This is a genomic window from Halobellus sp. MBLA0158, assembly GCF_041477585.1.
Classification (GTDB): Archaea; Halobacteriota; Halobacteria; order Halobacteriales; family Haloferacaceae; genus Haloquadratum; species Haloquadratum rubicundus.
Window position 1 is genome coordinate 1,496,157 of the sequence record NZ_JBGNYA010000001.1, and the last position, 225,814, is coordinate 1,721,970.

The window sequence follows — 225,814 nt, forward strand, 5'->3', positions numbered from 1 at the left end:
CTCGGCCTCTGGAACCGCGAGGTCGTCGTCTTCACGCGGCGTGCGGCGGTTCGGGACCGTCGTCTTCGCGGCGCAGGAACGACCGAACCTATTTTGCCCCGACCGAGCGGAGGGTGAGTATGGACCGTGAGATCCGGGTGTTGTTCGTCGGGGGCGACGGCCGCGGGTCGACTGCGGCATCGCTCGCGACGGCCGACGACCGATTCGCGGTCGTCACCGAGTCCCGCTCCGGGGACGCGCTCGACCGACTCGCCGGCGACGGCCCGATCGACTGCGTCGTCTCGGCCCAGGTCCTCCCCGAGACCGACGGGCTGGCGTTCCTGGAGCGCGTCCGCGACGCCCACCCGGACCTGCCCGTCGTCCTCCTCGCGGCCGACGGCAGCGAGTCGCTCGCCAGCGACGCGATCGCCGCCGGCGTCACCGACTACGTGCCGCGCGGGGACGGGGCGATCGACCGGCTCGCCGACCGCATCCCGGAGGCCGTCGCGCGGTACCGCGAGACGCGCCGGGCGTCGACCCGCGAACGGCTGATCGACGCGGCCGACGCCGGCACGTTCCGAGCCGCCCCCGACGGGCGGATCCTCGACGCCGACGACGAGCTCGCCGGGCTCTCGGGCGCGGACTCCGCGGCCGATCTCGTCGGCCGCTCGATCGGCGACCTCTGCCCGGAGACGGTCATCTGCGACCGCCTGGACGACGACGAGACCGCGTTCTCCGAGGAGGCGGTCCCGTTCCGGACGCTCGACGGCGACGAGCGGTGGGCGGCGCTCACCGTCTGCCGGACCGAGACCCCCGAGGGCGTCCGCATCGAGGGGCTCGTCCGCGACGTGACCGCCCGCAGGGAACGCGACCGCGACCTCCGGCTCTTCCGGGAGGCGATCGAGGCCTCCGGTCACTCGGTGTACTTCACCGACCGCGACGGCACGATCACCTACGTGAACCCGGCGTTCGAGGCGACTACCGGCTACGCGGCGTCGGAGGCGATCGGCCAGACGCCGCGGATCCTCAAATCGGAGGTCCACGACCGGGACTTCTACGAGCGGCTGTGGGATACGATCCTCTCGGGCGACGTCTGGCGGAACGAGATCGTGAACAAGACCAAGTCCGGCCGGCAGTACGTCGTCGATCAGACGATCGCGCCCGTCGAGGGGGACTCGGGGAAGATCGAACGCTTCGTCGCCGTCAACGCCGACATCACCCAACAGAAGGCCCGCGAGGAACAGCTCGACCGGAGCCGGGAGCGCCTCCGGGCGCTCTTCGAGCACTCGCCGGACGCGGTCCTCGTCCACACCCTCGACGGGTCCATCGTCGACGTCAACCGACAGGCCGTCGAGAGCCTCGGCTACGGCCGCCAGGAACTGCTCTCGATGAACGTCACCGAGATCGAGGCCCACCACGACCCCGAGACGCTCCGGAAGACCTGGGAGCGCGTCGCGGCCGGCGAGCGCGTGGAGGCGACCGCGCGGCACCGCCGGGCCGACGGGTCGACGTTCCCCACGGAGGTGTGGCTCACCAAGATCGAACTCGACGAGGAGCCCCGCATCGTCGCGTTCAGCCGCGACGTCACGGAGCGCCACGAGTACGAGGAGGAGCTCCAGCGGCAGATCGACCGCCTCGAACAGTTCGCCACGGTCGTCAGCCACGACCTCCGAAACCCGCTCAACGTCGCCACCGGGCGCTTGGACCTCCTCCGCGAGGAGGTCGAAAGCGACCACCTCGACGTCGCGGTCGACGCGCTGGATCGGATGGAAGAGCTGATCGAGGACCTGCTGGTCCTGGCCCGCGAGGGCGGACAGGCGACAGATGCCGACGCGATCGACCTCGCCGGCCTGGCGGGCGACTGCTGGCGGACCGTCTCGACGGCCGAGGCGACGCTCGATATCCGGACCGACGAGCGGATACGGGCGGACCGCCCCCGGCTCCAGCAGCTGCTGGAGAACCTGATCCGAAACGCCATCGAACACGGCGGCAGCGACATCACGCTGACGGTCGGCGACCTCCCCGGGGGCTTCTACGTCGAAGACGACGGTCCCGGGATCCCGCCCGACGAGCGCGAGCACGTCTTCGAGACGGGCTACTCGACCGCCGAGGAGGGCACCGGACTCGGCCTGAACATCGTCCGACAGGTCGCCGAGGCCCACGGCTGGGACGTCACGATCACAGAGAGCGGCGCGGGCGGCGCCCGCTTCGAGATCACGGGCGTCGAGACGTTCGAGAAGACGGCCGAATCGGACCCGGTGTAGCCGTCAGCGGAAGCCCATCGCTTCGATCTGTTCTTGGTACCGATTCCGGATGGTGACCTCGGTGACCTGGGCGACGTCCGCCACTTCGCGCTGGGTCTTCTTCTCGTTGCACAACAGTGAGGCCGCGTAGATGGCCGCGGCGGCGAAGCCCGTCGGCGACTTCCCCGACAGCAGACCCTGGTCGGCGGAGACGTCGATGATCTCCGTCGCCTTCGACTGGACCTCCTCGCTCAGGCCGAGCGCCGACGCGAAGCGCGGGACGAACTGCTTGGGGTCGACCGGCTTCAGTTCGAGGCCGAGCTCCTGGGAGATGTAGCGGTACGTCCGGCCGATCTCCTTTTGGGGGACCCGGGAGACCTCCGCGACCTCGTCGAGCGAGCGGGGGATGCCCTCCTGGCGGCAGGCCGCATACAGCGCGGAGGTGGCGACGCCCTCGATCGAGCGGCCGCGGATCAGGTCCTCGTTGAGCGCGCGTCGGTAGATCACCGAGGCAACCTCCCGTACCGATCGCGGGACGCCGAGCGCCGAGGCCATCCGGTCGATCTCGGAGAGCGCGAACTGGAGGTTTCGCTCGCCCGCGTCCTTCGTCCGAATGCGTTCCTGCCACTTCCGCAGGCGGTGCATCTGCGAGCGCTTTTCGGAGGAGAGCGAGCGGCCGTAGGCGTCCTTGTCCTTCCAGTCGATCGTCGTCGTCAGGCCGCGGTCGTGCATCGTCTCGGTGATCGGCGCGCCGACGCGGGACTTCGACTGCCGCTCGGAGTGGTTGAACGCCCGCCACTCGGGCCCGCGGTCGATCTGCTGCTCGTCCAAGACCAGCCCGCAGTCGTCACACACCAACTCCCCCTGGTCGGCGTCGGTGACGATGTTCGACGACTCGCACTCCGGACAGACGAGCTGTTCGTCGCTCGTCTGCTCGGATTCCTGCTCACGCTGGCGCTGGCGACGCGAACGTTCCATTATAAGGTTTGTGGTGAAGGGTCAATTTAAACCTTTGTGACGTAATTTTTATACTATGCCGTTTCGGGCCCAAAGTAGTATACGGTTCCGTCGCCCAGTGGGAACCGATGCGTTCCGCGACGGCGCTCGTTTTCGTAGTTGTCCTCGCCGCCGGCTGCCTCGGAACCGCGCCCGCGCCCGACTCCACGGCCACCGACGCCGGCGCCTCGTCGGTGTCGGGCGACGCCGTCCACGTCACCGTCGTGGAGGTCGTCGACGGCGACACCGTCGACGTGGCGTACCCGAACGGGACCCGCGACACCGTCCGGCTGTTGGGCGTCGACACGCCAGAGACCCACGGCGAGAACACGCCCGGCGAGTTCGAGGGCGTCCCGGAGACGGCCGACGGCCGCGAGTGCCTCGCCCGAGCGGGCGAACGCGCCTCCGCGTACGCGAGAGACCGGCTGGCGGGCGAGACCGTCGCGCTGCGCTTCGACGAGCGCGCCGACCGCCGGGGGTACTACGGGCGGCTCCTGGCGTACGTCGTCGTCGACGGCGAGTCGTTCAACCACGCGCTCCTCCGCGAGGGTCACGCCCGCGTGTACGACAGCACCTTTACCGAACGTGAACGCTACGAGGCGACCGAGGCCGACGCGCGAGCGGCCCATCGCGGCCTGTGGGCCTGCGCGGATCCCGACGCGCTCGCGACGACGACCGCCCCGGCGACCGCCACCGCGACCCCGCTGGCCGACGGCGGGAGCGGCCCGCTGGAGGTCGTCGAGGTCCACGCCGACGCCGCGGGCAACGACCACGAGAACCTCGACGACGAGTATGTCACGTTCCGCAACGCGGGCGAGGCCGCGCTGGACCTCTCTGGCTGGACCGTCGCCGACGCCGCGGGACACACCTACACCGTTCCCGACGGCACGGTTCTCGATCCCGGCGCGGAACTGACGCTGCGGACCGGAAGCGGCACCGACACGGAGACGACGCTCTACTGGGGCGCCGACGGCGCGGTCTGGAACAACGGCGGCGACGAGGTCGTCGTCCGCGACGACGACGGATCGGTGGTGCTCCGATACGCGTACTGACGAGCGCCGGCGGAGCGGATTACCGCCCGTTTTCGAGAAGGCTTTTTGTATTATCGGAAGGAATCTCACGGTGATGCGATCGACCGCCGAGCCGTCGGACCGCTGCCGCGAGACCGCGCCGCGAGGGGGGTGGCCCTGATGGCGACGAAGTCCGCCCTGGAGACCCAACTGGCCGTCGTCGCCGGCTTCGAGGACCCCCGCGCGGACTTAGAGCAGTACCCGACGCCGCCGGAGCTCGCCGCCCACGTGGTCCACATCGCGGACCTGAACGGCGACGTCGAGGACCGGCCGGTGATCGACCTCGGCACCGGGACGGGGATGCTGGCGCTCGGGGCCGCCCTCCGCGGGCCGTCCCGCGTCGTCGGCGTCGACATCGACCGCGCGGCCCTGGAGACGGCCGTCGAGAACCGTCTCCGGGTCGGGACGACCACCCCCATCGACTGGGTCCACGCCGACGCGACCCGCGCGCCGCTCCGTCCCGGGGGGCCGACCACGGTGCTGATGAACCCCCCGTTCGGCGCGCAGAACGGCAACGAGCACGCGGACCGGGCGTTCCTGGAGACCGCGGCGGACCTGGCCGAGGTGTCGTACTCGGTCCACAACGCCGGCTCGGAGTCGTTCGTCGAAGCCTTCGCCGCCGACCGGGGCGGGACGGTGACCCACGCGTTCCGGGCGACCCTCGACGTCGACCGGCAGTTCGACTTCCACGACTCGGAATCGAAGGCGATCGAGACCGAGGTCTACCGGATCGAGTGGGCGGACGAGGGCCGATAATGATTACTCGTAGGTCTCCTTCGCGAGCAGTCGGAGACGCGTCTGCCCGTAGGAGACGTAGACGTCCGAGCGGTTCCGGCGGAACGTCAGTCCGTTGACCGTCACCGACTCGTTCTCGGCCGGCATCCCGGCGCTCAGCGTGTTGTTCCCGCCGCTGACCAGGATGTAGTACTGGTCCGTCTCGGGGACCACGGTGACGTTCCGCCCCGCGAGCGTGGGGCCCGCGCGGACGGGATCGGACGTGTAGACGATGCGGCCCGACTCCCGGTCGCCGAGCGCGACCCGGTAGGCGGTGCCGTTGCCGAGGACGTTCCAGCCGTCGCGCTGGGCGTACACCGTCTCGCGCCAGCCGACGCCGCCGACCCGGACCGCCGTCTGTCCGGTGAAGGCCAACCGCCCCTTCGGCACCGCCGTCGTCCAGATGCCGCGGCGCTCGCTGCGGACGATCACCCCCGAGGTGTTGACCGCGGTGGTCTCGCCGAACGCCTCGACGTCGACGGCCGAGACGAGGCCGTTCCGGACGTCTTCGGCGTAGGTCACCTCGTAGTCCTGGACCGAGATCTCCTCGCCCGGCAGCTCGCCCTCGCCGGCGGTGAAGAGGTTCGCCGGCACCGAGGGGCCCGCCAGCGCGGCCGTCACGAGCAGGAGCACGCCGAGGGCGACGTGCCAGCGCTCGACCGTCCCGCTGTCGACGCCGAGGTCCCACGCGAAGAGCGGGTCGTCGCGGGCGACGACGGCCGAGGCGACGACGAGCGCGAGCAGGGCGACGAGCGCGACGCCGACCGCGCGGTAGAGGACGTACGTCTCGCCGCCGCGGTACCAGTAGACGGCCCACATCGACTGCTCGATCGCGAAGAGCACGGTCCCGAGCCAGAGCCGCCGGGCGCTCGGCCGCTCGCTTGCCGGGCGCGTCCGGACCACCGCGAGACCGACCAACACGCCGAGGAGCAGGCCGAGCGCGTGGCCCTGGATGGCGATGTCGGCCCACCACGGCGAGACGTACGCCGGCCGGCCGCTCGCCGTCAGCACGGGCGTCCGGAGCGCGTTGTACAGCAGTCGGAGCGCCCCGCCGGCCGCCAGCGCCACCACGGTCCCGATCGGATAGGCGACGAGCGCGGCGCCCGCGAACGCGAAGACGACGCCCGAGAAGCCGATGATCGGGCCGATCGCGAACACCGACGTCAGGAGGCCGACGACGAGCACCGCGAGCGGAAAGACGAGGAAGGCGCGGACGAAGGGGTTCGTCCGGAGAGACGAAAACGACTGCGAGCCGCGTTCCCGCGGGAAGTGCCCCCACGCGTACTCAGCCAGCGGTGCGAGCGTCAGCGTCCCGACGAGGTTGCCGATCAGGTGCGCCGGGCCGTTGTGGGAGAAGGCCGCGGTCAGGAGCCCCAGCGGGTAGAAATACGACCACGCGCGGAACGGGATCGTGACCGGCGAGTACCAGTACTGAAAGCCGCTCTGTGCGAAGAGATACACCCCGAGGACCGCCGTCGCCGAGACGAGCGTGCCCCACGGGAGGCCGAGGACGAACCGCTTACGGAGCGGCGCGCCCAGGTCGCTGCCGCGTTCCAGTCGGAGGAGGCCGAAGAGGGAGAGCGCGATCGCGACCACCACCGCGACGCGAAAGAGGAGATCGACGGGTGGGACGTCCATCGTACGTACGACGTTGGCGCGGAGTCATAAGAACTGTTGTAACCGCCGCCCGACGGTCGTGTCACCGACCCGACCCTCGACACGACAGCGACAGCCGTTCCCGCCCAGTCGGCCCGGCGGTTCGGATGTCTCCGCCACCGACCCGCTTCGCTCATTCGGGGAGCCGTCCGATCGCGAGACCGAGTCAGATCTTGCTCTCGGCGTCCTTGGCGAGTTCCTTCATCCGCTTGCCGACGCGGCCCGCGTTCGAGAACTCGTCGTCGCTCATCGCCGTCGCCAGGGCGTTACCCAACACGAAGACGGCGTGTTTGTGCTCGCTCTTGGACTTGTGGACGTGCGAGGGGTCGACCTCGAGTTCCTCGTACTCGGCGAAGATCTCCTCGTCGACGTCCTCGCGACCGGCGAAGTTGTCCTTGATGATGACCATCTGTTCGTGTAGTTCCAAGAGCTCGTCTTTGTGCATAGACGTGGATACGCGAGAGGCCGTGTTAAGGATTATTGGTGGCTTCTGACACGGGTATATATATGGATGCCGATCGACTCCGCGGCGGAGCCGGACTGGGAGGGCAAGAAAACAGCGTGCGTCGAGCGGTCAGAAGACGTACTCGTCTTCGTGGCCCATCATCCCGTCGTCTTCGAACCGGTCTTCCTCGTCCATCGGGCCGCTCGTCTTGAACGCCCGAATCCCCGTCGAGAGGAGCTCCTCGATGGCTTCCTCCCGATTGACGAACTCGCCTTGGTCGACGAGTTGTGCGATCTGCATCTCGAGGTGTTCGGGGACGTTGATGTTCACCTTGGGCATCTGAACGTGAGGGGGTTTGGATCCGGGTTATTTAAACCCTGCGGCGAACTTTCAGCGTTCGAGAAACTAAATTTCTGCAATCGCGTAGATCTCTTGTTCCTTCCCGGATGATAGTTCACGCTGCCGGTAGCGACGGCGAATTCGGCCGACATTGTCGGTGATCGGGACCGACTGGGCGGACCGAAAGGGACCTGGGCTGTCGGTGGTGCGCAGTCGAACAGCGTATACCGCGCCGTCGCCTACCGCGGGTATGGTCGAAGACGTCACCGATCTCTACCGGGAGTTCGGGGATGAGCGGCTCCCGCCCGGCCAGCGCGAGTCCTCGGAGTTCCCGGTGCTCTCGAAGGGCGGCACGCCGTCGTGGGACCGCGAGACGTGGTCCTTCGACGTCTGGGGCGCCGTCGAGGAGGAACTGTCCCTCTCGTACGAGGAGTTCCGGGACCTCCCGGCGACGACGCAGCGGCAGGACTTCCACTGCGTCACCGGCTGGAGCGGCCTGGGCTTCGAGTTCACCGGCGTCCCGTTCACCGAGATCGCCGACCTCGCGGGCGTCCGCTCGGACGCGGTCCACGTGATGTTCCACGCGCTGGACGGCTACACGACGGACCTCCCGCTCTCGGACTGTCTGCGCGAGGAGGTCCTCTTCGCGTACGGGTACGACGGCGAGGACCTGCCCGAACCCCACGGCGGCCCGCTCCGCGTCGTGACGCCGCACAAGTACGCCTACAAGGGCGCCAAATGGGTCGACGGCGTCGAGTTCCTGACCGAACCGGAGGCCGGCTACTGGGAACAGCGCGGCTACTCCCAGACGGCGAACCCCTGGAACGAAGAGCGCTACGGGTGACCGCGCGGGTGCGGGGGCGTCCCCGCCGTCGGAGCGCCGACGCCGTCGTGCGATCGGGGGGACGAAATCGGGAACGCGCGCCCATAGTCAAATAAAAGAGCGTGGCGTCCCGAACGCCGACAATGGAATCGTTGCGGACCGACGCGGCGGACTACCACCTCGTCAGCCGGTCGGTCCCCATCCCGACGCCCTCGTTTCGCGCCGTGCTCCGCGCCGCCGACGCGCCCCGGACCGTCTGGAGCGCGCCCGGCGAGGCGGCCGTCGTCGGGAGCGGCGCGGCGGCGACGCTGACCGCCGACGGCGCCGATCGCTTCGACGCGATCCGGGAGGCCGCGGAGGCGCTCTTCGCCTCCGGCGACGTCCACGCGGGGACCGAGGCCGCCCGCCCGCGGCTGTTCGGCGGTTTCGCCTTCCACGCCGACAGCGCCGACGGCCCGCCCTGGGAGGACTTCCCCGGGGCGCGCTTCGTCTTCCCGCGCGTGCAGGTGACCTGGACCGGCGGGACGCCCGACGCGGCCGACGCAGCGGCCGACTCTGACCGCGGCGCGTGGCTGACGGTCAACGCTGTCGGCCCCGACGTCGACGCCGCGGACGTCGAAGCGCGGCTCGACGCCGAACGCGAGCGGGTGGAGTCGCTCTCGGACGATTCGGAGAGGGGACCGCCCGGCGTCACCGACCGCCGACGCACGACCGCTCGCGAAGACTGGCGGGCGGGCGTCGAGACCGCGGTCGAGCGGATCCGCTCGGGCGACCTCCGGAAGGTGGTGCTCGCCCAGGCGCTCGAAGTCGACCTCGATGATGACCTCTCTCTGCCGGACGTGCTCTCGCGGCTCGGCGAGGCGTACCCGGACTGTTACCGCTTCCTCGTCGAGCCCGAACCCAGCGCCGACCGCCCGCAGACGTCGTTCTTCGGTGCGACGCCCGAGCGGCTCGTCTCCGTCCGGGGCCGGACGGTCGAGACCGACGCCCTCGCCGGGACGACCGGCCGGGGCGAGACCCCCGCCGAGGACGAGTGGCTGGCCCAAGAGCTCGCGCGCGACGAGAAGAACGTCCACGAGCACGAGCTCGTCGCCGAGACCGTCGAAGACCAGCTCGCGCCCTTCGCGGCGTCGGTCTCGGCGGGCCCGCGCCGAATCAAGCGGCTCGCGACTGTCCAGCACCTCTGGACGCCGATCACGGCCACGCTCGCCAGCGACGAGCACGTCCTCTCGCTGGCGGAGGCGCTGCACCCGACGCCCGCGGTCGGCGGCCTCCCCCCCGAGGCGGCCCTGGAGACGATCCGCGAGACCGAGCCGTTCGACCGCGGGTGGTACGCGGCGCCGGTCGGCTGGATCGACGCCGCGGGCTACGGGACGTTCGCGGTCGCGCTCCGCTCGGCGGTCGCCCGCGAGGACACCGCGACGCTGTTCGCGGGCGTCGGCATCGTCGCCGACTCCGACCCCGACCGCGAGTGGGACGAGGTACAGCTGAAGTACCGGCCGATCCTCGACGAACTGGAGGCAGACGGGGCGTGACGCGGCGCGGAACGGATCCGAACCGCAACACCCTCTGGGCACGGGCGTTCGTCGACGAACTCGCGGAAGCGGGCGTCGACGCCGTCTGCATCTCGCCCGGCAGCCGGTCGACGCCGCTGACGGTCGCCTTCGACCGCCACGACGACGTCCACGTCTTCTCGCACCTGGACGAGCGCGCGTCGGCGTACTTCGCGCTCGGCCGCGCCCGACGAACCGGGAACGTCACGCCGCTTGTCTGCACCTCTGGGACGGCGGCGGCGAACTTCCACCCGGCCGTGATCGAGGCGTCGCAGTCGCGGGTGCCCTTGCTGCTCCTCACCGCAGACCGGCCGCCGGAGCTCCGCGACTCGGGCGCGAACCAGACGATCGACCAGGAGAAGCTCTACGGCGACGCCGTCCGGTGGTATCGCGACGTCGCCGAGCCCGAGCCCGACGATCGAAAGCTCCGCTCGCTGCGGACGACCGCCGCGCGCGCCCTCGCGAAGGCGCGGGGGACGCCCGCCGGCCCGGTCCACCTGAACTTCCCGTTCCGGAAGCCGCTGGAGCCGACGCGTGTCGATGGCGACGTCCCCGCCGACCTCCCCAGACTGGCGACGGAGGGACGCGACGGCCCGTTCGTGGACGTCGAGGCCGGTCGGCCCGAACTCGACGACGACGCGCTTAGGAAATTGGCCTCCAAACTCTCGGAGCCCCGCGGGCTGCTCGTCGTCGGGCCGACCGACGCCCCGGGCGTCGACCCCGAGGCCGTCGCGGCGTTCGCCCACGCCAGCGGCTTCCCCGTGCTCGTGGACCCGCTCTCGGGCGTCCGATACGGCGGGCTGACCCGCACGACGCCCGTGATCGGCGGCTACGACGCCTACCTCGGCGAGCGCGTCCGCGACGCGTGGCCCGACCCCGACGTCGTCGTGCGGGTGGGAGCCTCGCCGACGTCGAAGCCCCTGCGGAAGTATCTCTCCAACAGCCGCGCGACCCAGTACGTCGTCGACCCCGCCGCCGGCTGGCGCGAGGCTGAGTTCGCCGCCACGGACCTCGTCGTCGCGGACCCCTCGCGTCTCCTCGGCCGGCTCTCGCGGCTCCTTTCGGGAACGGGCAGCCGCGACTGGCGCGAGCGCTGGACCGCCGCCGACGCGGCCCACGAGGCGGTCCTCGACGAGGAGGGGGAGTTCTGCGAGGGTCGACTCCTCCGCGACGTCGTCGATCTGGCGCCCGATCCGTCGACGCTCTTCGTCTCGAACTCGATGCCCGTCCGCGACCTGGACCGCTTCGGGGCGCCGACGACGACGTCCCTGACCGCGCTGGGCAACCGCGGCGCCTCCGGCATCGACGGCATCGTCTCGACGGCGCTCGGCGCGGGGTCGGCGACGACCGACGACCTGACGCTCGTGACCGGCGATCTGGCGTACTACCACGATATGAACGGGCTCTTGGCCCTCGGCCGCTGTGACGTCGACGCCACGATCGTCCTCATCAACAACGACGGCGGCGGGATCTTCCATATGCTCCCGATCGAGCGGTTCGACCCGCCCTTCACCTCGCAGTTCGTGACGCCCCACGGCCTGGACTTCGCGCCGACGGAGGACCTCTACGACCTCTCGTTCGCGCGCGTCGAGGGGGGCGACCGCCAGGCCTTCCGCGAGCGGTACACCGACGCGACCGAACGCGAGGGCTCGCACGTCATCGAGGTCCGAACCGACGCCGAGTCGAGCCACCGCGTCCGCGAGGAGCTCCGCGAGCGGACCGTCGAGCGAGTGCTCGACGAGACGGCGTAGCTCCCGGCCGGCGCGCAAACGAATCTTTTTGCGGACTCCGGCCGGCCTCCCGGTATGGTCTCAGAGATCTTCGACGCCGAGCGCTGGGAGCCGGTCGATGGGTCCGACGCCTTCGATGACATCACCTACCACCGCGCGGTCGACGTGCCCGCGGTCCGGATCGCGTTCGACCGCCCGGAGAAGCGCAACGCCTTCCGGCCGGGCACCGTCGACGAACTCTACGCCGCGCTCGACGACGCTCGGAAGAAAGCCGACGTCGGCTGCGTGCTCCTCACGGGCAACGGCCCCTCGCCGAAGGACGGCGGCTGGGCGTTCTGCGCCGGCGGCGATCAGTCGGTGCGCGGCGAGTCCGGCTATGAGTACCGCGACGACGACGCGGCCGACGAGTCCGACGACGAGCTGGTGAGGGAGGCGAAGGCGGGGCGGCTCCACATCCTCGAAGTCCAGCGGCTCATCCGGTTTATGCCGAAGCCCGTCGTCGCGGTCGTGCCCGGCTGGGCGGTGGGCGGCGGCCACTCGCTCCACGTCGTCTGCGACCTCACCCTCGCGAGCGAGGAGCACGCGAAGTTCCTCCAGACGGACCCCGACGTCGCCTCCTTCGACGGCGGCTTCGGGTCGGCCTACCTCGCGAAGCAGATCGGCCAGAAGAAGGCCCGGGAGGTGTTCTTCCGCGGGAAGACCTACTCCGCCGCGGAGGCCGTCGAGATGGGGATGGCGAACGAAGCGATCCCCCACGAGGACCTCGAAGCCGTCGCCCTGGAGTGGGCCGCCGAGATGACGGATAAATCCCCGACTGCGATACGAATGCTCAAGTACGCCTTCAACCTCGCCGACGACGGCCTGGTCGGCCAGCAGGTCTTCGCCGGCGAGGCGACCCGACTCGCGTATATGACCGACGAGGCCCGCGAGGGCAGAGACGCCTTCCTGGAAGGTCGGGATCCGGACTTCTCCCAGTTCCCCTGGCACTACTAGCTCAGTTCTCAGATCAGCGCGTCCGCATTTCCTCTCTGCCCGACTACCGCCGTTCAGTGTCTCGATCGATCGATCCACACGTGTCGAGTGCGACACCAAATATTATCCAAACGTATGTCTATTTGGGAATATAGTATCTATACCAAACGAAATACGCCGCAAGATTAAATATACAATAGCAATATGATGTAATCACGAAGCAAATATGAGAAAACTCGAACAGTTGGTGTGTCGACACGAGTACGAGCCCCGGTCGATGCACGTCGACGCCGGCGAACTGGTCAAGCAGTGCCGAAAGTGCGGGAAACGCGCCCGGGAACGACAGCCCGCGACGAGACGGTCGGTCTGAGCGCTGCGCCGTCTGCACCTTTCGTTCCGGGTCGCGCGGCGCGGCCCTCAAACCGAACTTTGACGCCGCCGCCGTTCCCACTCCGACGTGATGAGTACGCAGGACATCAGCCGGCGTCGGGCGTGGGTGATCGCCGCGCGCCCGCAGACGCTCCCCGCGGCGGCGGCGCCGGTGATCGTCGGCACGGGACTCGCGGTCCACGACGGGGTCTTCGCCGCCCTCCCGGCGCTGGCGGCGCTCGTCGGCGCCGGGCTGATCCAGATCGGGACCAACTTCGCGAACGACTACTACGACGCGGTGCAGGGCGCAGACACCGACGACAGGGAGGGGTTCACCCGCGTCACCGCGGGCGGGCTCATCGCCCCCGAGACGGTCAAGCGCGCGATGTACCTCACCTTCGCGCTCGCCATCCTCCTCGGTTCCTACCTCGTCTACGTCGGCGGCGTGCCGATCCTCGTGATCGGCCTGCTGTCTGTCGCGTCGGGCATCGCCTACACCGGAGGCCCGTACCCGCTCGGCTACCACGGCCTCGGCGACCTCTTCGTGTTCGTGTTCTTCGGCCTCGTCGCGGTCGCTGGGACGTACTACGTTCAGGCGGCTGCGGTCCTCGCGGCGCCGTTCACGGTCGGGATCCCGTCGGGGACGCTCCCGGTCGTCGCGCTCGTCGCGGCCCTGCCGATCGCGGCGCTGTCGACGGACATCCTCGTCGTCAACAACGTCCGTGACAGGGCGGAGGACGCGACCACCGGCAAGCGAACGCTCGTGGTCCGGTTCGGCTACGGCTTCGCCCGCGCGGAGTTCGTCGCGATGCTCGCCCTGGCGTACGCCGCGCCGCTGTGGTTCTTTTTCCGGGGGGATTTCACGGCCGCGGTCCTGCTGCCGTTCCTGACGGTGCCGACCGCGCTCGACATCACCCGGACGATGCTGACCGAGACGGCCGGCGAGGTGCTGAATCCGACGCTCGAACGGACCGGGCGCCTGCTTGCGGCCTACGCGGTCCTGTTCGCCGTGGGCCTCTCGGTCACGGAGCTGCCGTTCTGATGCGCGTCGATCCGTTCGCCCTCTGCCTCCGCTCGTCGCTTTCGACCGCCGCCGGGGAGATCGACCGCCGCGAGGGCTTCCTCGTGCGCGTCGAGCGCGGGGACGAAGTCGGACTCGGCGAGGCGACGCCGCTGCCCGGGTGGACGGAAGGCTACGAGGAATGCGAGGGGGCGCTGGAATCGGTCGACGACCGCGACGGCGATATCGACCTCGACGCCCCCGCGGCGCGACACGGCGTCGAACTCGCTCGCGCCGACGCGGCCGCCCGCGCCGCCGGTGAGTCGCTGGCGCGGTACCTCGGCGACGACGCGGCCCAGGCCGTCGCCGTCAACGCCACGATCGGCGACGGCTCCGTCGAGGAGACCCGATCGGCCGCCCGCGAGGCCGTCCGAGACGGCTACGCCGCGCTCAAAGTGAAGGTCGGCGCTCGGTCGGTCTCCGCGGACGTCGCGCGACTGCGGGCGATCAGAGCGGCCGTCGGCGACGGCGTCGAACTCCGCGCGGACGCCAACGGCGCGTGGGGGCCCGCCGAAGCCGAATCGTTCTTCGCGGCCGCAGCCGACGCCGCGCTCGATCTCGCGTACGTCGAACAGCCGCTCTCACCCCCGTCTGTGGCCGAACACGGGGCGTTGGACTCCCGGGGAGTCGATATCGCGCTCGACGAGTCGCTCGCGGCCGTCGGCCCCGACGCGGTGCTCGACAGCGGCGTGGCCGACGTGGTCGTCTGCAAGCCGATGGCGCTCGGTGGTCCGGTCCGGACGCTCGCGTTCGCCGAGCGCGCCGCGGCTCGCGGCATCGACGTCGTCGTCACGACGACCATCGACGCCGTCGTCGCCCGCACCGCCGCGCTCCACGTCGCGGCCGCGGCCCCGACGCAACGGGCCTGCGGCCTCGCCACCGGTTCGCTCCTCTCGGCCGACCTCGCGGCGGACCCCGCGCCCGTGGAGGACGGCGAGATGCGCGTTCCCGACGGGCCCGGCCTCGCCGGCGACGCGTTCGAGTCGCTGCGGCGGAACGGGCCGTAGTGCCCATCCTGCCGCGGAGCAGTCTCGAATCTGGCGGCGGGTATAAGCCGCTCCGCGCCCACACGCGAGTATGGCCGAACCGACGCCGGGCCAGCGTCGACTTCTCGCCGGGCTGTTCGTCTTCGCCGCGGTCGTCTTCGTCGTCGGGATCGTCGCCGTCGCGTTCCTCGCGGGCGTGATCTGACGCCGATCTCCCGTCTCGCTACTCCTCGCCGGGGCGGTGAGTCACGCCCGATCGGCTGTCGGCGCCCTTCCGACGGATGGCGGCCGCGGCGGTCGAGGCGTCGTAGCCGAAGTAGACGTGCTCGGCGTACTCCTCGGCGACTTCGGCGGCGCGCACGAGGTCGTCGAGGTCCAGGTCGACGGCGTAGAGTTCGACCGAGAAGGGCGTATCGAGCCCGCTGAGCCGGCTCTCGAAGCCTTTCGCGATCGTCTCCAGCCAGTAGGTCGTCCCGTAGTGGGTGTCGTAGAGGGGGACGACGAACTCGTCGACGTGGGGGGCGAGCGCGTCGAGGTCGAGGCCGGCGCGGCGGTAGAGGTGCCCGTCGTACGGATCGGGATAGAGCGTCAGGTAGGTGCGGCCCGGGATCCGGTCGGCGGCCGCCGTGACGAAGTCGGTGATCACGTCGGCGCGCCACGCCAGCCAGTCGTCGCGGTCGCTCTCGGCGAATCGGCGCTCGCACCGCTCGCAGTGACAGAAGCCCTCGCGGGGGAAGCCGACGTCGTCGAGGCGGACGGCGTCGTTTTCGGCGGCGCAGTCCTCGACGATCTCCAAGAGCCCGGCGCGGTACTCCTCGTGCGTCGGGCAGATGTAGGACCAGTCGAAGTACCGGCGGTCGCGCGTCGCCTCCTCGCCCGCTTCGTCGACGGGGACGAGGTCGGGATCCGAGGATGCCGCGGCGTTGTCGCCGAAACACGAGATCATGTTCACCGCCTCCGCGAGCGGTTCGGCGGCCTGGCCGGTGACCTCTTTGACCTCGTAGAAGCCGACGTCGAACTCGCTCCACCCGACCTCCTCGGCGTTCCGCGTGACCACACCGTACATATCCGCTCTTCCGGGGCAAGCGGTATCAGTCGTTCGTTCCCGCCCCCGACCGATCCCGGGGAAACGCCGTCGCGGGCGGCTACCGCTCGCCGGCGTGTGAGATCGGCGGGAACACTCGGCGTCGTCGGGCTGTCGCGACGGCGACGCCGCTTTCCGATTCGGTATCGCAGCGAAGAACGGGGGTCGGAGGGCTATTCGTCGTCGACTTCGACTTCGACGGTCTCGTCGCCGCCGGAGACGACGAAGTAGACGAGTGCGATGAGGGCCAGTACCAGGATGAACTTGGATTTTCCGGACATACGAGAGGGTAGGACATCTCGGTACAAAGTGGTTTCCCTCCGAAAGCCGGGCGCGTGGCTCCGAAAACTGACGGCGACCCGATCGTTCGTCAGGACACGTCGAGGTGGGTCGCGATCTCGTCCTCGCGGACGATCTCGCCGCAGTAGTCACACCGCAGGCCGTCCGAGAGGACGACAAAGCGCGTCTCGACGGGCTCGTCGGCGTTCGTGATGCAGTTCCGGTTCGGACACGAGAGCACGCCCGTGACGGCCTCGGGGCGCTCGATGCGCTTCTTCTCTATGACGTCGTACTCGCGGATGATGTTGATCGTCGCCTCCGGCGAGATGACAGAGAGAACGTCGACCTCCGACTGGCTCAGCTCGCGGTCTTCGACCTTCACGATGTCCTTCTTCGCGAGCTTGTCCGAGGGGACGTTCATCCCGACCGAGACGCTCTCGCCGCCGGAGCCGTCGATTCCGAGGAGCGCGAGGACGTTCAGCGCCTGCCCGGCCGCGAGGTGGTCGATCACCGTCCCGTTGCGGATCTTCGAGACGCGGAGCTCGCGGTCGCTGTCGTCGGTGTCGTTCATTGGCTCCCTCCCTCGGCGTTTTCGAGCAGCATATCCAGCAGCGCCATCCGGACGGGGACGCCGTTGTGGGCCTGCTCGAAGTACTTCGCGTGATCGGTCTCGTCGACCTCGGGCGCGATCTCGTCGACGCGCGGCAGCGGGTGCATCACCGTCAGCGAGTCCTTCGCGGCGTCGAGGTCGTCGGTGTCGATCTGGTACTCGCCGGCGACTTTTCGGTACTCGTTCTCGTCGGGGAAGCGCTCGCGCTGGATCCGCGTGACGTAGAGGACGTCCAGGTCCGAGAGCACCTCGTCGAGGTCGGTGTGTTCCCGCACCTGCGCGCCCGACTCGTGGAGGTCGTACCGGACGCTCCGGGGGAGCTGGAGGCTTTCGGGGCTGACGAAGTGCTGGCGCACGTCGAAGTTCGTCAGCGCGGCGGCCAGCGAGTGGACCGTCCGGCCGTACTTCAGGTCGCCCATGATTCCCACGGTGACGTCGTCGAGGCCGGCGTTCTCCCGCATCGTGTAGAGGTCGAGGAGGGTCTGGGTCGGGTGCTGGCCCGCGCCGTCGCCGGCGTTGACGAGCGGCACGTCGACGAACTCCGTGGCCATCTTGGCCGCGCCCTCGGAGGGGTGTCGGAGCACGAGCGCGTCGGCGTACCCCTCGATGACGCGGACGGTGTCCGCGAGCGTCTCGCCCTTCTTCACCGACGAGGACTCGACCGAGCCCATATCGATCGTCCGCCCCCCGAGTCGCTTCATCGCCGTGTCGAAACTCATCCGCGTGCGGGTGCTGGGCTCGAAGAAGCAGAGCCCGAGGACCGTGCCGTCGCGCCGTCCCTGCCAGGCGCCGACGTCGGCGTCGATCTCCGCCGCGCGGTCGAGCACCGCCTCGATGTCGGCCCGCGACAGCTGGGTCGCGGAGATGAGGTGGTCCTGACGCATCGTATACGTGCCCGCGGGGCACGGACTTGAATCGCTCGGGTCGCTCCGGGTGTGGAACGCGGGGGCACGCCTGACGGGCTCAGGGCCAGTTGCCGCCCTCGCGGTACGACTCGACGATCCGCCGGATGGCGACCACGTAGGCCGCGGTCCGGAGGTTCGGGACGTCGTGGGACTCGAAGGCGTCGACGAGTTCGTCGAAGGCGCTCGTGATGACGGATTCGAGTTCGTCGTTCACCCGCGCTTCGGTCCAGGGGAAGCGCTGGCGGTTCTGCACCCACTCGAAGTACGAGACCGTCACGCCGCCGGCGTTCGCGAGGATATCCGGCACGACGTGGACGTCGCGCTCGGTGAGGACGTCGTCGGCGTCGGGCGTCAGCGGCCCGTTCGCGGCCTCGACGATCACGTCCGCCCGGACGTCGCGGGCGAGGTCGCCGTCGATGGCGTTCTCCAGGGCGGCCGGCACCAGGAGGTCGACGTCGAGCGTGAGCAGTTCCTCGTTCGTCTTCGCCTCGGCGTCCCCGTAGTCGGAGACCGAGCCGGTCTCGGCCTTGTGGGACTTCACCGCGCGGGGGTCGAGCCCGTCCGGGTCGTAGATCGCGCCCGAGGAGTCCGAGACCGCGACGACGGACGCGCCGAGGTCGTCGATGAGTGTCGCGGCGACCGACCCGGCGTTCCCGAAGCCCTGGACGGCGACGGTGGCGCCCTCGATGTCGGTGCCGAGGTAGTCGAACACCTCGCGCGCGGCGAGCATCACGGAGCGCCCGGTCGCCTCGATGCGGCCCGCGCTCCCGCCGGAGGACTTGGCCTTGCCGGTGATCACGCCCGGCGCCGTGGTCCGTTCGAGCGTCTCGTAGGTGTCCTTGAACCAGTTCATCTCGCGCTGGCCGGTGTTGACGTCCGGCGCGGGGATGTCGCGCTCGGGACCGACGAACGGGCGGAGTTCGGTCGCATACGAGCGCGTGAGCCGTTCGAGCTCGTTGGTCGAGTACTCCCTGGGGTCGACGACGATACCGCCCTTCCCGCCGCCGTAGGGGATGTCGACCACGGCGCACTTGTAGGCCATCCACCCCGAGAGCGCCTTGACCTCGTCGCGGGTGACGTTCGGGTGGTAGCGAATGCCGCCCTTGTACGGGCCGCGGTCCCCGTTGAACTGCGAGCGGAAGGCCCTGAACTGCTCTAAGGTGCCGTCGTCCAACTCGACGGAGAGAGTCAACTCCAGGACGCGCTCGGGGTGCTTCAGCCGGCCGATGACGTCCTCGTCGACGTCGAGATACGCCGCCGCGTCGTCGACCTGCTCCTGGAGGCTCTCGAACGGGTTGGCTTCGCTCATACTAAACCGCAGAACCGCGGCGTGGTTATAGTTGCTGGAGGGCTCACCGATTCGGCGTGTTTCGCGCGCGATCAGCGGTGGCCGATAATTAAGTCAGAAAAAATTCAAATAGCTATATAGTTTTAAAATAAACAATATATCCGCTACAAAATCGGTTTAAATTCGTATAGAGCCAATTTTTGAGAAATACAGAAAATAAAACACAAATATGTTTTAATAACACGCGATATTCGGCCAATAGTTTTCATACCGAAAATGTATGTACCTCCCCGTTCTTCGGGTACGTATGACGAAGAAGGCGAACCATCCCGTCAGGACGACCGAGAAGACCCTCGAACTGATCGAGGTCCTCGACACCGACGACGGGTTCCGCCTGAGCGAACTCGAAGAGCGGCTCGATATGAGCAAAAGCGGGATCCACAACCACCTCAGCACGCTTCGGGAGCACGGCTACGTCGAAAAGCACGGCGACGAGTACGCGCTCAGCCTCAAATTCCTCTCGCTCGGCGGCCACGTCCGCAGCCGCTCGCCGCTGTACCGACACGGCCGGGCGAAGATCGACCAGCTCGCCGACGACACCGGAATGCTGGCGAACCTCGCGACCGAGGAGAACGGCCGGGCGGTCTACCTCTATCAGTCCCGCGGTCGCTACGCCGTCAACCTCGACACCCACGTCGGCTTCCGCCTCCGCCTCCACAACGTCGGGATCGGGAAGGCCATCCTCGCGTCGCTCCCGCGCGAGCGCGTCGAGGAGATCATCGACCAGTGGGGCCTCCCGGAGGCCACGGAGAACACGATCACCGACCGCGAGGAGCTGTTCGCCGAGCTCGACGAGATCCGGGAGCGCGGCTACGCGACCGACGACGAGGAGCGCACCGAGGGCCTCACCTGCATCGGCGCGCCGGTGAAGCTCGGCGGGGAGGTGCTGGGCGCGATCAGCATCTCCGCGCCGACGAAGCGTCTGGGGAACGCCGGCTTCGACGACGACATCACCGCCGAGGTCGAGAGCACCGCCCACGAGCTCGCGCTCGACATCAAGTACGCCCGACAGTAGCGGCCGATCGTCGGGACTGGTTCGCCCGCCGTCAGTGAGAACAATTATCACCTCGGTCCGGCGTAGTACCCACGTATGCCGGAAATCGTCGACGGGTACACCCACATCCTGACGGAGCACTTCTTCGAGGAGCTGACCGACCGATTCGGCTTCCAGGGGCTCTCGGGCCGCCCCGAGTTCCTCTGGGACGTCGAGCAGCGGAAGCAAGATATGGACGACTACGGCGTCGACAAGCAGGTCATCACGCTCGCTCTTCCCACATTGTTCCAGGGGATGGACCACGACCTCGCCTTGGAGATCACGAAGCTCGCCAACGACGAGGTCCGCCGGCTCGCCGACGAGCACCCCGACGACTTCATCCCGGTCGCGACGCTGCCGAAGGTGAGCGAGGAATTCATGGCCGAGTTCGAGCGCTGCGTCGACGACCTCGATATGCAGGGGGTCCAGATCTTCTCGAACATCGACGGCAAGCCGCTCGACCACGAGACGTTCTGGCCGCTCTTCGAGGAGGCTGAGGCCACCGACACGCCGCTGTGGATCCACCCCCAGCTGTGGGAGTGGTACGACTGGGCCTCCGAGTATATGGAGCACCGCCTCTTCGGGTGGCCGTTCGACACGACCCTGGCGCTCTCCAGACTGGTGTTCGGCGGCGTGATGGAAGAGTATCCCGACCTGGAGATCGTCTCCCACCACGGCGGCGGGATGGTCCCCTTCTACGGCAGCCGCATCGAGATGTTCTACCAGCAGCGGCAGGCCTACCCCGAGAACTACCCCGAGTTCCACGAGAACAGCGCGCCGCTCTCCCGGCCCGCCGAGGAGTACTTCAAGAAGTTCAACGCCGACGCGGCCGTCTCGGGTTCGACGCCCGCCCTGGAGTGCGCGGCGTCGTTCTTCAACGACGGCAACGTCGTCTTCGGGACCGACTACCCCTTCAGCCCCGAGCGCGGCCGGCGGACGATCGACGTCACCATCGACGCGGTCGACGAGATGGACGTCGACGACGGCATGCGAGAGGACATCTTCGCCGGGAATCTCTACGACCTGATCGACTGACTCCAGTTAGTTTTCAAATATAGAACGGATCCGAGAAATTTTCCTCAATTAGAACAGGCGTACGGCTGTTACGAACCCGATCCCAGCCCGCTTTTCGCCCGAAGGGTCGGGAGGATATCGGCCCCTGCGAGCGCGGATTTTCTATGTGGAAACGCTCTCCTCCGAAAGCGCGCCGCGATTACTCCGCGCGGACTTCCATCGTGCCGAGGTTGGTGAACTCGATGCTGTAGAGGTCGCCGGGCTCCATATCGATCGCGGCCGTGATCCCGCCGCTCATCACGAGCTCGCCCTCGCGGAGGTGGTCGTCGACGTCGTCGAGGCGGTCGGCCAGCCACGCGACCGGACGGGCGGGGTTGCCCATAATGTCCGCGCCGAGGCCCGTCGCTTCGACCTCGCCGTTGACCGAGACCGCGACGCCCTCCATTTTCAGGTCGAGATCGGTGACGTCGCGGTGCTGTTCGCCGACGATGACCTTGCCCGCGGAGGTGAGGTCTGCGATCACGTCCTGCGCGGAGGGGATCGACCAGCCCTGGAAGCGGCTCTCCAGGATCTCCACGACGGGGACGACAGCGCGCGTCGCGGCCAGGATGTCCATCGTCGAGACCGGCGGTTCGAGGTCCTCGTCGAGGACGAAGCCGATCTCGGCCTCGATCCGCGGCGAGATCATCTCGTCGACGACGACGGGCTCGTTCTCCAGTACGGTCTCGTGGGCGACGTAGCCGAAGATCGGCTCCGGGATGCCGAGCTGTTCCTGCTTGGCCTCGCTGACGAGGCCGAGCTTGTGACCGACGACCTCCTCGCGGCCGCCCGCGCTGAGTCGGTCGAACACCTCGAACTGGATCTGATACGCCTCCTCGGTGGTGATCTCGGTGTCGTCGCTCAGCGGCGGGATGGGCTCCTTCTCGTCGTAGGCGTCGTAGAGCCGCGTCGCGAGGCTGTCGATTTCGTCCTGACTGAGTGGCATACACTCGCTACGTTCGGTGGTGTACTCATTATACTTTCGACAACGGGTGCGCGCGAGCTTCCGCCGGGTCGAAATCCCCTCACGAGGCGATGGGGTAATGAAACCACTCCCGATTACGTTCGTCCTGATTATTATAATACGTCCCGGATTCCGACAGCGACACCATTTTACTCCCGGGAGCCGTTGATCCGGACGTATGTCAGAAGCCGAGCTGTCCCAGGACATCTCCATCGACGCGTTCTGGAACGCCCTCTACATCGACGGCGAGTGGGAGTCGCCCGGAGACAGAGACCGACTGGACGTGACGAACCCCGCGACCGGCAAGAAAGTCACCGAAGTGCCCGCGGCGACCGCCGAGGACGTCGACCGCGCCTACGAGGCCGCGGTCTCGGCCCAGGAGGAGTGGGAGCAGGTAACCCCCGACGAGCGCGCGGCGGTCGTCCGGCGCGTCGCCGACCTCATCGACGAGTACGAGGCGGAGATCCGAGAGATCCTGGCGGTCGAAAGCGGCGCCGCCAAGCCCCGACAGGACATCGAACACGGCGGGACGGTCACCTTCGTCCACGACGCGGCGTCCTTCGCGTTCCGCGCCTCCGGCGGCCACAACCAATCGAAGATCCCCGGCAAGGAGAACATCATCCAGAAGGAGCCTGTCGGCGTCGTCGGCGTGATCTCGCCGTGGAACGTCCCGCTGAAGCTCTCGATCCGCGCGGTCGCGCCCGCGATCGCGCTCGGCAACAGCGTCGTGCTCAAGCCCGCCCGCGAGACGTCGATCTCCGGCGGCCTGCTCCTGGCGCGGCTCTTCGAAGAGGCCGGCCTCCCCGACGGCGTCCTCAACGTCGTCACCGGCAAGGGCTCGGAGGCCGGCGACCGGGTCGCCGCCCACCCCGACAGCGACGTCATCGCCTTCACGGGCTCGACGCCTGTCGGCCAGCTCGTCGGCCGGAACGCCGTCGACCACTTCGCGTTTCCCGCGCTCGAACTCGGCGGCAACAACCCCCACGTCGTGCTGGAGGACGCCGACCTCGACCAGGCGGTCGCCGCCGGGACCTTCGGCTCCTTCTGGAACCAGGGGCAGGTCTGCATCTCGATCAATCGCCACCTCGTCCACGAGTCGATCTACGACGAGTACGTCGAGCGCCTCGCCGAGCGCGCCGCGGAGTTGGAGATCGGCGACCCGACCGACGACGACGTCGTCATCGGGCCGATCATCAACGAGGCCCAGCGCGACGAGATGATCGAGTACGTCGAGGAGACCCTCGACCAGGGCGCGACCCTCGAAGCCGGCGGCGACTACGAGGACCTCTTCGTCGAGCCGACGGTCCTCTCGGACGCGACGAACGATATGGCCGCCGCCTGCAACGAGCACTTCGGCCCGATCGCGCCCGTCATCCCCTTCTCCGATGATGAGGAGGCGGTCGAGCTCGCCAACGCCACTGAGTACGGCCTCGCGGCCTCCGTCCACTCCGAGGACCGCGGCCGCGCCCGCGACGTCGCCGACCAGATCGACGCCGGGATGGTCCACGTCAACGACCAGACGGTCAACGTCGAGCCGCACGTCCCCTTCGGCGGGATGAAGGACTCGGGGATGGGCCGCTACAACGGCGAGTGGATCATCGACGAGTTCACCGAAGTCAAGTGGACCTCGGTCCAGCGCGAGCCCCGCGAGTACCTGTTCTGAGCGGCGCCATCGGCCGCCGTCCCCGTTCTCCGTTCCTGTTCCCGTCCCCGTCTCCCTTTCCCCGTTCGGGCCCGCCGCCCCACGACTCGCCCGGAGTAAATCGTCGTCTCCCGTACTCGTCTATTCGGCGTCACAGCCGCTGAGATCCTCAGGAATCCCACTCCCGTCCGACCGGGACGCCGTCCCGTAGGCGAAGTTATTTGTACGTCACTTTCGTACCGACCTGTATGTCGTTAGATGCAGCGATCGTCGGTCCGGGTAACATCGGCACCGACCTGATGTACAAGATCCTCGATCGGGGGGAGAACATCGACCTCCAGCGGATGGTCGGGATCTTCCCGGTCGAGGAGAGCGAGGGGTTGCAGGCCGCCGTCGACGAGGGCGTCGACGTCGGGACCGAGGGCATCGACAGCATCAAAGAGCACGCCGACGAGATCGACCTCGTCTTCGAGGCCACGAGCGCGAGCATCCACGAGCAGCACGCGCCGGTCTACGACGAACTCGATCTCTTCGCGGTCGACCTCACGCCGGCGGCCGTCGGTCCCTACACCGTCCCGGTCGTCAACGTCGACGAGGTCGTCGCCGGCGGCCACGAGAACGTGAATATGGTCACCTGCGGCGGCCAGGCAACGATCCCGATCGTCCACGCGGTCGACCGCGTCGCGAGCGTCGAGTACGCGGAGATGACCTCCCACATCGCCTCGAAGAGCGCCGGCCCGGGGACCCGAAAGAACATCGACAAATTCACCCAGACGACCTCGGCCGGGCTGGAGGAGGTTGGCGGCGCCGACGAGGGCAAGGCGATCATCACGCTCAATCCGGCTGAGCCGCCGATTATGATGCGGAACACCGTCTACACGATGGTGGACGGCAGCACCGACGTCGACGAGGTACACGACTCGGTCGACGACGTCGCCGAGGAGGTCCGCTCGGACGTCCCCGGCTACGAGATCACACTCGAACCGACAGTCAAAGACCAAGACGACGTCGCCTTCGACCTCGGCGACTCGGTCATCCTCACCACGATGATCGAAGTCGAGGGCGAGGGCCAGCACCTCCCGCCCTACGCGGGCAACCTCGACATTATGACCAGCGCAGCACTCGGCACGGCGGAGCGCGTCGCAGCAAAATCGGTCGAAGCGGACGTCGCCGGAGGTGTCGGCGATGACTGACGCCGACGTCCGGCTGGTCGACATGACCCTCCGCGACGGGATGCACGCCGTCGACCACCAGTTCACGCCCGAGGAGATGGCCGACGTCGCCGCGGCCCTGGAGGCCGCCGAGATGGACGTCGTGGAGGTCTCCCACGGCGACGGAATGGGCGGCTCCTCGATCAACTACGGCTTCTCTGCGGCCACTACCGAGGAGTACCTCGACGCCGTCGCGCCCGAACTCGACGACACGCGACTGTCGGTGCTGATGCTGCCCGGAATCGGCACGGTCGAAGAGATCGACATGGCGATCGACCGCGGCGCCGATATGTGCCGGATCGCGACCCACGTCACCGAGGCCGACATCTCCGAGGACCACTTCACCAAGGTCAAAGACCGCGGGCTGGAGGCGAACGGCCTGCTGATGCTCTCGCATATGGCCGAGCCAGAGCGCGTCCTCGAAGAGGCCCAGCTGATGGAGGAGTACGGCGCCGACGCCGTCTACGTGATGGACTCCGCGGGCGCGCTCCTGCCGCAGGACGTCCGCGACCGCGTCGGCCTCCTCACCGAGGAACTCGACATCGAGGTCGGCTTCCACGCCCACAACAACCTCGGCCTCGGGATCGGCAACACCCTGGCGGCGCTCGACGAGGGCGCGACGACGGTCGACGGCTGTCTCCGCGGCCTCGGCGCTGGCTCCGGCAACGCCCAGATCGAGGTGCTCGTCGGCGTGTTGGAGAAGGCCGGCTACGACATCAACCCCGACTTCTTCGGCGTGATGGACGCCGCCGAGGACGTCCTCGTGCCGATGATCAACGACGACGAGATGCCCGAACTCGACAACGACTCGCTCATCCTCGGGTACGCGGGCGTGTACTCCTCGTTCCTGCGGCACACGCGCCGCGCGGCCGAGAAGTACGACCTCGACCCCCGCGAGATCCTGATCGAACTCGGCGATATGGAGGTCGTCGGCGGGCAGGAAGACCTCATCACCGACGTCGCCTCGCGGCTGGCAGACGAAAGCGGCGCCGCCGCGGAAGCGGCCGGCGACGACTGATTCGGAGGAAACGGTTCGGTTTTTCTGCTCTCGATCGGCTACAGGTCGTCCCGCGGCTCGACCAGTTCGATCACGTGACCGTCGGGGTCGGTGATGAAGGCGACGCGAGCGCTCGCGCCCGTGGAGTCGAGCGGGCCGCGGAGCAGTTCCGTGTCGGTCTCCTCCTGGAGGCGCTCGACCTCGGCGTCGGTGTCGGAGACCTCGATCGCGAGGTGGTCGAACCGCGCGGTCTGCGGCTCGCCGAGGTCGTGGCCCTCCTTGTGCTTGAACTGGATCTCCGTGTCGCTCTCGCCGCGGACGTAGACGTTCGTGGCGTCGTCGCCGCCGACGAACTCGTTCGTCTTCTCCAGTCCCAGAGCCCCGACGTAGAAGTCGAGCGTCTCCTCGATGTCCGATACCCAGATCGCGCTGTGGATGACGTCCATACCGGAAGGGACGCGGGCGGCGACATAAATTCAGGGGAATCGTCGGCGATGGGACGTACGCTCTCGCCCGCCCGCACCGAGGCCGGACACCAACCTATTTGACGCCCGACGGGGAAGCGAAGGTATGGTCTCGGAAGACACACGCGAGGAGTTGGCAGAAGCGCTCTACCAGGCGCTGCGCGAGCAGTCGCCGATCGACCGGCTCACCGCCGACCACGACCTCTCGATGGCGGACGCCTACGACGTCCAGACGCGCCTGATCGACCGCCGTCTCGACGACGGCGCGGAGATCGTCGGCCACAAGATCGGCCTGACGAGCGACGGCATCCAAGAGCAGCTCGGCGTCGACGAGCCCGACTTCGGCCGCCTGCTCGATACGATGTTCGTCGAGGGGCGGGAGATCCCCGGTGAGGACCTGATCCAGCCGCGGGTCGAGCCCGAGATCGGATTCGTGTTGGAGAAGCCGCTCGAACCGCCGGTGACGTATCTGGACGTGCTCGACGCTACCGGCTCGGTCCTGCCCGTCGTCGAGGTCATCGACAGCCGCGTCCGCGACTGGGACATCCGGATCGAAGACACCATCGCCGACAACGCCTCCTCGGCGCTGTACGTCGCGGGCGAGCGGACTTCGATCCCCGAGAACGACCTCTCCTTGGAGGGCGTGAAGCTCTACAAGAACGGCACGCTCGAATCCTCGGGCGTCGGCGCGGCGGTCCTCGATCACCCCGCGCGCTCCGTCGCGTGGCTCGCGAACACGCTCGACGACCTCGACGAGACGATCGAGGCCGGCCACCTCGTCCTCAGCGGGTCGCTGACGCCCGCGGTCGACCTCGCCCCCGGCGACGTCATCTCCGTCGAGTTCACCTCGATCGGGACGGTCAACGCCCGCCTGAGCGAGTAGCGCGAAAAGCGACTCCTTCTTTTCTTATTCCGTGTACGGGATGCCGTCCATCTCGTACTGCGTGCCGAACCACTGGTGGTCCGACTCGGAGCCGATGCTCTCCTCCCAGACGACGGTCTCCCAGTCGGGCTCGAAGTTCAGGTAGCCGGGGCCGGCGAACAGCTCCAGGCGGATGCCGCTGGCGGGGTCCTTGACGTAGAGGTAGTTCGCGTTCGTGATCGCGTGCTTGCCCGGGCCGCCGTCGATCTCGACGTTGTTCTCCGAGAGGATGTCGGCGGCGTCCCACAGGTCCTGGAGGTGATCGAGGTGGTAGGCGATGTGGTGGAACTCGCGTGTGTCCTCTTCGAGGCGGTGGACCGCGAGGTCGTGCGGCAGCGGCGTCGTGGCGTGCCACCAGCCCCACGTCGTCCCGTCGGCGGACTTGAAGACCTCGTTGAGGCCCATCCCGAACTCCTCTTCGAAGAGTTCGGAGGTCGACTCCGGCGAGCCGTCCTGGACGTGGGCGTGGTCGATCCGCTGGGGGTACACCCGGTTGGCGTACTCGGGGCTGTACCGCCGCATCGGGATGTTCGAGCGCTGCTTCCCGTCGATGTCGGGCTTGTCCATCTCGTAGTAGATCTCGAAGCGGTGGCCCGCGGGGAACTCGAACTGGATCGACTCGCCGATGCCGGCCTCGTGGCTGCCGTCGGTCCAGGTGACGTCCATTCCCAGTTCCTCGAAGCGCTCGGCGAACTCCTCGACGGACTCGGGGTTCTTCGCCCGGAGCCCGATGTGGTCGACGGCGCCCCGCTCGCCTTCAGTCAGGCTCATCGTGTGGTGCTCGTAGTCCCGGAGCCCGCAGAGATACGCCGTGTCGTCGTCGCGCTCGACGACTTTCATCCCCATCAGGTCACGGAAGAACCAAAGCGACTCCTCGAGGTCCGGCGTCTCGAACGCGATATGTCCGAGCTTGGCAAGTTCTGCCATACTGTTACCCGCTTAGCGGTACGGTTATATACTTCTTTCTAAGCGGTACGGGACGATCGCCCGGGGGGGATCGGTCGACGGCGCGTGCTCCGTTCCGAATCAGGCGCGAAAAAGATCTCGTGGCGCCGCTCAGTCGTCGGCGGCCTGTGCGAAGTCCGCGACGAGGGTCTCGGGGACGACGCCGTCGTCGCTCCAGCCGCGGGCCTCGTAGTACTCCTGGATCGAGGATTCGAGGTCCGGGAGGTCGTACGGGAGGCGGTCGTCCTCGATGTCGCGGCCGCGCTGATTGGCGAAGTGTCGTTCGAGGTTCACGATGCGGTCGCCGACCGAAAGCAGGTCCTCGTAGTCCTCGTCGAACAGCGCCTCGAAGATCTCCTCTTCGATAATCCGGCCGATGCCGAACTGACAGACCACGGCGCTGTCGCGGATCGCGTTGCGGTTCTCGTTGTCGATGATGTGCTCGGACTTGCCGGCGGTGCCCTCCGCGGGGATGACGTCGTTGTACTCGTCGATCATCGTCGTCGAGTACATATGGTCGGCGCCGCGGTTGGAGACGGCGTAGGAGAGCCCCTGGCCGTGGACGACGCGGCCCTCGTGGGCGGCGAAGTCCATCCCCTTGACGGTCCAGTTCTCGACCCCGAGGTCCTCGTGGACTCGCTCGATCCCCTCGGCGAGCGTATCGCCGACGCCCTCGCGGTGGGCGATCTTCTCGACGAGTTCGTGGATCAACTCTACGTTTCCGAACTCGTCCTCGCTGGCGAGGTACGCGGCGATGGTGTTACCGCAGGAGATGGTGTCCATCCCGAGGTCGTCGCACATATCGTTCGACTTCATGATGTCGACGATGTCGTCGACGCCGGAGTTGCTCCCGAAGGCCATAATGGTCTCGAACTCCGGCCCCTCGGTTTCGAGGCCGCTCGCGTCGTCGCGGGTGGGGAGCTTGCAGGCGAACGCACAGACCGAACAGGCCGCCTTCTTGTACTTCTTCTCCTCGACGCGGTCGCCGTTGATCTTCTCGGCGTTCTCGAAAGAGAGTTCGGAGTAGTACCGCGTCGGGAGCCCGAAGTTGTCGTTGAGGACCTGCACGAGGTGGGTCGTCCCCTGCCGCCGGAAGATGTCGTCGCTGGTGGCGGCCTGCCGGTGGACGTCCATCTGGATGTCCTCGTTCGGCATCTCGATCTCCGGGGCGGAGTCGCCCTCGAAGGAGATGCACTTGACGTTCTTCGCGCCCATCACGGCGCCGAGGCCGCCGCGCCCGAACGCGCGCTCGTCGTAGGTCATCGCCGACGCGAACCGGACGAGGTTCTCGCCGGCCGGGCCGATCGTCACGAGGTTCTCGCTTTCGAGCCCGTGGCGGTCGTTCATCTCCTCTGTGACCTCGGGGACGGTCGCGCCGGCCAGTTCGGGCACTTCCTCGAACTCGACGCCCTCGTCGGTGACGTGGATCGCCAGCAGCTCGTCGCTCTCGCCCGCGACCTCCACCACCGAGTGGCCCGTGCCGATGAAGTTCCGCGAGAGGTAGCCGCCGGCGTTCGAAGAGAGGAGGCCGTCGGTCAGCGGCGAGAGCCCGGTGAGGTTCATCCGGCCGGTGAAGCTCATATCCGACTGCTGGAGCGGCCCCGACGCGAGGTAGAGCCGGTTCTCCGGGCCGAACGGGTCGGCGTCGAACGGGATCCGGTCGTGCGCCAGCTTCGTCGACACCCCTCGGCCCCCGATGAACGATTCGAGTTCGTCGTCGATGTCCGCGGTCTCGGTCTCCCGAGCGCCCACATCGATCGTCAGCAGCGAACCGCGCGCGTGTAGCATACTACAACGATGCGCGACCCGATACAAAAACTATTCGCAGGGCGGCGAACCGCCGGCGCATCACCCGAAGGCCGCCAGGACGCCGAGCTGGATCGGGACCAGTACGACGATCGTCGCGACCGTGACCGCAGCGACGACGCGGATCAGCTCTCGCGTCTCGACGATGTCGTACGCGAGGATGACGACGAGCACGGCCGACTGATACGGGAAGAACGGCATCTGGAGCGCGACGGCCTCGGTCAGCGTCACCGGTACGACGGGAAGCCCCGCGTTGCCGGCGAAGGCGACGACGACCGGCGTGACGACGCTCGCCGCCGCCAGGCCGCTGATCACGAACAAGAGGAGCACCGTGAACGCGAAGACGATGCCGAGGACGACGACCAACGGCGCGCCGGTCGGCACGACCGCCAGGAGGCGCTCGGCCATCGCCGCGGCGACGCTCGTGCGGGTCATCCCCTCGCCGATCGCGAGCACGGCGGCAATGAAAAAGAGGATCGAGAAGTCGACCTCGCCGACGGCCGCCTCGAAGTCGACGATCCCGACGCCCGGCAGGCACGCCAACAGCGCGACAAGCATCGCGCCGTAGACGGGGTGCAGGCCGTGGAACACGTCTGTCACCCACACGGCCACCCCCGCGAGCAGGAAGACGAGCATCCGGCGTTCCCGACGGCCCATCGCCCGCGCGTCCCGCTCCGGCGGCTCGAACGCCGTCTCGCTCGTCGGCCGATAGAGCGCGTACGCGACGCCGACGATGACGAGCAGGCGCCCGACGCCCATCACCGGAAACAGGAGCGCGAACCACTCGGTCCACGCGATCGACACGCCGGTGATCGACTCGAAGATGCCGAGGACGACGATGTTCGGCGCGCCGCCGGTGAGCACCGCGACGGTCCCGAGGTAGGTGACGAGCACCGGGCCGAAGAAGAGCCCCAGGGAGGCCGCCCGGGAGTCGAACCGCTCGCCGACTTCGAGCGCCACGGGCGCCAGCACCAGCACGCGGACGATCCCGGCAGGGATCACGAGCACCAAGAACAGCCCGGCCGTCGAGAGGCCGAAGAGCAGCCGCCGGTACGTCCGCACCGGCGCCTCGGCGGCCGCGGGGGGCGTGAGTCGGTGGACGATCCGGCCGCTCGCCCACTCCGCCAGCCCGCTCCGCCGCGTCGCCTCGCCCATCACGAGCCCGAAGGCGATCAGCCAGATAGCCGGCGAGCGGAAGCCGACGAGCGCCAGCTCCAGGGAGAACGCCAGTCCGAGCAGCCCCAGGCAGACGACGCCGGTGTAGGCGGGCGAGACGACGTTGCCGATCCACAGCGCGATACAGAGCGTCGTGATCGCGAGCATCGTCGCGCCTGCCGGATCGAACGGCGCCATCGCCCGCACTCCGACCGCGGCCGCGATCCCGATCGGGACCGAGAGGGCGGACGGCGAAAGGGACGGTCGGCCGACTGCTGCCATCAGCCGCCGCCTCCCGTGTCGCCGCCGTCCCGTGCTTGCACGGGCCACCCAACGGCGATCAGGGGTATAGGTGTTGGGTCCGGCGGGACCGATTCGCCTCCGCATCCGCCCGGCACTGTTCAGATAAGATCGAAAAGTGAGGCGGTCGTAGTTCGTTGGTGCCTATGCAAGAACCGGACCGCCTCACCGGAGGTAGCGACTTTCCAGAGTTAGGTTTTGTGGAGCGAGAGGCGACACCCGAGTCGGCAATGAAGCTGGGTATCCAACTGCATTTGGCGGGATTATCGCTGTCGGATACCGTCTCTGTTCTTGCAAGCCTGGGTGTCGATCGGTGTCGTTCGACCGTTCACAACTGGGTTCAGAAGGCAGACCTACAGCCTGCCGAGGGACAGAATCCGAATTACGTCGCGGTTGATGAGACTGTAATTCGAGTGAATGACCAGCGCTACTGGCTGTTTGCGGCGGTCGATCCCGACACGACTCGCCTGCTGCACGTGCGACTATTCCCGACCAGGACCCAAGCGCTGACCGAGATGTTCCTTGCGGAACTCCGCGAGAAACATCTCGTTTCCGACGCGATCTTCCTGGTCGATGGCGCACCCTGGCTCCAGGCGGCCTGTCACCGCCACTCGCTCCGATTCCAACACGTCACCCACGGGAATCGGAATGCCATCGAACGCGTGTTTAAAGAGCTGAAACGCCGAACTGAGGCGTTTGCAAACCACTTCAGACACGCCGATCCGAACACTGCAGAAGCGTGGCTCCAAGCATTCGCCGTCTGCTTCAATCAGCTAATCTGAACAATGCCCATCCGCCCGACACGAACGTTTATGATGGTAGTCGCTGTCGACCGTTATATCCGGACACACACGTCCCACGCAGGAACGTCTCACGCCTATGCTTCCCCCACATTCGCCCGACCGATCCGCGGACCGCACCGTCGCCGAATCGATGCTCCTGTCGCTCGCCGAGTGCGGCGTGGAGTACGTCTTCGCCAACTTCGGCACCGACCACACGCCCTTCATCGAGGCCCACGCCCGACTGCGCGAGGAGGGCGAGCAACTCCCCGAGATCGTCGTCTGCCCCCACGAGTTCGTCGCGCTCTCGGCGGCGCACGGGTACGCCGTCGCGACCGGCGAGCCGCAGGCGGTCCTGGTCCACGTCGACGTCGGCACGCAGAACCTCGGAGCGGCGATGCACAACGCCCACCGCGCGAACGCGCCGGTGCTCGTCGTCGCCGGGCTCTCGCCGGTCTCGGACGCGGGCTATCCCGGCTCGCGGGACAACCCTATCCACTACGCCCAGGACGTGTTCGATCAGGCCTCGATCGTCGAGGAGTACTGCCGCTGGACGGGCGAGTACCGCGTCCCCGCGGACCCCCGTGAGATGATCCGTCGCGCGCTCTCCCGGACCGTCGGCACGCCGTCGGGGCCGGCGTACCTCACCGCCGCCCGCGAGGCGCTCGAAGCCCCCGATCCCACCGGCCCCGGTGGTTCGGACGACAGCGACGCCGACGTCCGACCGGTCCGAAAGACGCGGCCGGCCGCGCCCGATGACGCGGCGCTGGCACCGATCGAAGAGCGACTCCGGGCGGCAGAGCGGCCGCTCGTCGTCACGAGCAACGGCGTGGGACCGACCGGCGACCCCGACCTCGACGCGCTCGTGGACTTCGCGGAGGCGGTCGGCGCGGGGGTCGTCGAGCACGTCCCCCACGTCCTCTGCTTCCCGCGGGATCACGAACTCCACGTCGGCTACGACCCGAGCGGGCCCGTCCGGGAGTGCGACCTGCTCGTCGTCGCCGAGTCCGACGTCCCCTGGGTGCCCTCCCAGGTCGAGATCCCCGCGGATCTCGACGTCGTCCAGATCGACACCGATCCCGGGAAAGGGACCTACCCGCACTGGCCCTTCGAGGTCGACGAGGCGGTGCTGGCCGACCCGGCCGCCGCGCTCCGCCGGCTCGCAGAGCGCCTCGCCGACACCGACGCGGGGGGCGACGGCGAAGCGTGGCGGGAGCGGCACCGCGAACGCCGCGAAGAGGCCACCGCGCGCGTCGAGCGGGCCCGAGCGGACGACCGACTAGACGCGAGAGTGCTCTCGGCGGCCATCGCCGACTACGTCGACGGCGACACCGTCGTCCTCCAGGGCACCACGACGAACCGCGTCCCCGCGCTCGAACACATCCCGCAGTCCGAGCCGGGGACGTTCTTCTGGCGCGGCGGGGCCGGCCTCGGCTGGGCGGTCCCGGGCGGGATCGGCGCGAAGCTCGCCGATCCCGAAACGCGGGTCATCTCCCTCGTCGGCGACGGCGGCTACCTGTTCAGCAATCCCGCCGCGAGCGTCCTCGCGGCGAACAACGCCGACGCGCCGACCCTGAGCGTGATCTACCACAACGACGGCTGGGAGGCCGTCCGGCGGGCCACCCGGAAGCAACACGAAACGGGCGCGGCCGCGGCCCAGGGCGTCCCCGAGGGCGACTACGGCGAGACGATCGACCTCTCGCGCATCGCGACGATCAGCGACGCACACGCCCGCCGGGTCGACGATCTCGACTCCCTCGACGACGCGCTGGACACGGCGGTCGCGGCCGTCGACGGAGGGCAGGACGCGGTTCTGGACGTTCGACTCGATCCGAAAGATTGATTTTCTATGTGAAAACGATATCAAGTGAACAAATATCTAATAACATAATTTTAACCCAGTAGTATTAATCGTATATTGTCTTTAGACGGAGAAAAGATGACAATTCTCCTCATAAATTTGGTCATATGGTTTATTGTATTATTCGATATGTCACAATATTCGAAACCGGGGCGAATTCATAATGGACGATTGCGACGATAACAGATGTACCGGTGTTCGGAATCTGCAAACGAATCCCTGAATCTCCGGAAGATCTTGTGTGGGCGATTTTCCACGGAAAAACGGAAGTTTCACCCGAGCCTACTCGATCACTCGGTCACTCGGACTCCTTCGGCGTCGGGACGCCACTCCATCACGCGTTCGTGGAGGGGCGCGAGGACGCCGTACTCGACGACGATCAGGAAGACGACGAAGATGATGAGCCAACTCATCATCGTGGGGAGGTCGTACTGGTCGAAGTACCGGCGGAACATGAAGCCGACGCCCCGGGTCAGCAGGAACGCCTCGACGAGCAGGGTGATCTTCCAGCCGATCGACAGCGCCGAGCGGAAGCTCGCGAACAGGAACGGCGCGAGCTGCGGGACGATGATGTCGGTGAACATCTGCACGCGATCGGCGCCGAAGAACTCGGCCATCTCCGCGAGGTCCGAATCGAGGTTCCGAGCGCCCTCCCACATATTCAGCGCCACGAACGGGGTGATGACGACCGGCACCGCGAAGAATCCGCTGCTCGCGTCGAAGCCGATCCAGATCGCCGACAGAAAGACGATCACGAGCGAGGGAACCGCGAGCCACGCGTAGATCCACGTCGAGATCGTGCTCTCCAGGGTCTCGCTTCGACCGAGTGCGATCCCCAGGAGCGTCCCGACGATCATCGAGACGATGAGCGAGGCGAAGAGCATCTCGATGGTCTTCCAGACGTGGTAGTAGAACATATGGTCGTACGGGCCGGGCGTCGTCAGTACGGTGACCAGCGAGTCTATGGTCTCGGGGAGTCCCGGCAGTACCTCCGGATACGCGACGCCGCCGGCGTACCAGATGACGAGCAGGACGACGATCGACGCGATGCTGTAGCCGAGCCGTTTTACCCGGTCCATCTCACTCCACCACGTGCTCGTGGAACTCTCTGTACAGCTCCGCCTCGCGCTGGGCGATCTCGGGGTCGTCGTACTGTCGCGGACGGTCGATGCTGACGTCCCGTCGCGCGAACATCTTGCCGTTCGAGTTCATCATATAGATGTAGTCCGAGAGGAACACCGCCTCGTTGATGTCGTGGGTGACGAAGAGGACGGTCTTCTGTTCCTGCTTCCAGATGTCGAGCAACTCCTCGCGGAGATCGCGGGCGGTGATCTCGTCGAGGCTGCTGAAGGGCTCGTCCATCAGGATGATCTCGGGTTCGATCGCGAGCGCGCGGGCGATGGCGACGCGCTGTTTCATCCCGCCGGAGAGCCGCGTCGGGTAGTTGTCCCCCTCCTCGTCGAGATTAACCATCTCCAGGTAGCGGGCGACTCGGTCGTCCCACTCCGACTCGGGGACGCCCCGGGCTTCGAGCGCGAACTCGATGTTGCCTGCGACGGTTTTCCAGTCCAGCAGACGGGGTTCCTGGAAGATGTACCCGAGCGAGAGATCGTCCGGTGAGACGTCGCGGCCGCCGCGTCGCATCGTCCCCTCGTTCGGTTCGACGAGCCCCGAGACCACGTTCATCAACGTGGTCTTTCCACAACCGGAGGGGCCGAGCAGTGAGACGAACGCGCCGGCCTCGACGTCGAGGTCGACCTCGTCGAGGACCTGAATACGACCCTGTCCGGGCTTGGGATAGTATTTGACGATGTCGCGTAGTTCCAGCGTGTCGCCCCCCGTATCGGATGGCGCTGCCGATACAGATTCCTCTTCGGCGGCCGTCATCGTCGTTCCCCCTCGTCCCACAGGAGAAGAACTGCGCGGGGATGATGTCGGAACATAGATCGTGTGAACGATTAGCGAAAGACGTGAGTAATATAATAATCTTTCCATAGCGGCGGGACGGATCGCCTCCGTCCCGCCCGCGAGAAATCTCCGGACCCGACGAAATCTATCCATCATAAACGTTCCCGGTATTTTTATATGTGTAGACTGACGTGGTCGTTGTATGCAACGTGTTACCAGAAGGCGGTTTATCGCCGGTACAGGTGCAGCAGGCGTCGCTGGACTCGCCGGCTGTAGCGGGGGCAACGGAAACGGCGGCAGCACGGACACCGAGTCCGGCGGCGACAGCGACGGCGGCTCGTCTGGCACGACTGCGGGGTCGTCCGACGGGGGGCTCACGTCGGTCCGGATCCTCCTCCCCGAGGGGACGATTCACTATCCGATGTACGAGGCCGCCACCGACGCGGGGGTCTTCGAGGACGAGGGCATCGACCTGACGGTCGATTACGCACCGTTCGGCGCACAGGTCCAGTCGCTCACAGGCGGCGAGGTCGACGTCAATATGGTGTCGATGATGCCGTACGTGAGCAACTACCTCAAAGGCGAAGACCTGGTCACGTTCGGCTGGAACGGCTGCCTCCAGTGCATTAACGGCTTGTACACGCGCGCGAGCAGCGATTACCAGTCGACCGCCGACCTCGAAGGCCAGCGGATCGGTGTCTGGTCGTGGGGCTCTTCGACCGTCCAGTCGTATCAGGCGGTCGTAGCCGAGGAGTCGGGTCTCCGCCTCCGTCAGGACTTCGAGACGACGACGGCGGCGCCGCCGGCCCTGCTCGGTCTGCTCACGGACGAGCAGGTCGACGGAGTGATCAACGTCAGCGGCCTCACGATCACGATGGAGGCCCAGCCCGACACCTACCGCCGCCTCTCACAGCTGAACGCGATGTGGCGCGAACGGGCCGGATACACGCTCCCCCTCACCGCGTGGTTCACGTACTCCGACTGGTACGAGAACAACACCGAGACCGCCGCGGGGCTGCTCCGCGGGGCGGAGGCGGCGACGACTCACTGGCGTGAGAACACCGCCTCGATCCTCGAAGAGTACGGCGAGACCGCCTCGGTCGACACCCAAGCGAAGATCGACGTTGTCGACGAGTGGGCCAACGACGGGCAGGTGTTCCGCGGCGGCTGGGAGTCGGGCTACACCGACGCCAACTGGGACTTCATCAATCTGATGAACGAGTACGAGTTCGTCAGCGAAGTGCCCTCGCAGGACGAACTGCTCCGGAATCCGCTGTAACAGCCGCCTCGACGTCTCTCTATGAACTCTTACATCACCGATCGAAACCTCGGCAAGAAGGCCCTCGTCGCGGTCGCCCTGCTGGCGGCCTGGCAGCTTGCCGCGCAGTTCTTCGCGTACTACGTCTTCCCGAGCGTCCCGGAGCTTCTCACCGCCACGCGGACGGTCATCACGGACCCGCAGTTCGGGACGTACCGAAGCAACATCTTCGACACGTTCCGCCGGCTGCTGGCCGGCTTTGCCATCTCGGTGGTCGTCGGCGCGATCGTCGGGACTGCGATGGGACTCCGCGACGACGTCGAGGCGTTCCTCCGGTCGTGGATCGTCCTCGGCCTGTCGGTGCCGGCTATCGCGGTCGCGTTCGCGCTCATCATCGCCATCGGAATCTCCGAGTGGGTGCCGGTGTTGACGGTCGTGATCGTGGGCGTGCCCTTCGTCATCCTCAATATGTGGGAGGGGACTCAGGAGCTCGATCCGGAGATCACCGAGATGGCGGAGTTCTTCGGCGCGAGCACGCTCCAGAAGTACCGCGACATCCTCCTGCCGCAGGTGCTCGAATACCTCTTTCCCTCGATGTACTGGGGCCTCGTGGTCTCCTGGAAGGTCCTCTTCATCGCGGAGGTCTTCGGCGCGGGCTCGGGCGTCGGCTACATGGTCAACTACTGGTTCCAACAGCAGCGCGTCGACCTGCTCTTGGGCTGGGTGCTCATCCCCGTCTTACTCATCATCCTCGCTCAGGAGGGCCTCCGGGCCGCCGAGCACCGACTGATGAAGTGGCGGTGAGGCTCGCATTCGATGTCAACTCCGAGATTCTTTTCGACGCTCGCGATGCGTGATCCGATAGCCGACGGTTCCGGTGTCCGAACGATCGAGTCGGCTCGTTCGTCCGAGCCGAAACGCGGGGAGGATCGACGATGACGCCAGCGCTCGGCGGCGACGTGCTCAGTACGGGCATCCTACTCGCGGTGCTCGGCGCGGTCGCGCTCGCGGTCCAGTCGCTGTCGATCCGCTACGGCACGATCACGAGCGACTCCTCGGACGCGCTGGTGATCGTGCTCGCGGTCAACGTCCTCGCGCTGGTCCCGGCGGCGTTCCTCCTCGGCTCGCCGCTCGAAGAGCTCACGCTTCGGTCGCTCGCCGCCTTCACCGCGGCGGGGTTGCTCGGGACGATGGTGGGCCGAGCGATGCACTTCGAGGGAATCAAGCGGATCGGCTCCAGCCGGGCCGAGCCGATCAAGGCCTCCCAGCCGCTCCACGCCTCGCTCGTCGCCGTCCTCGTCCTCGGCGAGATCGTCTCTGCCGGCCACCTGCTCTCGATGGTCGCCATCGTCGCCGGCATCGCGATCATCACCTACGAACACGGCAGCGGCGGCCAGGCGTCCGACGACGCGGGGTACGTCGGCCTGGCGTTCCCCTTCGCCGCGGCGTTCTGTTACGGGATCGAACCGACGTTCGCGAAGCTCGGCTTCGCCGAGGGCGCGGCCGTGCTGACGGGGCTGACGGTGAAGACCGTCAGCGCGGGGCTCGGCTTCCTGATCTACCTGTGGTGGACGCAGGGGATCCCGGACCCGCGGGGGATCGAGCGCCGAGAGTTCCCCTGGCTCGTGGGCGCGGGCGTCGCGAACACGGTGTTCCTGCTCGGCTACTACGGCGCCCTAGAGCTGGAGCCGGTCTCGCTCGTCGTGCCGCTGGTGCAGTCGAGCCCGCTCGTCGTTATTCTGCTCTCGATCCTCTTCGTGAGCGACGACCTCGAACGGATCACCCCCCGACTGGTGATGGGCGCCCTCGTCGCAGTCGGCGGTGCGATCGGCGTGACGCTCCTGAGCTGAGTCAGTAGTAGGACAGTCCGGGGTCGGCGTTGATCGCCTGCCCCGTCATCGCGCCGCTGTCGGGACCAGCGAGAAAGGCGACGACACCGGCGATGTCCTCGGGCTCGACTACGCGATCCAGCGCCTGCTTTTCGACGTAGTCTTCGAGATACGCCTCGCCGGCCTGCTGGGACGCCTCCGACCAGGTGTAGCCCGGCATCACGGCGTTGACCCGCACGTCGACGTCGCCGACCTCGGCCGCCATCGCGCGCGTCATCGACAGCACGGCGCCCTTCGAGGCCACGTAGTGGAGGAAGCCGGGCACGCCCATCGTGACGACCGATGAAGAGATGTTGACGATGCGCCCGCCGCCCGCGAGGTCGGGGAGCGCGTGCTTCGCGGCCAGGAACGGTCCCTTCGCGTTCACCGCCATCACGGTGTCCCACTCTTCCTCGTCGATCTCGTCGAACCGCTTCTTGTCGGTCACCAGCGGCGCGTAGTAGGCCGCGTTGTTGACGAGGATGTCCGTATCGATATCTTGGAAGACGTCGCGCATCGCCGCCTCGTCGGTGACGTCGCCCTCTCGGTACTCGGCGCTGCCGCCCGCCGCCTCGATCCGTTCGACGGTCTCGCTCCCGTCGGCGACGTCGACCACGACGACGTGGGCGCCCTCGTTCGCGAGTCGCTCGGCGATGGCTTGTCCGATCCCCGTCGCCGCTCCCGTCACGACCGCGGTTTCGTCTGTGAGCATCACGCGAAGTAACGCAGGCCCGCAGTATAACGATTTGCGTCGGTCGCGGACGGTCTCACTCCTCGGACATCACGGCCACGACCGGACGCGACGCGTCCAGCAGGACCGACTGCGTGACGCTCCCGAAGAGGGCCTTCCCGACGGGCGAGCGTTTCCGCCCACCGACGACGATGTAGCGCGGGTCGACGTCGTCGGCCTCGTAGAGGATCTGCTGGGTGACGTCGCCGACGCGGCCGCGGTAGGCGGCGTCTTCGACCGCGCCGACGGTCTCCTCGGTGACGTCTTCGGCGACGCCGGCGGCGTCGCGCTTGGCGTGTTCGAGCGAGTACCCCCCGTCGCCGCTGTCGGGTCGTTTGGTCTGGTCGCCGAGTTCCCGGTAGGTGATCTCCGGGGCGAACGTCAGTGCCAGGTCCGAGGTGCTCTCGACCGACGACGACTGCTGTTCGTCGAAGACGTCACCGGGGATCACGTGGAGCACGACGAGCTGTTCGCCGTGTGCCGCCGCGAGTTCGGCCGCGACTTCGACGACTCGATCCGGGACCTGGGTCCCGTCGGTGGCTGCCAGAACGGACATATCACCGGCTTCGCGTGCCTGTGTAATAATACTCACTCAGGCCCGAGCCCGGCGGGCGCGCCTCTGCGATGGAACGGAAAACGCCGTTTCGGGGTCAGAGGACGCTGAAGTCCGCTTCCTTGCGGTACGCGAACACCTTGCGTTCGAGGGGCCGGAGGACGAGCATCTCCAGTGCGAAGACGATCACGACGAACACGACCGCCCAGGCCATCGCGGTGTCGTACTGGTAGCGCGAGAACGCCTCGATCGCGCGGTAACCGACGCCGGAGTTCGACGCGAAGATCTCCGCCTGGGTTTCGATTTTCCAGGAGATCGCCAGGCCGAACCGGACGGCGGTGAAGAGCGCGGGCGCGATGCTCGGGAGGATCATCCGGCGGAGCAACCGCCCCCGGGAGATGTCGAACGACCGGCTCATCCGGATGAGAGTGGGATCGATGTCCTCGACGCCCTTCCAGATCCGCAGCGAGATGTAGGGGAAGACGGTGACGGCGGTCGCGACGACGGGCGCCGCGATGCCGAACCCGAAGATGATCGTCGTGATCGCCGCCCACGCGATGCCCGGAATCGAGAGGGCGATGATGATGATCGGCGTCGAGAACTGCTCGCCGAAGTTGTTGATGCCCATCGCGATTCCGATGGCGGCGCCGACGAAGAACGCGCCGATGAAACCGAGGAACGTCCGGAAGAAGGTCGCCTCCATATGCGTCCAGACGACGCCGGAGGCGAGCAGTTCGACCGACGCGGTGACCGTCTCCATCGGCCCTGGGAAGAGCCCGCGGGGGAAGACGATCGTCACCAGGTACCACGCCGCGAGCCCGCCCACGAGGCCGATTATGCGGGCGGCCCAGGCGTCGCCGATGGTCGACCGGAACGGGATCCGAGACGAACGGCTGCTCGTCGCCATCGGGAGTTACACCGCGGTCCCGCGGTGGTTCGGTTCGACGACGGCGATGCCTGCCGCTCCGGTCCGTGTGGTATGTAATCGTCGTTCACGCATAGTCGGAGGCTTGCGGTATATCGACTTAATACTTTGCCTGCGGCATCGATCGGGCGATCGGGGATCACGCGATCGCGTGGAACCGGTCGATCGCCTCCTGACGGACCTTCAGGAACTCCTCGGAATCCACGTCGCGCGGGCGTTCGAGATCGATCGACATATCGTCGAAGATCCGGCCGTCGCCGAGCATCAGGATGCGATCGGAGAGTTCGATCGCTTCCGTGATGTCGTGGGTAACGAAGAAGACGGTCTTGCCGAGCTGCTGCCAGATTCGGATGAGTTCCTCGCGAAGCTCCTCGGCGGTGATCTCGTCGAGATTGCTGAACGGCTCGTCCATAATGAGGATCTCCGGGTCGATGCTGAGCGCTCGGGTGATGCCGACGCGCTGGCGCTGGCCGCCCGAGAGCTGTGAGGGGTACTTGTCGTAGTGCTCGGAGAGGCCGACCAGGTCCATGTACTCCTCGGCCAGCTCCCGGGTGTAGTCCGGGTTGTCCTCGTGAACGTATTCGATGTTCTCGACGCAGGTGTTCCACGGCAGGAGGCGCGGCGATTGGAAGACGTGCCCCAGCGTCACCTCCTCGCCCTCGCTGTTGGCCTCGAACTCGACGCGGCCCGCCGTGGGTTCGAGGACGCCGCTTATGATGTTCAGCATCGTCGACTTCCCGCTTCCTGACCGCCCGATCAGCGTGACGAACGACCCCGGTTCGATGTCGAAAGAGACGTCCGAGAAGACCGTTTCTCGACCCTCTTCGGTGTCGAACTCCTTTGTGAGGTCTCGGACGTGGATCGCGCCCGCCGCCGAGGACCCGTGGGCGATCCCTTCCACGTCGTCGCCGTCCTCGGCACCCTTGGCCCGCTTCGCCTCAGAGGCCATTCCGACCACCTCTGGAGGACGCCGGCCGGACAGACGGTGGAAGCGATGTGCAGACGGTGTGAGAACTGATTTGGCTCATAACTCTGCGCTACCATTCCTCGTGGGTGTACTTTAGGTTTGCTACGCTACCACTACCCACGCCGATCGGCCACCTTCGTGTTTCCTTCCACACGCGCGGCGGATCGGCCGAGGACCGGCCTGAGATCTGCGGGTTCGTCACCCTCACCGGAGGATTTATAATGATTGATACTGAGATGATAGCGTATGCCACGGAAGAAAGAGGCATTTCGATCAGCTAGTGGTGTAAACAGACGACGCTTCATCAAGGCGGCCGGCGCCGGGGCCGTCGCGACCACGCTCGCCGGCTGTACGAGCGGAGGGAACGGCGGCGGTTCCGGCGGCGACAGTGGAAGCGGCGGCGACTCCGACTCGGACTCCGGCGACGGAAGTACAGACAGCGGGGGCGGCGGGAGCGGAGACCTGACCTCCGTCTCCTTCGCGACGCCGCCGGTCGGGATGCCGGTCAACATCGTGATCGAGTACTACCTCGCGGCGAACGATCTCATCCAGCCGCGCTTCGAGGAGGACGGCTACCGGCTCGACTACGAACTCACCTTCGAGGACGCGACGCTCTTCGCGTCGGGACAGATCGATATGGGGACCGTGAGCTGGGTCGAAGACGCCCGACTCGGCGTCGAACAGGACCAACAGCTCGTCGCCTTCGGGAACATCGAGGGCGTGGTCTCCACGCCGTGGGTCGAGGCCGGCGGCCCCTACGATCCGGCCGAGACCGGGAGCGTCCAGGCGTCGCTCGACAAGATCGTCGAGGAGGACGCCCGGTTCGGGATTCCGGGCTGGGCCGCCGGCGCGGTCCCGCACCTCCAGAACATCCTTCAGGAGAAGTACGGCTACACGCTCGCCCAGGACGGCGGCGACTTCAACGTCCAGACGACCGAACGGGGAACGATGCCGCAACTCACCCTTCGCGGTGACCTCGCGACCGCCGTCCACTCGGCTTCCTCGGCGGGGCTCACCGAAATCGTCAACGGCGAACTCAAGCCGCTGTTGTGGATCTGGAACGAGTACCTCGATCAGGGCTGGGGTCGGCCGCCGCTCGTCAGTCTCTCCACCCGACTCGATTTCGCCGAGGAGAACCCCGAGGTCCTGCTCAATATGATCAATATGTGGAGCGAGGGCCTCAATTACGTCCAGGACAACATCCCGGACATCGCCGAGGACCCGCAGGGCCAGGAGACCCTCGAAGCGGAGAGCCAGGAGGAAGCGCGCTTCCTGATGGACCTCTTCGCGGGCAACGAGGTCAGCCAGATCGAGAGCCTCCAGCGTTCGGCGCTGTACTCCGAGGTCGGCCTCGACGAGCAGTCCGTCGAGGACGCTCGCAACGTCCTGAACGTGATGGAGGAACTGGGTCAGATCCCCTCCGGATGGCAGGACCACATCACGTTCATGACGGTCTCGGACCTGGAGGATATGGTCTGACGCGATATGAGCACGTCACAGCTAGGCGGAAGCGTCGGGCGGGCGCTGGTCGGCGACCGGCGGGTCGTCTTCGTGGAGTCGATCCTCGCGCTGCTGCTCGTCTGGGAGCTGAGCGCCCGCCTCTTCGGGATCACGGACCTCATCGCCTCGCCGATCCTCGTCGGCGTGGCGATGTACGAACTGCTCCTCAGCGGGGAGTGGGTGACGCACTTCGTCGCGTCGATGCAGCGGATCCTGTACGGTTTCGTCGCCGCGCTCGTCGTGGGTGTGATCGGCGGCATCGTCCTCGGAGTGAGTAGCTTCTGGGGGAAGGTGCTCCGGTACTACGTCCTCGTCGGGATGGCGGTTCCGGGGCTGTTCGTAGTCATCTTCACCGCGATGGCCTTCGGGATCAGCGACACGACGCCGACGCTCGCGACGGCGATCATCACCGCGCCGTTCGTCGTCGATATGATCCAGAGCGGCGTCGAGAACGTCGACTCCGACCTCCTGGATATGTCGAGCGCGTTCGGCGTCTCGCGAACCCGTGTCTACCGACGGGTGCTGTTCTCGTCGATCCTCCCCGAGGTGTTCTCCAGCATCCGGTTCACCTTCTCCGTCGCCTGGAAGGTCACCATCCTCGCGGAGGTCGTGATCTCGAACGTCGGCATCGGCTTCCTGATCCGCGACAGCCTCGGCCGGTTCTCGATGATCGGCGTGCTCCAGTACGTCGTGCTGTTCGTCGTCGTGATGATGGTCATCGAGTACGGCGTCTTCCGCAAGACCGAGGAGTACCTCTTCGCCTGGCGGGAGGACGTCAAGTCCTCGATGGGCACCGGTCCGCGGTAGCGCCTTTTCCATCTGCTGTCGCGGCGGCGCTCTTCTTCCGTGCGATCTCCCGCGCGCGTCGGTATCATTATGGTCGACTCCGCTGTGGGGTTCTCACGTTGGAGGGACATTCCGTGTCAGACCCCGATCAGACCGTAGCCGACCGCACCGCCGCCGCGAGGTTCCTGCGCGCGTTTCGCCGCCAGGGCGTCACGCGCGTCTTCGCGAACCTGGGCACCGACCACACGCCGCTGCTCGAAGCCGCCGCCGCGATCAGGCGTGAGGGACGGGACGACGAGATCCCCGAGATCGTCTCCTGTCCGCACGAGTTCGCCGCGATGAGCGCGGCCCACGGCCACGCGGTCGTCTCCGGCGAACCGCAGGTCGTCCTGGTCCACGTCGACGTCGGAACCCAGAACCTCGGCGCGGCGATGCACAACGCCCACCGCGCGAACGCGCCGGTCTTCGTGCTCGCCGGCCTCGCGCCCGTGACGGACGCCGGGCACTCCGGATCGCGCGATCACCCGGTCCACTACTTTCAGGACGTGTTCGACCAGCCCGGCATCGTCCGGGAGTACACCCGCTGGAGCGACCAGTACCGCCCGCCGGCCGATCCGGCCGAGACCGTCCGACGCGGACTGGAGCGGGCCGGCTCGGAGCCGGCCGGACCGGTCTACGTGACCGCGACCCGCGAGGCGCTCAGCGAGCCGGTGGAGGCGACGGCAACGGGCGAACCGCGGCGGGTCAGAAGCGGCGGAGCGGACGCCGCGGGAGTAGCGCGTCTCCGCGAGTTAGTCCGCGGGGCCGAACGCCCGGCCGTGATCACGAGCGACATCGGTCGCCACCCGGCCGACGAGCGCGTGTCGGCGCTCGTCGACTTCGCCGAATCTGCCGGTGCTGGCGTCGTCGAGCAGACGCCGACGACGCTCTGTTTCCCTCGCGACCACGAGCAGCACCTCGGCTTCGACCCGGAAACGGCGCTCGATCGTGCGGATCTCGTCGTCGTCGCGGACGCCGACGTCCCGTGGATCCCGAGCGGGGACGTCCCCGACACGGACGCACGGGTCGTCCAGATCGACGGCCAGCCGACGAAGCCCGCCTACCCCCGCTGGCCGTTTCCGATCGACGAGACGATCCGAGCGGACCCGGCGGCGACGCTCGAAGCGGTCTCCGGAGAGCTAGATCCCGCCGACGGCTCCACTGGGCGAGAGTTCTGGCAGGATGTCGCCGCCGAGCGTTACGCCGACGCCCGGGAGCGCCTGGAGGCCGACCGGAGTACCGAGCGGCTCACGCCGACGGTCCTCTCGGCCGCAATTGCCGACGTCGTTGACGAGGACACCGTGATCGTCGAGGACGCCGTGACGAGCCGGCCGGCGATTATGTCACAGATCCCGCTCACGGAGCCCGGATCGTACTTCTGGAAAGGCGGCGCCGGACTCGGCTGGGCCGGCGGCGCGGGGATCGGAGCAAAGCTCGCAGACCCCGACAAGCGGGTGATCTCGCTCGTCGGCGACGGCTCGTATCTCTTCGCCAACCCCTCCGCGTGCGCGCTGTTCGCCGCCGAGACCGCCGCTCCGACGCTAACCGTCGTCTACGACAATCAGGGATGGAACGCGGTTGAGGGCGCGACCACCGCACAGTACCCGGAGGGCGCGGCCGCCGAGGCCGCCGTACCGGAAAGCCACGTCGAGACCGAGATGGACCTCTCCGCGCCCGCACAGGTCGTAGACGCACACACGCGGGTCGTGCGCGACCCCGGCGACCTCGGTGAGGCGCTCGACGCAGCGGTCGCCGCGGTCGACGACGGGACGCCCGCGGTGCTGGACGTGAAGGTCGAACGGCCCTAGGGCGGAAAAAGCGACTCGGCGCTATTCCTCGACGGATCCGATCTCGACGTTGACCGTCTTCAACTGCGTGTAGTGTTCGACCGCCTGCATCCCCTTCTCGCGGCCGAGACCGCTCTTCTTGTAGCCGCCGAACGGCGTCTGCGGACGGGAGCCGGCGTACTGATTCACCATCACGCTCCCCGCCTCGATGCCGTTGGCGACGCGGTGGGCCCGGTCCAGCGTGTTCGTCCAGACGGTGGCGTAGAGCCCGTACTCGGTGTCGTTGGCCCGGCGGATCACCTCGTCCTCGTCGGAGAATTCGTAGATGTTGATGACGGGTCCGAAGACCTCCTCGCAGGAGATCTCGGCGTCGTCGTCGGCCCCCTCGATGATCGTCGGCTCGTAGAAGTTACCCGCACGGTCGGCGGGCTGGCCTCCGGTGAGCGCCGTCGCGCCGTCGTCGACGGCCGCCCGGACGTACCCGTCGATCTCTTCGAGAGCGTCCTGGGAGATCACCGGACCGAGATCGGGATTGTCCTTCCCGGCGCCGAGTTCGATCGACTCGACGGCGTCGACGTACCGCCGCTTGAACTCGTCGTAGACGTCCTTATGGACGAAGATGCGGGTCGTCGCGAAGCAGACCTGACCGTTGACGAGCGTCATCGCCTTCATCGCGCCGTCGACAGCGGCATCCAGATCCGCGTCCTCGAAGACCACGGCGGGGCTCTTGCCGCCGAGTTCCAGCACCGTGGGGACGACCTGGTCGATCGCGGTCTTGCCGACGATCTGGCCCGTCGAGACCGATCCGGTGAACGTGATCTGATCGACGCGGTCGTCGGTCGTCAGTGCCTGGCTGGTCTCGACGAGGCCGGGAACGACGTTGAACAGGCCGTCGGGCAGCCCGGCCTCGCTGGCGATCTCGGCCAGTTTGAGGATGATCCCCGGCGCGAACGGCGAAGGCTTGACCACGACGGCGTTGCCGGCGGCCAGGGCGGGCGCGACGCCGCGGAACGTGAGGAGTACGGGCGCGTTCCACGGGACGATCTGGGCGCTGATTCCGATCGGCTCCTTCCGGGTGAACGCCTGCTTCGTCTCTCCCACGGGGATGCTCTCGCCCTCGATCTTGTCTGTCATCCCCGCGTAGTAGTCGACATAATCGACGGCGCTCCCGACGAGCCCCTTCGACTGGCCGAGCGGTCGGCCGATCTCCTGCGTCGCGAGTTCGGCCAGCTCGTCGACGTTGGCTTCGAGTTCGCGGGCGACATCGCGGAGGATCCGGCCGCGCTCGATGGGGTCCATCGCCGCCCACTCCGCCTGCGCATCCCCGGCAGAGTCGAGCGCGGCGTCGACACCGTCCGGACCGGCGTCGGCGACCGACGCGATCTGTTCGCCGGTCGAAGGGTCCTCGACGTCGAAGGTGTCGTCGGACTGGTGGTAGCTCCCGTTGACGAACATCCCGCGGTGCGCTACTCGCTCTTGAGACATAGCAGAACGTTACCGAACAGTCGGTATTAGGCTTTGCCCCGCGAGGCACCTCACACCTATCGGCACTCACCAAACCTACAGAATGTTTTAAGTAGTGGTACGCCAAACGGCGAACGATGCCCGAGATCATAGACGCGACTTCGCACATTATGTCCCACGAGGCGCTCGACGAACTGGAATCGGTCCATCCCAGTTCCGAGATCGAGAGCCTCCGTAACGCTCCGCGGATGTTCGACATTGAGGGACGGGTCGACTACCTCGACGCGAACGGCATCGACCGGCAGGTGATCAACCTCGCGGCGCCGATGATCTGGCAGGGCGTCGACCCCGACGACGGCATCGAGGCCACGCGCGTCGCCAACGACGAGATCGCCCGGATCGGCGAGGAACACGACCGGTTCATCCCGACCGGCACGGTGCCGTTCCTCACCGACGAGTACGTCGACGAGGCACGCCGTTGCGTCGAGGAGTTGGGGATGAACGGCATCCAGATCTTCTCGAACATCAACGGGCGGATGCTCGACGACGATGAGTTCGAGGAGTTCTACGCCACGATCGACGACCTCGACGTCCCCCTGTGGATCCATCCCCAGCTGGCGGAGTGGCACGACTACGACAACTCCCACACGTGGATCTACAAGATGCTGGCGTGGCCGTTCGACACCAACATCGCGCTGGCGCGGCTTATCTTCTCGGGCGTCCTCGACCGCTACGAGAACATCGAAATCATCTCTCATCACCTCGGCGGCTCGTTCCCATACCAGATCGGCCGCATCCGCTCGTGGTACCAGACGCGCAAGGAAGAGCCCGAGCTGTATCAGAATCCCGCGATGGCCGACCTCTCGGAGCCGCTCGACGCGTACTTCGACCGCATCTACGGCGACACCGCGGTCAGCAGCCAGGGCGAGTCGTATCCCCTCGAATGCGGGCTGGAGTTCTTCGGCACCGACAACGTCGTCTACAGCGCCGACTACCCGTTCGGTCCCGACAAGGGTCAGTACTGGGCGACCGAGATCATCCCGCTCATCGAGGACCTCGACATCCCCGAAGCGGACAAGGAGAAGATCCTCTCGGGCAACATCAAGCGGCTCCTCGATCTGGAGTAACGCCAACCGACAGCCATCCGCCGCGGGCGAGCCATACCACCGCGGTTCCTTTTCGTGTCGGACGCGTTGCCGAGTAGGATATATTTAAGTATGTGGGTCGAACCCTTCGCTGTATGGACCCTGCAGAGATTCAAGCGTCCGGTAATCCAGTCGAAGTGCTCCGCCGCAAGGGCGGCGATTACACGGACAACTTCCCCGTCGTTCCGAACGAGATCACGAACTGGCGTGACGAGCAGCGCGCCGTGACCGAGACCGTCTCGCTGGCGAACCTCTCGCATCATATGACCTCGCTCCGCGTCACCGGCCCCGACGCGGAAGACCTACTGCGTGATCTGAGCGTCAACAGCTTCGAGAACTACGAGGTCGGCAAGGCGAAGCAGCTGGTGATGTGCAATCCGAACGGTCACATCATCGGCGACGGGCCGATGCTCAAACTCGCCGAGGACGAGTACTACAGCGCCGGGATGCTGGCGGCGAACTGGGTGCGGTACAACGTCGAGACCGGGGACTACGACGTCGAGGTCGAGACCGAGCCGCGGACCTCCGCGCAGGAGGGCGATCCCGAGAAGTTCGTCTTCCAGGTCCAGGGTCCCAACGCCAGGCCCGTGCTCGAACAGGTGACAGACGACGATCTCGATTCGATCCCGTTCTACAACTTCGATACGATCGACCTCGCGGGCGTCGAGACCATCGCGCTCGGCCACGGGATGTCCACGGAGTTCGGCTTCGAGTTCATCGGCCCCTTCGAGAAGGCAGACCAAGTGCGGGAGGCCATCGTCGAGGCTGGCGAAGACTACGGGCTCAGACAGTTGGGATCGCGGGCCTACCACACGCTCTCGGTGAAGCTCGGATGGGTCCCTCCGGGCGTGCCGCCGCTGTATAACGTCGATGAGATGGCTGACTACCGCGAGTGGCTCGACGCCGATAGCCGAGAGGCGACCTACTCCATCGACGGAAGCTTCGTCTCCGAGGACATCTCGGATTACTATATGGACCCGCTCGAACTCGGGTACGAGAAACTCATCAGTTTCGACCACGACTTCGTCGGCCGCGAGGCGCTCGAAGCGAAGGTCGAAGATCCCGACCGGACCCTCGTCTCGCTGGCTTGGGAGGAAGACGACGTAATCGACGTCTACGCGTCGCTGTTCCGCGAGGGACCGAGTAACAAGTATATGGAACTGCCGCGAATCGGCTGGGGCCGCGCGAACTACGACGAAGTACTGAAAGACGGCGAACTGATCGGTCTCTCGCACTCGCGCTCGTACGAGTACGACGTTGGTACCATCATCTCGCTGTGTAGTATCGACGTCGATCACGCCGAGCCGGGCACGGAGGTCACGCTCGTGTGGGGCGAAGAGGACTCGCCGAACCCGAAGGTCGAGCGCCACGAACAGACCGAGATCACGGCCACGGTCGGCGAAGTGCCGTACTCGCCCGATCGACGGAAGGGCGAGTAGACCAGTCGGATCGCCGTTTTTCCGGTCGTTCTCGCATTTCTCTCTCGTCGCTTCGGTTCCTGGTCGGATTCCTCCTGCGGATCTTCTGGCGATCTCGGTACCGGCGAAGCATCCATCCCGCGGCTCCGTGGGACGGAACGCGTGATCCGCCTGGAAGGTATCCCGTCCCAGGCTCAAATTCCGACAGTCTCGGAAAATAAAACACGAAAGATTGTGAACTATTACCTCGCACCCGGTAAAAATAACGTATGTACATATGTTACTTTTACCCATCACCGCTCGATTCAGGTCGAGATCACGCGACGATGCCCGTCTGCGGTGATTCGACAGTTTCGGAACGAAGAAGACGTCTGTGTGTATAGGTAACATATAACTATATTTGGATCAGACCACCGAGAACGCCGCCGTCACACGCTTCGTAAGCTGAAACCGAATTCCGAGTCTGTCGGAGGAAAATTGGGCGTTACGGGATCGCAAAGCTAACGTTTCGTGGTCCTAAATGGGATGTAAGACAATGACAAACGACGCTGTGAAATTGCGTTCGGTCCAGCGCGTCTCCGAGATTGTCGAACTGCTCCAGGAGCGCGGACCGATGGGGACCACCGAAATCACGGAGGCGTTAGACGTGCCGACGAGCACGGCCCACGACTACCTCTCGACGCTCTATAACCTCGAATATCTGGTCAAAATCGACGGGAAGTACGACCTCGGTCTCCGACTGTTAGATCACGGCATCGCGGCGCGGGATCGTCATCCGATCGCCCGCGAAGGGAAATCGACGATCGAGCAGTTGGCGAATGCGACAGGCGAGGCCGCGTGGCTCGTCACCGAGGAGCACGGAATGGGCGTCTACCTCGATTACGCGCTCGGCGAACACGCGGTTCAGACCCACGCTCGGATCGGAACCCGATCGCACCTCCACTATCTGGCTTCCGGCAAGGCGATCCTCGCGCACCTCTCCGAGGAGCGCGTCGACGAAATCGTCGACCGCCACGGATTCGCACAGCAGACAGAGCGCACGATCGACTCCCGTGAGGCACTCTCCGCCGAACTCGAGGCGACGCGGGAACGCGGCTACGCGCTCAACGACCAGGAGAACGTCGAGGGGGCGCGTGCGGTCGGCAAAGCCATCATCGTCGACGGCGAGGTCGTCGGCGCGATCAGCATCGTCGGACCGGCGAACCGCCTGACCGATCACCAGCTGAAAGACGGCATCGTCGATCAAATCCTCGGTGCCGCGAACGAACTGGAATTGAAACTCAGTCAGGCGTGAGGCCCGCCGACGGTCTCACGCGCTCTGGCACTGACAGCCGCGGCCTTCGAGGAACTCCGCGATGGAGTACTGCTCGCCGCACTGCTGACACAGCACCTGCAGATCGAGGAGCACCTCGAAGTCGGCGGCCTCGATGCGACCGGTCTCGCGGAGCTTCTCGATCCGCTCTTCGGTCACAGAAAGCGTCCGCGTCATCAGCCGCTGGATGCTCTGGAGGTCCTTCTCGACTTTCTCCTCGTCGGTGAGGTGGTGATACTCCGCGCCGCGGTACTCCGTCAGGTACGAGCGGATCGCCTGATAGCTGACGAAATCCGATTCCAGTTTGTTGACGTCGATGCCGTTCTGTTCGAGGCGGTTGCGGGTGTCGGTCCGGACCCCGGTGCTGATGTCGTCGTCGGTGAGGTTCCGGTACGTCGAGTCGACGTCGCTTTCGAGGGCGCTCAGTCCGGCGTCGATGAGCGCCTGTTCCAGGATCCGCTTGTTGAAGTAGTCCGCGAGATCGCGGAGGCTCGTCCGCTCGACGCCGTCGCCGGTCCAGCGCACTTCCAGTTCGTCCCCGAGTCCTTCGAGGTCGTACTCGTCGATCAGCCGTGCGACCTTGCTCGATGGTCGGTCGTCGGTCGTGTCTGCCATTGGATGCTGTGTTCGGCCGGGAAAGATAGTCGGTTCGGTTCGTCTCGATCAGATCGAGGTGACGCGGGTGAAGTCGTCGTCGAGCGCCTGGGCGTCTTCGGGCAGGAGCGCGACCACGAGGTAGTCCGCGTAGTCCGCGAAGTACTCCACCAGAGCGGCGATCCGATCGGAGTCGATCGCCTCCAGGGAGTCCAAGAGCATGAACGGCACCGTCTCGTGGAGGTCGTGGACGAGATAGCCCGCGAGCGCGAAGATCAGGCCCGTGACCTCGCGTTCGCTTTCCGAGAGGTGGTCGATCGTGTCCTCGTAGGCCGCGCCGTTTTCGGTCGTCCGGACGATGTGGAGCTCGAAGCGGGTCTGGGCGCCGCTCGCGTCGCCCTCCTCGATGCGTTCGATCCAGATCCGCTCGATGTTCTCGTACCCCAGCAGATCGAGGATCGACTCCATGTGTTCGTTGAAGGACTCGACCGCTTCGGCCTCGATCTGGTCGATCTTCGTCCGCTGGTCTGTGAGTTCGTCGACCAGTTCCGAGCGCTGCTCGCGGAGGTCGTCCGCGCGCTCGACGTCGGCCTCGATCGACTCGATCTCGTCTGTGACCTCGTCGAGGTCCGATTCGAGGCTGTCGATCTCGAACTCCAGCTGATTGGCCTCCTTGTGGAGCGAGAGGATCTCGTCGAAGTCGGCGGATTCGAGGTTCTCGACCTCGGATTCGAGAGCCTCGACTTCGTCGGTCAGCGACTCGCGCTGGTCTTTCAGCGCGTCGATCTGGTCGCTCCGGCGATCCAGTTCGTCGTCGATGTCGTCGATCTTGCGCTCGATCTCGGTGCGGCGACGCTGCTTTTTGGTCGCCTCCCGCTGTTCTTCTTTCCGGGCTTCGAGGTCGCTTTTGACCTCGTTGAGCTGTTCGACCTTTTCGCTCCGAAGGTCCTTCAGCCGGTCGATCGTGGACTCGATCTGGCCGCGCTCGACCGACGAGCCGCAGGTCCAACAGACGACGGTCTCCGCGTCCTCGCCGACGAGCTGGTCGGTGACGGAGCCGCTCTCGGCGGCGGCGCCGCCGTCCTGGAGGAGTTCGTAGTCCTCGGCTTCGAGCCGCTCCTCGTTGTACTGGATCAGACTGCGGAGCTCGTTGATCTCGGCGTTGAGGTCCTGGCGCTTCGAGCGGAGCCGGTCGATCTCGGCTTCGAGGTCGCGGTGGTCGCCCATCGGCGTCTCCGGGAGCTCGTCGAGGTCGTCTTCGAGCTCGCTCCGTTCGCGCTTCAGCGAGGAGATGCTCTCCTCTTGGCGCTCGATCTTCCGGCGGACGGATTCGAGCTCCGAGCGGGTCTCGCGGAGCTCCTGGAGCTTGTCTTCGAGTTCGGCCTGTTCCTTGCGGCCCTGTTCGACGTCGCGGCTGCTGTCGTCGATGTCCTCTTCGAGGTCGGCCAGTTCCTCGCGCTTGTCTTCGATCTTCTCCCGGAGGGTGTTGCGTCGGCGTTCCAGCTCTGGAAGCTCGCGCTTTTCCGATTCGATGCGGGCGAGTTCGTCGTTGATATCGCCCTTTTCGTCTTCGAGGCGGCGGATCTCCGAGCGGATGGCCTCGACGTCGACGGGGCGCATGATGACGTCCCGGAGTTGCTCGTCGCGAGCGGCGGCCTGGCGGGCGTCGTTCGTTTCGAGGAGGAACGCGAAGAGATCGGCGACCTCGGGGTCGTCGAGGTAGGCTTCCCCCTCGAACTGGACGCCGTCGCCGACGCGCTTGAGGGTTCGCTCGTAGGTCGTATCGCCGAGCGTGAGTTCGATGCGGCCCCGGTCGGCGTCGCCTTTCAGGGCGACGCGCTCGCTGCCCATCGCACCCATAATCGAGCGGAGGAAGGAGGTCCGATTCGTCGCGTTCTTGCCGGTCAGAACCGTCACGCCGGGCGGAATGTCGACTTCAGTTCGATCGATCCCCCCGACGTTCTCGACGGAGAAGTGAGCGGAGTCAGCCAATTGTTCCGAAGTAGCCATATTTCGTGTAACTACGCTCGTGTATAAATGCTTTGTGCAACAACTCGACACTGAGTACCCGTTCACGGCGACGCCCGTTCGAGATCATCGAACCGTCGGGCGGTTTCGACCCATCTCTCGTCGGCGACGCGGCGGGAATCCCTGTCGCGCGCGCCGACCGGGTCCGCGCCGCGGAACGGGGGCCACTACCTCGGGTCGAAGGCCGATTCGTCGGGAGCGAGAGGAACCGGGGACAGAATCGGGAGTTCCCGGCCCAGAGACAGAAGATAACAGTCGTACTTCCGTTACGCGTGTAGGACGCGCACGTGGCTCAAGAGTACCGCGCGCAGTTCCCGTCTCGCAGCGAACTGATCCCGTCGAGGGGGGTCCCACCGAATCCGACGACCTCTCCGAGGAAACCAACGTATCATTCGAATAAACCGAACGACATTCAGTAGATACAGAATCGGAGAGAGGGTCCGGAATGCGCCGATTTTGGCCGTTCGAAACGGTTACTACACATATGATAAACGTTCGAAATGACGGATCTACGGCGTTTGCGACCGCCTCCCGTCCGTTCGCTACGAGATCGAAATCTGTTCGAGATAACCGCAGTACTTAGGTCGATGGAGTGCAAGCGTCCGCACAGGAATGACCGACGACGCTCCCCCGCTGAAGACCATCCGTCGGGCCTTCGAGATAATGGACGTGCTCAAACAGCAGAAGCAGGTCGGCGTCGCGGAGCTGGCGCGCCAACTGGACCTCCCGAAGAGCACGGTCCACGACTACCTCCGGACGCTGCGGACGATGGGCTACGTCGTCAACGACGACGGGACCTATCGGCTCGGGTTTCAGGTGCTCGAACTCGGCGGCCAGGTGAAGTACCGCAATCGGCTGTTTCACGTCGCGAAGCCGGAACTCGAACGCCTGGTCGAAGAGACCGGCGAGCAGGCCAGCGTCAACGTCGAAGAGCGCGGCGAGTTCGTGATCCTCCACACGGAGTTCGGCGCCGACTCGCTCCGGCTCGGGATCTATCCGGGGCTTCGGACGCCGATTCACACCCACGCGGGCGGCAAGGTGATCCTCGCGCACCTCGACGACGAGCGGATCCAGGAGATCATCGACACGCAGGGGCTCGAAGCGCGCACCGAGTACACGATCACCGACCCCGACGAACTCGCCGCGGAACTCGAAGCGATCCGACAGGAGGGCTACTGCGCCGACCGGAACGAACAGGTGGTCGGGATGGGCGCCGTCGCCGCGCCGGTCACGATCGACGGCCGCGCCATCGGGTCGCTCGGCATCGTCTGTCCGAGCGACCGCCTGCTCGAAGACGACTACCGGGAGAGGCTCGCCGCCGAGGTACAGAAGTCGGCGAACATCGTCTCGGTCAACTACCAGTACGCTCCCTGAACGCCGTTCGAGAGTCTCGGACGCTGTCGTGCGGCGTCGTGGCGCCACGTTCCCCCAGACAGAATATTTAAGATAGTTAATTACAATCCGCCAATAACGATGGCTGATCCACGCGAACTAGAGAAATACTACTACCACGAACGGGATTTCGAGACGATCGAGGAGATCGAAGAGTGGTTCGAGTGGCAGGTCCCAGAGCAGTTCAACATCGCCGAGTACGTCTGCGACCGGTGGGCCGACGCCCGGAAGAACCGCGTCGCGCTGTATCACCGCTCGTCGGACGGCGAGGAGACGGCCTACACGTTCCGACAGGTCCAGCGGTGTGCGAACCGCTTTGCGAACTACCTCGTCGAGCAGGGGATCGGACCGGGCGACTGCGTCGCGATCAACGGGACCCAGCGCCTGGAGTCGCTCGCGGGTCACCTCGCGGTGTTCAAGATCGGCGCCGTCTCGGTGCCGCTCACGGTCCTCCTCGGGACCGACGGCGTCCGCTACCGACTCGACGACTGTGGCGCCGACGCCTTCCTCGTCGACGAGGGCGCCGTCGACGCCGTCCGCGAGATCCGCGACGACGTCGACTCCCTGGACCTGATCGTCACCAACGACGACTTCGACCGGGAGGACGAAGTGAACTTCTGGGACGCGATCGAGGGGCAGTCCGCGGACTTCGAGACGGCGGCGACCGACGCCGAGGACCGGGCGTTCATCATCTACACCAGCGGGACGACCGGCAAGCCGAAGGGCGTGATCCACGCCCACCGGCACCTGCTCGGCGAGCTCCCGCAGTTCCTCAGCCTCCAGGGCGGCAGGACCGACGACGACCAGGTGCTGCGGACCGTCTCCGAGTGGTCCTGGATTATGTCGCTCCCCGGCGTCGTGCTGCCGGCGCTGTTCTACGGCGTCCCGGTCGTCGGGTACTCGGGCCAGAGCTTCGAGCCCGATGTCGAGTTCGAGCTCATCGAGGAGTTCGGCGTCACCCACCTGAACCTCCCGCCGACGGCCGTCCGGATGATGATGCAGGTCGAAGACCCGGCCGGCCGCTACGACCTCGGGAGCGTCCAGTCGTTCACGACCGGCGGCGAGTCCGCCGACGAGAACATCATCGAGTGGGTGACAGAGACCTTCGAGAACGCCTCGTTCCTCGAGGGATACGGCACCACCGAGATCGGCGGGCTCATCTCCGACGACCCGGCGGTCGGCCTCGATCACCGGATCGGTTACTTCGGGGTCCCCTCCGTGGGTCACGACGTCGCCGTCTTCGACCCCGAGACCCGCGAGCGCATCGAGGAGCCCGGCGAGATCGGCGAACTGGCCGTCCGGTACGAGGGCGATCCGATGCTGTTCGTCGAGTACCTCGATCTCCCCCGGAAGACGGAGCAGACGGTCCAGGACGGGTGGCTCTTCTCCGATGACCTCGTCTCCTTCGACGAGGACGGTTACTTCAGGTTCCACTCGCGCGCGGACGACCTCATCATCAGCTCGGGGTACCGCATCGCGCCCAAGGAGATCGAGGAGGCGATGCTCACCCACGCGGCGGTCCGGAACGTCGGCGTCGCCGGCGTCTCCCACGAGACCCGCGGTGAGATCCCGAAGGCGTTCGTCGTGCTCGACGACGGCTACGAGGCGAGCCAGGACCTCGTCGAGGAGCTCCAGGAGTACGTGAAGGACCGCTTGGCGAAGTACGAGTACCCCCGCGAGGTCGAGTTCGTCGAGGACCTCCCGATGACGACCACCGGGAAGATCAAGCGGCAGTCCCTCCCGGACGAGTAGCGCGTCGGCTCCTCTCCTCCGTCTTCGGAAAGCAGTAGAAAGATATATGTAATGCCGAACTATCACTAACTTCTATGTCATCTGGTAACACCAGTGGGATTGACTCGACAGACCGACGTAATTTCTTGAAACTGACCGGCGCCAGCGTCGTTGCCGGCTCGCTCGCCGGGTGTATGGGCGGCGGTAACGGCGGCGGCAACGGAGACGGCGGCGGTGACGGTGGCGGCGGCGACGGAACCACCGGTGGCGACGGCGCCACCACCGGCAGCAGCGGCGGCGAGGGCGACATCGTCGTCGGCGGCCTCCAGCCGTACACGGGGCCGTACGCCCAGACCACCCAGGAGTTCGTCGACGGCTTCAACTTCCGACGCGAGGAGATCAACGCCGACGGCGGCGTGCTCGGCCGCAATCTGGCCTTCGAGGACCGGGACACGCAGCTGGATCCCGCGGAGGCGAGCACCCTCGCGACCGAGCTCATCGAGGCCGAAGACGCCGTCGCGCTGACCGGGTCGATCTCCAGCGACATCGGGCTGACCGTCGCGCCGATCGCAGAGCAGAATCAGGTGCCGCACGTCCCGCAGTTCGTCGGGAGCTCGGAGTTCCTCTCGCGGGACTCCCGCTACAACTTCCGGATGGGCCTGGCACCTGCCCCGACGAACGCCCGCGCGGTGAGCCAGTTCATCGAGGACCAGGGCTTCCAGAACGTCGGCGCCATCATCGCCGACTACTCCTACGGCCGCGCCTGGGAGCAGAGCATCAACGCGATCTTCCCCGACGACATCAACGTGCATATGGAGGTCGCGCCGTTCGGCGAGAGCTCCTTCACGACCTACCTCCGCGCGATGCCGGACGACCTGGACCTGCTCATCACGGCGAGCCACCCGCCGGGCGTGTTCACGATCTACAATCAGCTCCAGGGGCTCTCGAACGTCAATCCCGACTACGTCATCGGTCGCAGCGACGCGAAGCTCTCGGCCAACGCGCTCGGCGACTCGGTCACCCAGGGCTTCCTCGCGCAGACCCAGCCCGACCCGTTCTCCGACCAGTACGCCGAGGTCGCCCAGCGCTTCTACGACCAGACGGGCGGTTGGTTCGGCGTCCTGAACGCCGTCGGCTACGTCGTCGCCGACCTCATCGCGGCCGCGATCGAGGACGCCGGCGAGGCCAACCCCGTCGCCGTCGCCGACTCCATCCGGAACATCGAACTCGACACGCTGTTTGCCTCGCCGCTGCAGTACACCGAGTGGGGCGAACTCCAGAACCTCGTCCAGCTGATGGTCGGCTTCGAGTCCGGCGCGCCGGAGTACTACCCCGACGGCAGCGTCAATCTGACCGAGCAGTTCCGCTCCGAGCCGCTGCCGGCCTACGATCCGTCGAGCGACATCCTCTCGTAGAAACGTAACAGAACCGCTCCGCTATCCGCGGAGATACCCTTCTTTGATCGCGTCAGAGTGGAGCAGTTCCTCGCCGGTCCCCTCGGTCTGGATCCGGCCGTTCTCCAGGAGGTACCCGCGGTCGGCGAGGCCCAGCGCGCGGTCGACGTGCTGTTCGATCAGCACGACCGTCACGTCGTCGGAGATCTCCTCGATCGTCTCGAAGACCTGTTCGGCCAACTGCGGCGCGAGCGCGTTCGAGGGCTCGTCGAACGCCAGCACCTTCGGTTCGGCCATCAGCCCGCGGCCGATCGCGAGCATCTGCTGCTCGCCGCCGCTGAGCGTCCGCGCCTTCTGGTCGCGCCGCTCTTCGAGGACGGGGAACATCTCGAACACCATATCGCGGTTCTCCTCGAAGGCCTCACGCTTGGTGAACGAGCCCATCCGGAGGTTCTTCTCGACCGAGAGGTCGCCGAACAGATTGCGCTCCTCGGAGACCTGGACGAAGCCGCGCTCGACGATGTCGTCGGAGGGTGCCTCGGTGACGTCCTGACCGAGCACCTCGACGCGGCCGTTCGTCGGCGTCAGGATGCCCGAGAGCGTCTTGAGGAGGGTCGTCTTCCCCGCGCCGTTCGGCCCGACGATCGAGACGACCGAGTCGTCCTCGCGGACCTCAAGGGAGACGTCCCAGAGGACCTGGAGTTCGCCGTAGTGGACGTCCAGGCCATCGACGTCGATGAGGCTCACGAGTCCACCTCCCCCAGGTACGCCTGGGTGACTTCCTCGTTCGAGCGGATCTCTTCGGGAGTCCCGTCGGCGATCTTCTCGCCCTGATTGAGGACGATGATCCGGTCTGTGACGCTCATGATCGCCTCCATGATGTGTTCGATCCAGAACACGGAGACCCCGCGCTCGTCGCGGGCGCGTTCGAGCGTCTTGGTGATCTCGTCGATCTCCGCGGGCGTCAGCCCCGCGCCGATCTCGTCGACGAGGATCAGCCTCGGCTCGGCGGCCAGTCCCTTCGCGAGTTCGAGCTGCTTCCGGTCGGCGATGGTCAGCGAGCCGGCCTCTTCGTCCGCGCGGCCGTCGAGGCCAACGAAGGCGAGCGCCTCGCGGGCGCGTTCTTCGGCCTCGTCCATCGGCACCGACTCGTCGTTGCCGAAGACCGCGCCCATCAGGACGTTGTCGAGGACGCTCGATTCGTTGAACGTCCGGACGGCCTGGAAGGTCCGGGCGACGCCGAGCTGGGCCACCTGGTTCGGCGTCTTGCCGACCAGTTCCTCGCCGTCGAAGGTGATCGAGCCCTCGTTGGGCGGGTGGACCCCGGTGATCGTGTTGAACAGGGTCGTCTTGCCCGCCCCGTTCGGCCCGATCAGGCCCACGATCTCCTCGTCGCCGATGTCGAAATCGACGCCGTCGACGGCGACTAGCCCGCCGAATCGCTTGGTTACGTTGGTGGCGGTTAGCACAGGTCCGGCTTTCCCACGATTCTACATAAATAATTCGATGGAGTAGGTGCCGAAGCCGCCGTTGCGATATCCATAATATTTATACACACAGTACAACGATGGCCCAGTATGCTTGCCAGAGGCATAGAACTGCTTATCGACGGACTGGCGAGGGGAATGATCCTCTCACTCTTCGGGCTGGGGATCACGCTCGTCTTCGGGTTGGGGGGCATCCTCAACCTCCTGATCGGCGTCTTCGCCGTGGTCGCCGTGATCGCCTGTTCCCTCATCCTGGGAACGGTCCCCGAGCTGCTCGTCGCCGGGCTCGGCGGCGTCGCCGCCGTCGCGTTGTTCGCGTTCGTGTTGGATCGATCGGTCATCTCCCTGGTCTACAGGGAAGAGGGCGAAGACCGGGTGCTGCTCGGCATCTTCGTCACGCTCGGCCTGTCGCTGCTGTTCGAGGGACTGCTCTTCGTGTTCTTCGCGGAGAGCTACTTCCTCGAAAGCAGCGTGTCCTCGGTGTCGCTCGCCGGGGTGAGCATCACGGGGTCGTCGCTCGCGGTCATCGCTGCGGCCGGCGTCCTGTTCGGGCTCATCTACTACTTCTTCAACCACACGTACCTGGGGATCGCGACCCGGACCGTCATCCAGGACGAGACCGGGGCGATCCTCTGTGGGATCCGTCCCCGCCGCGTCCAGTCGATCGTGTTCGTCCTGAGCGCGGCCATCGCCGGGGCGGGCGGCGTCCTCTACGCGCTTGACGCCGAGGTGACGCCCGCGAGTTCCTTCGAGCTCACGACCTTCGCGATTATGGTCTCGATCGTCGGTGGCGTCGACAGCATCCGCGGCACGGTCGCGGCCGGGGTCGTCCTCGGTATCGTGATCACCGTCGCGGGCGCGCTGTTCGGCTCGTACCTCGCCACCGTGACGCTGTTCGCCGCTGCAATCGCCGTACTGATCTACAAACCGGAGCAGATATCATGAACGTGAACGTCACCCGCGACCGGCTCCCGACCGTCATCGTGTTCGCAGTGCTGCTCGCCATTCCGCTCGTGTTCTTCGACCCCTCGACGACCTACATCTCGCGGCGGTTCATCCGCGTGATGATCTTCGCCATCCTCGCGATGGCGCTGAACATCATCTTCGGCGAGACCGACCAGCTGATCCTCTTTATGGGCGGGATCGCCGCCGTCGGCGCGTACACGACCGCGCTGACCGCGGACGCGCTCGGGATCTCCCCGTGGCTCACGCTCTTCCTGGGGGCGCTCTTCGCTGGCGTCTTCGGCGCGCTGGTGTGCTACGTGGCCGCCCGCCGGCAGTTCACGGTGATCGTGCTGGCGATCGTGACCTTCGCCTCTCAGATGATCATCTCCGAGCTCCTGGTCGGCCTGCGGGACATCACCCGCGGCAGCACCGGCTTCCCGTTCAGCGGGCTCCAGCTCCCGGCCATCGAGCAGGCGACGGGGCTCGGCTCCTACGCGATCCAGTTCTACGTGCTGGTCGCGATCTTCGCCGGCGTGCTCGGGCTGTACACGTGGCTGCGGCGCTCGAAGTACGGGCTGGCGTTCGCCGCGATCCGGCAGGACGAGTTCGCCGCCCGCGCGACCGGCGTCGACGTGATCAAGCTGAAGGTGTTCGCCGGGTTCATCGCCACCTTCGTCATCGGGCTCGTCGGGCCGTTCTACGGCCAGACGACCGGGATCATCATCCCGTCGCTGTACAGCTTCAACTCCATCGACGTGCTCGTGCTGATCGTGCTCGTCCTCGGCGGGCTGCGCTCGCGATACGGGCCGCTCGTCGGCGCCGCGGTGATCATCTACATTGACAACATCCTGGGGAACTTCGGCCAGTGGCGGACCGTCGCGTTCGGCCTCCTACTGACGATCCTGTTCCTCTACTTCCGGGACGGCATCGTCCCCTCGGCGACGGAACTGCTCGCCGAGCGGACCCCCCTGGGATCGGTCCTCGACCGCGGGAAGGCCGAATAGCGCTCCGACCCGACTGATTTTCGCCGCCGATCGAATCGTGTAGCGTCGCATCGCGTAGCCTCGCCTCGCCCCGCATTGTCTCGCCTTCGGCGACGCTCGCTCCGCGCGATGCTGGCACCGACACATTAAATATGAACGATCCGAAGTTTCAACTGATGGACGCAGAAATCGAGAGCCTCGCAGTCCTCGGAGCCGGCAGTATGGGTCACGGTATCGCGGAAGTGGCCGCCATCGCCGGCTACGATGTCGTGATGCGCGACATCGAGGAGGACCTCGTCGAGGAGGGGTACGACAACATCGAGTGGAGCCTCGGCAAGCTCGCCGAGAAGGACCAGATCGACCAGGAGCCCGAAGAGGTGCTCGCGCGGATCTCGACCACCGTCGACCTCGAAGCGGCCGTCGAGGACGTCGACCTCGTGATCGAGGCCGCGCCCGAGGACCTGGAGATCAAGCGCGACGTCTTCGCCGACGTGGACGCCGCCGCGGGCCCGGAGACGATTATGGCGACGAACACCTCCAGCCTCCGAGTGAGCGACATCGCCGAGGCGACGGACCGACCGGAGTACGTCTGCGGGATGCACTTCTTCAATCCGCCGGTGAAGATGGACCTCGTCGAGGTCGTCTCCGGCGAGAAGACCAAAGCAGAGGTCGTCGACGCCGGCATCGAGTTCGTCGAGTCGCTTGACAAGACGCCGATCCGCGTGCGCAAGGACGTCCCGCAGTTCGTCGTCAACAACGTCCTGACGCCGTTCATGGGCGAGGCCGGCTACATGCTGGACGAGGGCGACGTCGAGATCCAGGACGTCGACGCCGCGATGGTGTTCCAGCGCGGCTACCCGATGGGCCCCTTCGAGCTCAACGACTTCGGCGGACTGGACATCTTCTACCACAGCCGCGAGCAGTGGGACGATCCGGTCCCCGAGTCGATCGAGTCCCGCGTCGAGAACGACGACCTCGGTCGGAAGACGGGCAAGGGCTTCTACGACTACGAGGACGGCGAGGGTGTCAACTACGAGCCGACCGACGGCGAGGGGATCGACACCCTCCGCATCGAGTCGGTGATGATAAACGAGGCCGCGAAGCTGATCGGCGACGACGTCGCCGACCCCGAAGACATCGACATCGGGATGCGCCTCGGCGGCGGCCTCCCCGAGGGGACCTGCCGGACGGGCGACAAGCTCGGCCTCGACCGCGTGCTGGAGAAACTGGAGGACCTCCACGAGCGCACCGGCGACGAGCGCTACGAGCCCGCAGACTACCTCGTCGAACTGGTCGAGAACGGCCACACCGGCGAGAAGGGAGGCAAGGGCTTCTACGACTACCGCGACGGCGGCCCGTACCACTACATCACCCACGAGCTGAAGGACTCCGGCGAGCTCCACGTCCTCTTCGACCGCGAGGAGCGCCTCAACGCCTTCTCGACGGATATGTTCGACGAGGTCAAGCGGGTCCTCGAAACCGTCGACGACGAGGAGGTCTCGTGTGTCGTCTTCGAGGGCGCGGGCGACCGCGCCTTCTCGGCCGGCGCCGACATCACCGGCTTCACGACCGCCGAACCGACCGACCTCGCGTCGGTCGACCAGACCGTCGAGACGATCTACGAGTACCCGCGGCCGACGATCGCGAAGATCGACGGCTTCTGTCTCGGCGCGGGGCTGGAGATCACGCTCGCGTGTGACCTCCGCTACGCGACCGAGGGCTCGCGGCTCGGCAGCCCCGAGATCGACCTCGGCCTGATCCCCGGCGGCGGCGGCACCCAGCGGCTGGTCCGCCTCGTCGGCGAGCCCAGAACGAAGGAGCTGATCTACCGCGGCAAGCAGCTCTCGGCCGAAGAGGCCGAAGACTGGGGCATCCTCAACGGCGCCGTCCCCGAAGACGAGTTCGAGGAGACGATCGACGACGTCGTCTCGGACCTCACGAACGGCCCGCAGAAGGCCCTGGAGGTCGCGAAGCAGGTGATCCAGGAGGGCCAGAACGCCAGCCTCGACACCGGCCTCTCGCTCGAAGCGCAGGGCTTCGGCCTGCTGGCGACGACCGACGACATGCTCGAAGGCGTCGCGGCGTTCAACCAAGACCGGGAACCCGACTTCGGGGGTGACTGAATGACGCGCAACGTCGGTATCGTCGGCGGCGGCCACACCAAGTGGGGCGTCCGCGAGGCCAGCTACAAGGACCTGATCCAGGAGGCCGGCAAGGCCGCCTTCGACGACACCCCCGGAGTAGAGCCCGGAGACGTCGAGGGGCTCTTCGTCGGCTCGGTCCAGCCCGAGCGGTTCGCGTTCCAGACCCACGTCGCGCCGATGGTCGCCGAGTTGGTCGGCGTCGACGTCGACAGTATGATCGCGCGGACCGAACTCGCCTGCGCGAGCGGGCAGGCCGCGCTCCGCTACGCGTGGCTCGCCATCGCGGCCGGCCAACTCGACACGGCGCTCGTCTTGGGCGTCGAGAAGATGAACCTCCCGCGGGAGTACTCCGCGGAGGCCCAGACGAGTATGGCGAACGTGATGGACCGGGAGTTCGACGGCGTCAACGGCTTCAACGCGCCGCCGTACTTCGCGATGATCGCCCAGCGGCACATGCACGAGTACGGCACCACGCGCGAGCAGCTCGCGCAGGTCGCCGCGAAGAATAAGACCCACGCCGCCTCCAACGCGTTCGCGCAGTTCCAAAAGGAGGTCTCCGTCGAGGACGTCTACGACTCCTTCGAGCTGTCGCCGCCGCTGTGCCTGTACGACTGCAGCGGCGTCACCGACGGCGCCGCGGCGCTGGTCCTGATGAGCGAGGAGAAAGCGCGCGAGGTCACAGACGAGGCCGCCTGGATCACCGGCAGCGGTCAGGCGTGCTTCGCGAGCAACTCCATCAACAATCTCCCCTCGTTTTCGGCGTGGCCGCAGGCGACCACCGCGGCCGAGCAGGCCTACGACCAGGCCGGCATCGACGACCCCGTCGACGAACTCGACGTCGCGGAGGTCCACGACTGCTTCTCGATCAGCGAGATCGTCGAGTACGAGGCCCTCGGCTGGGCCGAGGAGGGCGAGGGCGGCAAATTCATCGAGGAGGGCCGAAGCGAACTCGACGGCGACATCGCCGTCAACCCCCGCGGCGGGCTCCTCGGCTGTGGCCACCCGCTCGGCGCGACCGGCGTCTCCCAGGCGCTGGAGGTGTACAATCAGTTCCGCGGCACCGTCGAATCGGAGCGGCAGGTGCCCGACCCCGAAAACGGCCTGATCCACAACCTCAGCGGGAGCGCCTCGGTGCATAGCGTGATGACTCTCTCGCGGGAGCGACCGTAACAATGACCGAAAACGACATCGACACCGACGCGGACAACGATACCGGCGCGGACGCCGGCGCGGCCGTCACCGACGGCGGCCGCGACGTCGTCGAACTGCCCGACCAGATCGAACTGCCCCGGCTCTTGGACTTCTACGAGCTCCAGACCGAGGACACAACGAAGATCGCGGAGTTCTACGACAACCTCCGCGAGGGCCAGCTGACGACGACCGAGTGCCAGGACTGCGGCGAGATCCACTTCCCGCCGCGGATCGTCTGTCCCGAGTGCCAAAGCGAGGACCTGGAGTACGTCGACCTCCCTCACGAGGGCGAGCTGTTCGCGTTCTCGACGGTCCGGGCCGGCGCGCCGATGGGGATGGAAGACGAGGTCCCGTTCGTGATCGGCATCGTCGACCTCGGTCCGGTGCAGCTCTCGGCCCACGTCGCCGACGCGGAGTACGACGACCTCTCGATCGGCGATCCCGTGGAGATGAAGGTCGTCGAGATCGACGGCCCGGTCGACCACGAACGGGTTTTTTACCGGTTCACGCCCAAGGAATCGTGATATGAAGGACTACGAACTCACCATCACGAAGTTCCTCCAGCGGGCGGTCGACCTCTTCGACCACAAGGAGATCGTCTCCAAGCTCCCGGACGGCTCGCTCCACCACTACACCTACGGCGACGCCTACGAGCGGATCTGCCAGCTCGCGCACGCGCTCGACGACTACGGCCTGGAGATGGGCGATCGGGTGTCGGTGATGGCGGTGAACCACTACCGCCACTACGAGCTGTACTTCGGCCCCTCCTGCAGCGGCCGGAGCATCCACACGACGAACCACCGGCTGCCGGAACACCACCTCACGGAGATCATCAACGAGGCCGAAGACCGCCTGCTGTTCGTCGATCCCGCGTTCGTCGAGACCGTCGAGGCCGTCGCCGACGACCTCGAAACGGTCGAGCAGTACGTCGTCCTCGACGACGAGGTGCCCGAGACGTCCCTGGAGTCAGTGGTCGACTACGAGTCGTTCATCGCGGGCTACGACACCGAGTACGACTGGCCCGAACTCGACGAGGACCGCGAGTTCGCGCTGTGTTACACCTCCGGGACCACGGGACTGCCGAAGGGCGTCCAGTACCGCCACCGGCGGATGTTCCTCCATACCCTCGTCCACGGCCACGTCGACGTGTTCGGCGTGAGCGAAAACGACACCGTGATGCCGGTCGTCCCGATGTTCCACGTCAACGGCTGGGGCTTTCCCTACTCGGGCACGTTCTACGGCTCGAAGCTCGTCCTCCCGGGCCAGCACACGAGCCCCGAGGCCGTCGCCGACCTGATCGACGCCGAGGACGTGACCGTCGCGGCCGCGGTCCCGACCGTCTGGATCGATATGGACGGCTACCTCGAATCCAGCGAGGGCGAGCCGCTCGCCTCGCTCGACCGCGTCCTGACGGGCGGGAGCGCGCCGCCGGCCTCGCTGATGCAGAAGTTCGAGGAGGTCTACGAGGCGCCGATCTACCAGGGCTACGGGATGACGGAGGCGTCGCCCCACCTGGCGAACACCTTCGAGACGACCGAGATGCAGGACCTCCCCGAAGACGAGCGCTACGAACTCAAGCGGAAGGCCGGGATCCCCGCGCCGGGCGCGCGCATCCGCCTGCGGACGCAGGACGGCGAGCCGGTGCCCCACGACGGCGAGACGCCGGGCGAGATCCACGCCCGCTCGCCGTGGCTCACCGACGGCTACTTCGAGCGGCCGGAGGCCAACGAGCGGTCCTTCGAGGACGGGTGGTTCAAGACGGGCGACATCGGCACCATCGACGAGTACGGCTACCTCGACATCGTCGACCGCATCGACGACGCGATCAAGAGCGGCGGCGAGTGGATCTCCTCCGTCGAGTTGGAGAATTCGCTGATCGACGCCGAGGGCGTCGCCGAGGCGGCCGTGATCAGCGTCCCCCACGAGAAGTGGCAGGAGCGGCCGGTCGCGTACGTCGTCGCGGAGGACCCCTCGATCGACGAGGCGTACCTGCGCGAGCACCTCCTGGAGACGTTCCCCAAGTGGTGGCTGCCCGACGAGTTCCGGTTCATCGACGAGATCCCCAAGACGACGACACAGAAGTTCAACAAGAAGGACCTCCGCGAGCAGTTCCTCGACGAGGAGGGCGAGCTCCCGCTGGACGAGTAACGGACACTGACAGACCTTTCGGACGAGACATACCACGGCCAACAACTATGGAATCAGACATACTCACCGACACGGTGATCCCCGACGAGGCAGCGGAACTGAAAGCGCACGCGCGGTCGTTCGCCCAGGAGGAGATGGCGCCGGTCGCCGGCGACTACTTCGACTCGGCCGAGTACCCGGTCGACGTCGTCGAGGCGGCCCACGACGCCGACCTCGTCGCCCAGGAGATCGACGCCGAGTACGGCGGCCCCGGCCGGTCGCTCGCCGAGATCGTCGCGACCGTCGAGGAGTTCTTCCGCGCGGACGCGGGCCTCGGCCTCGGCATCGTCAGCCAGAGCTTCGGGACCGAGATCCTCCAGGAGTTCGGCAGCGAGAGACAGAAGGAGGAGTACCTCCGCGCGGTCGCCGAGGGCGAAAAGCGGACGGGGATGGCGATCACCGAACCCGACACCGGAAGCGACCTCGCGGGGATGGAGACGAGCGCCCGCCTCGACGGCGACGAGTGGGTCCTCAACGGCGAGAAGTACTGGATCGGCAACGGCGTCTCGGGCGACTACATCACCGTCTACGCCAGGACCGAAGACACCGACGACCGCCACGCCAACCACTCGCTCATCCTCGTCCCGACCGACGCGCCCGGCTACGAGGCCGAGCCCATCCCGGAGAAGATGGCCTACCGGGCCTCCGAGCAGGCGCACATCGTCCTCGACGACTGCCGCGTGCCGAGGGAGAACCTCGTGGGCGAGCGCGGCGAGGGCTTCCGGATGGTCGCAGAGTTCTTCAATTCCGGGCGGGTCCGCGTCGCCGCCCACGGCATCGGCCTCGCGGCGGCCGCCATCGAGGAGGCCTGGGAGTTCGTCCACGAGCGCGAGGAGTTCGGCCGGCACGTCTCGGACTTCCAGTCCGTCCAGCACGACCTCGCGGAGATGCGGATGGAGTTCGAGAGCGCTCGCGCCCTGCTGTGGCAGGCCGTCGACCACGTGACGGCCGGCGAGGACGCCGAGCGCTGGGCCGCGATGGCGAAGGCGAACGCGACCGAAGTCGCCGCCGAGTGCGCCGAGACGGCGATGAAACTCCACGGCGGCCGCGCGCTCCTGCACGACGAGCGGATCACCCGGGTCTACCGCGACGTTCGGATGCCGATGACCTACGAGGGGGTCGGCGCGGTCCAGCGGGACCTCATCTACCGGAACTTCTGACCCGGCGGCACCGCTTCGGCTTCTCTCCCCAAACTATCAGACCAGTAGGTATTATTCCGATGTGAACAATCGGGGCGCTGCTCGTTCGAGCCACCGTTGTGACTCAGCCCGGAGCGTCGATAAAATGCGATCGCGAGGGCGGGGCGATCTCAGTAGTTGGCGCGGCCGGTCGACGCGATCGGCGGCGGGGTGTGGGGGCCGTACGGCGCGTCGTCGAGGTACTCGCCGGCGGGCTCGAAGTAGTCGGCGAGCGACGCGGCGGCCTCCTTGCGGAGCACCGTGACAGGGCTGTCGCCCTGGAGGTAATCGAGCGCCTGGCCAGCGGCGTCGATGTTGTACTCGGCGGCGGTCTGTCGGCGCGCCGCGTAGAGTTCGACCTCGTCGCGGGCGACGGCCTCGTTTGAGTCGAGCGCGACGGCGATGGCCGAAGCGGCCTCGTCGGCGTCGGCGACACAGGAGTTCATCCCGCGGGCGCCGAACGGCGCCAGCAGGTGGGCGGCCTCGCCGGCGAGCAGGACGCGGCGGTGCTCGTCGACGAAGGAGTCCGCCTGGACCTGGAGGAACTTGTACGTCGAGGTCCACTTGATGTTGTCGACGTACTCCTCGCCCATAATGTCGCGGACGAACTCCCGCATCTGCTCGTCGCTGGCGATCTCGTCGGGGTCGTCGTCGCCGAGACACTGGATGTCGAGCCGCCAGCCGCCCGTGAAGGGCACGAGCATCACGTTGCGGCCGTCGGCGTTGGGCGAGTCGTAGTGGAACAGCCGCTCGAACGGGATCGGCTCCTCGTCGATGGAGTTGCCGTCGAGGGTCTCGACGTCGACGATGATGAAGGAGTTCTCCGATTGGGAGCCCTCGAACTCGGCGCCGATTTCCTTTCGCACCTGGGACCCGCCGCCGTCGGCGCCGATGAGGTACGGCGTCTCCCACTCCTGGCCGTCGGCGGTCTCGACGTGGACCCCGTCGGGCGTCGATTCGACGGACTCGACGCCGGCGTCCCAGTGGATGTCGATTCCGGCCTCGTCGAGCGCCTCGTGCATGTACTTCTCGGTGGTGACCTGCGGGAGGCTCGAGAAGTGGGGGATCTCGCCGTCGCCGCCGGGGTTGTCGTAGGTGCGGCGGAAGACCGTCTTGCCGCGCCACTTGGTGTGGCGGGTCGGCCAGACGAGCCCCTCCTCAACGAGGTCCGTGCCGAGGCCCGGGTGGACCCGTTCGAGCGTCCGGAGCGTCGACCCGTGGACGTAGATCGCCCGGCTCCCGGCGCGGTCCCGGTCTTCGGAGTCCGCTTCGACGATCGTCGCGGGCACGCCCCGCGCGTGGAGCGCGAGCGCCGCGGTCATCCCGGTCGGCCCGGCACCGGCAATCAACACTGGGTTCTCGGAGTCAGTTTCACTCATCGTCTCTATCCGACTCTTACGCGAGACTCCACATAATTATTGTGGTCGAACGGGGAGAAGACGGCCGTATACGGCCGTTCAGCGGGATTCAGCTACCGCTGTTCGATCGGGGCGATGCGACTCTCGGCCGGCGTCGGTGGCAGCGGTTACGCGTCCAGTCCGAGCTGCTTTGCGACCCAGTGGTCGCGGGCGGCGAACACCAGTTCCTCCTCGTCGTCGAAGCCGGTGGTCTCCGCGACGAACTCGTCCCACTCGCCGTCGGGCACCAGTTCGAGCTCGGCCGCGGACGACGCCGCCGACGGGCTGGCGGCGACCATCTCGTCGAAGGTCTCGAAGTCGGTGTGTTCCGCCATGAACTCCGCGTCGAACAGCTCCTCCAGCGGAATCTCCTCGTCCTCGGCGACGATGTCGCGCGGGTCTGGCAGGTCCTCAGCCTCCTCGGCTGCCGCTTTGAGGTCGTCCGGTTGCGCCATACTCGGATCTTTGGACTACCCTATGTAAACTTTTCCGGTCCGCCCGTGAGACGCTCACAGCCGGCACCCCACTCCGAGCCGCCGGACGTCGACGCCGTCGAAGGATTTTCTACGCGGGCCCGCGAGAACTCCGATATGCGATATTTCGAGGACGTCGAGGTCGGATCGACGTCGGTTCACGGCTCCTACGACGTGACTGCGGAGGAGATCAAGGAGTTCGCCGCCAAGTACGATCCCCAGCCGTTCCACTTGGACGAGGAGGCCGCCGCGGACTCGATGTTCGGCGAACTGGTCGCCTCCGGGTGGCACACGATGGCGATGTGTATGCGGATGCTCAATCAGGACCCCGACCCGCTGGCGGCCCTGGCCGGCGTCGGCGCCGACAAGATCCGCTGGCGGAATCCGGTGCAGCCGGGCGACCACCTCGAACTGCACACCGAAATCCTCGCCAAGCGGCCCTCCGGAAGCCACGAAGACCGGGGCTACGTCACGACTGGCATCGAAGCGCACAACCAACGCGACGAGGTCGTCGTCAGCTACGAGACGACCGCCCTCGTGAAGGGCCGCGACTACGACTGATAGCGATTACTCCCGTCGTATGCCGGGCCGTCCCACATCAGTATCACCTGTGAAAATCGGCCACAAACATTAATTAGCCGGTGAAGACCATCCCACCGCAATGGCACAACACAGCCCGGCCCCGCAGAACGAGCAGGTCCCGGCCACCCAGGAGGCGACGCTCGCCCCCGACTTCTCGCACATCGACGACGAAACCGAACGCTACCGGGCCGAGCGCGACCACTGGCGGCATATGTTCAATCAGCTCGCCGCGGAGTTCCCCGAGCCCGTGATCGCCGTCGACGACGAGGGGCGACTGACCCACTGGAACGACGCCCAGGAGTCGTTCGTCGGCATCCCCGCCGCGGAGACCCTCGGCAAGCCCGCCCACGACGTCATTGGGACCGAGGACGTCACCGAGACGCTCGCCGAGAAGGTCGTCCGCACGGGCGAGCGCATCAGGGAGACGAACGTCCGGACGATCACGAACACGAACGGCGAGAAGGGCCACGGCCGGGCGATGGGCGTCCCGCTCACCTCGCCAAGCGGCGAGGTGGTGGGCTCCTTCGAGGTCCTCTACCGGGTGACTGACCTCGTCGAGCAGCGCCAGTCGATGCAGCGCGTCCAAGAGCAGGTCCAGCGGGACCTCGAAGGGACGGTGAGCGGTCTGGAGACGGCGTCCTCGCAGGTGACGGAGAACGTGAACGTGATCGCAGAAGTTGCCGACGAGGAGGCCGAACACGTCAGAGACGTCGACGACGAGATCCAGACGTTCAGCGCGACGACCGAGGAGGTCGCCGCGAGCGTCGAGACGATTTCGACCCAGAGCTCCGAGACCGCAGAGCTCGCGACCGAGTCCGAAGAATCGACGACCGAATTGCTGGAGACGGTCGAGGACGTCGCGGACGCGAGCGACCGGATGGCCGGCGATGCCGAAGATTTGGCAGAGCGCGTCGAGGAGATCGACGACGTGGTCGCGGTGATCGACGACATCGCCGATCAGATCAACATCCTCGCGCTCAACGCCTCCATCGAGGCCGCTCGCGCTGGCGAGGCGGGCGAGGGCTTCGCGGTCGTCGCCGACGAGGTGAAGTCGCTCGCAGCGGAGTCCAAGGAGGAGGCCGAGCGGATCGAGGGGCTCGTCGAATCGATCGCGACCATCGCGAACGAGACGGTCGAAGGCGTCGAACAGACGAGCGACCGAGTCGACGAGATCGAGTCCCAGATCGAGGCGGTGAACGCGAATCAGCGGGAGATCCAGGAGGCGATCGCGGACGTCTCCGAGCAGTTGGAACAGATCGCGACCGCGACCGACGAGCAGGCGACGAGCGCCGAAGACATCTCGGCGATGCTGAGTTCGACCGTCGAGGGCGTCGAACGCATCGCCGACGAGGTCGCCGAACTCGCCACGGCGAACCAACAGCAGACCGATCAGGTCGCCGAGATCCGCCGCAGCGTCGAGGAGCTCGAACGCAACCTCAACTCCGTGATCGAAGACCAGTAAGCGGACGGTTCACGCCGGGCTCGTGTCCGTCTTCTCGCTTCCCGTTTTCAGTTCTGTGCATCCGATCTTTGCTCCCGCCGACCGGCCGTGAGAACTCGGCGGCGCGGGGCGCGTTACTCTTCGTCCTCTGCGGCGCTGCCGCACACCAGGACCGGGCGGTGCGTGCCGAGGATGATGTCCTGGGTCACGCTCCCGAAGAGCGCCTTGCCGGCGGGCGAGCGCTTCCGTCCGCCGACGCAAATCTGATCGACGTCGTACTCGTCGGCGAAGCGGAGAATCTCGTCGGAGGGGGATCCGCTTGCCTCCAGCAGGTGGACGTCGACCTTGTCGCTTTCGAGCCGCTCGCGCGCCTCGCGGACGGCCTCGACCTGCTGGACGGACGCCCCTTCGGGGTTGTCGCCGAAGACGTGGAGGATGTACACCTCCGCGCTCCCCGCCGGTTCGACGATGTCTTTGATCGCGTTGGTCTGTGCGCGTGCCTGCGGGATGTCGTCGTCGAGTGCGAGCAGTACTCGGACCATACGTTCACTCTGCCGGCCACCTACTTATAATTCCGCGGTCGTTTTCTCCGCGTTGGGGCGATCGAAATCCGGTCACGACTCCGACCCGAAGTGTGCGTGGGTATCGAGCGGGACCGCTTCGGCACAGATGTTCGACAGTATCGAACAGCTGCGGATCGACCGTCGCCGGCCGTTTTATCATCCGAGACGACGAACCGGGCGCTATGCAACGAGCGTTCGAGGGTGCGGAACCGCGCGTCGCCGAGAGCGCGTTCGTCTCGGAGATGGCGTACCTCGTCGGCGACGTCGCCGTCGAGTCCCGCGCGAGCGTCTGGCCGTTCGTCTGCCTCCGCGGGCACGGAACGGGCGTCGAGGTGGGCGAGGAGACGAACGTCCAGGAGTTCACGACGCTCCACGGCGCGCGGCTCGGAGACGGCGTCACCGTCGGGCACGGGGCCGTCGTCGACTACGCCGAGGTCGGCGACCACTGCCTCGTCGGGATGCAGAGCGCGGTGATGCGCGGGGCGACCGTCGAGGAAGGCTCGATCGTCGCGGCGAACGCCGTCGTCCGGCAGGACCAGACCGTCCCGTCCGGTCATTTGGCGTACGGGACGCCGGCGGAGACCAGGCCCCTCACCGAGGATCAGCGCGAGCAGATCCGCCGGACGCACGAGACTTACGTCGACCTCGCGGCGCGGTTCCGCGATGCGGGATTGGGCCACGACGAGGCGCCGTGACACCGCCGTTCGACGACACCGAACAATTTGCGTCAGCCGGTCGATAGGACGCCGACAGTCCGCGCTCTTCCGTGGAAGCGGCCGACGGGTCCGGGCTCCGACTTCTGTTTTGCTCCTGAAAACACGCGGTCGGGCTGGTAACACCCGTACGGTTGTTATCTCGCGGCTGAGTAAGCCGATTGTTCGATGATGGCGAACAGCTGTGTGCGAGGAGGAACCGACGGCGGAGGAACGTACACGATAGATTCTTATTTGTTCTCGCGTGAGGAAACGTATGGCACGGCGAGCGTCAGGCGGGCGCGGGATCCAATCCGACGAGACCCTGTTCGACATCGTCGAACTCCTTCGCGAACGCGACGGCGCGGGCGTGACCGAGGTCGCGGAGGGCCTCGACATCGCCAAGAGCACCGCACACGGCCATCTGACGACGCTCACCGACCGCGGGTACGTCGTCAAGCGCGGTCGGGAGTACCACCTCGGCCTGAAGTTCTTCGAGTACGGGCAGTACGTGCGGGGCCAACTGGAGATTTTCCAGTCAGGAATGGCCGCCGCCGATCGGCTGGAGGCGGCGACCGACGAGATGGCCTGGCTCATCGCCCACCAGAACGGGAAGCTCATCTACGTCTACGGCCGCGCCGGGGACAACGACATCAACGTCAACGCGCTCCTCGGAACCCGGGAGCATATGCACTGCAACTCCGGCGGCAAGGCCATCCTGGCTCACCTCTCCGAGGAGACCGTCCGGTGGATCCTCGACCGGCACGGCCTCCCCGCGCGGACGGAGAACACGATCACCGACCGCGAGCGGCTCTTCGAGGAGCTCGAACGGATCCGAGACCGGGGCTACGCCCTCAACCTCGCGGAGGACCTGGAGGGGATCCACGCCATCGGCGTCCCGCTCATCGTCGACGGCGAGGTCCAGGGCGCGCTGAGCGTCGCCGGCCCGGCCCACCGGATGTCGAAGGAGCGCTGCGAGACCGAGATCATCGACCACCTCCAGGCCGCGACCGACGAGATCGATCTCTCGCTCGCGTACCGGTAGTCGGCTTTTGTCACCGGCCGCACGCCGCACGCTTCAGACGATTCCGACCGCTCCGAGCGCCCGAGTTACGAGAGCCGCGCCCGCACAGCGGCCGACACACGCCCCGAAGAACAGGAATCCGGCGAAGACGTAGATCAGTCCCATCTGGAGCCGGACCGTGCGTTCGCCCCCCGTCAGCGCCGTCGCCGCCAGGCAGCCGAGCGGGCCGAGAGCGGCCGCGAGAACGAACGGCGCGTCGACTCCGAGCGCGCCGACGGTGCCGGCGGCCGCGACTCCCAGGGTCCCGAGCGTTACGAACCCGAAGATCACGCCGGCGACGCGGTCGGCGCGGCGCGGGCCGAGGGCGACGGGGACCGTCCGCTTGTCGATCGAGCGGTCGAAGTCGGCGTCGAGCGCGTCGATCCCGACCTTGATCCCTGCCAGGAGGCCGAAGAAGAGCGCTGCGACCGCGACGACGCCGGGCGAGGGGTCCGCGCTCTGGGCGGCGTAACCGCCGACGATCACGAGGGCGATCCCGGCCGGGTAGTCGACGGTCACCGTCACGGGGTGTCTGTCGAGGTAGGGCGCGTGGAGGAGCGCGAGCGCCAGGAGCCCGGCGATCGAGGCGCCGGCGAGCGGCCCCGCCGCGACGGAGAGGGCGGCCGCGAACGCAGTTCCGAGGGCGACTCCCGCGCGGATACCCCACCGGAACGCCGCGACCGAGAGCCGCGGGTCCTCTTCTTCCCGGAAGTGGCCGTCGACGAGGCCGTCCCGGAGGTGCGCGACGAACAGGGCGACGCCGACCGCGACGGCGTGGAGCGCGACGATACGGGGATCGAACGCGGCGGCCGGAGCGAGCAGCGCGCCGTAGGCGGACATCCCGACCGCCGGGAGCATAAACGTCGGTCGCACGTAGGCCAGCGCGTCGGCGATCGCCCGCGACATACGGGTCGATTCCGGTCGGGAACTGATAAAACCGCGAGATTCGACGCGCGGCGCAGCGGTCGTCTGCGGCCGTCTCCTTCGGGAATCAAAACAATTAATGTTGCAGTTGGCTTGTCCATTCCTAACACGTCTACTATGAAACTCAACGACGCGCTCGCACGCACGGTCCGCTGTCACCCCGACAAGCCCGCGCTCATCACCGACGAGGGCCGCTCGTTCACCTACGCCGAACTCGACGAGCGCAGCACGCGCCTCGCGAACGCCCTCACCGACCGGGTCGGCGAGGGCCGGTGTGCGGTACTGACGATCAACGACGTCTCCGCCATCGAGTCGATGTGGGCGGGCAACAAGCGCGGCGTCTCCACGGTCCAGCTCTCCTACCGCGCAACCGTCGCCGAGCTCAAGAGTATGTCCGACACGGCCGACGCGGAGATCCTCGTCTTCGACGACCACAACGTCGAGGCCGCCCTGGAACTGCTCGACCGCGACGCCTTCGAGACGGCGATCCACGCCGGCGAGGAGGCGGTCGACCACTCCGACGTCGAGTCCTACGAGGACGTCCTCGACGGCGCCGACGCCGACCTCGACGCGTCGCTGCCGGCGGGCAAGGAGTGTGCCGTCCTGCACACGAGCGGGACGACGAGCGTTCCGAAGACGGTCCAGTTCGACCAGGACCAGCTCTGGTACGGCGCGATCCAGCCCGTGATGGAACACGGCATCGACGAGACGGACGTCGCGCTCTGTACCTCGCCGTGGTACCATATGGTGACAACAGACGCGTGGCTCTACCCGCACTTCGTCGCGGGCGCGACCGTCGTCCTCCACTCGACGTTCGAGCCCGAGGAGGCCTTAGAGCTCATCGAGGAACACGGCGTGACGGGGCTGCTCGCGGTCCCGACACAGCTGAAGACGCTCAACGACATCCAGCGCGGCGAGGGGGCGACCTACGACACGAGCACGCTGGAGTACATCCGCACCGGCGGCGCGATCGTCACCGAGAACCTCATCGAGGAGACCCACGAGCACCTCTCCGAGCACGTCTACAACACCTACGGGATGACCGAGGCCGGCCCGGACCTCACCTTCGCGCACCCGAGCGTCCAGGAAGAACACCCCGGGACCATCGGCAAGGAGTCGTTCACCTGGGAGATCCGCGTGGTCGAGACCGCGCCGATCGACGAACACCCCGACCCCGAGGCCGAGGTCGACCCCGGCGAGCGCGGCGAGATCATCGCCCGCGGTCCGGGGATGTCCCACGAGTACATCGACAACGAGGAGGCCTCCGAGCGGTCCTACTTCGACGGCTGGCTCCGCACCCGCGACGTCGCCCGCGTCGACGAGGACGGCTACCTCTACATCGTCGACCGCGTCGACAATATGATCGTCAGCGGCGGCGAGAACGTCTACCCCGCGGAGGTCGAACGGGTGCTCGGGAACCACCCCGACGTCACCGAGGCCTGCGTCTTCGGCCGCGACGACGAGCAGTGGGGCCAGGTCGTCACGGCCGTCGTCGTCGTCCCCGAGGGCGTCGAACTCACCGAGGACGAACTCGACGAGTACTGCCTCCAGCACGACGGGCTGGCGGACTTCAAGCGGCCGCGCGCGTACGCGATCACGACCGAGGAGCTCCCGCGGTCGGACACGGGAACGATCCTCCGGGAACAGCTCATCGAGAAGCACTTCGACTGAGCCCGGTCGCAGCGGGCTGACCGACTGACGGCGCCCGATTTTCTATCTCAAAACCCTTCAGAACAGGAGGACGAAGATGCCGATCTGGATGGGGAGCAAGATCAGGTACGTCGCGATCGTACAGAGGCTCGCCATCCGGCTGAGTTCGACGGAGTCGACGACGCCCAGGCCGAGGATCCCGACGAGCACCGCGGACTGATACGGGAAGAAGTAGCCGTTGAGGGCGACGGCCTCGATCATCGCGATCGGCACCAGCGGCAGGCCCGTGCTCTGGGCGAACGAGACGAACACGGGCGTGATGACGCTCGCGACCGCCAGCCCCTCCATCAGGAACGCGAGGCCGATCGAGATGGCGGTGACGAACACCAACACGAGCGGGAGCGACGGGTCCGCGGGGAGGTACGAAAGCAGCGTCTCAGCGGCTAGGTCGGTGAACGCGGTGCGCTGGAGCCCCTCGGCGATGGCGAAGATCGTGCCGAGGAAAAAGAGGATGGAGAAGTCCGTCTCGCCGACGGCGGTGTGGTCGACGACGCCGATCTTCGGCGCGAACGAGAGCAGCGCGACCACGACCGCGCCGAAGAGGGGATGCAGTCCGTGGACGAAGTCCGTCGCCCAGAAGAGCACGCCGACGAGCAGGAACGCGAGCATCCGCCGTTCGGTCGGCGACGGGGCGGCCGTCTCGACCGCGGAGTCCGAGAGCGCGTCGGATCCGCTCGGCCGGTAGAGCAGATACGTCACGGCGATGATGACGGCCACGCGGCCGACGCCCATCACCGGCCCCATATACAGCGCCCACTGCGCCCACGAGATCACGGGGCCGCCCCCGGACTCGACGAGCCCGGTGACGATGATGTTCGCCAGCGACGCGGTCAGGAAGCCCGAGCCGCCGTAGTACGTCGCGAAGAGCGGGCCGAGAAAGATCCCGATCTTCGCGCTCCGATCGGTGAAGAGGTCGCCCAGCGACTTGAGGATCGGCGCGAGGATCAGGACGCGGACGAGCGACGAGGGCACGAGCACCGCGAGCGCGAGGCTCCCGGCCGAGAGGACGACGAGCAGGTAGCGGTACACCGCGACCGCGTCGGTCGTGATCCGCTCGGGCATCCAATCGAGGGTGACGCGCTCGACGAGGTCGGCCAGCCCGCTCTCGCTCGCGGCCTCGCCGATGAGCAGGCCGACGACGACGAGCCACGTCGCGGGCGAGCGGAAGCCGAACAGCGCCAGCTCCGTCGAGAAGCCGACGCCGATCAGGCCGATACCGAGCAGCGCCGTGAACCACGGCTTGACCGGCGTTCCGATCCAGAGAGCGACACAGAAGACCGTGATGGCGAGCATCAGGGCCGCGTCCGGAGCGAGCGGCGCGAATCCCAGCACGCCACCGGCGGCGAGGACACCCGCCGGGAGCGAGAGCCAGGCCGGCTCGAAGGGGAGGGTCGAGGCCGCACGCGCGGAGAGTCCATCGGGCATAGGTCGTTGTTGCCGAGTCGTCTCGGCGAACGGTAATGAGGATGGCGATGCGTTCGCTGTCCGGAGATTTTCCGCGGCGTCCCCCGCGTCCGCGACGCCGCCGACGTACGTTTATGATCCCCGGCGTCGTATGCACCGCCGATGACAGCCGACGCTCGGATCACCGAGATCGCACCGGACGTGTACGACATCACCGTCAAGGAGGCCGACGACGCCCGCTGGCGGGTGTTCCTCTTCGACGGCGAGACGCCCACCCTCGTCGACGCCGGCTTCGAGGACACCGTCGACGTCGTCGCCGACGCCGTCGCGGAGCTGGGAATCACGCCCGAACGAGTCGTCATCACCCACGGCGACCCCGACCACGTCGGCGGCCTCGCGGGCCTGGTCGAGCGCTTCGACCTCGAATCGTGGGTCCCCGAGGGCGTCGCGGTCGACGTCGACGTCGACCACCGCTTCGGCGACGGCGACAGCGTCGGGCCGTTCACCGCGGTCTCGGTCGCGGGCCACGCGCCGGGCCACCACTCCCTCGTCGACGAGGCGCGCGGGATCGCCGTCATCGGCGACGCGCTGTTCGGCTCCGACGCCCGCGGCCTGCCGGAGGGCTACTACGTCCTTCCGACCGCCTACTACTCCGCGGACGTGGCCAAAGCCGACGAGGAACTCGCGAATCTCCTCGAGTACGACTTCGAGGTCGGCCTCGTCTACCACGGATCGAGCGTCACCGAGGGCGCCAGCGAGAAGATCGCCCGGTTCGTCGACTTCGCGGGCAAGCGGTAGCCGGCGGAGGTCGACACGTCGGGAGCGGACTGGAATTTTGCGGCCCGCCGAGGAGAACGGCTTTGTGTGACGCCCCGCAGTCCCGGGTATGGACAGCGAGAAGGAGAAGATGCTCGCCGGGGAGCGATACGACGCGTCCGACCCCGAACTGGTCGCCGATCGGGAGCGGGCCCGACGGCTCCTCCGACGGTTCAACCGCGCCGCCGTCGACGACGCCGAGACGCGGCGCGAACTGCTGGGGTCGCTCCTCGGATCCGTCGGCGGCGAGGTCCACGTCGAACCGCCGTTCCGCTGTGACTACGGCTACAACATCCGCGTCGGCGACGGCTTCTACGCCAACTACGACTGCGTCGTCCTCGACGTCTGCGAGGTCGACGTCGGCGCGGGCTGTCTGCTCGGCCCGGGCGTCCACATCTACACGGCGACGCACCCGCTCGACCCGGAAGCGCGGGCCGAGGGGCTGGAGTCCGGCGAGCCGGTGACGATCGGCGAGAACGTCTGGATCGGCGGCCGCGCGGTGATCAATCCGGGCGTGACGATCGGCGACGACGCGGTGGTCGCGTCCGGCGCCGTCGTCACCGACGACGTCCCCGCGGGCGTCGTCGTCGGGGGAAATCCCGCGACGGTCGTACGAGAGATGGAGTAAGGAAGCGCAGTACGGAAGCGCGTCAGTCGCCGGCGACGGCGTCGTCGCCCGCGACCGCGTCCGAGAGGTCCTTGCCGGCGTGTTCGCCGAGGTAGGCCTCGATGACCTCGTCGTCGTTTTGGATCTCGTCGGGGGTGCCTTCGGCGATGAGTTTGCCGTTGTCGAGCACCAGCACGCGCTCGCTGACGGTCATCAGCGCGCGCATCACGTGGTCGATCAGGAAGACGGTCTTGCCCTCGTCGATGATGTCGCCGACGAGGTCGATGATGCCCTCGGTCTCCTCGGGGTCGAGGCCGCCGGCGACCTCGTCGAACAGCACCATCTCGGGGTCGGTCGCGAGTACGCGAGCGATCTCCAGGCGCTTGAGGCCGCCGACGCTGAGTTCGCCGGGATCGGCGTGCATCTGGTCTTCGAGGTCGACGAACTCCAGCATCTCCCGGGCGCGCGCTCGGGTGTCGTCGAACTCGCGGCCGCCGTACTCGGCGCCGACGACGACGTTCTCTATGAGCGAGAGGCTCTCGAAGGGGCGGACGATCTGGTGGGTCTTCGCGAGCCCGCGGTGGCAGATCTCGTGTTGGGACTTGCCGGTGATCTCCTCGCCGTCGAAGTAGACCTCGCCCTCGGTCGGCGGATGCACGCCCGTGATCGTCCGAAAGAGCGTGCTCTTGCCGGCGCCGTTCGGGCCGATCAGCCCGACGGCCTCGCCCCGTTCGACGGTGAAGGAGACGTCCTCGATCGCGACGACCCCGCCGAACTTCTTCGTCAGGCCGCGTCCTTCCAGTAGCGTCATTGGCGTCCGATATCCCATCCACAATGATAAACTTACGGAATATTCGATGAGGATTCGGTCCCCACCGCCGAACGGCGCCGCGGACCGCTGTCGTCGTCGGCTCCCGGCCCAGGGGGAAAACGCTTTGATGGAGTTCGGGCTATGTCCGAGCGTGACGCTGCAACAGCTGTTCGATCCCTCGGGCGTCGCCGTCGTCGGCGCGTCGGACACCGAGGGCAAGATCGGATACGAAGCGATGGCGAACGCGGTGGCGTTCGACGGCCCCGTCTACCCGGTGAACCCCTCCGGCGAGGGCGAACTGTTCGGCCGGGAGTTCGTCGCGTCCGTGACGGAGATCGACGGCGACGTCGACCTCGCGCTCTGCTGTGTGCCGGGGCCGGCCGTCCCGGACGTCCTCGAAGAGTGCGGCGAGGCCGGCATCGGCGCGGCCGTCATCTACGCCAGCGGCTTCGCCGAGGCGGGCGAGAAGGGCGAGGAGCTCCAGGAGGCGACCGTCGCGGTCGCCGACGAGCACGACATCTCGCTGCTGGGCCCGAACACGAGCGGCTTCATCGTGCCCGCGCTCGACCTCCGGTGTTCGTTCGCCAGCGGCGCCGAGGAGATCCCCGCTGGCAACATCGCGGTCGTCGCCCAGAGCGGCGGCGTCGGGCTCGTGTTGGCCTTCCAGGCCCGCCGTCAGGGCCGCGGCGTCTCCGCGGAGGTCGGCCTGGGCAACCGCGCGAACGTGGGATTCGCCGAGGCCATCGAGTACTTCGACGGCGACGAGAAGACGGACGCGATCGTCCTCCACATCGAGGGGACGGACGACGGGCGCCGCGTCCTGGAGGCCTGCCGCGCGAGCGACACGCCCGTGATCGCGTACAAGGTCGGCCAGTCCGACGTCGGCGACTTCGCGGAGTCACACACCGGCGCGCTCACCGGCGACCACGAGCTCTACACCGCGGGCTTCGCCCAGTACGGCGCGCCGACGGTCGACGCCACAGACGACCTGCTCGATGCGGCCGCCGCGCTCGGGAACTCCCCCGAGCCGGACGGCCCCAACGTCGGCGTCGTCACGGCGCAGGCGGGGCCGGGGATCATCATCACCGACCGGATCCAGCGCGCCGGCGGCCGGCTCCCCGAGCTGACGGCCGACACCCAGGAGACGATCGACGAGATCCTGCCGGGGATCACCTACGCCGACAACCCCGTCGACACCGGCCGGCCGATGCCGGCGTTCGGCGACATCGTGACCGCCGTCGCCGAGGACGAGCGGGTCGACATCGTCCTCGTCTACGAGCTGTTCGAGGCGTCGATCGGCTACCCGATCGAGACGCTCGACGGGCTCGCAGAGCGGGTCGGAAAGCCCGTCCTGTTCGCCAGCGAGGGCATCGAAGAGGACCTCGCCGAGGAGCGCGCGAAGCTCGAAGCTGCCGGGATCCCCTACTTCCCGACGCCGGAGCGAGCGGCCGACGCCGCGGGCGCGCTGGCCCGGTACGCGAAACTGCACGACGACGCCGTCGCGGACGGCGGGATCGCCGCGCTCGATGCCGACGCCGACGGCCGGGAGGTGAGCCGCGATGAGTGAGTCCGGCGAGCCCGCGCCGATCGCGTCGGCCCGCGCCGACGGGCGGACCACGCTGACGGAGGCCGAGGGCAAGGAGCTCCTGGCGTCGGCGGGGATCGACACGCCGGAGTTCGCGGTCTGTGCGGACGCCGACGCCGCGGTCGACGCCGCCGGAGACATCGGCTATCCGGTAGTCGTCAAGGTCGCCTCGCCCGCGGTCACTCACAAGAGCGACTGGGCCGACGGGGTCGGGGTCGCGGTCGGCCTCGACTCCGGCGACGCGGTCCGCGAGGCGGCGACCCGGATCTTCGAGGCGGCCGACGAGCGGGGGATCGAGACCGACGTCCTCGTCGAGGCGGCGCTCGACACCGACCGCGGGACCGAAGTGATCGTCGGCGGGCTCCGGGATCCCTCGTTCGGGCCGGTCGTCCTCACGGGGCTCGGCGGCGTCTTCACCGAGGTCTTCGAGGACACCAGCCACCGGATCGCGCCGATCGACCGCGCGGAGGCGCGCTCGGCGATCGAGGAACTGCGAGCCGTCGAGCTGCTCCGGGGATACCGCGGGAGCGAGCCGGCCGACGTCGACGCGCTCGCCGAGGCCGTCGCGGCTGTGGGCGACCTGGTGACCGACCACCCGATCGCCGAACTCGACGTCAATCCGGTGTTGGCGGGGACCGATGGAGTGATGGCCCTCGACGCGCTTGTCGTGCTTGAGGATCAGTAATGTTCGAACGCACCTGGACCGTCCGATTCTCGGACACCGACCCGCACGGCATCGCTCACTACCCGCGCATCGTGGACGCGCTCCACGAGACCTCGGACATGTTTATGCAGGAGATCGGGTTCCCCTTCTGGGACCTCACGCAGAACTACGACTTCGGCTTCCCGCTCGTGGATATGGGCTTCGAGTTCGAGGCGCCGCTCCACGCCGGCGACGAGGTCCGGATCACGCTCACGCCCGATCCGAGCACCCGTGCGGTCCGCTTCGAGTACGAGGCGACCATCGACGACACCGTGGCGTTCTCGGGCTACGAACAGCGCGTCTGCGCCGAGACGGGCGGCGGCGGCGCGGTAGAGATCCCCGAGGAGATCCACTCGCAGTTCCGCGAGTACGCCGAGGAGTAGTAGTGAGTATCGCAACCCCCGATCGATTTCGCGCCGGACGGCGCGGCGAGAATCGGTGAAACGTTGCGATACTCACTGTAAGCCGAGCGATACGCTTTTTAGAGTTACGCGGCAACCGAGGGGTATGGCGGAGTTCGAGAACCCCTACGCGACGGAGGATCCGTTCGTCGAGGCGCACTTCGACTGTCCAGACTGCGGCGGCAAGCTCTGGGAGTACGCGATCCAGCGCCAGATGGTCTGTGAGGACTGCCGGAAGCTCTTCACCTCGGCCGAGATCTTCGAGGCCCAGGCGAAGCCACAGGTCGAGGCCGAAGCGTAGCCGACAGCTCCGTTCCGCGCATCGCTCGTCCGTCCGAGTCGCGGGCGGCCACGGTGGTAACGTCACATCTCTCCTCGGCCGTTTCGGGCCGGTCAGCGGCTGGTCTGCGATCGATTGGCGTGCCGACGTCCAACACACTTATTATCGAGTTTTGCCAATATGCCGATATGGCACAGCAAGAGCCAGAGGAACTCCTAGAGATGAGTTCCGACACCTGGGACATTCTCGAGGAGCACAACCTCCAGCCGCTGTGGGAGATCGAGGACGATATGGGGAACGCCCTCGAGGATCCCGAGGCGGAGATCTGGCGGTGGGAGGATATGCAGGAGGCCATCGACGCCATCGAGCGCGACGTGCCGATCTCGGAGCTACCGCCGGGGTTCCAGCGTCGGGTCGCCGTCCCGATCAACACCGCCCACGCGATCTCGAACACGATCTACGTGGGCGTCCAGACCGTCTCGCCCGGCGAGACGGCCCCCTCGCACCGACACGGCGCCAACGCGCTGCGCTTCACGATCGACGGCCACGAGGACATGAAGACGGTCGTCGCGGGCGAGGAGTTCCCGATGAAGGACAACGACCTCATCACCACCCCGCAGTGGGAGTGGCACGACCACGTCAACGAGAGCGACGAGACCGCGGCGTGGCTCGACGTCCTGGACCTCCCGCTCGTGCTGGACTCGCTCAACGCCAAGAACACCTTCGAGTACCACGAGCTCGAACGCCAGCCCGTCACCAAGAGCCAGGGCTACTGGGCCTCCCAGTACGGCCGCGGTCGCGCTCAGGAGGATCTCCAGGGCGACGACATCCCCGGGCCGTTCGACGGCATCCGCGAGCCGACCCCGCCGTACCGCTTCCAGTGGGCGAATATGGTGGAGTCGCTCGAACAGCGCGCCGACAACAACGATCCGAACCCCCACGACGGCTACAGCCTCTCGTATGTCAACCCCGCGACGGGCGAGCCGCCGCTGTTCCCGACGATGTCCTTCCGCGCCCAGCTGATGCAGGAGGACACCGATCCCCACTTCCACAACATGACGGAGGTGTTCTTCGTCATCGAGGGCGAGGGCATCACCCACGTCGGCGACGAGGCGCTTGAGTGGAGCAAGTGGGACACCTTCATCGTCCCGCCGGACGAGATCCACCACCACGAGCCCCACGGCGAGGCGACGCTGCTCGCGATCACCGACCGGCCGGTCTTCGAGGCGTTCAACCTCTACGCCGAGGCCGAACCGTCCTCCTGATCCCGGCTCGCGTTCTCTTTTCGGTCCGCGCGTAACCGACGACTGCGGACGCTATGTAGCGTTTGCAGCTGATTACACATCCGATCGCACGACAGCGTGCGATCGAGTGGAAGACTCGCAAACGCTACTATCTGGGCTCGACGGGAAACGGCGATCCGGCGCCGTTGCCGTCGTGTTCGAAATCGAACATTCGGTGCGTGACCGACTGACACGACCGATCCGCGGCCTCGGCGAGACGCGCGACGCCTGCCGCCCGACCATATACTTTTATATTCCATAATAATTAACGTCGGATACGGTATGGCTCGTGATGACACAATTCCGCGACGGACGTATCTCAAAGGGGCCGGAGCGACCGGCACAGTCGCACTCGCCGGACTCGCCGGGTGTACGCTCGGCGGCGGCGGTGACGGCGGGGGCGACGGCGGCGGCGACTCCGGCGGCGACGGCGGCGGCGAAACCGACACCGGCGGGGCCACCACGAGCGGTGGCGACGCCGATCCGCTGACGATCGCCGCGACCGTCCCTGAGACGGGCGCGTTCTCCTCGCTCGGGCAGGATCTGATGCGCGGCTACGAACTCGGCGTCGAGCGGATGAACCAGAACCTCGACCGCGACGTCGAGCTCATCCTCCGCGACGACGAGAGCGACGCGCAGGTCGTCCGCGAACAGCTCCAGACGATCGTCTCGAACAACGACGTGAACATGATCTGGGGGAGCTTCTCCAGCCTGCTCGTCACCGCGGGCAGCGCGTTCGCCGAGAATCAGAACCTCCCGTTCTTCGGCGTCGCGTTCGCGTACGAAGCTCCGCACCGGAACAACAACTACGAGTGGACGTTCGCGCCGTTCCCGAAGTCCCGGGACGTCGCCCGCTCGACGCTGGGGACGCTGGAGCTGATCCCCGAGGAGAACCGCCCGTCGAACATCGGCATCTGGGAGCCCAACTCCGGGTGGGGCGAAGAGCAGGCCGACTACTGGGAGGAGACGCTCTCGGATGCCGGTTACAACGTCGTGCTTCGGGAGGTCTTCGAGATCGGCTCCTCGGACTTCTCGACGCTCATCTCGCAGTCCCAGAGCGCGGAGGTCGAGGTGCTGCTCTCGAACCCGACCCCGCCGGGCGGCATCACGGCCGTCAATCAGATGCAGTCGAACAACTGGTCCCCGCAGATGCTGAAGTTCGTCCGCGCGGCCGACCCGACCGCCTGGTGGTCGGCTCTGGGCCAGAAGGGCGCCTACGCGCTGATGTGTCCCGGCTGGGTGCCGGGCCTGACCGGCAACGGCAACGCGGCGCTCCGCGAGTCGTACAACGCGACGTACGAAAACGACAGCCAGTACCTGCCGGTCATCGTCGGCGGGGCGTACAATCTGACGCAGACGGCCGAACAGGCCGTCTCCGCCGCCGGCTCTGTCGCCCCCGACGCGGTCCGCAACGCGCTCTTGGACACGGAGTTCGAGACGGTCATCGGCAACTTCACCTTCGAGGACAACGGGCTCCCCACCGAAGGCGAGCTGACCTCTCCGGTCGGCCAGTGGTGGGACGGCGTCCAGCGGCTCGCGTACCCCGACACGGACTCCGAGCGCGCGCTGGACTTTAGGTTCCCCATCCCGCCGTGGAGCGAGCGATGAACGAGGTAGCACACGCCTAACGATGGTCGCAAGCGACCTGGTCGTTCAGTCGGTCGCGAACGGCCTCCTGCTCGGGGGCATCTACGCCCTCGCAGCGCTGGGGCTGTCGCTCGTGTTCGGCATTATGGACGTCGTGAACCTCGCGCACGGCCATATGCTGATGGTCGGCGCCTACATCGCGATCCTGATCTTCGCCGCGACCGGCATCACGCCGCTCGTGGGGATGTTCCTCGCGATCGCGCTGATGTTCGGCTTCGGCGTCCTCCTCCAGAAAGTGCTGTTGCAGCACGTCGTCGACGAGGGGCTCGAACAGCCGATCATCGTGCTGTTCGGCCTCGCCTTGGTGCTCCAGAACGTGGGCCGCATCCTGCTCGGCGGCGACGCCCGGACCGCGGACCTGGGCATCCCCGGCAACGGGTTCGACCTCGGGTTCGTGTTCCTGTCGCTGCCGCGGACCGTCACGTTCGTCGTCTCGGTGCTGTTGATCGTGGCCACCTGGGCGCTGCTCCAGTACACGAAGACCGGGCAGGCGATCCGGGCGACCGCGCAGAACCGCACCGCAGCGAAGTACATGGGTATCGACACCGACCGCATCTACGTGATCACGCTCGGGATCGGCACGGCGCTCGCGGGCGCCGCGGGCGCGCTCCTGTCGATGATCTTCCCCATCGACCCCTACGTCGGGTGGTCGTACCTGCTGACGACGTTCGCCGTGGTCGTCCTCGGCGGCGTCGGTAGCGTCCTGGGGACGCTCGTCGGCGGGCTCGTGATCGGCGTCTCGGAGAACCTCGGGGCGCTGTTCCTCGGCGGCGGCTACCGGAACGTCGTGAGCCTGCTGATCTTCCTGGGCGTCCTGCTCGTCAGACCGCAGGGCCTCTTCGGCTCGGGGGGTGGCTCGTGAACCTCCTCAAGCGCGAAGCGGGCGGCTCGCTCGCCGAGGACCGCCGCGTGCAGGCGCTCGGCGTCGTCGCGGTGCTCGCGCTGGCGGCCGTGCCGTTCACCACGACCGACGCGTTGACCGGCCTGATCCTGACGGGACTGGTCTACATTATGCTGGGCGTCTCCTGGGACCTCATCGCCGGGTACGCGGGCCAGATCTCGCTGGGCCACGCCGCGTTCTTCGGGATGGGCGCGTTCGTCTCGGCGTGGCTGACCACGCCGGGCGGCGCGGGGCTTCCCCCCTCCGCCCAGTTGCCGCTGCTGGCGGCGATCCTCGTCGGGGGGATCGCCGCGGCGCTCATCGCGCTGGTGATCGGGCCGATCATCTTCCGGCTGACCGGGCACTACTTCGCGATCGGGACGCTGGCGCTGGCGGCCGTGATCGAGCTGGTGATGCTCGACCGCCGGGACCTGACCGGCGGCGCGACCGGCTACTACATCAACGCGGACATCGGCCTGGGCGAGATGATCTCCCACGGCGATATGATGTTCCTTCTGACGCTGCTGGCGACGGTCATCACCGTGGCGGTCACCTACTACATCGTCAAGGGGCCGGCCGGCCTCGGGATGAAGGCGATCCACGACGACGAGGACGCCGCCAGCAGCCTCGGGGTGAATCCCCTGAAGTACAAGATGTACGCGTTCGTGGTCTCGTCGTTCTTCGCGGGGCTCGCGGGCGCGCTCTACGCGCACCACTCGCTGTACATCAACGCGCAGTCGACGCTGGCGGTGACCTGGACGGTCGACTCGCTCATCGTCGTCATCCTCGGCGGGATGGGCACCTTCGTCGGTTCGTTCTTCGGCGCCGCGCTGTTCCTGCTCTTGGACAACGGCCTCTCGGCCATCGTCGGCGGCCTCGCGACGACGGTCGAGGGGATCCTGATCATCCTCTTCATCATCTTCCTCCCGAGCGGGCTCTACGGCCTCATCGAGGACAATCTGGTCGAGGAGATCTCCGGCTCCGGGGCCGACACCGACGTCGACGCCGACGCCGAGATCGCCAACGACTGAGACCCTTCGGAAACTGTTTTCCGGCCCCTTGACGGTCAGTCGTCGAACCGTTCGCTCCAGCGGACGAACCGCTCGAAGCCGGCGAAGACGGCGAGAAACAGGACGGCGAAGACGATCCACCGATCGAGATGGAACTGACCGGTGAAGGCGAGGGCGGTGAAGATGTAGGAGACGGAGGCGGCGACGAAACCGCTGACGTACAGGACGCGTCGGTCGTTCATACGGGACCGACACCGCCGGGGTGCATAAGGGTTGCTCGGGAGACAGGTCCGTGCGGGCTCGGGCTGAGATCGGCTCAGGCGCCGAGGTAGGACTCCTCGACGCGTTCGTCGCGGGCGAGCTCCTGTGCGGTCCCGGAGAGGGCGATTTCGCCGGTCTTGATGACGTAGCCGCGGTCGGCGACGCGGAGGGCGTTGTAGATGTCCTGTTCGACCAGCAGGACGGTGGTGCCCTCGTCGTTGATGCGCTGGATGGCCTCGAAGACGTCGTCGACGAGGACGGGCGCGAGCCCGAGGCTGGCCTCGTCCAGGAGGAGGAGGTCGGGGTCGCTCATCAGGCCGCGGCCGATCGCGAGCATCTGCTGTTCGCCGCCGGAGAGGGTGCCCGCGCGCTGCTTCTTGCGCTCTTCGAGGCGGGGGAAGATGTCGTAGACCTCCTGGAGGCGCTCCTGCATCTTGCTGCGGTCGATGTAGGCGCCGAGTTCGAGGTTCTCGCGGACGGTGCTCTCGGTGAAGACCTCGCGGCCTTCGGGGACGTGGGCGACGCCCTTGGCGACGACCTCCTCGTGGGGGAGCCCCCCGATGTCCTCGCCCTTGTAGCGGATCGCCCCGTCCATCGGGGTGAGGTCGCCACAGATGGATTTCAGCGTGGTGGTCTTGCCGGCGCCGTTGGCGCCCAAGAGCGCGACGGTCTCGCCCTCGTCGACTTCGAGGCTCACGTCCCACAGCACCTGTACGTTCCCGTACGCGACGTCTATGGCGTCCACTTCCAGTAGTGACATTGACTACCACCCTATTCATCACGGTCTTTCTTAAGCCTACCCTTCGCGGCGCGCTGGTCGCGACGAACGAGAGAGTGCGGGAGGCTACGACGCTCAGCCTCGGATCGAGATAGAAATCGTGGGAAATCGTGCCGGGATCGAGAACCGATTCAGCGGCGGCCCGGTCGCGACTGCGTTACTCCTGGCCGCCCTTCTGGACGTTGGCGTCGGCGTAGCTGACGTCGCGGCCGGTGACGTCGACAGTCATCGAGCCGACGTCTTCGATCTCGGCGTCGATGGTGTCGCCGTCGTGGAGTTCGCTGACGCCCTCGGGCGTACCGGTGGTGATGACGTCGCCGACCTCCAGGGTCGCGCCGAGGGAGGCGTACTGGACGACGTCGGCGCAGGTGTAGACCATGTCGCCGGTGTTCTCGTACTGGCGGCGCTCGCCGTTGAGCTGGAGCTCCATCTGGAGGTCCTGGGGGTCGTCGATTTCGTCGGCGGTGACGACGCACGGCCCGATGACGGTGAAGGTGTCGTAGGACTTGCGGTTCGAGCGGTCCTGGTCGCCGCGCAGCGAGATGTCGAGCAGGATCGTGTAGCCGAAGATGTGGTCCCACGCCTCCTCGGCGGAGACGTCCTTGGCCTCCTCGCCCATCACGAAGGCGAGTTCGATCTCGTGGTCGGTGCGGCGGTCCTCGAACGGGAGCTCGATGCCGTGGTCCGGGCCGACGACGCTGGAGGGTGCCTTCAGGAAGTAGCCCTTGTCCTTGATCGAGAACCACTCGTCGGTGGTGATGTCCTTGTCGGAGATGGCCTCCTCGATGTGGTTCTCGTAGTTCAGCGGCGCGGCGATGACCTTGCCCGGCCGGCCGACGGGCGAGCCGATCTCGACGTCGTCGACGTCGTGGTCGGGCTCGGCGCCCTCGTACTCGGCGGCGTCGTAGTCGCCCTCGATGTACTCGACGAGCGGCTCGTCGCCGTCGAGTCCGAGCCGATCGGTGAGGTCGATGACGCCCTCGCCGTCGTCTGTGAGCAGTCCGAGCTGGTCGCCGTCGTAGCGGACGAAGCGCATATCCGGGGTTTCGGCGGAATCGGTGATAAAAGATTTCTTTCCCGGCCGCGGGCGCTCGCCCCCCGGCGCCGAGACCTACAGGTAGGTCTCGGTCCGCGAGAGGTCGACGTCGTCGGCGACGTCCTCGCGGAAGTGCTCGGCCAGCGAGTCGAGCGTCCAGCCGTCGGGGCTGACGCCGACCGCCTCCATCCGCGGATCGGCGAAGACGCCGACGCGGTCGCCGCCCGCATACAGCGTACAGCCCGTGATGTCCTCGGCGGCCTCGCTCGCCAGGTAGGCGACGAGCGGCGCCACCTTCTCGGGCGGCATCTCCTCGCGCGTGTAGGGGCGGTGTTCCTCGGGCACCGTCTCGGTCATCCGGGTGTAGCCGTTCGGGACGAGGGCGTTGACCCGGACGTCCGAGCGGACCAGCTCGTTCGAGACGGTGCGGACCATCCCGAGCACGCCGGCCTTCGCGGCCGCGTAGTTGGCCTGACCGAGGCTCCCGCGGGCCGCCCCGCCGCTGACCGCGAGGTAGGAGCGCTGGCGGTCGAACCCGTCCTCACCGGCGTCCGCTGCGGCCTCGCGCCAGTGGGCCGCCGCCGCCCGGAGCGGCGCGAACTGCCCGGTGAGGTTGGTCTCGATCACCGCCGACCAGTCCGCTTCGGAGAGTTTGTGTGCCATCCCGTCGCGGAGGATGCCCGCGAAGTTGCAGACGAAGTCGACGCGGCCGAACTCCGAGACCGCATCGTCGATCAGCGCCTCGGCGTCCGCGAAGTCGGCGACGTCGCCGTGGTGGGCGATCGCCGTCCCGCCGGCGTCGCGGATCTCCGCTGCGACGGCCTCGGGGACGGACGCGTCGCTGCCGGTGCCGTCGACGGCCGCGCCGAGGTCGTTGACCACGACGCGGGCGCCCTGTGCGGCAAGCTCGTGCGCGGCGGCCTCACCGAGCCCGTGTCCGCCGCCCGCGACGACGCAGACCGCGCCGTCGAGTGACTCCGTTCCGGTCACCGCTCAGAACGGGTAGTCGCGCGGCTCGTGCTGGAGCGAGATCCACTTCTTCTCTGTGACCTCATCGAGGAAGTCGTCGCTGTTGTAGCCGCCGAGGCCGGAGGCCTTCGTTCCGCTGAACGGGACGTGGGCCTCGTCGTTGATGCCCTGGTCGTTGACGTGGATGTTGCCGGAGTCGATCCGCTTTGCGATCTGGAGCCCGGTGCCGATGTCGCCGGCGTGGACCGATCCCGTCAGGCCGTACTCGGTGTCGTTGGCGATCTCGACCGCCTCGTCGACGTCCGAGAACGGGATCACGGGCGCGATCGGGCCGAAGTGCTCGTTGCACGCGGCGGCCATATCGTTCGTGACGTCCGAGAGGACCGTGGGCTTGACGACCAGCGAGTCGTCGACGCCGTCGAGTTCGACGGTCTCGCCGCCGGTCTCCAGGGTCGCGCCGGCCTCGACCGTGCGCTCGACGTAGTCGAGCATCTCGTCGCGCTGGGACTCGTTGATGATCGGTCCGACCACGACCTCGCCGTGGGCGCTTCCGGCCGGGAGCGACTCGGCGCGCGCCGTCAGCTTCTCGACGTACTCGTCGTAGATCGACTCGTGGACGACGTGGCGGTTGATCGAGATGCAGACCTGCCCCTGGTGGATGAAGGAGCCGAACACCGCGGAGTTGATCGCCTCGTCGAGGTCGGCGTCCTCGGTGACGATGTGGGCGTTGTTGCCGCCGAGCTCCATCGCCGGCACGGCGAGGTTCTCCGCGGCGAGGCCCGCGACGTGCTGGCCGACCTCGGTCGAGCCGGTGAAGGCGACGACGTCGCTGTCGGGGTGGCTCGCGAGGTGGTCGCCGATGTCCGAGCCGGAGCCGGTGACGACGTTGATCACGCCGCCGGGGATGCCGGCCTCCTCGGCCAGGCGGGCCCAGAGCAGGCCGCCGACGATCGGCGCGTCGGTCGCGGGCTTGAGGACGACCGAGTTACCCGCCGCGATGGCCGGCGCGAGCGCGCGCGCGGTGAGGTTCAGCGGGAAGTTCCACGGCGAGATGACCGTGACGACGCCCTCGGGCTCGCGATAGACGAGGTTCTCCTTGCCGGGGATGTTGGAGGCGGCGGTCTCGCCCTTCATCCGCCGGGGGAGCGTCGCGGCCTCCGCGAGGTGGTCCATCGTGATCTGGACCGCGGTCTCGCCGACGCCGTGGATGCCGCCGATCTCGGTCGTGTTCAGCTCGATGATCTCCTCTTTGTGCTCTTCGAGCGCCTGGATGAGCCCCTGGACGGCCTCCTCGCGCGCGGCGGGCGGCTGCTCGCCCCACTCCTCTTGGGCCTCGACGGCCGCCTCGTACGCGGCGTCGACGTCCTCGGTCGTTCCCGCGGGGACCTCGGTTACGACCTCGCGGGTCGAGGGGTCCTCGACGGGTGTGGACTCGCCGCTCTCGGAGTCGACCCACTCGCCGCCGATATAGAGCTTGTTCCAATCCGCCTCGATGCTGTATGGAGACTGGCCTTCGAGTGCCATACAATACCATTAGGCGTAGCACTAATGAAAGTTTGGTCAGATGGTCGATTTTACCGGCTGTCACCCGGTTACACCGGTGATATCTGGATTTTCGAACCGTCCGGTGGTCCGATCCGTTTGCTCGGAAAGCAAACAATAAAAGCGCACAGATTCACCGTTCGCCCACGCCCGACGCGTCGCCGCCGACTCCCCGGTCGGGCCGCGAGGGACACAGTATGACCGAGGCACCGTCCGACGCCGTCGACTCGCTGACCAGTTGGCTCATCGTCGCGCTGGGACTCGTGATTCTCGTCCTCGATTGGGGGTTCATCTTCACCTTCACCGTCTACTCCGAGGCGCTCGCGGACGCCTTCGGCCTCTCGGGGCTTCGCGTCTCCTCGGTCTTTTCGATCACGACGGCGACGTTCTACGTCGCGGGCGGCCTGATCGGCGTCGTGATCGCGCGCCTGCCGCTCCGCCCCGTCGTCGCGACCGCGGGCGGGGTGTTCGCCGTCGCCGTCGGCCTCCTCCAGGTCACCGACTCCTACCTCGGCCTCGTCGCCTCGTTCGCGCTCGTGGGGATCGCCGGCGGATCGATGTTCGTCATCGTCGTCTCGCTCGTCCCCCAGTGGTTCGACGAGTACGAGGGCCGCGCGATGGGCGTCACGATGATCGGCAACGGCCTCGGCATCCTGGTGCTGCCGCCCGTCTGGGTCCGCCTCCTCTCGCGGACGGACGTCCGCGGCGCGCTGGCCGTCGTCGGGGGCGCGATGGCGCTCGTGATCTTCGCCGCCAGCCTCGTGTACCGGCGCCCGCCGGGGCGGCGGGCCGGCACGTCTCCGGTCGATCGCTCGTGGCTGCGCGCGAACCTCACCGATCCCCGGTTCCTGTGCGCGCTGGCGGGGTTCTCGTTCCTGTGGAGCTGGTACTTCGTGCTCTCGGTCGACGCGGTCGGCGTGCTCACCGCGAACGGGATCGCCCGCTCTGTGGCCGTCACGGCGTTCGGGATCATCGGCGGCGTCAGCGTCGTCGCCCGCGTCGCCAGCGGCGAGTTCGGCGACCGGGTCGGGATGCGGGCGACGCTCGTCGCCGGCGTGGGGCTGGCGGCGCTCGCGATGGCCGCGCTCCCGTGGACCGGTACCCGCCCCGCGACCTACGCGCTCTTGATCCTCTTCGGGGTCGGCCTCGGGACGGTCGCGCCGCTCTTTTCGCCGATCATCATCGAGCGGTTCGGCCCGGCGAACGCGACGGCCATCGTCGGGCTGTTCATCCTCGGGCAGGCCGCAACCTCGTTCACGACGCCCGTCGCGTTGAACGTCCTCTACGACCTCTCGGGCGGGTACGCCGTCCCGCTTGTCGCGGTCGCGGGCCTGACGCTCCTCGGCGGGGCGATGTTCTACCGCGGCACGGCCCCGACCGACGGCGTCGACGCCGGGGTCTGAACGCGACTACCGCGCCAGTCCGGCCGCCAGCGCCTCGATCGGCGTCGGCGGTTCCTCCCGCTCGCGGCCGCCGCGGGGGAGCAGCGCCCGGTCGACGGTCGCGCCGAGGTCCGTGAGCTGCGTCCGGCAGGAGGCGCCGGGCGCGACGACCGACTCCGCGGGACTCGAATCGACCTGTTCCTTCAGCGTCTCGCCGATGGCCGTGCTCATCGCGTGGTGCTCGGCCTCGTAGCCGAAGCTCCCGGCCATCCCACAGCAGCCCGAGTCCAGGGGATCGACGTCGTAGCCCGCGCGCCGGAGGACGCCGACCGCGTGGTGGTCCTTCTTCGTCGCCTTCTGGTGGCAGTGGCCGTGGTAGGCGACCGACCGGTCGGGGGCGTCGAAGTCGATCTCCTCGTCGAGCCGGAAGGCGTCGAGGTACTCACAGACCCCGTAGCTGTTGGCCTGGAGCGTCTCGACGTCTGTGCCGGAAAGGAGGTCGCCGTAGTCCGACTGGAGCATCACCGCGTCGGAGGGCTCGGCGACGACGACGTCCCAGCCGTCCTCGACGCGGGGCACCAGGGTGTCGACGTTCTCCCGCGCGGTCTCGCGCGCGGCGTCGAGGAAGCCCTTCGAGAACGCCGGCCGACCGCTGTCGGTGACGTCCGCGAGATCGACGTGGACGCCCGCGGCTTCGAGGACCTCGACGGCGGCCTTGCCCACGTCGGGGTGGCTGTAGTTCGTGTAGGTGTCGGGCAGGAGAACGACGCGGCGCTCGGCCTCGTCGGGAGCGACCCGCGACCCGCCGCGCGCCTTGAACCAATCTCGCAAGGTCTCGCGCTCGAACGTCGGGAGCGTCCGCCCGGTCGCGATGCCGACGGTTTTCTCCAGGACGGCGCGAGCCCCGGGGACCTTCGTCGCCCAGTTCGAGACGGGCGCGAACGCGCTCCCCAGGCTGGCGAGCGTGTCGACGTTGGCGAAGAGCTTCGAGCGGAACGACGAGCCGTGTTCCTGGTGGTGAGCGTGGGTCACCTCGGCTTTGAGCTTCGCGAGGTCGACCTCGCTCGGGCAGTCGTTCGCACAGCCCTTGCAGCCGATACAGAGGTCCATCACCTCGGTGACGAACTCCTCGTCCGTGGGGTCATCGGGGAGGTCGCCGCTCATCGCCTGCCGGAGCATGTTCGCCCGGCCGCGGGTGGCGGTGATCTCCTCGTCGGCGGCGCGGTAGGTCGGACACATCACGCCGCCCTCGGACTGCTGGGTGCGACAGCCGCCGCAGCCGTGGCAGAGTTCGACCATCCCCTGCATCCCGTTCTCGTTGTCCCATTCGAGGGCAGAGTCGAAGCCCGCCTCGAACTCGTAGTCGGGGTCGAACCGGAGGTTCTCGGTGAGCTTCACGTCGCCGCAGACCTGCCCCGGGTTCAGGAGCCAGTCGGGGTCGAAGGCGGTCTTGAGGTCCCGGAACGCGCCCCACAGCTGGTCGCCGTAGAGCTTCCGGTTCCACTGGGTCCGCGCGCGGCCGTCGCCGTGCTCGCCCGAGACCGACCCGCCGAGTTCGACGACGAGGTCGGTGACGGCCTCGCCGATGGCCTCCATCGCGTCGAGGTCCGTCTGGGACTTCGTGTTCACGAGCGGGCGGACGTGCAGGACGCCCGGGCCGGCGTGCGCGTAGAACGACGCGAAGGTGTCGTGTTCTTCGAGGACCTCCTGAAACTCGGAGACGAATCGGGGAAGGTGCTCCGGCGGGACGGCACAGTCCTCCAGGAAACTGATGTGCTTCGCGTCGCTCGTCCGTCCGAGCAGGATCGGCAGGCCCGATTTGCGAAGCTTCCAGAGCTCCTTCCGGTCTGCTTTATCGTGGGCCTCAAGCGCGTCGAAGGCGAAGCGCTCGGTTTCGTCTTCGTCGTCCGCGTCGTCCCCCCGTCCGGGCACCCGATCCGCGAGCAGTTTCCGCACCTTCTCTCGGCCGTCTTCGTCGTCCTCGGCGTAGAACTCCACGAGCAGCGCCGCCTCCGCGCGGTCGGGGAGCTTCGCGGCGACGTCTTCGAACTCGGAGGTGTCCGAGGCGAGGTCGATCAGCACGTCGTCGATGAGTTCGACCGCGGCGGGGTCGTGGTCGAGGACGTGGACGACGTCGCTGACGGTGTCGAGGACGCTGTCGTAGGTCAGGAGCGCGACGGACTTCGTCTCCGGCATCGGCTCCAGAGAGACGGTCGCTTCGGTGACGACCGCGAGGGTCCCCTCCGAGCCCGCGAGCAGGCGCGCGAGGTTGACGACGCCCGCCTCGCCGTACTCGCCTTCGGCCTCGGCGTGCAGGCGATCGAGGTTGTAGCCCGAGACGTTCCGCTTCATCTCGGGGTAGCGCTTTTCGATCTCGTCGCCGTGGTCGTCGAGGAGTTCGACGACGCCCGCGGCGACCCGGGCCTCGGCGTCGCCGTCGGGGTCCGCGCGCTCGCGGAGTTCGTCGACTTCGACCTCGCCGAAGGTGGTGACGGTCCCGTCCGCGAGGACGACCTCGGCCTCCTCGACGTAGTGGTCGGTCTTCTCGTAGACGAGCGAGTGCGCGCCGGTGGAGTTGTTGCCGATGGCGCCGCCGATGGCGCTGCGGTTGCCCGCCGCGGGGTCCGGGCCGAACGTCAGGCCGTGCTCGGCCGCGCGGTCGTTGAGGTCCGCCAGCACGGTGCCGGCCTGGACCCGCGCCTCGCGGGCATCGGGGTCGAGGTCGCGGACGGCGTCCATATGCCGCGTGAAGTCGAGGACGACGGCCTCGTTGACCGTCTGGCCCGCGAGGCTCGTGCCGCCGCCGCGGGGCAGGACCGGAATCCCCTCGTCGGCGCAGTAGGCGACGACGCTCGCGACGTCGTCGGTCGAGGTCGGGAAGACGACACCGATCGGCGTCACCTCGTAGGCGCTGGCGTCGGTGGCGTACAGCTGTCGCGTGTAGGTGTCGAAGCGGACCTCTCCGTCGACGCGGGCCGAGAGCGCGTCGACGAGGTCCGGCCGTTCGACCGACTCCGAGACGTACTCGTAGTCCGAGCGGTCGTCTCTCGCCGGCGTCGCTCGCGCCACGCCGCCGTCGGGAACGGCATCGCTGTCGCGATCAGGCATATTGCCTACTACTGAGTGGAAGGGCCACTTATAGTCGCCGTTGTCGGCACCGCGTCCGGGGCCACGCGCCGCCCGTCGGCACGTGCGGATCTGTCGACCGACCGGAGCGTCGCAGGTACTGTTTTGCCCTTCGAGCGAGACCGGTCGGGATACGATGTCAGAGGCACCCGACGCGACGACCGAGCGACTGCAGGCGGCGGTCGAGCGACTGCTGACGCGCGACGCCGACGTCCACGCCGAAGCGATCGAGGAACTGGCCGCCGCGGCCGACGAGCGGGTCGTCCCCCACCTCGTCGAACTGGTCGTCATCGACGGCATCGCCAACGACTGGGGCTCGTTCGGCTTCCCCGCGGTGCTCCGCGAGCGCGACCCGCCGCGCTACCTCGAACTCCCGGAGGTGCGCTGGCCGGGCGTCCGCGAGGCGCTCCGCGAACTCGCCGAGCCCGACTTCGACTCCGACCACGCCTGGGTCGAGTGGGAGTCGTGGTACTCCCAGCAGGAGATCGAGCCGCTCGACGGCTTCGAGGAGTGGAAACTGCGGCTCTACCGCTCGTACCTTCCGCCCGTGGGCGGTCTGCTGGACTGCGAGCCGCGCGAGTTCGACCTCCAGGGGATCCGCTGGGGCAACTGCGACCGCTCCTTCCTCGCCGCGCTCAACGCGCCCGACTTCGTCCCCGGCGACGCGGTCGACGCGGGCGGCGGCGCCGACGCACCCGACGACGCCGACGCCCCCGAGCGCTACCTCGAAGACGACCACGTCGTCTTCGGCTTCGAGATCGAGGGGACCGCCTACGCCGTCCCGCGGTGGGTGCTCTTCCCCCACGAGCTCCTCAACGCCGAACTCGACGGCGTGCCGGTGAGCCTCACCTACTGCACGCTCTGCAACGCGCCGATCCTCTACGACCGCCGGCTGCCGGGCGACGCCGACGCGTCCCACGACGTGCTGACCTTCGGGAGCAGCGGGATGCTCGCCTCGGGCAACAAGGTGATGTACGACGAGGAGACTGAGACCCTCTGGGACCAGCACGCGGGGACGCCGATCGGCGGGTCGATCCTCGACACGGATCCCGATCTGTTCCTCGACCAGTTCGCCGTCACCCAGACCGAGTGGGGCGAGTGGAAGGCCGAGTATCCCGACACGCTCGCGCTGGACCTCGACACGGGCTACGGCTACGACTACCGCCACTACGACGGCAACATCGACTTCTTCGAGCACTACTGGAACCGCGAGGAGATCGTCCAGCCGGGAGTCAGGCGCGCCGACGGGCCGCTCCCCGAGAAGGCCTCCGTCTACGGCATCACCGGCGAGGGCCCCGACGAGGTGTGGGTCGTGCCGGTCGAGGAACTCCGCGAGCGCGACACCGGCGTCGTCGCGGGCGAAGTCGCCGGCCGCGACGTGGTCGCGACGCTCGACGCCACCGACGACGTCGCGGTCTACGAGGCTCCTGGATCGACGGTCGAGCGCGTCGCGGACGACTCGGGCGTCGCGCTCGTCGGCGACGACGGCACGCGCTGGGACCTGGCGCGGAACGAACTCCGCGGTCCCGACGGCGAGACGCGCGATCGGATTCCGGGCCGTCACGGCCTGTGGTTCGCGTTCCGAACGCACTACGAGACGGCGCACGTCCTGGAGTAGCTGACAGCCGAGAAGGACTCACTCCCGCTCGGATTCGAGCTCATCGACGCGGCGCTCCAGGTCCTCGATCCGCTCGGTTTCGCCGCCGTCGCGGTTGAGGAACGCTACGGCGCCGACGACGAGCGGGACCGTCACCAGCCCGAAGACCAGGAGGACGAAGACCGTTTCGGGGGCCATATCACGGGCTCGATCGGCCGGCTAATTGGATCTTCCGTTGGAGTGTCGACTCGGTCCGAAAGAACATCCGATTTGTTTATTTCAGGACTCCCCACGTACATCGGTACTTGAAGCTCTGGGTAAGAAGTATACGACGATAGTATAAACTATATATCCGTTTTAGATCACTCTTCCAGCGCCGCTTCGAGGTCGTCGACGAGGTCCTCGCTCCCGACGTAGACCGGAGTCCGCGCGTGGAGGTCGTCCTTCTCGACGTCGAGGAGCGACTGCGCGCCGTCGGAGGACGCGCCGCCGGCGGTCTCGACGATGTAGCCCACGGGATAGCCCTCGAACTGGACTCGGAGTTTCCCCTCGGGCGCGTTCGAGAGCGTCGGGTACGCGAAGATCCCGCCGTAGGTGAGCACCTGATTGACGTCGCCGATCATCGCGCCGCCGTACCGGAGTTTCATCGACGGATCGGACTCGACCTCGCGGGCGAAGGACTCGAAGTCGTCGACCCAGTGGGGGACGCGCCCGCCGAAGCCGTACACCGACGGCTCCTCGGGGATGGTGACGTCCGCCTGGGCGATCTCGTACTCGCCGTCGGGATGGACGACGTACTCGGTGACTTCCCCCTCGCGGGCGACCATCATCGTCGTCGTCGCGCCGTAGAGTACGTACGCCGCGGCGACCAGCTCGTCGCCGGTCGCCGGGAGCGCCCCGTCGTAGACGGCGACGATCGTCCCCATCGCGGCGTTGGGTTCGAGGTTCGAGGAGCCGTCGAGCGGATCGACACAGACCGACAGGCCCGAACCGACCTCGACGGGGTCGGGGCGCTCCTCGCTCGCGTAGACACCGACGCCGTCGATGTCGCCGAGTCGGTCGCAGAGCAGTTCGTCGGCGTAGACGTCGGCGGCCTTCTGGGACTCGCCGGAGGGGTTCTCCGCCTCGATCGCGGCGCGGCGGCCGGGGAGCCCCTGCCGGATGTCCGGCGCGGAGCGCGCGACGGTGTCGAGGACGGCCTCGACTGTCTCGCCGGTCGATTCGGCCTCGGTCGGGGTGGCGTCGTCTCTCATGGCTATCGGATCACGTGGATTAAGAGTCGCTTGGGCCTGCGACCACGACGACTATAAAATCTTTGTTCGGAAATTCCCGCGTACCAAAGCCTCACGGCCTGAGCCGCTACTTTTCGTCGCTCGATTCGTGGTCGCGGGCGCGGTCGCGCCAGGCCCGCACGCGTTCGGGATCGAGTTCGAGCGCGTCGGCGACGCTCTCGGGGTCGGCCGTCGCGAGCCGGCGGACCGAGCCGATCCCGGCCTTCCGGAGCGTCGTCGTAACCTCGCTGTCGAAGCCCGCGACCGCCGTCAGCGGCGTCGGCGCGCTCCGTCGGCGCCACGCGGATTCCGAATCGGTCGCCGTATCGGAGCCGACTGAGTCCCCCGCCGCGGATTCGTCGTCGTCGGACGCGACGCCGCTCTCGGCGCGCCAGGCGGCTTCTCCGGCGGTCGCGGGCGCCTCTCCGTTTGCGGTCTCGCTTTCGCTCCCGCTCCTGCTCTCGGCGCCTGATGACGACTCGCCGTTCCCTGCTTCCGGGACGCCGGCGTCGGTCTGGGCCCGCCAAGCGGCCTCGCCAGCGGTCGCGTCGCCCGAACCGTCGGTCTCGGCGGCCGCGTCGTCCTCGCCGCCGGTGGACCACCCGGACGACTCGGCGATCCAGGCGCGCTCGGCGTCGTCGAGGCCGCGGATCTGTGAGGAGCGCCGATCGAGGTCGGTCCCGCCGCCGTCGAGCGACCACGACAGCGAGTGCTCGCGGCGGATCTTGGCGGCGACGCCGGGGTTGACGCCGGCCTCGGTCAGGTCCCGGTAGGAGACCCGCTTCTCGCAGATGTCGGCGATCGAGACGCCCGAGTCCGCCAGGATCGGCGCGGTCTTCGGCCCCACGAACCGGAGGTCCTCGAACGAGTCGGGGACGGGTCTGGCCCCGGAGGTCGGGTCGTCGGCGTCGGCCTCTGCCTCGGCGTCGGCATCGGTATCAGTGTCGTCGGTCGCTTCTTCGGATTCTGTCGCGCTATCCGAGACGGTATTCCACGGAAGCGGAATGTCGGCGGTCCCGACCCCGTTTCCGTCCCCGTCTCCGTCGTGGTCGCTCTCGCTTTCGCTCCCGACGGCCGGCGCCTCGTCTCCCGGTCCCACGACGGTCTCGGGATCGAGACCGTCACCGGCCGCCTCGCCGTCCCCCTCGGTCTCCCTGTCTCCGGTCACGCTTGCCCCCGTTGGCTTGTACCTCCGCGGACGGCAACTTGAGTATTTCCGTCATCGCGCCGACCAGTCTCAGGTGTGATAGCCGCGGCGGCGACTTTATTCGGGCCGACGCCGTCGCCCCGGTAATGGCGACGATACGCGTCGAGGGGCTCAGGAAGACCTACGGCGATTTCCCGGCCGTGGTGGGCAGCGACTTCACCGTCGAGGGCGGCGAGATCTTCGGCATTGTCGGGCCGAACGGCGCCGGCAAGACCACGACGCTGAAGATGCTCGCGGGCCTCGTCGAGCCCTCCGGTGGAACCGCCGAGGTCGCCGGCTACGACGCCGGCGACCCGGAGATGCGGCGGAACCTCGGCTTCCTGCCCGAGGAGTCGCCCCTCTATGAGGATATGACGCCCCGGTCGTACCTCCAGTTCTTCGCGGACCTCTACGACGTCCCGCGCGAGGCCGCGCGCGAGCGGACCGAGTCGACGCTCGACCGGCTGGAGCTAGAGCACCGCGAGCGGCGGCTCGGCGATATGTCGAAGGGGATGAAGCGCAAGGTCGCGATCGCGCGCTCGCTCGTCAACGATCCCGACCTCTTGATCTACGACGAGCCGGCCTCGGGGCTGGACCCGCTGACGACGAACTACGTGCTCGAATTCACCCGCGAGCTCGCCGACCGCGGCAAGACCGTCGTGTTCAGCGCCCACAACCTCTATCACGTCGAGAGCGTCTGCGACAGAATCGTGATTATGAACCGCGGCGAAATCATCGCCCGCGGGACCGTCCCGGAGATCCGCGAGGCCTACGGGACCACCCGGTACCACGTCTTCACCACCGTCCCCGTCGCGGGCGCCGACCGCGACGAGCGCGCCGAAGGCGAGCGTTACCGCGCGGTCGTCGACGATATGGACGCCGTCGAGGAGGTCCGCGAGCGCGCGGCCGCCGCGGGCGGCGAGGTCGTCGACATCCGGACGCGCGAGCAGAGCCTCGAAGACATCTTCCTCGACCTCGCCGCGGAGACGCCACCCGAGGCCGCCGCGGGGCGCGGACGCGGACCCGCCGAACGCGACGCCGAAGCGGCCGAACCCCGCGGCGCGTCGACTGGGTCCGTTGCGGGAACGGGAGAAGAACGCGAGCGCAGCGGAGGAGGAACGCGGTGAGGCGTTCGCTCCGTGATCACCTCTCGGCCGTCGGGCGGATCGCCCGCTGGGAGGTCGAGCGCTCCGCGGGCGTCCTCGACCGGCGGACGGCGATCCTCACCGTCGTCGCGCTCCTGCTCGCGGGCACCGTCGTCGGCGCCGGCGTCCTCGCGGGCGGCGTCGCACTCGACCGCGACATCTACCGCGTCGGCGTCGCCGAGGACAGTCCCTACCGCGCGCCCGTCGAGCGCAGCGTGGCGCTGGAGGCGCGTCCGCCCGACCCCGAGGCGCTCCGCGGCGGCGATCTTGAGGTGCTCATCGGCGACGACAGCGTCCGGATCGCCGACACGCCGAAGGGCCGCGCCGCGCTGTCGGAGTTCCGCTCGGCGGTGCGGTCCCACAACGTCGGCCTGATGCAGTCCCAGGAGAACGGCTCTGCGGCCTTTCCCGTCGTGGTCGTCCTCCAGTACGTCTCCCGCTCGTCCGGCCTCCCCGAGGGCGCGACGGTCGACGACGGCGACGGTAGCGGAGGCGGAGGCGCCGGAAGCGGATCGGGCGGTGACGGGTCCGGCGGCGCCGCGGACGGCGGGGCCGACGAGGCGGACTCGGACGGCGACGCCGGATCGAGCGGCCCGCTCGGCGTGCCCGCGCTCGGCGGCATCAATCCGCTCGGGACCGACACGTCCGGATCCCCCGCGGAGATCAGCCCGCCGTTCCCCTTCGGCTCGCTCGTGCTCGCCTTCGCCTTCCTGGTCCCGATGAACTTCGTCGTCCAGGCCTACGGGAGCACGATGCTCAACGAGCGGATCAACCGTCGCGGCGAACTGCTCCTCGTGGCGCCGGTCTCGCCCGGCGACATCGTGGCCGGGAAGACGCTGCCGTACCTGGGCGCGATGGTCGCCCTGACTGCGCTCGTCGCGCTCGGCGTCGGCGGCAGCCTCGTCTCCGTCGCCGCGGTGCTGCCGATCGCGCTCGTGTTCCTGGCGGCGACGTTCGCGGGCGCGATGTTCGCGCGGTCGTTCAAGGAGCTCACCTTCGTCACGGTCACCGTCTCGGTGTTCCTGACCGCCTACACGTTCGTCCCGGCCATCTTCGCGAACGTGACGCCGATCGCGCTCATCTCTCCGCTCACCATCGTCGTACGCGACCTCCAGCCCTTCCAGTCTGTGACGCCCGGGGCGTTCCTCTTCGCGACGGCACCGTTCGCGCTCTGTGCCGGGATCCTGTTCCTGCTCGGGATCGGGATCTACCGCGAGGAGGACCTCTTCACGCAGCGCGCGGTCCCGCTGAAACTGCTGGACGCCCTCGACGCGCGGGTGTCGCGCCCGCGGGACGTCGCCGTCGTCTCGGGGCTGTCGATCCCGTTCGTCTTCGTCGCCGAACTGCTCGCGGTCGCGGTGCTGTTTGCGCTCCCGGTGTCGATCACGATCCCGGTCGTCCTCGTCGTCGTCGCGCTCGTCGAGGAAGTCGCAAAGAGCCTCCATATCTTCGCGGCGTTCGAGAGCGGGCGCTTCGACCGGACGCGACGCGTCGCGCTCGGCCTCGGGGCGCTCTCGGGCCTGGGCTTTTTCGTCGGCGAGAAGTTCACCGCCGTCGCGCAGGTGGTCGGGCTGCCCGAGATCGCGCTGGGGCAGGCCGCGTTCGCGACGAGCGGGATCGGCGTCTTCTCGGCGCTCGGGCTGCTCTTCGCGCCGCTCGTGCTCCACGTCGTCACCGCGGGCCTCACCGCGCTCGGCGCGCGGCGCGACCTGCGGTGGTACGCGGTCGCCTTCGTCGGCAGCGTGCTGCTTCACACGGCCTACAACCTCACGGTGGTGAGTCGCTTTGGCTGAGCGCGACCCCCGCTTCACGATCGCGCGCCGCGAACTGGGGAGCCTGCGGAAGGAGAAGACGATCGTCCTCGCGCTCGCCCTTCAGTTGTTCATCGCGGCGTTCTCCTCGTTCCTGGTCGTCGGGCTCGTGTCGCTGTACGACCCCGGTCAGGTCGAGGGCGCCGAGGTCGACGTCGCGGTCACCGGCGACGCCGCCGAGGACCTGATCCGCGCCTCCCGGGAGGTCCGCGGGGTCGACGCGCAGTACTACCGCTCCGAGGAGACGGCGCTGCGTGCCTTCCACGAGTACGAGGCGACCGGCGTCGACGCGGTGTTGGTAGCGGAGACGCGCGACGAGCGGGTGTTCGTCAGGGCGGTCGCGCCCGACGGCAACGTCCAGACGACGATCGTCGTCGTCCAGTTACGCGACGTGCTGCGCTCCTTCGAGCGGCTGGAGCGCACCCAGCGCGCGGCGTACCTCGACTCCCTGCCGCTGGAGCTGCCGCCGGAGGCCTCGTCGAGCCCGTACTTCGGCTTCACCTACACCGTGCTCCTGCCGCTCCTGCTCTTCCTGCCGGTGTTCATCTCGGGGTCGATCGCGGTCGACGCGCTGACAGAAGAGATCGACCGCGGCACGCTGGAACTGCTCCGGGTGGCGCCCGTCTCGCTGACCGACGTCGTCGACGGGAAGCTGCTCGCGGCGGCCGGGCTGGCGCCGGTCCAGGCCGCGCTGTGGGTCCTCCTCCTGGAACTCAACGGGACGAGCGTCTCCGCGATCCCGGCGCTGATCGCGCTGGTGGCCGCGCTGGCGCTGCTCGTCTGTTCGGTCGGCGCGGCGACGGCGCTGCTCGCGCCCGAGCGCCGGAGCGCGCAGTTCCTCTACTCGATCGGCGTCCTGCTCGTCTTTGGCGGGACCGCGGTGTTCCCGAACGGGCCGATCAACGCCGCCGCGCGGCTCGCCATTGGGAGCGGCGGCACGGTCGAGTACGTCGCGGTCGGAGCGATCGGCCTCGTCGCGGTCGTCGCCTACGGTGGCCTCCGGCGGCTCGTCGGACGCGTCGACGCCGACGCGCTCTGATCCGCCGGAAGCCGCAACGCACTCAAACCCCCGGAGTCTGGCATTCGATATGGGACTCGGAGGCACGGCGAAGAAGCTCCAGAAGGTGACCGATATGGCAGAGGAGGTCTACACCCGCTTGAACGACCTCCGGGACCAGGTCGTCGAGATGCGCGAGACGACCCAGGAGACGAAGGCGCGGGTCGACCGCCTCGAAGCCGAGAGCGCGGAGATGCGCGCGCTGCTCGAAGCGCTCGCCGAGGAGGAAGGCATCGACGTCGAGAGCGTGACCGCCGAGGCGCACATCTCCGAGGCCGAGCGATCGGACGACGGAGACGGCCAAGCCGACGGCGACGAGCACTCGGACGGAAACTCGGCCGACGCCGACGAGTAGAGTCGCCCTCGACCGCGCTCGGTGGTCTCAGTCCGCGAGCCGCGCGTGTTCGACTTTCATACACTTGTCCTGGACGAAGTCCAGCCCGGCCTCGGCGGCCCGCTCGCCCGCCTCGTCGTTCGTGATCCCGAGCTGGAGCCAGACCGCCGAGACGTCGCCGACGCTCTCGTGGCGCTCGATGGCGGCGTCGACGATGTCGCCGGTCTCCTCGCTCGGGCGGAACACGTCCACGGTGTCGATCTCGATCGACTCGGGCACGTCCGCCAGGGAGTCGTAGGCGGTCTCGCCGAGGATTTCGTCGGCGAAGGGGTTGACCGGGACGACCTCGTAGCCGTGCCGTTGCAGGTACGCCGGGATGTCGTGGGCGGCCTTGCCGGCGGTGGTCGAACAGCCGACCACCGCGACCGTCTCGCCGTCCAGGATCGATCGGAGTCCGTCGTCGTCGGTGACGAGCATACGTAAACGGACGTGCGGGGAACGTAAAATACTGCCGTGGATGGGCGACGCGCCTCGGCGATCCCGACGAAATTGGTACGGAGTTTGTACGCAGTCGGGGGAGATTCGAGCGGAATCCGGTCCGGAGTCCGATCCGACCTTGAAAAACGTACTTTCCCCTGTCGCGTCTCCGTCCGCCCGGATGATGGACCCCGACCTCTCACGACGGCGGATGCTGAGCGCCGCAGGCGCGGCCGCGGTCGCCGCGCTCGCCGGCTGCTCGGGCGGCTCCGGCGGACAGACACCCGACGACGAGACGACAGAAGCGTCGATGAGCGGCGAGACGGCCGAAGACTCGATGGGGACGGAGACCGATACCGAGACGATGAACGATTCGATGGGGACCGAGTCGATGGACGATTCGATGACGACTGAATCGATGGACGATTCGATGACGACTGAATCGATGGACGACTCGATGGGGACCGAATCAATGGACGATTCGATGTCGACTGAATCGATGGACGACTCGATGACGATGCAATCGACGAACGAGTCGATGGAGACCGAGACGTCGAACGAGTCCACGAGCACCGAGATGTCGGGGTGATCGATGATGGATCGTAGACTCAGGCTCGCCGGCGCGGCCGGGATCGGGGGCGTCGTCGGCTCCTACGCGGTCGCCGGCTACTCCCGGCAGTTCGTCGTCGCGCCGATCGACGCCTTCGTCGTCCGATCGACCCCGGGTTCGCTCGTCGCGTTTATGATCACCAACGTCGGCGAGGAGGCGCATCTCCTCCACATCGGGCTCTCTGTGGCCCTCGCGGTCGGCGCGCTCGGTGCGGCCGGGGTGGCCGGATACGTCGGCGCGCAGCAGATCGGCCGAGCATCGCGGCTCGCGGCGCCGGTACTCGGCGGTGCCCTCGCCTGGGGCGTTGCGGCCGCGCTCACGGCCCGGCCGGTCTTGTCCCTCGGCGCGGCCGTCCCCGTGGCACTGCTCGTCGCCGTCGAGGCGTCGTCGCTGTCGACCGCGGAGGCGGCGAACCCCTCCGCGGGCCGGCGGATGCTGCTCTCGGAGGTCGGCTCGCTGGCGCTCGTCGCGCTCGCGGGGGCGCTCGGACTGCTCCGGACGCGGAGAGCGGAATCGACCCCCGCGGGACCGGAGTCCGACGTCGACACCCCCGCGACCGCGACGCCCGAGGAGATGCAGCAGGCGGACGCCGAGACGGCGACGGCCGAGGCGGACCTGACCGAGGTCGAGCGGCTCATAGCCGACGCCGAGTCGCAGTCGCTCGACTGGGCGGCCGACGGCCTCCCGGGGCTCGTGAGCGAGATCGGGGGGTTCTACAACGTCGACATCGCGCAGTTCGACCCCGAGGTCCCCTCCGAGGAGTGGTCGCTGACGTTCACCGGCGCGGTCGGCGAGGAGCGCACCGTCACGTTCGCGGAGCTGACAGAGCGCCCGGTCGAACACCGCTACGTCACGCTCCGGTGCGTCGGCGAGAAGCTCAACGGCAAGAAGCTCGACACGGCGGTCTGGACCGGGACGCCGCTGAAGCCCATCCTGGAGGAGGTCGATCCGGGCGGCGCCTGCGGCTGTGCGATGCTCCGCGCCGAGGACGACTACTTCGTCCAGTTCCCGGTCGACGCGCTGGAGGACGCCTTCCTCGCGTGGGAGATGAACGGCCAGCCGCTCCCCAAGTCCCACGGCCATCCCGTGCGGGTGCTCGTGCCCGGCCACTGGGGCGAGACCAACGTGAAGTGGGTCTCGGAGATCGAACTCCTCGAAGAGGAAGCAAACGGCTACTGGGAGCAGCGCGGCTGGCACGGCACCGGCCCCGTCAACACCGTGGCGAAACTGTGGAGCACGACGCGGCTGGACGGTGGAGAAATCGAGGTCGCCGGCCACGCCTACGCCGGGACGCGCGGCATCGAGCGCGTCGAGGTCTCGACCGACGGCGGCGAGACCTGGACCGACGCCGAGCTCTCGGAGCCGCTGCCCGGCGACGACGTCTGGCGGCAGTGGCGCCACGTCTACGCGCCGGAGTCGTCCCACGAGGTCGTCGTCCGGGCGATCGACGGGACCGGCGCGGTCCAACCGAAAGAGGAGTCCGACGCCTACCCCAGCGGCTCGACCGGGTGGGTGTCGAAGCAGGTCGACGTGTGAGCGGGCGTCCGGTCGCGGAGGCGGATCGACTCACCGGGACACCTTTACACGAACGGTCTGAATGTCACCCGAATCGCGATGGAGAAGGCACTCTGGTACCTGCTGGCGGGCACGCGCGGCGGCGCCAACCGGGCGCGGATCATCCGGCTGCTCGACGACCGCCCGCGGAACGCCAATCAGCTCGCCGACCTCCTCGACGTGGACTACAACACCGTGCGGCACCACCTCGATATGCTCGTCGACCACGACGTCGTCGAGCCCGGCGGCGAGGACTACGGCGAGCTGTACTTCCTCACGGACCGCTTCGAGGCCAACCGGGACGCCTTCGGACGCATCGTCGAGAAGGCGGCGCTCGATACGGACGCCGACACGGATGCGGATACGGACGCGAACACGGAGGACGAGACAGAATGACTCCCACGACTGACCCGCGCGCACCGATCGCAGACGTTCGCTCTCGCGGAGGCGACCGATGACGCCGTTCCTGAGCGTCGCGGCCGCGCTCTCGGCGCTGAACGTCCTGCTCCTCGTCGCCCTGGGCGTCGTCTGGGCCCGGAACTACCGGGCGTTCCGGACGCCGCTCACCCTCGGACTGCTCGGCTTCGCCGTGGTGCTCGCGATCGAGAACCTCGTCGCGCTGTCGTTCTTCTTCAGTATGGGGATGCTCTACACCGGCTCGGCGGCCGCCCAGCAGGCGGTCTTGGCGATGCGCGCCCTCCAGTTCGTCGCGATCCTCTTCCTGACGATCGTCTCGATGCGGTAGCCGGCGGGGTCGGAACGGCGACCTACGCCGACCGCGCGCGCTCGATCGCCTCGCGGAAGGACGCGGCGCGCTCGCGGATCGCCCCGTACTCCTCGGCGGCGACCGCCTCGCCGTCGACGAGGGAACTCCCGACGCCGACGCCCGCGGCGCCCGCCTCGATGAAGTCCGCGACGTTGTCGAGGTCGACCCCGCCGGTCGGGACCAGCGGGAGTTGGTCGAGTGGGCCGCGGATGCTCCGGACGTGCCCGGGGCCGAGAGTCGACGCGGGGAAGATCTTCAGGAGGTCGGCGCCCGCCTCGTAGGCGGTGAGCGCCTCGGTCGGCGTCATCACGCCCGGCGCCACAACCGCGCCGTAGCGGTTGCACGCCTCGACGACCCCGCGGTCGAAACTCGGCGTGACGACGAACTCCGCGCCCGCGCGGAGCGCGGCCACGGCCGTCTCGCTGTCGAGGACGGTCCCGGCGCCGACGAGCACCTCCGAGCGGTCGAAGACGTCGCTGAGGCGGGAGATCGTGTCGAGCGCGCCGTCGGTGTCGGCGGTGACTTCCACGACGTCGACGCCGCCGGCCGCGAGCGCCTCGACCACGTCGATCGTCTTCGCCTCGGGGACGCCGCGGAGGATCCCGACGATCCCCGTCTCTCGGATCCGACCCAAATCCGCGTGTCGCTTTCTGCTCATACTCGTCTCTGACCGCTCGCGGCCATAAATCGTCCGACGGGCGGTCGCTCCGTCTCGGAGCGACAGTGCAGATATTTTTGTACACGCGTCCGAGTTACGAACTATGGCACCGTCACTCCGTCCGTCCGGATCGGCCGCGTCCCGGACCGCAGAGACCGCTCTCCCGGGGGCGATCGCGTGATGCGGCTCGTCGACTACGACCTCTACCGCGTGCCGCCGCGCTGGCTCTTTCTCCGATTGGAGACCAGCGACGGCCGCGTCGGCTGGGGCGAGCCGGTCGTCGAGGGCCGCGCGCGGACCGTCGAGACCGCCGTCGAAGAACTGCTCGATACGTATCTCGTCGGCGAGGATCCGACGCCGATCGAAGACCACTGGCAGACGATGTACCGCGGCGGCTTCTACCGCGGCGGCCCGGTGTTGATGTCCGCCATCGCCGGGATCGACCAGGCGCTGTGGGACCTCAAGGGCAAGCAGTTCGGCGCGCCGGTCTACGAACTGCTCGGCGGCCGCGCCCGCGACCGCGTGCGGGTCTACCAGTGGGTCGGCGGCGACCGCCCCGCCGGCGTCGCGGAGGCCGCCCGCGAGAAGGTCGACCAGGGGTTCACCGCGCTCAAGATGAACGCGACGCCGGAGCTCCGGCGGGTCGACGCGCCCGAGGCCGTCGACGCCGCGCGCGAGCGCCTGGCGGCCGTCCGCGAGGCCGTCGGCAGCGAGGTCGATATCGGCGTCGACTTCCACGGCCGCGTCTCGAAGCCGATGGCAAAGCGCCTCACGGCGGCGCTGGAACCCCACGAGCCGATGTTCGTCGAAGAGCCCGTGCTGCCGGAGCACAACGACTGGCTCCCGGAGCTGGCCGCGAGCACGACGGTCCCGATCGCGACCGGCGAGCGGATGTACTCCCGCTGGGACTTCAAGGAGGTCTTCGAGAGCGGCGCCGTCGACGTGATCCAGCCGGACCTCTCCCACGCCGGCGGGATCACCGAGGTGAAGAAGACCGCCGCGATGGCCGAGGCCTACGACGTCGCCGTGGCCCCGCACTGTCCCCTCGGGCCGATCGCGCTCGCCTCCTGCGTCCAGGTCGACGCCTGCTCGCCGAACGCGCTCATCCAGGAGCAGAGCCTCGACATCCACTACAACGAGGAGAGCGACGTGCTGGACTACCTCGCGGACCCCTCGGTCTTCGAGTACGACGAGGGCTACGTCGAACTGCCGACCGGGCCCGGACTGGGCATCGAAATCGACGAGGCGCACGTCCGCGACGTCGCCGGCGACACCGACTGGCACAACCCCGTCTGGCGCCACGACGACGGGAGCGTCGCGGAGTGGTGAGATGCCGGGAGACAGATTCGACGGCCGCGTCGCGGTCGTCACCGGCTCCACCCGCGGGATCGGCGCGGGGATCGCACGGCGACTCGCCGACGAGGGCGCCCGCGTGGTCGTCACCGGGCGGACGCGCGAGGCCGGCGAGGCCACCGTCGCCGAGATAGAGGACGCTGGCGGCGCGGCGACCTTCGTCCGCGCGGATATGCGCGACCCCGACGACATCGAGGCGCTGTTCGAGGCGACCGTCGCGGAGTACGGCCGGCTCGACGTCCTCGTGAACAACGCGGGGGTCGAGACCGAGACCGGGATCGAAGACGCGACGATGAATGATTGGGAACTCGTCGTCGAGACCGACTTCCGGGCGTTCTGGCTGTGTGCGAGGGCCGCGGCCGAGCGGATCGACTCGGGTGCGATCGTCAACGTCTCCTCGAACCACGCGTTCCTGACGATGCCCGAGATGTTCCCGTACAACGCCGTGAAGGCCGGCATCAACGGAATGACCCGGGCGATGGCGCTCGACCTGGGGCCCCACATCCGCGTCAACACGGTGAACCCCGGCTGGATCGCCATCGAGCGGACGCTCTCGGCGATGGACGACGAGCGGCGCCGCGAGATCGAGTCGATCCACCCGGTCGGGCGGCTGGGGACGCCCGAGGACGTCGCGAGCGCGGTCGCGTTCCTCGCCAGCGACGAGGCGGGCTTCGTGACCGGCGCGAACCTCCTCGTCGACGGCGGCCGGACGGCCGTGATGCAGGACGACACGCTGCCGGACTATCGGGCGCGGCGGGACGATCGGGAGTGAGCCAGGGTCGGCTCGCGCCGCCACGGGCCCGTACCTATATGCTCGTGCCATCCGGACCGAGATTATGCGACGACGGACGTTTCTCGCGCTCGGGGTCGGAGCCGGGGGATCGCTCGCGGGCTGTCTGTCCGAATCGGGGCCGGAGTCGGAGACGGCACCGTCCCCCGAACAGGCGACGGCCTCGGCGACCGGCGGGACACCGACTGCGACTGCGTCGGCCGACGAGCCGGCGACGCCCCGGGAGAACCCCGAGACGATCTTCGTGAGCCCGGACGGCTCCGATCGGAACGTCGGCACCCGGGACGAACCCGTCGGGCGGTTACAGACCGCGATCGACGCGGCGCTCCCCGGGCAGACCGTCTACGCTCTCCCCGGCGAATACGGCAGTGGAACGTCGGTTCGAACCGCTCGGGCCGGGACGGCGTCCGCTCCGATCACGATCACGGGCCCGCCGGAGGCGGTCTATCGCTCGCGACAGCCCTTCGAGATCAACCACGATCACGTCCATCTGACCGGGCTGACGTTCGACGGGCTGTACGACCCCTCGCGCCCCGAAGACCCCGATGCGTACGCCGAATCCCAACTCCAGGTGAACGAGACGTTCTACGAGCGGATCAAGAGCGGCGAGCGTCCCGACCGGCCGGTCGAAGACGACGAGTACCTCACGGGCGCGGTGGTCAAACCCCACGCCGTCGGCAACTGCCGCGCGGATCTGATCAAGGTCCACTGGTCGGAGAACGTGGAAGTCGGCGAGTTCCGAGTCCACGGCCCCGCGGGCGTGAAGTACCTCCTCGGCGACGCGGACAGCCACAACGGCGAGATCGTCTACGTCGGCAACCCCCCGGGCAAGGGCTACCCCGAAGACGAGACGAACAACGTCCACATCCACCACATCGACGCGAGCGCGGGCCACGGACACGCTGAGATGGTGGATCTGAAGCCGGGGACGCACCACTGCACCGTGGAGTACTGCACGTCGGCCGGCGGTGGCCTGACTGCCGACGAGACCACGCCGGTCGTGATCAGTCACAACGGTCACCACAACGTCGTCCGCTGGAACGAGATCTACGGCTGCGCGATGGCGGTTGAGTTCGACGCGGGCTATCCCGAACAGAGCTACGAGAACGACCTCTACGGCAACTACTTCCACGACTTCACCGACGTCGCGCTGGGGTTCGAGGACCGAGAGAAGGTCAGTCTGGACGATCAGAGACACGTCTGCGGGAACCGCGTCGAACCCGACCGGGGACAGCCGCTCACCGCCGAGTGCCGTGGGGACCTCCCCGAGGGATCAGGGGTCGGACACACGGGGGGCGACAGTCCGTGGGCGTGATCGACGGCGACCTGGGATCGTCCCACGCCTCGGATCCCGCTCGCGACCCGAACAGGTAAGCGTCGCTTCTGCGAACGCCGACCTATGACAGCGGAGGATCGAATGACGGTGCTGGAAAAGCGCGATCCGCGGCCGGGAATGACGCTCGCGGAGCGACCGGTCCCGACGCCCGGCGCGGGCGAGGTCCGGATCGCGGTGGAGTCGGTCGGCATCGACGGCGGCGTCGAGGCGCCGTTCTACCGCTGGGCGGAGTCGTTCCACCGCTACGAACCGCACCTCCCGCAGGTGTTCGGCCACGAGTTCGCGGGCGTCGTCGACGCCGTCGGCCCGGGCGTCGAGGACTGGACGGGGGGCGAGCGCGTCGCGGTCGAGCCCCGAATCTCCTGCGGGCGCTGCCGCAACTGCCGCGAGGGGCGGGAGAACCTCTGTACGACCGAGACCGGCTTCTCGCCGCACGGCCGGAAGTCGATCGGTATCGACACGGAGGTCCAGGGCGCGCTCGCGGAGTACGTGACCGTCCCGGCGCGGAACCTCTACCGACTCCCCGAGGGCCTCTCCTTCGACGAGGGCGTGTTCCTCGAACTGCTCGCCATCGGCGTCCACGGTCTCGACGTCTCCGCCTTCGCGGCCGGCGACCGCGTCGCGATCACCGGGCCGGGATCGGCGGGCCTGAGCGCACTCATCGCCGCCGTCGAGGCGGGCGCGAGCGAGGTCGTGATGATCGGTGCGGCAGCCGACGAGGGGACGCGGCTCCCGATCGCCCGCGAGATGGGCGCGGCCGCGACCCGCACGGTCGGGGAGGGGCCCCTCGACGAGCCGGTCGACGTCTTCGTCGAGGCGTCCGGCCACGAGTCCGCGCTCCGGCTCGCGGAGTCGAGCCTCCGTCCCGGCGGCGAGCTCGTCCAGATCGGCGTGTACCACGGCGCCGACCGGGTGCCGGTCGACCTCAACGGCCTCGTGAACGAGGAGATCGCGGTCCGGACGGTCAACGCCCGCCGGGCGACCGACTGGCACCGCACGCTCTCGATCGCGCCGTCTGTCGACCTCGCGCCGGTCGTCGGGCCCGCGTTCGACCTGACCGACTACGAGGCCGCCTTCGAGGCCGAGGCCGACAGAGCGGGCGTGAAGGTCGTGTTGCATCCCTGACCGGATCGACTGGGACGCCGGCCCCAGTAAGTCCCGGCGGGGGCGACCGTCCATCGCAGGACGGGACCACACCGAACGCCACCGACGACCCCGCTCCCGCGCTGCGGTCCGCGGTGGGTACCTTCTTGACGCTCCATCGCCTCCGGCCGGTATGTACGTCGCAGACCGGACCTGGCCGGAACTCGGCGAGTACGTCGCGGAGGAATCGGTCGCCCTGATCCCGCTCGGCTCGACCGAGCAGCACGGCCCGCACCTCCCGCTCGCGACCGACCACCTCATCGCGGAGGGCCTCGCGCGCGAGGCCGCCGACCGGACGGGATACCTCTGCACGCCGACGGTGAACGTCGGCGTCAGCCCGCACCACCGGCAGTTCCACGGCACGATGTGGATCGACCCGCCGCAGTTCCGCGACTACGTCGAGTCGCTGACGCGGAACCTCGCGTACCACGGGATCGACCGCGTCGTCTACGTCAACGCCCACGGCGGCAACGTCGACCACCTGCGGGAGGTCGGCCGCCGCCTCCGCGACGACGGGACGATGTACGCGATCGAGTGGATGTGGGACGAGTCGATCCCCGATCTGGTCGAGGAGGTCTTCGAGCACAACGGCCCCCACGGCGGCCCGAAGGAGACGGCGATGATCCAGCATCTGGCCCCCGATCTGGTGCGCGAGGACCGCCTCGAAGCCGCGCGGGACGGCGGCCTCGCCGACGTCGAGACCGCGGAATTCCTCCAGAAACACGGCGCGCGGACGTTCTACGACGCGATCGAGAACTCCGAGAACGGCGTCTTCGGCGATCAGACGGACGCGACCGCGGAAATCGGCGAACGGCTCTTCGAGGCCGCGACGGAGCAGTTGGTCCGACTGCTGGAGTGGCTCGACGAACAGCGCCTCGACGACCTGCTGGCGCCGGCGCACGTGGATCCGCAGCCGGGCAGTCGGCGGGAGTAGAAGCGAAGCCAGCGATCAGAAGGGGTCCGAATCCGATTCGTCGACGTCGAAGTCGCCCTCACCGTCGGGGAACGACGCGAACGCGTCGCGGAAGTCGTCGTCGCTCAGGTCCGCCAGCGTGTCGTCGAGATCCTCGCGGATCTCCTCCATCCGCTGTGTCAGCTCCTGGTACTCGGATTCGTTCTCGACGGCGACGTCGGGCGCGGATTCGAGGGCGGCCTTCTTCGAGGCGAGCCGGAAGAACTCCTGGGAGCGCTCGTCGTAGTTCGCCCGGCGGAGGAGGACCTCGACGAGGCTGTGGAGGTCGTCCTGGGTGACGGGCTTGACGAGGTAGTCGTCGAAGGGCATCTCGACGATGTCGGTGTCGGGCTCGACCGCGGTGATCATCGCGACCTGCGCGTCGATGCCGCGGGCCCGGATCTCTTCGAGCACTTCGTCGCCCGTGAGGTCCGGCATCCGGCGGTCCAGGAGGACGATGTCGACGTCGTCGTCGACGAGTTCGAGCGCGGTCGTGCCGTCGGTCGCCGTCTCCACATCGTACGTATCCGAGAGATAGATGGCATAGAGTTCGGCCAAGTCAGGCTCGTCTTCGACGACGAGGATTCGGGGAGTAGCGCCGTCCATATCGGTCTATGTACCCCCTCGGAGCCCGCCGTCTAAATTCTTGCCCTACGTCCGTTCTCGCGAACAACTCTCCGAAACGCCCGAAATCGGGCGTTTCGGACGAAATTACGTCGTCGCGGGCGGGCGAGGCGCGCGGTCGCTGCCGAGCGATGGCCGTGGCGGTTTTGTCGTCGCCCTCCCAGGTACGGACGATGACGGTCTGGCTCCTGGGCGATCAGCTCTCTCCCGAGAGCGCGCCGCTCGCCGCGGCCGATCGCGTGCTCCTGATCGAAGCCCACGCCTTCGCCGACCGACGGCCGTACCACCCGCAGAAGCTCACGCTGGTCTTCAGCGCGATGCGGCACTTCCGGGACGAGCTCCGCGAGCGCGGCTACGAGGTCACCTACCTCCGCGCGGAGACATTCGGGGAGGCGCTCGACCGCTACTTCGCGTCGAACCCCGGCGACGACCTCGTCGGGCTGGAGTCGCCGAGTCACGGCGCCGACGAGCGCCGACGGGAGCTCGTCGAGTCGCGCGGCGGCTCGCTGACGCTCGTCGAGAACGACCTCTTTCTGACGAGCCGCGACTTCTTCGACGAGTGGGCCGGTGACGGAGGCGGCGGGGATGGGGACGGCGGAGATGGAGACGGCGGAGGCGACGGAGCCAGCGGAGCCGCCGACGCGGACCGGACGTTCCGCCAGGAGCAGTGGTACCGCCACGTCCGCCGCGAGACGGGCATCCTGATGGACGGCGACGAGCCGGTCGGCGGGGCGTGGAACTACGACGACGAAAACAGGGAGACGCCGCCCCCAGAGTGGTCCCCGCCCGACGTCCCGCGGTTCGAGCCCGACGAGACGACCCGCGAGGTGCGGGCCTTCGTCGAGGAGCGATACGGCGACCACTGGGGCTCGGCGGAGCCGTTCGTCTGGCCGGTCACCCGCGAGGCGGCCCGACAGGCGCTCTCGCACTTCGTCTCCGTCAGGCTCCCGGAATTCGGCGCGTACCAGGACGCGATGCTCGACGGCGAGTGGGCGCTGTGTCACTCCCTGTTGTCGGCGGCGCTGAACCTCGGGCTGCTCCACCCGCGGGAGGTCGTCGAGCCGGCGGTCGAGGCCTACGAGTCGGGCAAGGCCCCGCTCAACAGCGTCGAGGGCTTCGTCCGCCAGGTGATCGGCTGGCGGGAGTTTATGCGACACGTCTACCGCCGGGCGATGCCGGAGCTCGCGACGGCGAACCAGCTCGATCAGACCGCGTCGCTGCCGCCGCTGTACTGGGACGGCGACACCGAGATGGAATGCCTCTCGGAGGCGGTCGGCCACGTCCGCGACCGCGGCTACGCCCACCACATCGAGCGCCTGATGGTGCTCGCGAACTTCGCGCTCGTCTACGGCGTCGACCCCGCGGAGCTGAACGAGTGGTTCCACCTCGGCTTCGTCGACGCCTACCACTGGGTGACGACGCCGAACGTCGTCGGGATGGGGACGTTCGGATCGGACGTTCTCTCCTCGAAGCCCTACGCCGGCTCGGCCAACTACATCGACGGGATGAGCGACTACTGCGGGGACTGCCGGTACGCGAAGACCAAGACTACCGGCGAGAACGCCTGTCCGTTCAACGCGCTCTACTGGGACTTCCTCGACCGCAACGAGGAGACGCTCCGCGGCACCGGCCGGATGGGACTGATGTACTCCCACGTGGACCGCAAGAGCGACGACGAGTGGGACGCGATCCGCGAGCGCGCCGCCGAGGTCCGCGAGCGCGCGGCGGACGGCGATCTGTGAGGCTTGTAAGGCGTGCGAGAACGGCGTGGCTCCCGCTCAGCGCGTGAAAATGAAGAATCGTGGTGAGAATCGACGGAACCGCCGACCGCAGTACCGCTACCGCTGTGTTGCGTTCTTACAGGCGCTGGAGGTTCGTCGCGCGCGGGCCTTTGTCGGCCTGCTCGATGTCGAACTCCACTTCCTGGCCTTCTTCGAGGTCCGGGCCGCCGACGTCCTCCATGTGGAAGAAGACGTCTTCCTCAGAATCCTCGCTTTCGATGAAACCGTAACCGCCTGTGTCGTTAAAGAACGCAACCGTACCTTTCGCCATTGCAATTGCCCTAACGAGAAGGCGATAAATAAGCTTTGTGACGCGGCCCCCGCCGCCGACCCCGGCCGGGGCTCACACCGCGACGCCGAGATACGCCGCCGCGGCCGTCGCGAAGACGCCGACAGCGAACAGGCCGTAGTTCGCGACGGCGTTGTCCGCGCGCCAGAGGCCGAGCGAGTAGGTCCGCCCGGACAGCGGCCACAGGAAGTTCACGCCCGCGGGCGTCAGCGCGTCGGCCGCGAGGTGGGCCACGACGGCGAGCGCGCCGATGACGAACCCCAGGGCCGCGATCGAGAGCCCGCCCGCGACGACCGCCGTCGAGAGCGGTTCGCTCGCGACCCCCGACAGCGCGGTTCCGATTCCGGCGAAGACGGCGCCGACGAGCGCGGCGAACGCCAGCGAGTGGGTCGGGCCGCGGTGGGAGATCCCCGGGATCTTGTGGTCGAGGTCGGGCAGCATCGCCAGCCAGAGCATCGCGCCGCCGGTGACGACCGCGAGATCGCCGCGGTCGATCGCCAGGAGGACGAACGCGACGGGCGCGAACACGAGCAGCGAGACGCCGTAGTGGCCCTTCCGATACACACCGGAGCGTCGTCGCGGGCGACCAAAAGCCCACGGGCTCTCGGTCCAGGCGCCGTCGGAGACACCGGGCCGAGGCGGCGGATGAGAAAGAGCGAAGTCGGCTCGTCGGCTACGTCGGAGCGTGATACACAACCTCGCACGCGACGTTCGCGCCTTCACCTCGAACGTCTTCCTCGTCACCGGCGAGACGACCGCTCTCGTCGACGCCGGGGCGAACTTCGACGTCGTCGAGCGGATCAGAGACCACAACGACGCCGTCGATCGGCTCTACCTCACGCACACCCACCCCGACCACGTCGAGAACGTCGCCGCGATCCGCGAGGCATTCGACGTCGAGACGTGGGGGTTCGACGCCGACAGCGAGTACGTCGACAACGCCGTCGCCGACGGCGACTCGGTGCCGCTCGGCGACGACGACTACAACGTCCTCCACACGCCCGGGCACAAGCCCGACCACGTCTGCCTGTACGCCCCCGCGACCGGCGTCTGCTTCGCGGGCGATCTGGTCTTCGAGAACGGGAGCTTCGGCCGGACCGACCTGGAGGGCGGCGACCGCGCGACGCTCGTCGAGAGCATCCGCAAGCTCCGCGAGGCGGTCGGCGACGACCTCAGCGCGCTCCACACGGGCCACGGGGGAAGCGTCGTCGAGGATCCGCTTTCGGACCTGGAGGTCGCCGAGCACGCGGCACAGATGGGCTGACTCGCTCGGCGCCGGACGTCCGTCACCGCGTCACTCGTCGGCGTCCTCGGGGATCTCCTCTGCGGGCCGCTCGTCGCTCTCGACGCCGAAGTACCCCGGCTCGTCGCCGACGGGGTCGTTGATCACCAGGTCGTCGGTGTGGGTCATCAGCCACGGAACCGTCCACCGGACGAGGTTCTCTTCGGTCTCGGGATCGAGTTCGACGTCGGGATCGAGCCCCTGGAGGAGCCGGGCGATCTCCGGGACGGTGTACATCAGGTCGGGATCGAGGATCTCCTCGGGCTCGTAGAGCCGGTACGGGTAGAGCGTCTCGAAGTCCGATTTGGGCCTGGGCATAGCCGGCCGTTCGCGCCGCGGCGCCAAAGAACCGACGAGTCGCGTCGGCGGGACGGGGGCTCCCTCCCCGCGAGCCGCTGCCAGACAGTATATGTGTCCGCCGTCCTCAGGTCGGGTATGCGAACTGTCGACGCCGCCGGACTGCCGATCGGTGACGAGCACCCGCCGCGGATTATGGGCGTGCTCAACGTCTCGAAGGAGTCCCCCTACGACCCGAGCGTCTTCGACGACCCCGGCGAGGCCGCCGCCTACGTCGACGAGGAGCTCATCGACCAGGGCGCCGATATCGTCGACGTCGGCCTCGAATCGGCGAACAAGCGCTTCGAGGTGCTCTCCGCGGAGGGGGAGCTCGAACGGCTCGAAACGGCTATCCAGACGATCGAGAGCGTCTCCGGCGAGGCCGTCTTCTCGATCGAGACGCGCTACCACGAGGTCGCCGAGGAGGCGCTCGACCGCGGCTTCGATATGGTGAACGACATCTGCGGCTTCGCCGATCCGGAGATGCCCCGCGTCTGTGCGGAGCGCGACGTCGCGGTCGCGAAGATGGCCTCGCCGCCGGACCTGACCCGGCCGGGCGCGATTGAGGACGTCGACGATATCTACGACGCGCTCTCGCTCAACGGCTTCACCGACAAGACGCTCGTCGACCCCGCCTTCGGCGGCTGGTCCGAGGACAAGACGCTAGCGGACGACCGCGAGACGTTCCGCCGGCTCCGGGAGTTCCGCGGCCTCGGCTATCCGATCCTGGTCTCCATCAATCGAAAGAACTTCCTCCGCGAGGTCGCCGGCCGCTCGACGGAGGAGGCGCTGCCGGTGTCGCTGGCGGCGACCTCGATGGCGGTCGAACGCGGCGCGCACGTGATCCGCACCCACGACGTCGCCGAGACGCGGGACGCCGCGCTGATCGGCCACGAATTCGCCCGCTCGCGCGTCCGCGAGCGCGGCGCCGGCGACGTCGCCGTCGAGGAACTGGACGTGACCGCGCCCGCCGAGGCGAGGCGCCACCTCGACCGACTGGGCGCTGCCGACGCCGCCGACGCCGCCCGCGACGCCGCGACCGGCGTGTTCGAGCTCGGCGGGCTCTCCGACGGCGACATCGGCGCGCTCTCGACCGCTGCGGCCCGCTCGGGAGCGACCGTGGTCGTCGGCGACGGCGGCGACGTCCAGGCCGCTCGCGGCGACGTGGCGCCCCGGAGCGACGGCGGAAGCGACTCGGGTCCAGACGGCCGGAGCGCGCTTCTGTTCGGGACGCCGCGGGCGCTCGCCGGGTTCCCCGACCGCGTCGACGACCGATCGGAAGCGTCCGACGGTCTGGCCGCGGCGCTCGATACGATCGCGGAGGCCGTCGAATGACCGGACTGCGCCCGGACCGCCGCCATCGTACCGACCGTATCACGGGAATTTCCGGGTCGATGTTTGATTCGGCGCGTCTCGCGCGTTTGAATGGACGTCCGCCCACTAAACTGCCGTCTGACGCCGTCACAGGGGGCGTCAGACGCCGCAGAACACGGGAAAGCTTATGACGGACCGTTCGGAACCGACCCAATGGAAGCCGGAAGGGCACGCGGGTAGGGGTACTTGGTGCCATTCCGGCTCGTACCGTAACGCCCGGGAGCGGTAGCTATGCGCTTCGAGACCTGGGAGCCGATCTACGAGGCGATCCTCCGCGACTTCGGGTACCCCCGCGAGGGCGACGAGCGCGCCAGAGGCGTCATCACCGAGTACGCGACGCCCTTCGACCTCGACCGACTCGACTGTGCGGGCCAGACCGTCGCCGTCGTCGGCGCCGCGCCCGGCCTCGCCGAGGAGGTCGACCGCGTCGCCGACGCCGACCGGATATTCGCGGCTTCGACGGCCGCGGACATCGTTCTGGATGCCGGCTACGACCTCGACTGCTTCGTCACGGACCTCGACAAGAACCCCGAGACGGCGGTGGAACTGAGCCGGGACGGGATCCCGGTCGCGGCCCACGCCCACGGCGACAACGTCGACCTCGTCGAGGCGTGGGTGCCGCGGTGCGACGCCGACCACGTGCTCGCGACGACCCAGGCCGCGCCCGTGGATTCGGTGTACAACTTCGGCGGCTTCACCGACGGCGACCGGGCGGCCTTCCTGGCCGACGCGCTCGGCGCGGCCGACCTCCGGTTCGTCGGCTGGGACTTCGACGATCCCGACGTGAGCGACGCGAAGGCGCGGAAGCTCCGGTGGGCCGAGCGCCTGCTCCACCTCCTCGAACGACGGCGGGGCGAGCGGTTCGCCGTTCTGGACGGACGCCGCGAGGGGATCGACCCGATCGAAGTCGGCGAGGGCTGATACTGACTACTCTCGTCTCACATCGCCGAGGGCCGCCCCCGTTGACGGCGCTCGCGGTAAAAAGTGGAGTAGGCATTACGGCGGTTCTGCCGACACGTTGACGGCGGGGGCGTCCCACCGGTCGGTATGCAGATTCACTGGCACCGCCGAGACCTCCGGGCGGCGGACAACCGGGCGCTTTCGGCCGCCGCCGACGCGGTCGAGTCTGACGCAGTCGGGGCCGACGCGACCGACGGTGAGTCGGGGGGCGTCGTCCCGGTCTTCGTCTTCGACGACGCGGTCCTCGACCACGCCGGCGCGCCGCGCGTCCGCTATCTGCTCGACGCGCTCGCCGAACTGCGGGCGTGGTACCGCGAGCGCGGCTCGGACCTCGTCGTCGTCCGCGGGGATCCGGCGTCGGTCATCCCGGACCTCGCCGAGGAGTACGACGCCGACCGGGTCGTCTGGAACAGGGACTACTCGGGGCTCGCCCGCGAGCGCGACGCCCGCGTGCGACGGGCGCTGAACGACCGCGACGTCGCCCGGGAGTCGTTCCACGACGCCATCTTCCACGAGCCGGGGTCGATCACGACGAACGAGGGCGAGCCCTACTCGGTGTTCACCTACTTCTGGAAGAAGTGGCGCGACCGCGAGAAGCCCGAGCCCCTCGACGCGCCCGCCCCCGACGCCCTCGTCGACATCGACGGCGACGAACTGCCGACGATTCAGGAACTCGGCTTCGACGAGCCGGAGGCCGACGTCCAGTCCGCCGGCACCGACGCGGCGCGCGAGCGGCTCCGGGCGTTCTGCGAGGACGGCATCTTCCGGTACGAGGACGACCGGGACTACCCGACTCGCAACGCGGTCTCGCGGCTCTCGACGGACCTGAAGTTCGGAACGATCGGGATTCGCGAGGTGTACGAGGCGACCGCGACCGCCCACGAGCGAGCCGACGGCGACGAGGTCGACTCCGTCGAGGAGTACCAGTCCCAGCTCGCCTGGCGGGAGTTCTACGCGCACGTCCTCTTTTACAACCCCGAGGTGGTCACCGAGAACTTCCGGACGTACGAACGCGAGATCGAGTGGCGGAACGACCCCGAGGAGCTGCGGGCGTGGAAGGACGGCGAGACGGGCTATCCGATCGTCGACGCCGGGATGCGCCAACTCAAGCGGGAGGCGTATATGCACAATCGCGTGCGGATGATCGTCGCCTCGTTCCTCACGAAGGACCTCCAGATCGACTGGCGCGAGGGCTACGACCACTTCCGGATCCACCTCGCGGACCACGACACCGCCAACGACAACGGCGGCTGGCAGTGGGCCGCCTCCACCGGGACCGACGCCCAGCCGTACTTCCGGATCTTCAATCCGATGACGCAGGGCGAACGCTACGACCCCGACGCCGAGTACATCACCGAGTACGTGCCGGAGCTCCGCGGCGTCGAGCCAGACCTGATCCACGAGTGGCACGAGCTCTCACCGACTCAGCGGGCGAACGCCGCCCCCGAGTACCCCGAGCCGATCGTCGATCACAGCGAGCGCCGCGAGTCGGCGCTGGCGATGTTCGAGGCCGCACGCGGCGACGAGTGAGCCCGCCGCTGCTCCTACGGCCGAGAGGGTTCTCCGATATCGCTGCGATCGGAATCCGGCGCGTCCGCGCGTCTGTCGGCACCGCTCGTGGCCTGAGTCTCCGTTCCAATTCTGAGACGCTTCGCCGTGCGATCGCTAAGCAGTATTAGTTACCCTTGAGATGGTATCGGTGTGACACTCTGTGTCGTAGCCGCGTCTGACCGAATCCATCGATGCCGCTCCGAATCGGCGCGGCGGCTCTCGACGGCCGATCCGTGACGCCGATCGGTCGTGAGCGTCCGGCGCACACCGGCGACGACCCGGGGTAACTGAAATCAGTGACATACTTGTTACCACACCTCCCTGAATGTTTAACAGCGTCCCGAACGTGTGATGGAACGGAGGCTTACACTATGAGCTACGAACTCGATCCCCTTCCGTACGACTACGACGCGCTGGAACCGCACATCTCCGAGCAGGTGCTGACGTGGCATCACGACACGCACCACCAGGGCTACGTGAACGGCTGGAACAGCGCCGAAGAGACGCTCGAAGAGAACCGCGAGGCGGGCGACTTCTCCTCATCTGCGGGTGCGATCCGAAACGTGACCCACAACGGGTCGGGTCACATCCTGCACGACCTCTTCTGGAACTCGATGTCGCCTGAAGGCGGCGACGAGCCCTCGGGCGACCTCGCCGATCGCATCGAAGAGGACTTCGGCTCCTACGAAGCCTGGAAGGGCGAGTTCGAGGCCGCCGCGTCCAACGCGGGCGGCTGGGCGCTGTTGGTCTACGATTCGTTCTCGAACCAACTGCGCAACGTCGTCGTCGACAAGCACGACCAGGGCGCACTCTGGGGCTCCCACCCGATCCTCGCACTCGACGTCTGGGAGCACTCCTACTACCACGATTACGGCCCGGCCCGCGGCGACTTCATCGACAACTTCTTCGAGGTCGTCGACTGGGACGAACCCACCGCCCGCTACGAACAGGCCGTCGAACTCTTCGAGTAAGCGACGACTCGTACACCCCGACCATTTTTCGCGACGCCGCCGGGTAGCCGCGGCAATAGCTGAAATCCGTTTCTGAGTCTGGCGTAGTCTTATAACGGATCGCGAGGGATACACCCGTATGGCCCTCCGACTCGGTCAAGCGTTCGGTAACGGTATCAGACGGGTACTCACCCGAAGCGGCGGCGTGCTGTTCGTCGCGCTGCTCGCCATCCAGTTCCTGATTCAGGCGACGGCCAACACGCTCGTTCTCGGGTTCCTGCCCGAGGGGGCGCCGGCCGAGGCGACGCAGATGCTCGGGCTGACGCTGCCCGTCTCCGGCACGGTCGCGGCCGTGCTCTTCCTGCTCGTGATGGTCCTCAGTTCGGCGTACTTCGTGGCGATGGCACGGGGACTCGCACGCCCGATGCGCGAACTGGGGTCCTTCCCGTCGTCGCTCTACACCCGTCGGGTCGGCAGAGCCACCCTCTCGCTCATCGGCGGCGGCATCCTGGTCGGCATCGCCGTCTCGATCGGGCTGGCGTTCCTGATCCTCCCGGGCATCTACCTGGGCGCGTGCTTCCTCTTTTTCGCCTTCGAGGTGAGCATCGAGGACGAGCGCGCCATCGCAGCGATCAAGCGGAGCTGGACTCACTCGAAGGGGAACCGCCTGAAGCTGGCGGTCATCGTCCTCCTCGGCGGAGTCATCGGTGCGGTCGTCGGCGCGGTCGGCTCGGTGATCGACCTCGTCGGCTCGCCGGTCGCGAGCGAGGTCATCGTGAACGTCCTCAGCACCGTGCTCTTCATCGCCCTCTACGGGATTATGGCCGACGCGTACGTGCAGGTACTCGACGGCGACGGGGGCGGCCTCGGCGGCACCGGCACCGCGAACCCCGTCGACGGCGGCGTCGCGACCGACCGGCCCTGACGGCTGGAGCGCGTTCTTCCGATTCAGATTCCGATTTCGATTTCGATCCCCATCCGACACGTCGTTCGATCCAGCACCTCGATCCGAAACGCTCAGCCTCCCGGCCCGCCACACCTCGGACGTGACCGACACAGCCGACGACGGACGCGGGGGCGGGGCAGCGGACGACGGACGGACCGGCGTGTTCGTCGCAGAGACCGACGCCGAGCGGCGTGACGCCTTCGCCGTCCGGCGAGCGGTGTTCGTCGACGAGCAGGGCGTCGATGAGGCGATCGAGTACGACGACCACGACGAGCCCGGCGCCGACGCGACCCACTTCGTCGCGTACGACGACGGCGCGGCCGTCGGGGCGGCCCGGCTCCGCGCGGCGGACGAAACGACCGCGAAGGCCGAACGGGTCGCCGTCGCGGCCGACAGGCGCGGCGAGGGCTGGGGTCGAGACATAATGCGGACCGTCGAGGGGACCGCGCGCACGGAAGGGTTCGACCGACTCGCGCTCCACGCCCAGACGCGCGTCCGCGAGTTCTACGAGCGGCTCGGATACGACGCCCACGGCGAGGAGTTCGAGGAGGCTGGGATTCCGCACATCGAGATGTCGATCGGCCTCGACGACGCGTAGAGCTCTTTTACCGCTCTCGACGCGTCGTCCCGTCGCGAGCGTTTATATACGAATCCGCAGCCAGTGTCCTCGTGCTCTGAACGTCGCCCCGCGTCGGGCCGCGGGTGCTCGACACGTCGGCGCGGGACCGCGAGTGTCGACTGTCAGCCCCTACTCCAACTGCTTCGAGACGTACGGACCGTCCTGGTGGTAGCCGAGCTTCTCGCGGTAGTACTGGCGCGCGCCGATCCCGGAGATGATCGCCAGCGAGTCGTAGCCGGCGTCGGCGGCGAGCTCCTCCGCCCGGCGGACGAGCCGGCGGCCGTAGCCCCGGTGCTGCCACTCGCCTTGGCCGCTGCCGATGCCGGCCTCGCTCCCGTAGACGTGGAGTTCGCGGACGACGGCCGCGTCCGCCAGTTCCCGTCGGACCGGGTCGTTCGGGAAGCGGAGCCGACAGAACCCCACGAGGAGGTCCTCGACGGGGTCTTCGAACGCCAGGAAGTGCTCCGTCCCGCCGGCGACCTCGTAGGTTTTCACACCGAGTTCCACCCGCTCGGGGTCGGGGTCAGCGTCGTTCATCCCGGCCTCGCGGGCGCGGATGTCGCGGATCTCGATGCCCTTCTCCTCGGCGCGCTGTTCGGCCAGCTGCCGGAGGTTCGACTTCCAGACGCCGGCGTCGATGAAGTCCGCGGGGATGTCGCGCTGGACGCGCTGGAGGCGGGTGTACTCGGGGATCATCCCCATCACCTCGCTGATGATCTCCGCGGCCTCCTCGTTGCCGAGCGGCTCGAACTCGTCGCGGCGCCACTGGTCGTAGACGCGCGTCCCGCGGACGACGAGCGTCGGGTAGATCTTCAGGTAGTCGGGCCGGTACTCCTCGCGCTCGAACAGCTGCCGGAAGTCCTCGAGGATCATCTCCTTCGTCATCCCCGGCTGGCCCGGCATCATATGGAAGCCGACCTTGAAGCCCGAATCGCGGAGCCGGCGGTTGGCGTCGATCGATGCCTGGACGCCGTGGCCGCGGTGCATCTCCCTGTTGATGCGCTCGTAGGTCGTCTGGACGCCGACCTCGACCTTCGTCGCGCCGAGGTCGAGCATCCGGTCGATCTGTTCGGGGTCGCACCAGTCGGGCTTGGTCTCGAAGGTCGTCCCGATGTTCCGGATGTCGGCAGTCTCGTTCTCGGCGATGACGTCTTCGAGGTAGCGGAACTCGACGTCCTCGGGGTCGGGCTTGAACGACTGCTCTTCGGCCGGCTCCGGTTCGGCGTCCAGATCGTAGTCGTTCAGCGCCTCCAGCGCGCGCTTGACGAACCACTCCTGATAGTCGTGACTGCGGGCGGTCATCGTCCCGCCCATCAGGATCAGTTCGACCTTGTCAACCGGGTGGCCGATGTGTCGGAGCTGTTCGAGCCGCAGCGTCACCTGTCCGTACGGGTCGTAGTCGTTCTGCTCGCCGCGGGCGGCCGCGGGCTCGTGACCCGTGTACGACTGCGAGGAGTCGAACTCCGAGGCCGGCCCGCCGGGGCAGTAGAGGCACTTCCCGTGCGGGCACATATGCGGCGAGGTCATAATCGCCACCGGCGAGACGCCCGAGGCGGTCCGGACGGGCTTTCGGCGGACGACTTCTTTCACCTCCTCGCGTCGGCCCTCGGGGGCGTGCTGGAGGATCTCGACGTTCTTGGGGACCTTCGGCGAGGAGTGTTCCGAGCAGGCGTCGAGCTTCGCCGACTCCAGGCTCTCGCGGTCGACCTCGCCGTCGAGGATGCGCTCGACGAGGTCCTCGCAGGTCCGCCGGAAGGCGTCGCTCTCGGTCGGGTCGGACTCGCCGTCGCTCTCGGCGTCCGTACTCACGCGCGGATCACCGCCGAGCGTCCCAGCGACCGTCTCATTACGCTGTTCTCGTCCGGTTTCGGGGTTAAGCGTGTCGCTCCCGGTCGTCGGGAGCGCGAAAACGAAACGCCGCCGCGGAGTCGGCTTACTGCTGGTCGACGACGGCGTCGACGACGGCGTCGACGACGTCCTCGCGGGCGCCCGAGAGGAACTCGATGCGGTTCTGTCGGACGCCGACGGCCGTGACGCCGCCCTCGGGGACGGCCTCACTCGCCGACCGCGCGGCCGTCCGGACGTTGACGTCGCCGTCGACGCGGACGAACAGCTCGTCGGTCGAGTAGACGACCGTCACCGCGTGGCCGTTCCGGCGGTGAAGCGCCGAGGCGAGCAGCGACGTCGGCGGGAAGTCGAACCGGTGGCTGTAGGAGTCCGCGTCGAGGACGCCGACGTCGACCCCCTCGACCGAGCGGGATTCGAGGTTCGCCTGCGCGGTCGCGACCTCGTCGTCGAGCTTGCTCCGGAACTGCTCGGAGACGTGACCCGCGAGCCCGCCGTCGTCCTCGAACAGGAGGTCGGTGATGAGCTCGCGCTTGTCCTGGTAGGACTGGTAGTACGCCTCCAGCGCGATGGCCTCCCGGAGCTCACGCGTCCGGTCGGCGTCGTAGCCGGCCTCCGCGGCGAGGTCGACGTACGCCCCGGGCGCGTCGTCCCAGTAGCTCACCGCCGGGAGGTGTGCGAGATCGCCGGTAATGTCGTCGTTGACGGCCGACGCGAGGTTCGCGCCGAGCGCGCCGGTCGAGAGGTCCGAGGCGTCCGTCTCGGTGAGGCTCGGCGAGACCAGGACGCTCGCCTCGTCGACGACTTCCGTGTCGACCTCGTCGGCGTCGACCACGACGCGCGAGGCGCCGTAGACGCCGAGCAGGCCGAGGCCGTCGAGCGAGTCGGTCGTGCCGCCGACGCCGACGAGGACCACGAGCGGGAGCTTCTCGTCGTGGCGCTCGCTGTCCTGGAGCATCTGGGTCACGTCGTTCGTCGCGGCGTCCATCCCGTAGACGGGGTCGTCGAGCGGGCGGCGCGTGAAGAAGTGGTACTCGGCGTCGGCGCGGGCGTGCTCGTCGCGGATCAGCGGGAGGACGGCGCGCTCGACGGCCGCGCCGGCGACGTATCCATCCGCGGTGGCGGCGTGGCGGACCACGATCGGCCGCGACTGGAGGACCGCCGTTCGGATAGCCTCCGCGGCGTCGGCCAGCTGGTCGGTGACGGCCGCGACGGCGTCGTGGTCGGCCAGCGGCTCGACGGAGTCGGGACGGGCGCGCTCGGCGAGCGCGTCGACGAGGCGCTGTTCGACCGCCTCGGCGTCCTCGTCCGTGAGCTCGGTGAGTTCTTCGGTCTCGACCTGCAGTTCGCCGCGGCGGAGCTCGACCTCGCCGTCGAGGCGGACGACGTCGCCCTCCCCGATCTCGGGGTAGGCGCGGACGCCGGCCTCGACGAACGCGGCGCAGTCGACCACGGCGGTCTCGTCGCGGACCTCGAAGATCGTCGGGCCGCCGGTCTGGCGCGCGCCGACGATCTCGCCCTCGATCCGGACGCGGTCGCCGACCCGGTCGCCGAGGGAGTCGATCGCGACGCGCTCCGGCGGCTCCTCGGCCGCGTCCGCTTCGGCGTCGGATTCCTGGGCGCTTTCGGTCTCGCTGGCCTCTTCGGCCTTGGCCGCCGTCGACGCTGCGGCGCCGGCCGCCGCGACCTCCGCGGCGTCCGCGGCGTCGTCCGCCGTCGTCTCCGCGGGCTCTTCGGACGATTCGGAACCGGAGTCGGCCTCGGCGTCGGGCTCGGAGTCAGTGTCGGCCTCGGACGCCTCCGCCGCCGCCCCGCCGCCGACGCCGCTTTCGGTCTCGGCGGACTCGGTGCCGTTCGTGGCGCGGGACTTCGTCGAGACGCCCTTCGGCGTCTTCTTCACCGGCTCGGGGCCGTCGTCTTCGGCCTCGATCGGCTCGCCGTCGGCGTCGCCGTCGGGGTCGTGGACGCGGGCCCCGCGGAACTCCGACTCGGACTGGCGGATCGACCAGCCGAGGTCGATGTTGCCGTTGCTCCTGACGTTCTTCACCTGGACGAACACCGTATCGCCCGACTCCCAGTCGAGGCTCTCGAGCCGCTGGTCGAGTTCGCTCCGGTGGAGGAGGCCGGTGACGCCCGGCGCGAGGTCGACGAACACGCCGAAGTCGGCGAACCCGTCGACCGTTCCCTTGTAGAACCGCCCCGGCGTGAGCTGCTCCGGCGAATCGCCTCTGAAATCAAACCAAACGTCCTCGTCGTGCGTAATCCAATCCATTGCAAGAGTCAAATGTGCCACGACTAAAACGATTGTCGAATCCCGCTCGCCCGGGGGAGCCGCGAGATCGGCGGGGGCGCGGGGAGCGTCCGCCGCTCAGATCAGCCCGAGCGCCAGGAGGATCGCCTCCCCCGCGTCGATGCCGCCGAAGACGGTTCCGAAGAGCAACATCGCCGGAATCGCGCCGGCGAGGGTCGCTCGCGCGGCCGACGTCCCGTGGACGACGCGGAGGCCGACGACGAGCAGCGCGGCCCCGTAGAGCGCACAGCCCGCGCGGACCGCGGGAATCGGCACGCCCGCGACGACGCAGGGCGCGGCCGCGTAGGCGATCACCTGGACGGTCTCGCTGACGCCCGCCCGGTCCTCGACGACGAGGATCAGGAGGACCGTCTGGAGCGCCGCGGTGAGGTGGAGCGTCGCCGGCGCGACGACGAGCGCGACGGCGGCGAGCGCGACGAACGCGGAGACGGCCGGCCCGCCCGCGAGGTCGGGGATCCGCGCGGGGACGAACGCGAAGAGGCCGACGGTGTACCCGAGGGCGACGACGACCGCGAACACGAGGCCGGGGGCCTGATCGCCGGGCGCGACGCCGTGCGCGAAGAACTGCCGGGGTCGGAGGAGGACTTCGAGCCAGGCGCGGGCGACGGCGCGCGGACCGCGGTCGCGGCCGCCCTCCGGATCGGCTACCCAGGTGGTCACGTTGCTTCTGTTAGTCGCGCCGGAGGGTATGACAGTTCCGGCAGCGCGCCTCGTAGGACTCCTCGGCGCCGACGACGATCGTCGGATCGTCGACGTGGGCGGGCTCGCCGTCGACGAAGCGCTGATTCCGCGTCGCGGGCTCGCCGCACTGCGCGCAGATCGCCTGGAGCTTGTCGACGTACTCCGCGACGGCCATCAGCTGCGGGAGCGGCTCGAACGGCTCGCCGCGGTAGGTCTGGTCGATGCCGGAGACGAGCACGCGCCGGCCGTCGTCGGCCAGCCGCTGGCAGACGTCGACGAGCTCGGGACCGAAGAAGTTCGCCTCGTCGATCGCGACGACGTCCTGGCCGTTCAGCGACTCGCGGATCTCCCAGACGCCGTCGCCCTCGCTGGGGACGACGGTCGCCTCCCACTGGCGGCCGACGTGGGAGCCGACGGTGGTCTCGCCGTAGCGGTCGTCGACCGCGGGCTTGAACACCGCGACCTCCTGGCCCGCGATCTCCGCGCGTCGGAGCCGGCGGAGGATCTCCTCGGTCTTCCCCGAGAACATCGAGCCCGTGACGACCTCGATCCAGCCGCTGTTCGTGATCGCGTGCATACCTCCTCCGAGCGCGGGCGAGGGGCAAAACCGTTGTTCATTCGCCCGCCGGCGGAACCCCGGCGGCCGTTCGCCGACCCCGTCGAGCACCAGCACCAATTTCTAAACGGCGCCTGTCGTACCCACGCGTATGCAGGTCGTCTTCCACCTCTCCAGCGGCGACGTCGACGACTGGCGCCACGCGCTCGGGAACGTCCGGAACCTCCTCGCGGACGACACCGCAGACGTCGACGACGTCGTCCTGCTCGTCAACGGCGACGCGATCCGGGCCGTCGAGGCAGGCTCGCCGGTCTCGACGGAGGTCCGCGCCCTCGGGGAGACGCCGGTCCGCTGCCTGGGGTGTCGGAACTCCGTTTCGAGCCGCGATATGGCGGCGACGGACCTGCTGGCGAACGTCGACCTCGTCCCCTCCGGCGTCGGCGAACTCGCACGTCTCCAAGACGAGGGCTACGCGTACCTCAAAGTTCCCTGAGCCGCGGGTCGCGCGGGTGTTCGCGGCGGCGGCGCGTCGCAGCGAGCCGTCGCCGTCCGGCCAGCCGGATCGCCGCGAGTCGCCACTGTCTCCAGTATAATCAGTGTTGATACTCACACACACAGCTTGAAATGGCTGCGACGGCCCACCCGGGGTAATGGCACAACGAGCCCGCACCCCCGAGAACGCACCGCTCGCTGAGGAGGCAACGCTCGCGCCGGAGGTCCCGGCGGACGCGAGCGACGCAGAACGGTACCGCGCCGAGCGGGACCACTGGCGACACCTCTTCAGGGAGCTGGTCGATCGGTTCCCCGACCCCGCGTTCACCGTCGACCGCGACGGCCGCGTCGCCCAGTGGAACCAGGAGAACGAGTCGTTCATCGGCATCTCGTCCGACGAGGCGGTCGGCGAGTCCGCCTACGACCTCGTCGGCACCGAGAGCGCGAGCGAGACCCTCGCGGAGAAGGTGATGGAGTCCGGCGAGTCCGTCCGGGAGTCGGAGATCCGCTCGGGATCCCACGCCGACGGCAGCGACTGGCACATCCGCGCGAAGAGCGTCCCGCTCCGCGGGCCCGACGGTGAGGTCGTCGGCGCCTTCGAGGTCGTGACCCGAGTGACTGACCTCGTCGAGCAGCGCCAGTCGATGCAGCGCGTCCAAGAGCAGGTCCAGCGGGACCTCGACGGGACCGTGAGCGACCTCGAACGGGCGTCCTCGCAGGTGACAGAGAACGTGAACGTGATCGCAGAAGTCGCCGACGAGGAGGCCGAACACGTCAGAGACGTCGACGACGAGATCCAGACGTTCAGCGCGACGACCGAGGAGGTCGCCGCCAGCGTCGAGACGATTTCGACGCAGAGTTCCGAGACCGCAGAACTCGCGACCGAGTCCGAGGAGTCGACGACCGAGTTGCTGGAGACGGTCGAGGACGTCGCGGACGCGAGCGACCGGATGGCCGGCGACGCCGAGGACCTCGCACAGCGTGTCGACGAGATCGACGACGTCGTCGCGGTGATCGACGACATCGCCGACCAGATCAACATCCTCGCGCTCAACGCCTCCATCGAGGCCGCTCGCGCGGGCGAGGCCGGAGAAGGCTTCGCGGTCGTCGCCGACGAGGTGAAGTCGCTGGCGACGGAGTCCAAGGAAGAGGCCGAGCGGATCGAGGGCCTCGTCGAATCGATCGCGACCATCGCCGCGGAGACGGTCGACGGGATCGAACAGACGACGAAACAGGTCGACGAGATCGAGTCCCAGATCGAGGCGGTGAACGCGAATCAGCGGGAGATCCAGGAGGCGATCGCGGACGTCTCCGAGCAGTTGGAACAGATCGCGACCGCGACCGACGAGCAGGCGACGAGCGCCGAAGATATCTCGGCGATGCTGAGTTCGACCGTCGAGGGCGTCGAACGCATCGCCGACGAGGTCGCCGAACTCGCCGCGGCGAACCAACAGCAGACCGATCAGGTCGCCGAGATCCGCCACAGCGTCGAGACCCTGGAGCGGAACCTCACGACCGCCGTCGACGAATAGCGCCCGCGCTCTGTTTTCTTCTGACAATAGACATTATGAGACGCATCACAGGAACGGGGTGGCGAGCGCCGCGGTGAGGCAACTGATCGCGAACCACCCGGCGAAGTTCCACCACGGGACCGCCCGGACGCGCGGCCCGCCGAGGTCGTCCAGGTACGTCCAGTATCCCTCCTCGACGCCGCGGTGGTCGGTCAGCACGTCGTAGGCGGTCGCGACGGTTCCGGCCGCGACCACGGCGAGCCAGCCGTCGGTCGCGAGGAGCGCGAGTCGGAACGCGAGGTAGATCGCCCCGGTCCACCCGAACAGGACGTAGAGGGGGACGCCGAGGACCTTCGGACCGAGGTGGTGTTCGAGCCAGCCGAGGGCGACGACGACCGCCTCGGCGACGAACGCGACCGCGGCGCCGCCCCCGAACAGGGCGATCGTCGCGGCGATCGGCCAGGTCGCCGCCGCGTGTGCGAGGGCCACGAGACCCACCGCGACGGTCGTGGCGACGAAGGTGCGACCGCTCGTCATACCGACGCCTTCGGCGACCACCGGAAAAACGGTTGGTGGTCGACGGCCGCGAGCGGCTCGGGCCGAGTCTGCGGTTCCCCTCGGCTACGCGAGAGAGAGGAGCCACACGATGAGCGCAACGGTCCCGGCGGTGCCCGTCGCCGCACCGTTCGACAGCCCCTGCTCGTGTCGGAGCCCGGCCCGCCAGACGAGCCCGGACCACAGCGACGTCGCCCCGGTCACGAGCGGTTGCCAGCGGACCAGCGGCGCCAGGTCGGCCCGGATGCGCTCTGTCAGTACCGACGGATCGCTCTGGGTCGTGACGGTGATCGGATCGATCAGGACGAACAGGAGGCCGAGCCCGACGACGAGGCTCACGAGCGAGGGCACGAGCCCCCAGAGCGACACGGCCAACGACGTCGCGATGCCGCGCTCCCCGTCGAACAGCCTCGCTCCGGCGTGGAGCACGACGGCGACCAGGACGATCACGATCCCGATCCCGATGAGGACCGGTCCGATGAACTCCCCGACGGCGTCGGCGAGGAGCGCGTCGATGTTCCGTTCGACCTCCGCGGGCGCGTCGCAGCCCACGTCCATCGATTGGGGAGCGGTCTCGCAGAACTGTTCGGACGGTCGGCTGGGGTTGTCGACCATCACGGTGCCGTCGATCCGCGCCTGGAGGATCCGACCGACGGCCCAGACGCCCAGCGGGAGCGCAAAGACGTGGAGCGCGAGGAGGGCCAGCGTGTGCCCGACATTGACGTCGCGCTCGGCGAAGAACCGACCGGGACGGACGAGCGGCGTGACGGGGGACATCACCGGCACCTGCACGCCGCCGGCCGGAAAACGTTGGTATGACTACGATCCCAGTTTGAGTCACGGGCTCGAAAACCGCGGTGACGCCGAAGCGACGCGCCGACGCCGCACACGACGTCTGTCGGTCACTCCGCGGGTGCGGTGTCGGCCGTGACGACGTCGCCGCCGCTTCCGCCTTCAGTGTCGAGGGACGACCCGCGAACGGCGGCGACGAACGCCCCGAGGCCGAGCAGCAGAACGACGAGATCGACGAGGCCGCCGACGACGGGGAGCGCCCCGAGGACCGTCACCAGGACCACGCCGACGAGGAGCGCGGCCCAGCGGTTCGCGTAGTCGGCGAGCGACAGCGCCCAGGTCCCTACGGCGATCGCGCCGTAGACGGACGCGACCCACAGGACGATCGCGAAGGCGACGAGGCCCGCGAGCGACAGCGGGATGCCGACGATCGTGACGAGCAGGATCAGGAGGGCGATCGGGATCGCGACGATCGAGAGCAGGCCGATCCCGCCGCTGTGAAGCGGTTCGTCGAGGACCTCGTCGACGACGCGGCGGCCGAAGCCGGGGAGGGCGACGAGCAGGACCGCCCCGAGGAGGAGGTTCGCGACCGCGCCGTAGACCGTCCCGACCCAGCCGGGGATCGTCGGCAGCGAGGCGCCGCCCCCGCCGAACACATCGGGGTCCTCGGTCGAGAGGTCGTCCTCGCGCGTCACGCCGCCCGCGACGCTGGCGCCGTCGTCGATCGTCGCCGTCTCGGCGTCGTACGTCAGCGAGCCGCCGATCGAGGCGTTCGGACCGACGACGAGGGTGTCGGCGCCGACGGTGGCGTCGCCCCCGACGGCTCCGAGGAGCCTGACGTCGGCGGCGCCGGCTTCGAGCGCGCCGCCGATCCGGGCGCCCTCGCGGACTTCCAGGGACGCGGCGCCGACGTTGACGTCGCCCTCGACCGCGCCCTCGATGACGACGCTCCCGGCCGCGGCCTCGACGTCGCCCGTCACCCGTCCGGTGTCGGTTATGAGGACCGAGCCGGCCGCCGCGGAGACGTCGCCGCGGACCGTGCCGGCGACGACGACGCTCCCGGCCGCGGCCTCGACGTTGCCGTCGCGCGTCTCGCCCGCGTCGACGCGGACGACGCCGCCGAAGGAGCCGTCACTGCCCGGACCGGATCCGGGTTGCTGTGCGACCGCGACCGCGGGAAGCCCGCCGAGGACGACGAGCGCCGCGAGAACGACTACCAGCCGTGGATGGAGGCTCGACATCTGTGAACACGAGAGGGGGACCTCTCAACTCGACGATACAATAGGATAGATTATAAATGCTCGCCGTTCGGGTCGAGCGGTCGGGACTGCCGCCGCGCTGAGCTTTTTGCCGCTCCGGCGCGTGACCCCGCTATGGAGTACACGACACTCGGCGACACGGGCGTGACGGTCTCGAAGATCTGTCTCGGCTGTATGAGCTTCGGCGACATCGACTGGCGCGACTGGGTGCTCGACGAGGAGGAGGGCAAGGAGCTGGTCGACCGCGCGATCGAACTCGGCGTGAACTTCTTCGACACGGCGAATATGTACTCCGAGGGCGGCTCCGAGCGGGTGCTCGGCGACGCGCTTTCCGAGTACGACCGCGACGAGTTCGTCGTCGCCTCGAAGGTGTACTTCCAGATGGACGACGACGATCCGAACTCCGGCGGGCTCTCGAAGAAGGCCATCGAGCAGGAGCTCGACAACTCCCTGGATCGGCTCGGGATGGACACGCTGGACCTCCTCCAGATCCACCGCTGGGACTACGACACCCCGATCGAGCAGACGATGCGCGCGCTCGACGACGCCGTCCGGCGAGGCAAGGCCCGGTACCTCGGCGCGTCGTCGATGTGGGCCCATCAGTTCGCGGAGGCCCAACACGTCGCCGAACGGCAGGGGCTCACGCGGTTCTCGACGATGCAGAACCACTACAACCTCCTCTACCGCGAGGAGGAACGCGAGATGCTGCCGCTGTGCGACAAGCAGGACGTCGGCGTCATCCCGTGGTCGCCGCTGGCCCGCGGGTGGCTCGCGCGCCCCCACGAGCAGGCCCGCGCGACGACCCGCGGCGAGAACGACGACTACGCCCACCAGCACCCCTACCTGGAGGGCGGCGGCCGCGAGGTCAACGAGCGCGTCCAGGAGCTCGCCGAGGAGAAGGGCGTGAAGATGGCCCAGATCGGCCTCGCGTGGCTGTTCGAGGACGACCGCGTCGACGCGCCGATCGTCGGCACCACGAGCATCGAGCACCTCGAAGACGCGGTCGAGGCGCTCTCTATCGACCTCTCGGACTCCGAGGTCGAGTACCTCGAAGAGCCCTACGAGCCCGTCCGCGTCTCCGGCCACGAGTAGGCAGGTCGGGTCCGCGAGGCTGGCGAATCCGGTTCCCGATTCCCTATTCCCGATTTCCGGTCCCGATTTCTGATTCCCAATTCGATTCAGATACTCGACGTCACCCGGACGGGCCGGTCGCGACCGGCTCGGCGTCGCTCTCGTCACCGTTTGCGGCGGTGATCCGAACCACCGCGCGGGCCGCGACGAGCGCGATCGCGACCTCCGAGAGCCCGACGACGAGGAACGACGTGAGGTAGCCCGCCGCCGAGGTGGTGAGTCCGCCGAGCAGGAAGCCCGCCAGGAAGCCCAGGCTCCCGAAGACGTTGAAGCCGCCCATCGCCGCGCCGCGCTCCGCTGCGGCGGCCACGTCCGTGACGAGCGCCATCGTCGCGGGCGCGACCCCGGCCCCGAGCGACCCCACCGCGACCATCGCGGCGACGGCGACGACGACGTTCGGCGCGAGGCCGACGGCGACGATCCCGAGCCCGTAGCAGATCGAGCCGACCACGACCGGGATCGCCCGGCCGATCCGGTCCGAGAGCACTCCCGCGGGGTACTGCAACAGCGCGAACGGGACGAAGAACGCCGCGAGCGCCAGCCCCGCGCCCCCGGCGCTCAGCCCGAAGGCGTCGCGGAAGTAGTAGACCCCGACGAGCGCGAAGAAGCCGGCCGTCATCCGGTCGATGAAGCCGAAGGCGTACGGCACCGCGAGCGCGGGGCGCTCCCGGAGGCGGCCGAGCGCGTCGCCGACGCGGAGCCGGTCGGCGCTCGGCAGGTCCTCCGAGACGGTCAGGAACAGCGCCGCGACCGCGAGGAGGGTCGCCGCCGCCGCGTAGAGCGGATACAGCGGATCGGCGTCGGCGAGGCGGCCGCCGACCACAGACCCCAGCGCCGCGCCGAGGCCGATCGCGATGCCCGCGGCGCCCATATTCCGGCCGTTCCCGCCCGCGAGATCGGCGAGCGCGGTGATCGAAAGCGAGAACGCGCCGATCGTCGCGGCGCCGCCGACCAGTCGGACGAGGAGGACGCCCGCAAAGGGGAGGCCGAGCGTCGGCGCGGCCGCGAGCAGGAGGTAGCCGGCCGCGCCGCCGAGCGCCCCGGCGGCCGCGAGCGGCATCCGTCGCCCGAGCGCGTCGCTGGCGGCGCCCCAGACGCTGGCGAAGGCGACGAAGGCGGCGAACTCCGCGACGAGGAACCACATCCCCGCGCGGATGGCGCCGTCGCCGCCCAGGGCCGCGACGATATCCTCGACTCCCGGGTAGAGGAACACCTGCGAGACGAGCACGCCCCACACGCCGACGGCGAGCCGGATCCGCGTCCCGCGGCGAGTCACGCGCGCCGATAGACCCTCCGAACTGATAGCCGCGTCGTTTCGGCGTCCCCCGCCCGCAACGCCGAGAGAAACCCACTTAGCCGTCCCTCCGTTATCGCCGGTATGGTCGACGAGAGCGGGTGGACGCGCCGCGAGACGCTGAAGGTCGCCGTCGCGGCCGGCGGGGCGGCGGCGCTCTCGGCGTGTCTCGACCGCGCCGACGAACCGGTGCCCGACGGCCCCGAGGACCTCTCGTCGCTCCCGGAACGTCAGCACGCGTGGAACGACCGCGTCCGGACCGACGAACACGGCAATCGGCTCCTGCCCCGACACCAGATCCTGCTGTATCTGACGCTCCCGGGCGACGGATCCCCCGGCCCGGACGCCCGCCGGACGGTCGAGTCCGCGTTGCGGACGCTCGATCGGGCGTACGAGCGGAGCCACGACGGACTGCTGTCGTCGATTGCGTACTCCCCGCGGTACTTCGCTCGGTTTGACGACGACCTCCCCGACTCGGTCGATCTGCCCGAACCCCGGGCGCTCTCGCCCTTCGAGACGCCGACGTTCGACCGGCAGGACGCGCTCCTGCATCTGGCGTCGGACCGCGCGGACGTCGTCCTCGAAGCGGAGGAGGGCCTCCGCGGCCGGCGCTCGACGGTGAACGGCGTCGAGATGGAAGCGCCGCTGACGGACGCCCTCGACGTCGCCGACCGCCGGACCGGCTTCGTCGGCGCGGGGATGCCGGCCGAGCGCCAGGGCGACCTGAACGGCGTCCCCGACTCGAATCCCGTCCCCGAGGCGTCGCCGCTGTTTATGGGGTTTATGGCCGGATTCCGGGAGAATCAGGCGACCGAGGACTACGTCACCGTCCGCTCGGGCCCCTTCGCGGGCGGGACCACGAAGCACGTCTCGAACCTCCGGATGCGGCTCGGCGACTGGTACGGCGAGCAGTCCTTCGACGAGCGCGTCGCGGAGATGTTCTCGCCCGTCCACGCCGAGCGCGACCTCGTCGAGGGGGTCGGCGAGAACCTCGGTGCGAGCAGCGGGATCACGCCGGAGATCGTCGACGAGATCGGTGAGCACGCCCGCGAGTACGCGCGAGTCGGCCACGCACAGAAGGCCGCGCGGGCGAACCGCACCGACGACGGGACGGTGCGGACGCTCAGGCGCCACTTCGAGTCGACCGACGACGGCGAGGCCAGCCTCCACTTCCCGAGTCTGCAGTCCGGGATCTCGACCTTCGAGGAGGTGAGGGCGGCGATGAACGGCACCGACCTGACCGAGGTCCCGACCATCCGCCAGCGGGCGAACAACGGCATCCTCGAATACATCTTCGTGAAGCGCCGCGGGAACTTCCTCGTGCCGCCGCGGTCGCTCCGTGCGCTGCCGACGCCCGCGGGAGCGACGCCGGGGCTCGGCGACTAAAGAATGGCGCCCTCCCGACTCTAGTGATTACTCTCGTCTCTTACCGCCGAACGCTATCCTCGGTGACGGCGTTCGGCGGTAAACAGTGAGAGTAATCACTATCAGCCGTCGAGCCGGCTGTCGATCGCGCTCTGGATCCCGTCCCAGCCGTACGTGTCGAGCAGTTCGCCGTCGACGTAGACGGCCGGCGTGCCGGGCACGCCGCGCTCGCGACCCAGTTCGCGGTCGGATTCGACGACCGGTCGGTAGGGCTCCTGGTTCGCGGCCCCGGCCACGGCGCAGCCGTCGACGCCGAGGTCGTCCGCGAGGTCGTGGACGACCTGATACCCCTCGTCGGCGAGGCGGTCCTGGTTCTCGTAGACGCCCTTCGCGAACGCGAAGAAGGTCTCGGCGTCGCTCCGGTCCTGCACCGCCCGGGCCGCCGAGGCGGCGAACCACGACCAATCGCTCACCGGGATCGGGAAGTCGAAGAAGCGGTACCGGATCTCGCCCGGATCGACGTAGTTCGACTTGATCTTCGGGTAGACCGACTGGGTGAACGTCTGGCAGTGCGGGCAGGTGAAGTCCTCGAACACGTCCACCGTGACGGAGGCGTCGCTCGGCCCCAGCGCCGGCCGGGGAAGCGAGGAGACGCTGTCGAGGGTGCCGACGTCGCAGCCGTCCGGGAGCGCGCTGTTTCCGCCGGAGCCACCGAGACAGCCGGCGGTCGAGCCGAGCGCCACCGCGCCGGAGAGCGCCGCGAGGTACGACCGTCGTGTGGGTTCCATACTCTGCCGAAGGGACCGGTGACTTATAATCGCGTTCGTCCCGGTCGTCGCGGTCGCCCCCGGTGGGTCCGCGGGAGCGCTCTCGGCCCGGAACCAGTCGACTTTTCACCGCTCCGCGTCGCTCTCCGGTATGGAGTTCGAAGAAGACGACAGCGTGGTACTGCACGACAAGCACAGCGAGTTCGACGGCGAGGTCGGCACGATCACGCAGGTCGTCGAGACGATGTTCGGCGACGCGACCTACACCGTCGGCTTCGACGACGGCCAGGAGGTCGGCATCTCCGCGGACCAGCTGGAGCTCGCCGAGGACGCCGACGACGAGTCGGACGCGGAGTAACGAGCGTTTTTCAGCCCCCGACGCGTAGGGCCGTCAATGCCGCGAATCCCGTTTCACTACGTCGATCTGCGGACCTTCTGCTACGAGACCGAGGACGAAAAGCGGGTCGAGAGCGCCCTCCGGACGTTCCTCCCAGAGGACTTCGAGGTCGAGCGCACGGAGAGCGAGGGCCACCACGGCGACCGGATCGTCGTCCTCTCCGCGCGGGTCGAAAACGCCGACGACGTCCGCCACGTCCTCGGGCGGCTCGCGACGCTCCCGGCGTTCGAGGACCTGCTGTCGGAGCTCGACGAGCGCGTCACCGACAACACCGAGCTGTTCCTCCGGCTGGACAAGCAGTCGGCGTTCCGCGGCGAGGTCCGCCGCGGCGGCGGGATCACGCTCCGCGCGAAGGTCGAGGCCTACCCCGCGACGAAGGAAGCCGCCGTCGAGAACGCCCGCGAGGCGCTCGATCGGGCCGAGGAACTGACCAGCGATCGCGGCCGAAGCGGCGAATAGCGAGCAGGCGACACGGCGGCGTCGCAGGGCGATGTGTCGCGCACCCGCGGGCGCCCTGCGTCGGCGGTCAGCGCACGGCGCCGATGGGACCGTCTTCGGAGATTCAGTAGCGTTTGAACTCTTCACTCATCGGATCGCACGACGGGTGCGATCGAGCGAGTACTCAGTTGCAAACGCCACGATGCACGATCGGCCGTCGCGGACGGGACAGTCGGCTTCTCTCGGTCGACTCTCGATCGATCTCAGTACCGCCCGTACGCGTCGCGTAGAATCCCGAACGACTCCTTGCGGCGTTCGGCGTAGTCGGGGGTCTGCCAGGTGTCCCACCGGAAGCGTCCGAACTCCGAGACGGTCTCGATCGATCCGCCGTCGGCCGGGAGCAGATCGGTGGCGTTGCTCGGTGCCGGCAGGTCGCGAGCGGCGCCGTTGGGTCCCGGCGCGTACGTCAGCGCGGCGAGTCCGATCCCGTCGACTCGCTCGCCGGCGTCGAGCCCCTCCTGCCAGATGTCGCCGGTGACCGTCCGCGTGCTCGGATCGCGGAACTGGAGGAGCTGCCAGGGGAGCCGCAGTTCGACCGTTCCGGCGTCGGGATCCGCGTGGACGTCGGTCAGCGAGTCGTACGCCGGAGCCGTCGGATCGGCGGTTCCGTACCGCAGTTCACCGGTCTCGACCGAGCGGAACGGGATCGTCCGGTCCTGCGTCGGGATCCGGAGCGGATAGCTCGTCGCGAGTCTGACGGGGTGATAGACGCCGTTGTCCGGCTCGGACGCGTACGGCGCCGGATCGAGGACGCCGTCGCGCTCGCTGTACTCGTAGTAGAAGAGGTCGTAGTGGCTCGCGACCCACACGCGAGAGTCCTCGGGGCCGCCGAGTTCGACGACGAAATCGACGCCCGAGCCGGCGTCGACGCCGGCGTTCAGCAGTAGCGACGTGTTCCCCAGATCCGGCGTCGTGTCGAGGGCGACGAGCGCCCGCGTCCGGTCCCAGTCGAACGCGTCGCCGACGTCGTCGAGCGCGAGCCGGAGGTAGAGGTACCCCTCGTCGGCCGCCGCCCGGAGTTCGCGAAGCGACCGTCCCGCGTCGTACCCGTCGTCGAGCGAGACGGCCGGCGACGCCGACCCGCTGGCGATTCGCGTCGCGTCCGCCCACTCCGCGTCGCTCCCCGAGAGCGTGATGCCGGCGCTCGGATCGAACGACAGGAGGCCGAAGCACTCCTCGGGCGACTGGACGTTGAGCCAGTACGGCCGCCGGTCGGGATCGGTGTACTCCATCGTGTTCCACGTGCGCTTGAACCACTCGTCCTGCCAGGCGAAGACGAGCCCGCCGGCGGTCCCGGCCCCGACGATCGCCTCGAAGAGCTCGGCGTCGTACTCGCCCTGCTGGGCCTCCGTGTGGTGGCCCTGGTCCATCCCGCCGACGTGTTCGTGCGCGTTCCCCCGGGACGACGGCACGCCGTACTCGCCGACGACGACCGGGTGGTCGTTCGCGGCCACGAGATCGTCCAGGTAGCCGGCGTAGCCGGCCGCCGGGGCGGTCCCATCGCCGTCGCCGGCGACGTACTCCCGGCTGAAGTTCATAAAGTCCGGGTAGTAGGGGTAGACGTGGTACGTGGCGAAGACCCCGGGATCGAACGCGTCGGCCGCGACGACGTGGTTCGGGTTCACCGAGACCTCGTCCTCCCACGCGAACGGCTCTGCGGGATGTGAGAGGTGATCCGTCGTCGGCCAGTTGGCGAAGCTCACCGGCCGGCGGTGGTCGTACGTCTCGGCCGCGTACGTCGCGAGCGCGTCGAGCCGGCGGGCCAGCCAGCGGTCGAACGCCGTCGCCGCGTCTGTCGCACGGACGAGCCGGCCGTCCGTGCGGCCGCCCTCGTGGTCGGCGTTCGTCCGCGCGACGAACTGCGGCTCCCACTCGACGCCGACGACGTAGCCGAGCAGGTACGCCGAGACGTCGACGTCGAACGAGCCGCTGGCGTAGCCCGGGCGGTCCGGTAACTGGGCGTTCCCGTTGACGACGTCGACGACGGTCCGCACGCGCTCGTCGAAGACGTCCGCGACCCCGTCGTCGTAGGCGGTGGTCTCGCCCTCGATGCGGTCGGCCGGCAGCCAGTTCCCGTGCAGGAGGTACAGCGGCTGGTCCGCGTCGGCGTTGTGGGCGGCGAGCGCCTCGTAGAACGCCGGCGGGTGGACGGTGTAGACGCGGATGGCGTTCGCGTTGAGCTCCGCCATCGCGTCGAGCCACCGATCGTACTCCGCGCGGGTGATCGCGGTCTCGCCGGGGAATCGCCCCGGCTTTCCCATCCCGAGGTTGACGCCGCGGACGAGAAAGTCCTCCCAGCCCCCGTCGCGTCGGACCCGGATTCCGTCACCGCGGACCCGAACGCCTTCGAGGGCGTTCGGTCCGTTCCCGCTCGCCGACGCCGATGAGGTATCAGTCCCGGCTCTTTCCCCTTCGCTCCCGGAACGGCCCGATCCGCCGCACCCCGCGAGGACCGTCCCGATGCCACCGACGCCGAGCGTGCGGAGCAGGCGGCGCCTCTCTACGGGCGCCGGGTCGTCGTCCATCGGGCGACCCTGGGTCGGCGAGCGGCCTATATCTTCTGACAGAACTGCGGGGAGGGCAACACCCAAATCCCGGGAGGCCGAGATTGAGTCAAATGTGCGCCGAGGCCCCCGAGTCCCAGTACTTCAGGGACCTGTACGAACTCGCCAGTTCGGACCTGTCCACGAGCGAAAAGATCGCCCGCGCCATCGACATCGGCCGCGACCGCCTGGACGTCGACTACGGCGTGCTCTCCTACACCGGCGAGGGCAATTACGAGGTCGTCCAGACGAACATCGAGAGCGGGAAGTACGCGCCCGGGTCGGTGACGGAACTGGGCGAGACGTGGTGCCGACACGTCGTCGAAAAGCGCGAGGCCGTCGCGTTCGCGGACGCGGCTGAGAGCCGGTACAGCGACGACATCGCCCGCGAGGTCACGGGCTTGCAGTGCTACGTCGGCGCGCCGGTCGTCGTCGACGGGGAGGTCTACGGGACGATCTGCTTTTCGGCCGACGACCCGCGGCAGACCGAGATCACCGAGAGCGAACAGCAGTTCGTCTCCCTGCTCGGCGAGTGGATCGCCAGCGAGATCGAACAGCAAAAACACACAGAGGAGCTCCGGCGGCAGAACGAGCGGCTCGACGAGTTCACCGGGATCGTCGCCCACGACCTCCGGAATCCGCTGTCTGGCGCGATCGGCTACACCGAGCTCGCGCTCGATCGGACCGAGGGCGAGGTCCACGGCTACCTCGAACGCGTCGCCAGCTCGCTGGAGCGGATGGACGCGCTCATCGGCGAGTGTCTCGTGCTCGCGAAGGAGGGCGCCGACGTCGGCGAGCGCGAGCCGGTCGACCTCGCCTCGGTCGCCGAGGACGCGTGGGAGACCGTCAGCACCGGGAGCGCGACGCTCACCCTCGACGTCGCGAAGACGATCAACGCCGACCGGGCGCGGCTCCAGCGGCTGTTCGAGAACCTCTTCCGGAACGCGAACGAGCACTGCCAGTCGGGCGTGTCGGTGACCGTGAGCGACCACCCGGAGGGCTTCACCGTCAGCGACGACGGACCGGGGCTCCCCGACGCGGTCGCCGCGGCGCTCGAAGACCCCGACGACGTGGAGGACATCAAGGACCTGGGCCTCGGCCTCCTCATCGTCGAACGCGTCGTCACCGGCCACGGGTGGGACCTCGCCGTCGACACCTCCAACGCGGGGACGACGTTCACCGTGACCGGGGTGAACGCGGCCGCGCCGGCCCACCGCCAGTACGTGGAGGCCTGAGCGCCCCCAACGTTCGCCTCACTCCTTCTCGTCGCCGCCGCCGAAGCCGGCCCGCTCCATCGCCCCCCACGACTGCTCGCCGCGGAGGTACTCGACGAGCCCCCGCCAGGCGAGGTACGTCTTGTACTGCCGGTAGCCGAAGTTTTCGAGGACGCCGTACCACAGCAGCCGAACGATCTGTACGGGGTGGTCGTAGCGGTTGTAGCTCCAGACCTCGCTGAAGATACCGAACCACGAGAGGAAGACGCCGAACCCGGTGGTGAGCAGGAAGAACACGAGGAAGAACTCGAAGTTGAGCACGCCCAGGTACACGGCGATCGGGAGCAGCAGGTAGCCGAAGCCCTCGATGAGCGGGCCGAGAGCCTCGGCCGCGGCGAACACCGGGAGGATGTACGTCCCGACGCGGCCGTATTTCGGATTGAACAGCATCCCGCGGTGGGTGACGAGCGTCTCTATCATCCCGCGGTACCACCGCCGTCGCTGCCGGCCCAGCACGCGCCGTGAGGCCGGCACCTCCGTCCAGGCGACCGGCTCGGGGACGAACTCGACGTCGTACTCGATGTCGTGTTCGATCATATACCGATGAAGGCGGACGACGATGTCGAAGTCCTCGGTGATGGTGTCGTGGCGGTAGCCGCCGATCTCGCGGGCGTAGTCCGAGCGGAACACGCCGAAGGCGCCGGAGATGAGGATCAGCCCTTCGAGCCGGTCCAGCCCGAGCCGCCCGGAGTAGAAGGCCCGGAGGTACTCCATCACCTGGAGGCCGGGGAGGCCGGTCTTCGGGAGGTGGACCTCCTCGACGACGCCGTCCTTGACGACGCAGTCGTTGGCGACGCGGATCGTCCCGCCGGTGGCGACGACCCGCTGGGGGTCCCGGAGGAAGGGGCGGACGATCTGCAAGAGCGCGTCGCGTTCGATGATCGTGTCGGAGTCGACCGCACAGAACAGCTCCTTGTCGGTCAGCCACAGCCCGGCGTTGAGCGCGTCGCTCTTGCCGCCGTTTGCCTTGTCGACGACGAGTAGGTTCTCGTAGGTCTCCGAGCGGTACGTCCCTCGGATCGGCTCGCTGGGGACGTCGTAGGGGATCTCGGCGTCGAGCGGCGCCAGGTCGAACTCCCGGTGGAGCACTTCGAGGGTGTCGTCGGTGGAGCCGTCGTTCACGACGACGATCTCCGTGTCCGGGTAGTTCAGCGTGAGCAGCGAGCGGAGGCTCTCCGTGATCGTCGCCTCCTCGTTGTAGGCGGGAACCAGGACGGCCATCCCGGGGTAGAAGGGGCTCTGGAACGGCCGGAAGGGCGGATTCCACTCGGACTCGCGGACGTCGTCTCTGAGCTCTAAGAGCGACAGCGAGTGGATCAGCAGGTAGTTGATGTTGATGACGACGTAGTAGAGCACGACCACGAGTCCCGAGGCCGTGAGCAGCCAGACCGCGAGCTCGGTGGCCGACGCCATCAGCGAGGCCCTCCCGAGTCCCGCGGCGACGGCGCGACCCTCATCGGCGGCGCTCCGTCGAGACGTCCGCGGCGAGTTCGTCGAACGATGCGTGCGCGGTCGCCCACGACCAGGCGTCGGCGATGGCCGGCGGCGGCGAGACGCCGTATCGCTCGCGGTGCGGGACGAGCGCCTCGGCGGCGGCCACCCGCGCCCGGGACTCCGGTTCCATCGCCGCCAGCCACACCAGCGTCTCGACGGCGTCGGCGTCGCCCCACTCGCCGAGCATCCGATAGACGCTCGCCCGGACGGCCGGCGACGGGTCCATCCCCAGGTCGCCGACGTCGACCTCCCCGCGCAGCGACGGCCGCCAGCCGTACCCGCCGAGCGCCCGCGCCGCCTCGGCCCTCGTGCGCTCGTCCGGGCTCGACAGCGCGGTCACCACCCACGAGAGGTCGGCGTCGCCCACGACGGTGTTGACGTTGCGAGCGACCAAGAGTACCTGCTGCAGGAGCGCCGGGGGCCACGCGTGCGCGTCGGCGGCGGCGCGCTCGAACAGCGGCCCGGGATCGGACTCGACGACGCGATAGAGGGTGTCGATGCCGAAGACGGTGAACGCCTCGGAGGCGTCCCGCAGCAGGAGCCGCACCCCCTTCGACGGGAGGTCCGGGTAGTCGCTCAGGTACAGGACCTTCGCCGCCGCGGCCCGTTCCCGGGGCGTGCCGGTGCAGTGTCGTTCGAGCGCCTCGACGCTCGGGGGGTCCTGCAACAGCCCCAGCCAGGTGAGCGCGCCGAGCCGCTCGTAGTAGTCGCCGTTTGCCAGGTCCGCCCGCGCCCGTTCGGGGATTCCGAGCGCCTCCCCGAGTCCGAAGAGCGCCCGCGCGTCGCTGCCGCGGAGTTCCCGCAGGTACTCGTCCAGGAGCTCCTCCGTGACCGATCGCTCGCGCGTCGAGAGCGTCGCGACCCACGCCTCCCAGTCCGGGTCGTCGCCGCCGTACAGCCGCTGCAGGAGGCCCGCGCGGAGGTCTTCCCGGACCGCGTCGCGGCGGCGCCGCCGCAGGTAGCGCAGCACCGAGTAGCCGATCGTCAGCACCGCCGTCGAGAAGAGCAGCGACAGGAGCACGAGCGCCGACAGGACGACGATCCATCGGGGGACGGCACCGACCTGCAGCGCCGCGAGCGTTCGGGCGGACATCTCACTCGTCGAGGACTTTCCGGATCCGGGCGAGGAGTTCGTTCGGGCTGAACGGCTTCGTGATGTAGTCGTCGGACCCCGACTGGAGCCCGTCGAGGACGTCCGCCTCGCGGCCGCGGGAGGTGAGCATCACGACCGGGACGTCCTCGTCGACGCCGACCTCGCCGCGGCGGATGGCCCGGAGCAGTTGGATGCCGCTGAGCCGCGGCATCATCACGTCGAGGACGACGACGTCCGGGTCTGTCTCCATCGTGTCGAGCGTGTCGCGGGCCGCCTGGCCGTCCTCGCAGAGCTGAACCGAGAAGCCGCTCGACGAGAGCTTGTGCTGGAGCAGCGACCGGATCGTGCTGTCGTCGTCGGCGACGACGGCCACCTGAGACACAGGCCGAATTCGGAATACAGCGGTTTCGTTCTTTCGGACACGCGACCCCGTGACGAGGCCGCGGCCGGACGCGCGGCCGTCTCTGCCGCTACTCGTCGCGCCACTTGATCGAACAGCCCTGGGAGGGGGTCTCTTCGACCGGGATCTCCTCGCCCGCGAGCAGCGCCTCGACGGCCTCGCGCATCTCGTAGCGCTCGGGCTCGGCGTCTGGGTTCATCGCGTCGTCGATCCGCGAGTGGAACGCCAGGCGGAACGCGTCGCCCTCGTTCGCGAACAGGAACGGGTCCGGCGTGCAGACGGCGCCGTAGTCCCTCGCGACCGCCTGGGACTCGTCGCGGAGGTACGCCGTGTACTCGATTTCGCCGTCCTCGACGCGCTCTCGCATCCGCTCGAAGGAGTCGTCGGGGTACTCCTCGGCGTCGTTGGGGTTGACGCCGACGACCGCGAGGTCGTCGTAGGCGCCGGCCAGGTGATTCAGCTCGTCGACCTTCGCCTCGGCGTAGGGACAGTGGTTGCACGTGAACACCACGAGCAGCGCCTCGTAGTCGGCGAAATCGTCCAGGGTGTACGTGTCGCCGTCGGCGCCGGGCAGCTCGAAATCGGGCGCCTCGTCGCCCCGCTCCAGTTCGGAGTCGGATTCCATCAGAACCATATTGGCAATAGGGTCTCCGCGATGAAATGCGTGTCCGTTCCGGGAAGCGACGCCGCCGCTCGGGGCGTGTTCGGACCGCCGGAGGGTCAGCGTCAGTCGTCGCCGGCGACCGCCGCTCCCGCCGAGGCGTCCGGTCCCGCGTCGCGGACGACCCACCAGCCGAGGCCGAGCGAGAGCGCGCCGACGGCGGCCACGGCGGCGAACGAGGCGCCCAGTCCCACCGCCTCGATCAGGTAGCCGAACGCGGGCGGCGCGACGACGCCGCCGAGCGAGATCCCGATCGTGACGAGCGCGAAGTTCTTCCCGAGGTCGGCCCGCGCGGAGAGCCGGTCGGCCAGGGTCGACCGGGCCGGCCGGGAGAAGCTGATGCTCCCGCTCAGGAGGAGCACGACCACGACTCCCGCGAGCGGGAGCGAGAGCGTCGCCAGGAGCGCCGCGACGACCACGAGCGCCGCGTAGCCGGCGGTCACGACGGGGCCGGCGCCGACGCGGTCGGTGAGGCTCCCGCCCGCGAGGATCAGGCCGGCGCCGACCGCCAGCATCGCCGAGGTGAGCGCGCTCGCCGTGCCGTCCGGGAGCCCGTAGCCGCCCGCGAGCAGGCTCGGCGTGTACGTCCGGATCGTCCACGCCGCGACCGACGTGAGGAAGGCCAACAGCGTGAGCCCGAGGATCCCCTCGGAGGCGACGAGGGTTCGGAAGAGCGACTGGATCCGGCCGGGGACCGACCGGAGGGTCGGCCGCTCGTCGGGGCGCTCGGCCAGCGCCGGGCGCGTGATGTCGTCGTCGACGGCGCGGAACTGGAGCAGGCAGAGCGCGGAGTAGACGGCGCCGAAGACGCCGATGGCGCCGATCGCGACCCGCCAGGAGAGCCCCAGTGCGGTCGTCGCCGCCACCACGGCGAAGGGTGCCGCGAGGCCGACCGCGCCGCCGAAGGCGTGGACGCTGTAGGCGCGGCCGCGGCTCGCGTCCGACGTGGCCGACGCCAGCAGCGGGTAGTGCGCGGGGTGGTGGCCGGCGACGCCGACCCCGACGACCAACTGCGCGGCGATGAGCCACGCGTACGACGTCGCCGCCGCGGTGAGCACCGCGCCCAGCGTGCCCGCTATGAGCGAGATCGCGAGGACGAGCGTCCGGCTGTAGGCGTCCGAGAGGTAGCCGAACGGGAGTTGCAGGAGGAGGATGACCGCGTTCTGCACGCCGATCGCCAGCCCGATCGCCGCGATGCTGACGTCGAACCGCGCGGCGAGCACGCCCACGAGCGGCGCCAGCATCACGATGTACGAGTGGTTCACGAAGTGCGAGCCGGTCACGAGCGCGACGACGCGCCGGTTCCCTCCTGCGGTCACGCCCGCCACTCGTCGCCGGAGCGAAATATACTCGCCGAAACGCGGGCGGCGGCAGGGGAGTCCGCCCGAGTTCCCGAGCCCGCTCAGCGTCGCCGCCGCCGTCGCTCCCGCTCGTCCTGGCGCCGCCAGACCTCCGCGAACGACTCGAAGAAGTCGGCGTCGGTGTCGACGACGACGTGGTCCGCCCGCAGGCGGCGCGCCCGCGCGGCCACGTCGTCGATGTGCGCGTCGAGCCGGTCGCGGTAGGACTCGGCGGTCGAGCCCGCGAAGTACGCGCGCTGGGTCGTCCCCGTCTCGGGGTCCTCGAAGACGGCGTCGCCGGCGACGTCGGGGTCGCGCTCCGCGGGCGCGACGACCTGGACGAGGAGGACGTCGCTCCGGCCGAGCGCGGCGAGCCCGTCCTCGATCGCGTCGGGGTCGTCGATGAAGTCCGAGACGACGACGACGAGCGAGCGCGAGCGGATCGTCTTCGCGTACGTCGCCAGCGCCTCGGCGAAGTCCGTCCGCCCGTCCGGCTCGACCTCGTTGAGCCGATCGAGAAGCGCGAGGAGTTCCCCGCGGGTCGAGCGGCCGCGGTCCAGGCGCTCCACGTCGGTGCCGATGGTCGAGACGCGGAAGGAGTCGTGTCCGGCGGCGGCGAAGTACGCGAACGCGAGGGCGAAGCGCGCGCCGAACGCGAATTTGTGTTCTCCCTCGTCGCCGAAGTCCATCGACGCCGACGTGTCGAGGAGGACGTGGACCGTGAGGTTCCGCTCTGCCTCGTACTGCTTGATGAAGTACTCGTCCGTGCGGGCGTAGACCCGCCAGTCGACGAGGCGGACGTCGTCGCCGGGCGTGTAGCGCCGGTAGTCGCTGAAGGTGAGCCCCTCGCCGACGTCCGGCGATTCCTGTTCGCCCCGACGCCGCGAGTCGGTCTCCCGCGTCAGCGACGCCTCCAGCCGGGCGAGCTCGTCGAGGAAGGACGGCTCGATCGGCATCGTCACAGGAGGTCCGAAACGACGTCGTCGGGCGTCACGCCCTCGCGCTCGGCCCGGAAGTCGACGATGAGCCGGTGGCGGAGCACCGGGTGCGCCATCGCCTCGACGTCCTCCCAGGAGACGTGCGAGCGGCCCTCAAGGAAGGCCCGGGCCTTCGCCGCGAGCACGAGGCCCATACTGGCCCGCGGGCTCGCGCCGAACTCGACGTCCTCGTCCGTCCGCGTCTCCCTGACGAGGTCGATCACGTCGTCGCGGACGTCGTCGGCGATCGGCATCCCCCTGACGAGCTGCTGGACCCGCTGGAGGCCGTCGCGCGAGAGCACGCGGTCGACCGACGGGTCGGGCGCGCCCGTCGTGTAGCGGTCGACGATCTCGCGCTCCTCGTCGCGGCTGGGGTACTCGACGAGGATCTTCAGGAGGAAGCGGTCGGTCTGGGCCTCCGGCAGGGGGTAGGTCCCCTCCTGGTCGATCGGGTTCTGCGTCGCGAGGACGAAGAACGGCCGCGGGAGCTCGCGGGTCTCGCCGGCGGTCGTCACCTGCTTTTCCTGCATCGCCTCCAGGAGCGCCGCCTGGGTCTTCGGCGTCGCGCGGTTGATCTCGTCGGCCAGCACGAGGTTCGCGAACACCGGGCCGCGCTCGAAGACGAACTCCCTGTCGCCGCCCGACTCGCGGATGATCTCGGTGCCGGTGATATCCGCGGGCATCAGGTCGGGGGTGTTCTGGATCCGCGAGAAGGAGAGGTCCGTCGCCTCCGCGATCGTCCGCACGAGCGTCGTCTTCCCGAGCCCGGGGTTGCTCTCGATCAGCGCGTTGCCGTCGCAGAGCAGGCAGACGAGCAGCTGCTCGACGACGTCGCTCTGGCCGACGATTCGCTTTGCGACCTCCTCGCGGAGGGCGGCGAGTCTGCGCTGGATCCGGTCGATCTCGTCGTTTCCGTTCATCGTGTTAGGTGTCCGTCTCCTCGTCGTCGATCTCCCTGATCCGGAGGTTGTACTCCCGGACCAGTTCGGCGTCTTCGATCCGCTCGCTGCCGGCGAAGCCGGCCTGCTGGCTCTCGAACTCCCCGCTGCCGCCGCCGCTTCCGTACCCGTCGCCGCCCGGCGCGGTCGCGCCGTCGCCGATCGGCTCGCCGCTGCCCGTCACGGTGATGTTCTCCAGGTCGTCGCCGGCCTGGACGTCCTCGCTGTCGCCGAGGATCCGGTCGCCGTCCTGGAGGTCGTCGTCCTCGGGCTGTTCGATCCCCGCGCCGTCGTCGGGACCGAGCAGGCCGCCCAGATCGGGGTTCACGAGCGCGACCTGGACGCTCGCGAGGCTCACGACGACGACGAGCAGGACCGTGACCGCGACGCGGCGGGTCGCGACCAGTTCGCCGGTCGAGGTCGATTCGAGCCGGGCGATCACGTCGTCGTAGAGCCGGCGGGCCATCGGGGTCTCGCTCCGGTCCCCGACGGCGTCGCGGGCGGTCCGCAGCGCCTCGCGCACTTCGGGATTGGCGGCCTCGAACTGCTCGACGAGCGGCTCGCGCAGGCGGAGCAGGTACTCGGCGGCGAACGTCGCGAGCCCGAGCGCGACGGCGACGAGCGAGGTCGCCTGGACCGCCCGCGGCGCGACGTCGCCGATCAGCGGCACGCTCCGGAGCGCGGCGTAGGCGACGCCCGGCAGGCCGAGGTAGGCGTCGAGCGCCGCCGGCGTGAAGAGCGAGAGCAGGAGGTTCGCCGCGAGCGCGACGAGCGCCGCGTCGACGACGGCGTAGACCGCGGCGGCCTTCCGCACCTCGCGGCGGACCTCGGCGAGGGCGTCGCGGACGCGCGCGGTCGACGCGTCGGCGTCGGATCCGTCCGCGCCCGCGGGGATCGCCCCGTCGCTCTCTTCGAGCTTCTCACTCGACATCCTCACACTCCTCCGGGACGGTGTCGCGCTCCTGCCGCCACTGTTCGCAGAGCGATTCGAGATCGCTTCGGTATCCGTTCCGTTCCTCCCGCACCTGTACGAGCGTCTCGTTCTGCGTCTGCAGCGTGCTCCGAAGGGACTCCGCCCGGTCTTCCAGCTCCGAGACGCGCGACTGGAGCGTGTCGATCCGCTCGCGCGCCGACCGCAGGTCCTCGCGGAGCTGCTCGTTCTGCGCGCGCAGCTGTTCGTTCTGGGTCTCCACCGCGGAGACGCCCGATTGATACAGCACCGTCGCTCCGACGGTCCCGACGGCGAGGACCGCCAGCACGACGACGAGCACCAGGTTCAGGCGGCGGCCGACGAAGCTCACGGGAGGCCTCCGTCCGACGTATTCCGGCGACGGACTTGAAGCCGCCGGTAGCTCACCTCGGCGGTGAACGCGAGCAGTCCGACGAGCAGCGGGAGCCAGGTCCAGTCAGATCTGACGGGCCGGACGCCGCGGGCGCGCTCGGCCGCGAAGCGCGCGATCTGTTGTCCCTCCCCGGCGGAGAATTCGCGTCCCCCGGTGTCGTCGACGAGCGCCTCCAGTTCGGGCGCGGGGCCGAACGCGGCGTACTCCGCGGGGTAATTCGCGGCGTACGTCGCGTTCCCCACGCGGAAGTAGCCCGTCTCCTCGGGCGTCAGCGTCGCCTGGTAGGTCTCGGCGCCGACCCGGCGGAACGAGACGTTCCCGATCTCGGGGCGCTCGCTCCCGCGGTAGGTCACGGTCGTCGGGACGCCGACGCGGGTGTCGGGGACGCCGGTGATCCCGGTCGCCTTCCGCTCGGGGTCGCCGACGACGTAGTTCGTCGTCCGCGTCAGGAGCAGCGAGTCGGGTTCCCGAAGCAGGCCGTCGAGCGTGCCGTCCTCGCCGTAGGCGGTGACCGTCGCCACGCGGCCGAGCCCGTAGCGCCACGTCGCGACCGCGGGCTGGCCGTTGTTCCCGGCGACGAGGAAGTCCGCGCCCGAGCGGACGGTGACGTCGTTGAACGAGGCCGGCGACGCCGTCAGCGTGACGCCGGAGGTGACGAAGGCGCTCCGGTCGAGGACGACGAGCCCCGAGCCGCCGGCGGCGCCCGCGCCCCCGAAGAGGATGCCGAGCTTGGTCGCCTCCGTGGCGCGGAAGTAGCTGCCGCCGCCCGCGCCGGCGATGGTGGTGAGCGTCCGCTCGTTGATCCGCTCGCCCGCGCCGACGGTGATGACGCGGATGCCGCGGTCGGAGAGCCGCGCCGCGGCCTCGGCGGCCTCCTGGGGGTTGTCGCCGCCGTCGCTGACGAGGATGACCGTGCCCGTGCGGTCCCCGAGGAGTTCGGCCGCGCCGCGGACGCCCGAGGCGATGTCGGTCGCCCCGCCCGCGCGGAGCCGTCGGATCTTGTCCCGGAGCTCGTCGCGGTTCCGCGACAGCGGCTCGATCGCGCTGACCCGATACGCCTGGTAGTTGAAGCCGACGAGGCCGACCTCGTTCTCGTCGCCGAGCTGTTCGAGGACCGAAAGCGACGCGGACTTCTGGATCCGCATCCCCTCCTCGGCGCTCCCGGAGACGTCGACCGCGAGGACGATGTTCGTCGCGCGGCGCTGGCCCTCGCCGACCGAGACGGGGAGCATCGATCCGACCGCCGACCCGCGGTAGCCGCCGGCCTCGAAGGAGTTGGGGCCGCCGACGACCGCGAGGCCGCCGCCGTCGATGACGAACTCCTGGAGGCGGTCGACGTTGCCGATCCGGTCCGCGGGCGCGTCCTGGACGACCACCGCGTAGTACGACGAGAGGTTCTCGGGCACGCGCTCGGCGGTGGTCACGTCGTAGAGTTCGCCGAGGTACTCGCGGAAGGGGTAGTCGCCGGGCGAGACGTAGAGGACCTCGGGGCGCTCGACGACGCGGACGGTCTTCCGGGCGACGTCGTTGGCGACGAAGCGGTCCGTGACGTCGATCTCGGCGGTGATGGTGTGGCTCCCGGTCGAGGCGAACGTGTGGTTGAATCCCACGACGGCCGGCACGTCGTTCGTCGTCCGCTCGGCGACGACCCGCCCGTCGACCCTGACGGTGAGCGTCGCCGAGGTGTTGGGGCCGACCCCGTCGACGCGCGCGGCGAAGCGGTTCTCGACGCCGAGGCTCGCCTTCTCGGGCCCCTCGACGGTCACGTACCGCTCCCTGGTCCGGGGCTCGGGCGAGACCACGGAGACGGTCGCGTTGACCTCGCGGGCCAGCTCCGTCGCGCCCGCGAGCGACTGGCCGCTCGTGACGCGTCCGTCGCTGAGGAGGACGACGCTGCCGTTCTCCCGGAGGTTCGCCGCGACGGCGTCGCCGACCGGCGAGGAGGCGTCCGCGCCGACGGGCACCCGCCGCACCGAGACGCCCGCGTCCTCGATCGATTCGGCGAGCCGGTCGGCGACGTTCGGCGAGACGGCCATACTGTCGGAGCGATCGACGAGCAGCGTCACGCTCGGATCGCCCGCGGTCGACCGCGACTGGACGGTGTACGGTCCCGCCGCCGAGAGCACCACGAGCGCGACGACGGCGACCCGCGCGGCGAAGAGCCAGCGCCTGGACCCCTCGGAGGCCGTCCCCGACGCCCCGCGGAAGATCAGCGCCCACAGCGCCGCGACGCCGAGGGGAAGCGCGAGCAGGAACAGCGGCCGCGCGAGGCCGACAGAGAGCCCCTCCGTGAGTTCGACGCCGACCATCAGAGGTCACCCCGTCGGCGCAGGAAGGCCACCTCGCCGAGCGCCACGGCGAGGACGCCGAGCGCGACGAACTCGGTTATGGGGTCCGGCGCGGTCCGCTCTTCGGTCCGGGTCGAGGGGCCGCCGCCGCCCGTCTCCTCGATCGACGCCGCGGCCACGTCCGACTCGGCGGCGCTGAGGAGCGAGGCGCTGTACCGCTCGCCGTCGGCGACGTAGAAGCCCGCGTCCGCCGCGTCGACGGCGCTCGCGGTGACCTCTCCGTCTGGGGTCTCGACGCGCGTCTCGTTGCCGAAGCGGAGCCGCTCGCCCGTCTCGCGGTTCAGCTCCGCGAGCGACCGCCGGTCGGCGAGCTCGTAGACGCTCCGCTTCCAGAAGATCGGGTACTCGTAGTCGTACTTGAACGACGACGCCGACTCCAGGTAGCCGTAGTAGAGGATCCGTCCCTCGTCTCGCGACGCGGTCGCGACGATGGGCGTCCCGTCGGTCGTCGACAGCAGCGCCCGGCCGGAGCGGAGTTCGCCGCGGACGTACCGCTCCGGCGGCGGGAAGGTGAGGTCGCGCGTGAGGTCGGCGTCCGAGGGCGTCGCGAGCGTCGGGTTCGAGCCCATCCCCGACGGCGAGACGAGCAGGAGGTCGCCGTAGCGGTCCGCGGGCAACGACGAGCGCGGCTGGGCCTGGATCCCGACGCCGCCGCCCGCGGCGAGCGCCTGTCGGCCGGCCGCGAGGTGGTCGTCCCGGAGCGCGTCGCCGTCGACGTTGCTGTACAGCACCACGTCGTAGGCGTCCTCCGACGGGCTCGGGATCTGTCCGGGCGGCTCGACGACGGTCAGTTCGACGGGGTCGATCACCGACAGCGCCGTCGAGAGGTAGCGGTTCTCGTCGTTGGTCACGAGCAGGACGTCGACGGCGGCGTCCGCCGGCGCGGCCACGTAGGCGACGTCGTCGGTCGGGAACGCGTCGCCGGGCGAGAGCCGGATCTCGCCGCCGTCGGCGGGGATGGGGAAGGTGACGCTCCGGACGTCGCCCGCGTCCAGCGAGAGCGACCGGGTCTCGCCGGCGAGCGAGACCTCGCGGCTCGCTTCCGAGGCGCCGAAGTTCTGGACCGTGACGGTCACGTCCTCGCCGGAGAACTCCCGGTCGACGATGCCCACGTTGTCGGCGCCGCCGCGGGCGAACTGCCGGAGGTCGACCGCGAGCCCCCGGGCGCGGGCCGCCTGCACGGCGGTCCGCCACTCGCTTTCTCCGCCCGTGCCGCCGGCGAAGTCGCTGAGGACCACCACCCGTGCGCCGTCGCCCGCGAGGCTCGTCGCCCGCGAGATCGCCGTGCGGAGGTCGCCGGGGGCGTCCGAAGCCGACACGCTCGCGAGCGTCTCCTCGGCGTCGGCCGCGGTCCCGGCCCGCAGCGCGATCGTCGCGCTCCCGTCGGCGAGGACGACCGAAGTTTGGGAGGTGACGGCGTCGCGGGCGGCCGCGGCCGCGCGGTCGAAGCGGGTCGTTCCGCCGGATTCGACCTGCATACTCGCGCTGGCGTCGAGGACGATCACCGTCTCCTCGACGGTCTCGGACTGGGGCACGGCGACGTACGGCGCCGCGAGCGCGAGGGCGAACAGGGCGATCGCGAGCAGTTGGAAGATGAGGAGCGCGTTCCGCTTCAGCCGTTCGAGGAGTGGCCGCGACGACGACGTGCCCGCCGAGTCCGAGAGGAACCGGAGCGTCGGGAGCGTCACCCGGCGCGGGTCGGGTCGGACGAGGTACAGGATCAGGACGGGGACCGCCGCGAGGAGGGCCGCGAGCCCGAGCGGGGAGAGAAAGACGTCGGAGAGGGCCATCGTGATGGAGGCGGACCGCCGGGGTATTGGGCCTTTCCCACCGCGTCGGAGGGCCCGAGGGACGGCCGAAAACAGAGAGCAAACCCTTTCAACGGGGGCCGCTTCGATTCCCATATGGAAGCGAAGCGGGAACTGCTCGACCTGTTGCTGAGCGACGCTCGACAGAGCACCGAGGACATCGCGCGACAACTCGGCGTAGACGCAGCAACGGTCGAGGAGCTGGTCGACGAGCTGGAGGCCGAGGGGGCGATCCGCGGCTACCAGGCGGTCGTCGACTGGAACAACGTGGACGAGGAACACGTCCGCGCGGAGGTCGAGCTGAACGTCGAACTCGACCGCGAGACCGGCTACGAGGACATCGCCCAGCGCATCGCGCGCTTCCCCGAGGTGGCCTCGCTCCGGCTCATCTCCGGCAGCTACGACTTCGCCGTCGACGTCGAGGGCGACTCGATGCACGACGTCTCGAACTTCGTCTCCGAACAGATCGCGCCGATCCCCGAGGTGACCCAGACGGTCACCCACTTCGTGATGACGACGTACAAGGAGCGCGGCGTCTACTTCGGCGACGGCGACGACGACGACCGGCTCGCCGTCTCGCCATGAGCGAGCAGGCGTCGAGCCCGCTCTCCGAGCGGGCGCGGGAGACCCCGCCCTCCGGGATCCGGCGGTTCTTCGAGCTCGCCGAGGAGATGGACGACATCGTCTCGCTCGGCGTCGGCGAGCCCGACTTCTCCGCGCCGTGGGCCGCCCGGACGGCCGCCATCGACTCCCTGGAGCGGGGCCGGACCTCGTACACGGCCAACCGCGGCCGCCGGGACCTCCGCGAGCGGATCGCCTGCCACGTCACGCGGTACGACCTCGACTACGACCCCGACGAGGAGATCCTCGTCACCGCCGGCGCGAGCGAGGCGGTCGACCTCGCGATGCGGGCGCTCGTCGACCCCGGCGACGCGGTCGCGGTGCCGCAGCCGTCGTACATCTCCTACGGGCCGACGGTGACCTTCGCCGGCGGCGACGTCGTGTCGGTGCCGACCCGCGCGGAGAACGACTTCACCCTCACCTACGACGACCTCGAACGCGCCGGCGCCGCCGAGGCCTCGGTGCTCGTGCTCTGTTACCCGAACAACCCCACGGGCGCGGTGATGACCCGGAGCGAGCTCCGGGAGGTCGCGGAGTTCGCCCGCGAGCACGACATCTTCGTCCTCTCCGACGAGATCTACGCCGCGCTCCGCTACGAGGACGAGCACGTCTCGATCGCGACCCTGCCGGGGATGCGCGAGCGGACCGTCGTCTTCAACGGCTTCTCGAAGGCCTACGCGATGACGGGGATGCGCCTCGGCTACGCGCTCGGGCCCCCGGAGGTGATCGACGCGATGAACCGCATCCACCAGTACACGATGCTGTCGGCGCCGACGACGGCGCAGTTCGCCGCCATCGAGGCGCTGGAGTCCTGCGACGACGCCGTCGCGGAGATGCGCCGGGAGTTCGACCGGCGGCGGCAGTTCGTCATCTCGCGGTTCAACGACCTCGGGATGGACTGCTTCGAGGCCAAGGGCGCGTTCTACGTGTTCCCCAAGTGCCCGCCGGGCTGGGAGGACGACGAGGCGTTCGCGGAGGCGCTCATCCGCGAGGAGCGCGTCGCGCTCGTGCCCGGTCGCGTCTTCGGCAGCGGGGGCGAGGGCCACCTGCGCGTGTCCTACGCGTCGGCGATGCCGGAACTGAAGACCGCGCTGGACCGGATCGAGTCGTTCGTCGCGTCGAACTGACATCGTCCGATCCGGTCCGCGGAACCGTTCGGAGCCCGACGGGACCGACAGTCCACGGCGAGGGCCATCCGACCGACGGCGCACGACATTTCAGTTCACAAAGTATTATTTGGGAGGCCGTCTTGCGTTGAGACGAATGCATACTGGAGGCGGTACCGACGGGACTGGGGTCGGTGCCACCGTGGGCGTCGCGACCGCGCTCGACGAGCTGAAATCGCGCGGGAGCGCGCTCTTGGTCGTCGGGTCGGTCCCCGAAGAGGTCTACGCTCGCGTCTCGGGCTGTATGCTCGGCGATAGTTCGGAGAACCGTCGCCGGGTCGTCGTCGAGGGGGGCGAGAGCCCCGAGGTTCGGTTCACGGACGTCGACCGGTGGACGCCGGAGTGGACGCGGGTGTTCCGCTGGGACGCCGATCCCCGCCGGTCGGCAGCCGCAGAGAGCCGCGGAAACGGCTCGGACAGTGGGCGGTCCGTCGGCCCGGACACGGGCCCGAACGGCCCCGGAATCGGGCGGACGAACGATCGGGGGTCCGCTCCCGCCCCCGGATCCGGCCGGATCGACGGATACGCCGACGCCGCCGTGACGGTCGACGGCCCCGCCGCGAAACTGGGCGTCGAGGTCGGGACGGCGATCAGCGAGCTCTCCGAGTTCGCCGGCGGCCTCGGTCCCGCGGAACTGCGCGTCGCCTTCGACTGCACGACCTCGTTGCTGTCGGCGTACGACGAACCGACCGCGTTCCGGTTCCTCCACGTCCTCGCAAACAACATCCGTCGGGTCGACGGGATGGGCCACGTCCGCCTCCCGAAGCCGCTCGACGACGAGACCACCCGTCTCCTCGCCCCGCTCTTCGACGCCGTCGTGGAACTGCGGCTCGACGGGACCGAACCCCAGCAGCGCTGGCACTTCCGCGACGCCGACGTCACGTCGGAGTGGCTCCCCGTCGATGAGCCGCCGGCCTGACGACCGCCGGCGCACGGCCGACGCACCAGTACGCTTTTTGCCGCGTGCGTGATGTGTTGGCATAATGGCAGGGTTCGGACGCGGCAGACGACCGGCCACGGACGCCGCCGCCGATGACGACGGCTATCTCGGGATCGAGTTCGGCACCCCCACCGACGGGAGCGGGGTCGTCGTCTCGGACCCGATCGAGCGGAGCCAGTTCGTGCTCACGACGTCCGAGTCCACCCGCTTGCGCCCGGCGGATCCGGAGGCGTTCCGGTTCCCCGCCGACGCGGCGGTGCGCGTCCGAACCGACCGGCTCGACCTCGAAACGGTGGTCTCCGTCTGCGTCCGCGACGGCGACGGCGAGATGCTGGCGCAGGCCGAACACTTCGCCGACGAGTCGTTTCCGGCGGGGACATACAGCGTCGAACTGTTCGCGCCGATCAAGCTCTACCTCCGCGTGGACGCGCCGCTCCGGGTCGTCTCGGACGCCACCCGGACCCGGATCGAGTTCGACGAGCCGACCGACGTCCTGGTCGGGGCGCGGTCCCACCACAAGCGCCCGGCCGCGACGATCCGGACGACCGACCGACCCCGCGATATGATGCGCGCGGCCTCGCTGCTCGGCTCGGCCCTGAAGACGACGAGCGTCGAGCGCTCGTACCCGACGCTCCGGGGGCATCCGCCGCTGATCGAGCGGGGCGCGCGCTTCGAGGCGCCCGACGGGCTCTCGACTCCCGACACGGGCGTCGTCATCGAACTCCCCGAGACCAAGCGGCACGTCTACGCCGCGGCGCCGCTCGCGTACTACCTCGGGGCGGACGTCGTGCCCGGCGATCGGCCGCGGATCGTGACCGACGCGGGGTTCACCCACGACCTCGACGGCCCCGACGGCTTCGAGCGGTCGGTCGAGCGGGTGTTGAAACAGACGTTCTTCCTCGATTGTCTCACCCGCACCGAGGGCTACTACGAGGTCGACCTCCACGAACGGGACGCGCTCGCGGCCGACCTCGACCTGGACTTCGCGGATCTGTACGGGCGGTCGATCGGCGCCCAACTGGACGCGTACCTGGACGTCCCCTACGACGTGCTCGAACCGCACGTCCCCGAGTGGAAGCTCACCGCACACGTCGCGCCGACCGCCGAGAACGTCGAGTCGCTCCCGTTCGTCGCCAACGACCTCGGGGTGGTGCGGACGCCCGACACCGAGCCGACCGACGGCTCCGACGCGCAGGCGACTGCGGTCGGGGAGTTCCTCCGCCGGGGCTCGCCGCCGAGACCGACGACGCCCTCGTCGCCGCCGCCCTCGCCGTCGGCGACGTCGTCGGCGGAGTTCACGCGGAGCGCCGGCAGCGCCACCCGGAGCCAGCGCGTCGAACCCGCCGACCGGCCGACGTACGTCCAGCCGCCCGAGGCGGAGTCGCTGGAGCACGCGTGGCTCGGCGAGGGCATCCCCATCGGCGCGAGCAAGGCGTCGCTGCAGGCGTATCGGAACCGCCTCGATCGGGAGCCGATCGAGGGCGACATCGGCATCACCGTCGTCTGCAACGACCCGCGGATGGCCGAGGAGCGGGAGGCGGTCGAATCGGTCTACGGCTCCCGCGAGGAACTGCCGTTCGACGTGCGGACCCACTACGAGCTTTCGGTCGAGGAACTCCGGGACGTGCTCGCGACGGACGCGGAGTTCCTCCACTACATCGGCCACATCGACGACGACGGCTTCCAGTGTCCCGACGGCGCGCTCGATGTGACCACCGTCGAGTCCATCGGCGTCGACTCGTTCCTCCTCAACGCTTGCCAGTCCTACGAGCAGGGGATGGAACTGATCGAACGCGGCGCCATCGCGGGCATCGTTACGCTCAACGACGTGATCAACAGCGGCGCGGTCGACATCGGGCGAAGTCTGGCCCGGCTGTTGAACTACGGCTTCCCGATCCGGGCGTCGTTGGATCTAGCCAAGTACGATAGCGTCATCGGCGAGGACTACATCGTCGTCGGAGACGGTGGATTCTCCGTCGCCCAAGTACAGGCTGCGTTCCCGAACGTCTGTAAAGTGTATACTGAATCCGACACATATCAACTAGAATATATTACGTATCCCGCATCGGAGTTTGGACTGGGGAGTCTCGTCAGCCCGTACTTGCCCAGCGGAGATCGCTATTTCCTCTCATCAGGGACCGCCGACGTATTCGAGGTCTCTAAGCCGGGGCTGGCCGACTTCCTGTCGATGGAGAATATTCCAGTAATAATCAACGACGAACTCTTCTGGAGTAGCGATATCGACTTGGATTCGCTATGAATTAGGGGCCGGAGATACCAACGTGGTTACCGGCGGCGACCGAGCCAGCCTGCGATAGCAGAAGGAGCGCGGTGAACAGGACGCCCATCGCGCGGGGGTGGTCAGCGAGGTACTGTGCGACAGCGTTGGTGTCATTGTCGGACATGACGATTGGTACCTCGGCGCGTTTTAAAATAAAATTTTCTGACACTTTCTGATATAATATAACATTATTTTAGTCGAAAACCGGAGTAGAAAAATCCGCACAGCGCCGAGAGTGGCTCTCGGGAGCTGTCGAAGCGCTACAACAGATACTCGAAGCGATAGATCAGGTCGCTCGCTCGCCGACTACGCGGAGGTGTCGTCGTCGGGACCGGCGTCGGCGCCGATGTCGCGGTACACCGCAGTGAAATCGTCCTCGTCGCCGAACTGGGTAAGCGTCTCGTCGAGCTGCGAGCGGAGTTCGGCGACGCGCTCGGAGAGCTCCTGGTATTCCTCGTTGTTCTCCAGGGAGACGGGATCCTTCTCGGACTCCAAGAGGGCCTTCTTGGAGGCCAGCGAGAACAGCTCCTGGATGCCCTCGTCGTAGGTGTTCCGGAGGAGGAGGTTCTCGACCGTCTCCTTGAGGGCCTCCCGCGAGACCGGCTTGACGAGGTAGTCGTCGAAGCCCATCTCCAAGATGTCGAAGTCGGGTTCGACGGCGGTCACCATCGCGACGCGGCAGTCGACGCCCCGCTCGCGGATGGCTTCGAGGGCCTCGTCGCCCGAGAGGTCGGGCATCCGGCGGTCCAACAGGGCGATGTCGACCTCGTCGTCGAGCTGTTCGAGTGCCTCGCGGCCCCCGTAGGCGACGCGGACGCGATACTCGTCTCTCAGCCACGTTGCGTACAGATCGGCGAGGTCCGGTTCGTCTTCGACGACGAGGACCAGCGGCGAGTCAGCGCTCATTGGTAGGGTCGCGGCGTGTCGAGTACACCGATACCACTGATTCCACTCCGCGGGCATATCAAGATACCCCTTGTGAGCCGTGCGGTGCCGGAGACGGTCGGCCAGTCCGGGGTCAGTCCAGGGTCAGTTCGGATTCAGTTCGCGGTCAGTCAGGGCAATCCGGGAGGGAAGATCGGGATCGATCGCCTCAGTTGCCGTCGGGGCTGTAGTTCGGCGCCTCGTCGGTGATCATCACGTCGTGGGGGTGGCCCTCGGTCTGGCCCGCGCTGGAGACGCGGACGAACTCCGAGCGCTCCTTGAACGCCGGGATGGTCTCGGCGCCGACGTAGCCCATCCCCGAGCGCATCCCGCCGACGAGCTGGTGGAGCTCGGAGGCGAGCGTGCCCTTGTAGGGGGTCGCGGCCTCGACGCCCTCGGGCACGAACTCCTCGTCTTCGTCCTCCTCTTTGAGGTAGCGCTCGCCGCCGCCGGACTTCATCGCGCCGACAGAGCCCATTCCTCGATACTGCTTGTACTTCTTGCCGTTCATCGTGATGACGCGGCCGGGCGCCTCGTCGGTGCCGGCGAAGTACGAGCCGAGCATCACGGCGTCGGCGCCCGCGGCGATCGCCTTGATCGCGTCGCCGGAGTAGCGGATGCCGCCGTCGGCGATGACGGGGACGTCCTCGGGCGCGGCGACGTCTGCGACCTCGGCGACGGCGGTGATCTGCGGCATCCCGGCGCCGGAGACGACGCGGGTGGTACAGATCGAGCCCGGCCCGATGCCGACCTTCAGGCCGTCGGCGAAGTCCACGGCAGCCTCGGCGGCCTCGCGGGTGCCGACGTTGCCGACGACGACGTCGGCCTCGACGGAAGACTTGATCTCGCGGGCGCTGTCGAGGACGTTGAGGTTGTGCGCGTGCGCGCAGTCGATGAAGATCACGTCGGCGCCGGCCTCGTCGGCGGCCTCGGCGCGCTCGGCGTCGAAGGGGCCGACGGCGACCCCGACGCGGAGCCGGCCGTCCTCGTCGCGGGCGGCGTTCTCGTGCTCGCGCCGCTGGAGGATGCCCTGCATCGTGACGAGGCCCACGAGGTGCTCGTCGTCGTCGACGATCGGGACGCGTTCGATCTTGTGGTCGTACATCAGTTCGAGCGCGTCGCGCGCGGACACCTCGCGCGTGGCGGTGATGACCTCGTCGGTCATCGCCTCTCTGACCTCGTCGGACTCGCCGACCTCCAGGTAGGGTCGGATGTCGGTGCCGGAGATGATGCCCAGGACGGTGTCGTCGTCGGCGACGACGGGCGCCCCCGAGATGCCCTCACGCTCCATCATCGCGTCGACCTCGCGGACGGTCTGTTCGGGCCGGGCGGTCACGACGTTCTCGCGGCGGATCACGAGCTCGTCGGCGCGCTTTACGGCCTCGATCTCCGCGACCATCCTCTCGCTGTCCATATTCTGGTGGAGGACGCCGAGGCCGCCCTCGCGCGCCATCCCGATGGCCATCCCGCTTTCGGTGACGGTGTCCATCGCCGCCGAGAGGATCGGGATGTTCAGCTCGACGTTCTTCGAGACGCGCGTGGAGACGTCGGCCGCGTCGGGTTCGACCCGGCTCTCCTTCGGTCGAAGGAGTACGTCGTCGAACGTCAGCGCTTCCGGTACCTGGAGTTTCTCCGAGAACGGACCGCGGTCGGAAACGTCGTTCGCCATATAAACGGTCCAGGGGCGACCGACTAAAGCGTTGCGAGTCGACACGGCCGTGGAGATCGTTGGCACGTAGCTGGTAGAAATACGCACACATATGCACATATTCCGCACCGAAAGCCCGAGCGCGACGAGCCTCTGCGAACGGACTCGGGCGGCGATTATCGTAGCGGTTGCAACTGATCACATATCGGATCGCACGCCAGCGTGCGATCGAGTGAGTGAAGACTTGCAAACACTACGATAACATCAGGAAAACCGCCGCGAGTCAGCGCAATATCTGCCGGCCGCCCGCGTGCGATGTTTCGATACGTCACCTCTCGGTCGGTATTACTTCACAATCGCCGCCGCTCTGCCGACGTGAGTGTAAGAGATACATAACCGTGGGCAGCCGTCCCACACAACGCTTAATATCCCACTCCGATACGTTTCGTGTATGGACTCCGAGTGTCCCTCTGCATCGCGCATCGCGGGTCAGCAGACCACCCACTTCGATGCCGCCTTTACATTTACAGCGATGCAGAATTTCAAACGCGGGAACTGGACGCTCCCCGCGTCAGACTCGCTCGGAGTGCTCGGGCAGCCCGGCGCCGTCTCGTCGGGCTTGCGCCCGTATCGCCGTTTGGCCGATGGTCACGGCCGTTAGTCCCGAATGAGCGTCTCACGACACCCCGTCGCGCTCCGGCTTGAGCAGCAGGTCGGCGGTGCGACCCGACTCCTGGCGACGGTGATGGCACTGCCGTTAGTCGATGGCATCTTCCCCGCGCTCATCATCGCGGGGACGCTCAACAGCCCGCTCGGTATCGTCGAGACCGGGCTGTTGATCTTCGGCGGCTCGGCCACCGTCGCGGTCATCCTCGCGGAGATGGACGGCTCCCGCCGCGAGCAGGTCACCTCGGTGCTGATCCTCGGCGCCGTCCTGCTCCCGATCGCGGGCCTGGAAGCCCTCTTCGCGGAGACTCTGAAGACGGTGCTTGATTTCCAGGTCTTCCACCGCTTCGCGGGCCTCGTGATCCTCGCGGTCGCCGCGAAGACGGCCTCCGCGAAGGTCGGCGAGTACCTCCCTTCCCCGAGCATCATCATCGGCCTCGGGCTGGTGGCGAGCCTCAACCTCAGCGGCGCGTCGCTCGTCGTCACCCCGAACCTGGAGACGGTCGCCCGCGCGGTCGCGGCCGCCGGCGTGGGCGTCGGCTTCGCGCTCGCGGTCGCGCTCTTCGCCCCGCGGCTCCGCGGCGCCGTCGACCTCGACCTCTTCCGGTTCGGGAGTTCGGTCGCGCTCGGAATGCTCGCGATCGACGTCCTGGGGCTGCTGCCGACCCAGGCGCCCGTCGCGCTCGGCGTCCTCGGCGTCACGGCGCTCTTCGCGTTCGATCCGGCGGCCGACGCCGACGACTACGAGGCGCCTGCGGCCGCCGAGGACGCGTCGGAGCCGGCGGTCGAATCTGAGCCCGAGTCCGAACCCGAGGTCCCGTCGGACGTCGACGCGGAGTCGCGCCGACCGGCACCGTCCGGCGCCGTCGCGGACGGCGGCGACTGGGACGACGACTCCGCCGACGAGTCCTCCGAGGGCGGCGACGTCGGCTACGGCTACCCCGACTCCGGTGACTCGCGGGCGCCGTGGCTCTGATCGGTCGCCCGTCCATCCACGACCGCGCGCGACGGATTTACCACGGTCGGCGTCTTTGCCGGGATATGAGCAACCGCGTCGTCGAAGGCCGGATGGTCACGCCCGAACGACTCGCCGAACTCGTCGAGGGCGAACCGCCGCTGGAAGCCGAACCGATCGAGGACGCCGAGATGGAGTGTCCCGACTGCGGCGGCAACGTCATCTCGGTGGGCTATATGCCGAGCGTGACGGAGTTCGTCACCGCCTACAAGTGCCAGGACTGCGCGTGGTCGGACACCGACCGATCGTAATTCCTTTATGTGGTATCGGCATACGGTCGGATGCACACACAGGGGCCGTGGCCAAGCCCGGCATGGCGACTGACTCCAGAGGCTTGGCGCCCGGTGACGACACTCCAGACTGATATACCGAGCGGCCGACTGATCATCGGTCCGCGTTGACGACCCTCTGGAGTACCGAGGCGCGTACCGGAGATATCAGTCGATCGGGGGTTCAAATCCCTCCGGCCCCATTCTTGCGCTAAACAACCACGTAGACTTGTCTACAAACCTATATTCGGGGAAGTACATATACCTACCTGGGTATTTGCAAACTGATATGAACCCCGAATCGACTCCAATCCGCGCCTGCCGGGATACATACTCCGCGATCCCTGACCAAGTCCGCGCAGCCCATAGACCGCTCACTGGCGGGTGTGTCGGCTCATTCCGCGAGGCCGCCGGCCCGCTCGTCCGCCCTCGACGGCGGATATCGCTTGCGGTGGTAGTAGTACTCGGCGAGCGTCCGCAGTATCACCGAGCCGTAGGCCGAGCCCGCGAGGCCGACCCCGACGAACAGGAGTCCGACGGCCCCCGGCCCGGCGACGTCGCCGCCGATCCGAACGACGAGGACGTAGAACGTGCCCGGTGCGACGACGGCCACGACCGCCTCGATAGCGCGAACCGCCGTGTACGCGCGTCTGTCCGTGAGGCGGGCGATCGGGTCCTCGGCACGCAGGAGTCGGTAGGCCGCGAGCAGCGCTTCGGTGCCGACCACGACGGCGAGTACGACGGGGAAAAACGCGAGGAACAGCAGGCCGTTCAGCTCCTGTCCGGGGAAGACGTCGACGAAGCTGAGCAGTCCGAACGCGACCACACAGACGACGGCCGCGAGCTTGAGCGCCTGGAAGGGCTCGGCTCGAACGAAGGAGGAGGGCATACTGTCGGGTAGCGTTGGGTATCGAATAAGCCCTCTGCCGAGCGTGGACCTTATGCGGTCACCACTCTCTCCCGGTCGGTCGTGGATGGTGGAGGACGCTACTCCTCTGAGGTGATCCCCGTGACCGCCTGGACCAACTGATTCACCGGAAAGTCCTCCTCGTAATCGAAGGAGGCGAAGACCGCTTGATAGCGCTCGGACGGGAAAATGAACACGAGGATCTCGTCGAAGAACAGCGTCTGGACCCGGCACTCCTGCTCGCCGATGAGCGATTTGAAATCGTCGCTCGTGACGAGGTTCCCCATAATGAGCTGGTAGGCTTCGTCGAGCTCGACGTCCGAATAGAGCGCCTCGACGTCCTCACGCATATACTCGATCTCGAAGTCCACGTTCTGTAGGTCCGCGACGACGCGTGGCGTGTACCCCTCGAAATCCCGAACGGCCTCGGCAACGTCGGACATACGTTCACTCCCTCGTCGATGATGAAAAATCTGAGTGACAGGAGCGGTCCCGGGGCCGAGCCAATTTAGATGGGAATCCCCGCCCGCTTCGGTCTGTGAGCGTGACACGTCGATCCCGAACCGACGGTACGGCGACCGAGAGCCGTCGAGGGGTTCGAAACTGCAAGGTTAATATGGGCGAGCAATCTACAGTTTCGGACGGCCAGATGACTCTTTCACGCAGGGCGAAAGCCCGTCTGGGACTGGCCATCGTTTTCGGCATCGCGATCGCGCTCCTCTCGTTTCACGCCCGTCACCTCCTCGACCCCAACGAGAACGTCTGGACGTTCCTGTACGGCATTTTGATCCCGATGGGGTACTCCGCCGGCGTGCTGATCGGCGGCCTCTGGCTGTGGCGGCGGGACGTCGCGGGCGAGTACGTCCTGCGCGTCGGGATCTGGTGTGGCATCGGCGTCCTCGCGCTGGGGCTCATCGCGGCCACGACGATCCTCCACGACCTGGCGGAAGGCGGTGCGATACACGACCCGCTGACCAACGTCGCGAATCTGGTCTCGGCCGGCGCCATCATCGGATTCGTCGTCGGGATCTACGACACCCGACAGCAGATTGCTAAGACCGAGATCCGGCGGCTAAACAGCCAGCTCACCGTGCTCAACCGCGTCCTCCGCCACGACATCCGGAACAGCGCGAACGTCATCCTGGGGTACGCCGATCTCCTCACCGAGGATGCGGTCACCACCGAGAACGCGGTCGCCACCGATGACGTCGCCCGGACGATCAAACGGCGCGCCGCCGACGTCGTCGCGCTGGGGGAGAAAGCCAGGGACATCGAGGGGCTGTTCAACGCCAGTGAGTTCGATCGCGAAGCCTTCGACGTCGCGGACCTCGTCACGACGTGTGCCGATCGGATCCGGCGGGACTACCCCGATTCCTCCATCGAACTAGATCTGTCGGTCTCCGAGGACCGGCGAACGGTGTACGCCCATCCGCTGCTCGAATCGGCGATCGAGAGCGTGCTCGAAAACGCGATCGAACACAACGACAAGGACGCGCCGAGGGTCCGGATCGAAGTCGAATCGACCTCCGCGTCCGCGCCCGTGGAGATCCGGATCGCCGACAACGGGCCGGGGATCTCCAGGGACGAGATCGCGACGATCGAGCGGGGGTACGAGACGCACCTCGATCACGCGAGCGGGCTCGGCCTCTGGCTCGCCCAGTGGATCGTCTAGAAATCGGACGGGGAGATCCGGTTCGGAGAGAACGACCCCGAAGGGACCGTCGTGCGGATCCGACTCGAACAGCCCGATCGCGCCTAGGGTCGCGCGCCGCTCGTGCGAAGGCCGATTCGCCTCCCAGCGGAATCGCGGGGCGTTCGCCTTTATCACAGACACGCGCGATCTCGACCCCGAACAGAGGTCAACGACCGCTCGATTGTCGGCCCGTGTCGTCTCCGAAGAGCCAGTAGAGAACCGCCCCAAGTGCGGCTTCGAGCGGGCCGACGAACACCGCCACGAGCAGCAAGACGAAGTACGCGAGCAGGCCGAAGGCGCTCTCGGTGGAGGGGCTCGAATCCATAGGTGCGGCTACGCTCGATTCGATCAAAGCCTCTTCGGGAGGTCCGACCAACGTTTAGGTTGGTGGAGCCACTGAATCGCGGTATGTTTCTGGATTCGGGGCTGAGTCTGAAGCACCGAGTCGCCCTGGCGATCTGGGGACTCGCCGTCCTCGTCGTCCTCCGGCTGGCGTTCGACGTCCTGCACCTCTCCGGTGCCGAGCTGGCGGTCGTCGCGGTCGTCGTCGTCGTGGGGTCGTTCTACGGGATCTTCAGGCCGCTCTGGCTGCGGCTTCCCGAAGAGTGGCGACGGAACTGACCGATCGAGTGAGACGCGACCGGCGAACCGACGGATCGAACGAAATCCTCCCGGCGGTCCGCGCTCACGCGGTTTCGGCGACGGAGCGCGCCACGCGCACGAGGGTGTCGGCATCGACCCCGCCGCTCACGCGGTAGGTGTAGCCGTCGGCGACCCACTCGATCGCGGTCGTCCCGTTCGACCGCACGCGCCGGGCCTCGTGGGGGCCGATTTGGACCGGCGTCCCCGAGGTGTCGTTACTGACCGTCCCGAACACCGAGACGGTGATGTCGGCCTCGGCGTTCGGACGTTCGTATCGGAGCGTGGCGAACTCCGGATCTGTCGACCGGTACGAGGCCGACTCGAACTCGAACCCCTCCGGGACGGTGGGCTCCGGCACCGGGAACGTAATCGCTTCGGCCATCGCCGCCGCCGACTCGTAGGACTCGGACTGGACGCGACGAGCGCTCTCCGGGACCTCATCGGGACCGAGCCGGAAGATGTCCGGTTCGAGCGTCGGATTGAACGTGACGTTCCGATACGTGATGGTGTATTCGTAGCGGTCGCCGTGGGCCGTGAATTCGGTGTGTCGCTTGATCGGGTAGAGGTACTCGGCGTCGAGCCACAGCGTCTGCGACCGAAGCGACATCGCCGTCGAGGTCGGCGTCACCTCCAGGCGGTAGGTCTGCCGCCCGTCGACCCTCTCCGTGCCGGCGTAGGCGACGGTGACGTTCCCCTCGCGGTACGACGTCGACCCGTTTTCCTCCGAGTCGGTGCCGGCGTCCACGGGGACGCGCGGCAACGACGACACGCCGGGGGTCACGGTCGGCCGAGCGACGCTCCGCCCGCTACGGGCCGCGCCGACGAGCCGCGGGTACGGCGGCTCCTCGGAGCCGTCGCTCCCCCGTATCGTGGCCCTGTGGAGTCGGTTCGAGGCCGGATCGTAGAACGCGAGAGTCGACGCGTTCACGACGACGACTCCGCCCTCGGCCACGAGCGGCGCCCTCGCGCCTTCGGTCTGATTCACGGAGAGCACCCGGTCGCGGTACGCCCACGGATCGAGGCGGTGGCGTTTCCGAACCACCGTTGTCACGGTCTCGTTGTTCCGCGTCTGGACGGTCGTCACCGTCGCGTCGAGCGTCTGGAGCGACGCGAAGCGGTCGGCCGCCTCGGTTCTCGTCGGGAGGTCCGCGCTCGCGTTCGACGGCGCCACGTACGCGCTGCACCCGCTCGCCGCGATCAGCGCGGTCACGACGAGTATCGGGAGGAGTCGCGACCGGATTCTCGTGCGGCTGTCGTCGCACCCGCCCATAGGTCTCTTGGGAACCGTTGGGCTGGGAACAGTTTAATTCAGCGTGTGACTGTCTGACAAGACTCCCCGAGAAAGGCCCAGAACCGAGCCCGACAGCGACCGAAGCCCCGTCGCGTCCGCAGGCATCCCCTTCCCGACGACTTCGGAGCCGTGCGGGCCGTCACGGCAATCCCGACGGTGTGGATTCGACTACGACTCGGAGTCCTCGAAGTCGCTCGACCGTCCGCCGTCGGCGACCGTTTCGGACGGCTCCGCCGCTCCCGCCCGCGGCGTCCCCGCGGGGGCGTCGGCCTGCGTGACCGTGAACTCGGCCAGCCGGTCCTGGAGGTCGTCGGCCTGTTCGGCCAGGGTCTGTGCGCTCTGGGCGACCTGCGTGAGCGCCGCCGTCTGCTGTTCGGCGGCCGCCGAGACGGTGTCCGACTCCGCGCTCACCTGCTCTGCTTTCCCGGAGACCTCCTCGACCATCCCGGCCACCTCCTCTGTCGAGCCCGCCTGCGCGTCGGTGGCGTCGCTGATCTCCTGGATGCTGCGGTTCGTCTCCTCGACGTTGTCCGCGATCGACTGGAGCGCCTTCGAGGCGTCCTCGGTCGTCTCGGTCCCCGACTCGATCCGATCGCCCATCTCGCGGATGTTGGCGACAACGCTGTCGGTCGAGGTCTGCACCTCGGTGATGCGGCCTTCGATATCCTCGGTCGCGTCTGCGACCTCCTGGGCGAGCGTCTTGATCTCGTCGGCGATGACCGCGAACCCCTCGCCGCCGTTCCCGGCCTGGGTCGCCTCGATCGAGGCGTTCAGCGCCAGCATATTCGTCTGCTCGGCGATGTCCGTGATCAGGTCGACGATCTCGCCGATCTCGTCCATCTCGTCCGCGAGCGACTCGACCTCCGAGACGGTCTTGTCGGCCTGGGTCTCGATCGCGTCCATCTCGTCGAGCGCCGCCGCCGCCGATTCGCGCCCCTCCTGGCCGAGCGTCGCCGTCTCCCGGGAGTGGGCCGCCATCTCGTCGGCCGAGGAGGCGACCTCCTCGATCGTGCCCGAGAGATCCTGCATCTCGGCGGCGATCTCCTGGAGGTGTGCCGACTGGGACTCCGCGTCGGCGGCGATCTCCTGGATCGAGGTGTCGACCTGTTCGCTCGCCGACTGGCTCTCTTCGGTGCCGGCGGTCACCTCCTCGCTCGTCGTGGCGACCCGGTCGGCGAACGACTGGAGTTCGACGACCGTCTCTTCGAGCGTCGCGATCATCGTATTGAACGCCTCGCCGATCTGGGCCATCGCCGCGCTCTCGCTTTCGGGGTCCACTCGGGCGCTCAGGTCGCCTTCGGCGGCGCGTTCCATCTCGGAGCTGTAGGCGTCGGCCTTGGTTTCGAGGTGGTCGACCAACTGCTCGGAGCGCTGTTTCTCCCGCTCGGCCTCCTGGATCCGCTCGCGGAGCGAATCACGCATCCCGCCGAAGGCGCCGTACAGCTGCCCGATCTCGTCGATGCGACCGGACTCGAAGCCGACGTCGAGATCGCCCGATTCGAGCGCCTGGGCCTTCGATGTCAGCCGATTCAGTTCGGAGACGGTGTTCCGACCGACCGTCACTCCGAGCGCGACGAATCCCAGCAGCGCCCCGCCCAGCAGGAGGAGTAAGTTCCGCGAGATCTGCTGTTGGAGGGCGAACATCGCGCTCTTGGGCGAGTGGATCATCACGACCCAGTCGGTCCCCTCGACGGGGGCGTACCCCATCGCCATCGCCTCGCCGCCCATCTCCATCTCCATATATCCGGACTGGCCGCCGAGGCCTTTCTTCACGGCCATCGAGTCGACCGACTCGGTCTCCTGGTCGCCCATATTCTGGCTCAGGATCTGGTCCGTGTGGTGGCTCAGGACCGTCGTCCCGTCGCCGTTGACGACCTTCGTGAAGGACTCCTGGACGGGCCGCGGCATCCCGGCGGCGTAGCTCTCCAGGTCGATGACCATCACGAGCGCTCGGTTCTCCTGGTTCGGGACGGCCGCGACGACCGCCGCCACGGCGCGCTGGGTGTTGGGGCCGGCGTACGGCTCCGAGACGACGACGCCGTTCCGCCCCAGGTCGAGCGTCGACTGCGCCCACGGGACGCCCCGGACCACCGCGCTCGCGCCCACGGCGTCCGGCTCGGAGCTGGCGCGGTAGGTGTCGGTCTGGGTATCGAAGTAGTGGACGGCGACGACGTCGGAGGGGAGCGAGCCGTCGTCGAGCTGCTGGCCGAGGTAGGCCGAAATCCGCTCTGAGTCCCCGCTCTGGACGGGGGCCGAGTAGGCGATCGTCCGGGAGGCGGTCTTCATCTGTTGGACCCACTCGCTCAGCGAGACCGACTGCGTCGTGGCCGCCGTCTCCAGTCGCGCCTGTGCGTCCTGGGTGAGTTCGTCGTTCGTCTCGACGTACGTCACGCCGCCGACGGTCCCGATGAAAAGCAGTATGACGAAGATCGCGACGCCGGACTTGACCGCCCACCGCTTCCGAATCGGGTCGGGAACGACCGCCTCGCCGATGGTGCTCATTACCACCCCCTCCGTAGAGGCCCTAATTAAGCGATTGGCACCGGCTATCAGGCCTGAAAATGACGCCGGTGCGCCGTCACGCGCGGGCCGACACCGAGAACGCAGTCGTACTCCGAGCACGGAGCGCTCGTGGAAGTCGTCGGCGGCGGGCACGGCGCCACGCGGAACGCCGGGTCGACGTTTCGGACTTCCGCGCCCTCGTGTCGGGGTCGGCCGTCTCTCGCCGCCGCGCTACGTCGAGTCGCGCGGCGGATCCGAGTCCGATTGCTTCGGGAGGTTCCGGCGCTCCGAGAGGTAATACAGGATCACGAAGAACCCCACCGTCGGGACCACGACGCCGAGCCAGTACAGTTCGGGGTCCTTCAGGCCGAGCCGCTTCGCGTCGAAGTACATCGCGACGCCGATCGGAAGCTGGATGAGGACGGCACCGACCAACACCAGGACCGCCGGTTCGGTCATCGACTGCGGGTACGGGCGCCGGTCGGATGACTCTTCTCCCCGGGATTTCCCCGACGCCGAGCGCTGTGACTGGGAAAACACGGCGTCCTCCGCGACTGCTATCTCGCCCTCGTCCGAGAGCGACGCGGTTTCGTCGCAGTTGGAGAGAGGACGGTCGCCGGGACCCCGACTGAGGCGTCCGCTATCGCTCCGTACGGTTCGAGTCCCCGTCCTCGGCCACGAGGTCGCAGAACTGCCTGAGAAACGTCTTCCGGTCGGTGCGTCCGGCGCCCGCCGCGATGAGGGTCTCTTCGAGCCCGTCCCGGTTCTGGTGGCAGCACTCGCGGTGGCAGGGCTTACAGAGGTACTCGAACGCCTTGCCCTCGCGGCTCCAGCGGTCGCCGTGCTTGTCGTACTCGCGGGCGTCGTCGCGGTCGAGCGTCTCGCCGCAGGCGATGCAGGTCACCCGGCGGTCGTCGTCGCCCCGCCGCGGCGTCGAGATCGCCGGCGTCATCGGTCCACCTCCCCCATTATGGTGTCGAGGCTCCCGAGCGTCGCGACGAGGTCGGCGACGTACTCGTCTTCGGCCATCGCCGGCAGCGCCGACAGATTCGAGAACGACGGGCCGCGGATCTTGAACCGCGCGGGGGTCTCCGTGCCATCGGCGCGGATGTAGATCCCGAGTTCGCCCTTGGCGCCCTCGACGGCCCGATAGCACTCCCCGGTCGGCTTCAGCGTCCGCGGCACGTTGGCCTGGCAGGTCCGGTCGTCCTCCGGCCAGTCCGCGAGCAGGTCGACGCACTGCTCGACGATGGCGGCCGACTCCTCGATCTCCCGCAGCCGGACGAGCACCCGGGCGAAGTTGTCGCAGCCGTCTTCGGTGACGACGTTCCAATCGAGGCGGTCGTAGTAGCCGTAGGAGTCGTCGCGACGGAGGTCGTAGTCGATGCCGGAGCCGCGCGCCACCGGCCCGGTGACCCCGTACCGCTTTGCGACCGCCGGCGGGAGTTCGCCGGTGTCGACACACCGGACCTGAAAGACCTCGTTGCCCGTCAGCAGGTCGTGGTACTCCGCGAGCTTCCGCGGCAGGTCGTCGGTGAAGGCGCGCACGGCTTCCAGGAAGTCGTCGCGCGGTTCGGGGAGGTCCCAGGCGACGCCGCCGACCCGGAAGTAGTTGAACATCATCCGCTGGCCGGTCAGCTCCTCCAGCAGGTCCTGGACGAGCTCTCGGTCCCGGAATCCGTACATGAAGGTGGCGTTGAATTCGCCGCTGACGTCCAGGGCGTACATCGCGGTGAAGAGGAGGTGCGATAGGATGCGCGACAGTTCGGCGCTCATCGTTCGGACGACCCGGGCGTACTCGGGCACCTCGACGTCGGCCAGCTCCTCGATGACGCGGGCGTAGGCCCACTCGTTGAGCAGGCCGGCGCCGCCCCAGTCCCAGCGGTCGGGGTACGGCATGATCTGGTGGCGGTAGGTCTTCGACTGGCACACCTGCTCCTCGCAGCGGTGGATGTAGCCGATGTCGGGCTCGACGTCGACGACCTGTTCGCCGTCCAGCCGCGCCTCCAGGTGGAGCACCCCGTGGGTGGAGGGGTGGTGCGGTCCGATGTTGAGGTGCATCGTCTCTCCCTCGACGCCCTCGCTGCGGCGGTCTTCCGCCAGCGGATTGGCGTGCTCGTGCAGCGTGACGATCTGCGGCCGGTCCTGATCGTAGTTCCGCGAGAGGGGATGGCCCTGCCAGGTCTCCGGCAGGAGGATCCGGCGCAGGTCCGGGTGGTCGTCGTACTCGATGCCGACGAGGTCGTAGGCCTCCCGCTCGTGCCAGTCGGCCGTCCGGTAGACCGGCGCCGCCGACTCGCTCACGGGGTCGCCCGTCGGCGTCGGGACGACCACCGACAGCTCACGCGTCCGGTCGTCGTAGCTGGTGAGGTGGTAGATCGTCTCGTAGCGATCGTCGTACTCCTGGGCGGTCACACACGAGCAGTGGTCGAACCCCGCTCGCGAGCGGAGCGTCGACAGGACCGTCCGGACGCGGTCGGCCCGGACGACGACGGCGGGGGCGTTCTCGTGTGACTCGCGGCCGACGACGGCGTCGTCGGGGAGGGCGTCGATCGCTTCGGCCGGCAGCGGGAGGGCGGTCGGGCGGTCGTGCCGTTGCATCGTTCACACTGGACCGTACCGGCGGGAGTCCAGTAGGCACGCTGCCTCACCTGTGGTGTGATATAAGTGGCCCGCAGTCCGTGACAGTTTACTCACACACCTGCGAAGGCCGTGTATGCGGTACCTCACGGTGTTGCTCGAACCCACCGACGGCGGTGCGTTCCATCCCCTTGGGGACGAACTGACCGCGGAGCCGTCTATCGAACGGCGAGCCATCCACCGCGTCGAACTCCTTGCCGACGATACCGTGTTGCTGTTGGCCGAGGCGAGCGGCAGCCAGGAGCGCTACGAGGAGATCATGTCGGCGTCGCCGTACGTGATCGAGTACCTCACCGCCGGCGACGACCGGTGGCTGGCGGTGAGCCAGTTCGAGCCGACAGAGACGGTCCGCCGGGCGCTGGCGCTCCAGCGCGACTCGTTTCTGATGATCGAGACGCCGATCCGCTTCACGGCCGAGGACAACCTCAAGATCACGTACCTCGGCACCGAGGAGACCTTCAGGCGCCTGTCAGAGTACGCCGACGAGATGGACTCGGTAACCGTCGAGATCCTCAGTATGGGCGAGTACGAGGCGAGCGACTCGCCCTTCGGTCGGATGCTCACCGCGCGACAGGAGGAGGTGCTCGAAGCGGCCGTCGACTTGGGATACTACAGCGAACCGCGTCGGGCGTCGCTCGAAGACGTCGGCGCGGCCGTCGGGATCTCCCCCGGGACGGTCGGCGAACACCTCCGGAAGGTCGAAGCGCGCGTCTTCCGCGAGATGGTCCGATGACGGTTCGGGGTGGCCGTTGATCCGTCTTCTACCGGACCTCGACAGCTACGAGAGGGTGATCCGCAGTTCGTATTCGTTCGTGATCCCGAGGAGGATCTGGGGGAGCTCGGACGTAAACCGCTCTCCGTTCAGTCGGTTGGAGGGGCCGGACACGCTGAACGCTCCGATGACCTCGCCGGCGTCGTCGGTCACGGGCGCGCCGACCGCGTTCACTCCCTGGATCTGTTCTTCCCTGTTGAACGCGTAGCCGCGTTCGCGGACCGTCTCGAGCTGCTCACGAAGGGTCTCCGGCGAGGTGACGGTGTTTGCGGTCTTGCGCTCCAGTCCCCGATCGATGATCCGTTCCCTCTTTTCGTCGGACACGGACGCGAGGATGGCCTTCCCTCCGGCGGTCGCGTGGAGCGGGATCCGTTTTCCGATGGTCGACTGCGTCCAGACGCTGTGGCTTCCCGCGGACGTGTAGAGATAGATCCCCTGAAGCGCCTCCTCGACGATGAACGTCGAGCGGCAGCCGCTTTCCTCGGCGAGCATATCGGCGTACTCCTCTGCGCTCGTGTAGACGTCCTTGCGGGTGCGCGCCCGTTCCCCCAGCGCGAGGAACTTCAGCGCGAGGTGATAGACGCCGTCTTCTTTCACGAGGTAGCCGTCCTGGACGAGCGTATTGAGATACCGATGTGCGGTACTCGAGCTGACATCCATCGAATCAGCGATGTCGGCAGGTGTCCCGCCGTTGTTTGAATGAATCCATTCGAGAATCTCAAATGCCTGTTCGATCGTGGTTAATGTCTCGGGATTTGTGTCTGTCATTTCGGTTCGGACGTCGCCCCGTGTCGTGATAACGATACCGCATACTGGGATTAATAAATCTGTGTCCAAGACCCTGAAGAGAATCCAAACGTCAGATTTGAGTCGTTGCGAGGGAATCTATCGCAAGTGTGCTTTCGACTCACTCCTATTCCGGAATTGAGTGTTCCCATATTGTGGGCCTATTTTGAATATTCCCCGCATAGTGATTATTTCTCGTCCAAATAATGGTAAAATAACACGTCAATTTTCTATATTTCTTGTGTTATTAAGAACAACTTATTTGTTATTAGGGCGGATGTGACCTCTTGGCATAATGGAGTACGACAAAATTTCACGCCGGAAGATCCTCGCCGCGACCGGGACTGCGATCCCCGTCGGGCTCGCCGGCTGCTCGGACGGTTCGGAGGCGTCGAGCGATTCAAGTGACAGTTCCAGTACAGATTCGACTGATTCGAGTAACACGGGGTCGGACGGATCGGGCTCTGCGGAGGGAGTCACGTTCAACGTCGGTCAGGCGCTCCAGCCCACGCGGTTCGATCCGATCCTGCAGTACTCGAACCCCGACGCGCTGGTCGGGAACCGGATCTTCAGCAAGCTGTACACCTACACCGAGGGGACGGAGACGACGCCCGACCTGGCGACCGAAGCGCCCGAGATCACGCGCGAGAACACGCGGTACGTCATCCCGATCAGGGAGGACGTCACCTTCCACAACGGCGACCCGCTGACCGCCGAGGACGTGGTGTACTCGTTCCTCGCGCCGATCCGAGAGGAGACGCCGCTGTCGGGCATCTTCTCGGTCATCGACACCGCCACGGCCGTCGACGACTACACGGTCCAGTTCGATCTGAACTACCCGTTCGCGATGTTCGACGACCTCCTCACCCACCAGATCGTCCCCCAGTCCGTGCGCGAGGACGATCCGGAGGCGTTCAACACCGAACAGCCGATCGGGTCGGGACCGTTCCGGTTCGTCGACTGGGAGGAGAACTCCTACGTCGAACTGGAGCGGTGGGACGACTACTGGGGTGAGACGACCCCGAACGTCTCGGAGGTGCGGTTCGTTCCCATCACGGAGTCGACGACCCGGGTGACGGAACTCAACACCGGCAATCAGGACATCATCGAGACCATCCCTCCGCGGCTGTGGTCGACCGTCGAGGGGATGGAGAGCGCGAGCATCTCCTCGGTCGAGAGCATCGGCTACTTCTACGTCGCGTTCAATATGAACGAGGGGCCGACGACGGACAAGCGGGTCCGCGAAGCGATCGATTACAGCTTCTCGATGGACGACGCGGTCGAGCGGTTCATCGAACCGTCCGGGCTCCGCCAGTACAGCCCGATGCCGGGGCCGATCAACGAGGACTGGGGGTTCCCGGTCGACCAGTGGACGGACATCCCCAACGACAAGGACATCGAGCAGGCCCAACAGCTGTTCTCGGAGGCCGACGTCCCCGACGACTGGAACTGCAAGATCATCGTCCCGCCGGACGACAACCGCGAGAACATCGGCATCTCGATCGCGAACGGCATCCAGGAGGCCGGCTACAACGCGAACGTCCAGCGCCTCGACTGGGGGACGATGCTCAGCCAGGCCTACACCGGCAACGCCGACGACTACAACATCTACGTCCTCGGGTGGGTCCGCTACCCCGACCCGGACGACTTTATGTACAACCTCTTCCACATCGACGCGGCCGGCGTCAATCAGGGCGTCTACTACGAGAACGAGGAAGTAATGTCCCAGATCGCCCAGGCCCGCCGTTCCGTCGACCAGGAGGAACGCAGAGACCTCTACACGAGCGCGATCACGACGATCCTCGAAGACAAGGTCCACCTCCCGGCGTTCAACTACAAGAACGCCTACGGCGTCCGCTCGCGCGTCCAGGACTTCTCCGTCCACCCGGTCTCGCCGATCAACCCCCGCCTCGTCACCGACTACAGCAACGTCTCCCTGTAAGCTAATACGAACCCCACTCCCTTCCGCATATGAGTCTCTCTCGATACGTCGCCCGCCGGCTGGGTCAGTCGCTCTTCACGCTCCTCGGCGTCGTCACGATCACGTTTCTCCTCGTCAACGCCGCCCCGGGCGATCCGGTCCGGATCTTCATCGGCCCGAGCGCCGACGCGTCGGCCATCGCCGCGATGCGGGCGCAGTTCGGGCTCGACCAGCCGATCCACATCCGATACGTCAAGTACCTGCTCAGCGTCGCCCAGGGCGACCTCGGGCAGAGTATCAACTACCGGGTGCCGGTGACACAGAAAATCCTCGAACGGCTTCCGGCGACGCTTCTTCTGGTCGCGTCCAGTTTCACCTTCGCGATCGCCACCGCCGTCCCGATCGGCGTGCTTTCGGCGAAGCGCCGGAATCACCTCTCGGACCACGTCTTCCGGATCTTCGGTCTCATCGGGGTGAGCACGCCGAGCTTCTGGATCGGGCTGCTCTTGATCATCATCCTCACGTACCACCTCGGCCTGCTCCCGGCGACGGGCCTCGTGATGCCGTGGGCGGCCCCCTCGGCGGTCGATCACGCGACGACGCGACTCGACGTGCTCTATCAGTCCGGGATCCACCTCATCATGCCGACGCTGACGCTGGGAACGCTTCAGATGGCCGCGATAATGCGTATCGAACGCTCCTCGATGCTCGAAGTACTGAACCAGGAGTACGTGTCGCTGGCGCGGGCCTTCGGCGTCCCGGAGCGGACGATACTCCGGAAACACGCCTTCCGCAACGCACAGCTCCCCGTGTTGACCGTGATCGGACTCAATCTGACGACCGCGCTCGGGGGATCGGTCCTCACCGAGACGGTCTTCAGCATCAACGGCATCGGAACGCTGATCATCACCGGCGTGAACGCCCGAGATTACCCGCTCATCCTCGGGACGACGCTGTTTTACGCGTCGCTGTTCGTCGTCGGCGTCCTCATCACGGACGTGCTCTACGCGTACCTCGATCCGCGGATCTCCTACGGGGATGAGAACTGATGAGTGACAGGAACGCGGACGACGCCGACGAATCCACGACGCATACGCCGCGGTCGGGCTGGGACGAGGTGACCACACAGCTCCGGCGCAACTCCACGGCGCGGTGGGGGATGTACATCGTCCTCCTCATCATCGCGGTCGCGGTCTGGGCGTTCGTCGACGGCGTCCTGCTGGATTACTACTTCGCCGAGCGGTTCTGGTACAGCCCCGTGACGGCCCCGCCCGGCTCCCGCGGACTGCTCCCTCCGGTCGGGATCACGAACGAGTACGGGACGGGCACGTGGGCCCACCCGCTGGGCACCGACCACCGCGGCCGCGACATCCTGGTCCGACTCGTCTACGGCTCGCGGATCGCCATCCAGATCGGGATCGTCGCGACCGGCGTCGGCGCCACGGTCGGAACGATCGTCGGCGCCGTCTCCGGCTACTACGGCGGCTGGATCGACGACGTCCTCCAGCGGCTCGTCGAGACGTTCTATGCGATCCCCTTCATCGTGCTGATGATCGCGATTATGTCCGCGTTCGGGCGCGGCCTCTGGATCGCGATCGTCGGCGTGAGCGTTATCACGACGCCCATCTTCGCCCGCCTGATCCGCTCGGAGGTCCTCAGCGTCCGCGAGGAGGAGTACATCGAGGCGGCGAAGGCCGCGGGCGTCAGGGACCGGAACATCATCCGGCGGCACGTCATTCCGAACAGCCTGGCGCCGGTGTTGGTCCAGGCGACGCTCCAGATCGGCGTGAATATCCTCATCGTCGCGGCGCTGTCGTTCCTTGGCTTCGGCGCGCAGCCGCCCACGCCCTCGTGGGGGGCGATGCTCGCCCAGTCTCGGACCTACATGCTCCCCGATCCGTGGTTCAGCCTCTGGCCGGGGCTCGCGATCCTCGTCACCGTCGTCGGCTTCAACCTCGTCGGCGACGGGCTCCGCGACGCGTTCGACCCGCGATTGAACGACTGACCACACGATACTATGAGTGACACACCACTACTGAAAGTCGAGAATCTCAAGACGCAGTTCTTCACTGACGCCGGAACGGTCCGGGCGGTAGACGGCGTCTCGTTCACCGTCGAGCGAGGCGAGATCGTCGGCCTCGTCGGCGAATCCGGCGCCGGAAAGAGCGTCGCCGTCCGGAGCATCCTCCGCCTCATCGACTCCCCTGGACGCATCGTCGGCGGCGAGATCGTCTTCGACGGGAAGACCATCATCGGGTTCGAAGACGAGCCCGGACCCGACGGCGAGCCGGTCGAGCGAGACGAGATGCTGACCGACTCGGCGATGCGGTCGGAGGTCCGCGGCAGCGAGATCGCGCTCATCTTCCAGGACCCGATGGAGAGCCTGAACCCCGTGTTTACGGTCGGCGAACAGCTCCGCGAACTGATCGAGCTGAACCGCGGGCTGTCGAAGCGGGACGCGCGCGACCGGGCGATCGAGATCCTCCGCGAGGTCGGGATCCCACAGCCCGCCGAGCGCTTCGACGACTACCCGCACCAGTTCTCGGGCGGGATGCGCCAGCGCGTCCTCATCGCGATGGCGCTCGGCTGCGAGCCGCAGCTCATCGTGGCGGACGAGCCGACGACGGCGCTCGACGTGACCGTCGAAGGACAGATCCTGGATCTGGTCTACGACCTCCAGGAGAAGTACGACGCGAGCTTCCTGTGGGTCACCCACGATATGGGGATCGTCGCGGAGATCTGCGACCGCGTCAACGTGATGTACCTCGGCGAAGTCGTCGAGCGCGCGGACGTCGATGACCTGTTCTACAACCCACAGCACCCCTACACGGAGGCCCTGCTGAACTCGATTCCGCGGCCGGACCGGTCGACCGAGGAGCTCCAGCCGCTCGAAGGCGCGATGCCCGAGCCGATCGATCCGCCGTCGGGCTGCCGATTCCACGACCGCTGTCCGGAGGCCCGAGAGGTCTGCGAGCGGACGCATCCGGATCTCCGGTCGGTGACCGAGGCGGGCCAGCACGCCGCGTGTCTGAAACACGACGTCTTCGGCGCGGAGTACGAGAGGAGCCGGCCGCTCGCCGGCGACGACGCGGCCGCCGGAGGTGATCCGAGTGAGTAGTCGCCGGACGGACTCGGATTCGGAGCCGCTCGTCCGCGTGTCCGGGCTGACGAAGCACTTCGACAACTCCAGCGGGCTGCTCGGCAGTTACGAGTTCGCGCCCGACGGGCTGAGCTTCCCGTTCACGCACAGCCCCGAGACGGTGCGCGCGGTCGACGGAGTCTCCTTCGAGATCGAACGCGGCGAGACGCTCGGGCTCGTGGGGGAGTCCGGCTGCGGGAAGTCGACGCTCGCGCGCGTCCTCCTCCAGTTGCTCTCGCCGACGGACGGCGACATCCACTTCCAGGGGGAGAACCTCGCAGAGCTGAGCAGCGAGGCCCTCCGCCAGCGGCGCGAGGACATCCAGATGATCTTTCAGGACCCGCAGTCGAGCCTGGACCCCCGGATGAAGGTCGGGGCGATCATCGAAGAGCCGATGGAGGCCCACGGGCTCCGGGACGCCGCGGGACGGGAACAGCGCGCGAGGGAACTCCTGGAGTCGGTCGGACTGGAGCCCCAGTACTACGACCGGTACCCACACGAGTTCTCGGGGGGCCAGCGCCAGCGGATCAACCTCGCGCGGGCGCTGTCGGTGGATCCGGAGTTCGTCATCCTCGACGAGCCGACGAGCGCGCTGGACGTCTCGATCCAGGCGCAGATCCTGAACACGCTCCAGGACCTCCAGGCGGAGTTCGGGCTGACCTATCTCTTCATCAGCCACGACCTTTCTGTCATCCGTCACATCAGCGACCGCGTCGCCGTGATGTACCTCGGAGAGCTGGTCGAGGTGGGCGACGTCGACCGGCTCTTCGAGGACCCGAGGCACCCCTACACGCAGGCGCTCCTCTCTTCGATTCCGGTTCCGGACCCGCGGAGCCGCGGGACGCGGAGCGTCCTCCACGGCGACGTGCCGAGCCCGATCGATCCGCCGTCGGGCTGTCGGTTTCGCACTCGCTGTCCCGACCTCATCGCACCGGCCGAGTACGACATCCCCGACGGGGAGTGGGCCGACGTCCGCGAACTGATACGGGCCGTCGATCGGCGCTCCTTCGACGCGGACAGCGTGTCCGAGATCCAGGATCGGTTCCTCGACGGGCGCCTCTCGGACGACCGCTGTCAGGAGATCGTGGTCGAGGCCATCGAGCACACCGTCGCCGACGAGTGGGAGCGCGCGACCGAACTGCTGCGGACCGAGTTTGCCGAACGAAGCGTCTGCGCGGAGAGCGTGCCGACGCTGGACAGCGTCGCGGACGAACGCGCGAGCGAGCGACGCGTGGCGTGTCATCTCCACGAAACGGGAACGAACTGACTGATCGCCTTCACCGGCCGAACCGACGATACGACAATCCACATATCCGAACGATGTCGAAAGACGATATCCACGAACGAATCGAAGCGCGCCGGACCGATCTCGTCTCGCTGACGAGGGAACTCTGGGAGCATCCGGAACTCGCTCTCCAGGAGACGAAGTCCGCCGAACTACTTGCGACCACGCTCTCCGAGGAGGGGTTCGAGGTCGACCGCGGCGTCGGCGGGATGCCGACGGCCTTCGTCGCCACCTACGGCGACGAGGGGCCGACGGTCGGGATACTCGGAGAGTACGACGCGTTGCCCGGGCTCTCCCAGAAGCCGGTCTCCCACCGCGAACCGGTCGCGGCGGGCGAACCGGGCCACGGGTGCGGTCACAACCTCTTCGGTGTCGGAAGCCTCGGCGCCGCGGTCGCGGTAAAGGAGGCGATCGAGTCCGGTGACCTCTCCGGAACGGTACGCTACTACGGCTGTCCGGCCGAGGAAACCCTCGTAGGCAAAGTCTATATGGCGCGCGCGGGCGCGTTCGACGACCTCGACGCCGCCATCACCTGGCATCCGAGTCACGTTTCGGCGCCTTGGAAGGGGCGGTCGCTTGCGATGAACTCGATCGAGTACACGTTCGAGGGGCAGTCGGCCCACGCCGCCCAGTCCCCGGAGTCCGGACGGAGCGCGCTCGATGCCGTCGAACTGATGAACACCGGCGTGGAGTTTATGCGGGAACACGTCCCCGAGGATGCCCGTATTCACTACTCGATCACCGACGGCGGCGGGGCACCCAACGTCGTTCCGGCGGAAGCATCCGTCTGGTACTTCGTGCGCGCGCCGACCCGAGACACGGTCGAGCGCATCACCGAGTGGGTCGACGACGTCGCCGAGGGCGCGGCGCTGATGTCCCAGACGACCGCCGAACGACGCTTCCTGACTGGGTGTTACGACTACCTCGCGAACGACACCATCTCCGACGTCCTCCTCTCGAATATGCGCGACCTCGGCGCCATCGAGTACTCTGAGGCCGACAGGGAGTTCGCGGCGGAGTTGCAGTCGACGCTCGCCGCGGAGACGATCGAGAGCCGCCTGGCGGACCTCCCGGACGACGAGCGGGAGGCGGCCGCAGAACGGTCACTGCACGCCCGGCCGATGGCCTCGTTCGACGAGGGGACCGTGATGAAGGGGTCGACGGACGTCGCCGACGTCAGTTGGATCACGCCCGTCGCCCAGTTCTGGGCGGCGTCGTGGCCGGTCGGGACGCCCGCACACACCTGGCAGGCGGTCGCCGCGAACGGCGACTTCGCGGCGAAGTCCGCGGTGTACGCGGCCAAAGTCCTCGCCGGGACCGCCTACGACCTCCTCGCCGATCCGTCGATTCTGGAACGGGCGGCCGAAGAGCTCGAATCGACCCGGTCCCAGGAGTACGAGAGTCCGCTCCCACAGACCGCGGAGCCGCCCACGGACATTGAGGTGAGCTGAGATGTGCGGAATCCCCACCGCCCTCGGTTCCACCGGGAGTGATGCGCCGTGAGTGACGACTCCGAGTACCGTCTGGAGCAGATGACCTGGGAGGACGCGGCGGTCGCGTTCGAGACTGCGGATTACGTCGTCCTCCCCTGCGGAAGCACCGAACAGCACTCGCTGCACCTCCCCACGTCAGTCGACACCTTGCGCTCGTCGTACCTCACGGACGAACTGGCCGAGCGCGCCCCCGCATACGACCTCGAACTGCTCGTGCTCCCGCCGCTCCCGTACGGCTATTCCGAGCACCACCTCCCGTTTGCGGGGACCATCACGCTCGATGCCGACACCTACCAGAACGTCATCGTCGAGATCGGGCAGTCGGCGAAGGAACACGGCGCCGAGCGGTTCCTGATCACGAACTTCCACGCGGGCAACATCGAGCCCCACAAGCTGGCGATCGACCGCCTCCAGCGCGACCACGGCCTCCCGACGCGCTACGTCAACTGGACTGACTTCGCCCGGGACACGCTCGAAGAGCGCTTCGGCGACGAGTGGGGTCACGCGGGCGAACACGAGACGAGCGTCATCGAGCATTACCGCCCGGATCTGGTACGCCAAGAGAAGAAACAGCCACAGACGATGCACGACGCGGACGACTCGGAGGCCTTTCGCTACTTCGACGATCTCACCGTCGAGGGCGGCCTCGGAGACCCGACGGCCTCGGATCCGGAGTTCGTCGCCGAGGTCATCGCGGAGACGACAGACACGATACTGGCAGACCTCACGGTCGAATAGGAGATGCGCGCACACACACCCGATCGGCGATCGGAGGCGCGGGGGAAGCACCCACTGAACGGTGAGCTTCGATGAGCCGTGCGACAGTCTGTCTCACCGTCGACTTCGATGGCGTCTCCTCGTGGATCCACTCCTTCGACGAGGGCGATAGCCCGACGAATCTCTCTCGCGGGCTCTTCGGCGTCGACGTCGGCGCCCCCCGCCTGCTCGACCTCTTTGACGAGCACGGCGTGACGACGACCTGGTTCGTCCCCGGCCACACCGCCGAGAGCTTCCCCGAGGCGGTCGAATCGGTGTGGGCGGCCGGTCACGACATCCAACACCACGGGTGGTCGCACACGCGACCGGGCACGTACCCCGACGCCGCGAGCGAACGAGCCGACATCAGACGCGGTATCGAGGCCATCGAGGCGCTCACGGGGCGTCGCCCCACGGGCTACCGGTCGCCGTCCTGGGACTTCTCCGAGCACACGCTCTCGCTTCTCCAGGAGCTCGGGTTCGAGTGGGACTCCAGCCAGATGGGCCGGGAATTCCGACCTTATCGGCTCCGTGAAGGGTGGAAGGCTTCCCCTGATGCGCCGTTCGAGCGCGGTGAGGAGACGGCCCTCGTCGAGATTCCGGTGTCTTGGCAGCGCGACGATTTCCCCGCGTTCGCGTTCGACCGCCGGCGCGGCTTCGCCGACGAACGCGCCGTGTTCGATATGTGGCTCGCGCAGTTCGAGTGGATGTACCGGAACGTCGACGGTGGCGTCTACGTGCTCACGGTCCATCCGCAGATAATGGGGTACAGCCACCGACTCGAACGCCTCGAATCGCTCATCGAAACTGTCGCGGAGTATCCGGACACGGAGTTTGTGACTCTCGACTCGGTCTCCGATCGCTTCTGAGGTACGATTCGGATTGGAAGCGATTCGAGTCGGTACGTGATGGGCGCTGCAGGATTTGAACCCGCGACAACTTGGTCCGAAGCCAAGCACTCTGTCCAAACTGAGCTAAGCGCCCTCGTTTCTGGATACCGACGTGGGGCGGTTTAAACCCACGGATTCGGGGCGGAACCCCCGCCGACTACCGCTTTTCTCGCTGTTCGACCTTGTTCAGTTCGATGAGGAGGCGGAACACGGCCTTCACCAGATTCGAGTCGACGTCGAACTGCTCGGCGTTCCGGCCGGCGCGTTCCATCACGCGCTCTTCCTGCCCTTCGTCTGTCGTCGGGAGGCCGCGATCGGCCTTGACCTGTGCGACCGAGTCGGCGACGTAGGTCCGCCGGGCGATCAGCTCGACGATCTCGCGGTCGATGTCTTCGATCTCGACGCGGAGTTCGTCGAGCGACATCTCCTCGGTCTCGACGGCCAGTTCCATCTCAGTTCGCTCGGGGCTGCTGTCTCGATTCCGGTCTCGATCTCGGTCTTGGTCTCGGCTCATACCAGTCGTGCTCCGTCGTTCCGCGTCGTGGTTCGCCAGGTCCGGCCGCTCCGCCGGTCCCAGCGGTCCTGTACCGCGTCCAGTCCGTCCGCGTCGCCGACGGCGACGACGCTCGGGCCGGTGCCCGACAGCGACACGCCGGCGACGTGGGGCATCGCCTCGACGGCCGGATCGGGCGAGAAGCCGAGCGCCGCCGAGAAGGCGAGGCCGTTGACCGTCATCGCGTCGGCGTAGCGGCCGTCGAGCGCGAGGTCGGCGACCAGTTCCGCCATCGGCGCGACGTTCGCACACCGCTCGACGTCGGCGTCGGCGGTGTAGGCGCGCTCGGCCGGCGTCCAGACGAGGACCTCCCAGTCGACCTCGTCGCGGGCGAGCAGTTCGTCGGCGTCGTTGTCGGTGACGGTGACGCCGCCGAGCATCGAGGCCGAGGCGTCGTCGAACGCGCCGGTGACGGTGACGCCGACGTCGCGGGCGGCCTCGACGCCGAGCCGACACGCCTCGATGGGGTCCGGGTCCGCGCCCAGGGCGTCCGCGGTCGCCAGAACGGTGGCGTTGGCCGCGGCGCTCGAACTCTTGAGACCGGCGGCCATCGGGACGTCGCTCTCGGTGCGGACCGTCCCGCCGGAGACGTCCCCGCTCCCGTCGCCGTAGGTCTCGATCGCGCGTTCGACACAGCGTTCGATCAGCCGGGTGTCGGCCTCCGGGTCCTCGGCGACTTCGCTCTCGACGGCGCCCGAGTCGTCGAGGTCGACCGAGGCGGTCGTCTCGGCGTCGATAGCGAACGCCGAGCCGGTGCCCGTCGAGAGGGCGTTCAGCACCGTTCCCGCCCCGAGGGCGACTGCGCGGCCGTGCATACAGGGTTGCTATCGAGCGGCGTGAAAGGTGTAGCGATCGACGATGAGGGATCGGTGCGGGCGCGGGCCCCTACGCGTCGGCACCTTCGCGGCGGACGAGTCCGAGCACGCGCCAGGTGACGACCGTCTCGCCGTCGGGCGCGCGTCCCGTCACGTCGACGTCGACGTGGCCGCGTCCGGGGTCGGATTCGGAGGGGCGCTTGGCCGCGACTTCGACGGTCACGCCGAGTTCGTCGCCGGGGCGGACCGGGCGATACCACCGGAGATCGTCGACGCCGCGACCGCCCAGGAAGGCGATCCGGCCGAAGAACGCCTCGGTCGCGAGGCGGTTGCACGCACAGAAACTGTGGAGCCCGCTGGCGACGAGGCCGTCGAAGGGCGCCGCGTCGTCGACGTCGTCGGACACGTGGAACGGCTGCGGGTCGTAGTCGGACGCGAAGGCGACGATCGAGTCGCGGGAGAACTCGACCGTCCGGTCGGCCTCGAAGCGGTCGCCGACCGCGAGGTCCTCGTACGTCAGCCGTCCGCGAGAGCTCTGCGACCCCGGCTCTGACTCTGACTCCGATTCCGGCTCCGACTCGCCGGGATCGTCCGACTGCTCGGTCATACCTCGGTTCTCGGCGCCGGGGGTGAAAGCGACTGCGCTCGCGGGAGAGGGGCCGCGATGGCACCGCGGCCGAAGACACTTGTTCGACGGCCGGAGTGGGTGAGGTATGGTCCCCCCGAACGCCGGCTCACCGGCCCCCGGCGACGGACAGCCCCCGCTCCGCGAACGGGCCGCGAGCGCGCTCACCCGCCGACGCATCCTCCTCGCCGGCGGCGGCCTGATCGGCGCAGGCGCGCTCGGACGGCTCCGCACTGCGACGCCCGACGCGCTCCGGGTCGCCGAGGGCGTCTGGCCCTTCGCCGACCGCGACTCGGCGCGGACGAGCGCGGCCCCGGCCGCGACGCCGCCCACCGATCCCGAGGTGGCGTGGCGACGAGAGCCGGTACCCGTCGTCGACTCCCTGATCGCGGGTCCGGAGCGGCTCTACGCCGGCAGCGGAGAACGGGAGGGCGAGCCGCCGCGAGTGGCCGCGCTCGACCGCGTCGACGGCGACGTTCTGTGGACCGTCACTGCGCCGGGGGCACGACTCGCCTACGCCGACGGCTCGGTGTTCGCGACGGGAGCGACGATCGACGGACCGGACTCCGGCGCCGACGACGGGCCCCGCGACGCCGTCGCGCGCCTCGACGCCACCACCGGCGAGACCGGCTGGCGGCGGCCCCTCCGCAACGCCGGCGAGCGCCTCCTCGTCACCCGCCGGACGGTCTACGTCGGCTCCCACGACGGGCTCGCCGCGTTCGGCAGGGACGACGGACGATCGCTCTTCCGCGCGCGGCTCCTCGGGGGGCCGACGACCCCCCTGCTCGCGGACGGCTCCCTCGTCGTCGCCGGCGGGAGCGTCGGCCGGTACGCCGGGCGCCGGTGGAGCGACGTGGTGCTGAAGCGGCTCTCGGAGCCGGTCTGGTCGCGGCAGCCGATCGGCTACACGCTGGACCCGACGGTCGTCCGCGGGGCGACCGGACGCGGCGTCGCGACCGGCTCCTTCGGCCTGTTCGACGGGGAGGGAACGGCGCTCCGGACGCACGCCCTCGCGGACGGCACGCGAGAGTGGCACGCGGTCGAGGTGGAGCGACTCCCGGATCCGACGGTCGTCAAGGAGCTCGCGAGCGCCGGCGACCGACTGTATCACGGCGTCCGAACCGGAACCGACGCCGACCGCGCTCGTCGGGTCGTATGTCGGGACGCGTCCACCGGGGCGGTGCGCTGGCGCCGATCGCTCCCGAACTGGCTCCGGGAAGTCGTCGTCGCGGGCGACCTTGTGCTCGCGGGCACGCGACTCGACGCCGTCGCGGCCGGATCGCCCAGCGGGCCGGACGGATCGGACAGCGACGGGAGCGGCTCGGAGCCGTCGCCGGGGCGGGTCACCGCGCTCTCGACTGGCGGCGAGGTCCGCTGGCGGCACCGGATCGGGGGCGCGGTCTCCCAGGTCGTTCCGGTCAGCGACCGGGTGTTCGTCGGAACCGACGACCTCGACTACGGCGGCCGAAGCGGCGCCGCGGGTCGGGTCGTCGCGCTCGAATAGGGCCTCGGCCCCGGTCTTCCTCACAGATCGGTCATCGCGTCCCTTTTGAGCGCGCCGACCGAATCGCGAGGTATGAGCGCCCGCAACGACGTCCCGCCGGACACCGTCGGCGTCGACCTCCTCGACCACGGCGTCGAGGTAGAGTACACCGACGGCCGCACGACGCTGTACCGGGGCGTCCCAGAGCCCGTCACCGACACCCTCACCACGCCCCCGAAGAAGGAGACGCACGTCCTCGTCACCGACCCGACCGAGACCGAAGGCGTGATGCTCTACGTGAACGACCTCAAGACCCACGACGACGTCCTCGACTCGACCGGCGTCGGCCGGGTCATCCTCGACGAGGGCGAAGAAGAGGAGATCTTCCCGGGGGTCACCGTCCGCCGCCTCGGCGGGATGCGAAACGAGATCGAGGCCGATCCCGCGGTCGCCCGCGGTCGCGTGTTCGTGTTCGTCGAGGACGACTGGAGCGAGTCCTCCTACGAGTTCGTCGCGGAGGACGCAGTAGACGATACCGACGCCGACGCGAACGAGGCCTGACGATGGCGCTCAGAAAGGCCTGGAACTCGCTGGACAGGAGCACGGTCGGGAGCGCCCCCGACGCCTACGGGCTCGTCGAGTTCGGCGACGCGGAAGGAAACGTCGTCCGGGCGGAGGCGGGCTTTCTCCCGGATCTGCTCCGCGAGGAACTGGCCTACGGCGACGCCGAACAGGTGCGCTGGGAGCGCGCGCAGTCGAAGGACCACGCCGAGCGGTTGCTGGACGAGCGGTAGCGGGAGAGGGAAAGACGGCGAACGGGGCGCGGCTCAGTGGTCGTGGCCGTCCCCGTCTTCGTCTTCGTGGCCCTCGGGGTGGGTCGGCGTCCCCGAGAGATTCTCGCCGTCGAAGCGCTTCGCGCGGAGGTACCGCGCCCGGTAGCGGTTCGCGCCCTCGTAGATGTCGGCCTCGCGGATCTCGTCGACGCGGCCGTCCGCGACGGCGTCGATGATCGCTTCGACCTGCTCTTTCTCCGAGGGAGTGAGTTCGAACTCGTACGTTCTGGACTCTTCCTCTTCGAGTTTCGTCCACTTGCGCGCGGCGGCGACGACGAGGGAACACGGCTCCCGGCAGGGGACCGCGCCCGCGCCCCCGTCGGCCGCCAGCTCGTCGCCCGCCTCGTACTGCCACTGGCGGCGCTTCAGACACTGGGAGTCGACACAGCAGGCCTCGGCGATCCACTCGACGCCCTCCCGGGGGAGCTCCTCGATGACGTCGTAGATGCCGGTCTGGCGCTCGGCGGTCTCGCGCCAGTGGGTGACGTCGAGTTCGCCCTCGCGTTCGAGGTTCCAGTTGGGGATCGACGCGGGATAGAGGATGTCGAGCGTCTCCACGGCGTCGCGGCCGTCCAGTTCGGGGAAGACCCACCCCGACACGAGCGAGGGCGCGCTCTTGAGCGGGCGGTAACGACCTCGGTCGTCGTAGGTGGCGATCTCCCGCGCGTCGAGGGGGTCCTCGTGGACGTCGAGTTCGTCGCGGTCGCGCCCCAGGTCGTCGGCGTGGCGGATCTCGTAGGCGCGGTGGCCGTCCTCGCCGAGCGTCGCGGTGACGACGACCTCGCCCCACTCGGTCTCCATTCCGTCGCGGAGCGCGTCGTACCGCTCGGGGACGGGATGTTCGTGGGCGGCCTCCGCGCGGCGGAGGAACGCGCGCCGGTGGCGGCCGCGGTCGCCGACCGCGACCGCCCAGTAGTGCCAGTTCGTCACGTACGGTGCGACGCCTTCGGAGCGAGCGAGCTCGCGGAACTCCGACTCCGAGAGGCCGTCGTGGCGGACTTCGTCGTCGCCGTTCGCGTCTTCGATCGCGAGCGCGTAGCCGTCGTCCGTCGCCTCGGCCTGGAGTCCGTCGAGGGCGACCGCGCCGTCGCTCTCGATCGCATCGAGGAGCGCGTCGAGCTGTTCGTCCCGCACGTCAGTCACCCGCCGCCTGCGTCTCGGTGTCTGTCTCGGCCTCGGCCTCGCGGGTCGCCTCGCGCACGGTCGCGATGGCCTCCTCGATGTCGGCGCCGGCGTCGGCGGCGCGTTCGAGGATCACGTCGGCCATCAGGCCCTCGGTCCCGACCGCGCCGGCGTACCAGATCCGGTGGCCGTCGACCTCCGCGGGCACGTCGTAGCCCGTCCGGTAGTCGTCTGTGAGCCCCATATCCTCGGGGATGTCCTCCTGGGTGTGGAAGCCGTCGGCGATGAAAAGCGGCACGACGACGACGTCCTCGCTCTCGAAGTACTCCGTCACGTCGTCGACCTCCGGCTCCTCGTCCATGTAGAGCGCCTGCACCTCGTCGAAGCGGTCCATCTCGCGGACGCGCTCGGCGTGGTACTCGATCGCCTTCGCGGAGTTCTCGTTGCGCTCGGTGCCGTGGCCGACGACCGCGAGGCCGAACCCCTCGCCGACGTCGGGGTCGCCGGTCACCGTCTCGGCGCGGCGGACCAGGACGTCCGTCATCGCCTCGTGGGTCCCGACCGGGCCGCAGTAGTGGACGGTCTGGCCGGTGTCCGCGGCGGTCAGCGTGGCGGTGTCGGCGCTGAGGCCGTCGGAGTCCCACTCGGAGACGTCCCAGCCCGACAGCCGGAGCTCCCGCGGGATCACCTGCTCGGTGAAGTACCCCTCGCTGATGAAAAGCGGGACGACGTACACCTCGTCGGACTCCACGGTCCGGAGGACCTCCCTGAGAGAGGGTTCCTCCTTCCAGAAGCCCGTCTTCACCTCGTCGAACGCGCCCGTCTCGCGGATGGTGTCCGCGTGGTGGTGTGTCGGCGCCGACGAGTCGGGGTTGAGGTGCGACCCGTGCGCGACGATGACCAGCGCTTGCATAGGGAGAACTGAGAGCGGAACGCCCTTAGTGACTTCGGGTTCCGCGAACGAATGTTTCGATTTCCGAAGGCGGACCTCGCGCTCGCGAAAAGGATCCCCGAGACTTTTGGCCCCGACCGCCGAGCAACGGGATATGTCACTGGCCGCCGAGACGCGGGCCGCCGTGCGCGCCCGCCCGTGGCTCCTCCGGGCGCTCCGCGCGGGCGCGGTGAACTACGCCGCCGCCGCGGAGACTCTGGACGTCGACGGCGACACGGACTCGATCGCGACCGCGCTCCGACGGTTCGCAGAGGACCTCGATCCGCTGGACGCGGGGAGCCGCGAGGCCACGATCCGGATGCGGAGCGGCGTCGGCCTCGCGGGCGTCGACGTGCTCACCGGCGAGAGCGCCGCCGACTCGGGCGCCGAAACCGACGACGCCGACGTCCTGCTCGCGGTCGGCGAGGAGGCGATCGTCACGACCGACGGGAGCCTGACGGCGATCCTCGCCGAGGGCGACGTCGACGCCGCGGCGCTTTCGGCCGTCGTCGACCGGCTCCGGGCGGAGAACGTCGTCGTCGACGCCGCGGGGCTCGCGGGCGGGACGCTCGTGGTGGTCGTCCCGCGGAGCGACGGCGCGAACGCGCTCCGGCACGTCGAGTCCGCGCTGGAGTCGGTGCCGGCGTAGCGCGGTCGCACCCCCAGCGGAGCGGGCCGTACTCCCGGCAGAACCACACCTCCGGCGGAGCGGGCCGCAGGCCTCACCCGTCGAGATCGACGTCGAGATCCAGCTTTTCGACCGACTCGCGGACGACCCCGGCCGACTCGTCGAGGGCCTGTCGCTCGTCTTCGGAGAGATCGAACTCCAGGACCTCGCGGACGCCGCCGCGGTTGACGACGCACGGGAGGCTCACGTACACGCCGTCGAGGCCGTGCTGGCCGTCGACGAGCGTCGAGACGGTGAGGATGGCGTCGTCGTCGCCGAGGATCCGCTCTACGGTCGCCGTCACCGAGCGCGCGACGCCGTAGTTGGTCCGGCCCTTGCGCTCGATGATCTCGTAGGCCGCGTTCCGGACCTCCGTCTCGACGCGGGCTCTGAGGTCGGCCACGTCGTCGACGCCGCGGAGGTCGCAGTACGTCTCCAGCGGGACGCCGCCGAGGTTCGCCGAACTCCAGACCAGCACCTCGCTGTCGCCGTGCTCGCCGATCACATAGGCGTGGACGTTCCCCGGCGCGATGTCGAACTCGCGGCTCAGCGCGTGGCGGAACCGCGCGGTGTCGAGGACGGTCCCCGACCCGATCACGCGATCGGCCGGGAGGTCCGAGACCGCCCAGGCCACCTGCGAGAGCACGTCGACGGGATTCGTCACCACGAGGACGACGGCGTCGTCGTCCATCTCGGCGGTCACTTTCGGGATCAGGTCCGCGAAGATCTCCGCGTTGCGCTCCAACAGCTCCAGTCGCGACTCGCCGGCCTCCTGGCTCGCGCCCGCGGTGACGACCACGACGTCGGCGTCCCAGCAGTCCTCGTAGTCGCCGGTCCGGACCCGTACGGGGGAGGTGAAGAACGCGCCGTGGTCGAGGTCCATCGCCTCGCCCTCGGCGCGCTCCTCGTCGACGTCGACGAGGACGATCTCGCCGACGAGGCCGCTGTCCATCAGCGCGAAGGCCGTGCTTGATCCGACCGCGCCCGCCCCGCCGACGACGGCGACCGTTCCGGTTCCACGGCTCCCTGGCATAGAAAGATATTATTTCCGTGTCGAGTAATCTTTTGTGGCGTCAGCGCAGCGCGGGTCCACAGAGCGAGCGCCCATAGGGTGCCGCGTCGCGCGTTCCGACGGCTTGAAAAACGCGTCTGCAGTAAGAACCGCTAATGACGCTGTCCGTGACCAACACCCTGACGGGCGAGCGCGAGGAGTTCGAGCCGCGGAACGACGACGAGGTCCTGCTGTACGTCTGCGGGCTGACGGTCTCGGACGACGCGCACCTGGGCCACGCCCGGCTGTGGGCGCACGCGGACGTGATGCACCGCTGGCTGGAACACGAGGGCTACGACGTCCGGCACGTCGAGAACTTCACCGACGTCAACGAGAAGATCGTCGCGCGGATCGGCGAGGAGTACGGGGAGAGCGAGCCCGAGGTCGCAGAGCACTTCACCTCCCACGTCATCCGCGACATGCGCGGGCTGAACCTCAAGCGGGCGGAGGTCTATCCCCGCGTCTCCGAGCACGTCCCCGAGATCATCGACCTCGTGGAGACGCTCGTCGAGAAGGGCTACGCCTACGAGTCGAACGGCTCGGTCTACTTCGACGTGACCGCCTTCGAGGAGTACGGCAAGCTCTCGAATCAGCGGCTCGACGAGATCGAGACCCAGGGCCCCGAGGACGAGCGCTCCGAGAAGCACCACCCCGCGGACTTCGCCCTCTGGAAGGCCGGCGCCGTCGACCCCGACGACGTCGCCGAGCACCGCGATCCCGACCTCGACCCGATCGAGGAGGCCCGCGGCGAGACCTGGGAGTCGCCGTGGGGCGAGGGGCGGCCCGGCTGGCACATCGAGTGCTCGGCGATGTCGATGACGCATCTGGACGACACCATCGACATCCACGTCGGCGGCCGCGACCTGGTCTTCCCGCACCACGAGAACGAGGTCGCCCAGAGCGAGGCCGCGACGGGCCAGCAGTTCGCGCGCTACTGGCTCCACGTCGGCCTGCTCCAGACCGCCGGCGACAAGATGTCCTCCAGCTTGGGGAACTTCCTCACCGTCGACGACGCCCTCGACCGGTACGGCGTCGACGTCGTCCGGACGTTCTACTGCTCGACCGGCTACCGCGGCGAACAGACCTTCGGCGAGGCCGAGATGAACGAGGCCGAAGAGCGCTGGGAGCGGCTCGAACGCGCCTACGAGACCGCCGTCGCGGCCGCCGACAGCACCGACGCCTACGCGAAAGTCGAAGACGAGTCGTTCCGCGACGCCGTGGCGTCGACCCGCGAGGACTTCCGCGCGGCGATGAACGACGACTTCAACGTCCGCGAGGCGATGGCCGCGCTGCTCGAACTCGCGACGGCGGTGAACCGCCACGTCGACGAGCGCGAGGCGTACGACTTCTGGGCGCTCCGGGAGGCGACGGAGGCCTTCGAGGACCTCGGCGGCGACGTGTTCGGGCTCTCGCTCGGCGAGTCGGGCGACGGCGAGGGCACCGTCACGCTCGCCGAGGAGCTGGTCGAGCTCGTTCTCGACGTCCGCGAGGCCGAGCGCGAGGCCGGAAACTACGAGCGCGCGGACGAACTCCGCGACGAACTCACCGCGCTCGGCGTCGAGGTCCAGGACAGCGACGACGGACCGACGTACCGCTTCGAGTAGCCCCGGAGTCGCCGCCGCGGCCTACGCCATCGTGAACAGGTGTGAGTCGTCCGGGATCTCGAACAGCCCCAGCCGGACGCCGGCGTCGAGCCAGCCGTAGCCGTAGGAGAAGGCCGCCAGCGCGTTCACCGGATCGTCGTTCTCGCGGAAGTGTCGCCCGTCTTCGAGATACGACAGCGCCATCTCCCGCACCTCTCCGGCGGCCTCGCCGAGCGGCGTCGACTCGGGGACGGCGACCTCGGCCGCCGCGAGCGCGTCGGCGAACATCTCCTCGTAGCGGTCCGTCTTCTCGTCCAAGTCCGCGGGCATACCGGTAGGCTCCGACGCCCGAGTACGTATGCCTCACGACGGCGACCCGGCTCCGGTTCGAACGCTCGCAAACAGAACGAACGTTTATGATGGTGTTGGTGCTTGTTGTGGACGGTTTGGTTGATCTACTCGGTGGTGCCGTCGTCGTCTCGGCGTTCGCGGCGGGCGCCGGCACGCTCGGCCTGATGTGGTATCTGCGGCAGTACCGCGAGGCGGTCAGCGCCACGTGGTTCATCGCCACGCTGGGCGTGCAGGCCCTCATCGCCTTCGCCTACGGGCTCGGCCTCCTCGTGTTCGACCCGGCGCTCCGCGCGCACGCCGAGGCCGTCGTGTGGGTCGGGCTGGCGTGGCTCGGACCGCTGTTCCTGGGGTTCGCCCTGAGCTACACGGGCCGCCGGGACCTGTTCCGCTCGCGGCGCTTCCGGACCCTGTTCGCCGTCCCGACCGTCGGCAGCCTCCTGGCGCTCACCCATCCGCTGCACGGACTGCTGTGGCAGGAGTTCCGGATTACGCCGCTGTTCGGGCTCGCGACGGTGCGCTACGAGATCCAGCCGCTCGGGTTCGCCGTCGCGGCGATCGCGCTCGCCGCCGCCGCCGTGGCCGTGTTGCTGTTGGTCGAGACGATCGTCGCGTACGGGCCGCTGTACCGCCGCGAGGCGATCGCCGTCGCGGTGAGCACGCTCCCGCCCGCCGCGGCGTTCGTCGTGTGGCTCGCCGGCGTCGGTCCCTGGCCCGAACTCAACCTCGGCGTGGCGATGCTGGTCCCGCACGTGCTCTTCGACGCGTACGCCTTCGTCGGCACCCACATGTTCGAGACGAACCCGACGACCCAGCGGGCCGCCGCCCGGAGCGCGCTCGACGACCTCGACAATCCGCTGTTCGTCGTCGACGCGGACGGGCGGGTGGTAAAGCGCAACGACCGCGCCGAGTCGCTGTTCGACGCCGAGATGGCGCCCCGACAGCCGATCGCGCTCGACCGCCTCGTCGGGGTCGACCTCGCGACGCTCCTGGAGGCGGGCGAGATCGAGGTCGACCGGGAGGGCGGCCGGGTGTTCTCCGTCTCCTACACCCCGCTGACCGACTCGGCCGACACCGAGGTCGGGGGGCTCGTGGTCCTGTACGACATCTCGACCGAACGGCGACAGAATCAGCAGCTCGACGTCCTCAACCGCATCCTGCGGCACAACCTCCGCAACGAACTGACGGTCATCCTGGGGCGGGCCCAGCTCATCGAGTCGGCCGCGACGGACTCCGATCTCGGGTCCCAGGCCGGCACGATCCGGAAGGCCGGCGAACGGCTGCGGTCCATCTCCGAGAAGGCGCGCGACTTTTCCCGCGTCGCCGACCGGGAACCGCGGTGGGTCGAGACGGACCTCGCGTCGCTCGTCGCGTCCGTGGTCCACGAGGCCCGGGAGGCCCACCCGGAGGCCGAAGTCGACGTCGAGGTCGACGTCGGGGCCGAGGAGTCGCCGTCCAGCGTCCGCGTCGATCCCGACCTGCTGTCGCTCGCCCTCTCGAATCTCGTGGACAACGCGATCGTCCACGCCGTCGACGAGCCGACGGTGAGGATCCGCGTCTCCGACCAGGCCGGGAGCGGGAATGAGCGCGAGATCGAAAGCGGCCCTGAGGGAGGAACCGACCCCGAACGCGGCGGAATCCGCATCGCGGTCAGCGACGACAATCCGGAGATCGACGCGTCCGAACTCGCCCCGATTCGGAGTGGCGACGAGACCGACCTCCAACACGGCAGCGGCATCGGCCTCTGGATCGTGAAGTGGTGCGTCACCGCGCTCCAGGGCGAACTGCGGTTCGAGTACGACGGCGGCAACGTCGTCGTGATCGAACTCCCGCCGGTAGAATCGGCGGACGGATCCCGGTAGCGATACTGGGAGATGGCGCTGTGAGACAGTATTGCACACATCAGACAATTAGTGTGGCGAGCCTCGCGCACGACAGCGGAACCTAAAAGGGTCCTTCTCCCGAACGGACGGATATGACAGCAGACGCCGACGACGTCGTCGAACACCGACCGCTGATCGTGGCCGGGTCCGGCATCGCCGGTCTCTCGGCGGCGATCTACGCCGGGCGCTCGAACAACGACCCCCTCGTCTTCGAGGGCGACGAGCCGGGCGGCCAGCTCACGCTCACGACCGAGGTCGACAACTATCCGGGCTTCCCGGAGGGCATCTCGGGGCCGGAGCTCGTCCAGAACATGAAAGAGCAGGCCCAGCGCTTCGGCGCCGAGATCAAGAACGGCATCATCGCGAACGTCGAGGCCGACGAGCGGCCGTTCACCGTCGAACTCGAAAACGGTGACGTCTACACGGCCGATGCGGTCATCGCCGCCTCGGGCGCCTCCGCGCGGACGCTCGGCGTCCCCGGCGAGGACGAACTGATGGGCTACGGCCTCTCGACGTGTGCGACCTGCGACGGCGCGTTCTTCCGCGACGAGAAGATCCTCGTCGTCGGCGGCGGCGACGCCGCGATGGAAGAGGCGAACTTCCTCACCAAGTTCGCCTCGACCGTCTATCTCGTCCACCGCCGCGAGGAGTTCCGCGCCGAGGACTACTGGATCGAGCGCGTCGAAGAGAAGGTCGACGAGGGCGAGATCGAGATCATGCGGAACACCGAGCTGACCGAGATCCACGGGAGCCGCGAGGAGGGCGTCGACCACGTCACCCTCGTCGAGCACCCCGAGGGCCACCCCAAGGAGAAGCTCGACGACCCCGAGACCGAGGAGTTCGACTTCGACGTCGGGGCGGTGTTCTACGCCATCGGCCACACGCCGAACACGGGCTACCTCGAAGGCACGGGCGTCGAACTCGACGACGACGGCTACCTCAAGGCGAAGGGCGGCGAGGGCGGCGGCCAGACCGCCACCGACGTCCCCGGCATCTTCGGCGCGGGCGACGTCGTCGACTACCACTACCAGCAGGCCGCCACGGCCGGCGGGATGGGCGTCAAGGCCGCCCTCGACGCTGACGACTACCTCGAAGAGCTGGAACGAGGGGCGAAGGCGGAGGCGGGCGGCGAGGTCGCGGCCGCCGAGAGCGACGACTGATTCACCTTTTCGGGCCTTCCCGGCCGCGCTCCGTGCGGTTCGTGACACGGGCCGGTCGACCGTCACGCTGAATGGCCGTCCCCCGCTGTGGCCGCTATGCGACTTGTACACGCGGCGCTGTGGGTCTCTGACCTCGATCGCTCCCTGGCGTTCTACGAGGCGCTCGGGATGGAGGCGGGCTTGTCCTACGCGAGGGACGGCGTCGAGAACGTCTACGTCGGCGACGGCGAGGAGTCGCTCCAACTCAAGCACGACCCCGACCGCGAGCGCGAGATCGCGCCGGACCGCACCGCCGTCGATCACGTCTCCTTCGCCGTCGAGGACCTCGATGCGACCGTCGACGCGGCGGTCGAAGCCGGCGGGTCGATCGTGACCGCGCCGACCCACGTCGCGGAGGCCGATTCCGCGTTCGCGTTCGTCGCGGACCCGGACGGTCACACCCTCGAATTCATCGAGGGCCTGTGAGCGTACAGCCCCGATTTGGATTATCAACAGAGAAAACGAGTGGCGAACAGAGCGTGTCATTCTGTACCGCGACGGCCAGTAGATAGTTAACTGAGCCCTGACAGCCGGAGATACGATGACTCAGATCACGGAATCCGGCGAACACGACGGCGCCAGATACGAAATCGAAACTGATAGCGAGGATAACGTACTCTACCTTCGGTTCAGCGGCTCCCTCACCGCCGACGAGATGCAGGTCGCCGCCGAGGAGACGGTCGCCGCGGCCGAACGGCTCGACGACGGCTTCGGCATCATCAACGACATCTCGACGTTCACGCCGCCGTCGCCCGACGCGGCAGAGCCGATCAAGGAGGCCCAGGTCGAGCTCAAGCGGATGGGCGTCGGCGACGTCGTCCGGGTGGTCGCAGACGAGACGAGCGCCGTCACGGAGAACGCGTTCCAGCGGCGCTCGCGGCAGGCCGGCTACACCGGCAAGACCGCGAGCTCGCGCGCCGAGGCCGAACGGAAGCTCGACGTCTGATCGCCGGAGACGGCAGCGGACGCCGGAGAACGGAACCCCTTAGCCGCGGGACGTGTTTGTCTCCGATGTGTCTCGCTCCCGCCGTTTCGGATCGACGCTGGCCCGCACGCTGGCCGACGCGGGCGTCATCCAGGAGCCGCACTTCCACGCGACCGTCGACCTGGCGTGGCCGCGGGTCGTCACCGGCTTCGCGATTATGTCCAAGCGGACGGTCGACCTCGCGCTCGTCGGCCTGGTGCTCGGGCCGACGGCCGTCGCCGGGCTGACGCTCGCCAACGCCTTCTGGATGGTCGCGAAGTTCCTCGCGATCGGCCTCGCGGGCGGGACCGTCTCGCTCGTCTCCCAGAACTACGGCGGCGGCGACGAGGCCCGCGCGACCGCCGTCGTCCGGATGAGCGTCCTCCTCTCGGTGCTCGTCGGGATTCCGGTGGTGGCGTTCTTCGGGCTCGCCGCAGAGCCGCTCGTCGCGCTGCTCGGCGGCGACGCGGCCAGTATCGGCTACGGCGCGACCTACCTCGCGGTCGTCGCCCCCGGGCTGTTCTTCGAGTACCTGAACCTGATCGCCAGCCGGACCTACGCGGGCGTCGGCGACACCGTCACCCCGATGGCGATCCGGGCCGGCGGCGCCGTCGCCAACATCGCGCTGTCGGCGACGTTCGTCCTCGGACTGGATATGGGCGTCGCGGGCGCGGCGCTCGGCACCGCGCTGGCGACGGCGCTCGTGACGGTCGTCTTCGCGTGGGGGATGACCGGCCGCTCGTACGTCCGCGGGCGCGGCGCCAGCCCCGTTCCGCTCACGCTCTCGCGGCCGCTCTTCGACCGCGACCTCCTCAAGCAGATCGCCGAGGTCTCGACGCCGCTCGTGGCCCGGCGGGCCGCCCAGGGGCTCGTCGTCTTTCCCCTCCTGGCGATCGCGGCGACGTTCGGGCCCGTCGCGGTCGCGGCCATCGGCGTCGGCCGCCAGGTGCGGTCGCTCCTCGGGAGCTTCACCTGGGGCTTTTCGATCGCGGCCTCGACGCTCGTCGGCCAGGAGTTGGGCGCGGGCGAGGAGGGCGAAGCCGAGGCGTACGGCTGGGGGATCATCCGCCTCTCGCTTCTGGTCTACGTCGTCGCCGCCGCCGCGGTCGTCGTCTTCGCGGACCCGATCGCCGGCATCTTCGTCGACGAGCCCGCCCATCGGGCGCTGTCGGCGCTGTTCGTCCGCGTCGCGGCCGTCAGCGTGATCGCGCTCGGCATCGACGGCTCGGTCACGGGCGCGCTCCGCGGCGCGGGCGACACCCGCGTGCCGTTCGTCTCGGCGCTCGCCGGCCTGTACCTGGTCGCGCTGCCCGCGGCGTGGCTCGGCACGGTCGTCCCGGCGCTCGGCATCGGCGGCCTGCTCGTCGCGCTCCTGGCCGAAAAGGCGGTCCCGATGGCGGTGAACCTCTGGCGGTTCCGCACGAACCGCTGGAAGGTCGTCAGCCGGGGGTACCGGCCGGATCCGAGCGACTGATCGGGTATCGGTATCGGTATCGGAGCGCGGTGCGGCCGCGGGCGGGCTCCTTCGTCGATCGCGAACTCGACGGCGAGCCCGCGGCCGGCACTTCAATATGTTATCTATAAAATCTGGGATTTGACAATGGCTTACGATGAGACTGGTAGTGTATGCGTACGGGAACAAAGAGCCTGAAACGGTTCGTAGATGAACTCGATTCCGTGGTGTTCGGTGTCGGGTTCTCGGTATCGCTCGTTGCTATACTCGTCTTCTTCCTGAATCCGGACGCCTCCGCGGCTCGGATGGGGCAGATAAACGAGTACCTCTGGACGGAGTTTATGTGGGTGTACGTCGGGACGATGTTCCTGATGGTGACGTTCAGCCTCTGGCTGATGTTCGGTCGCTGGGGCGACATCAAACTCGGCAGGCCCGACGACGACCCGGAGTTCAGTCTGCTGTCGTTCTTCTCGATGATGTTCTCGGCGGGCATCGCCGCCGGCATCGTCTTCTGGGGACCGGCGGAGGCACTGGCTCACTACGAGAGCGTGCCGCCGCTGATCGGCGCCGAGCCCGGGACCTCGGCGGCGGCGGTCGGGGCGATCCAGTACACGCTCTTCCACTGGGGCATCTCCTACTGGGTGCCGTACCTGATCGTCGCGCTGCCGATCGCCTACTACGCGTTCCGCAAGGACGCGCCGATGCGCGTCTCGACGCTCATCGCGCCGTTCGTCGGCGTCGACAACCTCGACGGCTTCTGGGCGAAGACGATCGACGTGCTCGCGGTGTTCGCCACCATCGGCGGCATCGCGACGACGCTGGGGTTCGTCGGCCGACAGTTCCTCACCGGCCTGGAGTACACCGCGGGCGTCTCCCTCGGCGACGCGGGGACGGTGCTCGTGATCACCGGCCTGACCGTCGCCTTCACCGCCTCGGTGGCCCTCGGCGTGAAGAAGGGCATCGCGCGCATCTCGCTGTTCAATATGGCCGTCTTCGCCGGCCTGGCCGTCGTGACGTTCCTCCTGGGGCCGACGAACTACATTATGAACACGGGGCTCCAGGCCGTCGGGGGCTACTTCGGGGAGTTCCTCACGATGAGCCTCTACACCAACGCCACGGGGACCGGCGAGTGGGTCGGTAACTGGACGGTCTTCTACTGGGCGTGGGTGTTCTCGTGGGCGCCCTTCGGCGGCCTGTTCGTCGCCCGCATCTCGAAGGGCCGGACCATCCGACAGGTCGTCGCGACGGCGCTGATCGGCGCGACGGCCTCGACGATCCCGTGGTTCCTCACGATGGGTGGCAGCGCCATCTTCTTCGAGCGGAACGACATCGCGCCGATGCTGGAGATGGTCGACCAGTACGGCGTCTCCGTCTCGGGGTTCCCGCTGTTCGGGGCGCTCCCGTTCGGCGAGGGCCTGGCGGCGGTGTTCATGCTCCTGGTCGTGACGTTCTTCGTGACGTCGGCGGACTCCTCGACGCTGGCGCTCGGGATGCTCACCACCGGCGGCAAACAGCACCCCTCGACGATCAACCGGATCATCTGGGGTGGGCTGATGGGCGGCCTCGCGTCGCTGCTCATCGTCGGCGGCGGCATCGACGCCCTCCGCTCGTCCGCCATCATCACCGGCTTCCCCTTCGCGCTCATCTCGGTCGTCGCCATCGGAGGGATGGCCTGGGAGTTCCAGACCGTCTCGCCGCTGCTCTCGTCGGATCCGGACTCGGCGACCGGGGAGTCGAACGATCCCGCGCGGGTGTCGGCGACGACCACCGACGACGACTGATGTCGGGCTGATCGGTCGTCAGATATCGCGCGGTCGGTACGTGACGACTTACGACCGGGACGGTACGTTCGGTCAGGGCGCCTGCGGTGGGCTCGCGTCCGCGTTCCTCCCGCCCGATTCCCACAGACCCTTATGTGGAGCCGCCCCAGGTAGGCTATGGTCGACACCGAGACCTACACCATCGAAGCACCGAACGGCGACACTGAGGAGATCGAACTGCCGGCGGGGCTCGCCGACGTCTTCACAGAGCAGGGCGAGTCGACGACGGCCGTCGTCGGAGACCTCCTCGTGCAGTCGTTCGCCCAGCAGGCCCACGCCGTGGTCCACCACAGCCAGGGCGAGACGCCCGCCGACCTGGAGGCGCTCAACGGGAAGATGGAAGAGCTCTTCGAGAAGCGCTTCGGCGTCTCGCTCGACGAGGCGATGGGCCACAGTCACTGAGTACCGTCTTCTCTGCGGTCAGACGAACAACAGTGGAATCATCGCGAGCACGCCCGCGGCGACGCCCGCGGACAGTTCGCGCCGACCGCCGCCCGGCAGTCCGGCGCCGGCTTCGAGCGCCTCCGGAATGAACTCCGTGAGCACGAGGTAGATCATCGCGCCCGCGGCGAAGCCGAAGCCCGCCGGCAGGAACTCCCGGGCGACGCGGACGAAGTAGAACGCGAGCACCGCGCCGATGGGCTGCGGCAGGCTGGAGAACACGGACCACCAGACGAGCTTCCAGTCGGCGACGCCCATCGAGCGGAGCGGAATCGAGATGGCGAGGCCCTCGGGAACGTTGTGGATCGAGATGGCGATCGTCATGAAGATCGCAAGCAGCGGGACGACGAAGCCGAAGAGATGAGTCCCGCCCGCCAGCCCCAGGTCGGCGAAGGAGACGCCGACGGCGACGCCCTCGGGGAACGAGTGGACCGTCAGGACGCCGAGGATGAGCACCAGCTTCTTGAAGTCGGCCTCCTCATACTGCCGCGGGTCGACCTCCGCGGCCTCGATGACGTCGTGGGCGACGTAGACCAGCGCGACGCCGGCGAGGAGACCGGCCCCCAGGAGGAACAGCACGCGGTCGGGAATCGGGTCGACGGCGAGGCCCGACAGCGACACGCTGACGTACGCGCCCAGGGCCTCCAGCACGAGGCCGAACACCGACGCCGAGACCATAATCCCCGAGGCGATCCCCCACAGGGCGACGTTCCAGCGGTCGCTCACCTCCGAGACGAAGAAGAAGGGGACCGCGCCCAGACCCGTGGCGAGGGCCGTGACGAAGCCCGCGACGAAGACGAACGCGAACGCGCCCAACTCGACCATACCGAAAGTACGCCGCCGACAGGCATAAATATTTCATATTTCTGATCTTTTTTGGCCCGCCTAAAACGCTCGCCGGTTTCGACGCGCCGAAACCGCACGCGCTATCGTATCGAAATCAGAACACTTTCGTCGGTCCGCCCCGAGCGCTCCCACGATGGACGACGCTCAGCGACGCGTCGCCGACTTCCTCGCGGCGGCGGACCTCCACGCGCACCCGGCGTACCGACTGCTCGATCTGACCGCCGAGGTCGGCGAACTGGCCGCCGACGCGACAGCTTCGAGCGACTACGGCGCCGATCCCGAGTCGCTGTCGGTGAACCGCGACGAACTCGGGGACGCGCTCTTCGCCCTGCTGGCGCTCGCGGACGAACTCGACGTCGACGCCGAGGCCGCCCTGGACGAGTCGCTGGCGAAGTACGAGGCGCGGATCGACGAGACGGGAGCGCCCGGCTCCGGATCGGGAGACGAGTCCGGCTCGGAGTCGGATCCCGGCGCGTGACCGTCCCGGCGGGGACCGCCCCGCGATCGGCCGCGGGTCGAAGCGCTCTTGCGAGTCGATCTCGACGTCAGCGTATGCACGACCGCGCAGTCGCCTTCCGCGAGCGGGTCCGCGACCGCCACGGGCTCGACGTCGAGGTCGAGACCTTCCCCGAGGGGACGAAGACCGCCGAAGACGCCGCTGCCGCAGTCGGGTGCGACGTCGGCCAGATCGCCAGTAGCCTGGTGTTCGACGCCGACGGCGACCTCGTCGTCGTGGTGACGAGCGGCGCCAACCGCGTTGACGAATCGAGGCTCGCTTCCAGGCTCGGCGCGTCGGCGGCGTCGATGGCCGACCCCGAGACGATCCGGGAGGTCGTCGGCTGGTCGATCGGCGGCGTCCCGCCGCTGTGTCACGACGCGGACCTCCCCGTCTACCTCGACGAGTCCCTCCTCGCCTACGACACGGTCTGGGCGGCCGCGGGCGCGCCGACGGCCGTCTTCCCGATCGCGCCGTCCGATCTGGAGGCGCTCGCCGGGGCGACGGTCGTCGAGGTCTGACGCCCGAACCCGACGACGCCATTCACGGCCCACTCAGGGCGCGAACTCGACGCCTTTGAACTCGAACCGGGCGCCCGATCCGACCTCGCTCTCGACCGCCTGGACGTCCCACCCGTGGGCCTCGGCGATCCAGCGCACGATCGCCAGCCCGTAGCCGGTGCCGTCGGCGGCCGTCGAGAAGCCGAGGTCGAACACCTTCTCGCGCTTGTCGGCCGGGATCCCCGGCCCGTCGTCTTCGAGGTAGAAGCCGTCGTCAAGGACGCCCACGCGGACGGTCAGGTCGGCCCTGTCGGCGTCGGTCCCGTGGTCGATGGCGTTGCGAAAGAGGTTCTCGAAGAGGCTGCGGAGCCGGTCCGGGTCGGCCAGTATCGTGGCGTCGCCCTCGGTCTCCAAGGCCGCCTCGTGTGTGTCAACGATCGTCCAGCACTGGCCGACGAGCTCCGAGAGGATCACCGGCTCCGTCTCGCCGACGTGGCGGCCCTGCTTTGCGAGTTCGAGGGTCTCCTCGACGATGGTCCACATCCGGTCGACGGCGTCTCCGATCGCATCGAGGTGCGGCGAGTCGCAGTCCTCGCGCGCGATTTCGAGGTTTCCCTCGACGATGTTCAAGGGGTTCCGGAGGTCGTGGGCGACGACGCCCGCGAACTCCTCCAAGCGGTCGTTCTGCCGCTCTAATTGTCGTTCGTACGCCTTCCGCTTGCCGATGCGGCGGAGGGAGACGATCGCGCCGATCCGGGCCCCGTCGTCGTAGACCGGCGTCACGCGGGCCTCGGAGGGGAGCCGGCGCGGCACGGGCGCGCCCTCGGGGTGGTGCATCGACAGCTCGACGCGCTCTTCCTCGGCGTCGCCGGCGAGGACCGCCTCGACGGCCGCCCGGAGCTCCTCGAATCCGGATTCGATGATCTCGCCGAACCGCGCGTAGTCGTCGCCCACGACTTCCGATTCGCTGAACTCGCCGATGTCGCAGAAGCGCTGATTGGCGAACGCGATAGTCCCGTCGGCGTCGATGGCGATCGTCGGCTCCATCTGATTGCGGGAGACGACTTCGAGGTCGATGTCCCCCTCGCCACGGGCCATAGCTCCTGTACAGGAACGCAGTACGTAAAAGGTTAGTATCTACACCCAATCTGACGTCTCCGAAAAAACAGATATCCGCGTCGAGATCGACGGACGGCGGGGTAGTCGTTGAGATACGCCGGCTGGGATATATACCGACCAGCAGTAAACTCGGAATCGAGTAGTCGGTGGCGGGATTTAAGCGGAGCCGCCGAGTAGATCCGGACGATGGGAGAGTTATCCGAGTTGTTCGCGCCCGAGCGCATCGCCGTGGTCGGCGCGACGGACCGCGACGGCTCCGTCGGACGGGCGATTATGGAGAATCTCCTCGATTCGTTCGTCGGCGAGGTCGTCCCCGTGAACCCCAAGCGCGAGTCGGTCTTCGACCGGCCCGCGCGCGACGGCGTGGGCGAGACCGACGCCGATCTCGCCGTGATCGTGGTCCCGCCCGACGTCGCCGTCGAGTCGGTCCGCGAGGCCGGCGAGGCGGGGATCGGGAACGTCGTCGTCATCACCGCCGGCTTCGGCGAGACCGGCAGCGAGGGCGCGGCGCGCGAACGCGAACTGAAAGACGTCGCTGAGGCCTACGACCTGAATCTGGTCGGCCCCAACAGCCTCGGGATTATGTCGACGCCGGTCGGGATGAACGCCACGTTCGGCCCCGAGGACGCCGCCGCGGGCCGGATGTCGTTTATGAGCCAGTCGGGGGCGTTCATCACCGCGGTGCTGGACTGGGCGAACGAACAGGGCATCGGCTTCAAAGACGTCGTCTCGCTTGGCAACAAGGCCGTCCTCGACGAGTCGGACTTCGTGGACGCGTGGGGCACAGACCCCGACACCGACGTCATCATCGGCTACCTCGAAGGCATCGACGACGGCCAGCGGTTCATCCGCTCGGCCCGCGAGGTGACCCAGGACACCCCGATCGTGCTCGTGAAGTCCGGCCGGACCGACGCCGGCGCCCAGGCGGCCTCCAGTCACACCGGGACCATCGCGGGCTCCGACGAGGCCTACGAGGCGGGCCTCGAACAGGCGGGCGTCATCCGCGCCGAGACGGTCCAGGAGCTGTTCGACGCCGCGCGCGTCCTGGAGAGCCAGCCCGTCCCCGAGCGCGACGGCGTCGCCGTGATCACGAACGCGGGCGGCCCGGGCGTGATGACGACAGACGCCATCGGCGACTCGCGGCTCTCGATGGCCTCCTTCACCGACGAGACCTTGGAGGCCTTCCGCGAGGCGCTCCCCGCCGGCGGCAACGTCTACAACCCCGTCGACGTCGTCGGCGACGCCGACAACGAGCGCTTCCGCGACGCCGTCGACGTCGCGCTCGGCGACGAGAACGTCGGGAGCGTGATCGTCCTCGCGTGTCCGACGGCCGTCCTCGACTACGAGCAGTTGGCCCGCGACACGGTCGCGCTCCAAGAAGAACACGAAAAGCCCGTCGCGGCCTGCTTTATGGGCGGCGCGCGGGTCGAGGCGGCCGAGGCGCCGCTCGCGGAGGCCGGGATCCCGAACTACTTCGATCCCGCCCGCGCGGTCGACGGTCTCGATGCGCTCTCGCGCTTCCGCGACATCTCCGAGCGGGAGTACGACGAGCCGACGGCCTTCGACGTCGACCGCGAGCGCGCCCGCGAGATCCTCTCCTCCGTGGAGGACCGCGCCGACACCCGCCTCGGCGTCGAAGCGATGGACCTGCTCGACGCCTACGGTATCGAAACACCCGAAGGCGACATCGTCGACGCCCCCGCCGACGCGCTGGAGGTCGCCGAGGGGATCGACGGCGACGTCGTGATGAAGATCGTCAGCCCGGACATCCTCCACAAGTCCGACATCGGCGGCGTCAAGGTCGGCGTCCCCCACGAGGAAGTCTACGACGCCTACGAGGACCTGGTCTCGCGCGCGCGGAACTACCAGCCCGACGCGACGATCATCGGCGTTCAGGTCCAGGAGATGGTCGACCTCGACGACGGCGTCGAGACGATCGTCGGGATGAACCGCGACCCGCAGTTCGGCCCGCTCCTGCTCTTCGGCCTCGGCGGCATCTTCGTCGAGACGCTCGAAGACACGACCTTCCGCGTCGCGCCCGTCTCCGAGGCCGAGGCCGAGACGATGACCGAAGAGATCGACGCCGCGCCGCTCCTCCGGGGTGCGCGCGGCCGCGACCCCGTCGACGTCGCGGGCGTCGCCGAGACGATCCAGCGGCTCTCACAGCTCGTCACCGACTTCCCCGCGATCTTGGAACTGGACATCAACCCCCTCGTCGCCACCCCCGACGTCGTGAAGGCCGTCGACGTGCGGCTCACCGTCGACCCCGAGGAGCTCTGATCACCGATGCACGAACACACCCTACTCGTCACCTCGACCGCAGAAAGCACCGGCAAGACCGCAATCACCCTCGCGCTCGGCCGCCTGGCACAGGCGCGCGAGAAGCGCGTCGGCTATATGAAGCCGAAGGGGACCCGGCTCCAGTCGAACGTCGGCAAGACCCTCGACGAGGACCCGATGCTCGCGCGGGAGCTCCTGGGACTCGATAGCGAGATGCACCAGATGGAGCCGATCGTCTACTCGCCGACGTTCATCGACGGCGCGATCCGGGGACAGGAAGACCCCGACGAACTCGGCGCCATCGTCGCAGAGCGCTTCGCGGAGCTGGCCGCCGACACCGACCTGATGCTCGTCGAGGGCGGCGGAAGCTGGACCACGGGCGGCATCGTCGACCTGACCGACCCCGAGGTCGCCGACCGGCTCGACGCCGAGGTCCTGCTCGTCGCGGAGTACGAGCAGGCCGGCGACCTCGACGACGTCCTCGCGGCCGCGGACGCCTTCGGCGACCGACTCGCGGGCGTGCTGTTCAACCGCGTGGCCGACGCCGCCTTCGACGAACTCGAACAGGAGGGCGTCCCGTTCCTCGAAGGCCGGGGCATCCCCGTCGTCGGCGTCGTCTCCCGCGAGCGGGAACTGGCGGGCGTGACCGTCGACGCGCTGGCGGCGGAACTCGGCGCCGACGACCTCGTCTCCGGCGACCGCGACGCCTACGTCGAGCGGTTCCTCGTGGGCGCGATGGGCGGCGACGCCGCGCTGCGGTACTTCCGCCGGACGAAGAACGCCGCGGTCATCACCGGCGGCGACCGCTCGGAGATCGTCACCGCCGCGCTCGAAGCCCCGGGCGTCAACGCGATCATCCTCACCGGCGGCCACCGCCCGACGCCCGCCGTGCTCGGCAAGGCCGAGGAGAAGGGCGTGCCCGTGATGCTCGTCACCGGCGACACGCTTTCGGTCGTGGACCGCGCGGAGGCAGTCGTCAACACCGGCCGCGCCCGCGACGCCGAGACGATCGATCGGATGAGCGAACTCCTCAACGACCACGCGGACGTCGAGTCGCTCATCGGCGGAACCGGGGACGAACCCGACACGGAGGGCGACGCTGGAGACGACGCGGGCGCGTAGCCGTCGACGGGCTCGAATCTCGCTCCGTTCGCAGCTTCTGTACCATCGAGAGTGAATCGATAGACAGCGGCGCCTACGCCGCCAAAACTGCCCTCTCACGTCGGTCAGAACCCCGATGCCGACGCCGCGTAACAGGTCATTAACTAATACCGTAGCGTCAGACACTGGGGTATGGACTTTGACTGGCCGACGTACTTCGAGTGTGCCGCCTGCGACGCTGAAATCCCGGCCGATGCGGTCCAGTACGACGATCTGGGCTACCCCGAGTGTCCGGAGTGCGGTGCGCGCACCGGACCGCTCGCGCGTCTCGAAGCCGTCGAGACGATCGAGCGCGGGCTGGCGGACTGAGATCCCGTCTGGCGCCGGTCCGCAGTAGACCCACGATCGATCTGTGAGTCGGACTGACGCTTTCGTCTACCGACCCGGAAGATACAGGCCCGCGACCCGCGAGGAGTGACTATGGACTGGTCGCGCACGCGCGAGGAGGCGGGGTTCGTCGAGTGGACGCGCACGGACGGGTACGTGACGATCCGGCGGCGACGTCGCCCCGACGGTGACTGGGTGGTCCGGCTCGATCGGCTCTATCAGGCCCCGGAAGGAAGCGCCTACCGCCGGGAACGCGTCGACGACGAGGAAAGAGCCGAAGCGCTCGTCGAGACGTGGAAAGCGGAAGCCGAGCCCGACGCGGATGCCGGCTCGCGGGACTGACGGGAACGTCGGTCGCTACTCCTGGAGGCGCTGGGTGGTCTCGATCAGCGGATGTCTGCCGTAGTCGGCGATCTCGATGTCGCTGATCGACGAGAGGCCCTCCTTGTCGGCGGTGCGTTGCATCCCGAGTTCGACCTTCTCGTCGAGGACGATGACCGAGGCGTCCATCTCCTCGATCCCCAGTTGGTAGGCGGCCATCACCCGGTGGTGTCCGTCGGCCAGCAGCAGGTCGCCGCCATTGTCGATGACGACGAGCGGCTCCGCGAGCCCGCGTTCGAGCTCGTACTGGCGGCCTTCGAGTTCGTCGGCGTAGACGCGGGCCTGCGTCGGCGTGAGGTCGTCGAGCCTGACCGTCCGCGACTCCTGGTGGACCGTGATCTCGTGGATCTGTTCGAGGGTCCGCATCAGCTTGCCGACCTTCTCGGGGGTGGCGCGCTCGATCTGCGAGCGGACGACGTCCGTGTTCGAGATGATCCCGACGAGGTTGTCGGCGTCGTCGACGACGGGCAGCTTCTGGATCCCAGAGCGCAACATCACGCGCGCGGCGTCGATCATATCCATCTCCGGGTCGGCGACGATGATGTCCTCTGTCATCACCGTGAAGATGGGGTCCTCGTCGCCGACCAAGAGCAGGTCCCTGGCGGTGACAAAGCCCTCGACTTTCCGCCCCTCCGAGACGGGAAACCCGTTGTGCCCCTCCGTCTCCTTGATCCGACGGGCGACGTCGGCGACGGTGTCCGACGGCGAGACCGTCTGTACCTCGCGCGTCATGTACTCCTTTACCTGCGGTCTCCCGCTCATCGTGAGCCGATACGCGGCGCCCGTGCAAAAGCGTCCCGACCGTGGAGAAAATAACAGTGAACAGCGCGGCCGAACGGGCGTCGGCTCACTCCGGGTCCTCGTCCCGATCCCACGCGCCGAAGGGATACTCCGCGGACCAGCCGGCGTCGCCCTCGCCGATCCCCAGGAGCGTCGTCGCGTCGTCCAGGGTCTCGAACAGGCGACTCGCGATCACGTCGGTGACGATCCGTTCGAGATCCGCCGCCGAGTCCTCGTCGCTCTCGGCGAGGATCCCGAGCGGGACCTGCGCGCCGGCCATATCCGCGTGCCCGCCCGCGCTGCCGATGGCGTCGAACGCGTCCCGGAGCGTCTCGCCGAGGTCGACGTCGGTCCCGCGGGCGCGGCCCGAGACGTAGACGGTGCCGTCCTTGAAGCCGTAGATGACGGCGATCCGGATTCCCTCCATGTTCAGCAGGCGATCGGCCGCCTGCGCGAGGGCGTCCCGGTCGGAGATCGCGCCGACGTTCGACGCGAGGGCGTCGCCGCGGACGTCGCGGTTGCGGATCGCGCGAGCCAGCGTCTCCAGCACCGCAGAGGTCATACTCGGCGACTCGACGCGGTCCAAAAGCGAGAGGTCCGCGTGCGAGAGGAGCCACGCGGCCGCGCCGAAGTCGGCCGGCGAGACCTCCCGCGAGAAGTCGTTGGTGTCGACCCGGATCCCGAAGAGGAGCGCGGTCGCCAGCGACTCGTCGGGGTCGATCCCCGCCCGTCGGAGGTAGTCCGTCACGAGGGTACTCGTCGCACCGATATCGCGTCTGAGGTCGATGAAGTGCGCCTCGACGGGGGCCCGCGGCGGATGGTGATCGACGACGACGTCGACGGTCGTGTCCTCGGGGAGGCCGTCGTTGACGCCGGGGCGGGAGTGGTCGACGAGCGCGACGCCGGCGTACTCATCGAGTTCCGAGCCGGATTCCAGTTCGACGAGATCCAATCCGAGGAGGTTCACGAGCGCGCGGTTCTCCTGGTGGGAGATGTCGCCGAAGTAGCACGCGTCGGCGGGGACATCGAGCGTGGCGGCGATCCGCGCCACCGCGAGCGCGCTCGCGATGGCGTCGGGGTCGGGGTTGTCGTGCATCACGACCGCCAGCCGGCCGTCGATCCGACGCAGCGTCGCGAACAGGCGTTGCAGTTGTTCGGCGCCGGGGCCGACCGCCAGCTCCTGAACGCGGTCGACGAGCGTCTCCCGGACGTCGACGACGCGGTCGGCGGCCGAATCGAGGCGGTCTCGCGTGGTCGGATCCGCCGACGTGCTCGCCAGGCCGACGATCTGCGCGTCGGGATACGCCGCCCGCGCCCGCTCGGCCGCTGCGGCGTTCGCCGCGTCGTCGTCGCTGGCGACGTAGACGAGGTCTGCTCGCGGCGGCAGCGCGTCGTCGTCGATACTGGTGTGCTCGACTGACACACCGCTCCCGATGCCGTCCGGGACTGTCTCGTTCTCGCCAGCGACGATCGTCAACTCCCCGGGCCAGGAGGCGAGGCGCTCGACGGTCTCGCGTGCGATCGATCCGCACCCGAGGACCAGCCGCCGTTGCATACGCGGACGTCCGGACGCGGGCGCTAAAAACACCCCACCTTTTTGCTGACTCGGGTGCGCCTCCGGCGCACCGCTCGTTGCAAAAAGCTGGACCAAAAAACGTCCGACTCGCCGCCTTCGGCGGCGTCGTCGGTGAACCGCTCGCTCCGCTCGCGGACCCAGTTTCGACAAAGCATTTACATATTTCGCGGGGACTACTCCGTATGCCTCTCCTCAAACGACGTCAGCTCCTCAATGTCGGTGCTACTCTGGGCTCGACAGCACTTGTGGGATGCACAGCGGTTCGTTATGATGCTTCTAGCACGGCTACAAAAGCCTCTGGAGAGTCTCCACCAGTTCGTGGAGACGCTGAGCCGATCGAAATCGAACAGACGTTCTCCAGCGAGACGTACACGTATCTTTCCAGTAATGATACAGTGAAATATCCCAAATCCCGTTCTGGTGAAGAGGGTGGCAGATACGGCTCCCGTCCATTCGCAGACTGGGCGTACACGAAGGGTGCGTCAGTAAGCGCGAGCGCAGTATCGGATCGCCTTCAAGAGCGAGTCTCCGCGGAAGATGCGCTCTCTGTTGGGACATCGTCACAACCCAACGACGGCAGTCGTGTGATGATCAGATTAGAGACGACCACGAACAGAAGTGGGGACGTACTCACAGAGCCGTCGGTCTCACAACCGTCCGTTGTTGATGTGACGCCCTCAAGTGTCACAGCTACGGTTCTCCTCGCCCACCAAGAAGCCGTCAATACCTACCCGGTCTATGTGACGCAATTGACTCGGCAACAAGTGTAGTGCGATATCCCTGCCAAGGCTATTCAGAAAATCACCTCAGCAACGGCAGTAAGGAAGAGAACAGCGTATGTCAGCAAATATATAAATCCACAAATTGGACGCTTTTTCGTCCAGCTTTTTGCAAGGGAGCGGTCGCGCAAAGCGCGACCCGACGCAGCAAAAAGGTGGGTTCTAGAACAGCGCCGCAGCGACCGACTGCGCGGTCTCGATGACCGGGCCGAAGCCGGGCAGCAGGAGCAGCGTCCCGATCCCGGCGAACAGCACCGCGGCGTAGAGGCCGACCGGACGGCTTCCGATCTCGAAGTCGCCCGCCGGCTCTTCGATCCACATCGCCTTCACGACGCGGCTGTAGTAGAACAGCGACAGCGCGCTGTTGATCGCGCCGACGGCGGCGAGCCACCAGAACCCGGCCTCGATGGCCGAGTAGAAGAGGGCGTACTTCGAGAGGAAGCCCCCGAACGGCGGCAGGCCCGCGAGGCTGAACATGAACACCGTCATCGCCACGGCGGCGACCGGTGCGGCCGACGCGAGGCCGTTGTAGTCCTCGAAGGTGCGGCCGACGCCCCAGTGTTCGACCAGGGCGATGAACAGGAACGCGCCCGTGTTCATAAAGCCGTAGACGAGCAGGTGGGCCATCGACGCCCCCAGGACGTCACCGTTGGGACCGCCCGCCGACAGCGCCGCGAGGCCGATGAGCGCGTAGCCCGCGTGTCCGATCGAGGAGTACGCGAGCATCCGCTTTACTTTCTCCTGGGTGGCCGCGGCGAAGTTCCCGAGCGTCATCGTGACGACCGCGAGCACCTGGAACGCGAGCACCCAGTCGACGCCCGCCGGGATCGCTCCCAGCGGGAAGGCCTCGACGAAGACGCGGAACGCGACCGCGAAGCCGGCGGCCTTCGACGCCGACGAGAGGAAGCCCGAGATCGGCGCGGGCGCGCCCTCGTAGGCCTCCGGCGCCCAGAAGTGGAACGGCACGGAGGCGGTCTTGAACGCGAACCCGCCGACGATCATCAGGACGCCGATACCGAGGACCCCGACCATCTCCGAGCCCTCGACTGCGCTCGCGACGTCGCCGAAGATCATCGAGCCGGAGGTGGCGTACACCAGGCTGATCCCGAAGGCGAACACGGCCGACGACACCGCCCCGATCAGGAAGTACTTGAGCCCGGCCTCGACGCTCCCCTTGTCCTCTTTGAGGTACGCGACGAGCGCGTAGGAGGGGATCGACGCGAGCTCCAGGCTCACGAACGCGGTCGCGAGCGAGTTCGCCATCGCCATCAGGGTCATCCCCGTGGCGGCGAACAGCACGAGGGCGTAGAACTCCGCCCGGTGGCGCTGCTCGCGGAGGTAGTCGTAAGACGCGACGACCACCATCGCGGTGACGATCGTGAAGATGAGCGTGAAGAACAGGCTCATCCCGTCGACGACCAGGGCGTCGCCGTACAGCGTGATCTCGCCGCCGGTCCGCGTCTGACCGGTGCCGGCGACGAGGAACCACGCCGTGACGCCGAAGGCGAGCAGCGAACCGACCGCCGAGGTGACGGCCAGGACCGTGTTGCTGGTCTCGTCGGGCCACAGCATATCGATGCCGAGCAGGACCAGCCCGGTCACGCCGAGCAGGATCGTGGGCGCGAGCGCGGACCACATCGGAGTGCCCGCGTCCGCGGACTGGAGGAGGAGCGACATCACAGCCCACCTCCCGTCAGGATCGGATTAACAGCGTCTTGGATCATCCCGAAGAAGAGGTCGGGGGCGACCCCGAGGACGATGACCAAGAGCAGGAGGACGGCCAGCGGCGCGACGTCGTGGGTCGGCGCCTCCGTGATCTCGTACTCGCCGTCGAAGCTGAACGGGCCGAACAGCGTCCGCTGCATCGCGAAGAGCAGGTAGCCCGCGACGATCACGATGCCGAACATCGCCGCCCCGGTGAAGAGCGGCATCGCCGAGTGGACCGTGGAGGCGAACGAGCCCTTGAAGATGAAGAACTCGCCCGCGAAGCCAGCCATCAGCGGCAGGCCCATATAGCCGAACGCGCCGGCGACGAAGATGCCGGCGGTGACCGGCATCCGGTCGGCGATGCCGGACATATCGCCCACCATCCGGGTGTGGGTCGTGTTGTAGATCACGCCGACCGCCATAAACATCAGCCCCGAGATGAGGCCGTGGGCGATCATCTGGAACGTCGCGCCGCCGACCCCGTAGGTCGTGTACGCGACGAGCCCGAGGATGACGTAGCCCATCGAGGACACAGACGAGTACGCGACGATGCGCTTGAGGTCCTGCTGGGCGAGCGCGAGCAGCGCGCCATAGATCACGCTGATCACGGCGATCCCCGCGATGGGGACGACGAGCGCGGTCGCGACGTCGGGCATCATCGTGAAGTTGAACCGCAGCAGGGCGTAGGTCCCCATCTTCAGGAGGACGCCAGCCAGCATCACGGACACCGGCGTCGGCGCCTCGACGTGGGCGTCCGGCAGCCAGGTGTGCAGCGGCGCGACGGGCACCTTCACCGCGAAGCCGAGGAACGTCGCCACGAAGGCGACGGTCTTCAGCGTCGCGGCGTTCAGCCCCGCGAAGCCGCCGAGTTCGCCGGCCCGAAGCGCCTGGGCGATCTCCGGCAGCCGCATCGACGACACCGAGTCGCCGAGGCCGAAGACCAGGGCGATGAACCCGATGAACATCACGAGCGACGCGATGTTCGTGTACACGAAGAACTTGATCGCGGCGTAGCGGCGATTGGGACCGCCCCAGACGCCGATGAGGAAGTACATCGGGACCAGCACGGCCTCCCAGAAGACGAACCACGCGAAGAAGTCCAAGGCGGTGAAGACGCCGAGGAGGTTCGCCTCCATAAAGAGCATCAGCCCGTAGAACTGGGACTGGCGCTCGGAGATCGGCGTCCACGCGCTGACGATCGCGAGCGTCGAGAGGATCGTCGTGAGGACCAAGAGGGGAAGGCTGATGCCGTCGACGCCCACGAACCAGTGGAGGTCGAGGCCGCCGAGCGTCAGCCAGACGAAGTCGGTCTCGAACGCGATCGAGCCGCCCAGCAGGGCGTTGCCGCTCGCGTCGTACTGTGCCCACATCCAGAGGCTCCCGAGGACCGGGAGCACGCTGAGTGCCGCCGCGAGTCGACCGGCGTACTCGTCGGGGGCGACGAACACGACCAGCGCGGCGAGGAACGTGACAGCGATGAGCGCTTCAATGATCATACGAACCACCCTCCGAAGATCCCGAAGGCGACGAGTAGTGCCGTCAGGCCGAGTGTGAGGAGCGCCGCGTAGTTACTCACCACGCCCGTCTGGATGCGACGGATGCGACTCCCCGAGAACAGGCTGACGCTGGAGACGCCGTTGACGACGCCGTCGACGACGCCGCCGTCGAACTTGTTGGCGACGCGCGCGACCGGGCGCGTGACGCCGTTCGCCAGCCAGACCTGGTACTCGTCCTGGTAGTAGTTGTTGTACAGCAGCGACTTGATGCGCCCGAGCCGGTCCGTGTGCCGGATCGGCTCGGGGACGTCGTACAGGAGGTACGCGACGCCGGAGCCCGCCAGCGCGAGCCCGAGCGAGACGGCGCCCGGAATGAGCGGACTCAGGTGGACGCCCTCGGCGCCGTAGCCCGCGAAGTCGTGCAGCAGCGACGAGTAGTGCTCGACGGTCACGCCCTCGATGCCGTGTTCGAGCCACTTGTGCAGGTACTCGATGTGGAGCCCCGTCAGCTCAGCGACCGGCGTCATGTTCACGAAGCCGGCGACGGCGGCCAGGATACCGAGTACGACGAGCGGGCCCTTGACGTTCCAGCGAACCCCGTGGGGATCGCGGGCCGTCTGGGTCCGCGGCTTGCCGTGGAAGGTGAGAAACACCATCCGGAACGTGTAGAAGCCGGTGAAGAACACGGCCAGGAGTCCCATCGCGTACGCGCCGAGCAGGATCGGGTTCCCGTCGAGGCCGTGAAGCAGCGTCTCGTAGAGGACCTCGTCCTTCGACCAGAAGCCGGCGAACGGGAAGATGCCGGCCAGCGCCAGCGACCCCGAGAGGAAGGTGTAGTAGGTCACGGGCATCTTGTCCTTCAGACCGCCCATGTCCCACATATTCTCGTTGTGGTGCATCGCGATGATCACCGAGCCCGCCCCCAGGAAGAGCAGCGCCTTGAAGAAGGCGTGCGTCATCAGGTGGAAGGTCGCGGCGACGTAGCCGCCGCCGCCGAGGGCGAGCATCATATAGCCGTACTGCGAGATCGTCGAGTACGCGAGCACCTGCTTGATCTCGCGCTTGACGACGCCCATCGTCGCGGCGAAGAGCGCGGTGAAGCCGCCGATGAACGCGATGATCGCTAAGGCGTTCGGCGACAGCGCGTAGAAGCCGTACATCCGCGCGACGAGGTAGACCCCGGCGGCCACCATCGTCGCGGCGTGGATGAGCGCCGAGACCGGCGTCGGGCCTTCCATCGCGTCCGGCAGCCAGGTGTGCAGCGGGAACTGCGCGGACTTACCGATCACGCCGCCCAGGACGAGCAGGCCGACGATCGTGAACCACGTCTGCGGCGCGAAACCGAACGTGTTGACCGCGGGCGCGCCGCCCCGGAGCGCCGACTCGGCGAGCGCCGGGAACGAGCCCCGGCCGGCGAACTTCGCCGTGCTGAACGTCGCGAAGACCGCGACGACGCCGACGAGGAAGAAGTAGTCGCCGAAGCGCGTCACGAGAAACGCCTTCTTGGCCGCGCTCGGCGGCCCCGGCTCCCGGAAGTGGAAGCCGATGAGCAGGTACGAGCAGAGTCCGACCAGCTCGAAGAACATAAACGCCATCAGCAGATTGTCCGCGACGACGAAGCCGAGCATCGACGCGGTGAACAGGCCGAGACCGGCGTAGTACCGCGGGAGGCCGGTCTCGCCCTCGTCGTTCATATACCCGAGGCTGAAGACGTGGACCAGGAAGGCGATGAGCGTCACGATGAGCAGCATCATCGCCGACAGCGGGTCGATCAGGAGCCCGAAGCTCAGATCGACCGCGTTGATGCCGTCGGCCCACACGTAGATCGTTTGCTCGTACGTCCGTCCCCCGGACACCGTCAGGAACGTCGCGGCGGCCAAGAGGAGAGAGCCGGCCGTCGCGGCGATCCCGGCGAGCGCGCCGCCCTTCGGCAGGCGGTCGCCCACCGCGAGCGCGACGAGGAACGAGACGAACGGCAACAACACGATCGCGGGTGCGAAGTCGAATATTCCTGCCATCTTACCACCTCATCGTTGTCGCTTTGGTGACGTCGACGTCGTCGAAGTCGCGGTACAGGACCAGGATGATCCCGACGCCCACCGCGACCTCGGCGGCGGCGATCGCCATCACGAACAGCCCGAACGTCTGCCCCGTGAGGTTCCCCCAGACGTAGGAGAACGCGACGAGGTTGATGTTCGCGGCGTTCAACATTAGTTCGACCGACATCAGGAACAACAGCGCGTTGCGCCGCGTCAGGATCCCGAACAGGCCGATACAGAAGACGGCCGCCGAGAGCAGCAGGTAGTACTGCGGCGGGACCATCAGTCGTCTACCTCCTCGCTGTCGCTGTCGATCGTGAGCGTCTCACGCAGCCGCCGACCGCCGTCCGTGAGGACCGTCATCGTCCGGTCGCCGGACTCGCGACGCGCGAGCATCACGGCGCCGACGAGCGCGGCCACGAGCAGGATGTCGATGGTCTCGAACGCGATGAGGAAGCTCTCGGCCGCGACGTCACCGAGGCCCAGATTGAACATCGCATACCCGATGCTGGCGGTGATGTTCGCGTCCTCGGCGAACCCCTGCGGAGCGGGGAGCGCCGCCGAGAGGAACGCGGCGGCCATCACGACGAACAGCGCCGCAGCCGCGAGACCGGGAACCAGATGCGATCCGAGTTTCAGTTCCGGCTTCGTTGTCATATGCTACTCACCTCCGGTTCTGCACGCGTCAGCATCACGGCGAACGTGATGAGGATGAGAACCCCGCCCACGTAGACGAGGATCTGCATCGCGGCCAGAAATTCGGCCTGCAACATCACGTAATGCACCGCGACGCTCAAGAGCGCGCCCCCGAGCAGGAGTGCGGAGTGCCAGACGTCCCGCACGAGGACGACGCCCAGGCTGCAGCCCACAGTCACGAGGGCGAACAGCGCGAACGCGATGGTCTCATAAACCATTGTGTGTGTCTCCTTGAGGAACCCCTTTGAAGATTTCGAGAAGTCCGCGAACGGCCGTAGGCGACCGACGGGACTTCGATCCGATTCCGCGGACGAGGGGCGTCACGTCACTGGTAGTCCACCTCGCCCTCCCCCTCGCCGATCCACGCGTCGCGGTCGGGCTCCCGGGAGTTGAGCGGGTCGATGTCCTTGTACCACGGGACGTTCTTCAGCTGTTCTTTGTTGTACACGAAGTCGTCCTTCGTGTCGGCGGTGAACTCGAAGTTCTGGGTCAGCAGGATCGCGTCGACGGGACAGACCTCCTCGCAGAGCCGGCAGTAGATGCACTGCCCGATGTGGAGGTTGTACTGCTCCCCGTTGCGCTGGTCGTCCTGTACGATCTGGATCGTGTCGTTCGGACAGACGTTCTCGCACTGCCGACACCAGATGCACCGCTCTTGGCTGAACTTGTGGACCCCGCGGAACCGGGGGCTCACTTCGGGCGCGACGTCCGGGTACTCGACCGTGAACGTCTCGCCGTCCAGCGCGTGCTTCATCGTCGTCGCCATCGATTTGAGTACGCCGATCATTATGCGATCACTCCCACGATGATGGCCGTGAGCGCCAGGTTCGCGAAGGAGAGCACGAGCATCCCCTTCCAGCCGATGTCGAGGAACTGGTCGATCCGGAGCCGGGGCACCGCAGACCGGGCCCACTGGGTGAACAGGTAGAACGCCCAGATCTTGATCGTGAACCACACGAAGCCGGGCAGGAACGGACCGGCCGGTCCGCCCAGAAACAGCGTCGCGGCGATCGCGCCGCCGAGGAAGATGTGGATGAACTCCCCGAGGTAGATCAGGACGAAGTACACGGAGGAGTACTCGGTCTGGTACCCGGCGACGATCTCGGTCGGCGCCTCCGGCACGTCGAACGGATTGCGGCCGACCTCAGCGAGGTTCGCGATCACGAACAGCACGAAGGCGAAGGGGTTCACGAACGCGAACCACTGCGGAATCGTGACGCCCGCGATCGACAGGAGCGGCTCCGTCTGCTGTGCGACGATCTCGCTCATCTGGAGCGTGCCCGTGAAGACGACCACCGACGCCGCGGTGACGACGAGCGGGATCTCGTAGGCGATGTTCGAGGCGATCGCCCGCAGGCCGCCCAGGAGCGAGTACTTGTTGTTCGAGCCGTAGCCCATCATCACCAGGCCGAGCGAGGCGATCGACGACGCCGCGAAGGCGAAGACGAGCCCCGTCTCCGGGTCGGCCAGGTGGATGCCGTTGCCCATCGGGATCACCGCGAACCCGAGCAGCGCCGAGAAGGGCACGAAGAGCGGGCCGAGGTCGTAGGTCGGTCGATCGACGCCCTCCGGGATCACGAGCTCCTTCGAGAGCAGGCGGACGGCGTCGGCGACGATCACGACCAGGCCGAACGGCCCCACGCGGTTGACCGCGATGCGGTCTGTGAACGCGGCGGTGATCTTCCGCTTGGCCCACGGGCCGGCGACGGCCGTCTGGACCAAGAGGAGGTTCGCGATGATGAAGGCCCCGATCAGGCCGCCGACGATCTGCCCGACCGTCCCGGAAAGGCCCAGGAGGCCGGCGATCGTGTCCGGCAGCGGCGTGGTCGACTGCAGCGGCGCGACCATCAGCGATCCACCTCGCCGAGGACGATGTCGAGGCTACCGAGCGATGCGATCATGTCCGGGATGTACTCGCCGTTACTCATCTCCGGCAGCGTCTGGAGGTTCGAGAAGCACGGGCTGCGGATCTTGAAGCGGCCGGGCTTTTCGGTGCCGTCGCCGCGGATGTAGATCCCCAGTTCGCCCTTCGCGGCCTCGACGGCGCGGTAGATCTCCTTGTCGTCGGCCGGGCGCAGCGTTCGGGGGACGTTCGACTGGATCTCCCGTTCGTCTTCGGGCCAGTCCTCCAGCAGGTCCGCGCACTGCTCGATGATCTTCGCGGACTCTTCGACCTCGCGGAGCCGGACGAGCAGCCGGCTGAAGTTGTCGCAGCCGTCCTCGGTGATGACGTCCCACTCCAGCTCGTCGTAGTAGCCGTAGGGGTCGTCGCGGCGGAGGTCGTAGTCGATGCCGGAGCCGCGGGCGACCGGTCCGGTCGCGCCGTAGGACTTCGCGACCTCCGGCGGCAGGACGCCCGTGTCGATGGTGCGGGCCTGAAGGATCTCGTTGGACGTGATGAGGTCGTGGTACTCCTCCAGCGCCTCCGGGAGGTCGTCGAGGAAGTCACGAACCGTCTCGAAGAAGTCCTCGCGGGGCTCGGGGAGGTCCCAGACGACCCCGCCCAGCCGGAAGTAGTTGAACATCATCCGCTGGCCGGTGAGGTCTTCGAGGAT

General features: G+C 68.1%; 216 protein-coding genes, 2 tRNA genes and 1 pseudogene (2 of these 219 only partly in view). 120 read left to right on the forward strand and 99 right to left on the reverse strand.

What is annotated here, in order from left to right:
- Together OS889_RS07780 and OS889_RS07785 are read left to right on the forward strand one after the other, a co-directional pair.
- Window positions 1-117 carry the 3' end of a flippase activity-associated protein Agl23 gene (locus OS889_RS07780; RefSeq protein WP_372388746.1) on the forward strand. 1,704 nt of this gene lie to the left of the window's left edge, so 117 of the gene's 1,821 nt are visible here — the last part of the coding sequence; its start codon lies off the left edge, out of view; its stop codon occupies window positions 115-117.
- A 2-nt stretch (window positions 118-119) separates the two neighbouring features.
- Window positions 120-2,243 carry a PAS domain S-box protein gene (locus tag OS889_RS07785; protein WP_372388748.1) on the forward strand — a complete coding sequence of 708 codons (2,124 nt, stop codon included), beginning with the start codon at window positions 120-122 and terminating at the stop codon, window positions 2,241-2,243.
- Between the two features lie 3 nt (window positions 2,244-2,246).
- Here OS889_RS07785 and OS889_RS07790 read toward each other — a convergent pair whose 3' ends face one another.
- A complete protein-coding gene (locus OS889_RS07790; protein WP_372388749.1) occupies window positions 2,247-3,200 on the reverse strand; it encodes a transcription initiation factor IIB in 954 nt (317 codons plus the stop codon).
- A gap of 107 nt (window positions 3,201-3,307) precedes the next feature.
- Here OS889_RS07790 and OS889_RS07795 point away from each other — a divergent pair, with 107 nt between their 5' ends.
- Window positions 3,308-4,270: a lamin tail domain-containing protein gene (locus tag OS889_RS07795; protein ID WP_372388751.1), complete on the forward strand. Its 963-nt coding sequence runs from the start codon at window positions 3,308-3,310 to the stop codon at window positions 4,268-4,270.
- A 138-nt stretch (window positions 4,271-4,408) separates the two neighbouring features.
- Entirely contained in the window at window positions 4,409-5,044 is a 636-nt protein-coding gene (locus OS889_RS07800) for an METTL5 family protein (protein ID WP_372388753.1), read from the forward strand.
- Window positions 5,045-5,047: 3 nt separating this feature from the next.
- Here the strand turns inward: OS889_RS07800 and OS889_RS07805 are convergent, their stop codons facing one another.
- The 3 genes from OS889_RS07805 to OS889_RS07815 form a co-directional block, all read right to left on the reverse strand.
- A complete protein-coding gene (locus tag OS889_RS07805; protein WP_372388755.1) occupies window positions 5,048-6,700 on the reverse strand; it encodes a rhomboid family intramembrane serine protease in 1,653 nt (550 codons plus the stop codon).
- A gap of 184 nt (window positions 6,701-6,884) precedes the next feature.
- Window positions 6,885-7,163 carry a UPF0058 family protein gene (locus tag OS889_RS07810; protein ID WP_372388757.1) on the reverse strand — a complete coding sequence of 93 codons (279 nt, stop codon included), beginning with the start codon at window positions 7,161-7,163 and terminating at the stop codon, window positions 6,885-6,887.
- A 129-nt stretch (window positions 7,164-7,292) separates the two neighbouring features.
- Window positions 7,293-7,502 carry a ribbon-helix-helix domain-containing protein gene (locus OS889_RS07815; protein WP_372388759.1) on the reverse strand — a complete coding sequence of 70 codons (210 nt, stop codon included), beginning with the start codon at window positions 7,500-7,502 and terminating at the stop codon, window positions 7,293-7,295.
- Window positions 7,503-7,752: 250 nt separating this feature from the next.
- On the opposite strand from OS889_RS07815, the gene OS889_RS07820 reads away from it, so the two are divergent.
- The 7 genes from OS889_RS07820 (at window position 7,753) to OS889_RS07850 (ending at window position 15,016) form a co-directional block, all read left to right on the forward strand.
- The gene (locus OS889_RS07820; RefSeq protein WP_372388761.1) at window positions 7,753-8,346 is read left to right on the forward strand and encodes a molybdopterin-dependent oxidoreductase; all 594 of its coding nucleotides are present in this window, start codon (window positions 7,753-7,755) and stop codon (window positions 8,344-8,346) included.
- 122 nt (window positions 8,347-8,468) lie between these two features.
- On the forward strand, window positions 8,469-9,860 hold the full coding sequence (locus OS889_RS07825; protein WP_372388763.1) for an isochorismate synthase: 1,392 nt from the start codon (window positions 8,469-8,471) through the stop codon (window positions 9,858-9,860).
- Window positions 9,857-11,629 (forward strand): 2-succinyl-5-enolpyruvyl-6-hydroxy-3-cyclohexene-1-carboxylic-acid synthase, encoded by a 1,773-nt coding sequence (gene menD / locus OS889_RS07830; protein WP_372388764.1) that lies wholly within the window; start codon window positions 9,857-9,859, stop codon window positions 11,627-11,629. Before OS889_RS07825 ends, menD begins: the two co-directional genes overlap by 4 nt.
- A 54-nt stretch (window positions 11,630-11,683) precedes the next feature.
- Window positions 11,684-12,601 carry a 1,4-dihydroxy-2-naphthoyl-CoA synthase gene (locus OS889_RS07835; RefSeq protein ID WP_372388766.1) on the forward strand — a complete coding sequence of 306 codons (918 nt, stop codon included), beginning with the start codon at window positions 11,684-11,686 and terminating at the stop codon, window positions 12,599-12,601.
- A gap of 205 nt (window positions 12,602-12,806) precedes the next feature.
- Window positions 12,807-12,950, forward strand: coding sequence for a hypothetical protein (locus tag OS889_RS07840; RefSeq protein ID WP_372388768.1), 144 nt, complete (start codon window positions 12,807-12,809; stop codon window positions 12,948-12,950).
- A gap of 90 nt (window positions 12,951-13,040) precedes the next feature.
- Window positions 13,041-13,991, forward strand: coding sequence for a 1,4-dihydroxy-2-naphthoate polyprenyltransferase (locus OS889_RS07845; RefSeq protein WP_372388769.1), 951 nt, complete (start codon window positions 13,041-13,043; stop codon window positions 13,989-13,991).
- The gene (locus OS889_RS07850; RefSeq protein WP_372388770.1) at window positions 13,991-15,016 is read left to right on the forward strand and encodes a mandelate racemase/muconate lactonizing enzyme family protein; all 1,026 of its coding nucleotides are present in this window, start codon (window positions 13,991-13,993) and stop codon (window positions 15,014-15,016) included. The genes OS889_RS07845 and OS889_RS07850 overlap by 1 nt, the downstream gene beginning before the upstream one ends.
- Window positions 15,017-15,218: 202 nt before the next feature.
- Here the strand turns inward: OS889_RS07850 and OS889_RS07855 are convergent, their stop codons facing one another.
- From OS889_RS07855 to OS889_RS07870, 4 genes are all read right to left on the reverse strand, one after another.
- The gene (locus OS889_RS07855; protein ID WP_372388772.1) at window positions 15,219-16,061 is read right to left on the reverse strand and encodes a hypothetical protein; all 843 of its coding nucleotides are present in this window, start codon (window positions 16,059-16,061) and stop codon (window positions 15,219-15,221) included.
- 388 nt (window positions 16,062-16,449) lie between these two features.
- A complete protein-coding gene (gene pyrI / locus OS889_RS07860; RefSeq protein ID WP_372388774.1) occupies window positions 16,450-16,929 on the reverse strand; it encodes an aspartate carbamoyltransferase regulatory subunit in 480 nt (159 codons plus the stop codon).
- The gene (pyrB, locus tag OS889_RS07865) at window positions 16,926-17,852 is read right to left on the reverse strand and encodes an aspartate carbamoyltransferase (protein WP_372388776.1); all 927 of its coding nucleotides are present in this window, start codon (window positions 17,850-17,852) and stop codon (window positions 16,926-16,928) included. The genes pyrI and pyrB overlap by 4 nt, the downstream gene beginning before the upstream one ends.
- 79 nt (window positions 17,853-17,931) lie before the next feature.
- Entirely contained in the window at window positions 17,932-19,182 is a 1,251-nt protein-coding gene (locus tag OS889_RS07870) for a Glu/Leu/Phe/Val family dehydrogenase (RefSeq protein WP_372388778.1), read from the reverse strand.
- A 286-nt stretch (window positions 19,183-19,468) separates the two neighbouring features.
- Here OS889_RS07870 and OS889_RS07875 point away from each other — a divergent pair, with 286 nt between their 5' ends.
- Window positions 19,469-20,236, forward strand: a complete 768-nt coding sequence (locus OS889_RS07875) for an IclR family transcriptional regulator (RefSeq protein ID WP_372388780.1) — start codon at window positions 19,469-19,471, stop codon at window positions 20,234-20,236.
- 75 nt (window positions 20,237-20,311) lie between these two features.
- Complete coding sequence (locus OS889_RS07880) at window positions 20,312-21,289, forward strand: amidohydrolase family protein (RefSeq protein WP_372388782.1); 978 nt, start codon at window positions 20,312-20,314, stop codon at window positions 21,287-21,289.
- A gap of 178 nt (window positions 21,290-21,467) precedes the next feature.
- On the opposite strand, the gene OS889_RS07885 is transcribed toward OS889_RS07880, so the two are convergent.
- Entirely contained in the window at window positions 21,468-22,253 is a 786-nt protein-coding gene (locus tag OS889_RS07885; RefSeq protein ID WP_372388784.1) for a 2-keto-4-pentenoate hydratase, read from the reverse strand.
- Between the two features lie 196 nt (window positions 22,254-22,449).
- Between OS889_RS07885 and OS889_RS07890 the strand changes: the two genes are divergently transcribed.
- From OS889_RS07890 to dmpG, 3 genes are all read left to right on the forward strand, one after another.
- Window positions 22,450-23,934 (forward strand): aldehyde dehydrogenase family protein, encoded by a 1,485-nt coding sequence (locus OS889_RS07890; protein ID WP_372388785.1) that lies wholly within the window; start codon window positions 22,450-22,452, stop codon window positions 23,932-23,934.
- A 227-nt stretch (window positions 23,935-24,161) separates the two neighbouring features.
- Window positions 24,162-25,106: an acetaldehyde dehydrogenase (acetylating) gene (locus OS889_RS07895; RefSeq protein WP_372388787.1), complete on the forward strand. Its 945-nt coding sequence runs from the start codon at window positions 24,162-24,164 to the stop codon at window positions 25,104-25,106.
- Entirely contained in the window at window positions 25,099-26,142 is a 1,044-nt protein-coding gene (dmpG, locus tag OS889_RS07900; RefSeq protein WP_372388789.1) for a 4-hydroxy-2-oxovalerate aldolase, read from the forward strand. The genes OS889_RS07895 and dmpG overlap by 8 nt, the downstream gene beginning before the upstream one ends.
- Window positions 26,143-26,180: 38 nt before the next feature.
- Here the strand turns inward: dmpG and OS889_RS07905 are convergent, their stop codons facing one another.
- Window positions 26,181-26,567 carry a VOC family protein gene (locus tag OS889_RS07905; RefSeq protein ID WP_372388790.1) on the reverse strand — a complete coding sequence of 129 codons (387 nt, stop codon included), beginning with the start codon at window positions 26,565-26,567 and terminating at the stop codon, window positions 26,181-26,183.
- Between the two features lie 124 nt (window positions 26,568-26,691).
- Between OS889_RS07905 and OS889_RS07910 the strand changes: the two genes are divergently transcribed.
- Window positions 26,692-27,468, forward strand: coding sequence for a 2-keto-4-pentenoate hydratase (locus tag OS889_RS07910; RefSeq protein ID WP_372388792.1), 777 nt, complete (start codon window positions 26,692-26,694; stop codon window positions 27,466-27,468).
- A 24-nt stretch (window positions 27,469-27,492) separates the two neighbouring features.
- On the opposite strand, the gene OS889_RS07915 is transcribed toward OS889_RS07910, so the two are convergent.
- The 3 genes from OS889_RS07915 to OS889_RS07925 all read right to left on the reverse strand — a co-directional run bounded on the left by OS889_RS07915 (window position 27,493) and on the right by OS889_RS07925 (window position 31,695).
- Window positions 27,493-28,434 carry a VOC family protein gene (locus OS889_RS07915; RefSeq protein ID WP_372388794.1) on the reverse strand — a complete coding sequence of 314 codons (942 nt, stop codon included), beginning with the start codon at window positions 28,432-28,434 and terminating at the stop codon, window positions 27,493-27,495.
- Window positions 28,435-28,563: 129 nt separating this feature from the next.
- Window positions 28,564-30,240 (reverse strand): aldehyde ferredoxin oxidoreductase family protein, encoded by a 1,677-nt coding sequence (locus OS889_RS07920; RefSeq protein WP_372388796.1) that lies wholly within the window; start codon window positions 30,238-30,240, stop codon window positions 28,564-28,566.
- Between the two features lie 60 nt (window positions 30,241-30,300).
- Entirely contained in the window at window positions 30,301-31,695 is a 1,395-nt protein-coding gene (locus OS889_RS07925; RefSeq protein WP_372388797.1) for an SLC13 family permease, read from the reverse strand.
- 164 nt (window positions 31,696-31,859) lie between these two features.
- Between OS889_RS07925 and OS889_RS07930 the strand changes: the two genes are divergently transcribed.
- A complete protein-coding gene (locus tag OS889_RS07930) occupies window positions 31,860-32,495 on the forward strand; it encodes an IS6 family transposase (RefSeq protein ID WP_372388799.1) in 636 nt (211 codons plus the stop codon).
- A gap of 97 nt (window positions 32,496-32,592) precedes the next feature.
- Window positions 32,593-34,335 carry a thiamine pyrophosphate-requiring protein gene (locus OS889_RS07935; protein WP_372388800.1) on the forward strand — a complete coding sequence of 581 codons (1,743 nt, stop codon included), beginning with the start codon at window positions 32,593-32,595 and terminating at the stop codon, window positions 34,333-34,335.
- 308 nt (window positions 34,336-34,643) lie between these two features.
- Here the strand turns inward: OS889_RS07935 and OS889_RS07940 are convergent, their stop codons facing one another.
- Complete coding sequence (locus OS889_RS07940; protein ID WP_372388802.1) at window positions 34,644-35,432, reverse strand: ABC transporter permease; 789 nt, start codon at window positions 35,430-35,432, stop codon at window positions 34,644-34,646.
- A 1-nt stretch (window position 35,433) separates the two neighbouring features.
- A complete protein-coding gene (locus OS889_RS07945) occupies window positions 35,434-36,240 on the reverse strand; it encodes an ABC transporter ATP-binding protein (protein WP_372388804.1) in 807 nt (268 codons plus the stop codon).
- A gap of 223 nt (window positions 36,241-36,463) precedes the next feature.
- Between OS889_RS07945 and OS889_RS07950 the strand changes: the two genes are divergently transcribed.
- The 3 genes from OS889_RS07950 (at window position 36,464) to OS889_RS07960 (ending at window position 39,369) form a co-directional block, all read left to right on the forward strand.
- Window positions 36,464-37,540: an ABC transporter substrate-binding protein gene (locus tag OS889_RS07950; protein WP_372388806.1), complete on the forward strand. Its 1,077-nt coding sequence runs from the start codon at window positions 36,464-36,466 to the stop codon at window positions 37,538-37,540.
- Window positions 37,541-37,561: 21 nt separating this feature from the next.
- On the forward strand, window positions 37,562-38,323 hold the full coding sequence (locus tag OS889_RS07955) for an ABC transporter permease (protein WP_372388808.1): 762 nt from the start codon (window positions 37,562-37,564) through the stop codon (window positions 38,321-38,323).
- Window positions 38,324-38,454: 131 nt separating this feature from the next.
- Window positions 38,455-39,369 carry an EamA family transporter gene (locus tag OS889_RS07960; RefSeq protein ID WP_372388810.1) on the forward strand — a complete coding sequence of 305 codons (915 nt, stop codon included), beginning with the start codon at window positions 38,455-38,457 and terminating at the stop codon, window positions 39,367-39,369.
- 1 nt (window position 39,370) lies between these two features.
- Here the strand turns inward: OS889_RS07960 and OS889_RS07965 are convergent, their stop codons facing one another.
- The 4 genes from OS889_RS07965 to OS889_RS07980 all read right to left on the reverse strand — a co-directional run bounded on the left by OS889_RS07965 (window position 39,371) and on the right by OS889_RS07980 (window position 42,544).
- Window positions 39,371-40,099 carry an SDR family NAD(P)-dependent oxidoreductase gene (locus OS889_RS07965; protein WP_372388812.1) on the reverse strand — a complete coding sequence of 243 codons (729 nt, stop codon included), beginning with the start codon at window positions 40,097-40,099 and terminating at the stop codon, window positions 39,371-39,373.
- Window positions 40,100-40,154: 55 nt separating this feature from the next.
- Entirely contained in the window at window positions 40,155-40,673 is a 519-nt protein-coding gene (locus OS889_RS07970; protein ID WP_372388814.1) for a universal stress protein, read from the reverse strand.
- Between the two features lie 94 nt (window positions 40,674-40,767).
- Window positions 40,768-41,577, reverse strand: a complete 810-nt coding sequence (locus OS889_RS07975) for an ABC transporter permease (protein ID WP_372388816.1) — start codon at window positions 41,575-41,577, stop codon at window positions 40,768-40,770.
- A 157-nt stretch (window positions 41,578-41,734) separates the two neighbouring features.
- Window positions 41,735-42,544 carry an ABC transporter ATP-binding protein gene (locus tag OS889_RS07980; RefSeq protein ID WP_372388818.1) on the reverse strand — a complete coding sequence of 270 codons (810 nt, stop codon included), beginning with the start codon at window positions 42,542-42,544 and terminating at the stop codon, window positions 41,735-41,737.
- A gap of 264 nt (window positions 42,545-42,808) precedes the next feature.
- Between OS889_RS07980 and OS889_RS07985 the strand changes: the two genes are divergently transcribed.
- The 3 genes from OS889_RS07985 (at window position 42,809) to OS889_RS07995 (ending at window position 46,695) form a co-directional block, all read left to right on the forward strand.
- Complete coding sequence (locus OS889_RS07985) at window positions 42,809-44,041, forward strand: twin-arginine translocation signal domain-containing protein (protein ID WP_372388820.1); 1,233 nt, start codon at window positions 42,809-42,811, stop codon at window positions 44,039-44,041.
- Between the two features lie 6 nt (window positions 44,042-44,047).
- Window positions 44,048-44,869, forward strand: coding sequence for an ABC transporter permease (locus OS889_RS07990; RefSeq protein ID WP_372388822.1), 822 nt, complete (start codon window positions 44,048-44,050; stop codon window positions 44,867-44,869).
- A 113-nt stretch (window positions 44,870-44,982) separates the two neighbouring features.
- On the forward strand, window positions 44,983-46,695 hold the full coding sequence (locus OS889_RS07995) for a thiamine pyrophosphate-requiring protein (RefSeq protein ID WP_372388824.1): 1,713 nt from the start codon (window positions 44,983-44,985) through the stop codon (window positions 46,693-46,695).
- A 21-nt stretch (window positions 46,696-46,716) separates the two neighbouring features.
- Here the strand turns inward: OS889_RS07995 and OS889_RS08000 are convergent, their stop codons facing one another.
- Window positions 46,717-48,159: an aldehyde dehydrogenase family protein gene (locus OS889_RS08000; protein ID WP_372388826.1), complete on the reverse strand. Its 1,443-nt coding sequence runs from the start codon at window positions 48,157-48,159 to the stop codon at window positions 46,717-46,719.
- A 116-nt stretch (window positions 48,160-48,275) separates the two neighbouring features.
- Between OS889_RS08000 and OS889_RS08005 the strand changes: the two genes are divergently transcribed.
- The 3 genes from OS889_RS08005 (at window position 48,276) to OS889_RS08015 (ending at window position 51,995) form a co-directional block, all read left to right on the forward strand.
- Window positions 48,276-49,265, forward strand: coding sequence for an amidohydrolase family protein (locus OS889_RS08005; RefSeq protein ID WP_372388828.1), 990 nt, complete (start codon window positions 48,276-48,278; stop codon window positions 49,263-49,265).
- 113 nt (window positions 49,266-49,378) lie between these two features.
- On the forward strand, window positions 49,379-50,722 hold the full coding sequence (locus tag OS889_RS08010; RefSeq protein ID WP_372388830.1) for an aminomethyl transferase family protein: 1,344 nt from the start codon (window positions 49,379-49,381) through the stop codon (window positions 50,720-50,722).
- Between the two features lie 514 nt (window positions 50,723-51,236).
- The gene (locus OS889_RS08015; RefSeq protein WP_372388832.1) at window positions 51,237-51,995 is read left to right on the forward strand and encodes an IclR family transcriptional regulator; all 759 of its coding nucleotides are present in this window, start codon (window positions 51,237-51,239) and stop codon (window positions 51,993-51,995) included.
- Between the two features lie 15 nt (window positions 51,996-52,010).
- Here the strand turns inward: OS889_RS08015 and rdfA are convergent, their stop codons facing one another.
- Window positions 52,011-52,628 carry a rod-determining factor RdfA gene (gene rdfA / locus OS889_RS08020; RefSeq protein WP_372388834.1) on the reverse strand — a complete coding sequence of 206 codons (618 nt, stop codon included), beginning with the start codon at window positions 52,626-52,628 and terminating at the stop codon, window positions 52,011-52,013.
- A gap of 48 nt (window positions 52,629-52,676) precedes the next feature.
- Entirely contained in the window at window positions 52,677-54,617 is a 1,941-nt protein-coding gene (locus OS889_RS08025) for an archaea-specific SMC-related protein (RefSeq protein WP_372388836.1), read from the reverse strand.
- Between the two features lie 630 nt (window positions 54,618-55,247).
- On the opposite strand from OS889_RS08025, the gene OS889_RS08030 reads away from it, so the two are divergent.
- The 3 genes from OS889_RS08030 (at window position 55,248) to OS889_RS08040 (ending at window position 59,173) form a co-directional block, all read left to right on the forward strand.
- Window positions 55,248-56,009 carry an IclR family transcriptional regulator gene (locus tag OS889_RS08030; protein WP_372388838.1) on the forward strand — a complete coding sequence of 254 codons (762 nt, stop codon included), beginning with the start codon at window positions 55,248-55,250 and terminating at the stop codon, window positions 56,007-56,009.
- A gap of 99 nt (window positions 56,010-56,108) precedes the next feature.
- On the forward strand, window positions 56,109-57,779 hold the full coding sequence (locus tag OS889_RS08035; RefSeq protein ID WP_372388840.1) for an acetate--CoA ligase: 1,671 nt from the start codon (window positions 56,109-56,111) through the stop codon (window positions 57,777-57,779).
- A gap of 74 nt (window positions 57,780-57,853) precedes the next feature.
- Window positions 57,854-59,173 carry an ABC transporter substrate-binding protein gene (locus tag OS889_RS08040; protein WP_372388842.1) on the forward strand — a complete coding sequence of 440 codons (1,320 nt, stop codon included), beginning with the start codon at window positions 57,854-57,856 and terminating at the stop codon, window positions 59,171-59,173.
- A 21-nt stretch (window positions 59,174-59,194) separates the two neighbouring features.
- Here OS889_RS08040 and OS889_RS08045 read toward each other — a convergent pair whose 3' ends face one another.
- Both OS889_RS08045 and OS889_RS08050 read right to left on the reverse strand, forming a co-directional pair.
- Complete coding sequence (locus OS889_RS08045; RefSeq protein WP_372388843.1) at window positions 59,195-59,899, reverse strand: ABC transporter ATP-binding protein; 705 nt, start codon at window positions 59,897-59,899, stop codon at window positions 59,195-59,197.
- On the reverse strand, window positions 59,896-60,621 hold the full coding sequence (locus tag OS889_RS08050; protein WP_372388845.1) for an ABC transporter ATP-binding protein: 726 nt from the start codon (window positions 60,619-60,621) through the stop codon (window positions 59,896-59,898). The genes OS889_RS08045 and OS889_RS08050 overlap by 4 nt, the downstream gene beginning before the upstream one ends.
- A gap of 108 nt (window positions 60,622-60,729) precedes the next feature.
- Between OS889_RS08050 and OS889_RS08055 the strand changes: the two genes are divergently transcribed.
- From OS889_RS08055 to OS889_RS08085, 7 genes are all read left to right on the forward strand, one after another.
- Window positions 60,730-61,584, forward strand: a complete 855-nt coding sequence (locus OS889_RS08055) for a branched-chain amino acid ABC transporter permease (protein ID WP_372388846.1) — start codon at window positions 60,730-60,732, stop codon at window positions 61,582-61,584.
- A complete protein-coding gene (locus tag OS889_RS08060; RefSeq protein WP_372388848.1) occupies window positions 61,581-62,588 on the forward strand; it encodes a branched-chain amino acid ABC transporter permease in 1,008 nt (335 codons plus the stop codon). The genes OS889_RS08055 and OS889_RS08060 overlap by 4 nt, the downstream gene beginning before the upstream one ends.
- A gap of 155 nt (window positions 62,589-62,743) precedes the next feature.
- Window positions 62,744-64,690, forward strand: coding sequence for a 3-hydroxyacyl-CoA dehydrogenase/enoyl-CoA hydratase family protein (locus OS889_RS08065; protein ID WP_372388849.1), 1,947 nt, complete (start codon window positions 62,744-62,746; stop codon window positions 64,688-64,690).
- Window positions 64,691-65,881, forward strand: a complete 1,191-nt coding sequence (locus OS889_RS08070; RefSeq protein ID WP_372388850.1) for a thiolase C-terminal domain-containing protein — start codon at window positions 64,691-64,693, stop codon at window positions 65,879-65,881.
- A 2-nt stretch (window positions 65,882-65,883) separates the two neighbouring features.
- Window positions 65,884-66,426, forward strand: coding sequence for a Zn-ribbon domain-containing OB-fold protein (locus OS889_RS08075; RefSeq protein WP_372388851.1), 543 nt, complete (start codon window positions 65,884-65,886; stop codon window positions 66,424-66,426).
- 1 nt (window position 66,427) lies between these two features.
- Complete coding sequence (locus OS889_RS08080; RefSeq protein ID WP_372388853.1) at window positions 66,428-68,050, forward strand: long-chain fatty acid--CoA ligase; 1,623 nt, start codon at window positions 66,428-66,430, stop codon at window positions 68,048-68,050.
- Window positions 68,051-68,097: 47 nt separating this feature from the next.
- Window positions 68,098-69,249: an acyl-CoA dehydrogenase family protein gene (locus OS889_RS08085; protein WP_372388855.1), complete on the forward strand. Its 1,152-nt coding sequence runs from the start codon at window positions 68,098-68,100 to the stop codon at window positions 69,247-69,249.
- A 149-nt stretch (window positions 69,250-69,398) separates the two neighbouring features.
- Here OS889_RS08085 and OS889_RS08090 read toward each other — a convergent pair whose 3' ends face one another.
- Together OS889_RS08090 and OS889_RS08095 are read right to left on the reverse strand one after the other, a co-directional pair.
- Window positions 69,399-70,646 (reverse strand): FAD-dependent monooxygenase, encoded by a 1,248-nt coding sequence (locus OS889_RS08090; protein WP_372388858.1) that lies wholly within the window; start codon window positions 70,644-70,646, stop codon window positions 69,399-69,401.
- Between the two features lie 146 nt (window positions 70,647-70,792).
- The gene (locus OS889_RS08095; RefSeq protein WP_372388861.1) at window positions 70,793-71,119 is read right to left on the reverse strand and encodes a hypothetical protein; all 327 of its coding nucleotides are present in this window, start codon (window positions 71,117-71,119) and stop codon (window positions 70,793-70,795) included.
- A 135-nt stretch (window positions 71,120-71,254) separates the two neighbouring features.
- Here OS889_RS08095 and OS889_RS08100 point away from each other — a divergent pair, with 135 nt between their 5' ends.
- Both OS889_RS08100 and OS889_RS08105 read left to right on the forward strand, forming a co-directional pair.
- Window positions 71,255-71,698: a MaoC family dehydratase gene (locus OS889_RS08100; RefSeq protein WP_372388863.1), complete on the forward strand. Its 444-nt coding sequence runs from the start codon at window positions 71,255-71,257 to the stop codon at window positions 71,696-71,698.
- Between the two features lie 100 nt (window positions 71,699-71,798).
- On the forward strand, window positions 71,799-73,181 hold the full coding sequence (locus tag OS889_RS08105; RefSeq protein WP_372388864.1) for a methyl-accepting chemotaxis protein: 1,383 nt from the start codon (window positions 71,799-71,801) through the stop codon (window positions 73,179-73,181).
- A gap of 113 nt (window positions 73,182-73,294) precedes the next feature.
- On the opposite strand, the gene OS889_RS08110 is transcribed toward OS889_RS08105, so the two are convergent.
- Window positions 73,295-73,702 carry a universal stress protein gene (locus OS889_RS08110; protein WP_372388865.1) on the reverse strand — a complete coding sequence of 136 codons (408 nt, stop codon included), beginning with the start codon at window positions 73,700-73,702 and terminating at the stop codon, window positions 73,295-73,297.
- Between the two features lie 203 nt (window positions 73,703-73,905).
- Between OS889_RS08110 and OS889_RS08115 the strand changes: the two genes are divergently transcribed.
- Together OS889_RS08115 and OS889_RS08120 are read left to right on the forward strand one after the other, a co-directional pair.
- Complete coding sequence (locus tag OS889_RS08115) at window positions 73,906-74,418, forward strand: gamma carbonic anhydrase family protein (RefSeq protein WP_372388867.1); 513 nt, start codon at window positions 73,906-73,908, stop codon at window positions 74,416-74,418.
- Between the two features lie 274 nt (window positions 74,419-74,692).
- Complete coding sequence (locus OS889_RS08120) at window positions 74,693-75,460, forward strand: IclR family transcriptional regulator (protein ID WP_372388870.1); 768 nt, start codon at window positions 74,693-74,695, stop codon at window positions 75,458-75,460.
- Between the two features lie 33 nt (window positions 75,461-75,493).
- Here the strand turns inward: OS889_RS08120 and OS889_RS08125 are convergent, their stop codons facing one another.
- On the reverse strand, window positions 75,494-76,384 hold the full coding sequence (locus OS889_RS08125; RefSeq protein ID WP_372388873.1) for a UbiA prenyltransferase family protein: 891 nt from the start codon (window positions 76,382-76,384) through the stop codon (window positions 75,494-75,496).
- 135 nt (window positions 76,385-76,519) lie between these two features.
- Here OS889_RS08125 and OS889_RS08130 point away from each other — a divergent pair, with 135 nt between their 5' ends.
- Window positions 76,520-78,073: a class I adenylate-forming enzyme family protein gene (locus tag OS889_RS08130; RefSeq protein ID WP_372388875.1), complete on the forward strand. Its 1,554-nt coding sequence runs from the start codon at window positions 76,520-76,522 to the stop codon at window positions 78,071-78,073.
- 57 nt (window positions 78,074-78,130) lie between these two features.
- Here the strand turns inward: OS889_RS08130 and OS889_RS08135 are convergent, their stop codons facing one another.
- Window positions 78,131-79,537 carry an SLC13 family permease gene (locus tag OS889_RS08135; RefSeq protein WP_372388877.1) on the reverse strand — a complete coding sequence of 469 codons (1,407 nt, stop codon included), beginning with the start codon at window positions 79,535-79,537 and terminating at the stop codon, window positions 78,131-78,133.
- Window positions 79,538-79,678: 141 nt separating this feature from the next.
- Between OS889_RS08135 and OS889_RS08140 the strand changes: the two genes are divergently transcribed.
- Together OS889_RS08140 and OS889_RS08145 are read left to right on the forward strand one after the other, a co-directional pair.
- Complete coding sequence (locus tag OS889_RS08140) at window positions 79,679-80,314, forward strand: MBL fold metallo-hydrolase (protein ID WP_372388880.1); 636 nt, start codon at window positions 79,679-79,681, stop codon at window positions 80,312-80,314.
- A gap of 88 nt (window positions 80,315-80,402) precedes the next feature.
- Complete coding sequence (locus OS889_RS08145) at window positions 80,403-80,960, forward strand: maltose acetyltransferase domain-containing protein (RefSeq protein WP_372388881.1); 558 nt, start codon at window positions 80,403-80,405, stop codon at window positions 80,958-80,960.
- Between the two features lie 22 nt (window positions 80,961-80,982).
- Here the strand turns inward: OS889_RS08145 and OS889_RS08150 are convergent, their stop codons facing one another.
- The gene (locus tag OS889_RS08150; RefSeq protein WP_372388883.1) at window positions 80,983-81,750 is read right to left on the reverse strand and encodes an ABC transporter ATP-binding protein; all 768 of its coding nucleotides are present in this window, start codon (window positions 81,748-81,750) and stop codon (window positions 80,983-80,985) included.
- Window positions 81,751-81,877: 127 nt separating this feature from the next.
- On the opposite strand from OS889_RS08150, the gene OS889_RS08155 reads away from it, so the two are divergent.
- From OS889_RS08155 to OS889_RS08190, 8 genes are all read left to right on the forward strand, one after another.
- The gene (locus tag OS889_RS08155) at window positions 81,878-83,317 is read left to right on the forward strand and encodes a CoA-binding protein (protein WP_372388885.1); all 1,440 of its coding nucleotides are present in this window, start codon (window positions 81,878-81,880) and stop codon (window positions 83,315-83,317) included.
- Window positions 83,310-84,020, forward strand: a complete 711-nt coding sequence (locus tag OS889_RS08160; RefSeq protein ID WP_372388887.1) for an acetate--CoA ligase family protein — start codon at window positions 83,310-83,312, stop codon at window positions 84,018-84,020. Before OS889_RS08155 ends, OS889_RS08160 begins: the two co-directional genes overlap by 8 nt.
- A complete protein-coding gene (locus tag OS889_RS08165; RefSeq protein ID WP_372388889.1) occupies window positions 84,020-84,421 on the forward strand; it encodes an acyl-CoA thioesterase in 402 nt (133 codons plus the stop codon). The genes OS889_RS08160 and OS889_RS08165 overlap by 1 nt, the downstream gene beginning before the upstream one ends.
- 124 nt (window positions 84,422-84,545) lie before the next feature.
- Entirely contained in the window at window positions 84,546-84,740 is a 195-nt protein-coding gene (locus tag OS889_RS08170; RefSeq protein WP_372388892.1) for a hypothetical protein, read from the forward strand.
- Window positions 84,741-84,907: 167 nt separating this feature from the next.
- Window positions 84,908-85,984 carry a cupin domain-containing protein gene (locus tag OS889_RS08175; protein ID WP_372388894.1) on the forward strand — a complete coding sequence of 359 codons (1,077 nt, stop codon included), beginning with the start codon at window positions 84,908-84,910 and terminating at the stop codon, window positions 85,982-85,984.
- Window positions 85,985-86,284: 300 nt separating this feature from the next.
- A complete protein-coding gene (locus OS889_RS08180) occupies window positions 86,285-87,610 on the forward strand; it encodes an ABC transporter substrate-binding protein (protein ID WP_372388896.1) in 1,326 nt (441 codons plus the stop codon).
- 22 nt (window positions 87,611-87,632) lie between these two features.
- Complete coding sequence (locus OS889_RS08185; protein ID WP_372388898.1) at window positions 87,633-88,511, forward strand: branched-chain amino acid ABC transporter permease; 879 nt, start codon at window positions 87,633-87,635, stop codon at window positions 88,509-88,511.
- Window positions 88,508-89,560 (forward strand): branched-chain amino acid ABC transporter permease, encoded by a 1,053-nt coding sequence (locus OS889_RS08190; protein WP_372388900.1) that lies wholly within the window; start codon window positions 88,508-88,510, stop codon window positions 89,558-89,560. The genes OS889_RS08185 and OS889_RS08190 overlap by 4 nt, the downstream gene beginning before the upstream one ends.
- A gap of 35 nt (window positions 89,561-89,595) precedes the next feature.
- Here the strand turns inward: OS889_RS08190 and OS889_RS08195 are convergent, their stop codons facing one another.
- From OS889_RS08195 to OS889_RS08215, 5 genes are all read right to left on the reverse strand, one after another.
- Complete coding sequence (locus OS889_RS08195; protein ID WP_372388901.1) at window positions 89,596-89,781, reverse strand: hypothetical protein; 186 nt, start codon at window positions 89,779-89,781, stop codon at window positions 89,596-89,598.
- 74 nt (window positions 89,782-89,855) lie between these two features.
- A complete protein-coding gene (locus OS889_RS08200; protein ID WP_372388903.1) occupies window positions 89,856-90,560 on the reverse strand; it encodes an ABC transporter ATP-binding protein in 705 nt (234 codons plus the stop codon).
- A 175-nt stretch (window positions 90,561-90,735) separates the two neighbouring features.
- A complete protein-coding gene (locus OS889_RS08205) occupies window positions 90,736-91,614 on the reverse strand; it encodes a fumarylacetoacetate hydrolase family protein (RefSeq protein WP_372388906.1) in 879 nt (292 codons plus the stop codon).
- A gap of 75 nt (window positions 91,615-91,689) precedes the next feature.
- Window positions 91,690-92,604 (reverse strand): SDR family oxidoreductase, encoded by a 915-nt coding sequence (locus OS889_RS08210; RefSeq protein WP_372388909.1) that lies wholly within the window; start codon window positions 92,602-92,604, stop codon window positions 91,690-91,692.
- Between the two features lie 3 nt (window positions 92,605-92,607).
- Window positions 92,608-94,107 (reverse strand): aldehyde dehydrogenase family protein, encoded by a 1,500-nt coding sequence (locus OS889_RS08215; protein WP_372388911.1) that lies wholly within the window; start codon window positions 94,105-94,107, stop codon window positions 92,608-92,610.
- A gap of 215 nt (window positions 94,108-94,322) precedes the next feature.
- Between OS889_RS08215 and OS889_RS08220 the strand changes: the two genes are divergently transcribed.
- On the forward strand, window positions 94,323-95,528 hold the full coding sequence (locus OS889_RS08220; protein WP_372388912.1) for an MFS transporter: 1,206 nt from the start codon (window positions 94,323-94,325) through the stop codon (window positions 95,526-95,528).
- A gap of 6 nt (window positions 95,529-95,534) precedes the next feature.
- On the opposite strand, the gene OS889_RS08225 is transcribed toward OS889_RS08220, so the two are convergent.
- Window positions 95,535-98,615, reverse strand: coding sequence for an FAD-binding and (Fe-S)-binding domain-containing protein (locus tag OS889_RS08225; protein WP_372388915.1), 3,081 nt, complete (start codon window positions 98,613-98,615; stop codon window positions 95,535-95,537).
- A 154-nt stretch (window positions 98,616-98,769) separates the two neighbouring features.
- Here OS889_RS08225 and OS889_RS08230 point away from each other — a divergent pair, with 154 nt between their 5' ends.
- Window positions 98,770-100,251, forward strand: a complete 1,482-nt coding sequence (locus OS889_RS08230) for a DUF3179 domain-containing (seleno)protein (protein WP_372388917.1) — start codon at window positions 98,770-98,772, stop codon at window positions 100,249-100,251.
- Between the two features lie 18 nt (window positions 100,252-100,269).
- Here OS889_RS08230 and OS889_RS08235 read toward each other — a convergent pair whose 3' ends face one another.
- The 3 genes from OS889_RS08235 to OS889_RS08245 all read right to left on the reverse strand — a co-directional run bounded on the left by OS889_RS08235 (window position 100,270) and on the right by OS889_RS08245 (window position 102,669).
- Window positions 100,270-100,428, reverse strand: a complete 159-nt coding sequence (locus OS889_RS08235) for a hypothetical protein (RefSeq protein ID WP_372388918.1) — start codon at window positions 100,426-100,428, stop codon at window positions 100,270-100,272.
- 164 nt (window positions 100,429-100,592) lie between these two features.
- Window positions 100,593-101,483 carry a class 1 fructose-bisphosphatase gene (locus tag OS889_RS08240; RefSeq protein WP_372388920.1) on the reverse strand — a complete coding sequence of 297 codons (891 nt, stop codon included), beginning with the start codon at window positions 101,481-101,483 and terminating at the stop codon, window positions 100,593-100,595.
- A 106-nt stretch (window positions 101,484-101,589) separates the two neighbouring features.
- Window positions 101,590-102,669 (reverse strand): DUF7409 domain-containing protein, encoded by a 1,080-nt coding sequence (locus OS889_RS08245; RefSeq protein WP_372388922.1) that lies wholly within the window; start codon window positions 102,667-102,669, stop codon window positions 101,590-101,592.
- Between the two features lie 125 nt (window positions 102,670-102,794).
- Between OS889_RS08245 and OS889_RS08250 the strand changes: the two genes are divergently transcribed.
- Genes OS889_RS08250 through OS889_RS08265 form a run of 4 tightly spaced genes read left to right on the forward strand, consistent with a single transcriptional unit; the run spans window position 102,795 to window position 107,055 of the window.
- On the forward strand, window positions 102,795-103,814 hold the full coding sequence (locus OS889_RS08250; protein ID WP_372388925.1) for an ABC transporter ATP-binding protein: 1,020 nt from the start codon (window positions 102,795-102,797) through the stop codon (window positions 103,812-103,814).
- Window positions 103,811-105,625: an ABC transporter permease family protein gene (locus tag OS889_RS08255; RefSeq protein ID WP_372388928.1), complete on the forward strand. Its 1,815-nt coding sequence runs from the start codon at window positions 103,811-103,813 to the stop codon at window positions 105,623-105,625. The genes OS889_RS08250 and OS889_RS08255 overlap by 4 nt, the downstream gene beginning before the upstream one ends.
- Window positions 105,618-106,682, forward strand: coding sequence for an ABC transporter permease (locus OS889_RS08260; RefSeq protein WP_372388930.1), 1,065 nt, complete (start codon window positions 105,618-105,620; stop codon window positions 106,680-106,682). Before OS889_RS08255 ends, OS889_RS08260 begins: the two co-directional genes overlap by 8 nt.
- A gap of 49 nt (window positions 106,683-106,731) precedes the next feature.
- Window positions 106,732-107,055 (forward strand): DUF5798 family protein, encoded by a 324-nt coding sequence (locus tag OS889_RS08265; RefSeq protein ID WP_372388932.1) that lies wholly within the window; start codon window positions 106,732-106,734, stop codon window positions 107,053-107,055.
- Window positions 107,056-107,082: 27 nt separating this feature from the next.
- Here OS889_RS08265 and OS889_RS08270 read toward each other — a convergent pair whose 3' ends face one another.
- A complete protein-coding gene (locus OS889_RS08270) occupies window positions 107,083-107,511 on the reverse strand; it encodes a CoA-binding protein (protein WP_372388935.1) in 429 nt (142 codons plus the stop codon).
- Window positions 107,512-107,692: 181 nt separating this feature from the next.
- Between OS889_RS08270 and OS889_RS08275 the strand changes: the two genes are divergently transcribed.
- The 4 genes and pseudogenes from OS889_RS08275 to OS889_RS08290 all read left to right on the forward strand — a co-directional run bounded on the left by OS889_RS08275 (window position 107,693) and on the right by OS889_RS08290 (window position 110,420).
- A complete protein-coding gene (locus OS889_RS08275; protein ID WP_372388937.1) occupies window positions 107,693-108,100 on the forward strand; it encodes a hypothetical protein in 408 nt (135 codons plus the stop codon).
- Between the two features lie 6 nt (window positions 108,101-108,106).
- The gene (locus tag OS889_RS08280; protein ID WP_372391585.1) at window positions 108,107-109,657 is read left to right on the forward strand and encodes a molybdopterin-dependent oxidoreductase; all 1,551 of its coding nucleotides are present in this window, start codon (window positions 108,107-108,109) and stop codon (window positions 109,655-109,657) included.
- 78 nt (window positions 109,658-109,735) lie between these two features.
- Window positions 109,736-110,002 (forward strand): annotated as a pseudogene (locus OS889_RS08285) (ArsR/SmtB family transcription factor); the annotation flags it as partial.
- A gap of 127 nt (window positions 110,003-110,129) precedes the next feature.
- Window positions 110,130-110,420 (forward strand): DUF8036 family membrane protein, encoded by a 291-nt coding sequence (locus tag OS889_RS08290; protein ID WP_372388938.1) that lies wholly within the window; start codon window positions 110,130-110,132, stop codon window positions 110,418-110,420.
- A 22-nt stretch (window positions 110,421-110,442) separates the two neighbouring features.
- On the opposite strand, the gene OS889_RS08295 is transcribed toward OS889_RS08290, so the two are convergent.
- Entirely contained in the window at window positions 110,443-111,099 is a 657-nt protein-coding gene (locus tag OS889_RS08295) for a bifunctional 4-hydroxy-2-oxoglutarate aldolase/2-dehydro-3-deoxy-phosphogluconate aldolase (RefSeq protein ID WP_372388940.1), read from the reverse strand.
- Between the two features lie 180 nt (window positions 111,100-111,279).
- Here OS889_RS08295 and dgoD point away from each other — a divergent pair, with 180 nt between their 5' ends.
- From dgoD to OS889_RS08320, 5 genes are all read left to right on the forward strand, one after another.
- The gene (gene dgoD / locus OS889_RS08300; RefSeq protein WP_372388941.1) at window positions 111,280-112,428 is read left to right on the forward strand and encodes a galactonate dehydratase; all 1,149 of its coding nucleotides are present in this window, start codon (window positions 111,280-111,282) and stop codon (window positions 112,426-112,428) included.
- Window position 112,429: 1 nt separating this feature from the next.
- Window positions 112,430-113,224 carry an SDR family NAD(P)-dependent oxidoreductase gene (locus tag OS889_RS08305; RefSeq protein WP_372388943.1) on the forward strand — a complete coding sequence of 265 codons (795 nt, stop codon included), beginning with the start codon at window positions 112,430-112,432 and terminating at the stop codon, window positions 113,222-113,224.
- A gap of 64 nt (window positions 113,225-113,288) precedes the next feature.
- The gene (locus OS889_RS08310) at window positions 113,289-114,557 is read left to right on the forward strand and encodes a right-handed parallel beta-helix repeat-containing protein (protein WP_372388944.1); all 1,269 of its coding nucleotides are present in this window, start codon (window positions 113,289-113,291) and stop codon (window positions 114,555-114,557) included.
- An 84-nt stretch (window positions 114,558-114,641) separates the two neighbouring features.
- Entirely contained in the window at window positions 114,642-115,703 is a 1,062-nt protein-coding gene (locus OS889_RS08315) for a zinc-dependent alcohol dehydrogenase (RefSeq protein ID WP_372388946.1), read from the forward strand.
- A gap of 151 nt (window positions 115,704-115,854) precedes the next feature.
- Window positions 115,855-116,655 carry a creatininase family protein gene (locus OS889_RS08320; protein WP_372388948.1) on the forward strand — a complete coding sequence of 267 codons (801 nt, stop codon included), beginning with the start codon at window positions 115,855-115,857 and terminating at the stop codon, window positions 116,653-116,655.
- A 15-nt stretch (window positions 116,656-116,670) separates the two neighbouring features.
- On the opposite strand, the gene OS889_RS08325 is transcribed toward OS889_RS08320, so the two are convergent.
- A complete protein-coding gene (locus tag OS889_RS08325; RefSeq protein WP_372388949.1) occupies window positions 116,671-117,279 on the reverse strand; it encodes a response regulator in 609 nt (202 codons plus the stop codon).
- Between the two features lie 191 nt (window positions 117,280-117,470).
- Here OS889_RS08325 and OS889_RS08330 point away from each other — a divergent pair, with 191 nt between their 5' ends.
- On the forward strand, window positions 117,471-119,039 hold the full coding sequence (locus tag OS889_RS08330) for a cryptochrome/photolyase family protein (protein WP_372388951.1): 1,569 nt from the start codon (window positions 117,471-117,473) through the stop codon (window positions 119,037-119,039).
- A gap of 115 nt (window positions 119,040-119,154) precedes the next feature.
- Here the strand turns inward: OS889_RS08330 and OS889_RS08335 are convergent, their stop codons facing one another.
- The gene (locus tag OS889_RS08335; RefSeq protein ID WP_011571141.1) at window positions 119,155-119,349 is read right to left on the reverse strand and encodes a cold-shock protein; all 195 of its coding nucleotides are present in this window, start codon (window positions 119,347-119,349) and stop codon (window positions 119,155-119,157) included.
- 72 nt (window positions 119,350-119,421) lie between these two features.
- Window positions 119,422-119,931 (reverse strand): metal-dependent hydrolase, encoded by a 510-nt coding sequence (locus OS889_RS08340; RefSeq protein ID WP_372388954.1) that lies wholly within the window; start codon window positions 119,929-119,931, stop codon window positions 119,422-119,424.
- 121 nt (window positions 119,932-120,052) lie between these two features.
- Between OS889_RS08340 and OS889_RS08345 the strand changes: the two genes are divergently transcribed.
- Window positions 120,053-120,631 (forward strand): MBL fold metallo-hydrolase, encoded by a 579-nt coding sequence (locus tag OS889_RS08345; RefSeq protein ID WP_372388956.1) that lies wholly within the window; start codon window positions 120,053-120,055, stop codon window positions 120,629-120,631.
- Window positions 120,632-120,661: 30 nt separating this feature from the next.
- On the opposite strand, the gene OS889_RS08350 is transcribed toward OS889_RS08345, so the two are convergent.
- Complete coding sequence (locus tag OS889_RS08350) at window positions 120,662-120,967, reverse strand: DUF5827 family protein (protein ID WP_372388959.1); 306 nt, start codon at window positions 120,965-120,967, stop codon at window positions 120,662-120,664.
- Window positions 120,968-121,084: 117 nt separating this feature from the next.
- Here OS889_RS08350 and OS889_RS08355 point away from each other — a divergent pair, with 117 nt between their 5' ends.
- The 6 genes from OS889_RS08355 to OS889_RS08380 all read left to right on the forward strand — a co-directional run bounded on the left by OS889_RS08355 (window position 121,085) and on the right by OS889_RS08380 (window position 127,364).
- A complete protein-coding gene (locus tag OS889_RS08355) occupies window positions 121,085-122,320 on the forward strand; it encodes a dihydropteroate synthase (protein ID WP_372388961.1) in 1,236 nt (411 codons plus the stop codon).
- Between the two features lie 270 nt (window positions 122,321-122,590).
- Entirely contained in the window at window positions 122,591-123,280 is a 690-nt protein-coding gene (locus tag OS889_RS08360) for a 6-hydroxymethylpterin diphosphokinase MptE-like protein (protein ID WP_372388963.1), read from the forward strand.
- A gap of 126 nt (window positions 123,281-123,406) precedes the next feature.
- Window positions 123,407-124,849: a cryptochrome/photolyase family protein gene (locus OS889_RS08365; protein ID WP_372388966.1), complete on the forward strand. Its 1,443-nt coding sequence runs from the start codon at window positions 123,407-123,409 to the stop codon at window positions 124,847-124,849.
- A 392-nt stretch (window positions 124,850-125,241) separates the two neighbouring features.
- The gene (gene sod / locus OS889_RS08370; protein ID WP_372388969.1) at window positions 125,242-125,841 is read left to right on the forward strand and encodes a superoxide dismutase [Mn]; all 600 of its coding nucleotides are present in this window, start codon (window positions 125,242-125,244) and stop codon (window positions 125,839-125,841) included.
- A gap of 118 nt (window positions 125,842-125,959) precedes the next feature.
- Window positions 125,960-126,745: a DUF7847 domain-containing protein gene (locus OS889_RS08375; RefSeq protein ID WP_372388972.1), complete on the forward strand. Its 786-nt coding sequence runs from the start codon at window positions 125,960-125,962 to the stop codon at window positions 126,743-126,745.
- A gap of 121 nt (window positions 126,746-126,866) precedes the next feature.
- Window positions 126,867-127,364: a GNAT family N-acetyltransferase gene (locus tag OS889_RS08380; protein ID WP_372388974.1), complete on the forward strand. Its 498-nt coding sequence runs from the start codon at window positions 126,867-126,869 to the stop codon at window positions 127,362-127,364.
- Window positions 127,365-127,514: 150 nt separating this feature from the next.
- Here OS889_RS08380 and OS889_RS08385 read toward each other — a convergent pair whose 3' ends face one another.
- The 4 genes from OS889_RS08385 to OS889_RS08400 all read right to left on the reverse strand — a co-directional run bounded on the left by OS889_RS08385 (window position 127,515) and on the right by OS889_RS08400 (window position 132,799).
- Window positions 127,515-129,194: a tRNA uridine(34) 5-carboxymethylaminomethyl modification radical SAM/GNAT enzyme Elp3 gene (locus OS889_RS08385; protein WP_372388976.1), complete on the reverse strand. Its 1,680-nt coding sequence runs from the start codon at window positions 129,192-129,194 to the stop codon at window positions 127,515-127,517.
- 124 nt (window positions 129,195-129,318) lie between these two features.
- Window positions 129,319-131,502, reverse strand: coding sequence for a DHH family phosphoesterase (locus OS889_RS08390; RefSeq protein ID WP_372388979.1), 2,184 nt, complete (start codon window positions 131,500-131,502; stop codon window positions 129,319-129,321).
- A gap of 96 nt (window positions 131,503-131,598) precedes the next feature.
- Entirely contained in the window at window positions 131,599-132,201 is a 603-nt protein-coding gene (locus tag OS889_RS08395; protein ID WP_372388981.1) for a YIP1 family protein, read from the reverse strand.
- A 10-nt stretch (window positions 132,202-132,211) separates the two neighbouring features.
- Window positions 132,212-132,799: a thymidine kinase gene (locus OS889_RS08400; RefSeq protein ID WP_372388983.1), complete on the reverse strand. Its 588-nt coding sequence runs from the start codon at window positions 132,797-132,799 to the stop codon at window positions 132,212-132,214.
- 130 nt (window positions 132,800-132,929) lie between these two features.
- On the opposite strand from OS889_RS08400, the gene OS889_RS08405 reads away from it, so the two are divergent.
- Both OS889_RS08405 and OS889_RS08410 read left to right on the forward strand, forming a co-directional pair.
- Complete coding sequence (locus OS889_RS08405; RefSeq protein WP_372388986.1) at window positions 132,930-133,271, forward strand: DsrE family protein; 342 nt, start codon at window positions 132,930-132,932, stop codon at window positions 133,269-133,271.
- Window positions 133,272-133,428: 157 nt separating this feature from the next.
- Window positions 133,429-134,802, forward strand: coding sequence for a methyl-accepting chemotaxis protein (locus tag OS889_RS08410; protein WP_372388988.1), 1,374 nt, complete (start codon window positions 133,429-133,431; stop codon window positions 134,800-134,802).
- Window positions 134,803-134,847: 45 nt separating this feature from the next.
- On the opposite strand, the gene OS889_RS08415 is transcribed toward OS889_RS08410, so the two are convergent.
- The 3 genes from OS889_RS08415 to OS889_RS08425 all read right to left on the reverse strand — a co-directional run bounded on the left by OS889_RS08415 (window position 134,848) and on the right by OS889_RS08425 (window position 137,369).
- Window positions 134,848-135,318 (reverse strand): carotenoid biosynthesis protein, encoded by a 471-nt coding sequence (locus OS889_RS08415; protein WP_372388990.1) that lies wholly within the window; start codon window positions 135,316-135,318, stop codon window positions 134,848-134,850.
- Window positions 135,319-135,402: 84 nt separating this feature from the next.
- The gene (locus OS889_RS08420; protein WP_372388992.1) at window positions 135,403-136,113 is read right to left on the reverse strand and encodes a YIP1 family protein; all 711 of its coding nucleotides are present in this window, start codon (window positions 136,111-136,113) and stop codon (window positions 135,403-135,405) included.
- Between the two features lie 125 nt (window positions 136,114-136,238).
- The gene (locus OS889_RS08425; protein ID WP_372388994.1) at window positions 136,239-137,369 is read right to left on the reverse strand and encodes a bactofilin family protein; all 1,131 of its coding nucleotides are present in this window, start codon (window positions 137,367-137,369) and stop codon (window positions 136,239-136,241) included.
- A gap of 132 nt (window positions 137,370-137,501) precedes the next feature.
- Here OS889_RS08425 and OS889_RS08430 point away from each other — a divergent pair, with 132 nt between their 5' ends.
- Window positions 137,502-138,479 carry an aldo/keto reductase gene (locus OS889_RS08430; protein WP_372388997.1) on the forward strand — a complete coding sequence of 326 codons (978 nt, stop codon included), beginning with the start codon at window positions 137,502-137,504 and terminating at the stop codon, window positions 138,477-138,479.
- A 100-nt stretch (window positions 138,480-138,579) separates the two neighbouring features.
- On the opposite strand, the gene OS889_RS08435 is transcribed toward OS889_RS08430, so the two are convergent.
- Window positions 138,580-139,794 carry an MFS transporter gene (locus OS889_RS08435; RefSeq protein ID WP_372388998.1) on the reverse strand — a complete coding sequence of 405 codons (1,215 nt, stop codon included), beginning with the start codon at window positions 139,792-139,794 and terminating at the stop codon, window positions 138,580-138,582.
- A 102-nt stretch (window positions 139,795-139,896) separates the two neighbouring features.
- On the opposite strand from OS889_RS08435, the gene OS889_RS08440 reads away from it, so the two are divergent.
- Window positions 139,897-141,198, forward strand: a complete 1,302-nt coding sequence (locus OS889_RS08440) for a DUF7405 family protein (RefSeq protein WP_372389000.1) — start codon at window positions 139,897-139,899, stop codon at window positions 141,196-141,198.
- A gap of 101 nt (window positions 141,199-141,299) precedes the next feature.
- Here OS889_RS08440 and OS889_RS08445 read toward each other — a convergent pair whose 3' ends face one another.
- Entirely contained in the window at window positions 141,300-141,965 is a 666-nt protein-coding gene (locus OS889_RS08445; RefSeq protein WP_372389003.1) for a DsbA family protein, read from the reverse strand.
- A 130-nt stretch (window positions 141,966-142,095) separates the two neighbouring features.
- On the opposite strand from OS889_RS08445, the gene OS889_RS08450 reads away from it, so the two are divergent.
- On the forward strand, window positions 142,096-142,302 hold the full coding sequence (locus OS889_RS08450) for a DUF1918 domain-containing protein (RefSeq protein WP_372389006.1): 207 nt from the start codon (window positions 142,096-142,098) through the stop codon (window positions 142,300-142,302).
- A 36-nt stretch (window positions 142,303-142,338) separates the two neighbouring features.
- A complete protein-coding gene (locus OS889_RS08455; RefSeq protein ID WP_372389008.1) occupies window positions 142,339-142,800 on the forward strand; it encodes an RNA-binding protein in 462 nt (153 codons plus the stop codon).
- A 242-nt stretch (window positions 142,801-143,042) separates the two neighbouring features.
- Here OS889_RS08455 and OS889_RS08460 read toward each other — a convergent pair whose 3' ends face one another.
- Window positions 143,043-145,364, reverse strand: a complete 2,322-nt coding sequence (locus tag OS889_RS08460; protein WP_372389010.1) for a glycoside hydrolase 5 family protein — start codon at window positions 145,362-145,364, stop codon at window positions 143,043-143,045.
- Between the two features lie 92 nt (window positions 145,365-145,456).
- On the opposite strand from OS889_RS08460, the gene OS889_RS08465 reads away from it, so the two are divergent.
- Entirely contained in the window at window positions 145,457-146,617 is a 1,161-nt protein-coding gene (locus tag OS889_RS08465) for a sensor histidine kinase (protein WP_372389012.1), read from the forward strand.
- An 18-nt stretch (window positions 146,618-146,635) separates the two neighbouring features.
- On the opposite strand, the gene OS889_RS08470 is transcribed toward OS889_RS08465, so the two are convergent.
- The 11 genes from OS889_RS08470 to OS889_RS08520 all read right to left on the reverse strand — a co-directional run bounded on the left by OS889_RS08470 (window position 146,636) and on the right by OS889_RS08520 (window position 159,040).
- Window positions 146,636-148,069, reverse strand: a complete 1,434-nt coding sequence (locus tag OS889_RS08470; RefSeq protein ID WP_372389014.1) for a glycosyltransferase family 2 protein — start codon at window positions 148,067-148,069, stop codon at window positions 146,636-146,638.
- Between the two features lie 40 nt (window positions 148,070-148,109).
- Complete coding sequence (locus OS889_RS08475) at window positions 148,110-149,243, reverse strand: HEAT repeat domain-containing protein (protein ID WP_372389016.1); 1,134 nt, start codon at window positions 149,241-149,243, stop codon at window positions 148,110-148,112.
- Between the two features lies 1 nt (window position 149,244).
- Window positions 149,245-149,625 (reverse strand): response regulator transcription factor, encoded by a 381-nt coding sequence (locus OS889_RS08480; RefSeq protein WP_372389019.1) that lies wholly within the window; start codon window positions 149,623-149,625, stop codon window positions 149,245-149,247.
- Between the two features lie 88 nt (window positions 149,626-149,713).
- Window positions 149,714-150,277 (reverse strand): thioredoxin family protein, encoded by a 564-nt coding sequence (locus OS889_RS08485; protein ID WP_372389021.1) that lies wholly within the window; start codon window positions 150,275-150,277, stop codon window positions 149,714-149,716.
- A 92-nt stretch (window positions 150,278-150,369) separates the two neighbouring features.
- The gene (locus tag OS889_RS08490; RefSeq protein WP_372389024.1) at window positions 150,370-151,623 is read right to left on the reverse strand and encodes an MFS transporter; all 1,254 of its coding nucleotides are present in this window, start codon (window positions 151,621-151,623) and stop codon (window positions 150,370-150,372) included.
- An 83-nt stretch (window positions 151,624-151,706) separates the two neighbouring features.
- Window positions 151,707-152,600 carry a DUF58 domain-containing protein gene (locus OS889_RS08495; RefSeq protein ID WP_372389026.1) on the reverse strand — a complete coding sequence of 298 codons (894 nt, stop codon included), beginning with the start codon at window positions 152,598-152,600 and terminating at the stop codon, window positions 151,707-151,709.
- A gap of 2 nt (window positions 152,601-152,602) precedes the next feature.
- Complete coding sequence (locus OS889_RS08500) at window positions 152,603-153,541, reverse strand: AAA family ATPase (RefSeq protein WP_372389028.1); 939 nt, start codon at window positions 153,539-153,541, stop codon at window positions 152,603-152,605.
- A gap of 4 nt (window positions 153,542-153,545) precedes the next feature.
- Window positions 153,546-154,490 carry a DUF7502 family protein gene (locus tag OS889_RS08505; RefSeq protein WP_372389029.1) on the reverse strand — a complete coding sequence of 315 codons (945 nt, stop codon included), beginning with the start codon at window positions 154,488-154,490 and terminating at the stop codon, window positions 153,546-153,548.
- A complete protein-coding gene (locus OS889_RS08510) occupies window positions 154,480-154,860 on the reverse strand; it encodes a copper transporter (protein WP_372389031.1) in 381 nt (126 codons plus the stop codon). The genes OS889_RS08505 and OS889_RS08510 overlap by 11 nt, the downstream gene beginning before the upstream one ends.
- Window positions 154,857-157,211: a VWA domain-containing protein gene (locus tag OS889_RS08515; RefSeq protein WP_372389033.1), complete on the reverse strand. Its 2,355-nt coding sequence runs from the start codon at window positions 157,209-157,211 to the stop codon at window positions 154,857-154,859. Before OS889_RS08515 ends, OS889_RS08510 begins: the two co-directional genes overlap by 4 nt.
- Window positions 157,211-159,040, reverse strand: coding sequence for a DUF7408 domain-containing protein (locus tag OS889_RS08520; RefSeq protein ID WP_372389036.1), 1,830 nt, complete (start codon window positions 159,038-159,040; stop codon window positions 157,211-157,213). The genes OS889_RS08515 and OS889_RS08520 overlap by 1 nt, the downstream gene beginning before the upstream one ends.
- 114 nt (window positions 159,041-159,154) lie before the next feature.
- Between OS889_RS08520 and OS889_RS08525 the strand changes: the two genes are divergently transcribed.
- The 4 genes from OS889_RS08525 (at window position 159,155) to OS889_RS08540 (ending at window position 164,045) form a co-directional block, all read left to right on the forward strand.
- Entirely contained in the window at window positions 159,155-159,643 is a 489-nt protein-coding gene (locus tag OS889_RS08525) for an Lrp/AsnC family transcriptional regulator (RefSeq protein WP_372389039.1), read from the forward strand.
- Entirely contained in the window at window positions 159,640-160,806 is a 1,167-nt protein-coding gene (locus OS889_RS08530; protein WP_372389041.1) for a pyridoxal phosphate-dependent aminotransferase, read from the forward strand. Before OS889_RS08525 ends, OS889_RS08530 begins: the two co-directional genes overlap by 4 nt.
- 136 nt (window positions 160,807-160,942) lie before the next feature.
- The gene (locus OS889_RS08535) at window positions 160,943-161,764 is read left to right on the forward strand and encodes a DUF7504 family protein (RefSeq protein ID WP_372389043.1); all 822 of its coding nucleotides are present in this window, start codon (window positions 160,943-160,945) and stop codon (window positions 161,762-161,764) included.
- A gap of 64 nt (window positions 161,765-161,828) precedes the next feature.
- Window positions 161,829-164,045 (forward strand): hypothetical protein, encoded by a 2,217-nt coding sequence (locus OS889_RS08540; RefSeq protein WP_372389046.1) that lies wholly within the window; start codon window positions 161,829-161,831, stop codon window positions 164,043-164,045.
- 1 nt (window position 164,046) lies between these two features.
- Here OS889_RS08540 and OS889_RS08545 read toward each other — a convergent pair whose 3' ends face one another.
- From OS889_RS08545 to guaB, 3 genes are all read right to left on the reverse strand, one after another.
- Window positions 164,047-164,190 (reverse strand): DUF7503 family protein, encoded by a 144-nt coding sequence (locus OS889_RS08545; RefSeq protein ID WP_372389048.1) that lies wholly within the window; start codon window positions 164,188-164,190, stop codon window positions 164,047-164,049.
- 182 nt (window positions 164,191-164,372) lie between these two features.
- Window positions 164,373-164,972 carry a response regulator transcription factor gene (locus OS889_RS08550; protein ID WP_372389051.1) on the reverse strand — a complete coding sequence of 200 codons (600 nt, stop codon included), beginning with the start codon at window positions 164,970-164,972 and terminating at the stop codon, window positions 164,373-164,375.
- Window positions 164,973-165,159: 187 nt separating this feature from the next.
- Complete coding sequence (gene guaB, locus OS889_RS08555; protein WP_372389054.1) at window positions 165,160-166,659, reverse strand: IMP dehydrogenase; 1,500 nt, start codon at window positions 166,657-166,659, stop codon at window positions 165,160-165,162.
- Window positions 166,660-167,089: 430 nt separating this feature from the next.
- On the opposite strand from guaB, the gene OS889_RS16820 reads away from it, so the two are divergent.
- The 4 genes from OS889_RS16820 to OS889_RS08570 all read left to right on the forward strand — a co-directional run bounded on the left by OS889_RS16820 (window position 167,090) and on the right by OS889_RS08570 (window position 168,791).
- Window positions 167,090-167,299 carry a DUF8099 family protein gene (locus tag OS889_RS16820; RefSeq protein WP_502356984.1) on the forward strand — a complete coding sequence of 70 codons (210 nt, stop codon included), beginning with the start codon at window positions 167,090-167,092 and terminating at the stop codon, window positions 167,297-167,299.
- Window positions 167,300-167,305: 6 nt separating this feature from the next.
- Complete coding sequence (locus tag OS889_RS08560; RefSeq protein WP_372389056.1) at window positions 167,306-168,280, forward strand: DUF5794 domain-containing protein; 975 nt, start codon at window positions 167,306-167,308, stop codon at window positions 168,278-168,280.
- A gap of 65 nt (window positions 168,281-168,345) precedes the next feature.
- The gene (locus OS889_RS08565; RefSeq protein WP_372389058.1) at window positions 168,346-168,570 is read left to right on the forward strand and encodes a DUF5795 family protein; all 225 of its coding nucleotides are present in this window, start codon (window positions 168,346-168,348) and stop codon (window positions 168,568-168,570) included.
- Window positions 168,571-168,611: 41 nt separating this feature from the next.
- Window positions 168,612-168,791, forward strand: a tRNA-Trp gene (locus OS889_RS08570).
- A gap of 191 nt (window positions 168,792-168,982) precedes the next feature.
- Here the strand turns inward: OS889_RS08570 and OS889_RS08575 are convergent.
- Together OS889_RS08575 and OS889_RS08580 are read right to left on the reverse strand one after the other, a co-directional pair.
- Window positions 168,983-169,477, reverse strand: coding sequence for a hypothetical protein (locus OS889_RS08575; RefSeq protein WP_372389059.1), 495 nt, complete (start codon window positions 169,475-169,477; stop codon window positions 168,983-168,985).
- A gap of 98 nt (window positions 169,478-169,575) precedes the next feature.
- Window positions 169,576-169,938 (reverse strand): DUF7522 family protein, encoded by a 363-nt coding sequence (locus OS889_RS08580; protein ID WP_372389060.1) that lies wholly within the window; start codon window positions 169,936-169,938, stop codon window positions 169,576-169,578.
- Window positions 169,939-170,144: 206 nt separating this feature from the next.
- On the opposite strand from OS889_RS08580, the gene OS889_RS08585 reads away from it, so the two are divergent.
- Entirely contained in the window at window positions 170,145-171,167 is a 1,023-nt protein-coding gene (locus OS889_RS08585) for an ATP-binding protein (protein WP_372389061.1), read from the forward strand.
- Between the two features lie 187 nt (window positions 171,168-171,354).
- Here the strand turns inward: OS889_RS08585 and OS889_RS08590 are convergent, their stop codons facing one another.
- A complete protein-coding gene (locus OS889_RS08590; RefSeq protein WP_372389063.1) occupies window positions 171,355-171,513 on the reverse strand; it encodes a hypothetical protein in 159 nt (52 codons plus the stop codon).
- Window positions 171,514-171,596: 83 nt separating this feature from the next.
- Between OS889_RS08590 and OS889_RS08595 the strand changes: the two genes are divergently transcribed.
- Window positions 171,597-171,809, forward strand: a complete 213-nt coding sequence (locus OS889_RS08595) for a hypothetical protein (RefSeq protein WP_372389065.1) — start codon at window positions 171,597-171,599, stop codon at window positions 171,807-171,809.
- Window positions 171,810-171,873: 64 nt separating this feature from the next.
- On the opposite strand, the gene OS889_RS08600 is transcribed toward OS889_RS08595, so the two are convergent.
- The 5 genes from OS889_RS08600 to OS889_RS08620 form a co-directional block, all read right to left on the reverse strand.
- Window positions 171,874-173,100: a DUF4367 domain-containing protein gene (locus OS889_RS08600; protein ID WP_372389068.1), complete on the reverse strand. Its 1,227-nt coding sequence runs from the start codon at window positions 173,098-173,100 to the stop codon at window positions 171,874-171,876.
- A gap of 189 nt (window positions 173,101-173,289) precedes the next feature.
- Window positions 173,290-175,623 (reverse strand): methyl-accepting chemotaxis protein, encoded by a 2,334-nt coding sequence (locus OS889_RS08605; RefSeq protein WP_372389070.1) that lies wholly within the window; start codon window positions 175,621-175,623, stop codon window positions 173,290-173,292.
- Between the two features lie 231 nt (window positions 175,624-175,854).
- Window positions 175,855-176,082 (reverse strand): hypothetical protein, encoded by a 228-nt coding sequence (locus OS889_RS08610; protein WP_372389071.1) that lies wholly within the window; start codon window positions 176,080-176,082, stop codon window positions 175,855-175,857.
- 181 nt (window positions 176,083-176,263) lie between these two features.
- Complete coding sequence (locus OS889_RS08615) at window positions 176,264-176,575, reverse strand: DUF7562 family protein (protein ID WP_372389072.1); 312 nt, start codon at window positions 176,573-176,575, stop codon at window positions 176,264-176,266.
- Window positions 176,572-178,224, reverse strand: a complete 1,653-nt coding sequence (locus OS889_RS08620) for an NADH-quinone oxidoreductase subunit D (RefSeq protein WP_372389073.1) — start codon at window positions 178,222-178,224, stop codon at window positions 176,572-176,574. The genes OS889_RS08615 and OS889_RS08620 overlap by 4 nt, the downstream gene beginning before the upstream one ends.
- Before the next feature lie 115 nt (window positions 178,225-178,339).
- On the opposite strand from OS889_RS08620, the gene OS889_RS08625 reads away from it, so the two are divergent.
- Window positions 178,340-178,996, forward strand: coding sequence for a helix-turn-helix domain-containing protein (locus OS889_RS08625; protein WP_372389075.1), 657 nt, complete (start codon window positions 178,340-178,342; stop codon window positions 178,994-178,996).
- Between the two features lie 45 nt (window positions 178,997-179,041).
- Here OS889_RS08625 and OS889_RS08630 read toward each other — a convergent pair whose 3' ends face one another.
- Window positions 179,042-179,803 (reverse strand): IclR family transcriptional regulator, encoded by a 762-nt coding sequence (locus OS889_RS08630; protein WP_372389077.1) that lies wholly within the window; start codon window positions 179,801-179,803, stop codon window positions 179,042-179,044.
- Between the two features lie 313 nt (window positions 179,804-180,116).
- On the opposite strand from OS889_RS08630, the gene OS889_RS08635 reads away from it, so the two are divergent.
- From OS889_RS08635 to OS889_RS08670, 8 genes are all read left to right on the forward strand, one after another.
- A complete protein-coding gene (locus OS889_RS08635) occupies window positions 180,117-181,763 on the forward strand; it encodes an ABC transporter substrate-binding protein (RefSeq protein ID WP_372389078.1) in 1,647 nt (548 codons plus the stop codon).
- A 29-nt stretch (window positions 181,764-181,792) separates the two neighbouring features.
- Window positions 181,793-182,791, forward strand: coding sequence for an ABC transporter permease (locus OS889_RS08640; RefSeq protein ID WP_372389080.1), 999 nt, complete (start codon window positions 181,793-181,795; stop codon window positions 182,789-182,791).
- Complete coding sequence (locus OS889_RS08645) at window positions 182,791-183,747, forward strand: ABC transporter permease (protein WP_372389081.1); 957 nt, start codon at window positions 182,791-182,793, stop codon at window positions 183,745-183,747. Before OS889_RS08640 ends, OS889_RS08645 begins: the two co-directional genes overlap by 1 nt.
- 12 nt (window positions 183,748-183,759) lie before the next feature.
- Window positions 183,760-184,860 carry an ABC transporter ATP-binding protein gene (locus tag OS889_RS08650; RefSeq protein WP_372389084.1) on the forward strand — a complete coding sequence of 367 codons (1,101 nt, stop codon included), beginning with the start codon at window positions 183,760-183,762 and terminating at the stop codon, window positions 184,858-184,860.
- A complete protein-coding gene (locus tag OS889_RS08655) occupies window positions 184,853-186,148 on the forward strand; it encodes an ABC transporter ATP-binding protein (RefSeq protein ID WP_372389085.1) in 1,296 nt (431 codons plus the stop codon). The genes OS889_RS08650 and OS889_RS08655 overlap by 8 nt, the downstream gene beginning before the upstream one ends.
- 53 nt (window positions 186,149-186,201) lie before the next feature.
- The gene (locus tag OS889_RS08660) at window positions 186,202-187,617 is read left to right on the forward strand and encodes an amidohydrolase (RefSeq protein ID WP_372389087.1); all 1,416 of its coding nucleotides are present in this window, start codon (window positions 186,202-186,204) and stop codon (window positions 187,615-187,617) included.
- Between the two features lie 81 nt (window positions 187,618-187,698).
- The gene (locus OS889_RS08665) at window positions 187,699-188,397 is read left to right on the forward strand and encodes a creatininase family protein (protein WP_372391587.1); all 699 of its coding nucleotides are present in this window, start codon (window positions 187,699-187,701) and stop codon (window positions 188,395-188,397) included.
- 71 nt (window positions 188,398-188,468) lie between these two features.
- Window positions 188,469-189,284 (forward strand): polysaccharide deacetylase family protein, encoded by an 816-nt coding sequence (locus OS889_RS08670; RefSeq protein WP_372389088.1) that lies wholly within the window; start codon window positions 188,469-188,471, stop codon window positions 189,282-189,284.
- Between the two features lie 40 nt (window positions 189,285-189,324).
- On the opposite strand, the gene OS889_RS08675 is transcribed toward OS889_RS08670, so the two are convergent.
- The 4 genes from OS889_RS08675 to OS889_RS08690 form a co-directional block, all read right to left on the reverse strand.
- Window positions 189,325-189,399, reverse strand: a tRNA-Arg gene (locus tag OS889_RS08675).
- A 63-nt stretch (window positions 189,400-189,462) separates the two neighbouring features.
- Window positions 189,463-189,756, reverse strand: a complete 294-nt coding sequence (locus OS889_RS08680; protein ID WP_372391588.1) for a chorismate mutase — start codon at window positions 189,754-189,756, stop codon at window positions 189,463-189,465.
- A 59-nt stretch (window positions 189,757-189,815) separates the two neighbouring features.
- Complete coding sequence (locus OS889_RS08685) at window positions 189,816-190,673, reverse strand: shikimate kinase (protein ID WP_372389090.1); 858 nt, start codon at window positions 190,671-190,673, stop codon at window positions 189,816-189,818.
- Window positions 190,674-190,743: 70 nt separating this feature from the next.
- Window positions 190,744-191,280 (reverse strand): MaoC/PaaZ C-terminal domain-containing protein, encoded by a 537-nt coding sequence (locus OS889_RS08690; protein ID WP_372389092.1) that lies wholly within the window; start codon window positions 191,278-191,280, stop codon window positions 190,744-190,746.
- 106 nt (window positions 191,281-191,386) lie between these two features.
- Between OS889_RS08690 and OS889_RS08695 the strand changes: the two genes are divergently transcribed.
- The 3 genes from OS889_RS08695 (at window position 191,387) to OS889_RS08705 (ending at window position 193,575) form a co-directional block, all read left to right on the forward strand.
- Window positions 191,387-192,802: an outer membrane protein assembly factor BamB family protein gene (locus tag OS889_RS08695; protein ID WP_372389094.1), complete on the forward strand. Its 1,416-nt coding sequence runs from the start codon at window positions 191,387-191,389 to the stop codon at window positions 192,800-192,802.
- Between the two features lie 72 nt (window positions 192,803-192,874).
- A complete protein-coding gene (locus OS889_RS08700; RefSeq protein ID WP_372389095.1) occupies window positions 192,875-193,342 on the forward strand; it encodes a DUF5796 family protein in 468 nt (155 codons plus the stop codon).
- A gap of 2 nt (window positions 193,343-193,344) precedes the next feature.
- Window positions 193,345-193,575, forward strand: a complete 231-nt coding sequence (locus OS889_RS08705; RefSeq protein WP_372389097.1) for a DUF7508 domain-containing protein — start codon at window positions 193,345-193,347, stop codon at window positions 193,573-193,575.
- A gap of 33 nt (window positions 193,576-193,608) precedes the next feature.
- On the opposite strand, the gene OS889_RS08710 is transcribed toward OS889_RS08705, so the two are convergent.
- Both OS889_RS08710 and OS889_RS08715 read right to left on the reverse strand, forming a co-directional pair.
- Window positions 193,609-194,757 (reverse strand): DR2241 family protein, encoded by a 1,149-nt coding sequence (locus tag OS889_RS08710; protein ID WP_372389099.1) that lies wholly within the window; start codon window positions 194,755-194,757, stop codon window positions 193,609-193,611.
- Window positions 194,750-195,649, reverse strand: a complete 900-nt coding sequence (locus OS889_RS08715) for a CbiX/SirB N-terminal domain-containing protein (RefSeq protein WP_372389101.1) — start codon at window positions 195,647-195,649, stop codon at window positions 194,750-194,752. Before OS889_RS08715 ends, OS889_RS08710 begins: the two co-directional genes overlap by 8 nt.
- A gap of 133 nt (window positions 195,650-195,782) precedes the next feature.
- Here OS889_RS08715 and OS889_RS08720 point away from each other — a divergent pair, with 133 nt between their 5' ends.
- Window positions 195,783-196,316, forward strand: coding sequence for a DUF7523 family protein (locus OS889_RS08720; RefSeq protein WP_372389103.1), 534 nt, complete (start codon window positions 195,783-195,785; stop codon window positions 196,314-196,316).
- Window positions 196,317-196,389: 73 nt separating this feature from the next.
- Here OS889_RS08720 and OS889_RS08725 read toward each other — a convergent pair whose 3' ends face one another.
- Window positions 196,390-197,367 (reverse strand): L-lactate dehydrogenase, encoded by a 978-nt coding sequence (locus tag OS889_RS08725; protein ID WP_372389104.1) that lies wholly within the window; start codon window positions 197,365-197,367, stop codon window positions 196,390-196,392.
- 134 nt (window positions 197,368-197,501) lie between these two features.
- Here OS889_RS08725 and cysS point away from each other — a divergent pair, with 134 nt between their 5' ends.
- Entirely contained in the window at window positions 197,502-198,989 is a 1,488-nt protein-coding gene (cysS, locus tag OS889_RS08730) for a cysteine--tRNA ligase (RefSeq protein WP_372389106.1), read from the forward strand.
- A 21-nt stretch (window positions 198,990-199,010) separates the two neighbouring features.
- On the opposite strand, the gene OS889_RS08735 is transcribed toward cysS, so the two are convergent.
- On the reverse strand, window positions 199,011-199,298 hold the full coding sequence (locus OS889_RS08735; RefSeq protein ID WP_372389108.1) for a DUF357 domain-containing protein: 288 nt from the start codon (window positions 199,296-199,298) through the stop codon (window positions 199,011-199,013).
- A gap of 116 nt (window positions 199,299-199,414) precedes the next feature.
- Between OS889_RS08735 and OS889_RS08740 the strand changes: the two genes are divergently transcribed.
- The 7 genes from OS889_RS08740 (at window position 199,415) to OS889_RS08770 (ending at window position 207,037) form a co-directional block, all read left to right on the forward strand.
- Window positions 199,415-201,178 (forward strand): histidine kinase N-terminal 7TM domain-containing protein, encoded by a 1,764-nt coding sequence (locus OS889_RS08740; RefSeq protein WP_372389110.1) that lies wholly within the window; start codon window positions 199,415-199,417, stop codon window positions 201,176-201,178.
- 113 nt (window positions 201,179-201,291) lie between these two features.
- Window positions 201,292-202,359: an NAD(P)/FAD-dependent oxidoreductase gene (locus OS889_RS08745; protein ID WP_372389111.1), complete on the forward strand. Its 1,068-nt coding sequence runs from the start codon at window positions 201,292-201,294 to the stop codon at window positions 202,357-202,359.
- Between the two features lie 96 nt (window positions 202,360-202,455).
- The gene (locus OS889_RS08750) at window positions 202,456-202,824 is read left to right on the forward strand and encodes a VOC family protein (protein WP_372389113.1); all 369 of its coding nucleotides are present in this window, start codon (window positions 202,456-202,458) and stop codon (window positions 202,822-202,824) included.
- Between the two features lie 115 nt (window positions 202,825-202,939).
- On the forward strand, window positions 202,940-203,344 hold the full coding sequence (locus OS889_RS08755; RefSeq protein ID WP_372389115.1) for a hypothetical protein: 405 nt from the start codon (window positions 202,940-202,942) through the stop codon (window positions 203,342-203,344).
- Window positions 203,345-203,411: 67 nt separating this feature from the next.
- Window positions 203,412-204,836: an MATE family efflux transporter gene (locus tag OS889_RS08760; protein ID WP_372389116.1), complete on the forward strand. Its 1,425-nt coding sequence runs from the start codon at window positions 203,412-203,414 to the stop codon at window positions 204,834-204,836.
- Window positions 204,837-204,988: 152 nt separating this feature from the next.
- Complete coding sequence (locus tag OS889_RS08765; protein ID WP_372389118.1) at window positions 204,989-206,596, forward strand: BCCT family transporter; 1,608 nt, start codon at window positions 204,989-204,991, stop codon at window positions 206,594-206,596.
- Window positions 206,597-206,752: 156 nt separating this feature from the next.
- On the forward strand, window positions 206,753-207,037 hold the full coding sequence (locus OS889_RS08770) for a DUF7545 family protein (RefSeq protein WP_372389119.1): 285 nt from the start codon (window positions 206,753-206,755) through the stop codon (window positions 207,035-207,037).
- An 18-nt stretch (window positions 207,038-207,055) separates the two neighbouring features.
- On the opposite strand, the gene OS889_RS08775 is transcribed toward OS889_RS08770, so the two are convergent.
- Window positions 207,056-207,901, reverse strand: a complete 846-nt coding sequence (locus OS889_RS08775) for a ZIP family metal transporter (RefSeq protein ID WP_372389121.1) — start codon at window positions 207,899-207,901, stop codon at window positions 207,056-207,058.
- Window positions 207,902-208,055: 154 nt separating this feature from the next.
- On the opposite strand from OS889_RS08775, the gene OS889_RS08780 reads away from it, so the two are divergent.
- Together OS889_RS08780 and OS889_RS08785 are read left to right on the forward strand one after the other, a co-directional pair.
- Window positions 208,056-208,400 carry a MazG nucleotide pyrophosphohydrolase domain-containing protein gene (locus tag OS889_RS08780; RefSeq protein ID WP_372389123.1) on the forward strand — a complete coding sequence of 115 codons (345 nt, stop codon included), beginning with the start codon at window positions 208,056-208,058 and terminating at the stop codon, window positions 208,398-208,400.
- 74 nt (window positions 208,401-208,474) lie between these two features.
- Window positions 208,475-208,939 carry a YbaK/EbsC family protein gene (locus OS889_RS08785; protein WP_372389124.1) on the forward strand — a complete coding sequence of 155 codons (465 nt, stop codon included), beginning with the start codon at window positions 208,475-208,477 and terminating at the stop codon, window positions 208,937-208,939.
- Window positions 208,940-208,972: 33 nt separating this feature from the next.
- On the opposite strand, the gene OS889_RS08790 is transcribed toward OS889_RS08785, so the two are convergent.
- The gene (locus OS889_RS08790) at window positions 208,973-210,016 is read right to left on the reverse strand and encodes a two-component system sensor histidine kinase NtrB (protein WP_372389126.1); all 1,044 of its coding nucleotides are present in this window, start codon (window positions 210,014-210,016) and stop codon (window positions 208,973-208,975) included.
- A gap of 207 nt (window positions 210,017-210,223) precedes the next feature.
- Here OS889_RS08790 and OS889_RS08795 point away from each other — a divergent pair, with 207 nt between their 5' ends.
- The 4 genes from OS889_RS08795 to OS889_RS08810 all read left to right on the forward strand — a co-directional run bounded on the left by OS889_RS08795 (window position 210,224) and on the right by OS889_RS08810 (window position 214,147).
- Window positions 210,224-212,317, forward strand: a complete 2,094-nt coding sequence (locus OS889_RS08795) for an acetate--CoA ligase family protein (RefSeq protein ID WP_372389128.1) — start codon at window positions 210,224-210,226, stop codon at window positions 212,315-212,317.
- Window positions 212,318-212,323: 6 nt separating this feature from the next.
- The gene (locus tag OS889_RS08800; protein ID WP_372389129.1) at window positions 212,324-213,439 is read left to right on the forward strand and encodes a phosphotransacetylase family protein; all 1,116 of its coding nucleotides are present in this window, start codon (window positions 212,324-212,326) and stop codon (window positions 213,437-213,439) included.
- A gap of 171 nt (window positions 213,440-213,610) precedes the next feature.
- Window positions 213,611-213,787 carry a hypothetical protein gene (locus OS889_RS08805; RefSeq protein ID WP_372389131.1) on the forward strand — a complete coding sequence of 59 codons (177 nt, stop codon included), beginning with the start codon at window positions 213,611-213,613 and terminating at the stop codon, window positions 213,785-213,787.
- Window positions 213,788-213,898: 111 nt separating this feature from the next.
- Entirely contained in the window at window positions 213,899-214,147 is a 249-nt protein-coding gene (locus OS889_RS08810; RefSeq protein ID WP_372389132.1) for a DUF7543 family protein, read from the forward strand.
- Between the two features lie 15 nt (window positions 214,148-214,162).
- On the opposite strand, the gene OS889_RS08815 is transcribed toward OS889_RS08810, so the two are convergent.
- The 11 genes from OS889_RS08815 to OS889_RS08865 form a co-directional block, all read right to left on the reverse strand.
- A complete protein-coding gene (locus OS889_RS08815; protein WP_372389134.1) occupies window positions 214,163-214,948 on the reverse strand; it encodes a CBS domain-containing protein in 786 nt (261 codons plus the stop codon).
- A gap of 85 nt (window positions 214,949-215,033) precedes the next feature.
- Window positions 215,034-216,521 (reverse strand): DHH family phosphoesterase, encoded by a 1,488-nt coding sequence (locus tag OS889_RS08820; RefSeq protein WP_372389136.1) that lies wholly within the window; start codon window positions 216,519-216,521, stop codon window positions 215,034-215,036.
- 962 nt (window positions 216,522-217,483) lie between these two features.
- Entirely contained in the window at window positions 217,484-218,998 is a 1,515-nt protein-coding gene (locus tag OS889_RS08825) for an NADH-quinone oxidoreductase subunit N (RefSeq protein ID WP_372389138.1), read from the reverse strand.
- Window positions 218,998-220,524, reverse strand: coding sequence for a complex I subunit 4 family protein (locus tag OS889_RS08830; protein ID WP_372389139.1), 1,527 nt, complete (start codon window positions 220,522-220,524; stop codon window positions 218,998-219,000). The genes OS889_RS08825 and OS889_RS08830 overlap by 1 nt, the downstream gene beginning before the upstream one ends.
- Window positions 220,521-222,542 (reverse strand): NADH-quinone oxidoreductase subunit L, encoded by a 2,022-nt coding sequence (gene nuoL / locus OS889_RS08835; RefSeq protein WP_372389140.1) that lies wholly within the window; start codon window positions 222,540-222,542, stop codon window positions 220,521-220,523. The genes OS889_RS08830 and nuoL overlap by 4 nt, the downstream gene beginning before the upstream one ends.
- Before the next feature lies 1 nt (window position 222,543).
- Window positions 222,544-222,846: an NADH-quinone oxidoreductase subunit NuoK gene (gene nuoK, locus OS889_RS08840; RefSeq protein WP_372389142.1), complete on the reverse strand. Its 303-nt coding sequence runs from the start codon at window positions 222,844-222,846 to the stop codon at window positions 222,544-222,546.
- Window positions 222,846-223,220, reverse strand: coding sequence for an NADH-quinone oxidoreductase subunit J family protein (locus OS889_RS08845; protein ID WP_372389145.1), 375 nt, complete (start codon window positions 223,218-223,220; stop codon window positions 222,846-222,848). Before OS889_RS08845 ends, nuoK begins: the two co-directional genes overlap by 1 nt.
- Window positions 223,217-223,477 (reverse strand): NADH-quinone oxidoreductase subunit J, encoded by a 261-nt coding sequence (locus OS889_RS08850; protein WP_372389147.1) that lies wholly within the window; start codon window positions 223,475-223,477, stop codon window positions 223,217-223,219. Before OS889_RS08850 ends, OS889_RS08845 begins: the two co-directional genes overlap by 4 nt.
- A gap of 107 nt (window positions 223,478-223,584) precedes the next feature.
- Complete coding sequence (locus OS889_RS08855; protein WP_103992160.1) at window positions 223,585-224,046, reverse strand: NuoI/complex I 23 kDa subunit family protein; 462 nt, start codon at window positions 224,044-224,046, stop codon at window positions 223,585-223,587.
- Window positions 224,046-225,107: a complex I subunit 1/NuoH family protein gene (locus tag OS889_RS08860; RefSeq protein WP_372389150.1), complete on the reverse strand. Its 1,062-nt coding sequence runs from the start codon at window positions 225,105-225,107 to the stop codon at window positions 224,046-224,048. The genes OS889_RS08855 and OS889_RS08860 overlap by 1 nt, the downstream gene beginning before the upstream one ends.
- Window positions 225,107-225,814, reverse strand: the 3' portion of a protein-coding gene (locus OS889_RS08865; protein ID WP_372389152.1) for an NADH-quinone oxidoreductase subunit D. The gene runs 963 nt beyond the window's last position; the window shows 708 of its 1,671 coding nt (coding positions 964-1,671); its start codon lies beyond the right edge, outside the window — the gene reads right to left on this strand; it ends in the stop codon at window positions 225,107-225,109. The genes OS889_RS08860 and OS889_RS08865 overlap by 1 nt, the downstream gene beginning before the upstream one ends.

Coding starts and splice junctions, on each gene's coding strand:
- OS889_RS07795 (WP_372388751.1), top strand. CDS start 3,308: ATGCGTTCCGCGACGGCGCTCGTTTTCGTAGTTGTCCTCGCCGCCGGC.
- OS889_RS07885 (WP_372388784.1), bottom strand. CDS start 22,253: ATGCCACTCAGTCAGGACGAAATCGACAGCCTCGCGACGCGGCTCTAC.
- OS889_RS08455 (WP_372389008.1), top strand. CDS start 142,339: ATGCCGCGAATCCCGTTTCACTACGTCGATCTGCGGACCTTCTGCTAC.
- OS889_RS07800 (WP_372388753.1), top strand. CDS start 4,409: ATGGCGACGAAGTCCGCCCTGGAGACCCAACTGGCCGTCGTCGCCGGC.
- OS889_RS07990 (WP_372388822.1), top strand. CDS start 44,048: ATGAGCACGTCACAGCTAGGCGGAAGCGTCGGGCGGGCGCTGGTCGGC.
- OS889_RS08540 (WP_372389046.1), top strand. CDS start 161,829: ATGGCAGGGTTCGGACGCGGCAGACGACCGGCCACGGACGCCGCCGCC.
- OS889_RS08785 (WP_372389124.1), top strand. CDS start 208,475: ATGCACGACCGCGCAGTCGCCTTCCGCGAGCGGGTCCGCGACCGCCAC.
- OS889_RS08185 (WP_372388898.1), top strand. CDS start 87,633: ATGGTCGCAAGCGACCTGGTCGTTCAGTCGGTCGCGAACGGCCTCCTG.
- OS889_RS08615 (WP_372389072.1), bottom strand. CDS start 176,575: ATGACGCCGGCGATCTCGACGCCGCGGCGGGGCGACGACGACCGCCGG.
- OS889_RS08860 (WP_372389150.1), bottom strand. CDS start 225,107: ATGGTCGCGCCGCTGCAGTCGACCACGCCGCTGCCGGACACGATCGCC.
- OS889_RS08625 (WP_372389075.1), top strand. CDS start 178,340: ATGCGGTACCTCACGGTGTTGCTCGAACCCACCGACGGCGGTGCGTTC.
- OS889_RS08470 (WP_372389014.1), bottom strand. CDS start 148,069: ATGGCGTCGGCCACCGAGCTCGCGGTCTGGCTGCTCACGGCCTCGGGA.
- OS889_RS08375 (WP_372388972.1), top strand. CDS start 125,960: ATGGCCCTCCGACTCGGTCAAGCGTTCGGTAACGGTATCAGACGGGTA.
- OS889_RS08605 (WP_372389070.1), bottom strand. CDS start 175,623: ATGAGCACCATCGGCGAGGCGGTCGTTCCCGACCCGATTCGGAAGCGG.
- OS889_RS07820 (WP_372388761.1), top strand. CDS start 7,753: ATGGTCGAAGACGTCACCGATCTCTACCGGGAGTTCGGGGATGAGCGG.
- OS889_RS08680 (WP_372391588.1), bottom strand. CDS start 189,756: ATGGAACTGGCCGTCGAGACCGAGGAGATGTCGCTCGACGAACTCCGC.
- OS889_RS08635 (WP_372389078.1), top strand. CDS start 180,117: ATGGAGTACGACAAAATTTCACGCCGGAAGATCCTCGCCGCGACCGGG.
- OS889_RS07880 (WP_372388782.1), top strand. CDS start 20,312: ATGCCGGAAATCGTCGACGGGTACACCCACATCCTGACGGAGCACTTC.
- OS889_RS08110 (WP_372388865.1), bottom strand. CDS start 73,702: ATGGTCCGAGTACTGCTCGCACTCGACGACGACATCCCGCAGGCACGC.
- OS889_RS08505 (WP_372389029.1), bottom strand. CDS start 154,490: ATGTCGAGTGAGAAGCTCGAAGAGAGCGACGGGGCGATCCCCGCGGGC.
- OS889_RS08165 (WP_372388889.1), top strand. CDS start 84,020: ATGTTCGAACGCACCTGGACCGTCCGATTCTCGGACACCGACCCGCAC.
- OS889_RS08075 (WP_372388851.1), top strand. CDS start 65,884: ATGACCGAAAACGACATCGACACCGACGCGGACAACGATACCGGCGCG.
- OS889_RS07790 (WP_372388749.1), bottom strand. CDS start 3,200: ATGGAACGTTCGCGTCGCCAGCGCCAGCGTGAGCAGGAATCCGAGCAG.
- OS889_RS08005 (WP_372388828.1), top strand. CDS start 48,276: ATGCCCGAGATCATAGACGCGACTTCGCACATTATGTCCCACGAGGCG.
- OS889_RS07855 (WP_372388772.1), bottom strand. CDS start 16,061: ATGTACGGTGTGGTCACGCGGAACGCCGAGGAGGTCGGGTGGAGCGAG.
- OS889_RS08335 (WP_011571141.1), bottom strand. CDS start 119,349: ATGGCGAAAGGTACGGTTGCGTTCTTTAACGACACAGGCGGTTACGGT.
- OS889_RS08630 (WP_372389077.1), bottom strand. CDS start 179,803: ATGACAGACACAAATCCCGAGACATTAACCACGATCGAACAGGCATTT.
- OS889_RS08640 (WP_372389080.1), top strand. CDS start 181,793: ATGAGTCTCTCTCGATACGTCGCCCGCCGGCTGGGTCAGTCGCTCTTC.
- OS889_RS08030 (WP_372388838.1), top strand. CDS start 55,248: ATGACCGACGACGCTCCCCCGCTGAAGACCATCCGTCGGGCCTTCGAG.
- pyrI (WP_372388774.1), bottom strand. CDS start 16,929: ATGAACGACACCGACGACAGCGACCGCGAGCTCCGCGTCTCGAAGATC.
- OS889_RS08790 (WP_372389126.1), bottom strand. CDS start 210,016: ATGGCCCGTGGCGAGGGGGACATCGACCTCGAAGTCGTCTCCCGCAAT.
- OS889_RS08015 (WP_372388832.1), top strand. CDS start 51,237: ATGACAAACGACGCTGTGAAATTGCGTTCGGTCCAGCGCGTCTCCGAG.
- OS889_RS08620 (WP_372389073.1), bottom strand. CDS start 178,224: ATGCAACGGCACGACCGCCCGACCGCCCTCCCGCTGCCGGCCGAAGCG.
- OS889_RS08800 (WP_372389129.1), top strand. CDS start 212,324: ATGCACGAACACACCCTACTCGTCACCTCGACCGCAGAAAGCACCGGC.
- OS889_RS16820 (WP_502356984.1), top strand. CDS start 167,090: ATGGACTCCGAGTGTCCCTCTGCATCGCGCATCGCGGGTCAGCAGACC.
- OS889_RS07920 (WP_372388796.1), bottom strand. CDS start 30,240: ATGCTACACGCGCGCGGTTCGCTGCTGACGATCGATGTGGGCGCTCGG.
- OS889_RS08145 (WP_372388881.1), top strand. CDS start 80,403: ATGGACAGCGAGAAGGAGAAGATGCTCGCCGGGGAGCGATACGACGCG.
- OS889_RS07975 (WP_372388816.1), bottom strand. CDS start 41,577: ATGGCGACGAGCAGCCGTTCGTCTCGGATCCCGTTCCGGTCGACCATC.
- OS889_RS08445 (WP_372389003.1), bottom strand. CDS start 141,965: ATGGAACCCACACGACGGTCGTACCTCGCGGCGCTCTCCGGCGCGGTG.
- OS889_RS07805 (WP_372388755.1), bottom strand. CDS start 6,700: ATGGACGTCCCACCCGTCGATCTCCTCTTTCGCGTCGCGGTGGTGGTC.
- OS889_RS08125 (WP_372388873.1), bottom strand. CDS start 76,384: ATGTCGCGGGCGATCGCCGACGCGCTGGCCTACGTGCGACCGACGTTT.
- OS889_RS08355 (WP_372388961.1), top strand. CDS start 121,085: ATGCGAACTGTCGACGCCGCCGGACTGCCGATCGGTGACGAGCACCCG.
- OS889_RS08580 (WP_372389060.1), bottom strand. CDS start 169,938: ATGTCCGACGTTGCCGAGGCCGTTCGGGATTTCGAGGGGTACACGCCA.
- OS889_RS08750 (WP_372389113.1), top strand. CDS start 202,456: ATGCGACTTGTACACGCGGCGCTGTGGGTCTCTGACCTCGATCGCTCC.
- OS889_RS08845 (WP_372389145.1), bottom strand. CDS start 223,220: ATGACAACGAAGCCGGAACTGAAACTCGGATCGCATCTGGTTCCCGGT.
- OS889_RS07940 (WP_372388802.1), bottom strand. CDS start 35,432: ATGGACCGGGTAAAACGGCTCGGCTACAGCATCGCGTCGATCGTCGTC.
- OS889_RS08530 (WP_372389041.1), top strand. CDS start 159,640: ATGAGCGAGCAGGCGTCGAGCCCGCTCTCCGAGCGGGCGCGGGAGACC.
- OS889_RS08065 (WP_372388849.1), top strand. CDS start 62,744: ATGGACGCAGAAATCGAGAGCCTCGCAGTCCTCGGAGCCGGCAGTATG.
- OS889_RS08265 (WP_372388932.1), top strand. CDS start 106,732: ATGGGACTCGGAGGCACGGCGAAGAAGCTCCAGAAGGTGACCGATATG.
- sod (WP_372388969.1), top strand. CDS start 125,242: ATGAGCTACGAACTCGATCCCCTTCCGTACGACTACGACGCGCTGGAA.
- OS889_RS07910 (WP_372388792.1), top strand. CDS start 26,692: ATGGTCTCGGAAGACACACGCGAGGAGTTGGCAGAAGCGCTCTACCAG.
- OS889_RS08650 (WP_372389084.1), top strand. CDS start 183,760: ATGAGTGACACACCACTACTGAAAGTCGAGAATCTCAAGACGCAGTTC.
- OS889_RS08180 (WP_372388896.1), top strand. CDS start 86,285: ATGGCTCGTGATGACACAATTCCGCGACGGACGTATCTCAAAGGGGCC.
- OS889_RS08085 (WP_372388855.1), top strand. CDS start 68,098: ATGGAATCAGACATACTCACCGACACGGTGATCCCCGACGAGGCAGCG.
- OS889_RS08565 (WP_372389058.1), top strand. CDS start 168,346: ATGAGCAACCGCGTCGTCGAAGGCCGGATGGTCACGCCCGAACGACTC.
- OS889_RS07915 (WP_372388794.1), bottom strand. CDS start 28,434: ATGGCAGAACTTGCCAAGCTCGGACATATCGCGTTCGAGACGCCGGAC.
- OS889_RS07875 (WP_372388780.1), top strand. CDS start 19,469: ATGACGAAGAAGGCGAACCATCCCGTCAGGACGACCGAGAAGACCCTC.
- OS889_RS08175 (WP_372388894.1), top strand. CDS start 84,908: ATGGCACAGCAAGAGCCAGAGGAACTCCTAGAGATGAGTTCCGACACC.
- OS889_RS08745 (WP_372389111.1), top strand. CDS start 201,292: ATGACAGCAGACGCCGACGACGTCGTCGAACACCGACCGCTGATCGTG.
- OS889_RS08830 (WP_372389139.1), bottom strand. CDS start 220,524: ATGATCATTGAAGCGCTCATCGCTGTCACGTTCCTCGCCGCGCTGGTC.
- OS889_RS08100 (WP_372388863.1), top strand. CDS start 71,255: ATGCGATATTTCGAGGACGTCGAGGTCGGATCGACGTCGGTTCACGGC.
- OS889_RS08235 (WP_372388918.1), bottom strand. CDS start 100,428: ATGGCCCCCGAAACGGTCTTCGTCCTCCTGGTCTTCGGGCTGGTGACG.
- OS889_RS08405 (WP_372388986.1), top strand. CDS start 132,930: ATGCAGGTCGTCTTCCACCTCTCCAGCGGCGACGTCGACGACTGGCGC.
- OS889_RS07825 (WP_372388763.1), top strand. CDS start 8,469: ATGGAATCGTTGCGGACCGACGCGGCGGACTACCACCTCGTCAGCCGG.
- OS889_RS08415 (WP_372388990.1), bottom strand. CDS start 135,318: ATGACGAGCGGTCGCACCTTCGTCGCCACGACCGTCGCGGTGGGTCTC.
- OS889_RS08590 (WP_372389063.1), bottom strand. CDS start 171,513: ATGGATTCGAGCCCCTCCACCGAGAGCGCCTTCGGCCTGCTCGCGTAC.
- OS889_RS08450 (WP_372389006.1), top strand. CDS start 142,096: ATGGAGTTCGAAGAAGACGACAGCGTGGTACTGCACGACAAGCACAGC.
- OS889_RS08485 (WP_372389021.1), bottom strand. CDS start 150,277: ATGGTTCTGATGGAATCCGACTCCGAACTGGAGCGGGGCGACGAGGCG.
- OS889_RS08010 (WP_372388830.1), top strand. CDS start 49,379: ATGGACCCTGCAGAGATTCAAGCGTCCGGTAATCCAGTCGAAGTGCTC.
- dmpG (WP_372388789.1), top strand. CDS start 25,099: ATGACTGACGCCGACGTCCGGCTGGTCGACATGACCCTCCGCGACGGG.
- OS889_RS08305 (WP_372388943.1), top strand. CDS start 112,430: ATGCCGGGAGACAGATTCGACGGCCGCGTCGCGGTCGTCACCGGCTCC.
- nuoL (WP_372389140.1), bottom strand. CDS start 222,542: ATGGCAGGAATATTCGACTTCGCACCCGCGATCGTGTTGTTGCCGTTC.
- OS889_RS08735 (WP_372389108.1), bottom strand. CDS start 199,298: ATGCCCGCGGACTTGGACGAGAAGACGGACCGCTACGAGGAGATGTTC.
- OS889_RS08595 (WP_372389065.1), top strand. CDS start 171,597: ATGTTTCTGGATTCGGGGCTGAGTCTGAAGCACCGAGTCGCCCTGGCG.
- OS889_RS08585 (WP_372389061.1), top strand. CDS start 170,145: ATGACTCTTTCACGCAGGGCGAAAGCCCGTCTGGGACTGGCCATCGTT.
- OS889_RS08695 (WP_372389094.1), top strand. CDS start 191,387: ATGGTCCCCCCGAACGCCGGCTCACCGGCCCCCGGCGACGGACAGCCC.
- OS889_RS08350 (WP_372388959.1), bottom strand. CDS start 120,967: ATGCCCAGGCCCAAATCGGACTTCGAGACGCTCTACCCGTACCGGCTC.
- OS889_RS08160 (WP_372388887.1), top strand. CDS start 83,310: ATGAGTGAGTCCGGCGAGCCCGCGCCGATCGCGTCGGCCCGCGCCGAC.
- OS889_RS08120 (WP_372388870.1), top strand. CDS start 74,693: ATGGCACGGCGAGCGTCAGGCGGGCGCGGGATCCAATCCGACGAGACC.
- OS889_RS08725 (WP_372389104.1), bottom strand. CDS start 197,367: ATGCCAGGGAGCCGTGGAACCGGAACGGTCGCCGTCGTCGGCGGGGCG.
- cysS (WP_372389106.1), top strand. CDS start 197,502: ATGACGCTGTCCGTGACCAACACCCTGACGGGCGAGCGCGAGGAGTTC.
- rdfA (WP_372388834.1), bottom strand. CDS start 52,628: ATGGCAGACACGACCGACGACCGACCATCGAGCAAGGTCGCACGGCTG.
- OS889_RS08850 (WP_372389147.1), bottom strand. CDS start 223,477: ATGGTTTATGAGACCATCGCGTTCGCGCTGTTCGCCCTCGTGACTGTG.
- OS889_RS08055 (WP_372388846.1), top strand. CDS start 60,730: ATGCTTGCCAGAGGCATAGAACTGCTTATCGACGGACTGGCGAGGGGA.
- OS889_RS07960 (WP_372388810.1), top strand. CDS start 38,455: ATGACGCCAGCGCTCGGCGGCGACGTGCTCAGTACGGGCATCCTACTC.
- OS889_RS08290 (WP_372388938.1), top strand. CDS start 110,130: ATGACGCCGTTCCTGAGCGTCGCGGCCGCGCTCTCGGCGCTGAACGTC.
- OS889_RS08775 (WP_372389121.1), bottom strand. CDS start 207,901: ATGGTCGAGTTGGGCGCGTTCGCGTTCGTCTTCGTCGCGGGCTTCGTC.
- OS889_RS08765 (WP_372389118.1), top strand. CDS start 204,989: ATGCGTACGGGAACAAAGAGCCTGAAACGGTTCGTAGATGAACTCGAT.
- pyrB (WP_372388776.1), bottom strand. CDS start 17,852: ATGCGTCAGGACCACCTCATCTCCGCGACCCAGCTGTCGCGGGCCGAC.
- OS889_RS08225 (WP_372388915.1), bottom strand. CDS start 98,615: ATGCCTGATCGCGACAGCGATGCCGTTCCCGACGGCGGCGTGGCGCGA.
- OS889_RS07890 (WP_372388785.1), top strand. CDS start 22,450: ATGTCAGAAGCCGAGCTGTCCCAGGACATCTCCATCGACGCGTTCTGG.
- OS889_RS08475 (WP_372389016.1), bottom strand. CDS start 149,243: ATGTCCGCCCGAACGCTCGCGGCGCTGCAGGTCGGTGCCGTCCCCCGA.
- OS889_RS08070 (WP_372388850.1), top strand. CDS start 64,691: ATGACGCGCAACGTCGGTATCGTCGGCGGCGGCCACACCAAGTGGGGC.
- OS889_RS08325 (WP_372388949.1), bottom strand. CDS start 117,279: ATGGACGGCGCTACTCCCCGAATCCTCGTCGTCGAAGACGAGCCTGAC.
- OS889_RS07845 (WP_372388769.1), top strand. CDS start 13,041: ATGAGTACGCAGGACATCAGCCGGCGTCGGGCGTGGGTGATCGCCGCG.
- OS889_RS08660 (WP_372389087.1), top strand. CDS start 186,202: ATGTCGAAAGACGATATCCACGAACGAATCGAAGCGCGCCGGACCGAT.
- OS889_RS08095 (WP_372388861.1), bottom strand. CDS start 71,119: ATGGCGCAACCGGACGACCTCAAAGCGGCAGCCGAGGAGGCTGAGGAC.
- OS889_RS07815 (WP_372388759.1), bottom strand. CDS start 7,502: ATGCCCAAGGTGAACATCAACGTCCCCGAACACCTCGAGATGCAGATC.
- OS889_RS08805 (WP_372389131.1), top strand. CDS start 213,611: ATGGACTTTGACTGGCCGACGTACTTCGAGTGTGCCGCCTGCGACGCT.
- OS889_RS08315 (WP_372388946.1), top strand. CDS start 114,642: ATGACAGCGGAGGATCGAATGACGGTGCTGGAAAAGCGCGATCCGCGG.
- OS889_RS08770 (WP_372389119.1), top strand. CDS start 206,753: ATGGTCGACACCGAGACCTACACCATCGAAGCACCGAACGGCGACACT.
- OS889_RS07810 (WP_372388757.1), bottom strand. CDS start 7,163: ATGCACAAAGACGAGCTCTTGGAACTACACGAACAGATGGTCATCATC.
- guaB (WP_372389054.1), bottom strand. CDS start 166,659: ATGGCGAACGACGTTTCCGACCGCGGTCCGTTCTCGGAGAAACTCCAG.
- OS889_RS08665 (WP_372391587.1), top strand. CDS start 187,699: ATGACCTGGGAGGACGCGGCGGTCGCGTTCGAGACTGCGGATTACGTC.
- OS889_RS07970 (WP_372388814.1), bottom strand. CDS start 40,673: ATGTCCGTTCTGGCAGCCACCGACGGGACCCAGGTCCCGGATCGAGTC.
- OS889_RS08520 (WP_372389036.1), bottom strand. CDS start 159,040: ATGGCCCTCTCCGACGTCTTTCTCTCCCCGCTCGGGCTCGCGGCCCTC.
- OS889_RS08545 (WP_372389048.1), bottom strand. CDS start 164,190: ATGTCCGACAATGACACCAACGCTGTCGCACAGTACCTCGCTGACCAC.
- OS889_RS07870 (WP_372388778.1), bottom strand. CDS start 19,182: ATGAGCGAAGCCAACCCGTTCGAGAGCCTCCAGGAGCAGGTCGACGAC.
- OS889_RS08035 (WP_372388840.1), top strand. CDS start 56,109: ATGGCTGATCCACGCGAACTAGAGAAATACTACTACCACGAACGGGAT.
- OS889_RS08320 (WP_372388948.1), top strand. CDS start 115,855: ATGTACGTCGCAGACCGGACCTGGCCGGAACTCGGCGAGTACGTCGCG.
- OS889_RS08360 (WP_372388963.1), top strand. CDS start 122,591: ATGCGCTTCGAGACCTGGGAGCCGATCTACGAGGCGATCCTCCGCGAC.
- OS889_RS08270 (WP_372388935.1), bottom strand. CDS start 107,511: ATGCTCGTCACCGACGACGACGGACTCCGATCGATCCTGGACGGCGAG.
- OS889_RS08515 (WP_372389033.1), bottom strand. CDS start 157,211: ATGGTCGGCGTCGAACTCACGGAGGGGCTCTCTGTCGGCCTCGCGCGG.
- OS889_RS08280 (WP_372391585.1), top strand. CDS start 108,107: ATGGATCGTAGACTCAGGCTCGCCGGCGCGGCCGGGATCGGGGGCGTC.
- OS889_RS08420 (WP_372388992.1), bottom strand. CDS start 136,113: ATGTCCCCCGTCACGCCGCTCGTCCGTCCCGGTCGGTTCTTCGCCGAG.
- OS889_RS08390 (WP_372388979.1), bottom strand. CDS start 131,502: ATGGATTGGATTACGCACGACGAGGACGTTTGGTTTGATTTCAGAGGC.
- OS889_RS08330 (WP_372388951.1), top strand. CDS start 117,471: ATGACGGTCTGGCTCCTGGGCGATCAGCTCTCTCCCGAGAGCGCGCCG.
- OS889_RS08135 (WP_372388877.1), bottom strand. CDS start 79,537: ATGCCCGATGGACTCTCCGCGCGTGCGGCCTCGACCCTCCCCTTCGAG.
- OS889_RS07840 (WP_372388768.1), top strand. CDS start 12,807: ATGAGAAAACTCGAACAGTTGGTGTGTCGACACGAGTACGAGCCCCGG.
- OS889_RS08060 (WP_372388848.1), top strand. CDS start 61,581: ATGAACGTGAACGTCACCCGCGACCGGCTCCCGACCGTCATCGTGTTC.
- OS889_RS08855 (WP_103992160.1), bottom strand. CDS start 224,046: ATGATCGGCGTACTCAAATCGATGGCGACGACGATGAAGCACGCGCTG.
- OS889_RS08430 (WP_372388997.1), top strand. CDS start 137,502: ATGGAGTACACGACACTCGGCGACACGGGCGTGACGGTCTCGAAGATC.
- OS889_RS07945 (WP_372388804.1), bottom strand. CDS start 36,240: ATGACGGCCGCCGAAGAGGAATCTGTATCGGCAGCGCCATCCGATACG.
- OS889_RS08575 (WP_372389059.1), bottom strand. CDS start 169,477: ATGCCCTCCTCCTTCGTTCGAGCCGAGCCCTTCCAGGCGCTCAAGCTC.
- OS889_RS08810 (WP_372389132.1), top strand. CDS start 213,899: ATGGACTGGTCGCGCACGCGCGAGGAGGCGGGGTTCGTCGAGTGGACG.
- OS889_RS08250 (WP_372388925.1), top strand. CDS start 102,795: ATGGCGACGATACGCGTCGAGGGGCTCAGGAAGACCTACGGCGATTTC.
- OS889_RS08755 (WP_372389115.1), top strand. CDS start 202,940: ATGACTCAGATCACGGAATCCGGCGAACACGACGGCGCCAGATACGAA.
- OS889_RS08400 (WP_372388983.1), bottom strand. CDS start 132,799: ATGCACGCGATCACGAACAGCGGCTGGATCGAGGTCGTCACGGGCTCG.
- OS889_RS07965 (WP_372388812.1), bottom strand. CDS start 40,099: ATGCTCACAGACGAAACCGCGGTCGTGACGGGAGCGGCGACGGGGATC.
- OS889_RS08720 (WP_372389103.1), top strand. CDS start 195,783: ATGTCACTGGCCGCCGAGACGCGGGCCGCCGTGCGCGCCCGCCCGTGG.
- OS889_RS08080 (WP_372388853.1), top strand. CDS start 66,428: ATGAAGGACTACGAACTCACCATCACGAAGTTCCTCCAGCGGGCGGTC.
- OS889_RS08140 (WP_372388880.1), top strand. CDS start 79,679: ATGACAGCCGACGCTCGGATCACCGAGATCGCACCGGACGTGTACGAC.
- OS889_RS08815 (WP_372389134.1), bottom strand. CDS start 214,948: ATGAGCGGGAGACCGCAGGTAAAGGAGTACATGACGCGCGAGGTACAG.
- OS889_RS08700 (WP_372389095.1), top strand. CDS start 192,875: ATGAGCGCCCGCAACGACGTCCCGCCGGACACCGTCGGCGTCGACCTC.
- OS889_RS08670 (WP_372389088.1), top strand. CDS start 188,469: ATGAGCCGTGCGACAGTCTGTCTCACCGTCGACTTCGATGGCGTCTCC.
- OS889_RS08535 (WP_372389043.1), top strand. CDS start 160,943: ATGCATACTGGAGGCGGTACCGACGGGACTGGGGTCGGTGCCACCGTG.
- OS889_RS08115 (WP_372388867.1), top strand. CDS start 73,906: ATGCAACGAGCGTTCGAGGGTGCGGAACCGCGCGTCGCCGAGAGCGCG.
- OS889_RS08150 (WP_372388883.1), bottom strand. CDS start 81,750: ATGACGCTACTGGAAGGACGCGGCCTGACGAAGAAGTTCGGCGGGGTC.
- OS889_RS08275 (WP_372388937.1), top strand. CDS start 107,693: ATGATGGACCCCGACCTCTCACGACGGCGGATGCTGAGCGCCGCAGGC.
- OS889_RS08295 (WP_372388940.1), bottom strand. CDS start 111,099: ATGAGCAGAAAGCGACACGCGGATTTGGGTCGGATCCGAGAGACGGGG.
- OS889_RS08440 (WP_372389000.1), top strand. CDS start 139,897: ATGGTCGACGAGAGCGGGTGGACGCGCCGCGAGACGCTGAAGGTCGCC.
- OS889_RS08220 (WP_372388912.1), top strand. CDS start 94,323: ATGACCGAGGCACCGTCCGACGCCGTCGACTCGCTGACCAGTTGGCTC.
- OS889_RS07895 (WP_372388787.1), top strand. CDS start 24,162: ATGTCGTTAGATGCAGCGATCGTCGGTCCGGGTAACATCGGCACCGAC.
- nuoK (WP_372389142.1), bottom strand. CDS start 222,846: ATGGTCCCGCCGCAGTACTACCTGCTGCTCTCGGCGGCCGTCTTCTGT.
- OS889_RS08465 (WP_372389012.1), top strand. CDS start 145,457: ATGTGCGCCGAGGCCCCCGAGTCCCAGTACTTCAGGGACCTGTACGAA.
- OS889_RS08170 (WP_372388892.1), top strand. CDS start 84,546: ATGGCGGAGTTCGAGAACCCCTACGCGACGGAGGATCCGTTCGTCGAG.
- OS889_RS08780 (WP_372389123.1), top strand. CDS start 208,056: ATGGACGACGCTCAGCGACGCGTCGCCGACTTCCTCGCGGCGGCGGAC.
- OS889_RS08105 (WP_372388864.1), top strand. CDS start 71,799: ATGGCACAACACAGCCCGGCCCCGCAGAACGAGCAGGTCCCGGCCACC.
- OS889_RS08560 (WP_372389056.1), top strand. CDS start 167,306: ATGAGCGTCTCACGACACCCCGTCGCGCTCCGGCTTGAGCAGCAGGTC.
- OS889_RS07905 (WP_372388790.1), bottom strand. CDS start 26,567: ATGGACGTCATCCACAGCGCGATCTGGGTATCGGACATCGAGGAGACG.
- OS889_RS08040 (WP_372388842.1), top strand. CDS start 57,854: ATGTCATCTGGTAACACCAGTGGGATTGACTCGACAGACCGACGTAAT.
- OS889_RS08025 (WP_372388836.1), bottom strand. CDS start 54,617: ATGGCTACTTCGGAACAATTGGCTGACTCCGCTCACTTCTCCGTCGAG.
- dgoD (WP_372388941.1), top strand. CDS start 111,280: ATGCGGCTCGTCGACTACGACCTCTACCGCGTGCCGCCGCGCTGGCTC.
- OS889_RS08715 (WP_372389101.1), bottom strand. CDS start 195,649: ATGCAAGCGCTGGTCATCGTCGCGCACGGGTCGCACCTCAACCCCGAC.
- OS889_RS08690 (WP_372389092.1), bottom strand. CDS start 191,280: ATGACCGAGCAGTCGGACGATCCCGGCGAGTCGGAGCCGGAATCGGAG.
- OS889_RS08600 (WP_372389068.1), bottom strand. CDS start 173,100: ATGGGCGGGTGCGACGACAGCCGCACGAGAATCCGGTCGCGACTCCTC.
- OS889_RS07955 (WP_372388808.1), top strand. CDS start 37,562: ATGAACTCTTACATCACCGATCGAAACCTCGGCAAGAAGGCCCTCGTC.
- OS889_RS07950 (WP_372388806.1), top strand. CDS start 36,464: ATGCAACGTGTTACCAGAAGGCGGTTTATCGCCGGTACAGGTGCAGCA.
- OS889_RS08090 (WP_372388858.1), bottom strand. CDS start 70,646: ATGAGTGAAACTGACTCCGAGAACCCAGTGTTGATTGCCGGTGCCGGG.
- OS889_RS08550 (WP_372389051.1), bottom strand. CDS start 164,972: ATGAGCGCTGACTCGCCGCTGGTCCTCGTCGTCGAAGACGAACCGGAC.
- OS889_RS08230 (WP_372388917.1), top strand. CDS start 98,770: ATGTCAGAGGCACCCGACGCGACGACCGAGCGACTGCAGGCGGCGGTC.
- OS889_RS08685 (WP_372389090.1), bottom strand. CDS start 190,673: ATGCACGGCCGCGCAGTCGCCCTCGGGGCGGGAACGGTGCTGAACGCC.
- OS889_RS08195 (WP_372388901.1), bottom strand. CDS start 89,781: ATGAACGACCGACGCGTCCTGTACGTCAGCGGTTTCGTCGCCGCCTCC.
- OS889_RS08155 (WP_372388885.1), top strand. CDS start 81,878: ATGGAGTTCGGGCTATGTCCGAGCGTGACGCTGCAACAGCTGTTCGAT.
- OS889_RS08460 (WP_372389010.1), bottom strand. CDS start 145,364: ATGGACGACGACCCGGCGCCCGTAGAGAGGCGCCGCCTGCTCCGCACG.
- OS889_RS08200 (WP_372388903.1), bottom strand. CDS start 90,560: ATGTCACTACTGGAAGTGGACGCCATAGACGTCGCGTACGGGAACGTA.
- OS889_RS08410 (WP_372388988.1), top strand. CDS start 133,429: ATGGCACAACGAGCCCGCACCCCCGAGAACGCACCGCTCGCTGAGGAG.
- OS889_RS08000 (WP_372388826.1), bottom strand. CDS start 48,159: ATGTCTCAAGAGCGAGTAGCGCACCGCGGGATGTTCGTCAACGGGAGC.
- OS889_RS08795 (WP_372389128.1), top strand. CDS start 210,224: ATGGGAGAGTTATCCGAGTTGTTCGCGCCCGAGCGCATCGCCGTGGTC.
- OS889_RS08705 (WP_372389097.1), top strand. CDS start 193,345: ATGGCGCTCAGAAAGGCCTGGAACTCGCTGGACAGGAGCACGGTCGGG.
- OS889_RS07985 (WP_372388820.1), top strand. CDS start 42,809: ATGCCACGGAAGAAAGAGGCATTTCGATCAGCTAGTGGTGTAAACAGA.
- OS889_RS08820 (WP_372389136.1), bottom strand. CDS start 216,521: ATGCAACGGCGGCTGGTCCTCGGGTGCGGATCGATCGCACGCGAGACC.
- OS889_RS08205 (WP_372388906.1), bottom strand. CDS start 91,614: ATGCGCTTCGTCCGCTACGACGGCGACCAGCTCGGACTGCTCACAGAC.
- OS889_RS08365 (WP_372388966.1), top strand. CDS start 123,407: ATGCAGATTCACTGGCACCGCCGAGACCTCCGGGCGGCGGACAACCGG.
- OS889_RS08645 (WP_372389081.1), top strand. CDS start 182,791: ATGAGTGACAGGAACGCGGACGACGCCGACGAATCCACGACGCATACG.
- OS889_RS07785 (WP_372388748.1), top strand. CDS start 120: ATGGACCGTGAGATCCGGGTGTTGTTCGTCGGGGGCGACGGCCGCGGG.
- OS889_RS07850 (WP_372388770.1), top strand. CDS start 13,991: ATGCGCGTCGATCCGTTCGCCCTCTGCCTCCGCTCGTCGCTTTCGACC.
- OS889_RS08825 (WP_372389138.1), bottom strand. CDS start 218,998: ATGTCGCTCCTCCTCCAGTCCGCGGACGCGGGCACTCCGATGTGGTCC.
- OS889_RS07835 (WP_372388766.1), top strand. CDS start 11,684: ATGGTCTCAGAGATCTTCGACGCCGAGCGCTGGGAGCCGGTCGATGGG.
- OS889_RS08500 (WP_372389028.1), bottom strand. CDS start 153,541: ATGAACGGAAACGACGAGATCGACCGGATCCAGCGCAGACTCGCCGCC.
- OS889_RS08130 (WP_372388875.1), top strand. CDS start 76,520: ATGAAACTCAACGACGCGCTCGCACGCACGGTCCGCTGTCACCCCGAC.
- OS889_RS08495 (WP_372389026.1), bottom strand. CDS start 152,600: ATGCCGATCGAGCCGTCCTTCCTCGACGAGCTCGCCCGGCTGGAGGCG.
- OS889_RS08610 (WP_372389071.1), bottom strand. CDS start 176,082: ATGACCGAACCGGCGGTCCTGGTGTTGGTCGGTGCCGTCCTCATCCAG.
- OS889_RS07935 (WP_372388800.1), top strand. CDS start 32,593: ATGCTTCCCCCACATTCGCCCGACCGATCCGCGGACCGCACCGTCGCC.
- OS889_RS08525 (WP_372389039.1), top strand. CDS start 159,155: ATGGAAGCGAAGCGGGAACTGCTCGACCTGTTGCTGAGCGACGCTCGA.
- OS889_RS07925 (WP_372388797.1), bottom strand. CDS start 31,695: ATGGCAGCAGTCGGCCGACCGTCCCTTTCGCCGTCCGCCCTCTCGGTC.
- OS889_RS08240 (WP_372388920.1), bottom strand. CDS start 101,483: ATGAGAGACGACGCCACCCCGACCGAGGCCGAATCGACCGGCGAGACA.
- OS889_RS08425 (WP_372388994.1), bottom strand. CDS start 137,369: ATGTCGAGCCTCCATCCACGGCTGGTAGTCGTTCTCGCGGCGCTCGTC.
- OS889_RS07930 (WP_372388799.1), top strand. CDS start 31,860: ATGCAAGAACCGGACCGCCTCACCGGAGGTAGCGACTTTCCAGAGTTA.
- OS889_RS07980 (WP_372388818.1), bottom strand. CDS start 42,544: ATGGCCTCTGAGGCGAAGCGGGCCAAGGGTGCCGAGGACGGCGACGAC.
- OS889_RS08310 (WP_372388944.1), top strand. CDS start 113,289: ATGCGACGACGGACGTTTCTCGCGCTCGGGGTCGGAGCCGGGGGATCG.
- OS889_RS08215 (WP_372388911.1), bottom strand. CDS start 94,107: ATGGCACTCGAAGGCCAGTCTCCATACAGCATCGAGGCGGATTGGAAC.